General features: G+C 55.3%; 160 protein-coding genes, 1 tRNA gene and 11 pseudogenes (1 of these 172 running past the window's edge). 86 read left to right on the top strand and 86 right to left on the bottom strand.

The features are described from left to right. The 4 genes and pseudogenes from D9K61_RS01325 to D9K61_RS01310 all read right to left on the bottom strand — a co-directional run. Positions 1-331, bottom strand: a pseudogene (locus D9K61_RS01325) (IS21 family transposase); the annotation flags it as partial. Between the two features lie 243 nt (positions 332-574). Further along, the gene (locus D9K61_RS27780) at positions 575-1,027 is read right to left on the bottom strand and encodes a VOC family protein (protein WP_371688442.1); all 453 of its coding nucleotides are present in this window, start codon (positions 1,025-1,027) and stop codon (positions 575-577) included. 60 nt (positions 1,028-1,087) lie between these two features. Then, positions 1,088-1,330 (bottom strand): annotated as a pseudogene (locus D9K61_RS27775) (ArsR/SmtB family transcription factor); the annotation flags it as partial. Between the two features lie 124 nt (positions 1,331-1,454). Further along, positions 1,455-2,369, bottom strand: coding sequence for a LysR family transcriptional regulator (locus tag D9K61_RS01310; RefSeq protein ID WP_120631452.1), 915 nt, complete (start codon positions 2,367-2,369; stop codon positions 1,455-1,457). Between the two features lie 148 nt (positions 2,370-2,517). Between D9K61_RS01310 and D9K61_RS01305 the strand changes: the two genes are divergently transcribed. Beyond that, positions 2,518-3,099: an FMN-dependent NADH-azoreductase gene (locus D9K61_RS01305; protein WP_120631473.1), complete on the top strand. Its 582-nt coding sequence runs from the start codon at positions 2,518-2,520 to the stop codon at positions 3,097-3,099. Between the two features lie 179 nt (positions 3,100-3,278). On the opposite strand, the gene D9K61_RS01300 is transcribed toward D9K61_RS01305, so the two are convergent. From D9K61_RS01300 to D9K61_RS01285, 4 genes are read right to left on the bottom strand one after another with little or no spacing between them, the layout of a single operon-like run. Continuing rightward, the gene (locus D9K61_RS01300) at positions 3,279-4,067 is read right to left on the bottom strand and encodes a heme ABC transporter ATP-binding protein (protein ID WP_120631451.1); all 789 of its coding nucleotides are present in this window, start codon (positions 4,065-4,067) and stop codon (positions 3,279-3,281) included. A 3-nt stretch (positions 4,068-4,070) separates the two neighbouring features. Beyond that, positions 4,071-5,147, bottom strand: coding sequence for an iron ABC transporter permease (locus D9K61_RS01295; RefSeq protein WP_120631450.1), 1,077 nt, complete (start codon positions 5,145-5,147; stop codon positions 4,071-4,073). Next, positions 5,144-6,010 (bottom strand): hemin ABC transporter substrate-binding protein, encoded by an 867-nt coding sequence (locus tag D9K61_RS01290; protein WP_120631449.1) that lies wholly within the window; start codon positions 6,008-6,010, stop codon positions 5,144-5,146. Before D9K61_RS01290 ends, D9K61_RS01295 begins: the two co-directional genes overlap by 4 nt. Next, positions 6,007-7,062, bottom strand: coding sequence for a hemin-degrading factor (locus tag D9K61_RS01285; protein WP_120631472.1), 1,056 nt, complete (start codon positions 7,060-7,062; stop codon positions 6,007-6,009). The genes D9K61_RS01290 and D9K61_RS01285 overlap by 4 nt, the downstream gene beginning before the upstream one ends. A gap of 258 nt (positions 7,063-7,320) precedes the next feature. Between D9K61_RS01285 and D9K61_RS01280 the strand changes: the two genes are divergently transcribed. Genes D9K61_RS01280 through D9K61_RS01255 form a run of 6 tightly spaced genes read left to right on the top strand, consistent with a single transcriptional unit; the run spans position 7,321 to position 12,047 of the window. Continuing rightward, the gene (locus D9K61_RS01280) at positions 7,321-9,330 is read left to right on the top strand and encodes a TonB-dependent receptor domain-containing protein (RefSeq protein ID WP_254055640.1); all 2,010 of its coding nucleotides are present in this window, start codon (positions 7,321-7,323) and stop codon (positions 9,328-9,330) included. Between the two features lie 20 nt (positions 9,331-9,350). Beyond that, a complete protein-coding gene (locus D9K61_RS01275; RefSeq protein WP_120631447.1) occupies positions 9,351-9,797 on the top strand; it encodes a hypothetical protein in 447 nt (148 codons plus the stop codon). Between the two features lie 4 nt (positions 9,798-9,801). Next, on the top strand, positions 9,802-10,470 hold the full coding sequence (locus tag D9K61_RS01270; protein WP_120631446.1) for a MotA/TolQ/ExbB proton channel family protein: 669 nt from the start codon (positions 9,802-9,804) through the stop codon (positions 10,468-10,470). After that, positions 10,409-10,831 carry an ExbD/TolR family protein gene (locus D9K61_RS01265; RefSeq protein ID WP_371688440.1) on the top strand — a complete coding sequence of 141 codons (423 nt, stop codon included), beginning with the start codon at positions 10,409-10,411 and terminating at the stop codon, positions 10,829-10,831. Before D9K61_RS01270 ends, D9K61_RS01265 begins: the two co-directional genes overlap by 62 nt. Next, a complete protein-coding gene (locus D9K61_RS01260) occupies positions 10,831-11,223 on the top strand; it encodes a biopolymer transporter ExbD (protein ID WP_120631444.1) in 393 nt (130 codons plus the stop codon). Before D9K61_RS01265 ends, D9K61_RS01260 begins: the two co-directional genes overlap by 1 nt. Further along, positions 11,220-12,047 carry a TonB family protein gene (locus tag D9K61_RS01255; protein WP_162946686.1) on the top strand — a complete coding sequence of 276 codons (828 nt, stop codon included), beginning with the start codon at positions 11,220-11,222 and terminating at the stop codon, positions 12,045-12,047. The genes D9K61_RS01260 and D9K61_RS01255 overlap by 4 nt, the downstream gene beginning before the upstream one ends. A 130-nt stretch (positions 12,048-12,177) precedes the next feature. On the opposite strand, the gene D9K61_RS01250 is transcribed toward D9K61_RS01255, so the two are convergent. The 6 genes and pseudogenes from D9K61_RS01250 to D9K61_RS01225 all read right to left on the bottom strand — a co-directional run bounded on the left by D9K61_RS01250 (position 12,178) and on the right by D9K61_RS01225 (position 17,893). Continuing rightward, positions 12,178-13,341: an ATP-binding protein gene (locus D9K61_RS01250; RefSeq protein ID WP_120631442.1), complete on the bottom strand. Its 1,164-nt coding sequence runs from the start codon at positions 13,339-13,341 to the stop codon at positions 12,178-12,180. 427 nt (positions 13,342-13,768) lie between these two features. After that, positions 13,769-14,447: pseudogene (locus tag D9K61_RS01245) on the bottom strand (IS6 family transposase). Between the two features lie 160 nt (positions 14,448-14,607). Continuing rightward, positions 14,608-15,021, bottom strand: a complete 414-nt coding sequence (locus D9K61_RS01240) for a universal stress protein (protein ID WP_162946685.1) — start codon at positions 15,019-15,021, stop codon at positions 14,608-14,610. Between the two features lie 9 nt (positions 15,022-15,030). After that, complete coding sequence (locus tag D9K61_RS01235) at positions 15,031-16,329, bottom strand: TRAP transporter large permease (RefSeq protein WP_120631440.1); 1,299 nt, start codon at positions 16,327-16,329, stop codon at positions 15,031-15,033. After that, positions 16,326-16,853 (bottom strand): TRAP transporter small permease subunit, encoded by a 528-nt coding sequence (locus tag D9K61_RS01230; RefSeq protein WP_162946684.1) that lies wholly within the window; start codon positions 16,851-16,853, stop codon positions 16,326-16,328. Before D9K61_RS01230 ends, D9K61_RS01235 begins: the two co-directional genes overlap by 4 nt. A 65-nt stretch (positions 16,854-16,918) precedes the next feature. After that, positions 16,919-17,893 (bottom strand): TRAP transporter substrate-binding protein, encoded by a 975-nt coding sequence (locus D9K61_RS01225; protein WP_120631438.1) that lies wholly within the window; start codon positions 17,891-17,893, stop codon positions 16,919-16,921. 224 nt (positions 17,894-18,117) lie between these two features. On the opposite strand from D9K61_RS01225, the gene D9K61_RS01220 reads away from it, so the two are divergent. Further along, a complete protein-coding gene (locus D9K61_RS01220) occupies positions 18,118-18,729 on the top strand; it encodes an aspartate/glutamate racemase family protein (RefSeq protein WP_162946683.1) in 612 nt (203 codons plus the stop codon). Here the strand turns inward: D9K61_RS01220 and D9K61_RS01215 are convergent. Beyond that, on the bottom strand, positions 18,714-19,190 hold the full coding sequence (locus tag D9K61_RS01215) for an Lrp/AsnC family transcriptional regulator (RefSeq protein WP_120631436.1): 477 nt from the start codon (positions 19,188-19,190) through the stop codon (positions 18,714-18,716). The two genes, D9K61_RS01220 and D9K61_RS01215, sit on opposite strands and share 16 nt — an antisense overlap. 93 nt (positions 19,191-19,283) lie before the next feature. On the opposite strand from D9K61_RS01215, the gene D9K61_RS01210 reads away from it, so the two are divergent. Further along, positions 19,284-20,174 (top strand): LysR substrate-binding domain-containing protein, encoded by an 891-nt coding sequence (locus tag D9K61_RS01210; protein ID WP_120631435.1) that lies wholly within the window; start codon positions 19,284-19,286, stop codon positions 20,172-20,174. Here D9K61_RS01210 and D9K61_RS01205 read toward each other — a convergent pair. The 3 genes and pseudogenes from D9K61_RS01205 to D9K61_RS27770 all read right to left on the bottom strand — a co-directional run. Then, positions 20,171-21,457, bottom strand: coding sequence for an FAD-binding oxidoreductase (locus D9K61_RS01205; RefSeq protein ID WP_120631471.1), 1,287 nt, complete (start codon positions 21,455-21,457; stop codon positions 20,171-20,173). The two genes, D9K61_RS01210 and D9K61_RS01205, sit on opposite strands and share 4 nt — an antisense overlap. A 20-nt stretch (positions 21,458-21,477) precedes the next feature. Then, on the bottom strand, positions 21,478-23,232 hold the full coding sequence (locus tag D9K61_RS01200; protein ID WP_120631434.1) for a thiamine pyrophosphate-binding protein: 1,755 nt from the start codon (positions 23,230-23,232) through the stop codon (positions 21,478-21,480). A 134-nt stretch (positions 23,233-23,366) separates the two neighbouring features. Continuing rightward, positions 23,367-23,582 (bottom strand): annotated as a pseudogene (locus D9K61_RS27770) (IS6 family transposase); the annotation flags it as partial. Between the two features lie 56 nt (positions 23,583-23,638). On the opposite strand from D9K61_RS27770, the gene D9K61_RS01190 reads away from it, so the two are divergent. Both D9K61_RS01190 and D9K61_RS01185 read left to right on the top strand, forming a co-directional pair. Beyond that, positions 23,639-23,902: a DDE-type integrase/transposase/recombinase gene (locus D9K61_RS01190; RefSeq protein ID WP_371688441.1), complete on the top strand. Its 264-nt coding sequence runs from the start codon at positions 23,639-23,641 to the stop codon at positions 23,900-23,902. 239 nt (positions 23,903-24,141) lie between these two features. After that, on the top strand, positions 24,142-25,011 hold the full coding sequence (locus tag D9K61_RS01185) for a bifunctional allantoicase/(S)-ureidoglycine aminohydrolase (protein WP_120631432.1): 870 nt from the start codon (positions 24,142-24,144) through the stop codon (positions 25,009-25,011). On the opposite strand, the gene bhcR is transcribed toward D9K61_RS01185, so the two are convergent. Beyond that, on the bottom strand, positions 24,992-25,840 hold the full coding sequence (gene bhcR / locus D9K61_RS01180) for an HTH-type transcriptional regulator BhcR (RefSeq protein WP_120631431.1): 849 nt from the start codon (positions 25,838-25,840) through the stop codon (positions 24,992-24,994). The genes D9K61_RS01185 and bhcR overlap by 20 nt on opposite strands. Before the next feature lie 169 nt (positions 25,841-26,009). On the opposite strand from bhcR, the gene bhcA reads away from it, so the two are divergent. The 6 genes from bhcA to D9K61_RS26760 all read left to right on the top strand — a co-directional run bounded on the left by bhcA (position 26,010) and on the right by D9K61_RS26760 (position 31,183). Next, positions 26,010-27,200 (top strand): L-aspartate--glyoxylate aminotransferase BhcA, encoded by a 1,191-nt coding sequence (gene bhcA, locus D9K61_RS01175; protein ID WP_120631430.1) that lies wholly within the window; start codon positions 26,010-26,012, stop codon positions 27,198-27,200. Beyond that, positions 27,200-28,168 (top strand): beta-hydroxyaspartate dehydratase BhcB, encoded by a 969-nt coding sequence (bhcB, locus tag D9K61_RS01170; protein ID WP_120631470.1) that lies wholly within the window; start codon positions 27,200-27,202, stop codon positions 28,166-28,168. The genes bhcA and bhcB overlap by 1 nt, the downstream gene beginning before the upstream one ends. Positions 28,169-28,210: 42 nt before the next feature. Beyond that, positions 28,211-29,374, top strand: a complete 1,164-nt coding sequence (bhcC, locus tag D9K61_RS01165) for a 3-hydroxy-D-aspartate aldolase BhcC (RefSeq protein ID WP_120631429.1) — start codon at positions 28,211-28,213, stop codon at positions 29,372-29,374. A 116-nt stretch (positions 29,375-29,490) separates the two neighbouring features. After that, positions 29,491-30,456, top strand: coding sequence for an iminosuccinate reductase BhcD (bhcD, locus tag D9K61_RS01160; RefSeq protein WP_120631428.1), 966 nt, complete (start codon positions 29,491-29,493; stop codon positions 30,454-30,456). After that, positions 30,456-30,980, top strand: coding sequence for a peroxiredoxin (locus D9K61_RS01155; RefSeq protein ID WP_120631427.1), 525 nt, complete (start codon positions 30,456-30,458; stop codon positions 30,978-30,980). The genes bhcD and D9K61_RS01155 overlap by 1 nt, the downstream gene beginning before the upstream one ends. Continuing rightward, positions 30,977-31,183 carry a hypothetical protein gene (locus tag D9K61_RS26760; protein WP_162946682.1) on the top strand — a complete coding sequence of 69 codons (207 nt, stop codon included), beginning with the start codon at positions 30,977-30,979 and terminating at the stop codon, positions 31,181-31,183. The genes D9K61_RS01155 and D9K61_RS26760 overlap by 4 nt, the downstream gene beginning before the upstream one ends. Before the next feature lie 165 nt (positions 31,184-31,348). Here the strand turns inward: D9K61_RS26760 and D9K61_RS01150 are convergent, their stop codons facing one another. From D9K61_RS01150 to puuE, 3 genes are read right to left on the bottom strand one after another with little or no spacing between them, the layout of a single operon-like run. Next, entirely contained in the window at positions 31,349-32,773 is a 1,425-nt protein-coding gene (locus D9K61_RS01150) for a uracil-xanthine permease family protein (protein ID WP_120631426.1), read from the bottom strand. Between the two features lie 54 nt (positions 32,774-32,827). Continuing rightward, positions 32,828-33,313 (bottom strand): ureidoglycolate lyase, encoded by a 486-nt coding sequence (locus D9K61_RS01145; RefSeq protein WP_120631425.1) that lies wholly within the window; start codon positions 33,311-33,313, stop codon positions 32,828-32,830. Next, entirely contained in the window at positions 33,310-34,722 is a 1,413-nt protein-coding gene (gene puuE / locus D9K61_RS01140; RefSeq protein WP_120631424.1) for an allantoinase PuuE, read from the bottom strand. The genes D9K61_RS01145 and puuE overlap by 4 nt, the downstream gene beginning before the upstream one ends. Positions 34,723-34,868: 146 nt before the next feature. Here puuE and uraH point away from each other — a divergent pair, with 146 nt between their 5' ends. Continuing rightward, complete coding sequence (gene uraH, locus D9K61_RS01135) at positions 34,869-35,222, top strand: hydroxyisourate hydrolase (RefSeq protein WP_120631423.1); 354 nt, start codon at positions 34,869-34,871, stop codon at positions 35,220-35,222. 4 nt (positions 35,223-35,226) lie between these two features. Here uraH and D9K61_RS01130 read toward each other — a convergent pair whose 3' ends face one another. Next, positions 35,227-36,147 (bottom strand): LysR family transcriptional regulator, encoded by a 921-nt coding sequence (locus tag D9K61_RS01130; protein ID WP_120631422.1) that lies wholly within the window; start codon positions 36,145-36,147, stop codon positions 35,227-35,229. A 101-nt stretch (positions 36,148-36,248) separates the two neighbouring features. On the opposite strand from D9K61_RS01130, the gene D9K61_RS01125 reads away from it, so the two are divergent. Then, a complete protein-coding gene (locus D9K61_RS01125) occupies positions 36,249-37,481 on the top strand; it encodes a urate hydroxylase PuuD (RefSeq protein ID WP_120631421.1) in 1,233 nt (410 codons plus the stop codon). A gap of 65 nt (positions 37,482-37,546) precedes the next feature. Here the strand turns inward: D9K61_RS01125 and D9K61_RS01120 are convergent, their stop codons facing one another. Next, positions 37,547-38,449: a LysR family transcriptional regulator gene (locus D9K61_RS01120; RefSeq protein WP_120631420.1), complete on the bottom strand. Its 903-nt coding sequence runs from the start codon at positions 38,447-38,449 to the stop codon at positions 37,547-37,549. A 155-nt stretch (positions 38,450-38,604) separates the two neighbouring features. Here D9K61_RS01120 and xdhA point away from each other — a divergent pair, with 155 nt between their 5' ends. The 5 genes and pseudogenes from xdhA to D9K61_RS01095 all read left to right on the top strand — a co-directional run. Then, complete coding sequence (gene xdhA / locus D9K61_RS01115) at positions 38,605-40,068, top strand: xanthine dehydrogenase small subunit (RefSeq protein ID WP_120631419.1); 1,464 nt, start codon at positions 38,605-38,607, stop codon at positions 40,066-40,068. 15 nt (positions 40,069-40,083) lie between these two features. Then, a complete protein-coding gene (gene xdhB, locus D9K61_RS01110; protein ID WP_120631418.1) occupies positions 40,084-42,402 on the top strand; it encodes a xanthine dehydrogenase molybdopterin binding subunit in 2,319 nt (772 codons plus the stop codon). 3 nt (positions 42,403-42,405) lie between these two features. Continuing rightward, positions 42,406-43,284 (top strand): xanthine dehydrogenase accessory protein XdhC, encoded by an 879-nt coding sequence (gene xdhC / locus D9K61_RS01105; protein ID WP_120631417.1) that lies wholly within the window; start codon positions 42,406-42,408, stop codon positions 43,282-43,284. Between the two features lie 43 nt (positions 43,285-43,327). Continuing rightward, on the top strand, positions 43,328-44,929 hold the full coding sequence (locus tag D9K61_RS01100) for a xanthine/uracil/vitamin C permease (protein ID WP_120631416.1): 1,602 nt from the start codon (positions 43,328-43,330) through the stop codon (positions 44,927-44,929). Positions 44,930-45,042: 113 nt separating this feature from the next. Next, positions 45,043-45,493: pseudogene (locus tag D9K61_RS01095) on the top strand (IS6 family transposase); the annotation flags it as partial. Positions 45,494-45,550: 57 nt separating this feature from the next. On the opposite strand, the pseudogene D9K61_RS01090 reads toward D9K61_RS01095, so the two are convergent. The 6 genes and pseudogenes from D9K61_RS01090 to D9K61_RS27760 form a co-directional block, all read right to left on the bottom strand. Next, positions 45,551-45,718 (bottom strand): annotated as a pseudogene (locus tag D9K61_RS01090) (IS5/IS1182 family transposase); the annotation flags it as partial. A gap of 85 nt (positions 45,719-45,803) precedes the next feature. Then, positions 45,804-46,142 (bottom strand): hypothetical protein, encoded by a 339-nt coding sequence (locus tag D9K61_RS27375; RefSeq protein WP_254055638.1) that lies wholly within the window; start codon positions 46,140-46,142, stop codon positions 45,804-45,806. Between the two features lie 249 nt (positions 46,143-46,391). Further along, positions 46,392-46,739: pseudogene (locus D9K61_RS27765) on the bottom strand (TniQ family protein); the annotation flags it as partial. Continuing rightward, positions 46,739-47,593, bottom strand: coding sequence for a TniB family NTP-binding protein (locus D9K61_RS01080; RefSeq protein WP_120631414.1), 855 nt, complete (start codon positions 47,591-47,593; stop codon positions 46,739-46,741). The gene D9K61_RS01080 and the pseudogene D9K61_RS27765, both read right to left, overlap by 1 nt. Further along, positions 47,571-48,725: a Mu transposase C-terminal domain-containing protein gene (locus D9K61_RS01075; protein ID WP_254055637.1), complete on the bottom strand. Its 1,155-nt coding sequence runs from the start codon at positions 48,723-48,725 to the stop codon at positions 47,571-47,573. Before D9K61_RS01075 ends, D9K61_RS01080 begins: the two co-directional genes overlap by 23 nt. A gap of 36 nt (positions 48,726-48,761) precedes the next feature. Next, positions 48,762-49,088: pseudogene (locus D9K61_RS27760) on the bottom strand (DNA-binding domain-containing protein); the annotation flags it as partial. A gap of 291 nt (positions 49,089-49,379) precedes the next feature. Between D9K61_RS27760 and D9K61_RS01070 the strand changes: the two are divergent. Beyond that, positions 49,380-49,649: pseudogene (locus tag D9K61_RS01070) on the top strand (tyrosine-type recombinase/integrase); the annotation flags it as partial. 545 nt (positions 49,650-50,194) lie between these two features. Here the strand turns inward: D9K61_RS01070 and D9K61_RS01060 are convergent. The 6 genes from D9K61_RS01060 to D9K61_RS01035 all read right to left on the bottom strand — a co-directional run bounded on the left by D9K61_RS01060 (position 50,195) and on the right by D9K61_RS01035 (position 53,472). Next, the gene (locus tag D9K61_RS01060) at positions 50,195-50,632 is read right to left on the bottom strand and encodes a GFA family protein (protein WP_120631411.1); all 438 of its coding nucleotides are present in this window, start codon (positions 50,630-50,632) and stop codon (positions 50,195-50,197) included. After that, complete coding sequence (locus tag D9K61_RS01055; protein ID WP_120631410.1) at positions 50,625-51,074, bottom strand: MarR family winged helix-turn-helix transcriptional regulator; 450 nt, start codon at positions 51,072-51,074, stop codon at positions 50,625-50,627. The genes D9K61_RS01060 and D9K61_RS01055 overlap by 8 nt, the downstream gene beginning before the upstream one ends. 74 nt (positions 51,075-51,148) lie before the next feature. Continuing rightward, positions 51,149-51,718 (bottom strand): LysE family translocator, encoded by a 570-nt coding sequence (locus D9K61_RS01050; protein WP_216825727.1) that lies wholly within the window; start codon positions 51,716-51,718, stop codon positions 51,149-51,151. A gap of 32 nt (positions 51,719-51,750) precedes the next feature. Further along, positions 51,751-52,149 (bottom strand): RidA family protein, encoded by a 399-nt coding sequence (locus tag D9K61_RS01045; protein ID WP_120631408.1) that lies wholly within the window; start codon positions 52,147-52,149, stop codon positions 51,751-51,753. Between the two features lie 88 nt (positions 52,150-52,237). After that, on the bottom strand, positions 52,238-52,636 hold the full coding sequence (locus D9K61_RS01040) for a nuclear transport factor 2 family protein (RefSeq protein ID WP_120631407.1): 399 nt from the start codon (positions 52,634-52,636) through the stop codon (positions 52,238-52,240). Further along, positions 52,633-53,472, bottom strand: a complete 840-nt coding sequence (locus tag D9K61_RS01035) for a PhzF family phenazine biosynthesis protein (protein ID WP_120631406.1) — start codon at positions 53,470-53,472, stop codon at positions 52,633-52,635. Before D9K61_RS01035 ends, D9K61_RS01040 begins: the two co-directional genes overlap by 4 nt. 123 nt (positions 53,473-53,595) lie before the next feature. On the opposite strand from D9K61_RS01035, the gene D9K61_RS01030 reads away from it, so the two are divergent. Then, positions 53,596-54,042, top strand: a complete 447-nt coding sequence (locus tag D9K61_RS01030; protein ID WP_120631405.1) for an Lrp/AsnC family transcriptional regulator — start codon at positions 53,596-53,598, stop codon at positions 54,040-54,042. 13 nt (positions 54,043-54,055) lie between these two features. On the opposite strand, the gene D9K61_RS01025 is transcribed toward D9K61_RS01030, so the two are convergent. Further along, entirely contained in the window at positions 54,056-54,955 is a 900-nt protein-coding gene (locus D9K61_RS01025) for a LysR substrate-binding domain-containing protein (RefSeq protein WP_120631404.1), read from the bottom strand. Between the two features lie 287 nt (positions 54,956-55,242). On the opposite strand from D9K61_RS01025, the gene D9K61_RS01020 reads away from it, so the two are divergent. From D9K61_RS01020 to D9K61_RS01005, 4 genes are all read left to right on the top strand, one after another. After that, positions 55,243-56,085, top strand: coding sequence for an N-acetyltransferase (locus D9K61_RS01020; RefSeq protein ID WP_162946679.1), 843 nt, complete (start codon positions 55,243-55,245; stop codon positions 56,083-56,085). 6 nt (positions 56,086-56,091) lie between these two features. Beyond that, positions 56,092-56,676 (top strand): NUDIX domain-containing protein, encoded by a 585-nt coding sequence (locus D9K61_RS01015; protein WP_120631402.1) that lies wholly within the window; start codon positions 56,092-56,094, stop codon positions 56,674-56,676. 237 nt (positions 56,677-56,913) lie between these two features. Next, entirely contained in the window at positions 56,914-57,810 is an 897-nt protein-coding gene (locus D9K61_RS01010) for a DMT family transporter (protein ID WP_120631401.1), read from the top strand. 423 nt (positions 57,811-58,233) lie between these two features. Continuing rightward, the gene (locus D9K61_RS01005; protein WP_120631400.1) at positions 58,234-58,671 is read left to right on the top strand and encodes a DMT family transporter; all 438 of its coding nucleotides are present in this window, start codon (positions 58,234-58,236) and stop codon (positions 58,669-58,671) included. A gap of 254 nt (positions 58,672-58,925) precedes the next feature. On the opposite strand, the gene D9K61_RS01000 is transcribed toward D9K61_RS01005, so the two are convergent. The 3 genes from D9K61_RS01000 to D9K61_RS00990 are packed head-to-tail and all read right to left on the bottom strand — an operon-like array spanning position 58,926 to position 60,519. Further along, on the bottom strand, positions 58,926-59,549 hold the full coding sequence (locus tag D9K61_RS01000) for an L-2-amino-thiazoline-4-carboxylic acid hydrolase (RefSeq protein ID WP_162946678.1): 624 nt from the start codon (positions 59,547-59,549) through the stop codon (positions 58,926-58,928). A 5-nt stretch (positions 59,550-59,554) separates the two neighbouring features. Further along, positions 59,555-59,809 (bottom strand): hypothetical protein, encoded by a 255-nt coding sequence (locus D9K61_RS00995; RefSeq protein ID WP_120631398.1) that lies wholly within the window; start codon positions 59,807-59,809, stop codon positions 59,555-59,557. Further along, positions 59,803-60,519, bottom strand: coding sequence for a deiodinase-like protein (locus D9K61_RS00990; protein WP_162946677.1), 717 nt, complete (start codon positions 60,517-60,519; stop codon positions 59,803-59,805). Before D9K61_RS00990 ends, D9K61_RS00995 begins: the two co-directional genes overlap by 7 nt. 193 nt (positions 60,520-60,712) lie before the next feature. On the opposite strand from D9K61_RS00990, the gene D9K61_RS00985 reads away from it, so the two are divergent. Beyond that, a complete protein-coding gene (locus D9K61_RS00985; RefSeq protein WP_162946676.1) occupies positions 60,713-61,525 on the top strand; it encodes a helix-turn-helix domain-containing protein in 813 nt (270 codons plus the stop codon). Positions 61,526-61,705: 180 nt separating this feature from the next. Beyond that, a complete protein-coding gene (locus D9K61_RS00980; protein ID WP_120631395.1) occupies positions 61,706-62,215 on the top strand; it encodes a DUF6653 family protein in 510 nt (169 codons plus the stop codon). Here D9K61_RS00980 and D9K61_RS00975 read toward each other — a convergent pair. The 10 genes from D9K61_RS00975 to D9K61_RS00930 form a co-directional block, all read right to left on the bottom strand. Next, positions 62,210-62,656, bottom strand: coding sequence for a hypothetical protein (locus D9K61_RS00975; protein ID WP_162946675.1), 447 nt, complete (start codon positions 62,654-62,656; stop codon positions 62,210-62,212). The two genes, D9K61_RS00980 and D9K61_RS00975, sit on opposite strands and share 6 nt — an antisense overlap. A gap of 6 nt (positions 62,657-62,662) precedes the next feature. After that, positions 62,663-62,947: a GNAT family N-acetyltransferase gene (locus tag D9K61_RS00970; protein ID WP_256386737.1), complete on the bottom strand. Its 285-nt coding sequence runs from the start codon at positions 62,945-62,947 to the stop codon at positions 62,663-62,665. 59 nt (positions 62,948-63,006) lie between these two features. Further along, complete coding sequence (locus D9K61_RS00965; RefSeq protein WP_120631392.1) at positions 63,007-63,687, bottom strand: IS6 family transposase; 681 nt, start codon at positions 63,685-63,687, stop codon at positions 63,007-63,009. Positions 63,688-63,836: 149 nt separating this feature from the next. Then, the gene (locus D9K61_RS00960; protein WP_162946674.1) at positions 63,837-64,799 is read right to left on the bottom strand and encodes a sialidase family protein; all 963 of its coding nucleotides are present in this window, start codon (positions 64,797-64,799) and stop codon (positions 63,837-63,839) included. Positions 64,800-64,987: 188 nt separating this feature from the next. Then, the gene (locus D9K61_RS00955; RefSeq protein WP_120631390.1) at positions 64,988-66,484 is read right to left on the bottom strand and encodes an aldehyde dehydrogenase (NADP(+)); all 1,497 of its coding nucleotides are present in this window, start codon (positions 66,482-66,484) and stop codon (positions 64,988-64,990) included. A 35-nt stretch (positions 66,485-66,519) separates the two neighbouring features. Continuing rightward, positions 66,520-67,725 (bottom strand): mandelate racemase/muconate lactonizing enzyme family protein, encoded by a 1,206-nt coding sequence (locus D9K61_RS00950; RefSeq protein ID WP_120631389.1) that lies wholly within the window; start codon positions 67,723-67,725, stop codon positions 66,520-66,522. Further along, the gene (locus D9K61_RS00945; protein ID WP_216825726.1) at positions 67,725-68,609 is read right to left on the bottom strand and encodes a D-2-hydroxyacid dehydrogenase; all 885 of its coding nucleotides are present in this window, start codon (positions 68,607-68,609) and stop codon (positions 67,725-67,727) included. The genes D9K61_RS00950 and D9K61_RS00945 overlap by 1 nt, the downstream gene beginning before the upstream one ends. A 17-nt stretch (positions 68,610-68,626) precedes the next feature. Beyond that, entirely contained in the window at positions 68,627-70,123 is a 1,497-nt protein-coding gene (locus D9K61_RS00940) for an aldehyde dehydrogenase (RefSeq protein ID WP_120631387.1), read from the bottom strand. A gap of 43 nt (positions 70,124-70,166) precedes the next feature. Beyond that, positions 70,167-71,141 carry a dihydrodipicolinate synthase family protein gene (locus D9K61_RS00935; RefSeq protein WP_216825725.1) on the bottom strand — a complete coding sequence of 325 codons (975 nt, stop codon included), beginning with the start codon at positions 71,139-71,141 and terminating at the stop codon, positions 70,167-70,169. Between the two features lie 147 nt (positions 71,142-71,288). Next, on the bottom strand, positions 71,289-72,341 hold the full coding sequence (locus tag D9K61_RS00930) for a GlxA family transcriptional regulator (protein WP_162946672.1): 1,053 nt from the start codon (positions 72,339-72,341) through the stop codon (positions 71,289-71,291). Between the two features lie 154 nt (positions 72,342-72,495). On the opposite strand from D9K61_RS00930, the gene D9K61_RS00925 reads away from it, so the two are divergent. The 6 genes from D9K61_RS00925 (at position 72,496) to D9K61_RS00900 (ending at position 79,610) form a co-directional block, all read left to right on the top strand. Further along, complete coding sequence (locus D9K61_RS00925) at positions 72,496-73,824, top strand: extracellular solute-binding protein (RefSeq protein WP_162946671.1); 1,329 nt, start codon at positions 72,496-72,498, stop codon at positions 73,822-73,824. A 145-nt stretch (positions 73,825-73,969) separates the two neighbouring features. Further along, positions 73,970-74,836 (top strand): carbohydrate ABC transporter permease, encoded by an 867-nt coding sequence (locus D9K61_RS00920; RefSeq protein ID WP_216825724.1) that lies wholly within the window; start codon positions 73,970-73,972, stop codon positions 74,834-74,836. Positions 74,837-74,843: 7 nt separating this feature from the next. Beyond that, positions 74,844-75,713, top strand: coding sequence for a carbohydrate ABC transporter permease (locus D9K61_RS00915; protein WP_162946670.1), 870 nt, complete (start codon positions 74,844-74,846; stop codon positions 75,711-75,713). After that, a complete protein-coding gene (locus D9K61_RS00910; RefSeq protein ID WP_120631382.1) occupies positions 75,710-77,176 on the top strand; it encodes an aldehyde dehydrogenase in 1,467 nt (488 codons plus the stop codon). The genes D9K61_RS00915 and D9K61_RS00910 overlap by 4 nt, the downstream gene beginning before the upstream one ends. 58 nt (positions 77,177-77,234) lie before the next feature. Then, positions 77,235-78,449, top strand: a complete 1,215-nt coding sequence (locus D9K61_RS00905) for a sialidase family protein (RefSeq protein ID WP_162946669.1) — start codon at positions 77,235-77,237, stop codon at positions 78,447-78,449. Between the two features lie 99 nt (positions 78,450-78,548). After that, positions 78,549-79,610: an ABC transporter ATP-binding protein gene (locus tag D9K61_RS00900; protein ID WP_120631380.1), complete on the top strand. Its 1,062-nt coding sequence runs from the start codon at positions 78,549-78,551 to the stop codon at positions 79,608-79,610. Positions 79,611-79,744: 134 nt separating this feature from the next. On the opposite strand, the pseudogene D9K61_RS00895 reads toward D9K61_RS00900, so the two are convergent. Together D9K61_RS00895 and D9K61_RS00890 are read right to left on the bottom strand one after the other, a co-directional pair. Next, positions 79,745-80,008 (bottom strand): annotated as a pseudogene (locus tag D9K61_RS00895) (transposase); the annotation flags it as partial. 35 nt (positions 80,009-80,043) lie between these two features. Beyond that, a complete protein-coding gene (locus D9K61_RS00890) occupies positions 80,044-80,583 on the bottom strand; it encodes a recombinase family protein (RefSeq protein WP_254055636.1) in 540 nt (179 codons plus the stop codon). A gap of 160 nt (positions 80,584-80,743) precedes the next feature. Here D9K61_RS00890 and D9K61_RS00885 point away from each other — a divergent pair, with 160 nt between their 5' ends. Continuing rightward, the gene (locus D9K61_RS00885; RefSeq protein ID WP_120631378.1) at positions 80,744-83,608 is read left to right on the top strand and encodes a Tn3 family transposase; all 2,865 of its coding nucleotides are present in this window, start codon (positions 80,744-80,746) and stop codon (positions 83,606-83,608) included. Positions 83,609-84,053: 445 nt separating this feature from the next. Here D9K61_RS00885 and D9K61_RS00880 read toward each other — a convergent pair whose 3' ends face one another. Beyond that, the gene (locus D9K61_RS00880; protein WP_120631377.1) at positions 84,054-84,449 is read right to left on the bottom strand and encodes a RidA family protein; all 396 of its coding nucleotides are present in this window, start codon (positions 84,447-84,449) and stop codon (positions 84,054-84,056) included. 86 nt (positions 84,450-84,535) lie between these two features. Between D9K61_RS00880 and D9K61_RS00875 the strand changes: the two genes are divergently transcribed. Next, entirely contained in the window at positions 84,536-85,255 is a 720-nt protein-coding gene (locus D9K61_RS00875; protein WP_120631376.1) for a YafY family protein, read from the top strand. Positions 85,256-85,326: 71 nt separating this feature from the next. Here the strand turns inward: D9K61_RS00875 and D9K61_RS00870 are convergent, their stop codons facing one another. Beyond that, entirely contained in the window at positions 85,327-85,824 is a 498-nt protein-coding gene (locus D9K61_RS00870; protein ID WP_120631375.1) for a DUF2938 domain-containing protein, read from the bottom strand. Positions 85,825-85,904: 80 nt separating this feature from the next. Here D9K61_RS00870 and D9K61_RS00865 point away from each other — a divergent pair, with 80 nt between their 5' ends. The 3 genes from D9K61_RS00865 (at position 85,905) to D9K61_RS00850 (ending at position 88,717) form a co-directional block, all read left to right on the top strand. Beyond that, on the top strand, positions 85,905-86,354 hold the full coding sequence (locus D9K61_RS00865) for a helix-turn-helix domain-containing protein (RefSeq protein WP_120631374.1): 450 nt from the start codon (positions 85,905-85,907) through the stop codon (positions 86,352-86,354). A 149-nt stretch (positions 86,355-86,503) separates the two neighbouring features. Continuing rightward, on the top strand, positions 86,504-86,980 hold the full coding sequence (locus D9K61_RS00860) for a DUF1992 domain-containing protein (RefSeq protein WP_254055635.1): 477 nt from the start codon (positions 86,504-86,506) through the stop codon (positions 86,978-86,980). A gap of 411 nt (positions 86,981-87,391) precedes the next feature. Beyond that, on the top strand, positions 87,392-88,717 hold the full coding sequence (locus D9K61_RS00850) for a S41 family peptidase (protein WP_120631371.1): 1,326 nt from the start codon (positions 87,392-87,394) through the stop codon (positions 88,715-88,717). A gap of 390 nt (positions 88,718-89,107) precedes the next feature. Here D9K61_RS00850 and D9K61_RS00845 read toward each other — a convergent pair whose 3' ends face one another. Continuing rightward, positions 89,108-89,647: an outer membrane protein gene (locus D9K61_RS00845; protein ID WP_120631370.1), complete on the bottom strand. Its 540-nt coding sequence runs from the start codon at positions 89,645-89,647 to the stop codon at positions 89,108-89,110. Positions 89,648-89,855: 208 nt separating this feature from the next. After that, on the bottom strand, positions 89,856-90,536 hold the full coding sequence (locus tag D9K61_RS00840) for a CatB-related O-acetyltransferase (protein ID WP_120631369.1): 681 nt from the start codon (positions 90,534-90,536) through the stop codon (positions 89,856-89,858). A gap of 102 nt (positions 90,537-90,638) precedes the next feature. Here D9K61_RS00840 and D9K61_RS00835 point away from each other — a divergent pair, with 102 nt between their 5' ends. Together D9K61_RS00835 and D9K61_RS00830 are read left to right on the top strand one after the other, a co-directional pair. Beyond that, a complete protein-coding gene (locus D9K61_RS00835) occupies positions 90,639-91,118 on the top strand; it encodes a MarR family winged helix-turn-helix transcriptional regulator (protein ID WP_120631368.1) in 480 nt (159 codons plus the stop codon). A 92-nt stretch (positions 91,119-91,210) separates the two neighbouring features. Next, entirely contained in the window at positions 91,211-91,519 is a 309-nt protein-coding gene (locus D9K61_RS00830; RefSeq protein ID WP_120631367.1) for a hypothetical protein, read from the top strand. A gap of 97 nt (positions 91,520-91,616) precedes the next feature. Here the strand turns inward: D9K61_RS00830 and D9K61_RS00825 are convergent, their stop codons facing one another. From D9K61_RS00825 to D9K61_RS00795, 7 genes are all read right to left on the bottom strand, one after another. Continuing rightward, the gene (locus D9K61_RS00825) at positions 91,617-92,219 is read right to left on the bottom strand and encodes a glutathione binding-like protein (RefSeq protein ID WP_120631366.1); all 603 of its coding nucleotides are present in this window, start codon (positions 92,217-92,219) and stop codon (positions 91,617-91,619) included. Continuing rightward, complete coding sequence (locus D9K61_RS00820; RefSeq protein ID WP_120631365.1) at positions 92,216-92,614, bottom strand: hypothetical protein; 399 nt, start codon at positions 92,612-92,614, stop codon at positions 92,216-92,218. The genes D9K61_RS00825 and D9K61_RS00820 overlap by 4 nt, the downstream gene beginning before the upstream one ends. A gap of 246 nt (positions 92,615-92,860) precedes the next feature. Beyond that, positions 92,861-93,583, bottom strand: a complete 723-nt coding sequence (locus tag D9K61_RS00815) for a hypothetical protein (protein ID WP_120631364.1) — start codon at positions 93,581-93,583, stop codon at positions 92,861-92,863. Between the two features lie 106 nt (positions 93,584-93,689). Continuing rightward, the gene (locus D9K61_RS00810; RefSeq protein ID WP_254055634.1) at positions 93,690-95,234 is read right to left on the bottom strand and encodes a cytochrome-c peroxidase; all 1,545 of its coding nucleotides are present in this window, start codon (positions 95,232-95,234) and stop codon (positions 93,690-93,692) included. 43 nt (positions 95,235-95,277) lie between these two features. Beyond that, positions 95,278-95,490 carry a DUF1127 domain-containing protein gene (locus D9K61_RS00805; RefSeq protein WP_120631363.1) on the bottom strand — a complete coding sequence of 71 codons (213 nt, stop codon included), beginning with the start codon at positions 95,488-95,490 and terminating at the stop codon, positions 95,278-95,280. After that, entirely contained in the window at positions 95,487-96,707 is a 1,221-nt protein-coding gene (locus D9K61_RS00800; RefSeq protein WP_120631362.1) for an NAD(P)/FAD-dependent oxidoreductase, read from the bottom strand. Before D9K61_RS00800 ends, D9K61_RS00805 begins: the two co-directional genes overlap by 4 nt. A 49-nt stretch (positions 96,708-96,756) precedes the next feature. Then, entirely contained in the window at positions 96,757-97,689 is a 933-nt protein-coding gene (locus tag D9K61_RS00795; protein ID WP_120631467.1) for a homocysteine S-methyltransferase family protein, read from the bottom strand. Between the two features lie 167 nt (positions 97,690-97,856). On the opposite strand from D9K61_RS00795, the gene D9K61_RS00790 reads away from it, so the two are divergent. Continuing rightward, positions 97,857-98,891: a GlxA family transcriptional regulator gene (locus D9K61_RS00790; RefSeq protein ID WP_120631361.1), complete on the top strand. Its 1,035-nt coding sequence runs from the start codon at positions 97,857-97,859 to the stop codon at positions 98,889-98,891. Between the two features lie 125 nt (positions 98,892-99,016). On the opposite strand, the gene D9K61_RS00785 is transcribed toward D9K61_RS00790, so the two are convergent. Beyond that, positions 99,017-100,294, bottom strand: coding sequence for a tetratricopeptide repeat protein (locus D9K61_RS00785; protein ID WP_120631466.1), 1,278 nt, complete (start codon positions 100,292-100,294; stop codon positions 99,017-99,019). Between the two features lie 738 nt (positions 100,295-101,032). Here D9K61_RS00785 and D9K61_RS00780 point away from each other — a divergent pair. The 3 genes and pseudogenes from D9K61_RS00780 to D9K61_RS00770 all read left to right on the top strand — a co-directional run bounded on the left by D9K61_RS00780 (position 101,033) and on the right by D9K61_RS00770 (position 103,566). Next, positions 101,033-101,923 carry an ornithine carbamoyltransferase gene (locus D9K61_RS00780; RefSeq protein ID WP_120631360.1) on the top strand — a complete coding sequence of 297 codons (891 nt, stop codon included), beginning with the start codon at positions 101,033-101,035 and terminating at the stop codon, positions 101,921-101,923. 293 nt (positions 101,924-102,216) lie between these two features. Then, positions 102,217-102,321, top strand: a pseudogene (locus tag D9K61_RS00775) (IS6 family transposase); the annotation flags it as partial. Between the two features lie 189 nt (positions 102,322-102,510). After that, positions 102,511-103,566: a tyrosine-type recombinase/integrase gene (locus tag D9K61_RS00770; RefSeq protein ID WP_120631465.1), complete on the top strand. Its 1,056-nt coding sequence runs from the start codon at positions 102,511-102,513 to the stop codon at positions 103,564-103,566. A 55-nt stretch (positions 103,567-103,621) separates the two neighbouring features. Here the strand turns inward: D9K61_RS00770 and D9K61_RS00765 are convergent, their stop codons facing one another. Together D9K61_RS00765 and D9K61_RS00760 are read right to left on the bottom strand one after the other, a co-directional pair. Further along, on the bottom strand, positions 103,622-103,966 hold the full coding sequence (locus D9K61_RS00765; RefSeq protein WP_120631359.1) for a type II toxin-antitoxin system RelE/ParE family toxin: 345 nt from the start codon (positions 103,964-103,966) through the stop codon (positions 103,622-103,624). Beyond that, positions 103,963-104,220: a type II toxin-antitoxin system ParD family antitoxin gene (locus D9K61_RS00760; protein ID WP_120631464.1), complete on the bottom strand. Its 258-nt coding sequence runs from the start codon at positions 104,218-104,220 to the stop codon at positions 103,963-103,965. The genes D9K61_RS00765 and D9K61_RS00760 overlap by 4 nt, the downstream gene beginning before the upstream one ends. Before the next feature lie 1,340 nt (positions 104,221-105,560). Between D9K61_RS00760 and repA the strand changes: the two genes are divergently transcribed. The 6 genes from repA (at position 105,561) to D9K61_RS00730 (ending at position 113,078) form a co-directional block, all read left to right on the top strand. Beyond that, positions 105,561-106,742 carry a plasmid partitioning protein RepA gene (gene repA / locus D9K61_RS00755; RefSeq protein WP_120631358.1) on the top strand — a complete coding sequence of 394 codons (1,182 nt, stop codon included), beginning with the start codon at positions 105,561-105,563 and terminating at the stop codon, positions 106,740-106,742. A 1-nt stretch (position 106,743) separates the two neighbouring features. Further along, complete coding sequence (repB, locus tag D9K61_RS00750) at positions 106,744-107,727, top strand: plasmid partitioning protein RepB (protein WP_120631357.1); 984 nt, start codon at positions 106,744-106,746, stop codon at positions 107,725-107,727. A 195-nt stretch (positions 107,728-107,922) separates the two neighbouring features. Further along, positions 107,923-109,008 (top strand): helix-turn-helix domain-containing protein, encoded by a 1,086-nt coding sequence (locus tag D9K61_RS00745; RefSeq protein ID WP_120631356.1) that lies wholly within the window; start codon positions 107,923-107,925, stop codon positions 109,006-109,008. A 138-nt stretch (positions 109,009-109,146) separates the two neighbouring features. Next, positions 109,147-110,373 carry an ATP-binding protein gene (locus D9K61_RS00740; protein ID WP_120631355.1) on the top strand — a complete coding sequence of 409 codons (1,227 nt, stop codon included), beginning with the start codon at positions 109,147-109,149 and terminating at the stop codon, positions 110,371-110,373. Positions 110,374-110,730: 357 nt separating this feature from the next. After that, a complete protein-coding gene (locus D9K61_RS00735; protein WP_120631354.1) occupies positions 110,731-111,345 on the top strand; it encodes a FecR domain-containing protein in 615 nt (204 codons plus the stop codon). Next, positions 111,339-113,078 (top strand): CHASE2 domain-containing protein, encoded by a 1,740-nt coding sequence (locus tag D9K61_RS00730; RefSeq protein ID WP_120631353.1) that lies wholly within the window; start codon positions 111,339-111,341, stop codon positions 113,076-113,078. Before D9K61_RS00735 ends, D9K61_RS00730 begins: the two co-directional genes overlap by 7 nt. Here D9K61_RS00730 and istB read toward each other — a convergent pair. Next, a complete protein-coding gene (gene istB / locus D9K61_RS00725) occupies positions 113,075-113,830 on the bottom strand; it encodes an IS21-like element helper ATPase IstB (RefSeq protein WP_120631352.1) in 756 nt (251 codons plus the stop codon). The genes D9K61_RS00730 and istB overlap by 4 nt on opposite strands. Further along, positions 113,827-115,266: an IS21 family transposase gene (gene istA, locus D9K61_RS00720; RefSeq protein WP_254055642.1), complete on the bottom strand. Its 1,440-nt coding sequence runs from the start codon at positions 115,264-115,266 to the stop codon at positions 113,827-113,829. Before istA ends, istB begins: the two co-directional genes overlap by 4 nt. Before the next feature lie 437 nt (positions 115,267-115,703). Here istA and D9K61_RS00715 point away from each other — a divergent pair, with 437 nt between their 5' ends. From D9K61_RS00715 to D9K61_RS00670, 10 genes are all read left to right on the top strand, one after another. Beyond that, positions 115,704-116,774, top strand: coding sequence for a phosphatase PAP2 family protein (locus tag D9K61_RS00715; protein ID WP_162946668.1), 1,071 nt, complete (start codon positions 115,704-115,706; stop codon positions 116,772-116,774). Further along, positions 116,771-118,921, top strand: a complete 2,151-nt coding sequence (locus tag D9K61_RS00710) for a hypothetical protein (RefSeq protein WP_120631349.1) — start codon at positions 116,771-116,773, stop codon at positions 118,919-118,921. The genes D9K61_RS00715 and D9K61_RS00710 overlap by 4 nt, the downstream gene beginning before the upstream one ends. Positions 118,922-119,020: 99 nt before the next feature. Next, positions 119,021-120,625: a hypothetical protein gene (locus D9K61_RS00705; RefSeq protein ID WP_162946667.1), complete on the top strand. Its 1,605-nt coding sequence runs from the start codon at positions 119,021-119,023 to the stop codon at positions 120,623-120,625. A 226-nt stretch (positions 120,626-120,851) separates the two neighbouring features. Then, positions 120,852-121,130, top strand: a complete 279-nt coding sequence (locus tag D9K61_RS00700) for a hypothetical protein (protein ID WP_120631347.1) — start codon at positions 120,852-120,854, stop codon at positions 121,128-121,130. Positions 121,131-121,174: 44 nt separating this feature from the next. Further along, a complete protein-coding gene (locus D9K61_RS00695) occupies positions 121,175-122,281 on the top strand; it encodes a hypothetical protein (RefSeq protein ID WP_162946666.1) in 1,107 nt (368 codons plus the stop codon). A gap of 19 nt (positions 122,282-122,300) precedes the next feature. Beyond that, positions 122,301-122,621, top strand: a complete 321-nt coding sequence (locus D9K61_RS00690) for a hypothetical protein (RefSeq protein ID WP_120631345.1) — start codon at positions 122,301-122,303, stop codon at positions 122,619-122,621. A gap of 24 nt (positions 122,622-122,645) precedes the next feature. Beyond that, entirely contained in the window at positions 122,646-123,191 is a 546-nt protein-coding gene (locus D9K61_RS00685) for a hypothetical protein (protein WP_120631344.1), read from the top strand. A gap of 79 nt (positions 123,192-123,270) precedes the next feature. After that, positions 123,271-123,651, top strand: coding sequence for a hypothetical protein (locus tag D9K61_RS00680; protein WP_120631343.1), 381 nt, complete (start codon positions 123,271-123,273; stop codon positions 123,649-123,651). 33 nt (positions 123,652-123,684) lie between these two features. Continuing rightward, positions 123,685-125,214: a tyrosinase family protein gene (locus D9K61_RS00675; RefSeq protein ID WP_120631342.1), complete on the top strand. Its 1,530-nt coding sequence runs from the start codon at positions 123,685-123,687 to the stop codon at positions 125,212-125,214. A 38-nt stretch (positions 125,215-125,252) separates the two neighbouring features. Beyond that, positions 125,253-125,714, top strand: coding sequence for a hypothetical protein (locus tag D9K61_RS00670; protein WP_120631341.1), 462 nt, complete (start codon positions 125,253-125,255; stop codon positions 125,712-125,714). Between the two features lie 653 nt (positions 125,715-126,367). Here D9K61_RS00670 and D9K61_RS00665 read toward each other — a convergent pair. Next, positions 126,368-126,444, bottom strand: a tRNA-Pro gene (locus D9K61_RS00665). Positions 126,445-126,560: 116 nt separating this feature from the next. After that, positions 126,561-127,676, bottom strand: coding sequence for a class I SAM-dependent RNA methyltransferase (locus tag D9K61_RS00660; RefSeq protein WP_120631340.1), 1,116 nt, complete (start codon positions 127,674-127,676; stop codon positions 126,561-126,563). A 299-nt stretch (positions 127,677-127,975) separates the two neighbouring features. Here D9K61_RS00660 and D9K61_RS00655 point away from each other — a divergent pair, with 299 nt between their 5' ends. The 6 genes from D9K61_RS00655 to nqrF are packed head-to-tail and all read left to right on the top strand — an operon-like array spanning position 127,976 to position 133,836. Beyond that, positions 127,976-129,319 carry a Na(+)-translocating NADH-quinone reductase subunit A gene (locus D9K61_RS00655; RefSeq protein WP_120631339.1) on the top strand — a complete coding sequence of 448 codons (1,344 nt, stop codon included), beginning with the start codon at positions 127,976-127,978 and terminating at the stop codon, positions 129,317-129,319. 5 nt (positions 129,320-129,324) lie between these two features. Further along, positions 129,325-130,533 carry an NADH:ubiquinone reductase (Na(+)-transporting) subunit B gene (locus tag D9K61_RS00650; RefSeq protein ID WP_120631338.1) on the top strand — a complete coding sequence of 403 codons (1,209 nt, stop codon included), beginning with the start codon at positions 129,325-129,327 and terminating at the stop codon, positions 130,531-130,533. Next, positions 130,526-131,341 (top strand): Na(+)-translocating NADH-quinone reductase subunit C, encoded by an 816-nt coding sequence (locus D9K61_RS00645; protein ID WP_120631337.1) that lies wholly within the window; start codon positions 130,526-130,528, stop codon positions 131,339-131,341. Before D9K61_RS00650 ends, D9K61_RS00645 begins: the two co-directional genes overlap by 8 nt. Beyond that, positions 131,341-131,994, top strand: a complete 654-nt coding sequence (locus D9K61_RS00640) for an NADH:ubiquinone reductase (Na(+)-transporting) subunit D (protein ID WP_120631336.1) — start codon at positions 131,341-131,343, stop codon at positions 131,992-131,994. The genes D9K61_RS00645 and D9K61_RS00640 overlap by 1 nt, the downstream gene beginning before the upstream one ends. Next, positions 131,994-132,602, top strand: a complete 609-nt coding sequence (gene nqrE, locus D9K61_RS00635; RefSeq protein ID WP_120631335.1) for an NADH:ubiquinone reductase (Na(+)-transporting) subunit E — start codon at positions 131,994-131,996, stop codon at positions 132,600-132,602. Before D9K61_RS00640 ends, nqrE begins: the two co-directional genes overlap by 1 nt. 10 nt (positions 132,603-132,612) lie before the next feature. Continuing rightward, positions 132,613-133,836, top strand: a complete 1,224-nt coding sequence (gene nqrF / locus D9K61_RS00630; RefSeq protein WP_120631334.1) for an NADH:ubiquinone reductase (Na(+)-transporting) subunit F — start codon at positions 132,613-132,615, stop codon at positions 133,834-133,836. A 58-nt stretch (positions 133,837-133,894) separates the two neighbouring features. Here nqrF and tviB read toward each other — a convergent pair whose 3' ends face one another. Both tviB and D9K61_RS00620 read right to left on the bottom strand, forming a co-directional pair. Further along, entirely contained in the window at positions 133,895-135,178 is a 1,284-nt protein-coding gene (gene tviB / locus D9K61_RS00625; RefSeq protein ID WP_120631333.1) for a Vi polysaccharide biosynthesis UDP-N-acetylglucosamine C-6 dehydrogenase TviB, read from the bottom strand. 14 nt (positions 135,179-135,192) lie between these two features. Then, on the bottom strand, positions 135,193-136,206 hold the full coding sequence (locus tag D9K61_RS00620) for an NAD-dependent epimerase/dehydratase family protein (RefSeq protein WP_120631332.1): 1,014 nt from the start codon (positions 136,204-136,206) through the stop codon (positions 135,193-135,195). Positions 136,207-136,388: 182 nt separating this feature from the next. Here D9K61_RS00620 and D9K61_RS00615 point away from each other — a divergent pair, with 182 nt between their 5' ends. Next, the gene (locus D9K61_RS00615) at positions 136,389-137,153 is read left to right on the top strand and encodes a metallophosphoesterase (protein ID WP_120631331.1); all 765 of its coding nucleotides are present in this window, start codon (positions 136,389-136,391) and stop codon (positions 137,151-137,153) included. 41 nt (positions 137,154-137,194) lie between these two features. Here D9K61_RS00615 and D9K61_RS00610 read toward each other — a convergent pair whose 3' ends face one another. Then, entirely contained in the window at positions 137,195-137,719 is a 525-nt protein-coding gene (locus tag D9K61_RS00610) for a CBS domain-containing protein (protein WP_120631330.1), read from the bottom strand. A gap of 121 nt (positions 137,720-137,840) precedes the next feature. On the opposite strand from D9K61_RS00610, the gene D9K61_RS26755 reads away from it, so the two are divergent. The 4 genes from D9K61_RS26755 to D9K61_RS00595 all read left to right on the top strand — a co-directional run bounded on the left by D9K61_RS26755 (position 137,841) and on the right by D9K61_RS00595 (position 141,114). Next, positions 137,841-138,026, top strand: coding sequence for a hypothetical protein (locus D9K61_RS26755; RefSeq protein ID WP_162946655.1), 186 nt, complete (start codon positions 137,841-137,843; stop codon positions 138,024-138,026). A gap of 66 nt (positions 138,027-138,092) precedes the next feature. Continuing rightward, positions 138,093-139,118 (top strand): FAD:protein FMN transferase, encoded by a 1,026-nt coding sequence (locus D9K61_RS00605; RefSeq protein WP_120631463.1) that lies wholly within the window; start codon positions 138,093-138,095, stop codon positions 139,116-139,118. Positions 139,119-139,133: 15 nt separating this feature from the next. Continuing rightward, positions 139,134-139,370 carry a (Na+)-NQR maturation NqrM gene (gene nqrM, locus D9K61_RS00600; protein WP_120631329.1) on the top strand — a complete coding sequence of 79 codons (237 nt, stop codon included), beginning with the start codon at positions 139,134-139,136 and terminating at the stop codon, positions 139,368-139,370. A 73-nt stretch (positions 139,371-139,443) separates the two neighbouring features. After that, positions 139,444-141,114, top strand: a complete 1,671-nt coding sequence (locus D9K61_RS00595; protein ID WP_120631328.1) for a sulfatase-like hydrolase/transferase — start codon at positions 139,444-139,446, stop codon at positions 141,112-141,114. Here D9K61_RS00595 and D9K61_RS00590 read toward each other — a convergent pair. Together D9K61_RS00590 and D9K61_RS00585 are read right to left on the bottom strand one after the other, a co-directional pair. Beyond that, positions 141,111-142,532, bottom strand: a complete 1,422-nt coding sequence (locus tag D9K61_RS00590) for an aspartate aminotransferase family protein (RefSeq protein WP_120631327.1) — start codon at positions 142,530-142,532, stop codon at positions 141,111-141,113. The two genes, D9K61_RS00595 and D9K61_RS00590, sit on opposite strands and share 4 nt — an antisense overlap. Before the next feature lie 3 nt (positions 142,533-142,535). After that, complete coding sequence (locus D9K61_RS00585) at positions 142,536-143,675, bottom strand: DUF819 family protein (RefSeq protein WP_162946665.1); 1,140 nt, start codon at positions 143,673-143,675, stop codon at positions 142,536-142,538. 231 nt (positions 143,676-143,906) lie between these two features. On the opposite strand from D9K61_RS00585, the gene gpmI reads away from it, so the two are divergent. The 3 genes from gpmI to D9K61_RS00570 are packed head-to-tail and all read left to right on the top strand — an operon-like array spanning position 143,907 to position 147,928. Beyond that, the gene (gene gpmI / locus D9K61_RS00580; protein ID WP_120631325.1) at positions 143,907-145,454 is read left to right on the top strand and encodes a 2,3-bisphosphoglycerate-independent phosphoglycerate mutase; all 1,548 of its coding nucleotides are present in this window, start codon (positions 143,907-143,909) and stop codon (positions 145,452-145,454) included. Further along, the gene (locus D9K61_RS00575) at positions 145,451-146,581 is read left to right on the top strand and encodes a murein hydrolase activator EnvC (RefSeq protein WP_120631324.1); all 1,131 of its coding nucleotides are present in this window, start codon (positions 145,451-145,453) and stop codon (positions 146,579-146,581) included. The genes gpmI and D9K61_RS00575 overlap by 4 nt, the downstream gene beginning before the upstream one ends. Before the next feature lie 6 nt (positions 146,582-146,587). Continuing rightward, on the top strand, positions 146,588-147,928 hold the full coding sequence (locus D9K61_RS00570; RefSeq protein ID WP_120631323.1) for a S41 family peptidase: 1,341 nt from the start codon (positions 146,588-146,590) through the stop codon (positions 147,926-147,928). A 53-nt stretch (positions 147,929-147,981) separates the two neighbouring features. On the opposite strand, the gene D9K61_RS00565 is transcribed toward D9K61_RS00570, so the two are convergent. The 3 genes from D9K61_RS00565 to D9K61_RS00555 all read right to left on the bottom strand — a co-directional run bounded on the left by D9K61_RS00565 (position 147,982) and on the right by D9K61_RS00555 (position 150,719). Further along, a complete protein-coding gene (locus D9K61_RS00565; RefSeq protein WP_120631322.1) occupies positions 147,982-149,508 on the bottom strand; it encodes an MFS transporter in 1,527 nt (508 codons plus the stop codon). A gap of 72 nt (positions 149,509-149,580) precedes the next feature. Beyond that, complete coding sequence (locus tag D9K61_RS00560) at positions 149,581-149,946, bottom strand: hypothetical protein (protein WP_120631321.1); 366 nt, start codon at positions 149,944-149,946, stop codon at positions 149,581-149,583. Positions 149,947-149,957: 11 nt separating this feature from the next. Continuing rightward, the gene (locus tag D9K61_RS00555) at positions 149,958-150,719 is read right to left on the bottom strand and encodes a DUF6478 family protein (protein ID WP_120631320.1); all 762 of its coding nucleotides are present in this window, start codon (positions 150,717-150,719) and stop codon (positions 149,958-149,960) included. Between the two features lie 248 nt (positions 150,720-150,967). Between D9K61_RS00555 and D9K61_RS00550 the strand changes: the two genes are divergently transcribed. The 4 genes from D9K61_RS00550 to D9K61_RS00535 are packed head-to-tail and all read left to right on the top strand — an operon-like array spanning position 150,968 to position 157,227. Then, positions 150,968-154,078, top strand: a complete 3,111-nt coding sequence (locus D9K61_RS00550; protein ID WP_120631319.1) for an ABC transporter transmembrane domain-containing protein — start codon at positions 150,968-150,970, stop codon at positions 154,076-154,078. Further along, entirely contained in the window at positions 154,053-154,964 is a 912-nt protein-coding gene (locus D9K61_RS00545) for a CPBP family intramembrane glutamic endopeptidase (protein WP_120631318.1), read from the top strand. The genes D9K61_RS00550 and D9K61_RS00545 overlap by 26 nt, the downstream gene beginning before the upstream one ends. A gap of 59 nt (positions 154,965-155,023) precedes the next feature. Then, positions 155,024-155,956 (top strand): acetyl-CoA carboxylase, carboxyltransferase subunit beta, encoded by a 933-nt coding sequence (gene accD / locus D9K61_RS00540; protein ID WP_120631317.1) that lies wholly within the window; start codon positions 155,024-155,026, stop codon positions 155,954-155,956. Beyond that, on the top strand, positions 155,953-157,227 hold the full coding sequence (locus D9K61_RS00535; protein ID WP_120631316.1) for a folylpolyglutamate synthase/dihydrofolate synthase family protein: 1,275 nt from the start codon (positions 155,953-155,955) through the stop codon (positions 157,225-157,227). Before accD ends, D9K61_RS00535 begins: the two co-directional genes overlap by 4 nt. Before the next feature lie 59 nt (positions 157,228-157,286). Here D9K61_RS00535 and zapE read toward each other — a convergent pair whose 3' ends face one another. Next, positions 157,287-158,345, bottom strand: a complete 1,059-nt coding sequence (gene zapE / locus D9K61_RS00530; protein WP_120631315.1) for a cell division protein ZapE — start codon at positions 158,343-158,345, stop codon at positions 157,287-157,289. A 149-nt stretch (positions 158,346-158,494) separates the two neighbouring features. On the opposite strand from zapE, the gene D9K61_RS00525 reads away from it, so the two are divergent. Next, positions 158,495-159,736, top strand: a complete 1,242-nt coding sequence (locus D9K61_RS00525) for an MFS transporter (RefSeq protein WP_120631314.1) — start codon at positions 158,495-158,497, stop codon at positions 159,734-159,736. Between the two features lie 14 nt (positions 159,737-159,750). On the opposite strand, the gene mtnA is transcribed toward D9K61_RS00525, so the two are convergent. The 5 genes from mtnA to D9K61_RS00500 form a co-directional block, all read right to left on the bottom strand. Further along, complete coding sequence (gene mtnA, locus D9K61_RS00520; RefSeq protein WP_120631313.1) at positions 159,751-160,845, bottom strand: S-methyl-5-thioribose-1-phosphate isomerase; 1,095 nt, start codon at positions 160,843-160,845, stop codon at positions 159,751-159,753. Between the two features lie 109 nt (positions 160,846-160,954). Continuing rightward, positions 160,955-161,410: a YaiI/YqxD family protein gene (locus D9K61_RS00515; protein ID WP_120631312.1), complete on the bottom strand. Its 456-nt coding sequence runs from the start codon at positions 161,408-161,410 to the stop codon at positions 160,955-160,957. Next, complete coding sequence (sthA, locus tag D9K61_RS00510) at positions 161,407-162,864, bottom strand: Si-specific NAD(P)(+) transhydrogenase (RefSeq protein WP_120631311.1); 1,458 nt, start codon at positions 162,862-162,864, stop codon at positions 161,407-161,409. Before sthA ends, D9K61_RS00515 begins: the two co-directional genes overlap by 4 nt. A 3-nt stretch (positions 162,865-162,867) precedes the next feature. Continuing rightward, positions 162,868-163,701: an S-formylglutathione hydrolase gene (fghA, locus tag D9K61_RS00505; RefSeq protein WP_120631310.1), complete on the bottom strand. Its 834-nt coding sequence runs from the start codon at positions 163,699-163,701 to the stop codon at positions 162,868-162,870. A gap of 104 nt (positions 163,702-163,805) precedes the next feature. Beyond that, positions 163,806-164,735, bottom strand: a complete 930-nt coding sequence (locus D9K61_RS00500) for an AEC family transporter (RefSeq protein WP_120631309.1) — start codon at positions 164,733-164,735, stop codon at positions 163,806-163,808. Between the two features lie 203 nt (positions 164,736-164,938). Here D9K61_RS00500 and D9K61_RS00495 point away from each other — a divergent pair, with 203 nt between their 5' ends. Both D9K61_RS00495 and phnY read left to right on the top strand, forming a co-directional pair. Beyond that, positions 164,939-165,556, top strand: coding sequence for a TetR/AcrR family transcriptional regulator (locus D9K61_RS00495; RefSeq protein WP_120631308.1), 618 nt, complete (start codon positions 164,939-164,941; stop codon positions 165,554-165,556). A 145-nt stretch (positions 165,557-165,701) separates the two neighbouring features. Next, the gene (gene phnY, locus D9K61_RS00490; protein ID WP_120631307.1) at positions 165,702-167,147 is read left to right on the top strand and encodes a phosphonoacetaldehyde dehydrogenase; all 1,446 of its coding nucleotides are present in this window, start codon (positions 165,702-165,704) and stop codon (positions 167,145-167,147) included. Between the two features lie 54 nt (positions 167,148-167,201). Here phnY and D9K61_RS00485 read toward each other — a convergent pair whose 3' ends face one another. Together D9K61_RS00485 and D9K61_RS00480 are read right to left on the bottom strand one after the other, a co-directional pair. After that, on the bottom strand, positions 167,202-167,903 hold the full coding sequence (locus D9K61_RS00485; protein WP_120631306.1) for a GntR family transcriptional regulator: 702 nt from the start codon (positions 167,901-167,903) through the stop codon (positions 167,202-167,204). An 80-nt stretch (positions 167,904-167,983) separates the two neighbouring features. Next, a protein-coding gene (locus D9K61_RS00480; protein WP_120631305.1) for a formimidoylglutamate deiminase crosses the window boundary here: on the bottom strand, positions 167,984-168,561 show its 3' portion. Its footprint extends 787 nt past the window's final position; the window shows 578 of its 1,365 coding nt (coding positions 788-1,365); its start codon lies beyond the right edge, outside the window; the stop codon is at positions 167,984-167,986.

Here is a 168,561-nt window from a genome sequence, read left to right as displayed (position 1 = left end):
GAGCATGGCCGGGTGCATGGTTAAGCGGTACGAACATCTCGCGATGCCGTCGACCATGTTCCCGAACATAATCCTTGATGATGGTGTAACCACCCTCGAAGCCATGCTCATCACGCAGTCGCTCGCAGATCCGCTTGGCCGTATGCCGCTGTTTGCGCGGTCGTTGCCGATCTTCCGACAACCATTGATCAATGATCCCGGTGAACCCATCCAGCTTGGGCCGCCGGATCGGTGCTGACCGCCGGTAGCCGGGCGGGACCGAAAACGCCAAAATCTTGCGAACGCTGTCACGAGATATCCCGAAATGCCGGGCCGCTTCTCGCTGGCTCATGCCCTCGGCACAGGCCAGACGAACTTTACGATACAAATCCACGGAAAAGATCCTCCCGCCCCCCTCCGTTACGAAAAGAAGGGCAAAGATGGACGACTTTTACGCCGCCCGCAGCAGGGTCATCCCGCCGCTTCCGTGGTCGACTTTCTCACCGCCGTTCTCACTCGCGGTCAGATACTTCAAGGTGAACATGGTCTATTCGAGTAACCCTCACTTCGCACCTCATAGATTGTTTCAACAGCTTTAGATTGATCCAACAACGCTGACGTTTGAATTATAGTTTGGGCTCGAAACGGATGTCAGCGACGGGGGTACCAGTAAGACTGCTCCTGGATGCCGAAGCTTTGCAACGCCGCGGTCAAACATGCAACTCGACGAGCTGGATGAGGTTCCACAAGTGTCGTCAAAAACCGATATCGCCGCGCCACCAGCCTTAACAGGAGGCTGTGTGGATCCGACACCTACTGACTTTAGTTTCGCAACCTCCGTCTCAATGTCGTCAGCACTGAATGCCGAAACTGGGATACCGTCAGCCATAAATGCGTCCTGATAGGCGCGCGTCGCAGGATGCGTGCTCGGTTCTAAACCTAATTCCACGCCCTCAGTTTCTTCATGGGACACCAATGTCAGCCAACGTTGTTCACCCGTGGAATATCGTGCTTTACAACGAACCCAAGTTTGCTCGTGTAAAATCATGTGCTTTAGACTGATCATCAACAGCGATGCTCTTCATATACATTTTCATACAGAGTCTCCTTAAGAATATAGTTCCACCCAGGGGGTGATCGCATCCGCTATTGGTGCTTCCGCCAGACTATGAATCTTAGTGCGTTCTCGCCGCGCTGTGGTGATGAGGCCAGCCTGCTCCAGCTTATTCAGATGCCTGGTGATGCCTTGTCTGGATATTGTGGCTGAATGCTCTTCGAACAATCGCGCGCAAAGTTCGAAATGCGTCTGGTCGTCACGCTTTCTCAGCTCATCAAGGATCAACAACCGCGTTGTGTCACTAAGGGCGCTGAGGGCTGTGTGCCGCCATCACAGGCAACAAAGCCGTCCGGTCAATCAATTCCACAGGCCCCTAGGACCGGGCGATGCGCTCCGAGCCATGGCCGGGTTTCAGCACTTATGCGTACAGCTTGGTCGATTCTGCGCCCGCTTGCATGTCTTTTTGCAGCTTAAGAAGTTCATCGGCCAGAAAATCAACGAAGCGCCGTACACGCACGGTTCTTCGAAGATCGGTATGCAGCAATATCCAGAGTGTTCGGTCCAACGTCACTTCGGTGCCAGGCACCCGACAAATATCCGAGCAGTATCTTTCAAAGATCACAGGCAGATGCGACATGCCACAGTGCTGCCGCAGCAAACTGAGCCGCATGGGGAAATCACTGACAATGTGGCGCAGTTCAGCCAATGGAAAAGGCGATTGTTCGACCCATTTCGTGACGGCCCAATGTTTGGGAAAACCGATCCAATTCAGACCAGCGCCTTTCGGGCCCGCATCGGCAAAATGCTCCTCGATGTAGAGTTCGCTAGCATAAATTCCCATCGCAATAGGGTACAGTTTACGGGCAACCACATCATCGGTCACTTCAAATGCTGCTCGAAGCGACACATCGGTTTTATTGTCAGCAATGGACTCGATTTGTGATGTCAGGCGCAGCTCAACCTGGATTTCAGGGTACGCTTTGTGAAACTTCCCGATGATTGGTGCTATGATGTCATATGCAAACGCGGCTGCGAGCGAGAAGCGTACGATGCCCGTTTCGCTTCTGTCCAAACCTTCAACCCGCTTCCGCGCCGAGATAACTGTCGCTTCCGCCTGTTCCGCCAGAGGCACAAGCGCCTGACCAGCCGTGGTCAGTTCGAATCCGCGCCTTGAGCGATGAAAGAGTTGCGCACCATAGCTTGTTTCTAGCGCCTGAATGTTACGATTTACCGTTCCGTAGTTCTCATTGAGCAGTTCCGCCCCGGCGCGGAGGTTGCCTGCACGCGCGACGGCCAGAAAATATGGCAAAAACACCCAATCCGCAGATCGCATCAGCTCTCCCTTTTGTTACGTATTCGTAACGGTCTGATCTAATATAGAAGTTTTTTGTTTCCACTCCACAACATAATTGACCGGTGAGTTCAATCGCATTGGGTGTCAGCGCGCCGCTGCAACAACTGAGCAACCAAAGGAATCCGTTATGTCCAACCCCATCCTCCGCATCGACGCATCTGTTCGTCATACCGGTTCGCATTCGCGCGATCTTGCGGACCGCATCCTAACCCACATTGACAGTGGAGAGGTCGTGACGCGAGATCTTGCCGCTGGTCTACCGCTCATCAACAATGATTGGGTGACGGCTAACCTGTCCGATCCAGTAAAGCGTTCACTCGAGCAAAATGAATTCCTCAAGTTTTCTGACAGCTTGATCGAAGAATTGGTGGTCGCGGATACGATCGTAATCAGTTTCCCGGTCTACAATTTTGGCATCCCTGCAGTCCTGAAAGCCTGGCTGGACCTGGTGTGCCGCTTTGGTCTGACCTTTACCTATAGTGACAAAGGCCCCGAAGGTCTCTTGCAAGGAAAACGCGCCATCATTGCAATGGCGTCGGGCTATACCGGAGCCAGCGGCGAAGGCGACTTTGCCAGCACCCATCTGCGTTATGTTCTTGGCTTTCTTGGCATTACCGACGTTGACCTCGTCGCCGTCGACCAAACGATCTTTGGCGAGGATGAAGCATTGGCCAGATCCGTGGAACAAATCCAAACACTCAGAAGATAATTCTGATCAACCAAGAAGCAAAGGCTGGCTCCGAACTCCGAGACACGTACCGTTTCAAAGATCATTGAAATCTAAAGTGGTTGCGCGGTGCAAGCAGATCGGCCCATTCTGGACGTCGATCGCAGTCACCGACGCTGTGGTGCGGCTTCTCCAAAGCGGATTTGGGCAGGAGCGGAGCCTCAGGGTTCCAAGGGTTTGCGCACTGCCTGTGGCAGAACGAACGGGAGCGGGGTCGTCGGAACTTTGCTGATCGGCAAGTCAATACCGTAAACTTGCTGCATCAGGTCGCTACTGAGAACATCTGATGGCGTGCCAGAGCCCCAGACGGAGCCCTGCGAAAGAACATAAACACAATCAGAAAATAGAGCGGTGAGGTTCAGATCGTGCATCACCGCCACGACACCTCCCCCTCGGGCGGCGAAGTCACCGGCAATACCAAGAACCGTAAATTGATGCGCGATGTCGAGGCTGGCAACAGGTTCGTCCAGCAGCAGCCACCTGGGTTGATCAGCTTGCTGTGCCTCCCAGACCTGGGTCAGAACGCGGGCAAGTTGAACGCGCTGTTGTTCGCCCCCAGACAGGGTCTGGTAGGATCGATGTTCAAACCCGGCAAGATCGACATGCGCTAAGGCCCTGGATGTCAATCCGTCATCGCTTGCGACCAGCCCAGTTGCGAGCCCTAACCTGACTATCTCGTGAACTTTGAAAGGAAAGGCCACCGTTGTAGATTGTGGCAGCACGCCCCGCATCTCAGCCAGTTGCCAGGGCTTCAGTGCAGAAATGTCGTGGCCATTCAGGGTTACGGTTCCGGTCGAGTCGATCTCTCCGGCCAATGCCTTTAGCAGGGTCGACTTGCCCGATCCGTTGGGCCCGATGATTGCGGTGACCTGGCCGGGCTCCGCCTTGAAGTTCACACCGTGCAGAATGTCCTTTCGACCCAGACTGACGTAGATGTTCTTACCTTGCATGACCTACATTCCCATCGTGCCGTGACGGCGCAGCAGAATCCAAAGGAATACTGGCGCGCCGAGAATTGCTGTGACGATCCCGATCGGCAGTTCCGCCGGGGTCACCACGATCCGGCTGATCATGTCGGCGCATAGCAACAGGCTGGCGCCGAGCAACGCAGAATTCATCAAAAGCCGATGATGGTCTGGACCGGTCGTCAGACGTAACAAATGCGGGACCACAATTCCGATGAACCCAATGCCTCCGGACACGGCAACAGCGGCACCGGTGGCACCGGCAACCGCCAGAATGGCAACGTTTTTGCTGCGCTGAACCGGTATGCCCATGTGGTGGGCCACCGCCTCTCCCATCGCCAGCCCGTTGAGCGCGCGCGCAAGGAATTGTGTACTGGCGAGGGCTATCAAAATGATTGGTGCGGCCGAGGCGACCTTGCCCCAGGTCGCGCCCGCCAAGGAGCCCATTCCCCAGAATGTCAGGTCTCGCAGTTGTTGATCGTCGGCCATGTAGACTAAGACGCCCGATGCCGCGCCGGACAATGCACCCAATGCAATGCCGGCCAGCAGCATGGTCGCCACGGATGTTTGTCCGAGTCTCGTCGAGACACGGTACAGGATCAGGACAGACACCCAGCCACCCAGAAAGGCCGCGATGGCCACCAACCCATTTCCCGTCCAGGCCATTATCGATGTGGGTAGGTAGCCGCCAAGGATGATGGCCGAAATTGCGCCCAGACCGGCGCCAGCGCTGACGCCGACAATCCCCGGGTCCGCCAACGGGTTTCGGAAAAGCCCCTGCATGACCACCCCGGACACAGCCAACGCGGCGCCAACCAGAATCCCCATAGAAAGCCGGGGCAAGCGGATGTCCCAAAGAACAATCCGGTTCAGGTCGGACATGGACCGCCCGGTGATCAGGTCGATTACAGCGGTGTTTAGAGATGCATCCGAAGCGCCGACCGAGACGCTGGCGCCGCTGGTCAGACCAAGCAGAACCAGTAAAGTCAGCGTGACCCGCCGTGCTGTGACCCGCCGGTCGGGTTTGGGTGTCTCAGCGCCCAAGTGATCCAGTGCCAGCGTCATGAATCACCGACATCCTGAAGGGCCGCTGACAGATCAGAAATGGCACTGGCAGTTCTAGGCCCAAACCCGAGCAAGAAAGCACCTTGCATGCGGATAAGCCTCTTGTTCCGGCCAGCTGGGGTCAGCTTGACAGCGGGCAGCGAAAACAAATCGTGACCCTCCGTGTCATGATTGCCCCGCCGATCCATCATGAGGATGACATCCGGCGCGGCTAACGCCAGCGCTTCGGGAGTCATTGGCTTGTAACCCGACACGCTGTCGGCGGCATTCACGCCACCTGCTAGTCGAATGATGCTATCTGCGTGGGTATCAACACCGCCGACCGTGATCCGATTGTCTTGTGCGGACAGGATGAACAAGACCCGCTTCGGATCGGACCCAGCCGCATTATACGCCGCCGTTTGAGCCTGACTGAGCTGGTGCTTGGTTTGCGCTGCCAATTCCGTTGCAGCGTCATCAACACCTAGAATAGTACCAACTATTTGGATTTTATCGATCACGCCATCCAGAGAGAATTCGTCGTTGATCGTGACATATTGCACGCCCGCCTCTTGCAGAACCGCAATCGCGTCTGGCGGACCGGAGCCTTCGAGTGCGAGAATCAAGTCCGGTTCGACCGACAAAACGCCCTCGGGCGACAGCGCGCGCCGATACCCGACATCGGGCATCTCTAGCGCCTCTGCCGGGTAGGTCGATGTCCGGTCACGGCCGACGAGTCTGTCTTGTTGACCCAGGGCGTACACGATTTCGGTGATGGAACTGCCGATCGCGATGATACGCTTTGGTTTGTCGGTCTCAGCCGACGAGGCCTGCATGCTCAGCAGGACGGCGAGAACAGACCAGATCATTCGCATCTTGTTCATGTCAGCGCGACCTCGGGTTTGGAGTCAAGCCTGGCGACCAGTTCGTCCCAGGCCGGGCGATAGTCGGTTTCGCCCGAGCGGCGACCAAATATCTGGAAGATCAGCCCGCCTTCGGCATCGAAAGCCTCGACCGAGACGGCGGGACCGCGCTGCGTCGGTTTGGTGACGGCCCAAACCTCTGCAATATGGTCGGTTTGCAGATGCAGGTTGAAACGCGGATCAAGTACGTTGAACCATGGGCCCATCTGCTTGAGCGTTTGAACGCGACCACCATGGATTTCGATACATCCGCGATTACCAACAAAGACCATGACTTCGATTTCCTTGTCGCACACCTGTTCGAACATCTGGGATATTGCCGCTGGCGCCAGTTCCTTGACGAGCGGTTCACCGGCGATGCGATAAGCCCCCAGACGGTTCATCTTGAGCTTTGAGGTCAATCGCATGAACTGATGCGTGTCTGTCATTTTTGCCCATTCCGCGCGTAGGGTCTCGGCTTTGTCCCGATTGGCCTTGGGCGTCTCGGTCGGACTACGTGGTTCGACATCCAGAACCTGCGATTGATCTTCCGACGTAAGGGCGCTGACAAGCTGGTTCCAGTGATCCAGATCCGATCCCTCACGCAGGTAAATCTTGTGCACTGCATCTCCGGCGGCATCAAAGACCTGAAGGGACCTTTTCACGCCGCCGTCGGTTTTACGTTCGATTGCAAAGGCATGGACCCAGTGGCTGGGAAACATGCGCAAATCAATATCTTCCGTCAGCACCATCGAAGCATGCGCGCCCGAATGGTAATTGTCGTATTGTCCTACCTTTTCGATTACGCAGGACGTGTTACGCGTCAATGCCATGACCTCGCCCAGCCCGTTGAGCATTGGAAAAAGATCATCAAGGTTTGCCGACAACCGCGTTACGTCTTGCCCGGCGAAGGCTGCGATCAGCTGCCCTTCCGTAAGTCCAAGCGATTCTGCCAGATCGCGATCTCGCATACCGCTGTTTTGCGCATAAGCTGCACGAATTTGATCCGGGGCTTTAAGCACCTGTTTCATCATGGGTTTTCCCATCTTCGAGTTGATTTTCCTGAGGTGCTGGCCCGACCACCGAATTGATCGGTTGCCCGCTGGCGGATGTTGTCCAAACGATCAACATTAATTGTTGACTATTTTAGTAACCTTTATTAACGAGCACAAGTCGCCACATACGGCGATGCCAAAAAAAATAAAACAGACTGACCAAAGCCAGCACGGCGCAAGCATTTCAGGTCCTCTTACTGTTTCGAAGGGACAGAAATGCGTGTGCAAATACGGAAGATGATACTGCTGGGGACGGCTTCGTGCCTCAGCATGATTGCGGCTGGCGGCTGGGCGCAAGAACAGGATGACGGTTTCCTTGGCACCCTTGTTCTTGGGGAAAGCAAACGGGAAATCCAGACGGATACCGCTGTGCCCGTCACAAATATCGATCAGGAAGAAATCAATGAACGGCAGGCCAACACCGTAGCGGAACTGATCGACTCGGTTCCGGGCGTAAGTCTGGTGAACGGCTCCACCCCCCAAGGGTCAGGCATCAACATTCGCGGTTTCGGCGCAAACAGTACGTTCGGAACCGATCAGAAAGTTCTGATCCTGGTCGATGGTGCGACGACAGGCGCGGAAGAGCTGTATCGGATCGGCAACCAGCTTTTTACGGACCCCCAGCTGTACAAAAGCGTCTCAGTCGTCCGTGGCACCGTTGGATCATTTGAATATGGGTCTGGGGTTGTCGGTGGTGTCGTTCAACTGGAAACTAAGGACGCGTCGGATTTAACGGGTGGAGAGCCCGGTTTCCGTTTCCGTCAGACGCTTGAAGGGTATTCGAACGGCAATGGGTTTGCGTCGTCATCCATTCTGGCATGGCAACCGAATACGCAAACTGAATTCCTGTTCAACTACACCTACCGGGATCAGGGCGATCAGAAAGACGGCGATGGCGACACCATTGGGAACAGCTCATTCACGCTGCCTTCGGTGCTGGCCAAGGGTAAATACAGCTTCGGCGATAATCTCGAACACGCAATCACGGCATCCTGGAACAGGTCCACATCAGAGGAACGTGACGTACCTTACGACTCGTTTAGCACCACGGCGGACTCCTTTGGGAACGTGGATCGCGATATCGAAACACAAATAGGGATACTGCGGTTCCAATACCAGCCGGTCGAAAATGATCTGATCGATCTGGATGTCAACCTCAGCTATTCAGAGCAGTCAATCAAAAGCGCCTATGTCCCTGGATCTTCCAGCCTTGAAGGAACGCCGTTTTTTCCCCGGATTCGGGCCCTGGCGGATGCCACACATAACTATGAAACAACAAAGCTGACGATCAAGAACACGTCCTACTTCCAGACCGGAATTGCCTCGCATGATCTGCGGGCTGGCATTGAATTCATCAATCGCGAACGGTTGGACGCCGCATCAGCACCAGGCGGAACCGACCGTCGCATTTCCGTGTTCGCCGTCGATGATGTTCAGATCGGTGACCAACTGACAATCACACCCGCGGTGCGATACGAAACACAGGACATCAAAGGTGACGATGACACGGCGGCTCCGTTCAACGAAAGCTATGACAACAACGCGCTTATGGGCGGGCTGTCGGCGCGGTATGAATTTAACAGCGGCTTTGCGATCTTTGGCGGTGGTGCCTACACAGAAAGCCTGCCGATTATCGATGATCTCGGTACACCGCTCTATATGACGCAGCCAGAGAAATCCCGAACATGGGAAGCAGGTTTTTCATACAATCGTGGTGATGTGATTGCCGAAGGCGACGTAGTCCGAGCCAAGGTCAATTTTTATGAGACAACCTTGTGGGATATAACATCCTACGTATCCGGCAGGCCGTCTAGACCGCTGTCCGAAGTGGTAACAAAAGGTGTCGAGATCGAAGCGTCATACGCCAACGCTGGCGGGTTTTACGTTGATTTCAACTCGAACATCGTGACCGGAACGGAAACCAGCTCAACCGGCGTTGAATCGCGCTGGCGGAATGAACCGTCAGACTCTGCGCGCCTTACGCTGGGCAAGCGGTTCGGCGAGACACTGGATGTCAGTTGGGAAATCTTCGGCGCTCGGTCCGGAACAGACTCGAGAGGTGCCGCCACCGCAGGATACGGCGTGAACGCCCTGCGCGCAACCTACCTGCCACAAGAGGGCGTGTTTGAAGGCTTTGAGGTGCGCGCCGGCATCGAGAACATCTTTGACAAGAACTATCGCCCGAACCTTTCGACCCGCAACTCATCGGGCCGAAACTTCAAGCTGTCCCTGGCCAAAACCTTCTGATCCAGACGAAAGGACCCGTTATGCCAATAACGACAACAACAAATGCCAGCGTGGTCCTGCTGACCCTGCTCCCTTTTTTGGGGGCAGGGTTTGTCAGCGCAGAAGAGATACACACAGCCGGCGGCGTATCCATCGAACTCAGCGCCGCCGAGGCAAGGGGGCAAAACTGTCTGCTAAGTTTTGTCGCCGAAAACACGCATGATGCCGACATTAGCGGGGTTGTGTATGAAACTGTCCTGTTCGGGAACACAGGTGAGGTGTCGCTGCTCACCCTGCTGGATTTCGAAGAACTGCCTGCAGGTCGCCCTCGCGTCAGGCAGTTTCAGTTCAACGACATGGCCTGCGATCAGATCAGTCGGATTCTGATCAACGGCGTCCAGGAATGTGAAATCCAGACCGACGCCAAAGACGCCTGCATGAACGAGCTCACACTCAAAAGCCGTCTTGAAACCGAATTACTTGGATAAAGCCATGACCGAAATGCAGCAAAAACTGATAGAGATATTGCAGTTGGGAGGGCCGGTTGTGGCCATCCTGATCGCGGCCTCGATAGCCACTCTTGCGTTGGTCATCTACAAACTCTGGCAATACAAGGCGGCCGGGGTCGGGCGCCACATCGAATTGTCGATGGCCATCGACGCATGGGATCGACAAGACCACATGGCCGCCAGAAGCCATCTGAACAAAAGCCGCAGCTATCTGGTGCCCGTGATTGCGATGGCTCTGTCGGGTGATGATCGCACCTTGTCCGACAGGGTTGATGCCGAGGCTGAGGCGCGTTTTGCGCGGTTGGAACAAGGTCTCAACGTGTTGGATAGCGTCTCGCAACTTGCGCCCTTGCTCGGGTTGTTCGGCACTGTGCTGGGCATGATCGAGGCCTTCCAGACCCTGCAAGGTGCTGGCAACGCAGTTGATCCATCGCTGCTGGCCGGCGGAATCTGGGTCGCACTTATGACGACAGCAGCCGGGCTGGCCGTGGCGATGCCGACCTCACTGATCCTGACTTGGTTCGAGGCCCGCGTGAACCGCGAACGTATCTTTGCCAACCGTGCGCTCAGAACAATCTTTGCACCGGGCCATGCCGGTGACACGGCACAAACGAATAAGGCGTCAACTACTGCACTGGCCCATGGCGCTTGATGTTCGAAGAAAGCGGCGCAAACGCCTGTCGATGACATCACTCATAGATGTCATCTTTTTGCTGCTGCTGTTTTTCATGCTGACATCTACTTTCTCGAAATTCGGCGAGATAGAGTTTTCGACGACAGCCATTGGTGGCGCTGAAACAGATCGAGTCATCCGTTTCATCAAACTGGATGCCGACCGAATTCTGGTCGATGGCGCGCCTGTGCCCTTAGCGCAGGTGGCCCAGACGCTTCGCGCTGCCAAATCCCAGACCGCGCTCATTAGCCTAAGCCCGCACGCGACCTCTCAGCAATTGATCGATCTTCTCACAGTCCTGGCGCCTGTCGAACAATTGCACACTCAGGTATTAGGCTGATGCAGCTAAGATCCAAACCCAGACAAAGTAGGGAACCGACAATCGCGCTTATCAATGTCGTGTTCCTGATGCTCATATTCTTCATGATCGCGGGAACCCTTGCGCCGCCGCTCAGCAAATCGGTTCAGCTTGTTGAAACGCAGAATCTGGAAGGGCGCGAACCGCCTGATGCATTAATTATTCGCGCTGATGGCACTCTTGAATATCGCGGGGCAGAACTGACCAATGCTGAGGCTTACGTCGAACGGGCTGCCATCGATCTTCCCCTTGATGCGGTGCGGATCGTGCCGGACCGATCCTTGCCCGCAGTTACGCTCAAACAAGTCAGCGACGCTTTGCGTGGGTTGGGTGCAAGCAAAGTCTATGTCGTGACGGAAAGGGGTTTACGGTGATTCCAAAATCCCGCGGAGTGGTTGCGATTTCCGTTGCATTGGCCGTGGCGGCTCATAGCTTGGCGCTTATAGATTATTCACCCAGCGAAACGGTGGAAATCGAAGGTGGTGGAGCAGCAGCAGCCGCTGCGCTCGGATCCACATTCAAAGATTTCGTTGCCGGAGCCAATGCACCTGTGCCCGCCAGCATGCGGCAGAAATCAGCCACGCCACACCAGTTGCAAGCCAAGGCCAGCCCAACCTTGCACCAGCGAGCGACGACGCCCCCAACGCTCAACCCGATCCCATCTGACGCTACTGCCGCACCCACGAAGGCAGTTGCTCAGAACCCACTCAAGCCTCAAGAAATTGAGACGTCGAAAACGCAGGTTGATGTTGCTTCGGTTCCACTGATCAAGGATATCAAACGGCCTGAACCGGAGAAACAGACAAGCAATCAAACTGCGAAGTCAAACGGAAACACCAAACAAAGCGGGAAAAAGGGCGACGCGACCGGGAAAACCCCCGAAGGCGCTGCGAAGGCAACGACATCCAAACAAGCCACCACCACATCCGGCAATGCCGAAGCCAGCAATTACGCGGGGCGGATAAAACGCAAAATTATCCGCGCCCGAAGAAAGAGCGCTAATATCCGAGGTGCCGCTCTGGTGGCATTTCGAATGGCCGACAGCGGGACGTTGCAGACAATCAGCATCGCGCGCAGTTCGGGATCAAAACGACTGGATCAAATCGCCGTTGCCCAAGTAAAAGCCGCAGCCCCGTTCCCACCACCTCCAGCAGGAGTAAGACGGGATTATACTTTCGAAATCATGGGGCAGCGGTAACTGACGTCTCCAAGTCGAAAGCTGTGGCTACCACGTCAAAAGTCAGGCTAGTACGTTTGCTCGCGCGACAGATCCAGATGCTGGACACAAAAAACTTGCCCTCTCGCCTTTAAGTGACCACTTCTCATATCTATTCCGATGACAGCCTTTCCATAGCGCTAACGAGGGGCATTGCCCGTACCCCTCCCTGCCCCGGGACCTCCCTGTCGTCGGCGTAAACAAGGATACGTTCTGAGACGTCCAATTCTTCTGTCGCGATATGGAACCCACGCGTTACCTTCGCCGATGTTGTCCGCTTGATTTCTATTGCCCAGACGGCCCCTCGGGGCAATCTCAACATCAGATCCACCTCGGCCCCGGCTGAAGAACGGTAGAAGCTTGCTTCGGTTCCGCGCGGCGCAGCGGTAATCAGGTTTTCAATACAAAACCCTTCCCAACTGCCGCCAACAACTGGATGCCCAAGCAGGTTCTCCTGTGTGTCGATCGCAAGAAGTGCATGGGTCAATCCGGAATCGCGAATATAGACTTTAGGAGATTTGACGAGACGCTTTCCGGCATTGGAATGCCAAGGCGGCAGGCGGCGCACCAGCATCAGGTCGACCAATAAATCAAGATAACGTGCAACGCTCTGGCCAGAGACTCCCAGGTTTCCTGCAAGCTTTGCCGCGTTGAGTAACCCGCCCTGCTCATGGGCGAGCATCGTCCAGAACCGGCGCAATGTCTCCGCCGGAATACGCAACCCGAAGGCTGGAACATCACGTTCCAGATAGGTTCGGATGAAATCCTCGCGCCAGGCCAAGCTGGTCCGGTCGTTTTTCGCCAGGAAGCTATCAGGGAAACCACCCCGCAACCAGAGGGTTGAGATCACGTCTGCTCCGATTTCCGACAGCGTGAAAGGCGTAAGCTCGTGATAGCTGACCCGTCCAGCCAGGGATTCTGCGCTTTGGTGCAGAAGCGTGTTCGAGGCCGACCCCAGAAGCAGGAACTGTCCAGTCCGATGCCCTTGCCTGCGTCGCCGGTCAATTTGACCGCGCAATGCCTTGAACAGACCTGGCATGAGTTGAACCTCGTCGATCACCACAAGACGTCCAACCTGCTCGTCGAGATAGAGATCAGGCTCTTCGAGAACCTGACGGTCAGCAAATCTCTCCATATCAAGATAGACAGCGTCACGGCTTTCAGCGATATCTTGTGCGAGCGTTGTTTTCCCAACTTGCCGTGGCCCAAGCAGGACGACGCCCGCCTGGTTCTCTAGAGAGTCTTCAACGGATTTCCTGTGACTACGCTCGATCATACCTTGTATTTATGCCATCCGATGGAGTATTTACAAGGTTTAACTTTGGAACTGTAGCGCTGACGAACCCAGCGGCTGAAGCCTAATTCAGACGAAACACGACGTTTCGCCCAACTAGCAGGCGCGCTCGAACTTACGATTACAGAACTCATCGAGGAGGTCTCCGCACCAGATTTCGATTCAGAGTAGACGACAATCCTCTGCCTCCCGGCTGACCTGATCCGCCCCCATTCCCGGACCAAGCACCATTCTCCGAATAGGGTTCGGATTGATATTGGCAAGTTGTTAGCCACTGATTGTGAAGAATATGCGATGGGCAGATCATGCGGTTAAATCGACTGTGGAATCGGCCCATAGACTGAACGCATCAGGGCGGGCGTGACGGTACGAGGCTGTGGTGAGTTGATAACGCTCTGGCTGCGCATCCTTATCCAGCGAGCTCTGCAAACTGACGGAATCCACTTGTCGAGATGCCAAGCTGCCCCTTGCGGATCATGTTGGCAACCTCGATCCCCGCAGGTGTCGCGGCAGCTAAGGCAAAGCTTTTGAACCCCAACATCGGTCGCGTGAGCCTTTTGATAAAACGGTGATCCTGTTCAATCATGTTGTTGAGATACTCGGAGCAAACGGTATCGATTTTGATGGTTATGGCCAGCCTCCTGAAGATCTTGTTGACCTCTTTGATTCCGGCTGTGTTGCTTCTGTTTTTTCAATGGTAATCCGTTTTTGGGATGCCATTGTTGTGCAATGCGTTGACGAAGGACTTTCTTGCAGCCTTGGTGTCTCGCTTGTCGGAAAGCATGAAACCAAGGGTTTGACCGCCGCGATCTACCGCACGATACAGGTACACCCATTCACCGCGGACTTTGACATAGGTCTTATCCATACCCCAGGATCCAGCCGTGCTGGCCTTTCTTTTCTGCGCTGCGCGGGCGGCCAGGGGTGAGCATTGACGACCCAGCGGTTCAGCGTTGCATGATCAACCGTCACCCCACGTTCCGCACGATCTCTTCCAAGTCGCGATATGAAACGCCGTATCGGATGTAGAAATAGACCGCATACAAGATCATCGATTGTGGGTAGTGTGCGCCCTTGAAGTCGGTCATCGGACACTCCCAAACATTGTCACAGTCAAACTGCCAGTTGAATCAAACCACACGAAGTGCAACATGCCGACCAAAGTTTGCGACAGATCCCGTCAAGTTTGACATCTGATTGAGCGAAGTATCAAAAGAGCTCCGGATAAATCCCGGGGCTCTTGGCGTTTCAGCGGTGGAGCAGAACGCTTGCCTTTGCATGTCGCGCGATCTGAGCCGCGTGGGTCCCAAGCGTCGAAAGTGCGCTGCCGGGCCGAACTGCGTTGAGCACGATGAGGTCGGCATTGATTGCCTTGGCTTCCAGCATTGCCTGCTCGCCGATACCACCACGCAGGACATGGGGCGTGGCCTGCACGTTCGCAGCCGCAACAAGGGCTGCCAGCTCTTCTTTCGCCCGCGTATTTGCAGCTTTCTGGCTTTCGTCCGAGACGAATGGCTCCACATAACTATAAAACCCATAGGGCATGACATAAGCTGCATGGAGTGTGGCAGATGGAAAGGCAGCAGCGGCGTAAGACAAGACGTCTTTGCCACTGTCGTGATGCGCGATATCCACCAAGACAAGAACAGTGTTCGGGGCCATCATCGCCTCCTATTTACTCAGGACTTCAGGGAGCCAGGTCGCCAACCCGGGGAACAAGACGAGGATGACGACGAAAAGGCACATCACCAGGAACATCGGGAAGGAGGCTTTTGAAATGAAGCCGATATCTTTGCCCGTCATCCCTTGAAGCACAAAGAGGTTGAACCCGATGGGAGGCGTGATCTGGGCCATCTCGACCACGATCATGAGGTAGACTCCAAACCACAGCATGTCAAAGCCAGCGGCGCGGACCATGGGCTCGATCACCGCCATGGTCAGAACGATAGAGGAAAGACCGTCAAGGAACATGCCAAGAACGATGTAAAAGACCGTCAGGATGGCAATGAGCGCCAGTGGCGGGGGCTCCCAATCCGCAATCACCTCGGCCAGTGCCTTGGGAATGCCGGTGAATCCCATGGCGAGGCTTAGGAAGCCCGCACCCATGAGGATGAACATGATCATCGCTGTGGTGCGTACCGAGCCAAGAACGCTTTCCTGAAAGCTGCTCCAGCTTAGACTGCGTTGCACCATCGAAAGGAGAAGCGCCCCGACAACGCCGAGCGCGGCGGCCTCGGTCGCCGTGGCCACGCCGGTATAGATCGAACCGATGACTGCGGCGATCAGGATCAACACTGGCAGCAGGTCGGCAAGCCTGCGACCGAGGCTGGACACATCCACGTCCTGGATCGGGTTGAAGCTCCCACGGTTGACGATTGACCAGCACGCCACATAGGCCATGAACAGCAACGCGAGACACAGACCTGGGATCATTGCGGCCATGAAAAGCTTTGATATGCTCTCGTTCACGGTCACGCCGAAGATAATCATGGAGATCGACGGCGGAATGAGGAGGCCGAGCGTGCCGGCACCGGAAAGCGTGCCAATGATCATATGCTCGGGGTACTTGCGCGCGCGCAATTCGGGAATGGACATCTTGCCAACGGTCGCCACCGTCGCGGCGGACGAGCCAGAGATGGCAGCAAAGACGGCGGAAGCACCAATATTGACGTGCAGCAGCGACCCGGGCAGGCCCTTCATGAACGGTGCAAGACCTTTGAACAGCGTCTCGGACAGTTTTGTTCGGAACAGGATTTCCCCCATCCAGATGAAAAGCGGCAGGGCCGTTAAGGTCCAGCTTGACTGCTCTCCCCAGATGGTGACGGCCATGGAATCTCCGATAGGTGCAGACGTAAAGAGCGCCATACCAACGATTGCGGTCGCCAGAAGCGCGGCCCCCACCCAGACACCAAGGCCGAGGCATAGAAACAGCGTCGACAGAAAGACAATGATTGAAATCGTTTCGCTCATACCTCGTTTGGCCCCTCATGCCCGGCTGTCTCTGGGTTAATCGCGTCATAGTCAAACAACGCCTGAAGAAAGGAGTGAATGGCGGCGATCGCCAGAAGCCCGGCACCAATGGCGACAGGGGTTTGCGGAATCCAGAGTAACACCGCATCCGCTCCTTCGCTGCGCTCGCCAAAGTCCCAGCTGTCGTAGGCAAGGCGCACCATGTAGAAGGCGAGAAAAGTCGAGATGCAGGCCATGAAACCCAAGCAAAAGACCTCGACACTGCGTCTTGATGTGTGTCCCAGCTTTTGGATCAAAAGCTGTACACGAATATGCCCGTTGGTGCGGAACGTGTAAGCCAAGGCAAGGAATGTGCTAGTGGCCATGACATAGCCCGCGAAGTCCGTGGCCCCACCGGCATACAACCCAAAAGCCCGCGCCATGATGGAGTACAACACCAAAGCGCAAAGCAGGATCAACAATGCCCCAGAGGCAAAGGCGCCGACCTTGTAGATCCCATCCATGATCCGAGAGATTTGCCGCACGGTTCTGCTCCTTCAAAGTAAATCGGCGTGGCCCCTAGGGAGAAAGGGGGCCACGCCTGGTTGGGTCACGAACCGTTGGCGGCCGCATATGCGTCAAGCACGGCCTGACCCTTGTCGCCAGCGCGTTCGAGCCAGGCTTCGCGTAGCTCCTCGCCCACATTCTGGAACTCAACCTGCATGGCTTCGTTGAGCGGGCCCACATTCATGCCGTTGGCCTTGAACTGTTCGACATACCAGCTGTCCAGTTCCTCGGCCTTCGCCCAGCATTTTTCTTCTGCATTCGCGGCGGCCGCTTCAACCACGGCCTTCGTTTCATCGTCGAGACGTTTCCAGGCTTTGCCATTCACGATCACCATGTTGCGCGGCAGCCAGGCCTTCACATCATAGTAGTATTCGACATGTTCCCAGAGCTTGCGGTCATAGCCGGTAGAGCCGGAGGAAATCATGGATTGCGCAACACCGGTGGCAAAAGCCTGTGCAAGTTCTGCGGCTTCGATCTTGGTGGGTACCATACCCAGCCCTTCGGCCATCTTGGACGTTGTCGCGTTGTAGGCACGAAACTTCAGGCCGGAGACGTCGTCGAGGCTTTCGGCGGCGGTGATCGAGTAGAAGCCCTGGGGCGGCCAGGGGCAGGAATACAGGAAGTGAAGCCGTCCTTCTTCCAGCGTTTCAATCAGGGCCGGCTTGGAGACTTCGTAGAGCGTTTTGGCGTCCGCAAAGCCGGATGCCAGGAACGGCACGCTGTCAACTTCGTAGATCGCATCATCATTGCCAAGCGCCGAGATCAGTCGTTCCCCGATGGGCGCAAGGCCCTTGCGCACCGCACCAAAGATCTCGGACCCGCCAAAGAGCGACCCGCCGGGGTGTGTGACAATCTCCAAATCAGAGTTGGCCGTCACCTCTGCGGCAAACTCCGCGGCGATCTCGGAGTGGTAGTTGGTGGCGGAATAGGCCAGTGCCATATCCCATTTGTCAGCCAGCGCGCTGCCAGCCGTGAGCGCGAAGGCGGTGCCCGCGCAGAGGATTGCTTTCATTTTCATTGTGAGCTCCCTGTGAACCTATCCGGCGATGGTCACTGGGGCGGGCTGAAAAAGACAGGGTCAAATTAACGGGATAGGGCACAGAGCCGTGAATCTGACGGTTTGCTGGCCAGCATCCTCTTTTCCGCGTCACTTGTCTTGCTTAGTTCTTGATTATGGCACATCTCGGCATTCTCTCGCTCGACACAGCATTTCCCCGCATCGCAGGAGATGCAGGTAACCCCATGAGCTACCCATTTTCTGCTCGGATGCATGTGGTAGAGCGGGCCGATGCCAGTGTCATTGTGTCGGATAATCCGCCACCGCAAGAGATGCTTGATGCGTTCATACGCGCCGCAAAGCAGCTTGAGTTCGAAGGTGCCGCGGCCCTCGTTTCGACATGCGGTTTCCTTGTCCATGCCCAGGCCGAAATCGCCAGAGCGGTACGCATTCCGGTCATGCTATCTTCACTTTCGATGTATCCCATGGTTCAGATGGTTTGCCCCGGGTCCGTGGGGATTCTGACGGCATCTGTGCGCGCGCTTGGTCCTAACGCGCTTGCTGCTCCCGGGGTTGATGATGCGGAAATTGCCGGAATGGATCATCATGCGTTGTTCCGGGACACGTTCCTGGCGACGAAGGCCGAGCAGCGGCGCGAATTTGATCGCGACCAGATGGAAGCACTGGTGCTTCATGAGGCTGAGGCACTCATAGACCGGGCACCGCTATCTGCCCTTATTCTGGAATGTGGAAATCTGTGCCCCTACGCACCCGCGCTTCGCAACCGGTTTGGACTACCCGTTTTTTCCATCCTCGATGCGGCAGGCTGGATGATGCAGTCTCAGCTCGCGATCTGAAGTCGTGGTGCAGTTGGCACATGTGCCCGGCGCCGAAATTTGCTGGCCAGTGCGATTGTCGCGTCGACCGCGTTCACCCCGGGGAGCATGGCGATCTCGTCGACAAGCGCGTCCAGATCCTCTTGATGAGGTGTGCGCACCATACACATAAGGTCATAAGACCCAGTCACAGAGAGACACTCCTCAATCTCGGGATAGCTCTTCAATGCGGCCACAATACTGCGGCACGCAGCACGGTTGCAGCCCAGATTCAACACTGCGCGGGTTTCCAGCACTTGCGCCTCTTCTACCACCACCGCCGTATAACCCAATATGCGCCCCTCCCGTTCTAGCCGCGCCACGCGCTCGCTTACAGTCGTGCGTGCAGTGCCCACACGGCGTGCAAGCTCTGATGTCGCAAGGCGGGCATCATCCTGGAGGAGGGCCAAAAGGTTGCGGTCGATGGCGTCGAGTTTGCGCATTTCGATCTCCCTTACTGTTCTTGAAAGACTGGCAGAGAATCAATCATGCGAAAAATGCTGTTTTTGCCGATCATCATGATCTAAATTCATGAAATGCGTCGCTACATCCCATCCCTCTTCGCGCTTCGCGCCTTCGAAGCCTCAGCCACAACACTCAGTTTTACACGCGCGGGTGAGGAATTGGGGCGCACGCAAAGCGGAGTGAGTCGACAGGTTTCGAATCTTGAGGCCCTCCTTGGGATCGACCTTTTCGAACGGTTTGGGCCGCGTCTTGTCCTTACTCCCGCAGGGGAGTCCTATGCCGCCTCTGTTTCAGAGATCCTCAACCTGCTGGAAGAGGCCTCCATGGATGTCATTCGCGGCAGCCGCGCCTCGGCTGCGCTGCAAATCGGTGTGCAGGATAGCTTTGCCAGCCGTTGGCTTGTCCCGCGCATGAAGCACTTTATGGAGGCCCATCCCTCGGAACCTTTCAACGTAATTCCGCTGCGCGGCGATGTGGATTTTGCGGACGGACCAGACATCGCAGTGATGCGTGGGCAAGGCGCCTGGCGTGACGCAATCGCTTACAAACTTATCACCGAATTTGTCGGGGTGGTTGCGGCGCCGACGTTGGTGCCACCGCATCAATCGCTGCCGATTGAGGAACACCAAGCCTTTCCCAAAATTCAGAACGCCCATCGACCGGACTCTTGGCTCCGCTGGCTGGCGGCCAAGGGGATCGAGCATCATGGACCCATTTCCGGTCCGCGTTTTTCGCAAACGACGATGGTAATCGAAGCGACGCTGGCCGGGATCGGATTGGCCGTTGTTCCGGTTTTCATGATCGAGGAACAACTGGCGGACGGGCGATTGCATTTGCCCTTCGGTGCGCCGGTCGCTAGCGGAGCAGGCTACTATGCCGTGTATCCAGAGACACGGCGGCCCTCGACACCGGTGCGCCTCTTTCGCGACTGGATCATGTCCGAAACGCGTGGCTTGCGCTAACGGTAGGTGATGAACCTTTCCGGTCGGAAAGGCCTTGCATCGATCGGAGGGGTTTTACCTTCCAATATGTCGCCCAACAGGCGAGCCGTGCCAGGCGCGGTGGCGAAGCCGATATGCTGATGGCCGGACGCCACAGAGACGTCATGCGCGGCAGGGAGCGGCCCGATGCAGGGGCGGCTGTCTGGAAAGGTCGGGCGTGCGCCCATCCATGTGGGGGTTGTGCACGGGACACCAAGGTCAATCGCCTCGCGCGCGGCCTTTTCCGCGCGCGTTATTTGATCGTGATTTTCTGCGGCGTTGCGCGCGTTCAACTCTACCCCGGTGGTGAGCCTTAGCCCATGCCGCATCGGGGACAGGACGTAGGAGCCCCCGGTGTCATAGATCGGTCGACCAAGGGTCTGCGCGTTGCCCGCGCCCTCGGATCCCTTGAACTGCCGGTGATATCCACGCTCAAAGGCCATTGGAACGCGGTAGCCCGCCTTGTTCAGCATGTCTTTGCCCCAGGGGCCGAGGCACAGCACGATATGGTCCGCACGTATCTCGGCCCCGCCCTCCAAAACAACGCGCGGCGCTTGGATTGTGTGCAAGCCAGTAACACAGCCGGTTTCGATCTGCCCTCCCTCAGCCGCAAAGCGCCGGGAATAGGCACTTACCAAAGCACCAGGATCCCGGACCGACGCGCTGTCTTGCACCCAAAGCGCGTGTGGGAAAATGGGGGAAAGGTGCGGCTCAAGTTCGTGCAGGCTTGCCCTGTCGAGAGTTTCGGTCGGCACCTCGAACTGCGTGAGCATCCGGCGTAACAGGCTGCTCCGAGCATGGGCCGCCACTGAGCGATACAGAAAAATCCAGCCGCGTTCGGAAAGCAAATCGTCCTGCCTGCATTCCGCGATCATGGCCTTGTGGGCGGGGATGGACAAACGGATCAAAGCGTCAAGCGCCTTGGCCGTACGGTCCACCCGTGACGAGCGTGCGTTGGCCAAAAACGGCAGAGCCCAACCCAGATTGTTCAGAACATAGCGAAGATTGTATCGCAAACTGGTGCGCCGGTTACCAAGCAATCCCGGCAGGTCACGCAGCATGGACGGGTTGTTGAGCGGCATGAGCGAGGAGCGTGCTAAAACACCCGCATTGCCGAACGACGTCTCGCGCCCCGGCTCTTGCCGGTCGATCAGCGTTACCCTTGCACCGCGCCGCAAAAAATCGAGCGCAGTGCAAACGCCTACCATCCCGGCACCGACTACCAAAACTGATCTTCCAGCAAGCGCTTGGGGGGGAGGGCTCATGTCTTTCATGGCTTCAAACTTCAGAGATACGCCACATCCTTGGCCTTGAGCGAGAGAGGATCTTCGCCACGTTTTGTCAGCCACGAATAGACAGGGGGAACCCGGACCGCGATGGACTCAATATGCACATCAATGAGGCCGGGGCCCTGAGTGTGAGCGAAGGCCTGCCCGAGAGCGTCGTCCAGTTCATCCGCGGTTTTCGCGGTCCAGCCCTTCAATCCAAAAGCCTCGGCGATGGCGGCCCCGCGTGGAGGCATGAAATCCACGCCAAAGGTCTGATTGTGACCCTTGAGGCGGTGAAGCCCCTTGATCCATCCGAAATGGCCGTTGTTGAACAAAAGAAGGATTGCAGGGATCTGCAACCGTACAAGCGTTTCAAGCTCACCCACCGCCATTCCAAAAGAACCATCACCGAACATGCCGATGGGGCGGCGCGTTGGATCGGCGCGCCAGGCACCTACGGTGGCCGGAAGCGCAGAACCCAGCCCGCCAAAAGCCCGTGGTATGGCAAAGCGCGTTTGTGAATCATTAATCTTGAGAAAGCGTGTCATATGCGGCGTGGGCGTGCCCGCGTCGGAATAGATCAGCGCTGGTTTGCCCGAAGCCTCAAGCGCCTGATTGAAGCAGCGCACAGCGCGTTCGGGTCGCAGCGGTGTTGTGTCCGCATCAAGCAGGCTTTGCGCCTCTTGCCAGAAACGAGCGCGCAACGTGTTGAGATGGCTTACCCAGGGCGTAAATTTTGAACCCTCGAAATCTTCCGGGACTGCCTCGTGCAGGTCGTTCAAGACAAGCTTTGCGTCACCGACCACCGAAAGCACGTTTTCGTAATTGTTGGCCATGATCTCGGGATTGATGTCGATTTGGGCCACGCGCTTGTTCAGCGTGAGTTTCGGAAAGGTCCAGCCGATCGTCACGACTGAGCCCATCTTGGACCCGATGAACAGCACAAAATCGCTCTCTTCCATGGCCCTGTTGGCATGGGGGTGAAAGCCGTTGTCACCGATCACCCCGATCGAGAGCGGGTGATCGTCGGGCATTGTCCCCTGACCGGTCATGGAACTACATACCGGGATGTTGAGCCGTTCGGCCACACGCAACACCTCCGCCCCGGCACAGGCCCGGATCACGCCCCCGCCCGACACGATGAGCGGTCGCTCGGCGGCGGAAAGATGCTCCAAAAGCGTTTCGGCCATCCCTGGTGCGGGTCGGGTGGGGAAGGCGGGAAAAGTCTTGCACTCTTCCTCGACATGGAGCGATACGCTTGCAGGGTCGATCTCTGCCAGCAACATGTCCTCGGGGATTTGCAGATGCACCGCGCCGGGCGTGCCTGAACATGCCGTGCGAAAGGCGCGACGGATGATCTCGGGCAGCTTATCTGCCGATTTCACTTGCACGGACATCTTTGTCACCGGCTCGAACAGGCGCGCGCAATCCAGCTCAGTCAGTACACCGCGCCCTTCCCCGGGCAGGGGGATGTCGATTGTCAGCACGATTACAGGCACGGAGGAGGCGTTTGACTCAGCGATTGGTGGCAGCGTGTACATCGCACCCGCGCCCGAGGGGCATTCGACCACGGCAGGGCGGTCCGTGAAGCGGCCATAGGCATCGGCCATGAACCCGGCAGAGCGCTCGTCCCGCGCCATTACATGAGTGATCCGCTCTTCTTTGTCTTGCAGGGCTTCATAGAACGAAACATTGGTATCACCGGGCACGCCGAAGATGGAGTCGACTCCGTAACCAATCAGCATCTCCACCAAGATATCCGCGCCGCGCATTCCAATCCTCCTAATGTTGCACGACGAAAGCTAGTTGGGCGTCCGATTCGCGAACATTGGCAATGTGACGGCTTTCAACCTGTACCCGGCAATTTGACCACTCGACCCCGATTGCGCGCGCTGATCTGTTGCAAACTTTTGACCATTGGTCCTTTGCGTCTGCGCGCTGCGTCGGCAATAGCGCCCAAGTCTCGTGTCACCCAACGGTTCAGCGTGGCTCAATCAACCGATACGCCGCGTTCCACCATGATCTCTTCCAGGTCACGATATGAAACGCCGTATCGAACGTAGACGAATACAGCAAAGAGGATCACGTCCTTCGAATATTGCGCGCCTTTGAAGGAGATCATGAGCTGGCTTTCGACTAGTTAGGGTCGAAAGCCATTCACGCGCTAAACCCAAGTTCATCAACAGCCAAAAGTTTGCAACAGAGCCAACGGTTCGGCCGCCCAGCCAAAGTGCAGACACCGAGGTCCAAATATTAAACAACATGATCGAGCAGGACCATCGGTTTATCAAACGGCGTGTTCGGCACATGTGTGGGTTCAAGTCGTTCAGATCTGCTTCCGCCACATCGGACGGCATTGAGGTCGCCAACATGATCCGGAAACAGCAGTTCTCCAACGCTGCCACCTCGGGCTTTCAGGTCTTTGCTGAGATCGCAGGATAAGAGTGTCCGGTAAGCCGCTGACTCTGCGCGTTCCAAAAGATTGCGACACAATCGTCCCGGCTTGCGCACGCGTGACGTCGACCGTCTGATTGCAGGTTGGACGCTTCGTTTTATTCCAGACGTTCGGTGATACGGATTTTTCAAAACTTTTCGAATAGAGTTGCTGTATTTTTGCGGGTGGTCCACACAATCCGCCCGGCGCATATTTTTGAGTGCATAGTATTTCTTCAGGAGCATACATGAGCACCAAGTATTTCGCACCAAGCGGTGGACATCCTGGTCAGGAACAACTGTTGACTGATCGCGCTGTTTTTACCGACGCTTATGCCGTGATCCCGAAGGGAACGATGCGGGATATTGTGACCAGTTTTCTGCCGTTTTGGGATGATACACGTTTATGGGTGATCTCCCGCCCTTTAAGCGGCTTTGCCGAAACCTTTTCGCAATACATCATGGAAGTTCAACCCGGCGGTGGTTCTGACCGGCCTGAGATCGATGCCGAGGCCGAGGGTGTTTTGTTCGTGGTCGAAGGCGCCGCGACAGTAACCGCCGAAGGCAGAACCTATGAACTGACACCGGGAGGCTACGCCTATCTGCCTCCAGAAAGTGATTGGACTCTGCGAAACCAAGGGGATGAAATCCTGCGTTTCCATTGGATTCGAAAGGCTTATGAAGCCGTAGATGGCCTTGATACCCCCGACATACTTGTCCTAAACGAAAACGACATCGCTCCAACCAAAATGCCCGGAACAGATGGAAAATGGGCGACAACGCGATTTGTCGACCCAAGTGACTTGCGCCACGATATGCATGTAACTGTGGTGACGTTTGAGCCCGGCGCCGTCATCCCCTTTCTTGAAACCCATGTCATGGAGCACGGTCTCTATGTTCTGGAAGGAAAGGCGGTCTACCGGCTGAACAATGACTGGGTCGAGGTAGAGGCTGGCGATTACATGTGGCTACGCGCGTTCTGCCCGCAGGCTTGCTATGCAGGCGGTCCGGGCAAATTTCGTTACCTGCTTTATAAGGACGTAAATCGGCACATGGCCCTGCGGCCCGGCCCTGCTGCCTACCCGCAGCATAGTCGCCTCAGGGCTGCGGCGGAGTAAGCGTTCCACCGATTGCCAGCGTCAACTGATGAGCCGCCTCTATGACGGGGCGGCTTAGCCGTTCAACCTCACTTTCACTGACACGGCTGGTCGGTCCGGACACCGAAATCCCGGCAACTGCCTCGCTATTGATGTCAAAGACCGGCGCTGCGATGCATCGCATACCTGCGTTCTTCTCTTCATTGTCCACTGAGAAACCCCGGGCTCTGATGGTTGCGAGGTCCGCTTTCAGCGATTCAGGATTAGTAATCGACCGATCTGTGAATGCCTGTAATTCCACGGTGGCCAACAGCCGGTCCAATCTGTCTTCGTCCATGTAAGCCAGCAGTGCTTTTCCGATACCCGATGCATGCATCGGCGACAGCGATCCAGGCGGAAAGAACGCACGGATACTGGCGTGCGTTTCCACCTGGCTCAGAAAAAGTACAAACCCTTCTTTTTCTACGCCCAGATTGGCCGTCTCGCCCGTGGTTTCCATGAGTTTTCGCATGACTGGTCTGGCCCGGTCCACGAGACTGGTGCGGCGCAGGAAGCGTGAGCCAATTACGAACGCGCGGGGACCGATATGCCAGACCTGCTCGTCGTGATCGAATTCGACGAGCCCCCTGCCTTCCAACGTCACGAGGATACGGTAAACGGTGGCCGGGGACTGGTGCATTTCATCGGACAATGTGGTCAATGCCTTGCCTTGCGCCTCGCTCAGATACTCGAATACCTCCATCGCCCGATCCAGGGATTTGATCGTGTTCTGCGCTGTCTTGTCATCCCACCCTCGCGGTCTTCCACGAGCTTTTCGGCGGGATACAGAACCATTATCTTGAGAATCCATAAAAACTCTTTTTTCATTTGTGAAAGACTAATTCATCATATGAAAAATATAAGACACTGACAACAAAACAATAATTTCAATGACGTGAGTTTTGAAAGACATTTTCAAAAAAATATCGGGCTAAGAGGTTGAATCTTATTGTGTGGTCAACGACGGAAGGAGACCATCCATGAGCTTTCAAAATCCCGTTTTCATCCCGGGCCCAACCAATATCCCGGAAAGCCTGCGCAAGGCCTGTGATATGCCCACGATCGACCATCGCTCGCCGCTGTTTGGGCAGATCCTGCATCCCGCACGCGCGGGTGTGCAAAAAATTCTCAAAAGCGACAGCGCCGAAGTCTTCATCTTCCCTTCGACCGGGACCGGAGGCTGGGAGACAGCATTGACCAACACCCTCTCCGCCGGTGACAAGGTTCTGGCTGCGCGCAATGGTATGTTCAGCCACCGCTGGATCGACATGTGCCAACGGCACGATCTGAATGTTGAGATCGTCGAAACTCCGTGGGGTGAAGGACTGCCCGCCGACCGCTACGAAGAGATTCTCACCGCCGACACAAACCACGAAATCAAGGTCATTCTTGCAACGCACAATGAAACGGCAACAGGCGTAAAGTCGGATATTGCTGCCGTGCGCAAAGCCCTCAATGCGGCCCAACACCCGGCGATGCTGTTCGTCGATGGCGTTTCGTCGATCGCGTCCATGGATTTCCGTTTCGATGAGTGGGGCGTCGACGTTGCCGTTACGGGTTCACAAAAAGGGTTTATGCTGACAGCTGGCCTGGCAATCGTCGGCTTTAGTCAGAAAGCAATGGAGGCAACCAAGACGGGTACCCTGCCCCGCACCTTCTTTGATGTGCATGACATGGCGAAGGGCTACGCCAACAATGCCTACCCCTATACTCCTGCAGTTGGCTTGATGAATGGCCTCAACCAGGCCTGTGATATGCTGCAAAACGAAGGTCTGGAAAACGTCTTTGCCCGGCACCACCGCATTGCCGAGGGTGTTCGCGCCGCCGTAGGTGCCTGGGGACTGGAGCTTTGTGCAGTCAACCCGTCGGTGTATTCTGATACCGTTAGCGCGATCCGCACACCGAACGGATTCAATGCAACCGACATCGTCACCCATGCAGCCGAAAAATACGGCGTTGCGTTCGGAGTGGGCCTTGGTGAAGTCGCCGGCAAGGTATTCCGCATCGGACACCTTGGCAGCCTGACTGACGTCATGGCGCTGTCTGGGATCGCCACCGCTGAAATGTGCATGGCCGATCTAGGTCTGAACATCCAACTGGGCTCCGGTGTAGCCGCCGCACAGGAATATTATCGCGGTCATCCAGCGGCAGTTCAGAAGAACGCTGCATGATGAAGGATTGTAACATGTACATCCCAACGTATGAGGACATGCTCGCGGCACATGATCGGATCAAACCTTTCGTCCGCCGCACCCCGGTCCGCACCTCGGACTATCTGAACGAGCTGACCGGGGCGCAGCTGTTCTTCAAATGTGAGAATTTTCAGGAACCGGGCGCCTTCAAAGTGCGGGGTGCCACCAATGCAGTGTTCGGACTTGGGGACGAGCAGGTGAAAAAAGGCGTCGCGACCCATTCTTCGGGCAATCACGCCTCGTGCCTGTCCTATGCGGCGATGAAACGGGGCATTCCCTGCAACGTGGTCATGCCGCGCACAGCGCCGCAGGCGAAGAAAGACACGGTTCGTCGCTACGGCGGTAAAATCACCGAATGTGAACCTTCCACCTCGTCGCGCGAGGCCACTTTTGCCGAGGTTCAGGCAGCCACGGGCGGGGATTTCGTCCATCCCTACAACGATCCGCGCGTGATTGCCGGACAGGGGACTTGTTCGCGTGAGTTCATTGAACAGACCGACGGTCTGGACGCGGTCGTCGCCCCCATCGGTGGCGGCGGTATGGTGTCCGGCACTTGTTTGACCCTTTCCAACCTTGCCCCTGAAACCGCGATTATCGCTGCAGAACCAGAGCAGGCCGACGATGCCTATCGCAGCTTCAAGGCGGGCCACATCATTGCGGACGACGCACCAAAGACAATTGCCGACGGACTGCTGGTTCCGCTGAAGGACCTCACGTGGCACTTCGTGTCGAACCACGTGTCCGAGATTTACACGGCCTCGGAACAAGAAATCATCGATGCGATGAAGTTGACGTGGAAACACCTGCGGATCGTGATGGAGCCATCCTCGGCCGTTCCGCTGGCCACGGTCCTGAAAAACCCGGACGCTTTTAAAGGCAAGCGTGTCGGTCTGATCATAACCGGGGGCAATGTCGATCTGGACAAGCTGCCTTGGCTGAATGCGTGACTGCAACCCAACAGACATCAATCCCGACATAGGAAAACGGAAATGAAAGATATGACCAATCTCGACAATTTCGAAGTAGGCTATGACATTCCGGCCAAGCCCGGAATGGATGAAGCAGATATCCAAACCCCCAGCCTGGTGCTGGATCTCGACGCGCTTGAACGCAACATCAAGAAGATGGGTGATTATGCCAAGGCGCATGGTATGCGCCACCGTGTGCACGGGAAGATGCACAAGTCGGTGGACGTGGCCAAGCTGCAGGAGAAAATCGGCGGCGCTGTCGGTGTCTGCTGTCAGAAGGTCTCCGAAGCCGAGGTTTTTGTTCGCGGCGGTATCAAAGACGTTCTGGTATCGAACCAAGTGCGTGATCCAGCCAAAATCGATCGCCTTGCAAGTCTGCCAAAGCTGGGCAGCCGCATCATTGTTTGCGTAGATGATCTGGACAATGTCGCGGATCTTTCCGGTGCGGCCGTCGATCACGGAACACAGCTGGAAGTTTTCATCGAAATCGACTGCGGTGCGGGACGGTGCGGTGTGACAACGACGCAGGACGTGATCGAGATCGCCAAAGCGGTGGAAGCCGCCGACAACCTGAAGTTCTCAGGCATCCAAGCCTATCAAGGCGCGATGCAGCACCTCGACAGCTATGAGGCACGGAAGGAAAAACTAGATACAGCCATCGCGATGGTAAAAGACGCCGTTGAAGGCCTCAAAGCTGAAGGGATTGAGTGCGAGCTGGTCTCGGGCGGTGGCACCGGGTCCTACTACTTCGAGTCCAATTCGGGCGTGTACAACGAACTGCAATGCGGTTCTTACGCGTTCATGGATGCCGATTACGGCCGCATCCTGGACGAGGACGGCAAGCGGATCGACCAGGGTGAGTGGAAAAACGCCTTCTTCATTCTGACCAGCGTCATGAGCCATGCCAAGGCAGACAAGGCAATCGTCGATGCCGGCCTCAAGGCACAGTCGGTTGACAGCGGCCTGCCGGTTATCTTTGGTCGTGACGATGTCGAATACATCAAATGTTCGGACGAACATGGCGTCGTCATGGATTCGAGCGGTGCGCTGAAGGTCAACGACAAGCTCAAGCTGGTACCGGGACACTGCGACCCAACCGCAAACGTGCACGATTGGTACGTTGGTGTTCGCAACGGCAAGGTCGAATCCGTCTGGCCGGTGTCCGCGCGCGGTCGCGCCTATTAATCCAGTCTCACAAAGACAGGGAGTTCTGGCTTGGAAGAAGTCAGATAGTCGCCCGTGTGTATGCTCTCCTTCCGGCGGTGGCACACGGGCGCACGAATTTTAGATTGGAGAAAGATATGCTGATCGTACCCGAGCGCGAGATCGCTGACCTCATGACCCGTCAGGCGGCATTTGATGCCGTCGAAAAGGTCTTTGCTGCAATGGCGTCAGACGACGCCTACAACTTCCCCGTCGTACGCGAAGCCATAGGGCATGAAGATGCGCTATACGGCTTCAAGGGCGGGTTTGACCGCGGGGGCTTGACGCTTGGCCTGAAGGCGGGCGGCTATTGGCCGAACAATCTGGAAAAGCGCGGACTGATCAATCATCAGTCCACCGTGTTTTTGTTTGATCCCGACACTGGAAAACCTTCAGCGATGGTTGGCGGTAACCTGTTGACAGCCCTGCGCACTGCGGCGGCATCTTCTGTGTCGATCAAACACCTCGGGCGCGCAGACGCCAAGGTCATCGGCATGATCGGCGCTGGCCACCAGGCAGCCTTTCAACTTCGCGCTGCACTGGAACAGCGCGTTTATGAAAAGGTCGTTGGTTGGAACTACCACCCCGAGATGCTGCCGAATATCGAGAAGGTCGCCAATGAAGCAGGTATCCCTTTTGAAGCGGTCGAGCTTGATGGAATGACAGAGGCGGATGTAATCATCTCGATCACCTCGGCATTTGCACCTTCGCTCTTGGCCAACCATGTCAGCCCCGGAACGCATGTCGCCTGCATGGGAACCGACACCAGGGGAAAGCAGGAGGTGGAAGCGGCTCTGCTGGCTGAAGCGATGGTCTTTACGGACGAGGTCGCACAATCCATCTCAATCGGTGAAGCACAGCACGCTGTCGCACAAGGCCTGATCGAAGCAAGTGACGTTGCTCAGCTTGGCGCGGTTATCAACGGTACGAACCCCGGCCGGACATCGGATGAACAGATCACCCTGTTCGATGGCACGGGGGTTGGCCTTCAGGATCTTGCGGTTGCCGCGTCCGTGGTCGATCTCGCCGTTCAGAAGGGGATCGCGATCAAGGTTGATTTCTGATGAAAAACGGTCGCAACCTTTCCCAGCGCCTTGTCGGCATCCGTCTTCCCAGTGCGGTGCTAAAGGCCACCAACGGAAGCGACATCGACCTCTCGACGCTAACAGGTTGCTCCGTTGTTTACGCCTATCCTCGTACCAGCCCTCCTGGGGACACTGCGATTCCGGGATGGGACGGCATCCCAGGGGCAAAGGGCTGCACGCCCCAGTCCTGTGGCTACAGGGATCATCATCAACTGCTGCGCGAGGCAGGAGCGGACAAGGTTTTTGGACTATCAACCCAAGACACTGCGTATCAGCGCGAAGTCAAAGACAGGTTGCACCTACCCTTCGAAATCCTGTCTGACGCACACCTGAAGCTGCAAGCCGCCCTGTCACTTCCGGTTTTTGAAGTCGGTGAAATGACACTGCTTGAGCGGTTTACAATAGTTCTACGCGATGGGCAGGTTTCACGTGTTTTCCATCCCATAACGAACCCCGCCGGGAACGCGGAAACAGTTCTAAACCATCTCACCAACGGCGGTTGAAATCAGCCGACAACTCTTGTGCGTTTGTTTCTGCTTCTCGGGGGCCACTTCATCACGTTGCAGCACAACTTTCATCGGGTGATTTTGAAATGGCATTGGATTGGTCCAAAAAGGACATCGAAACGCAGACCGCGCTTAAATATCACGAGTTGCCGACAATTGCTGTTACCGTGGCAAAAGTGGCAATCGAGTCTGGGGCGTGACGCCATGTGGATTGCTCAATATCGCGACACTGGCTGGAACAAACGCGTCAACCTTTGGCAAAGGGTATCGTCCGATTCTCTTGTATGAGAAATCCGAAAAAAGCGGCGTGCCGAGGCGCGCCGCTTTGTGCTTGCATTTGATTTCAGCGTTTCACGCCAGATCCATCAGACGTGATCATCATGTCCAATGGAACCAAGACCGTGACCGGCCATACCGCCGGAGACTTCTTCTGTCGCTTCGTCCGAAAGTTCCTTGGGAAGAACCAGGTTCAGGATAATAGCGATGACAGCGGCGGGTAGGATACCCGATGTCGCCAGAACCTTGAACGTGCCGGGCAGATACTGCAGGGCACCAGGTTCCAGTTGCAGGCCCAAACCAAGGCTCAGGGAAATCGCAAAGATCACCATATTGCGGCGGTTCCAGTTCACGTCCGACAGCATCGAGACACCGGCTGCAACCACCATTCCGAACATCACGATGACACCGCCGCCAAGGACCTCGATCGGGATGGATGAGATAATCGCGCCAATTTTCGGAACAAGGCCACACACGATCAGGAAGAGCGCGCCTATGGTAACGACCATCCGGCTCATGACCCCGGTCATGGCGATCAAGCCAACGTTCTGGCTGAACGAGGTATTCGGCAAAGCGCCAAAGAGACCAGAGATAGCGGTGCCGATACCATCGGCATAGGTCGCGCCCTGGATTTCCTTGTCAGTTGCTTCGCGCCCCGCACCCCCTTTTGTGATACCGGATACGTCCCCGACAGTTTCAACGGCCGATACAAAGGACATCGCACAGAAACCAACGATGGCCGCGACCGAGAACTCAATACCGAAATGCAGCGGATTCGGCAGTGCGAACGAGGCCGCACGACCAACATTGCCCAGATTTACCTGACCAAGAGCAAAAGCCACAGCGTAACCGACGAGCAGGCCGATCAGAACAGCCGACACCGACAGCATACCCCGCGCAAAGAACTTCAGGCCAAGAGTTACGACGATCACGATTCCGGCCATGAACCAGTTCAGGCCAGAGCCATATTCCTCGGTCCCTATGGCAGGCACTCCGCCGGCGGCATACTGAACGCCGACCTTAACAAGCGCCAATCCGATCATGGTCACCACAAGACCTGTCACCAACGGCGGAAGCGCAAAGCGAATACGCCCAATGAACAGCCCCAGGAAGGCGTGAAACAGGCCGCCGACGACAACACCGCCCATCAAAACTGCAATGGCATCAACGCCTTTTCCAACCACCAGCGGGATCATGATCGGTATGAAGGCGAACGACGTCCCCTGTACGATCGGCAGCCGGGCACCAACAGGCCCCACACCAACGGTCTGGAACAATGTGGCGACGCCCGCAAAGAACATCGACATCTGGATCATGTAGATCATCTGTGGAAAATCGGGGCTGTTCGAGCCGAACCCAAACCCGGCCGCGCCACAAACGATAATGGCTGGCGTGACGTTGGATACGAACATTGCCAGCACGTGCTGGATTCCCAGTGGTACCGCTTTGATAAGTGGCGGCGTGTAATTCGGATCGCGGAGCTGTTCCGGCGTTCCAATGGATGCATCTGACATTTGGTCTTTCCTCCCTTGAGGTTCGTAAACCGGCTCCTCTTCCGGAAACGCACCTCATTCCGTGATTGCAAAAGCCTCCTCGAACCAATGTTCTTCGAGGTTGGGCCCGGCTCCAATTCGGTCGACCACCGCAAAAAGTCCGGGCGCACGAAGTGGGGTCAGCACACCATGCCAAGTGTTGCGATGATAATTCACGCCCTGCCCAGGCGCTGTTTTGAACGCGATGGGCTGTCCCGGTGTGCCGCCTTGGTCCGGGGCCACTACCACAACAAAGGGCTTATCCGACAATGGCAGAAAGGCCTGGCTCCCGTCGGGGTGGCGTTCAACCATTTCCAATTTGATCGGCAGGCTAAAAGCTTCGGACTGAAACACACTAATTCCAGCGCGCCCGTCGCGGAAATCCAGCGCTGCACGGTCATGATACCGCGCGCACTTGCCCTGATTGATGAATTTATCCACTTGGCCGGCCACCTCGATGACATCGCCAAACGGTGAAAATGCCCCTGAAGTCAGTGGCCGAAGTTTCAAGGCGGTCGTCATTTCGCGAACTTCTCAACCAGGCGCAATTCGGCAATCCGTTCAACCTGACAGCAGGCTTCGGCAAGCTCGGTTTCGCGATCGCTGTCGATACGGCGATGGAACGCTTCCAGAATGCCCGCTTTCGTATGGTCCTTGACGGCAATGATAAAGGGGAATCCAAATTTGGTTGTGTAGGTCTCATTCAATGCCGTGAACGTCGCGCGCTCTTCATCGGTCAGCAAATCAAGACCGGCACCGGCTTGTTCCGCCGTGCTTTCCTTTGTCAGGCGACCAGCAGAGGCAAGCTTTCCTGCCAGATCCGGGTGCGCTGTCAGAACACCAAGACGTTGCTCGGGAGTGGCCGTGCGGAACACACGCGCCAGCGCGTTATGGACACCGGCGGCATTGTCATGTGTCGGCCCCAGTTCAAGTTCATACGCACCTTCGGCAATCCACGGGCTGTGCTCGAAAACACCGCCGAACTCAGACACAAAGGTTGACTGGTCCATTTCAGAAGGGGTCAATCGTTGCATCGGCGGGTGCTCCATTGCCCAGTGATCAGCAATCTGTTCTCGCGTGGCAAACCAGACATTGTCGTGCTTCTTGAAGTAGTCCAGCGCACGTTTCAGCGCCATGGCACGACCCGGGCGACCAATCAAACGGCAGTGCAGTCCAATCGAGAGCATTTTCGGCGCGCCGGCTTCACCCTCGGCATAGAGCATGTCAAAGCTGTCCTTCAGATAGCTTTCGAACTGCTCGCCGTTTGTGTATCCGGCCTGGATCGCAAAACGCATGTCGTTGCAATCCATCGTATAGGGCATGATCAGCTGATCCTTGCCTCCTGCCTTAACCCAATACGGCAGATCGTCGGAGTAGCTGTCAGCGATATAGGCAAAGTCACCTTCCTCAGCGGCCAGATCGACCGTATTCATCGAACAGCGGCCTGTGTACCAACCACGCGGCGGCTGGCCCGTGACCTCAGTGTGCAGCCGGACTGCTTCACGGATCTGAGCACGCTCTTCTTCCGCGTCCATGTCCTTGTGTTCAATCCACTTCAGGCCATGGCTGGCGATCTCCCAACCGGCATACTTCATTGCTGCTACCTGCGCCGGTGCTCGGGCCAATGCTGTGGCAACGCCGTAAACAGTTACTGGCAAGTCCTGTAAAAGGTGATGCACGCGCCAAAACCCGGCGCGGCTACCATACTCGTAAATCGACTCCATGTTCCAGTGCCTCTGCCCTGACCACGGGGCAGCACCAGTGATCTCGGACAGGAACGCTTCGGACGTGGCATCGCCGTGCAAGACGTTGTTTTCGCCGCCTTCCTCATAGTTCAGTACAATCTGAACCGCGATCTTGGCATCATTGGGCCAGTTGGCTTTAGGTACTTGCCCCCCATAGCCGGTCATGTCTCGTGGATAGCGCGTCACATCAATTTCCTTTTTCTTCTTTTGATCAATACCCCAGATAATCTGAGATGTTTTTCAAAAAATTCAGAAAGCAGCTTCGAATAGACTGCCTTTGCCCCCTGGGAGGAAAACAGATTAGTAATCGTATAACTTGAGGAGTAGCGCAAATGACCGGTTACCTAACAACCCATGTTCTGGATACGGCGCGGGGGTGCCCTGCCGAAGGGTTAAAAATCGAGCTTTTTCGCATCGAGGGCGCAAACCGCACGTTGCTGAAAGCTCTTGTCACCAATGACGATGGCAGGACGGATGAACAAATTCTGCCCGAAGCAGAGTTTTTAGCAGGCGAATACGAACTGATCTTCTATGCTGGAGAATACCTCGATGCCTCCGGCACTCCGCCTGAAGACCCACGTTTTCTGGACGTCATCCCGATCCACTTCGGGATGTCCGAACATTCGCATTACCACGTACCGTTGCTACTTTCGCCGTTTGGTTACTCGACCTATCGCGGCAGCTGAGGGCCTAGCGAGACGTATTTGCTGCGGCTATCGATGATCCAATACGTTCTATTATGAACTCCATGAAAAGCCGCGTTTTGGGGTCCTGCATACGGCGATGCGTAAACAGACATGCCATTTGAATCGGTTCCGGCGGCGTTTTTTCCGCCACTGAAACTAGATTTCCTGCCTTAAGATGCTGAGCAATCTCAAATATTGGTTTTAACGCAATGCCATGACCGGCAAGCGCCCAGTCCGTAAGCACGTCGCCGTCGTCTGACTCGTAGCGTCCAGAGACGCGGAACCGTTTTGGTCCTGTATCGGTTCTCAAGAGCCATTGAAATTCGGGCGCACCTGGAAAGCGTAAGTTAAGGCACTCATGTTCATCGGCGATCAATTCCTCGCCGCTTTTCGGCATCCCACGTTTCTTGATGTATTTCGGAGACGCACAAAGAACTCTTTCAACATCCGCAATCTTGCGGATACGCAAGTTGCTGTCCTCTGGCTGACCAAGAAAAAACGCCAAGTCCAGGCCTTCTGTGGTCAGATCCACCTTTCGGTCGGTCAATCGTAGCCGAACACTCACTTCTGGATACTCAGCTAGAAACTTTGGCACTTGCGGCGCTATCAATCGCCGCCCGACACCCAATGGCGCCGCGACGTAGAGTGACCCTTTCAGGTTCTCTGTAATGTTCACGATCTGAGCTTCAGCGCGATCCACCGCTTCTAGGATCTCTGCCGCCCCGCGATAGAAAGATTTTCCCTGCTCGGTCGGCGTTAGGCTGCGTGTCGTACGCTGGAATAATCGCACTCCTAGATGCTCTTCCAATTGCGATATTCGTGCCGAGGTTACAGCTGGTGAAACCCTAAGGTCACGGCCTGCGGCGGACATGCTGCCCAGTTCGTAGACCCGGACAAAGGTTCTGATGTTATCAAGGTAGGACATTTTTTTGCATTTTTTGATACTGCTTGGTCTTTACCGGCAATACCAGAACAAAACAGTCTCGCATAGAGTGCCCGGAACTAAAGAATCTTAGGAGCTAAGCCATGTATGACCTAGCCGTAATGTGGGAATGGATCGCCTTTTCCGTCCGCTGGCTGCATGTGATCACTGCGATGGCGTGGATTGGGGCGTCATTCTACTTTATCGCGCTTGACCTCATGCTAAAGCCGAATCCCGCTCTGCCGGATGGGGCTTACGGCGAAGAATGGGAAGTGCATGGGGGCGGGTTCTATCACACCGTCAAATATCTGGTGGCGCCCACCCGGATGCCCGAGCACCTAACCTGGCACAAATGGCAGAGTTACACGACGTGGCTCTCAGGTGCGGCGTTGCTCATGATCATTTACTGGGTTGGTGGCGAACTGTTCCTGCTTGATCCGACCAAGGTGGATCTGGCGCTTTGGCAGGGGATCCTGATCTCTGGCGGATCGCTGACCATTGGCTGGTTGCTTTACGATCAGATGTGTAAATCGAAGTTGAGCGATCATCCGACCGTTTTGATGCTGCTGTTGTTCGTGATCCTGGTGATCATGTCCTGGGGCTACAACCAAATCTTTACGGGCCGCGCCGCGCTTTTGCATCTTGGAGCCTTCACCGCGACGATCATGACAGCCAACGTGTTCTTTCAGATCATGCCGAACCAGCGGATCGTGGTCGAAGACCTCAAGGCCGGACGTACACCGGACGCCAAGTATGGGAAGATCGCCAAGGTGCGTTCCACGCACAATAACTATCTGACTTTGCCGGTCGTATTCCTGATGCTGTCGAACCATTATCCGCTAGCCTTTGGAACCGAGTACTCGTGGATCATCGCCAGCTTGATCTTCCTGACAGGCGTGACCATCCGGCATTACTTCAACACGATGCACGCAACCGGAAAGGGCCCGCACTGGACCTGGGCTGTCACGGTTCTGCTTATGATCGTCATCGCCTGGCTGTCTTCGGTCAGAAACAGTGAAACATGGGAAGACGCCGAAGCGCGCGAACTGACGCCATATGAGCAGAAATATGCGTCAGCCGCGGGCTTCGAAGAGGCCTACGACACGGTCTTGGGCAATTGTTCGATGTGTCATGCACGCGAGCCGGTCTATGGCAGCATGAAATGGGCGCCGAAGAAGGTTTATCTCGAAACACCGGGTGATGTGGCCCGACAAGCTGACCAGATCTATCTGCAAGCCGGGATCAGCCACGCGATGCCGCCGCCATCGGCGGTTCAAATGGATGAAGAAGCGCGCGAGAAAATCATTGCATGGGTGCGCGAAGTCCGAGATCAATAAACGCCTTCTATCAGAGATATGATAGATAACTGGGTGCTCTCGCCCAGTTTTTTTGTCTCTGAGCGCTACCCGAAAAATCGTTTGCTGTGTTTCGCGACATGCTCAACAAACAGACGTACTTTCGGATCCTGAAGCTTTTTGTGAGGGTACAGGCACCCGAAAATCGTTGGTAATGGGGGCGTCTCGGGCAGGACCTCGACCAACCGGCCATCCTCAAGATACTCCCGCACATCAAAGCGCGGCTTGTTAACAATCCCTCTGCCGGCCAAGGCCCAATCGGTCAGCACGTCACCGTCGTCAGCATCGTACTTGCCCCGAACTTCGAGCTTTCGTGGCCCCATGTCGGTGCCGAGAGTCCAGAAGTATTCTGGTGATCTTGGATAGCGCAGCAAGAGGCAGTTGTGGGGTGTGTGCAATAAGTCATCAGGTGTCCTGGGCACGCCAAACTGGGATAAGTACTCCGGTGAAGCGCACAGAACACGATCACAATCCGCGAACTTCCGTAGTTTCATCGTAGAGTCACCGGGCTCTCCAATAAAAAACGCGATGTCCAGCCCGTCGGCCATAATGTCCACCTTGCGGTCGGACAGACGCATGCGAATCTCTGTTTCCGGATAGCGATCGGAGAATTCCGGGACCAGCGGCGCAACGATTCTACGCCCGACACCCAGTGGCGAAGTGATGCGGATTGCACCTCGCGGGGCGTCCGAAAAGCTGGCGACACGCGCCTCGGCGTGATCGAGAGCCAACAGAACAGCCTTGGCTTCGTCGTAAAAGACCGTTCCAACTTCGGTCGGTGTCATCGATCGGGTTGTTCTGTTGAAAAGGCGCACGCCCAGATGGTTCTCCAGTTCTTTCAACCGTTTGCTGGCCACTGCGGGCGTCAACCTCAGATCGCGCCCACCAGACGTGATGCTTCCGAGCTCCATCACTCTGACAAAGACCCGCAGGCTTTCGATATAAGACATTCATTCCTCCCGATGGGGAAAGAATGCGTCACGCATCTTTCTTTTTCAATGTTCTGTTGAAAGTATTTGCCATTTGCGACGATTTTCCGACTCAATCTTTGCTTCTATGGTTCTACTGACCACCCACCGTAAGGCAGTGGCAGAGGGAGAATTCCATGATGCATCGCACCAACATCCAATTTGTCCTCAATGGCAAGGATGTGTCCGTCCCAGACGTATCAGCAGATCAGACACTTCTGGACTTTCTGCGGATAGAGCGTCGCCTGACAGGTACGAAGGAAGGCTGTGCCGAAGGGGATTGTGGGGCTTGCACCGTACTCGTCGGACGTCTTGGAGACGCTGGCCTGGCCTACATGCCGGTGAACGCGTGCATCCGGTTTCTTGCCTCAGTCGATGGGTGTCACGTCGTAACAGTCGAACACCTGTCAGGCCCCGATGGTCGTCTGCACCCGGTTCAAAAGGCCATGATCGATCATCACGGCAGCCAGTGCGGTTTCTGCACTCCGGGGTTCGTCATGGCGTTGTACGCACTTTGGATGCAGACACCCGAGCCAACCGAGGCGCAGGTCGAAACCGCGCTGCAGGGTAACCTGTGTCGCTGCACCGGGTACGAACCGATCATCCGTGCCGCAGTCGCTGTCAGCCGCTATGGAACACCCGCGTCGGACCACCTGAATACCGAACGTGAAACCATGACCGCGCGTCTGGCAGACTATAAGGACGGGCGACGCATTGTCTCCGGTCCAGCGGATAGCCTCAGCATTATTCCTTCCAGCGTTGATGATCTTGCCGAGTGCCTACAAGCCTATCCAAATGCAACGATTGTGGCCGGTGCCACGGATGTGGGTCTTTGGGTCACCAAGTTCCTGCGCAATATTGGGCCTGCCATTTTCACAGGTCATCTCGAAGATCTGAAAACCGTCAAAAGACAGGGTTCGCTCCTCCTGATCGGTGCTGGCGCCAGCTACACCGATTGCCAAGAACTCCTGTCAAAGCACTTGCCACACCTGCCCTCCTATTGGGATCGCATCGCAGGGTGGCAGGTGCGGAATATGGGAACTGTCGGTGGGAACATCGCCAACGGTTCCCCCATCGGGGATACGCCGCCGGTTCTCATCGCGCTTGGTGCGGAAATCACGCTGCGGCGCGGTTCCGAAAGCAGGACGCTGCCTTTGGCTGATTTCTTCATCGACTATGGCAAGCAGGACCGCCAACCCGATGAGTTTGTCGCAAGCATCCATGTGCCCTTGCCCGGACCCAACGATTTGAATGCGGCCTACAAGATTTCCAAACGTCGTGACGAGGACATCTCGTCCGTGGCGGCCGGGTTCCACATGACGGTTGTAGATGGCGTCATCAACAATGCGCGCATCGCATTCGGCGGCATGGCCGCCACACCCAAGCGTGCATCAGCAGCTGAGGCGGCGCTGAACGGTCAACCCTGGTCGCGCGAGAGTTTTGATGCCGCCGCTGCGGCACTGGCTGAGGATTTCAGCCCTCTCACCGATTGGCGTGCATCGTCTGACTATCGAATGCTGTCCGCCCAAAACCTGCTGCGTCGGTTCTTCCTCGAAAACGACGCGGAAGCTGACACTCCCGTTCAACTGGCTATTGCCTAATCAGGAGACGACAAAATGAAAGACAACGTTTCCATCACCGGGGCGGCCCACACCAACGTAAAGCATGACAGCGCGATCAAGCATGTCACTGGGCGGGCTGACTACACCGACGACATCGCCCAGCCCGAAGGTACACTGCATGCATATCTCGGTGTCTCGGACGTCGCACATGCCAAGCTTTTGGGCATCGATTTCACCGAGGTTCTGACCACCCCCGGAGTTGTCGGTGTGCTGACCGCGGATGACGTGCCGGGGGCCAATGACATCAGCCCAACACATCTGGACGACGAACCGGTTTTCCCGACTGATGCCATTCAGTTCCACGGCCAACCTCTGTTTGCCGTGGTTGCCGAAACCCGTGACGTTGCGCGCCGGGCCGCAGAACTGGCAAAGATCGAATACGAAACCCTGCCCCATGCGCTGGACCCGATTGCCGCGCAAGAAGCAGGTTACCCGTATGTCACGGCACCGCTCAAGCTGGAGCGCGGCGAAGTTGCACTGGCGCAGGCCGCCGCTCCGAACCGGATCAAAGGCCGCATGAATGTTGGTGGTCAAGATCACATGTACCTCGAAGGTCATATCGCCTTTGCCATTCCCGGCGAAGATGATGATGTGATCGTGCATTGCTCCACGCAGCACCCGTCCGAGGCGCAGCATATGGTGGCGCATGTCCTTGGGATTCCGTCCAACGCCGTTGTGGTCAATGTACGCCGAATGGGTGGTGGATTTGGCGGCAAGGAAAGCCAGATGAACCTGTTCTGCGCGGTTGCCGCCATGGCTGCGAAAAAGTGGAACCGCGCTGTGAAAATCCGCCCGGACCGGGATCAGGATATGACGGCAACAGGCAAACGCCATGACTTTGTGATCGACTATGATGTTGCCTTTGACGACGAAGGTCGCATTCAGGCGGTCGAAGGCAGCTTTGCCGCGCGCTGCGGGTTCTCAGCAGACCTTTCAGGTCCTGTGACCGACCGGGCGCTTTTTCACGCGGACAACGCCTATTTCTATCCAAATGTTCGCCTGAACAGCCATCCGATGAAAACCAACACAGTCTCGAACACCGCGTTCCGCGGGTTTGGTGGGCCACAAGGTGTGATCGCGGCAGAACGGATGATCGAAGAGATCGCCTATGCCACGGGACAAGACCCGCTGGATGTGCGCAAAGTGAATTTCTACGGCACCGAGGACCGCAACGTAACCCCGTATCATCTGGAGGTCGAAGACAGCATCCTTGACCGGCTGGTCGGAGAGCTGGAAGAGACTTCGGAATACCGTCAGCGCCGTCAGAACATCATCGAATTCAACAAAACATCACCGATCCTGAAAAAGGGGATCGCGCTGACCCCCGTTAAGTTCGGTATTTCCTTTACGGCGACCTGGTACAATCAGGCTGGCGCTCTGGTGCATGTCTACAACGACGGCTCGATCCACCTGAACCACGGCGGCACCGAAATGGGGCAAGGCCTCAACACGAAGGTTGCGCAAGTCGTGGCCGAGGCCTTTCAGGTTGATTTCAGCCGGATTAAGATCACCAAGACAACCACTGAGAAAGTTCCGAACACCTCGGCCACTGCGGCCTCCAGCGGGACCGATCTGAACGGCATGGCGGCGTTGAACGCGGTTGAGCAGATCAAAGCACGTCTGGTGAAATTCGCCACCGAGAATTGGAACGTTGCCTTTGAGGACGTCACCTTCCACGCCAATCAGGTGTATATCGGCGACGAAGTTCTGCCGTTCGATGTGTTTATCAAACAGGCCTATCTGGCGCGTGTGCAGTTGTCGGCGGCCGGGTTCTATAAAACACCGAAAATCCACTGGGACCGGGCCAAGGGACAAGGCCGTCCGTTCTACTACTTCGCCTATGGCGCGTCGTGTTCGGAAGTGACAATTGATACTCTGACCGGCGAGTACCGGGTTGAGCGTACGGATGTGCTGCACGACGTTGGACGCTCGCTGAACCCTGTGCTGGACAAAGGACAGATAGAAGGCGCCTTTATTCAGGGCATGGGTTGGCTGACCACCGAAGAGCTTTGGTGGGATGATGCCGGTCGGCTGCGCACTCATGCTCCATCGACATACAAAATCCCGCTCGCGTCGGACCGCCCGCGTATCTTCAATGTGAACCTCGCCGATTGGTCGGAGAACCGTGAACTGACCATCAAACGCTCCAAGGCTGTTGGCGAGCCGCCCTTCATGCTGGGGATTTCGGTATTCGAGGCTCTGTCGATGGCCGTGGCCTCTGTCGTCGACTACCGGGAGTGTCCGCGCTTGGACGCCCCAGCCACGCCCGAACGTGTCCTGATGGCGGTGTCGCGGCTGCAAGCGGGATCTTAAGCCATGACTGTCCCCGGTTCCCTGAGCGAATTTCTGTCCACGCAGTATAGCGTGATCCGCGTTGCGCTGACGCGCGTGCGCGGGTCCTCTCCACGCAATGAGGGGACAGAGATGTTCGTGGCGCCGGGATCGCTGTGGGCAACCATCGGCGGTGGCCAACTGGAGTTTATGGTCATCAACGCCGCGCGGGACATGCTGCGCGATGGCACGTTACATCAGGATCTGGACGTTCCCCTTGGGCCGGAAATCGGTCAGTGCTGCGGCGGACGGGTCGAGTTGAAACTGACCCGTATGCGGGCATCAGACAAACGGGCTGCAACTGAACGCGCGACCCTGCACAACGAGGCTTTACCGCATGTCTACGTCATGGGTGCTGGCCACGTGGGACGCGCATTGGCTAATCAACTTCAGCACCTGCCGGTGCGCTGTATCCTCGTCGACACCCGAGCCGACGAAATCGAGCTTTGCACTGCAAACGTTGAAACGCGAGTCAGCGCAATCCCTGAAGCTGATATCTGGAACGCCCCCGAAGGAAGTGCCTTCATCGTTCTGACCCACGATCACGGGTTGGATTTCCTGCTGACCTCCGCAGCGCTTGAACGTCAGGACGCCGCTTATGTCGGGATGATTGGATCTGCCACCAAGCGGGTGAAATTACGGAACTGGGCGCACAAATATTGTGACGGACAGTCTATCGAACATTTGAAATGTCCCATTGGGGCAAGCGGCAGCCGCGACAAGCGGCCCAGCGTCATCGCCGCCTTCGTGGTGGCCGAGGTGATGGCTGAATTGACCTCTGAAACTGCCGCGACCGCCCCAACCGGGGTAAGCCAGGCGCCCCTGCAGGGCCACTACCACGACCGGAAAGGGAGATCGGCCTGACCTCTGTCGGGCCATTCCGGACATATCAGAGGAGGAGACCGTCATGGACGGGAGGACTTACGAATACAAGCTGTTTACTCGCAGCGATTTCAGCGCTTTCTGGGCGCTGTTTACCGACAACCTTGTCAACTTGCTGATCCTGTCAGGGGTCTGCCAGTTCGTTTTCCAAATGCCCGCAGACATTGTCTTCGGCCGCATCGTCCCCGGTGCCGCCATAGCGATTTTGGCAGGGGTTACAGTCTACACGTATCTCGCCAAATATGCGGCAAACAAGCAGGGTAAAGATGTAACCGCCTTGCCTTACGGCATCTCGACGCCGGTTATGTTCGTCTACCTGTTCGGTGTGATCGGACCTATCTATTGGGCAACCGATGACCCCATGCTTGCATGGCAAGTCGGCATCGGGGCCGGGTTCATGGGCGGCATCGTTGCGGCCTTGGGCGCCATCGTGGGGCCATACCTCAAGCGGATCACGCCGCGCGCCGGTATGCTGGGAACGCTTTGCGGTATCGCCTTGGTTTTCATCGGCTCCGTGCCACTGGCCGAAATATTCGAGAACCCCATCATCGGCTTTACTTCGCTGCTGTTTATCCTTTGGGGTCTGATCGGTCGTTTTCGTCTGCCAGGCAACGTCCCTGCCGGTCTTGTCGCCATCGCTGCAGGTACGGTAATTGCCGTTATTCTTGGTGACTCCAAAATCGATGTAAGCGGCATCGGGTTCTACCCGCCGATCCCATACATCGGTGACCTTATCGCCGGAGTGCAGTACCTGTTCGCCAACCCCGAGCTGTTTCTGGTATTGATCCCGGTGCAGATCTACAACTTCATCGAAACCATGAACAACGTGGAATCGGCCGAAGCCGCAGGCGACCACTACCCGGTCGGATTGTGCCAGGTTACAGACGGTGCAGGCACAATGCTGGGGGCGCTTTTTGGCTCGCCTTTCCCAACAACCGTCTACATTGGTCATCCCGCTTACAAACGGCTTGATGCGCATGCAGGGTACATCGTCGGTGTGGCCGTCGTAATCGCTGCGGCTGCCTTCCTCGGCTTCCTGTCCTTCCTTGCGGGCCTGATCCCGATTGCCGCCGCCGCACCTGTGTTGGTTTTTGTCTCTGTGAGCCTGATCACCAATACCGCCTGGGCCGTGAAGCCAATGCATATGGCAGCCGTATCCTTTGCGATCTTGCCCCACATCTCGGCTTTCCTGATGGTCAAGTGGGGATCTCTGATGAACGCGCTACGCAGCAGCGGTGTCGAAGGATTGCCCTCTTTGGGCGATGAAGGTCTGACCGCAGCCCTTCTCATGGAAGGCGCCCATTATGAGGGACACCTTGCCCTGAGCCAGGGTGCAATCATCACAGGTCTGGTTTGGGGTGCGATCGTGGCCGACGTAATCGACGGCCGCTTCCGGATGGCTGGTGCATTTGCCGTTGCAGGCGGTGTGATGTCCTCCGTCGGAATCATCCACTCCTACACGTTGCAGATGCCTCAGTTCGACGGGATCACCATCGGATACCTGATCGTCGGTGCATTCCTCTGCGTCTACCCGATGTTCACACCCAAAGAGGATCTTGAGCGTCGCGTGATCGTACCGGATGAGCCCGATATGATCGACGACGACTCGCCTGCACAGCAGGCCTGACCCTGGCGGGGCGGTCGCATGGCCGCCCCCTACCCTTTCCCCACCTTACGTACGAGACCTTCCATGGGTATTGCCAAGTTGTCTGGCATTGCGAAAGCGACTAAAGGCAAAGAATGATCATTCCATCCAGCATGCCGCGCCTGAAGGGCTTTCGCTACCTTCCTGAGGTCATTGCCTACGCGGTCTGGGCATACCATCGGTTTGCCTTGAGCACTGCTGATGTCGAAGATCTCTTGGCGGAGCGGGGTGTCATCGAGAGCCGGGGAACCATTCGGCTCTGGGTCAATCGTTTCGGCGCACATTTTGCCGCGTGCATTCGGCGCGATCGCCCCAAGCCGAACGACAAATGGCACTTGGACGAGGTTGTCATCACGATCCGCGGCAATAAGCACTGGTTGTGGCGAGCCATCGACACGAACAGCCCCTCTCGGCAGATTGATTTGCAATCGCCTGCCGGGCAGTGGATGTTCTCGATATCCTCGTGCAAACGCGGCGAAATGCAAAGGCGGCCAAACGTTCTTCAAGAGATTGATCGCTCAGTTTAGTGAGCCAAGGGTTGTAATTAGAGGCCTTGTTGCACAAATCAGGGTTTGTACGTACTTCCGCTTTCCCCGGGCAGACTTATCCTACGGCCTCTGTCACGGGTATGCCGAGAGCGGTGTAACGATTGAGCACGGCGATACGGATTTGGATTTCCGCGACCTGCCTATCGAAGTCTCTCGTCATGAGGTTCTGGCCCAGAAGTTTCACACAATGCATCTTGGTTTCGACACGGCTCCTGCGGTGGTGTCACTGTGCCCTTAATTACTGGACGCAAATACACTCTGGGACATTTGACCCGATTTTGTGCCCTTAATTCTCGGATATCCACAGGCTAGCGGCGACTTTTTTCGAGGGTGCGATCCGCACATCGGAGCAACTCCGCACGGTCCGCATTTACACCGAGTTGTTCGATTGCTTTTTTAGCCGCCGCCAGAAAATCGGGTTTAATTGTGTTGTCGGACTTTCGTGCCGGGAACCGGGCCTTCTGAATTTTGCAATCATCTTTCGCCGGGGTTGGCGAACTGCATGAAAGGTAAACAAGTTGATCCAATAAATTGCGTTGACCAGGGAATGCCATACGTAGCCTTTCTCCTGCGGTAGGATCACGACGCATCGCAATAGACACGGCCACCAATGGTCGCGTCATCAATAGGTGAACGGCAGCGAGCATTGCATACCGGTCATGGCGGGATTTGGAGCAGAGCCCCGCATGACGAAGCTCTGGCGCAAGTACCCGTACTATCTGTAGAGCCAAGTCCACTTGCCGACCAACTTGCTGACTTCCGCGCCAATACAGTTGCTCCAACCACACTGCGCCCTTTGAAGCTCGGACTTCCAACCGTGACGGAACTTGAAACTTTTCACCTGGCACAGTGCCGAGAGGTAATAGACCTGTACCGCAGGAATAACAGATCGTAGACCATACGTAGCGCCAGTGCCTCAGGGAAACTCCGGGCACTTTTTGCGTGCATGTCGGACAGTGTTGAAAGTCTGAACAGGATACAAAATCGATTGGAAATCCTGCGCGACGTACGAGCAACATGCCCTGTATGTCACTCGACGATAGACGGGCAAGGGCACCAAACCGTTTGGTATCTGCGCCCTGCAGTTCGTGACCAGTATCAGGTGGGCTTTCGCTCGAAAACCCGAGATAGCCAAGCAATTCAGGAACAGAGCAATAATTGGCCGCAGCAAGCCGGGTGACCCAACTTGATAACAATTCGTCTTGACGCGGCTGTGGACGTCTCGGTCGCGGACGAATAGTCACTAAAACGCCGGAACGGGCTGTCTTCGAATGCTCCAGCTGTGCTTCGCCCAGATTGGTTGCCAGGCTTGAACCGCCTCATCTGTGATACGCTCCTCGCCTGTCTCGATTGCGTCTATCGCAAGCGCCTTGACCATCGTGAATACCCGCGATGTAACACCGCCAGTCATACCCAGAATGGTTCGCAGCGAATGCACACTGAGACTGGACCCGCGTTCCAGTTGCATCGCGGCAATCAGCGTCTGGATGAGACGAGAGAATTCGATATCGTCTTCCCAGAGAGGCAAGAAATGCTCGTCCAGACGCCGGGCCAGTTGTTCATCGCCGCGAATAGCGTCGACCGCTTCATTCACACCAAAGACGACGAGAGATGCACTGAGATCATTGGCGAGGAACCGCAGCATGTTTAGGAAACGCCGTTGCTCGCGATAGCTGCCCGCCAGCAAGTTGTGGACTTCGTCGATCATGATCATCTTCAGGTCCATGTCGCGCAAGTGGCTGAGGGCGCGCACCTCCAGTTCGGACACCGTGTGCCGCCCCCACATGGGCGCACCGATTGATGCCAGAATATGCTGATAAAATCGCCTCTCATCGGGGGCGGGTGGCGCCTGCAATAACAGGATCGGAGTTTGGGTAACGCCAATATCTGCTTCGTATTGAGTTGGGTACAGGCTTTCCATTCGCTTAGCGATCATGGTCTTTCCTATCCCTGAACTACCGTAAACCATAAGGCCAGGCATCCGGGACTGTCTTGGCATCTCCATGAGAGAAGTGAGCCTGTTGAGTACAATATTTGCGCGATCGAATGCGATCCACCGGTCACTGCGGACCAGGTCAAGTCTTTCGTTTGTTTCCATGAATGTCATCTATCGGGTAAGTAGGAAGATCCGGATTACTGGTATCGATCGCGAACATCTCGCGGGATGGATCGCGTCTGGTTTTGTCGTTAGGAAGTCGCGCTTGACGTTCACCCTCCAGCCGCACCGCCAGGGTTTGCTGTTTTGCCGCGTGCGCGATGCGCCTTTGTTCTTCAATAATTTGAAACAGCATCGCCTCCGGGATCGTCCCGCCGTGGCGTTCGTGAAATATCGCACGCGCACGACGCGACTCCCAAAGCGAAATCCGAGGCCGCGACAGATTCTTGTAGCGCGCTACTATGGTCCGTCCTTCGTCATTTACAGCCCAAATCTGGGACATATCGCGTGGGTCGTACTTGACAGTAACCTTCCCGACGCCACGACCGATCATTGGGCCGAATGCGTCGCTCCAATAGCCGACAGAAAACAGCTTGATCCCGGTTCGAGCGAGCTGCCGATGTTCGGAAGGAAGAAAGCTGATGCGAAACGCCTCGGTATCGACAACCTTTCTGCCTGCGCCATCGCCACCGAGGTCTGCCCAAGCCGCGAGCGGTGCTCTCCCCAATCCGCTGTGACGGGTGTTGTGATAGCGACATATCTCTAAGTGCAGCCAATCCTCGAACTCCTCCAATGTCATCGCCGCATTGTCAGAGCTGTCATAATCCCCTCTGTTCTTGGGGGATGATTGCGTTGTTCCCGGAAGTACATGAACTGCGCCCATGGTTGTTCCTATCAGACGTTCGATATGGCCGCCATAATGCGCGCGACCTGGTGGCCTGTACTCGATTGAGATTCCCCAATCTGCACAGGCCGACTGGAAGGCGTCGCTTCGGAAATCCCGCCCGTTGTCAACATGAACGGCTTGCGGAATCCCAGCAACAGGCCAATACAACTCCTCCAGTATCTCTGGCGCGCGGATCGACTTCGTTCGCACGCAATGGTGCAGACACAAACCGATGGACAAGACTGACGGTGTATCAAAACTCACATGTACGCCCAGAACAACGCGGGTCGCCACATCGATGGCGAGAGTCAACCAGGGTCGCCCCAAAGGTTTACGCTCGAATTGATCGACAAGAATGATGTCAGCCAGTGTGTGATCGATTTGGACAACGTCTAAAGGGCGCTCCACATCCAAGGCCCCTACCCTCGGCTCGAAAACTTGCCTCGCCGCCTTTGCACCTTTCCGTTTCCGCATCACCTCGCGTTGATCCATAGCGTCGACACGCGACTTGATTGTGCGCCGAGTGGGAACGCGATAGCCTCTCGCCGCGCACTCTGCCCGGATCTCGCTGACGATCCTCAGAAAGCTTGGAGGTTCTGGAACGAGATAGTGTTGACGTAGAACGCGCTCGATAGTGCTTTCTACATCTGGCTCCAGGCGACGTGAGCCATGCTTCGGACCGCGTCGTTTAGGGAGTAAGGAGCTCGCGCGCCCATCATTAATCTTAAGACGGCGGTAAAAATCCCAAGCGGTACTTCTCGAAACGCCCATAATCTTGGCCGCTTCCAACAGTAGCAGTCCTATATCCTGCCCTGACTCCTCAACTTCCAGTATTGGACGCAACGCATTGGCCCGTTCAACTGCGAGCGCTCTTTCTTCTGGGTTCTCTACTTCATTAGACAAGATCATCCCCACGCGACTTATCCACAGGACACTCCGTCCGGGAATTAAGGGCACAGTCCGGTAATTAATGATACAGTCCAGAAATTAAAGGCACAATCAAGCACTGATCTTGTTCAACTTTTTTAAGCCAGCGTCCAGTAAATAAAGGCACAGTGACAGTGGCCGGGCCGTTTTCATGAGCGCCTTCATATCTCGACCCGCCAGTATGCGCGCATTGTTCGGGATTGGGTTACGTCGATTGGTTTAGAAGCGAGCGCATATGGCACACATTCTATGCGGCGCACCAAGGTCACACAGATCTACAAGAAGACAGGTAATCTTCGCGCTGTTCAGCTTTTGCTCGGTCACACCAAGATGGACAGCACGGTTCGGTATCTGGGAGTTGAGCTTGAGGACGCTCTAGCGATTGCGGAAGCGATAGAAATCTAACATATCTGGGCCGCCTTCGAGGACGGCCCAGTGCGGCCGTCCATCGCGTCTTGAGACGCTGCAGTGCAGCTTCTGCAAAGCAGTCATTAACTGCTATCGCTACAGTTAAGGCCACACGAAGATATCATTTCTTCTTAAGTCTGGCACGGATGGTGCTTGTTCGGCGCAGCAATGCTAACGCCTTGGAGCCAATGAGGGAGAAGCAAGCGGAAATCCATCGGGGCTCGCGGCGACAAAATATTGGGCCGCTCAAAGAAGCCGGATATACGTCAGCAATCGTGATCCTGAACCAGACCATACAGACCGTTGCAATAAGGCGGGGTCCATATACATCCACACACGACATCCGGCAGCATGTCGCGATGCTGCGGACGCAGTCCGCTTTTCGGACATTCGCTGCACACGCAAAATCAATGGGTATTCAAATTCATGCGTTGGGATCGATCCTAACCATCAGTCGTCTTTCGGAACTGGTGAACGACTCACGGCTTAAAAAACCTACGAATTCACTCCTCCACCAGTAGAACAATGAAGGAGCCAAATTCTTACGGAGCAGTCGACAGCTCCATAACGCAGGGCATCTTCGAATGTTGCGGCAACTTCGGGTTAGGGTGGTGCCAGGATTGAGCTGAAGAAACCCATAAACTGCCCTGGCTTTGATAAACCGACGGATCCTTCAACGTTCCGACTTTGATTGCTTTGTATTCTGGCGCTGCACTATTCCAGGATATGACGTGCACTCCGCAATCCGGACAAAACTGCCGAAACACATCGTTTCCGCTGTCGACCTTGCGCCCGAATGTCGATGGTGTGCCTTGTACAATGGTCACCGCTGATTCAGGAAACATCATTCCATGGGCCTCCGCACCGCCAGATGTCTTCTGACAGTCACGGCAATAGCAAGCGCCCGATATGATTGGAGCAGCACTTACGCGGTATTTAACGGCACCACAAAGGCACTCTCCTTCCAAGACTTCAGTCATCCTTCGTCTCCTTTTCGGCAAACCCTTCAATTATCGCTTCTGTGACGCGCATAGCTATCGCGATCTCTTCGGGGGACAAGCATTCTGAAACGCGCGCGATGTTAACCGCCTCGCGTGCCAAAACAGTTTCGATCAATTCAGCCCCACTTGGTGACAGTGCCAAGAGCTTTGAACGGCGATGCGCAGTGTTTTGGCGGCGCTCGACAAACCCCTTTTCAATCAGCGCATTCGCGGTCTTCTGAACAAATTGCCGCGGTGCGATTAACCGATCAGCAATCCGTGGAACAGACAGTGGTCCATGATCATGGAGTCTCTCCAGCACTGCCCGTTCCGTAACGGTCAGCCCGGTGCCATCCAATTCACGTGCAACAGCATTTTCCAGAACCTTATAAAGCGGGCGGACAAGCCGAATGAAGTTGTAGAGATTTGTCGAATCATTCATAATGACACTATTAATGTCATATTGACATCTATGATGTCAATACGGATATGTAACTTGATCTGCAGGCAACATTCTCAAACCCACAACTGCAAGACTGAAGCGATTAGCAGGACGGCCATAGTTCCGTTAAACAAATGCCAATGCCAATCGGCGCTCAGCGCGCGCGCAGCCAGGCCGCCAGCCAGCGCCCATAAGGTCAGCGACAGATATGCAGAAAGAGCGAACACAAGCGCCATAAGGCCACTGAGCAGTATGGGACCGCTGGCCAGCTTGGAAAACGACGAGGCAACACCCAAAGCCATAGCCCAGGCTTTCGGATTTATCATGAGAAGCATGACGCCGCCCACAAGACTGATAGGAGTTTCCTCATCAGACTGCATTGGCATTGGAGGACCGGCCAGGCCAATTCTAGCGGCAAGCCATATCAGATATATGGAACCCACGGCCTTTATGCTCAATTCCAGGACAGGAGCTGTTTGAAGTGTCGTGGCCAGACCGGCCCCGGACACAGCCACCAACCCGGCAAGCGCAAGCGCAATACCCAAGATCAGCGGAACGCTGCGCCCATATCCAAACCGCGCTCCGGATGCAGCGGCGAGCGTGGTTGCACCACCTGGAGAGCCCGTGGCTACCAAGGCAAACATAACAAGTGCCCATATTTGATCTGGCATCACGGTTACCGCGCAGCGGTCACCTCAATCTCGACAAGAAGATCGGGTGCAGCCAAACCTGCCACAACCAATGTGGTGACCGCAGGAGCGTTCCCTTGGTTCCAACGAGCTTGACGAGCTTTGGACAGCGCCGGCAGGTATTTAGCTTCGGTCACATAGTAAATGACACGCAAAATGTCGGCGGTGCCCAGCCCAGCATCTGCAAGCAGAGCTTCGACATTATTCATCGCCTGATAACACTGTTGTTCGAACCCTTCACGGGTCTCGCCAACGGGTGAAACACCAATCTGTCCGGACAGACAAATCAGTGTCTTTGGTGCCGAAATCTGAGTGCCATGTACATAAATGCCCTGATACTGCTCCGGCACAACGCGCAATGTGTTTGGGGCCAATCGTGTGATCATTTATTGCTCCGTTTCCAAGTCGCCGTTTAGGCCACAGTCGGTTAGACTGGGTTTGCTGGTAGGACCAACAAAACGAGATTGCCCGACATCAGCCTGTTTTTTGGCTGTGTCCGCTTTGGTCGACGATACTGACCACCAAACCGCCCGCGATGCGAAATGCCGACGCACCACGAAACTGCAAATTCTGTCCTGCTTTCCATCCGTTGGGCAGATCGACGGAAACCACGGCAGAATAGTCGACTTCGATCAACGTGGTATCTGCGACGGTTATGACATTCACGACCTTTTGGTGGCGGCTTGCAAAGGCCTGAACGCCAAAGCTTGCCAGTTCCGCAAATGCTTGTTTGCCAGAGGTCTCGGACGTGACCTCTGCACCGGAGATGTTGCAAAATGTGACGTCATCCGAAAGGCAAGCCAACATGGCCGCCACATCCATCCGATTATAGGCATCGACATAAGATTGGATGATGCCGGGCAGGCTGTTCATAGGATATCCCGTGTCCTGCCCGAGACCAGCACCGATGCGCCTTTCGTATTGTCCAACGTGACTTTGATTAGGGACGGGCTACCCATGTCTTCGCCCTGGCGAATAGTGAAGCTACCGCTATGGGGCCATTGGCTGTCACGCAGGTAACCGGCAAAGGCAGCGGCGGCGGCACCAGTCGCTGGATCCTCTAGTACACCCCCCGAGGCGAACGCGTTGCGCACCTCAAAGGACTGATAATCTTCGATGTACACCAACATCACTGTCACCAGATCATGTTTGCGCATCACTGAGCGGCCCCTGTCCAGATCATAGTCCATCGCCGCGAGCCGCGCGCGGTCCTTCAGAGGCAACACGACGTGGTTGGCGCCACCGTGAATATGCGCCGGCGGCAGTCGAAGATCGAGATCCTCTGACGTCAAATTAAAGAGCGCCATGACATCCCGAGTCTCACTCTCGGTCATTGCACGACTTTTCGTCGGCGGTGATGACAAGGTGGCCATCATACCCTCGGCCGTAGCCTCGGCGTCCACGGTAATTTTCGCGTCGTTCAGAACGAGCGTATAGGTGCCTGAACCGTTTTGCTCACCCAGTGCTGCGCCAAGGGCGATTGTGGCATGGCCGCAGAACGGCACCTCGGTTTCCGGTGAGAAATAGCGTACCCGCCAAGTTTTGCCCCCATCATCCTGCGCCACGGCAAAGGCGGTCTCGGAATACCCAACGTCGGCTGCGACGCGCGCCATATCGTGTTCGCTGACTGCGTTCTCCAAGAGCACAACCCCTGCCGGGTTACCGCCCTCTGATCCTTGGCTGAACGCCGCAATACGTTGAATGTTCATGGGAAACTCCTGTCTATCGTTGTCAAAATCCTAAGGGAGATGTCGTTCGAATGTCCCAGCGTTTCCGATGGCTGAATTCTAAAATCTCTTTTGTACCGATGCCATTTTGGATAGTCTTCCTTCATGTCGAAAGAACTGGATCAAACGGACCGCCAAATTGTAGAGATCCTCGAATCTGATGGCCGTACTCGCCTTTCCGATATCGGTAAGGCGGTCGGCCTCACTGGTCCGGCTGTCGGTGAACGTCTGCGCAGCCTGCAATACCACGGTTTCATTACCGGGTTTGGTGCGCAGATAGACCTACGTCGCTTTGGCTATACAATTCAGGCTCTTGTCCGGATCAAACCACGCAGCGGGCAATTGCACATTGTTGAGAAGATGATCGAGGAACAACCCCGTTTTTCGTCCTGCGACCGGGTCACCGGTGACGATTGTTACGTCACCCGGCTGCTGCTGAAAGATGTGGCAGAGTTGGATGAGATTCTTCTGCCTTTTCATGACCGTGCGGAAACGAACACTTCGATCGTGAAATCATTCGTCTTCGAGCGCAGGCTGCCGCCCTTGGACTAGGCAGGCGACCTGATCAGGTGCGCCAGTCCTGCGTTTCTCTGTCCAACCATTTCCTGAATGTCCTGATCTTCTGCGAATGCCGATGACTTTCGGGAAAAACCAGCCAGTACCCTGATCCATCCTCGCAGGTCAGATCGAACGGTTGTATCAACCGGTTGCTTTTCAAATCATCCTGGAAAAAAGCGGGTGTCAGCATAGCAACACCTTGCCCTGCAATCGCGGCGCTGGCTTCTAATACCTGGGGGCCAAAATGCTGCCGAACTTCGCCGGTCAGATCCGTGCCCTCTAATCCGGCAGCTGCGGTCCAACGGTTCCACCACGGGTCTGCGGGCGAGAGGATATGCAGCCGCAAAAGATCCTCAGGCGTGTGGACGCCCCCGATCGTGGCGGCCAAGTCCGGGCTGAGCATCGGGGTAAACCGAGTTGGGATCAGAAGATGGCTCGCCAGCCCGCGCCAGTTTCCCTGACCGCCGCGTACGGCAACGTCAAAACCGCTGGCTGAAAAATCAACCAGGCTTTCGCTGACTTCAACTCGAACCGCGATGTTCGGGTTTTCCATTTGAAACCCGCCCAGCTTTCGCGCCAGGAAGTTGGTAGCGAATGTTGGGATGACACTAATTGCCAATGTCTGTTGCGAAATACCCTTAGCTTCGGCAAAGGCATCGCTCAGGATGTTGAGGGCTTCGGTGGCTTTCTCAGCAAATACATCTCCGATTTCTGACAGTGACACACCGCGGGCTTCACGTATGAACAGCGGTGCGCCAACCCGTTCCTCAAGAATCTTGATCTGATAGCTGACGGCCGCTTGGGTCATCCCAAGCTTGTCTGCCGCCAGTGTGAAATTCTTGCACCGCGCGGCCTCTTCAAAGACCCGGATTGCAGCCAGCGGAGGCAAAGTGGTTCGATCAACCATAAATAACCCTTATGCCTCTTCGTCAATACAAATTGGTTAATTTCATATTTTTCTGCGCGGATCAGCTTAAACCATCAACTCATCAAATGGGAGAGTGATATGCTCACTCCGCCGCTATTAAAACGATTTCTGGCTTTGTTCCATGTTAACTCCCTACTCTCTCCAAGACGGAGGCCCCAAACAGAAGACATTCAGTATTGGTCAAGTCATATGAAGAAAGACATCGGTATGGACTTCGCTGATCCTCCGCAGCGCCCGTTATACTAAAGTAGCCAAAGTTGGTGATGATGAACGCTGAAATCAAAACAGCCGAGCATGTCTCAGATGATGTCCTGCGCCAGGCGATGAACAGGGCATTTTCGGATTACGCGGTGCTGATGGAACTGTCGAACCGAGAGTTTGACCTTATGATGCGGCAGCGCGGCTTGAGCTATAAGGCCTCACGCATTGCAATCGTCGGAGGAGAAATTGCGGCAATCTGGTTGATGTCTGTGCGCGGCAACCATGCTTACCTGATCTCAAGTGGAACACGCCCCGAGTTCAGGCGTCAGGGGCTGGCTCGTCAGCTTGCTGAAGACTGTTTGGTTGGCTTAAGAAACGAACGCATCACCAACTTCCAAACCGAAGTTCTGACAGGCAACCAAAAAGCATTCGATCTTTACTCTGCCTTGGGAATGAAAATTACGCGACGACTGGAGTGCTATGAACTGCCGCCTTTGCCGGGATCACCCGAACACGATGTGCAGCAGACGTTCTGGGCAGAAATCGAAACCGAGGCGCAGGCGTTGGCAGAGGTACTGCCATCCTGGCAAAACAGTTCCGACGCGATTGCGGCGGTTGCTAATGAAGTTAAATGTTGGGCCGCATCAGACGCCCGCGGTTTGGCGGGCTATGTCGTTGCAATCCCCGAAACGCGAACCATTGCCCAGATTGGGGTCCGAAAAGACCGCCGTCGCGAGGGAATTGCGCAGTCATTGATTGCAGCCTGTCACCCAGGTGACAAGTTGCGTTTGCTAAATGTTGATGGCAGGTCGGATGATTTCCACGCTTTTCTTCAAGCAACAGGTGCTGAACCTACGGTATCGCAGTTCGAATTGAGCATGCACATCACCGACGCAATCGAAAGGTGAAAACGGATGTTTCGGCTGATCTCAACTGAAGTCCTATCGGACAATTGGGGGATTCTGACAAGATACGAATTCGAATTGCGTCGCCGAAACGGCGAGTGGCAGCGCCAGACGCGTGAAACCTACGACCGGGGCAATGGCGCAACCTGCCTGTTATTTAATCCCGAAACGACTTGCGTCCTGTTGACCCGTCAATTCAGGCTGCCGGTGTTTCTGAATGGTGGTGTCGAGGCCCTGATCGAGACCCCCGCGGGACTGCTGGAAGGATCGGACGCCGGCGGTCGGATGCGCGCTGAACTGCTCGAAGAGACGGGATTTCAAACGCCAACGCTGACGCATTTGTTCGACATCTACATGAGTCCTGGTTCCGTCACCGAGTATCTTTCCTTTTTCAAAGGTATCTATTCAGCATCAGATCAGGTTGCCGTCGGCGGCGGCAAGCTCGAAGAAGGAGAGGACATTGAGGTCTTGGAAGTTTCTCTTTCCGACGCGATGAAGATGATTGAAAGCGGCGACATTCGTGACGCAAAGACGATCATCCTGCTCCAACACCTAATGATCGAAACCCTCCAAAAAAGTCTTGAATACCCGTAATTTACTTTGGCAATACCTGAGTGATTTAGCACCATGAGAAGCGGTATTGGCAAAATTCGATCCTGGCCAATATTGACCAGCCAGCGGCTACTTTCGATGCAACAACGGCAACTCGCATTATAGAGTATCGTAGCGCCTACACAGTCAAAACCTGTTCTAACTCGCAGAGCAAGGGACCAGTTTAGCTTTCAACACCCCTCTAAAGACATATCCGAAATCGCATGATAGCTCCAGTACATGACAAATACTTCGATGCAAGAAAAGTCAGCCATTCCTTATGCCCTAGCAATGCTTGGTGTTCTTTTTGCATCCGTTTGCTTCGGGCTGGTTCCGTACTTTAGCCGTGCGCTGACTGAGCAGGGCATCGCACCTTATGCAGTTGCATTCTATCGCTACATTGTTGCGGCAGTCCTGCTAGTTCCAGTTCTAATCTCACACCGAAAAGCATGGCGCGTGATTGTCTGGGGTCTGTCAGCAGGTGCGGTGATGGGACTTGGATGGATCGGGTACGCGACGGCGCTAGAGACGCTACCCGCATCGACCGTGGGCGTTCTCTATATGACTTATCCTGTGTTCACTCTTGTGATCGCTTGGGTTTTGTTCGCTGATGCACCCACGCGCCGCGCTTTGTTGGCCTCTGGTCTGATCGTGATGGCAGCAATCATTGCAGGGTCACCCGCATCCGCATCCAAAGAGTACATACCAACGCTGCTGATCGCACTTGCGGCTCCGTTTGGATTTGGATTTGGCATTTGCGTACTGGTGCATCGGCTATCTCGGATCGCGCCACTGGCACGTATCGCGTCAGTTTCCCTTGGCTCCATATTCGGTCTTGCACCGCTTGTTTTGACTGCTGAAATGACTGAGTTACTTCCGCAGGACCCGTCCGACTGGCTATTGATTGTTGGAATAGGTCTAGTCACAGCGCTTGTCCCTCAGCTTATTTACACTGTCTGCTCACCAATGATCGGCGCCTCCCAGACTGCGATTGCTGGCAGCATAGAATTGCCCACAATGTTTGCAGTAGGCTTCTTTGCCTTTGGCGAGGCAATAACAACGCCTCAAGCCATTGCTTGCGCTTTTGTCCTTGCCGCAATTGTAGTCACAAAAAGAAGAGAGACCCGCATAGCCTAAACGTGTGACAAACTTCTAAGCTAAGCTTCGAGGCAGTGCAGAATACCGTCTGCCTCAAACCTGACAGATATGAAGACCGGCCCTAAGCCGACGCACTGCGGCGGGTCGCGATGCTGCGGACGCAGCCCGACTAGCCGCCATTCGCTGCAGTTGCGAGGTAGTAGGCCCGTCGAACTCACACATCGCGGAGAGGGTGTGTGAAAACTCCGGACTATGATCTCTCTCGTCGCTCTCGTTTTCAGCACCTCTGCAAAAGCTCTTTCAGAAGCGCGAGAGACGCACATAAAGGGTGTTTTTGGCCTATTTCACGGGACGACCAGAGTTTTCACACAGCCTCCGGACAGAGCTGCCATCGGGATTTACGCTCGAACATCTGATCGAAGGTAGATAAGGTTGCCTCAACTCCAAAAATTTGAGGTGCTCATGTTCGAAACTCTCCTGATTGTTGGAATTGGTCTTGCAGGCGGCTTCGCTGTTGGCGCGCAGGCTCAAATCGCAGGCTCCATGGGCAATCGAATTGGTGGCGCTGCTGGAAGCTTCATAGTCCACCTCGGAGGAGCTGTTGCGTCGCTTGCGCTGTTGATTGCCCGTGGCGGAGAAAACATTAGCGAATGGAGGCACTTACCTTGGTATATGCTGGGAAGTGGCATTTTCGGTTTGATTCTTTACCTAACCCTCAGTCAAACAGTTCCAAAACTGGGGGCAACATCGGCGATTGCATTGGTTGTTGTCGGCCAACTTCTAGTGGGGCTGCTTATCGAACACTTCGGCTTATTTGATGCATCCGTCAGAAGCATCAATTTATCACGGATTGCGGCTGCCATCCTGCTACTAGCGGGTGCTTATCTGATGCTTCGCTAAATTGTAGTCGATCATCGAGGTTCAATTTGGGCTCGCAGCTGTCCTTCGAAAATATCGAGTTTGATGAGAAGGCGCCCTACCTTACCATTTCGCCCACGGCCCACAGCTGCCGTCCGGCACAGGTCCACGATTCTACGGTTGCAGCCCGCTTTCTGGACATTCGCTGCAGGCGCAAAATCCAACGCTGATCGAACTTACAGATCGCGGGACAAAGCGTAAATTCGCTGCGACTGCGCCAATGACTGCTTTGGCTGTCACGATACGTTCTTCTTACGCGGATCTACAAACGCGAACTCGCAGCAGGCATCGCCAGACGCCAATGTGCTTCTCAACTCGACATTTATCGGTCTTTTCGACCGCCTGACTGCAATCATCCAAGCAGCGTCCCATTCACAAATGGTCGGTGTGATATCTGGGCGCCCCGAAGTCTGAAAATACTCGTTGAACGGGCACTTCAGAACGCAGCAGGAAATCACACCAACTGTGCGCCGCTCTTCAAGCCTCATGGCATCGCCCCACATCTGTTGTGCGAGCGAGGTTGCGCCCCTTCTCGCGACGCCGGCAAAAGGGTCCGGCTCTATCCAGAGCCAGAATTTAATCAGGCTCCGACTTACCCAAGTCCCAGTTCTCGCAAAGGCATGTTTGGAGGTGGCGCGTGCCTGCGAAGGTTCAAATCCCTCCTCTTCTTCAAAGTAAAGGTGCGCGGCATGCAGGCTTCCGGCAAGAATCCAGTTGAAGCGAGCGGCGGCGTCGCTGCCCGGGAATTTCTTTCTGTTCAGCAACGATATCTTGTTGTTCAACGCACTGCGGGTAATCCCGGTTCCTGATGCTTTTCTCAAACGCCAAACGAATTCATACTGCCAGATATGCGCGACCAATCTCCTCATCCTTCGCGGCCTTCGTCTTTCAGGTCAGGTGACGGTTTCAGCCGGATTGCACCGACCACACAAACCACTCCAATCAACCAGGGAACCGCAGAGAGCGTGTAAAATTCAGGATTCAGAAAGCTGCTCCAGCGTATCGAACAGGTTTGTGCAGCCGTAACATAGGCGCAGCTCATCGATGACATCAGCGCCCAGATGATAATCGGACCCAGCAGAAATATTCCTCCAAGCAGGTAGAGAAAAGCTCTCAGCATGCCGTGTCGCGCCCGAGAACGGGCCGTCGATTAAACAGGACACGCAGATTTCGTTTGATCAGGTTATTCCATAACATCGACGGAAAACTGCTGAGGAAATCTGCCAGTGAGCCTTGGCCAGCGCGCTTTAAGGTGCGAAGGGTCACGCTCGGTAGACCCGGTCGAAAATAGCTCTTTGGCACGATGGCTTGATCACTGAGCAATGCCTCAACTGCACGTCGTGTCGCGACTGTGTTGTTCCATTCCGCCCTGAACACCACGCAGCCGTTTTTGTTGATGATGAACAGCGTGTTGGGCATACCGCCATATGCCTTGTGCACATCTCCATCGAAATTATCGATGAAGATGGTGCGGGTTTCACCGTCTTCCTCACTCAGCCGCGTCGCGCAGGTCCTTTTTTCTTCAAGATTACGGTGTTGCGGAATGTCCGCGCCGGGATGCGCCTCTCGGACATACAAAACAGCACTGGATATGCGTGGGTTTGTCGGGTGAAGCCTCTCCATCGCACCCCTTCGGCTCTGGAAGAGCGGGCAGGTCAGGCTTCCCATCTCAAGGACCAGAAACTCGCCATCAAAATCGAGGAGCTTCCTTCTCTCGCCCGACACCGTTTCTATTTCGAAATCCGGGGCCTTTTCTCCGGGCGCGGGGCCCGTTGATTGGTCAAAGTCGTAATCCTCAGATGAGAAGTTGTCGTAGTTGTAGCCTGCCATTCTACGCCTCCCTGCGCTTGATGAAGCCTGTCCAGATCGCCCTTCACACTGCAAAGCGACCATCAGTGAACCAAAGCTGATAATGACCCCGTTGGCTTGCAGAACAAACAAACTCTAGCGAGGCAGGCGACACACGATATAGAATAATTGCGACATGAGAGATGATCATTTGCAAGCAAGGGCCAAGTTATTGATGCCCCCCAAGGCGCTGGCCAGTTGTGTTGCTGCGGCGGTCTTGCGTGACATTCGTGGCGCAAAGCTGTCGGATAACGACCGTTTCAACTACTTTCCGGTGACCCCTCTGGTGACGGCGACATATATTATTGAAGGCAACCTCCACTTAACGGCACTCGGCGTCAGCATCGCGGACACAAAGACCAAACCAAAACTTCCGAAATTCTCCATCACGCTGCCGCAGGCGCAACCGATTGTCAGTTGGAGCCCGGCCGATGCTTTTGCTGTCTCCGTTGCTTTCTATCCCGATGCATGGGCGGCACTGGCGGACCAGCCCGCGAAGGCCCAGATGCCCGAGTTCTTGATGTCAGCCTTTCAGGCCTTCACGCCGCACGGAGACGCAGATGAGAACTGGCAAAGCTTTTGCGGATTTATTGCACCTCGCTGGACCAAGAGACGGCATCGCGATGGGGTGTCCGATTGGACGGGCTCTGATCGATTGACCGACTGGTCACGTCATCTTTTCGCAAAAGTCGCCCTGTCGTCGGCAGGACAGAGTATGCGCACGTTTGAAAGGTATATTCGTCGTTGGACCGGCCAATCACGGCAGCAAATAGAATTTGCCGTCGCGATGGATGCACTTCATCACCGCAAGACTGCCAACCCGCAATTACCGCTTGCGGATCTTGCCAGCGACGCAGGCTATGCCGACCAGTCCCACATGGGGCGCGCTGTACGCCGCTCAACCGGATTTTCACCCGCCCGTCTCAATAAGATGATCGAAACTGAAGAGCCATTCTGGTGCTACCGCCTCTTGAGAGAACGGTTCTAAGGGCATTCATGTAACGTGTGTTTTGGTCACGTTGGCCAAGCCACGACCAGTCCGGTGAATGTCGCAATCATTCTATAACACGTGATGCGCCCAACTTAGGTACAGGGGTGACTGAAGGCTTTCGGTAAAAATCGAGACCCATGAGCGGCTCATCTGAACGGTCAAGATAGGGGTATTAACATGGATATCGGACAGTTCGCTGAGCGGCATTTGGGGATGGATGACAAGACCTGGATCAAGCATTCGAACCCGTGGAGTGGTTGGACCCGGATGACCATTCTTCCCTTGTTCAGTCTGGCGATTTGGAGTCGCGTTTGGCTGGGATGGGATGCTCTTTGGCCGATTGCGGCGGTTGTTCTTTGGACATGGCTCAATCCCCGACTGTTTCGCCCGCCCACACATAATGACGCGTGGATGACCAAGGGTGTATTGGGCGAACGGGTTTGGCTGGCAAAAACGGCCACGCCTATTCCGGCGCATCATGTAAAGATGGGGCGCCTTTTGAACTGGGGCGCAGGTGTCGGGCTGGCAATTTTGATCTATGGCCTGTGGCAACTTGATTTGGGACTGGTCCTCACTGGTTTGGTAGCAACCATGGGAGCGAAGCTTTGGTTTCTGGACCGCATGGTTTGGCTTTTTGCAGATACATCCGCGAACCGCACCGAATCTACCGGTTCCCCCGCTTCATGAGTAAGACCGCAACCCGTTTCTGAACGCCTCAGGCGTCGAAAGTATACCAATAGAAATCAGGTCCCTCATTTTTTCACCATCATAATATCGCTCTTCCGAAATTCGCCCATTGCACCATTGTTGCCAACAAAGCCCGTCAATCTGATGCCATCGCCCATCTGATGCTTCAAAGGAAGTTTGATTGCGAAACACACAGATTTCATTAGCCTCAGAGATATGTAAATCGACGATGACGCCACGGATCGCTTTGGCAGACGCAATAAAAGGTTCCTGCTTGCGGCGGCCTTCATTTGCATCTTTTGCGAAAATCTCATCATTTGCGTACATCTTACCCGCAGAGGCAAAAAACCTGTCAAAGGCGTCTAACGGTCGCCCCGCGCTCAGCATCTGAACTTGCTGTTCTACAAGTTCTGCAAATGTAGAGTTAGATGAAGTGTTCATTGCAAATTAAGCCTGCTTGTGGTTCGCAGATTCCTGTTTTGGCGCATTATGCATCGCCATCTTGTACGTCTCATCCCCGCTCGCTTCAAACAGACCCTCTGCAAAGGTTGAAAACCCATATTTTTTGTAAAAGGGCAATCCAATTTTGTTGTCTTTGAAGACTTCAACGGTTAACGGCCCTTTTTGGGCCACGACATGATCAACCAACTGTCGGCCAAAGCCACGACCGTGCATGTGAGGTGTCACAAACAACCCACCGATTTCCGTACCAATCATGGAAATGAACCCCACAATAATGGTTCCGTTGCAAAGTTTGCGGTTGTTCGGAAACCCGCTTTTGTGCCGATGGGTTAGGCCGCCAGTTCTGCGAACTGTAGAAATGGACAGAGTCCGGGCGTGATTTGACCTTTGCGGATCATGTGCGCCACTTCGATTCCGTCGAGGGTTGCCGCCGCTGAAGCAAACGCCTTGAACCCTAGCATTGGCCGGATGCGTCTCTTGATGAAACGATGGTCCTGTTCCACGATGTTGTTCAGGTATTTCCGCCTGACCATCTCAATCGGGATCGGGCAACCAAAGCCTTTCAGCATCTTGTTTATGGCCTTGATGCCAGCCGTGTTAGCTCCGCTTTTGTCGATGACAATCTTCCGTGGCAAACCATTGACCTCCAGCATCCGAGCGAAGAAGTTCGTCGCGGCAGGCTTGTTTCGACGTGGTGATAACATGAAATCAAGCGTCTTGCCGTATTTATCGACGGCCCGATAGAGATAGACCCACGTACCCTTCACCTTGATGTAAGTCTCATCCATTCTCCAGGAGCGATCACATGGTCCTTTCCTGCGGCGCGCTACATCAGCAATTGCGCCTGAGTATCGTGTCACCCAACGGTTCAGTGTCGTATGATCAACCGATACGCCGCGTTCTGCCATGATTTCTTCCAGATCCCGGTATGACACGCCGTATCGAACATAGAAGAATACTGCGAATAGGATCACATATTTCGGATACTGTGCACCTTTGAAAGAGATCATGAATTGGCTTTCGACTTAATTTTACCGGCAGCCATTCACTCGCAATCTCCATAAGCGTCAATCGCAAAAGTTTGCAACAGATCCGCCTGTCGGGCGTCACGATTAAACGTGAAACGGAACGATGAAAGAGTACTCGTTATATCTCACGTTCAATTGACGCACGAAGGTCTCAAAATGGTTTGATGGATGGCCGTCGGGCCAGCTTCGTGCAGGCGTGCGTAGTAAAAAACCGCAACATCACCGTTTTTCATGACGCATGCAGAAGGGTATCCCGCGTCCTGGTTGGGTAGAGCCCGCACGACGATTGGCGCTGAAAAGTCAAAGCTTTCGTCATCATCCGAGGCGACATACATTTGGATCGAATATGGTGGAACTCGCCGACCCGTAACCATTGCCAGCCGCCCCGAGCGCAGTCGGAAGGCATGGGCCGGAAACTCTGGCAAACCCAAAGGTGACGGTTCGGACCACGTTGCGCCGCAATCATCAGAGTGCGCTCTGTAAAGCGTTCTGCTATCGGACTCTCTGATCAGCAAAACCAGGCGGCCATTTCTGGTAACGTAACCTGCGGGTTCCTCGAAAGCACATCCGTCCCCGCGCGCAATCACAATTGGCTTGGACCAGGTCCTCCCCTGATCAAATGACTTAATTCCATAAACAGTTTTGTAGTCTGGAACGTCGCTCAGCGGCAGGAAAATTGACCCGTCTTCAAGCAATTGACCTCCGCGCATTCCATAGGCGCCCTGAAGTGGAGATACGTCTACGGATGTGGCCTGATCCCAAGTCGTCCCTGCGTCATGGGAAAGACGAACCCACATACTCCCACGCCCACGGTACCACGGGAAATGGCTTCGGGGGTCTTCGTCTGGACAAGACCATTGCGATATCTCGGGGGAGATTTTTAAAGACTCAGCAATCTGCGCGGGAGTTGCGGTAATGTCGTTTGCTTGCCCAGCTTCAACCGTCGATGCTGGATACCAATCAAACTTCCATTGATTTAGAAGAACGGTGTCGCCACCGAGAACGGTCAGGCCCGCACATTCGGTGCCGGTCCATCCGAAATGGGGTACAGGTTCCGGAGCCGACCAAGATGCACCCTCGTCATCAGATCGCATGACATAATTGGCGTAAAGGGGGTCTTGCGGTGGGTGGAGCAGGTACTCACGTTTCGGCACCCGATTGAAAACAAGCAGCCACCGACCAGAGGCGAATTGGACGGTGTGAGGATGAGCGCAATATGCGTAGGGTTCGGAGTAGAGGGTTCTGTGCTCTACAACTTCGAATTCTGGAACCATTTTGTATGCTAATTTGCCGAAAATTCATTCGGCAATAACTGCGCCGGTATATCTTGATAGCAAACAGGTCGCAGGAACCTGCGAATGGCCAGAGTGCCGACAGATGTCGCCCCGAAATTTGTCGATGCTGGATAGGGGCCCCCATGTACCATGGCATCACAAACCTCGACACCAGTCGGAAAGCCATTCGCGAGCACTCTTCCTGCTTTTCGTTCCAGTACCGGCAGCAACTTCGCAGCAACTGCTAGGTCGTCCTCATCCAATTGAAGGGTGCAAGTGAGTTGTCCGTCCAATTTGCGGGCGAAATCAAGCGCCTGATCAACAGACGAAACCGTAACAATCCCGCCAAAGGGGCCAAAAACTTCTTCACCAAGCGTTTCATGGGTCATCCAATCCCCGAATGTCGCCTGGTACAAAAGCCCGCTAGGACCTTGGTGCAACACGTCAATGCCAGCGATATCCGTCAGGCGCTGACAACCACGCCGATAGGCATTCAGTATACCTTCGCTGAGCATGATTTGCTCACCAACTTGCGACAGCGCTTGAGCTGCAGTTGCCGCAAAACGGTCTGCATCCGGGCCTTCAACAATGATGGCTATGCCGGGGTTGGTGCAAAACTGCCCCGCGCCGAGAGTTAGTGAGGCTATCCAGTCCCGGGCAATTTTTTCGCCACGAGACGACAAGGCGTTTGGCAAAATGAAGACGGGATTTATCGATCCCAATTCACCGAAAAACGGAATTGGTTCGGGACGGGACGCACATAGATCGAACAGGGCACGCCCTCCGGCCAAGGAACCTGTGAAACCGACTGCCTTGATGTTTGGGTGCGTGACCAATGCATATCCGACCGATCTATTGCCGCCTTGAATCTGGCTGAAAACGCCGGGATGCATCGAATATTTGGTAATCGCGGCTTCAACCGCCTGTGCGACAATGTCAGCAGTGCCGGGATGCGCTGAATGCCCTTTGACAACAACCGGGCAGCCTGCGGCCAGGGCCGCTGCTGTATCGCCGCCCGCGGTTGAAAACGCCAACGGAAAATTGGATGCACCAAAGACCGCCACAGGGCCAATCGGGCGCTGCACCATCTTCAGGTCGACGCGTGGTAGTGGTGTACGATCAGGCAGGGCCTCGTCGTGACGACGATCAAGATATACACCGTTTTGGATGTGGTTCGCGAATAACCGCAGTTGCCCTGTGGTTCGCCCAAGTTCGCCAGTTAGTCGGGCTTTAGGTAGGCCCGTTTCCTGGGCACCCATCGAGATAATGGTTTGACTGCGGCTTTCGATTTCATCAGCGATAGTGCGTAAAAAGCACGCTCGGTCATTGCAAGTCGAATAGCCATATGACCAAAATGCATCTTCGGCAGCTACCGCCGCCTGGTTCACGTGTTCTTCAGTTCCGCGAAAGAAGTTGTCTGCGGGTCCGTCAACGGGCTCGTTGCAGAACGTCTCGGACCCTCCGATCCATTCTCCGGCGATCAAGTGTTTACCATTCAGGGCCATTTTGCTCTCATTTCAGATGGGTTTGCGCTGCCATTTCAGTCTTTGCTCCAATAGCTGTCCGGTGGGGGTCCAAAATCGATCAGCGCACAGGAATAGACCGCCGTTTCATCGAACGGATATCGTGCTTCCATATCTGCCGTAAGTTCCAACCCCAAACCAGGTGCAGACGGGCGTAAGAGTTTTCCGTCAACAATTTTTCCCTGATCGCCCATCATCTCTCGGCCCAGCGGGAAATCCAGCATTGGGAATTCTACCAGCTTGCCGTCGGCGGCGAACGCTGCATGGTAACTCGCCATGATTGCAGCCGCCCCGCCCCAAGCATGGACTACTACGTCGGTGCCTTTAACGTTCGCCGCTGCAAAAACATCCATGACGGCTGAGATGCCCCCCATTACCGACGCATCAGGCTGCACGAAATCATAAACGTCATTGTTGATACGCTCGATCATCTCTTTCGGGGTGGTGATGATTTCTCCTCCGCAAACCTGAACATCGGTGCGCTGTCTCAAGGCTTTGAAGCCCTCTGGCGCGTCGGGACCAATCGCCTCTTCGACGAAGATTATTCTCTGATCGGTACGGGAGTGAACCGCTTCGATATACGCCACGACTTCATCGACTTCCTGCGGGGGGTCTGCGAGGTTCTGACACATATCGACACCAACCTGGATGCCGCGTTTTCCGGCCTGTTCCAAAACCCAGACAGTGCGCAGGATATCGGTCTTGATGGCCCGCATCTTATAGGTTTTGATGCCAAGGCTATCCAGCAGGTCCAGTTCGCGAATGAATTGCTCTTTCGCATCGCAGCACCCGCCAGAGCCATAGATGGGAATAGAGTCCGATTTGGCACCGCCAAGCAGGTCATAGACGGGTTTTCCAAGGCTCTTGCCCTTGACGTCCTGCAAAGCGATTTCAAACGCTGCAATGACGTGTCGCGCAGCACCTTGCAACGACCAGTAGTCGCACAATGAACGCAGATCGCGCACCCGTGCGGCAATATCGAACCCGTCTTTTCCAATCACTTGCGGGGTGCAAAGCTCGACAATGGATTTGAACACAAGCGGGGCGAACACGGCCAGATAGCCTTCGCCGATCCCGGTTGTTCCGTCTTCGAGTGTGACCTCTACCATCCCGATGGTACGTTTGGGACCGTTGGGAAAGCATTCCTTGATTTCCGGATCATCCGCGTCGGCGTAAGGAGAGCTGAGCAGGATGCAGCGGACATTCGCAATTTTATTAGACATTAGACTTCTCGTTGTATGTCGACCACGTTCAACAGTGGTTTGCCAGAGCGGTAGCGGGTGAGATTGTCGAGAAACAGATCGATCTTACGATCCAGCTCATCGGTGGTTCCGCCACCAGTATGTTGGGTCAATAGGGTGTTGGGCGTGGTCCAGAACGGATGATCCGCCGACAGCGGTTCGTCTATGGTCACGTCCAGCACTGCACCGAAAATGCGCCGGTGTCGCAACGCTTCGGCCAGCGCGGCCTCGTCAACCAGGCTTCCACGTCCCAAATTTACAAACATGGCGCTCGGCTTCAATCGTCCGATGCGATCGTGATCGAACAACCCGCGCGTCTGATGGTTGTCCGGCACGGCCGCAACAACAACATCCGCTGATGACAGCGCCTGATCCAGAATTTCCAGCGGTGTAGAACTTCTGACGGCTAATATTTTGCATTCGAAAGGTGCAAGCAGTTCGGTCAGTCGCTGGTTGATGCTCCCTCCGCCGATCAATACGACATGTGCACCCCGCAGAGTTCTGAGTCCGGTTCTGACCGGGTCTCCGACCCATTTGGTTTGCGCCTGTAACAGAACAAGTTCGTCAATCCCGCGATAAAGCGCCAGAATGCCCGACAGAGCTGTCTCGGCCACCGGATCGGCAAAAAAGCCCGCCAGGTTTGTCAGCGTTATTGTTTCCCCAAGCGTTGCCCAATCAATATCCAGATATTCTCCGTACCCGACAGATTCCAACTGTATCCAGCGCAGGGCGTTGGCCCCTGCCACCGCATCGGCTGGCGGATTTCCAAAGGCGACCTCACACCGATGCAGATCTGTGGCGCTGACAAGTACCGCGTTGCCGACCGCACCCTGCAAACGATCCAATTGGTCCTTTGAAAGATCCAAACACACAGAGATACACGTCAAGTCGCAGCACCCCGGTTGATCCAGATTGTCTTGGTCTGAAGATATTGTTCCATCGCCTCAGTGCCGTTGTCACGGGACAAGGACCCCGATTTCTTGAAGCCCCCGAATGGGGTTTTGATATCCCCCTCCGAAAAACCGTTTACCGATACCGTTCCGACCGGCAATCGGTGTGCCAGATTCAGAGCCTTGTCGATGTCTTTGGTAAAAACGGTTGCATGCAAACCGTATTCAGAATCGGACGCCACGTGCAGCGCCTCATCCAGGTTTTTGACAGGTAAAACACCCAGAACGGGGCCGAAAATTTCTTCGCGCGCAATGGTCATGTCCGGTGTAAGCCCAGAGAATACAGTTGGCGTCACGAAATAACCATCACCGTCCTTCTGACCGCCAGTTTGGAGCACGGCACCTTCTGCCTTACCAGCATCGATGTAACCCGTAACCCGCGACATATGTTCCTGGGTAACCATCGCACCGATATCCGTTGCGGGATCCAACGGATTGCCAACGGTGTATGCATTGGCTCGTTCAGTCACTTTGTGGACAAACTCATCCGCGATTTTCTGATCCACAAGCTGGCGCATGTTGGCCGAACAATTCTGACCGCCGTTCCAAAACGCCGAAGTCGCGGCATGCTCGATCAAATCGTCATCCAACGCGGCATCATCGAGAACGATGAACGGGCTCTTGCCACCCATTTCCAGACCAACGCCTTTAAGATTGCTTTCACCGGCATAGCGCAGGAAGTAACCGCCAACCTCGGTCGACCCGGTGAACGAAACAATATCGATGTCAGGATGGCGACCGATTGCCTGCCCTGTTGTTTCACCCAGCCCGGGCAGGACATTCAGAACCCCGTCGGGAACCCCGGCCTGTTGTGCCAGTTCCGCTAGACGTATCGCGGTTAGCGGCGTCTGCTCGGCGGGCTTGACGATACAGGAACATCCCGCCGCAAGTGCAGGCGCCAGTTTCCAGGCCGCCATTAGCAAAGGGAAGTTCCAGGGCAGCACCAGCCCCACGACACCCGCCGGTTCCCGCACCACCAGCCCCAGCGCATCCTCACCGGTTGGCACGACTTTGCCAAAGGTCTTGTCGACCAACTCTCCGTACCACTGAAAGAAATCGGCGACCTCGTTACCGATTTCATGCAGGCAATCGGTGATGGTTTTGCCGCTGTCCAGGCTTTCCAGAACTGCCAGTTCATGCGCGTTCTCGCGCACAAGGGATGCCAGTTTAAGCAGCACCTCCTTGCGTTCTTCCGGGGCGCGACGCGACCATCCGCCATCGTCAAAACTGCGCCGGGCGGCTTTGACCGCTGCGTCCACATCCGCGCCCTTGCAATGGGCCACCTCACACAACGGCGCACCCGTGGCCGGGTTCATCGTTATGAATTTTGTCTGGTCGGCAGCATCACACAGGCTTCCATCGATAAACGCCTGTGTCGCATAGTTCAGGTTGTCGGCAATAGTGGTGGTTTGCTCGAGGGTTAGGCTCATGGCTTTCTCCTAACGCGAAGGGGGCTGGTTAGTGGCGAGGGGGTCAACTGGCGGATAGGCGCGGTACGCCGATCTCATCCATCATTTTTCTGGTTGCAGCACGATAGTCATCCCGGACATCGCGGGTCGGCGGGCGACAACGGCTCGAAGGTAGTCCGACAAGCTCCATACAAAGTTTGTCCAGGTATCCGTCGCCGCTGGTAAAGTTGTTTTCGATTTCCATCCATAGTTTGTAGAAAGGCTTGCCTTCTTCAACGAGCATTCTGGTGATTTCCGCGTAATTTCCGGCGCGGGCTTCATCTATCAGTTTGATGCCCCATTCTGGCCAGAAGTTGCAGTGATGTACCTCGAAGGCTTTCGCACCCAGTGCTGGTGTCGCGCTCATGCCGAAGAACAGGTTGTTGTCGATGATCGTGAAACGGTCAGAGAATGTCGAACACACGTCTTCGAACTCCATCGCGTCTGTGCGCGGCGCGGCCCATTTCAACCCCACGATATTCTGCAGATCCGACAACCGTTCGATCATGCCAAAACTCAGGCTCTGACTGGTCCAGAAGGTGTTATATAGGATAATGCCTACATTCGGTGCGGCCTCGGCCGCAGCCCGCACATATTCTTCGAAATCGGCTTCGGTGTGGGAAAAGTAAAAGGGGCAGGATACCTGGATGAAATCAACGCCGATGTCTTGAGCCGCTTTGGCCAACCGAACCAGCTCCAGAGTGCTGGCGGTCTGCGCGCCCATTGCAATCGGGACTTTCCCGCCTGCTTCGTCCACAACAACTCGGACGACCTCGCAACGCTCGTCAAAGGTCATTGTCGAAAAATCACCTGCGGCACCGCCGGCCAGAAATGTTGCGTAATCCGCGTTCAACCCTGAATCCAGCAAAAACCGAACGTAGGCACGCAGTGCCTCGAAATTTATGTCAAGATTAGCGTTGTCGTGAAATGGTGTAGGAATGGTAACATAGCAACCTTCAAGCTTTGTCCGAAGCTCGGAGTAGTTATTCAAATTGGACACGGCTGTTTCCCTTTTGACATTAGAATTTCCGGCGACGCCAAAGCGGCTCAGCCCGAGTAAAGATGCCCAATCGTATTCAAATCTCGCCGGCGTTGGATTTGCAATAAGCGCCAGGCAGTTTGCATTTTGCGTACAATTCGCCCCGAATCAGCCGCTGTGGTTGGCTGAGTCGGCCAACGTCCAGGTCACATGAGAGCGAAAACGTGCCATCTCTGTGGCAGAATGGCTTAATCTGAACGAACCTGGCGTTGTCCCAAAGTGCAACTTGAAGGTCCGGACAAAAACGGCAGGTGAGCTAAAACCGCAGATAATTGAAATCTCGGAAACGGCCATTTCACTGTAAAACAGGATCTCCCGGGCGCGTTCCAGTCGGACACGCAGGTAATATTGTGCAATTGTTGAACGCGTTGCGCGTTTGAATTGGCGTTCAAGGTTTCGTCTTGAAATTCCGACCTTCTCAGCGATTTCCTGTACTGAAAGCGGAGTTTCAATGCTTTCTTCCATCAACGAAATCGTATTTAGCACCGCATTCTTTTGATCGTTTTTGGCCGAGGGCTTATGGGCTTCAGGCGACAAGCGCTGTGGTCCGTCTCCGGTGAAAGGACTTGGGTAAACAAACCCATTTGCAACCTGTGAGGCCAGGATTGGTCCCTGTTCTCTTGAAAGATATTCAAGCATCATGTCCAGCGCTGCAATTCCACCTGCACATGTCATTATTGGCGGATCAATAATGTACCTTCGTTCAACGAAATCGATGTTCGGGTACCTTTCCAGAAAGATTGGTTCTGCCTCCCAGTGACATGTCGCCCGTTTCCCATTCAGAAGCCCTGCTTCCGCAAGTGCGAAAGCGCCCGTATCTACGCCCGCTATCAGCGCTCCGTGCCGATTAAGCCCTTGTAGCCAAGCGGTTAATTTCCCAGAAAGGTATGAAACAGCGTCATTTCCTGACAGTACAAGCACAAGGTCGTAGGCAAAGCCCGAATGAATACTCGCGTTGCAGTTCAGAGTCATCCCGGCGCCGGCTTCGACCGGGCCACCATCTTCGGAAATAAAGGTCCAGTTGAACAGGCGTTTTCCCGCAGTCTGGTTTGCAACCCGAAGCAACTCGATAATCGGAATAAGCGCGTATAGCGCATACTGAGGAGCCAGAAAGATACCTATATCGCGATAACCGTAGGACCTGTGATTCCCTAATTTCATCATTGATTCGCACCCTTTTGTCGGAAATTATCAATCCATCGCCGCACACAGTAAACGATTGATGCCGCGACCGGCCACATTATTCAATGGCGAAATGTTGATAACTCCTTTTGCAGGAGAACCAAGATTTCGAGGCAACAAGGAGGAGAAATATATGTCACGCACGAAGTCGCGGGTTGACCGTAGGACCTTTTTGAAGACTGCGACGGCAGCGTCCGGAGCTGCGCTTGCGACACCGCTCATCGCTTCCAAAGCTTTTGCATTCAACAAACCGATCGAGCTTGTTCACTGGAGCTGGCTCGCGGCATCTGATGGCGAAGTCTGGGCCCAAATGATTGATTCATTCAATCAGGCCCACGAAGGCCAAGGCATTCAGATCAAAATGGAACTGGTCCCTGAGGAGCAGTACACGACCAAGGTTCTAACCGCCACGGCGACGGGCCAAGCCCCGGACTTTGGTTGGGGCACCGCTGGTAAAGGGGCCCAGCTGGCGCGGGACGGTGTAACCGTGCCGTTGGATGCCCTGATCCGGGATAGTGGGCTGGATCTGGCCGACTTTACCGACTCTTCAGTAAAGGCAGCCAGGTACCCGAAATACGGCGACGAGATGTACATGGTTCCGATGGACCTCATGAGCTTGCAGCCTGAGGTAAATGTCGACCACGTTCTTGAAGCCGGTTTGGACCCGGATGCCTTCCCAACCACAGGGGAAGAGTTGGTCAAATGGGGTCAGGCAATGACCAAGTTCGACGGCGACAACGTTTCCCGTTCGGGCATTCTGATGACTGGTTCCGGCGTTCAGCCGACGGTCACCTGGGGTATCGTTGCCGAGCAGATGGGCTTCCAACGGGCAAGCGACGACCTGAAAACTGCCGCCGTGAACCCCGAGGCCGGTATCGCCGCGATGGAGTGGGTTCTGGCACTGTTCGATGAATATCGCGTTTCTACTCGCGATGTCACCGACCGCTACAAGGCGTTCGGAACCGGGAATGGTTCAATCTTCTGGACCGGCCCGTGGACGCTGAACGGGTATGTCAAACAGGGTGTAAACTTCCGCACCTATGAAATGCCCAATATCGGCGGGACCCAAAGAACCTATTTCGAGATGGGTGGTTTGGAGTTCTATAAGCAGCAGGACGAAGAACGGTATGCTGCGACCATGGAGGCGGTGAAGTGGTTGTCGGATAACAGTTTCCTCTGGACGACTGTTGGACGCGGTGCCGCGCCGAGACGTTCGATACTGGATCGGCCGGACTACAAGACAACCGGGCATCCTTGGGACATTCGCGGCGCGTTTGTCGATGGAATGAAGATTGCCACAATCCCCGAAATCCCGGTCGTGGCAGGTCCCGAGTTCACGATCTATTCGGGCGGAAACTTCCTGGCGTCGACGCTGGAGAATGTCTGGGCAAAACAGAAGTCGCCAGCCGAGGCCATGGAACAGCTGGCAGCACGTTGGCAGAAAGGCCTCGACGAAGGCTGATAAAACGCCAGCCAATTGGGGCCGGGGGTTGTAACCAGCCACCGACCTCGATGCCGCGCTCTCTTAAACCTGAAACAGCAGAAGAACACAGATGGCCGAAGCGAGACAGATTGACATGCCAGATCACGTATCGGCACGTCTAAATATGGGTGAAACGGTAAGGATCGATCGCATAGGGTATGCGTTTGTCGCCTTCTTCACGATTCCGTTCTTATTATTCAACATCATGCCCGTGTTGTTCGGTGGCTACATTGCGTTCACGGAATGGAGCATCATCGGCGCGCCACAATGGGTCGGGTTGGATAATTTCCGCGAAGCCTTGCACGATGAATGGGTCATCAACGCCTTCAAGAACGTTCTGTTCTACGGTTTGATCATCGTTCCCGGGGTCAGCATCTGCGGGCTGTTGGCGGCGCTTTTTGTCAACCAAAGGTGGCCATTATCGTCCATCGCGCGCACGTTTTTCTTTGCCCCTTATGTTGTATCGGCAACCGTTATCGGCTTGATCTGGGTTTGGCTGCTGGATACCCAATATGGCCTGATAAATCATTATCTTAGTTATCTTGGCATCAGCCATATCAAATGGCTGACATCGACGGAATGGTCGTTGGTAGGCGTCAGCATCGCATCGATCTGGTGGGACACCGGGCTGGCGTTCATCCTGTTCCTCGCCGCTCTGCAGGATATCCCGAAAGACCTGATCGAAGCCGCAAGAGTCGACGGGGCGAATAAGGTTCAACGTCTGTTCTTCATAATACTTCCTTTGATGCGACCAGTGATTTCGATGGTGGTTACCCTGCAATTGATTTCCACGCTCAGGATTTTCAGCCAAGTCTACGTCATGACAAATGGTGGGCCGGCGGGGTCATCGGCGTCCCCCATCCACTACATCTACCAGGCCGCGATCGTGCGGAACACCTTTGGCTATGCGTCCGCCGTCGCGATCATCCTCTTCATCCTGATCGTTCTCATAACGGTCCTGCTTCGCCTCGTCGTCAGAGAAAGGGCCTGAAATGAAGATGTTTGATGCTCCCAGGGTTTTTGCCTTCCGCAATGGCAGTCCGCAGTTAAGCGATGTTGCCGTTTGGCTGATAGGAATGTTTGTTGTCTTCCTGTGGGCCATGCCGTTCATCTGGATGGTTTCCACATCCTTCAAGCTGCCCGAACATGTTCTGACTGAAGATATCGAGTGGCTTCCGAGGGTCTGGACGCTCGAGAACTACCGCAAGGTTTTCGAATACCCGGTTCTACGCTGGGGGCTCAACAGCATTATCCAGGCAACTGTTTCGACCGGGCTTTGCGTGTTTTTCGGAGCGATGGCAGGCTACGCGCTGGCCAGGATGCGCTTTCCGGGCAACGGGCTGCTTTTTGCGCTGTTCATAGCATCGTTGATGATCCCGGCAGAGGTAACTGTCGTCCCACTGTTGCTGGCGATCATCAAGGTCGGCTGGGCCAGTACCTATCAGGCGTTGATCCTGCCAACGGTCGCGAATGTGTTCAGTGTCTATATCTTCCGCCAGTTCTTTCTGACGTTCCCCCGTGAACTAGAAGAAGCCGCAAGAATGGATGGTGCCGGACCGTTTAGGATATTCTGGCTGGTGGCCCTGCCTCTGGCGCGCGCCCCTGCCATTGCCGCGACCGTTATCATCTTCACCCTGAACTGGAACAATTTCCTATGGCCGCTGTTGGTAACATTCGATGAATCCATGAAGACGCTGCCCGTTGGTGTTGCCCAGTTCGCTCCTGTGGTTGGCACACATACCCAGCTTGAAGGGTTCTCGGTTTCTATGGCCGCGGTAACAGTTCTGTCCATTCCCAGTCTGGTCCTGTTCTTCTTCCTTCAGAAATACTTCATCCAAGGTATCTCGCAAGGGAGCGTGAAATCATGAGTGAGTTGGACCCTCAAAACAAGTTTCTGTCGCGTCTCCCGGACAAAGTGATTGTGGATGGGTTCAGCCATGAGGCGACCTCGGGGCGCAAGATGGCAACGGTGGACCCTTCAACAGAAGAGGTCATCGTGACCGTCCCGCGGTGCGATGCTGCCGACGTTCACAGTGCCTGTGTCTCTGCGGATGCCGCGCTAGGCGGGCCGTGGGGCGACCTGACTCCTTTCGAACGGGGTCGGGTCCTCAACAAAATTGCCGACGCGATCGAAAGTGAACTTGGACATCTCAGCCGTCTGGAAAGCCTGGATAGTGGCAAGCCGATCTCTGCCGCACGCGGCGATATTCAAGGCGTGGTGGACTGTTTCCGTTACAACGCGGGGGCAACCGATAAAATGGAAGGCAGCGCCATCCCGCTGGGCGACGAGTATCTTGACTATACCCAGCCCGAGCCTGTCGGTGTCACCGCCCATATCGTCCCGTGGAATTTTCCTCTGGGCATGGCGGCCCGATCGGTTGCGCCAGCTTTGGCGGCGGGCTGCACAGCGGTTCTGAAGCCTGCGGAACAAACACCCCTTACCGCGTTGGCACTGGCGGAAATTTGCCTTCATGCAGGGCTGCCCGCTGGTGTGTTGAACGTCGTCACCGGAACCGGGCCAGAGGTCGGAGAACCCCTGACCAATCATCCCCTGGTCCGGTCTGTTACCTTCACGGGATCGGTCACAACCGGACGGCGCGTTTACAGAAATGCGGCCGAACACATCAAATCCTGTGTACTGGAGCTGGGCGGCAAGAATCCGATGATCGTGATGGCCGACGCAGACCTTGACCGCGCCACGACCGACGCGTTGGAGGCCACTTTCGCCAACGCGGGCCAGGTCTGCTCTTCGGCGTCATGGTATCTGCTGCACAGTAGCATCAAGGACGAGTTCCTGGCGCTTCTTGAACACAAGATCCAGACGCTTTCGATTGACCGCCCCGAGAATGACCCGGACATCGGACCGCTTGTGTCAGAAGATCACCTACACAAGGTCAGCGGTTATATAGAACGCGCAGCCGCAGAAGGCATGAAACCCTGCATTCGCGGCCAAAGCGTCGATTACCTGAAGCCTGGGTTTTTTGTGCAGCCCATGGTTTTCGACGATGTGCCACTGGATCACCCCCTTGCGATTGACGAGGTTTTCGGTCCCATCGCAACGGTTCACACGTTTGATACTGACGCGCAGATGACCACGACAATCAACCGGCTCGACACTGGGCTGGTTGCCGGGATCTACACCAGAGATGTCAGTCGCGCGATCTCGCTGAGCAAGCATCTCGATGTAGGTTCGGTCTGGATCAATGGCTGGTTCATCGGTGGCTTACAGGCACCAACCGGCGGTGAAAAAAACAGCGGGATTGGGCGTGAACGCGGCCTTCCCGGCATCAGGAATTACCTGAAAATCAAGAACATAGGTGTTCGCCTCTGACGGCGTGCGCGTTTTGCAATCCATGGCCCTCCATCAACTTAGAAGGAAAAGTGAGGAAATGAGTCCAATCAAGGATATTACCCATCACACAATGGTCAAACATCCTGAGCATTGCGTCAATCAGACGATGGCACGCGTGCTTAAGAATGGTGATCTGGTCGCCGTCTACAATGAGGAACGTTACCCGTTCCACCATGACAGCGGACGTTCGATGATGGTCAAGTCAACCGACGGCGGACAGACTTGGGGTGAGCCGAGTGTCATTGTCGACTGGTCTGACACCACTGGCAACTGGGACGCAGGTATCTGTGAACTCGACGATGGCACCCTGCTCGTCAACTTCGCGATCACCGGGTTTTTCAAACGAGGTCAAAAGCCCACGCAACCCTCTTGGGGTGGTGCACCAAACACCAAGGAATGGGGCGACTGGACCTGGGCGTTCAAGCTGCAGAGTTGGCTGGGAACCTATGTTGTAAAATCCAAGGACGGCGGACAGACATGGTCGTCTCCGATCCCGGTTAATGTGCGTCCGATGAAACACGGCGGCTGCCGGTCGGGCTGCTGGCAGTTGCCGGATGGTGGTATCCTAATGGGGCTGTATGGGCGTATTCGCGGATATGGCGAAGAAGGTGAAAACGAAGCCACACGTTCGGCTCTCATGCGGTCGGATGACGGCGGGGACAACTGGGAATACTACTCCACCTTGGCCTATGACCCGGCAGCAATCATTGACTATGAAGAGCCAGACATTTTGCGCCTGAAAGACGGTCGTCTGGTCTGCTTCATGCGTACCCATGTCAATCCAAGCGGTGACGCCAAGAACATGGTTATGACCATCTCGGAAGATGACGGGTTTTCTTGGACACCGCCCAAATGGACGAACATCTGGGGTTATCCGCCAGAGCTGATTCCGCTGCAGGATGGGCGCTACCTGATGGTATATGGCTATCGTCGCCCGTCCTATGGGGTGCGCGGCATTATTTCCGAGGATGGTGTCACATGGGATGTAAAGGATGAGTTCATCATCCGTGAGGGCGGCTTGCCAACCCGCTCGGAAAGCTCGAAACCGACATCCAGCCTTGGCGGGGATAACGACACCGAGGGTTATAATGCCGGGACCATCGATCCGAACCACCCTGGGCTGTACCAGCATATCGGGTATCCCAGCGTGGTTCAAAACCCTGATGGTTCAATCGCGGTTTCGTATCACGAATGGAGCGACGATCCCGTGCCCCTGCAATACCTGCGTACCACTCGGTTCTGGCTGAGCTAGAGCCGCACCTGCGCGGGGTTTCGGCGCCCGCTACTCCCCCGGATACGAAATCCCGCGCAGTTCATCCGCAAACGTTTGCCCGCAAGAATAGAGGAAAGAATGGCTAACCTAGAACTCATTGGCGTCGAAAAGAATTATGCGGGAACCCGGGTGATTCACGGCATTGACCTGGAAGTCGAACATGGTGAGTTCGTCGTTTTTGTCGGCCCGTCCGGCTGCGGGAAGTCGACCGCGCTTCGAATGATCTGCGGTCTGGAAACGCTCAGCAAGGGCGACATCCGCATTGGCGGGAAATCCATGAGAAACATATCGCCGTCAAAGCGCGGGACCGCGATGGTTTTTCAATCTTATGCGTTATACCCGCATATGAGCGTGGCCGAGAACATGGCGTTCTCGATGCGTATGGAAGGGATCCCAAAAGCCGAGCGCCGCAAAAAAGTGGCTGAAGTGGCCAGAATCCTGCAATTGGACGAGTTGCTGGACCGTAAGCCCAAAGAGTTGTCAGGCGGTCAGCGCCAGCGCGTTGCCATCGGTCGGGCGATCGTTCGAAAACCCGAGGTGTTCTTGTTTGATGAACCTCTGTCCAACCTTGATGCAGAACTCAGGGTACAGATGCGGATGGAACTGGCCCGGCTGCACAAGGAAATTGACGCGACTATGATCTATGTCACCCATGATCAAGTCGAAGCCATGACGCTGGCCGACAAAATCGTGGTATTGCGCGCAGGTCGGATCGAACAGGTAGGAACCCCGTTAGAGCTGTATGAAAACCCCTGCAATGTATTTGTTGCCGGTTTCATCGGCACGCCATCGATGAACTTCCTCGACGGTGTTTTGGACGGCGGAAAGGTGCGAATTCCGGCCCTGGGCAATTTGGAAATCCCTGCCGAAATCAATTCCAAAAGCAGTGGCGACGTTGTTGTGGGCTTCAGACCGCACCATGTGTCGGTGACAGAGGATACCCAGGCATCGCTAAGCCTTGACCTGACCGAACAATTGGGCGGTGTAACCTATAGCCATCTTGTCGCGGCGACCGGTGAGCGGATCATTGTGGAAACACGGGAAAATACTGTCGGAACGCCAGGGGGCAATGTCGCGATTGCGATCGAACTGGGCAAGGCCATGTTCTTCGACCCGGTTTCGCAAGAGCGGTTGCGGTGAGTTGTTATTCAGCCCGTTAGGCGCGATAAGGCCCAATGTAGGCTACCGTTGTTGGTGAGACGACCAAGCGCGTATGTGGCGCATAACCAAGCCGCCGTATGTGCTGAATCTCAAATGTCCGATCGCCCACTCAGTCACTGATTGGGTTGGTGACCGTTGCGTACCAAAACCCGATAAACCGCAGGTGTCAGAAACAAGTTAAAGAAGGTGGCTATGCGCCTCCAGTCCTTGAGCCTACCAAACATGATCTCAATACGGTTGCGCCGTTTATATCGGCGCTTGTCATACTTCACGGTTGTCTTGCGTTACTTTCGACCTGGAATGCAGGCGCTTATTCCTTTGTCTTTCAATGCGTCTCGGAACCAGTCTGCATCACAGCCGCGATCCCCGAGCCACCAGTGGGGTCTGTTCCGGCTGGGGGCGGAATGACACCCTAAGAGTTTTCCCTGTGGCGTTTCATTATGTCGAGCACGGTGTTTTTGCTGATGCCAAGATCACGTGCAATCCATCGGTATGAACGACCTTCCGCCACGGCTTGAACGACCTTCGGTGCAAGTTTGTCGGATTTCGGTCGTTGTCCGGGTTGGCGCCCGAGCTTCTTGCCGCGCGCACGGGCTGCGGCAAGTCCTGATTTGACGCGTTCGCTGAGCAAGTCGCGTTCGAACTGGGCAATTCCTGCCAGCATGGTCGCCATCATCCGGCCATGCGGCGTGTCCAACTCGAAAGTCATACCACTCATGGCAACGACCGAAACCTTCCAGCCTGCCAGCTTGTTCAAAGTGTCCAACAGGTCTTGAGTGGAGCGGCCCCACCGGGACAACTCGCTGACAAGGACGGCATCTATCTGCCGTGCCTGAGCCAGATCGAGAATTCGGTTCCGGGCGACACGATTGGCGGGTGCACCCGAGGCCGTTTCTTTGAAGATACCTATCACCTCATAACCACCGCGTTCTGCGAAAGCAGCCAGCTCCATCACCTGCCTGTCACACGACTGATCGGCGGTGGAAACTCTGGCATAGATGGCTGCGCGCTGTCCCAGTTGAACCCTCTTGGAATTTGGTCTTGCAAGTCGTTGATTTTGCTGGTGCGAGATGTGTCCCGAACAGACATCTGATTAACAAGGACAAGCCAACATGCCAAGACGGTCCATTCTGACCGAGCGCCAGCGTTCGGCGCTTTTCGACCTGCCGACTGACGAGACATTGATGTTGCGGCATTACACGCTGGCAGATGACGATCTTGAACACATCAACGAACGGCGGCGACCGGAGAACAAGATCGGTTTTGCCCTACAGCTCTGCGCCCTGCGCTATCCTGGTCGGCTGTTGTCATCTGGTGAAGTCATCCCGGAAAAGGTATTGCGCTTCATCGGGGCTCAGTTGGGCCTGACCGGCAATGATGTTTTACCATATGCCGCACGTCGGCAAACCCGTCAGCAGCACCTGCACGCCCTGCGTCAGATTTACGGCTTCAAGATGTTCTCTGGCCAAGGCGCTCGCAGTCTCAAGACTTGGCTCGAGAATGAAGCTGAAACTGCCCGATCCAACGAAGACCTGGCGCGCCGATTTGTCGAAGAGTGCCGCCGGTCGCAGGTGATCCTGCCCGGCATGTCTGTCATCGAACGGCTGTGTGCAGATGCTCTGGTGTCGGCTGAGCGCCAGACCGAAAGCCGGATCACCAGCAGGATCGACGACGAAACGAAAGAACGCCTGGACGCGCTGTTGACCGAGATCGTGGATGGCAATGTCACCCGGTTCATCTGGCTTCGCCGTTTCGAGGTGGGCAGCAACTCGGCTGGAGCATCGCGACTTCTGGACCGGTTAGAGGTTTTGCAAAAATTGGGCCTCTCACCGGACATTCTGTCCAACGTACCGCCACATCGCGTCACCCGCCTGCGCCGCCAAGGCGAGCGCTACTTTGCCGATGGATTGCGCGACATCACGAGTGACCGGCGCCTGGCGATCCTTGCCGTCTGTGCGGTAGAGTGGAAGGCGGCCATCGCCGATGCCGTGATCGAAACCCACGACCGGATTGTTGGCAAGACCTGGCGGGATGCGAAAAGGCTGTCAGACGTGCGTATCGCGGATGCTCGGTCTTCACTGCGTGAAACATTACGTTCCTTCAAGGATCTGGGTGCTGCCTTGCTGGAAGCCAAGACGGATGGCGCGTCCCTTGATGCCGCCGTCGAAGTTGTGTGTGGCTGGTCTCACCTCGAACGCATGGTGACAACCGCGGCCGAGTTGACCGACACGATGGCGGCTGACGCCTTGTCTCATGTCGTTCATGGATATCACCGGTTCCGGCGCTATGCCCCAAGAATGTTGCGGGCGCTCGATATCTGCGCCGCCCCGGTGGCGGCGCCTTTGATGCAGGCAACAAAAGTCATCGCCCAGGATCAAACCGATGCGCCCCGTCAGGTTGGCTTTTTGCGTCGAACCTCGAAATGGCATCGACACCTCAATGCTCAGGACCCAGGTGACAATCGGCTCTGGGAGGTCGCAGTGTTGTTCCAAGTGCGCGAAGCGTTCCGATCCGGCGATATCTGGCTGCCCCATTCCCGGCGTTACGCTGATCTGAAACAAGCTTTGATACCTATAGAAACAGCCAAGGCGTGCCCTCGCCTGACGATGCCATTCGAACCTGAGATCTGGCTCGATGATCGCAAGGCAAGGCTGGCAGAAGGGATGAAACGTTTGGCCAAGGCTGCCAGAGCTGGCGCGATTCCCGGCGGTTCAATCGAGAACGGCGTTCTCAAAGTTGATCGCTTGACGGCAGCAATCCCGGCGGATGCTGATGGCATGGTGCTTGATCTCTATGGTCGCCTGCCTGCCGTCCGGATCACCGATCTGCTGCAGGAAGTTGATGACGATATCGGCTTCACCGAAGCCTTTACACACCTGCGCACCGGCGTTCCCTGCAAGGATCGCATCGGGTTGTTGAACGTGCTGCTGGCCGAGGGATTGAACCTTGGCCTCAGCAAAATGGCCGAGGCGACCAGTTCACATGACTACTTCCAACTCTCGCGCTTGTCCCGGTGGCATGTTGAAAGCGATGCCATCAACAGGGCGCTTGCCAAGGTGATCGAGGCGCAGACCAAATTACCGATGACGAGGTTCTGGGGCGGTGGTATGACCGCTTCAAGCGACGGTCAGTTTTTTCCAACAACGCGGCATGGCGAGGCGATGAACCTCATCAACGCGAAGTATGGACAGGAGCCCGGCTTGAAGGCTTACACCCATGTCTCCGACCAGTTCGGCCCGTTTGCCACACAGAATATCCCTGCGACCGCCAACGAGGCCCCATACATTCTGGACGGGTTGCTGATGAACGAGGTTGGGAAGAAGATCAAAGAGCAATACGCCGACACCGGCGGCTTCACGGATCATGTCTTTGCCGCAACCGCACTTCTGTCTTATCGCTTTGTTCCCCGCATCCGTGACCTGCCGTCAAAGCGGCTCTATCTCTTCGATCCCTCCGCGGCGCCGAAGGAAGTCCGCGGGCTGGTCGGCGGAAAGATCAGAGAAAAGCTGATCACGGAAAACTGGGCGGACATTTTGCGCGCCGTCGCTACCATGGCGGCGGGTGTCATGCCACCCAGCCAGTTGTTGAGGAAGTTCGCATCGTATCCCCGTCAGCACGAACTGGCTGTCACATTACGGGAGATCGGGCGCGTTGAACGCACTTTATTCATAATCGACTGGTTGTTGGACGCTGGCATGCAGCGCCGCGCCCAAATCGGTCTGAACAAAAGTGAGGCCCACCATGCTTTGAAAAACGCCCTCCGCATCGGTCGCCAAGGCGAAATCCGAGACCGAACCTCTGAAGGACAGCACTATCGCATGGCAGGGTTAAACCTGCTGACCGCGATCATCATCTACTGGAATACCAAGCACCTTGGCCATGCCGTCACCACGCGAAAGCGTGCTGGTCTCGACTGTTCACCTCAACTCCTGGCGCATATCCTGCTCACAGGCGAATACAGGTGGAAAAATCGATGACGCCCAGCCTTAGGGTGTCATTCTGCCCCCAGCCGGAGCGGACCCCTATTTGCCTTGCAATCCAGCAAAGAACGGCCTGTTCTGCGCAAGTTAGCTGAACTGCCGGATCATCTTAGGGAGGACGTCGGCCTCCCACCACAGATTGAACGCCCACCGCCTTCGCACCACCGGGTACCATTCTGAACAGCCGACCGAGCAGGGGCAGTTCGCTGCCCTTGCTCTCAACAATCGCACAATGTCTGGTACGCGCGTGTTCGCGACGTGCCGCGCCTGTTATGGGCTGAAGTGTGATCAATGGCACCTCAGAGGCAATGTAGCATTGCCCCTGCCTCCGCTGACGGACCATCGCCGCGGCCGCTAAATATGGGGCTACGTGGACACACATTCGCAGGACGTAGCGGTCACTGGATTGAATGATCCGAATAACGACTTTGAAAGTACTCGTTTAGGCCGCCGCTGTTGCCTCAATTTCAAACAGCAATCCTGGGATCGCCAACCGGGTCACGCCCACAAGCGTCATCGACGGCGCGACCTGATGCGGTCCAAAGCGTATACCCATCAAATCGAAATTCTTCAGCGCTTCGTCCACATCCGTTGCGTAGATTCTCAGCATCGTCACGTTGCTCAAGTCCATCTCTGCCTTGGCCAGAACTGCCTCAAGATTGTCCAACGCCAGAGCGATTTGTGCACGCATATCGTTCGGGTGCTGGGGAGTGCCTTCGCCATCGACTGCGGTTTGTCCGGCGCAGATGACTTGACGCGTTACCCCTTCGATGATTTCCGCCTGATTATATCCCAGCTTCAAAGACCAGTCCCACGGGTTCACTGCAATACGTTCCATCTTGATTCTCCTTGATTGATTTCGCTGAAACCGGTCTAGATCGAATTAGTGCCATTTTCTGGCACTAATTTTGCTAAGGTGGTGATATGAACATTCGACTCAGACATGATGCCCTCGTCCGTAGTCTGCGCCGCAACGGCACCACCACGATTGAGAATCTTGCGAGTGAAGTGGGGGCATCGCGTCGCACGGTGCTGCGCGATATCAGCGCCCTAAGGGATGAAGGCTTTGTCATTCACTCTGATGTAGGGCGTGGCGGAGGAGTGCACCTTGATCCGCAATCCATGCAAACCACCGCGCGGCTTTCGGTGCCAGAGGTCTTTGCACTATTGATCAGTGTTGCCGCCATGCGTGCAGCAGGCAGTTTACCATTCTCAGATCTTGCGGACGCCGGGCTCGCTAAGATCGAAAAAGCGCTGCCGTCCGATAAGGTGAAAGACCTGCGCGCCTTCCTTGATTGCCTGCATATTGGTCAGCTTTCGCCGCTGCAGGACGTGTCGAATGTTGGCAAAATTGACTCGGGTTTATTACCAGCCTTTGAAACGAGCTTCCTGCAAAAGCAATGCCTTCGCTTCGACTATAGCGATGCAAGAGGACGCAAGACACAGCGCGAGGTCGAACCGCAAGCCATGCTGATCTTGCCCCCGCTCTGGTATCTTGTCGCATGGGATCCGACGCGACAGGGTATCCGACATTTTCGGATGGACCGGATCAGCAAGCCGGAGCCGATCGAAGGCTCCAACTTTCGTCGCCGACATGTGCCTTTTGAAGATGATGTCTGTCCGTTCAGCGAATTGACACACTGAAGTCAGTCGATGCGGACTTTGCTGCCGTTGGCACCCGACATTGCCAACGGCGGCCTTCAACGTTCCTTTGTTTAATGTCCGAAAAACATGGATGCGCAAATCGCCGCGACCCAAAGCCCCATGCCGAAACTAAAGTGTGCGAAAACACTCTTAAGGCGTGCGACGTTCGGACTGGGCAATCGCCGAGCAAACAACCCAGCCCCCAGCCCCGGTTGAAGCACAAGAAAGGGTGCGAATACCGTAAATACGCCAAACACTAATGCCGGTAACAAGCTCGGGGTTTCTAGCCAATTATGGCCAACAAGGATAATAAAGCCGAAGGCGAAGAAGACACCAATTAGATAGTGCATACTCCAACCGAGAAATCCTTCGAACGGAATGGGTCGGCTTGCTGAGATAGGGCGATGCACGATCCTTCCCTGGGTAACATGGCCGAGCCAACGCCCGACCATCGCATAGTTGAGTGATTGTTGAGACAAAATATGTTTCTGGATCAGCGCTATCAAATCCATGAAGGCTGTGGCGCCAGTTCCGATGATGGCCGCGTTGAGAATAATGTTTGTCGCCATGGAGTAAGGACCTCAGTTTTTGTTGATATTTTGCAAGAGGCGTTCCACATACAACTTCAAGTCAACTTGAGGTCAAGATCATGCTCGATATTTCTGAACTTTCTCACTTGAGTGGTTTCTCAGCTTCAAAGCTTCGCTATTATGAAGAAGTTGGCCTGATCCGTTCAGCAGGAAGACGGGGGCTGAAACGCCTCTATGAGAATGAGGTAAAGACACGCATTTCACTTATCGTGCTGGCACAAACTGCCGGATTTTCTCTCTCCGAAATCAAGGAGATGATAGGCGCAGATGGTCGCCCCGCCTTGGAACGCAATGCCTTGGCTGCAAAGGCTGACGCTATCGACGTTACTATCAGAGAACTGAGCGCCTTAAGGGATGGCCTGCGACACGTCATGAACTGCACGGCCCCGCATCATCTGGATTGCCCTCGTTTTCAGCGCATCATGCGTGTTGCACTGACCAAGAAGCGGACTAATGCCAAAAAAATCATCAAAATAGAAAGATCAGTGGATGACATGAGAGTAGAGTGATCTCGCCTAGCGGTGACATCTCAAAGCGACCCAACGATGGATCCGTATGGCCAAGGTGGATCGTCTACTGAGTTGAAACAGCTGTCCGACACAGTACAAAAAGACGGTATCTTTGGGCTCGGATTAGCCGTTCTCCACACTTTGCTCGGATGGCTGTAGTCAAGACCTGCGTTTCCTTATGTAGGTATCCGCACAATGCCAACGACGCACACATCTGGAGTTTGATATTCACTCCGTCAACTCAGTTGACATTTATCAATTCCATCCATATAGCCCAGTGTAAGAAATTCTTCGGAGGAAGATCCATGAAGTGGCGAACACTGATCGAGAATCAGATCCACAAGGCACAAGCCGGAGGGCAGTTGGAAAACCTGAAAGGTGAGGGGAAGCCTTTGCCACAGCGCGACGCCGGGAACATCGTTTCAGCTGGTTTCGGGATCATGGCGGAAGCGGGTATATTGCCAAACGAAATCGTTTTGAAGAAAGCAATGGAGGAGCAACGGAAAGTATATCAAGAAACCACGGATCTTACTGCAAGGAAAAAAGAAATGTGCAAATTGGCAGACTTGCAGATGCGCCTGTCCATCGAACAAGAAGCCCGTCAAAAATTCTACAAAACGACGTAACCGGCGGGAACCTAGATCGTATTGGATCCAAAATAACATGAGACTGTCATATAAAGCCCATATGAACCCAGAGATAGCACGCGGGCCAGGTAATACTTAGATGAATTCAGCAGACCTCGAATTTTCGTTCAAACAATCCAAGAACGGTGACGTGTCCATAACTCACAATGGCAAGCGGGCGGCGACGCTCCGAAAAGAAAAGGCTGAGTGGTTTCTTGAGGACATGAGCAACCTGAACTTCGAGGGTCAGCAACAGGAAATGGCTCGCTTGACAGGAAACTACCGGAGGGGAAACGAGCGAACTGCCAAGCAGCATCCACGCAATCGATAGCACGTTTGTGGCGCTTCATGTGAATATCGACCCCAACAAGCTCGAAGGGTCGGTATGAAATCCCCTAGGTCTGTCAATTGATGAAAAAGCTCACGTCTCGCATACTTGCTTCACTGTTGGTTGCAGGGACTATTTCTGTTGCAGCGTCCTGGTTTATCAATATGCCTCCCAAGGAAATGTTGGGAACCTGGGTTGCTTCTGACTACGGTCAAGTCATGCGCATTTCGAGACTGCGTGCCGAAGTGTATAGAACAACAGCTGTCAGTTGCTTTCGAGAGTATGCCTTTCCGGCGCACTTGGGTCTGGTGAATCTTATTGCGGGCGCCTCAATTGAGCGCCGAAATGACATGCTGGAACTTAGCGTTGATGGCGTCGTAGAGCCAATCCGACACACTCGTTCCGAATTTCCCTCTGAATGTGCCGATCCTGGTCATACGGAACGTGGAGCGATCCATACATTTGACGTCTTTTGGTCTGCAATGGCTGAGCATTATCCATTCTTTGGTCTTTACAACATTGATTGGGGCGCACGCAGGCAACTGGCACCCCCAACTGATGACCTCAGCGATATTGCACTTTCTTTTCTGCTCAAGCAGGCAACGCACGGAGTCGATGATGGACATGTTCAGTTATCAATGGGGGATCAGGGGTATTTTTCTCCAGAGGAAGACCCAAGCTGGCTGAAAGCCAATCCATCGCTGACCCGCAATCTCCTCTGGCAGACCGCTTTGAGCCAGGCAGAGATTCCAGTTCAAGGCCTGGAGGGTTTCTCAATCCGCTACGGTTTGCGCTCCGATGGCATTGGATACATCGCGATCAAGGAAATGGAAGTGCAGAAGCCTATTGGGCAATCGTCACACGAAGCCGCATCCAGAGCGTTCCAGCACGTTGTAATGGACCTTCAGGATGCCAAGGGGATTGTTGTCGATGTGCGCTATAACCCTGGTGGTTCAGACAGCGTAGCGGTGGTGATTGCAGAGTATTTCCTGCAAACCCCGGTAACCGCATTCAGTAAGAGATCGTGGCAACAGGAAGGGTTTTCCGAACCATTTCAGGTCAAAGTTCACCCGGCTCAAGGCCCCAATCTCGCGCAACCAGTTGTTGTTTTGATAAGTGAGATGACGGGAAGTGCTGCTGAGGTATTCACATTGATCATGCGAGAGCGGCCGGAAACCACGATCATGGGGACAAGGTCGTCTGGCGGATTGTCCGATGTGCTAGAGTTTACGCTGCCGAACGGTTGGTTGCTTGGACTGTCCTACCAAGAATATTTGTCCGCTCAAGGTGAGGTGTTTGAGGGTATCGGCATCCCACCCGATATTTTCGTTGAATTTGATGCTGATGGCATAATCGCAGGCACAGACGCATTGGTTGAGACGGCAGTGCACCTTTTAGGATCGAACTAGCGTGTTTGGTAGTTTGCGATATGGCTACATCGCTCTGTTCGTCGATCACCGCTCCTACGGGAAGGACAATGCTTGAATTCAACCAACCCAGCTATCGAGCATGCCCGTCTTCGACCTTTTTGATCCGTTTCGGGTTCTTGCTGTTGAGGGCATCGGCGATGCGTACAAGGCCGGAGTAAATTGCTCCACCCAAGATGCAAGTACTGACAATGAGTCCTGAAAACAGAATAATTGAACTTGGCTCCACTGGGAATTTCCTTCAGGTCGAGCAATTTACGCTTGCATCTTCGGTTATCGACCAGAGGAGGAAGCCTGCAACGAAACGATCTCCATTGCAGGCGCCTACAATCTGAATTGGTATTGGTCTCGAAGATCCTAGCGGGTTCAAGGTTAGAATTGATATGACACACCGAGAAGGAGCGTGGTTACGTCTACATCTACGTCCGCACCCGATGACTCAAAATCAAAGCTATCCCGGAGAAGTTCAGCATTAAGAATAATACTCTCCGTCGCTTTGTAGCCCACGCCAAGCCCGTAAGTCACACCGCTTTCGTTCTTGCCATCAAGATCAATGTGGGAGTAGCCCAGAACACCATAGAACACGGCTGCGCCCACGGCGTATCCTGCTTTGAGTTTCAAGCGCGTCGTGTCCATGTCTTTTGAGGGACCAAAGGCGGAAAACTCAGCGGTGCTATAACTAAGTTCACTTCCGACAATCCAGTTGTTTGCCAGGCTATAGTTGTAGCCGAGTTGCAACCCGTAGACGGCTGAATGGTCACTTAACTTGGCTGAGCCACTTGAAAGGTCACCGTCAGCAGCGCCAAAATGAATGCCCGCGTATACCCCGGCCCAATCGTCATCTGCCGTCGCGATACTAGGCGCGATCATCACAGCTGCGACCGATGCGATCATTACTGATGTATTTCTCATGTCTTCTTCTTTCTTGTCTTGGCACGACGTGTCGTCGTGCGCTTTTGGTGGTCAAAATGTTTGTGAGGGTTGTTGGCGCAAGCGCCCTTAGGATTGGACCAGCTTCAGGCAACACTGATCTGTTACGGGCCGAAACCCGCAAGAATGCAGCACCATTTCTGCGTTGTTGAACTGGAGTTATATTGCCTGGGCTAAGCGGAAGTGGCTTTTACTCTAGAGCCCTATCTTCGCTGCATCTTGCCAGAGCAGCGACATCGCCCTGCTCAATCAAATGCAGGTTTTTTGCGATCTTCTCCGGAGTCCAATTCCACCAGGCGATCTCGAGGAGTTTGGAAATTTCCGGCGGTTCAAACCGCATCCTAATGACCTTTGCCGGGTTTCCAGCAACGACTGCAAAGTCCGGTATTTTGCCACGAACCACTGCTCTTGCAGCAACGATCACACCACATCCAAGTTCTGCACCGGGCATCAACATGGCTTCTCTGCCGATCCAGCAATCGTGACCAATTTTGGTGTCTCGACCTCTTGGCAAAGAATCCCGGTAGCCACCTATCCGGTCGCGATCAAAGACGGCGAATGGAAATGTTGAGATACCCGCCACTGGGTGATTGGCAGTCGCTGTTATGAATTGCACACCCTGAGCAATTTGACAGAAACGACCAATATTTAACCTCTCCGGTGCTCCCGGATATAGATAAGGTGCCAAGGTTTCAGCATAGTCGTCCGGCAGGCTGCGATCATTGTAGTATGTCCAGTCACCGACATCGATATTTGGATGATCTATGACCTCCGACAAAAACACTGTCGCGGGATCATGAGTGCCATCCGGAAACACAAGAGGGTTCCGGGATCTTGGATCTGGCAGTGTTACACGCTTATCATCAGGCATCAGTTGGTTCCGCCGCTGGAGTTTTGGGGCCGTGTCGGGTACATAGGTCGCTAGAATAATAATGTCAACTCAGTTGACGAATAACGCAAGGGAAGCCCACAAATGGCAACTGACACCGACAAAATGTCACCTGCTGAGTTGCTGTATGCCGGGATACAGTTGACGCGGCCTTTGCTGCGCAACATCACCGCACGCGTTGAAGCAGACCTGGACGGCACAGGAATTAGTGTCGGAGAGCGTGCCATTCTCGAGGTTTTGTTGGCGGTTCAACAGGCAACAGCGCCTGAAATTACTCAGATATTACAGGTGAAGCGACAGCTGGTCGGGCGCTTGATAAAGGATCTTGTTGAGCGGGGGCTCCTGAAAAGTATCCCAAATCCTCAGCACCGAACCTCCAATTTCTATTGCCTCACAGAACAGAGCAAAGCGGTAATCGAAAGAATCCGCGCGACCGAGATGGCTCGTATGACGCAGTTTGTTGAACGTTTCACAGATGAGGAAATCCGTGCCTACTTTGTCGTTCAGAGCACGATCAACGACGTCATGATTTCGGGCTATGGCGAAAACGGCGCTTCAGATTAATCCAAGTCAGAAACTATGAAAGGTCGCTGAAACGCGAAGGGGTTGCTACACGGGTATGTGAAACACAATTGGCGCTGAGATGAGCAATACACATGGATGCAGGATGGCAAAGAATCGACACGAGGGCTGAGTTCATCGACATCTTTGCGGACAAGGTTCTGCTTGGTGAAGACCTGAGGTTCACTATCCATTCATCAGGCGACATTACCGGCCAGGCTGGTGGACAAGACTTCTTTGGCTCTTGGTACTGGGAGGATGGCTTCTTCTGCCGAGCTGTGTCGAGCGGCGAAGAAGACCTCGGATTGGATCGCGAAGTTATCGAACGTCGCGGCCGCCACATGCGGTATACGCGACAAATGGGGCAAGGAAATTCCTCAGTTGTTGTTATCGAACAGGTGTGATGCGGTCGATTCACGCCTACAATTGAATGAGCCCTCACGGCAGGTCCTGATGAATTCGATCAAATTGAACCCTGTTCCAAATTGAGGTCTGAGTTCGTTATCTGATGTCTGAAGCCAGTGCATCCTGGACGAATCCAAGCGACTCGATCCGTGCTGCGTGTGCCCGAATGGCAGGCCAGTCCCGGGTGGATAGACCAGCGTCACCCATCCAACGAGATATGACATACAAATAATAATCCGCAGCCGTATGCGTATCGGCACACAGAAAACTTTGCTCCGACAGATTACGTTCGACGACGGTCAATCGCTGTTCCAAATGGCGCTGTCCGGGCTCCAGGAACTCATGTGGCGTGTCGCGCCGAAACAGCGGGCTGAAGCTTTTGTGAATTTCGGTCCCCACAAAAGCCAACCAGGTCATGGCCTCTTGTCGCTTGTGTGTCCCTTGTGCACCCAGCAGGCCCGCCTCGGGTGCAGCAAAGTCGATCCAGTCAATGATAGCGATGACTTCTGTAAGGCACCTCCGATCACTTAGTTGCAAAGCGGGCACATAAGCCATTGGATTGATCCGGCTAAAATCCGAGCCGTCGCGCAACCGGCGGGTGACATAGTCGACCTCGATCAGTTCAAACCGCATTTCCGCCGCGCGCAGTGCAATGTTGATGACAAGCGAACAGGCATCGGGGAAGTAGTACAGTCTCATTGAAGAAACGCTTCTTCGCCCGGTGTTTCTTTCAGAACAACAAGCGCAAGATCATAGGGTCCATCGTTCACTTCAAACATGCGGTGCCCCTTGCCCTTTAGGTCGCAGGCCAGAAACTGACCCCCTGCCTGCAAAATCCGTGTATCCATATCGCTCGTCTGAATGCGGACTGCTCCCCGAAGGACGGTCCCAAGAACGATTGCAGGCGCGGTGTGCCAGTCGTCGCCATAACCTGCGGGATGATGCATCATCAGCACCCCCTCAGCTCTCATTTCAGGCGTGGTTGCATATCCTGCCGGTGATGGCGGTGTGAAACTGCCCTCTTCAAGTGTCCAGTCATGATCAGAGAACTGCGATCCGCCATTTTCACTTTGGTTTATGCGAATGATCTTCATGGCAAGGCCTTTCTTTGGTGAGTGACAATGTAAAATCCGCATTGCAGACGCCAAGGCGCCCCAGTTTCAATCGACGTGTATTCTGCATGATCGGGGTCCGGTTCTGCCAAGTGCCTGTATCTGTCGTCGCGTCCCATACGAAGTTTGGCGGACAATATTTGGGTGTGCCGGATCTCATCATCATATGAGGAGCTCTCCAGTTTGGTTGGATCAGGGCAAGCGCGATACCTGCCCTGATACCCGCCCTCAAAGGCCGGTGCGTTCGGGTAGTGCCACATACATCTGAACATGTGTGACGGTCGAAAACTCACCTGGAAGTGGGCCATAAGTCTGACCATCCGAATGCCATGCCAGCCCCAGATCAGCAGCGAGGTGTTCTCCGCTCAGTTGCAGACAGGGTGAGATCTCGCGCTCAAAATCAGCTGACCCGTCCTCCTTAGCGACGAAGGTATTCTCTGACCCGTCACGCGCGCCAAAGGGCAGGTCATATGTGCCGATGAACGGGTCGGTCGGTGGCCAGACCATGAAGTCATGCCAGATTGTATAAACACCCCCAGGCACGAGGTTTTCAAAGGCAAGATCGACCAGTCCAACCCCATTTTCGCAGGTGTAGGTGCCACTGCCCTTGGCCGCAAACCATTCACCCAGTGTCAGGCCAAGCGGGCGACCCTTTGGATAGGGACCTGTATCGGTTGTGTCCAGAAAGTTGTGTTTCACCTCAATACCCGGCGCATAAAGCGGCGCATCCATGTCGCGGGTCGCAGCGGTGGGGCGAAACACCTCACCCGAGCCTGGGACTTTTTCATAGAACACATCCTGCTCGGCCATGCCGTCGTCAATGTGGAAGATAAAAGTCAGCTGCATGCTTTCCGGGGCGTCATAGCTAACATTGGTGCCCTCCTGCGCATTCGATTGAGTTGCGATGGTCAGGGCCAGTACGGCAGCACTGGTCAATAGAAAGGGTTTCATATCATTGGTCCTTTGGTTGGGTTTAGGCATAGGTGCCCGGGGAACCGGTTCTGATGCAGAACCGGCATTCTGATGATCGGTTTCTGGCGGCGCGGGTTTTGTGACGTTAGTGGTCCGGTTTCAACGGTGTGGGCTGAGGTGCCAGACCCGAGGGAACAGTTTGCGGAATGAGCGCCGAGAGATCCTTGGCGGTCGGGTCCGTCAAGGCATCCAGGAATGCCATAAGCTCAGCAAGCTCATGATCTTCAAGCTGGACAGGTGCCAGCGTATTTGCCTTCGCAATCCGGTCCCGCAACTTATCTGCGCCGTGCACCCAGCGGTCGCGTAAATCAAATGCCGCGCGACGTTCGGGGTTCAGTGGGCGAAAGATCAGTTCTGACCGATCGCCGGTTTGCTCAATGATCTGGTCAAGCGGTGGTAAGGACACTGTGTCGGCATCAAAAGCTTCGAGCGACGCGACGCTGTCCAGATGGTGACGCACCATCGCCTCCAGATCATCAAATGCACCGTCATGCCCCCAAGGACCTGTCAGCACGACATTGCGCAGGCTGGGCGTGCGGAATGCAAACAGATCGTCCATTTCAAAGGTGACGCGATAGCGCCCCTCGTCCTCGGTGTGCAAACCGAAACCAGATTCGCGCCAATAGCTCGTATCCCCGCCGTGCCCTTTGCCCGGGCCAATTTGAGGAACGGCAATGGCATGGAAATCGTGATCCGTCAGCAACGCACCCGAATGGCAGTTTGCGCAGCCGCCTTTGCCATAGAACAGATCTGCCCCTTGGCGGGCTGCGAGAGAAAGGGCTGTGTGATCGCCTGCAATGAAATGATCAAACGCCGTTCGGTCCGAGCGAAACGCCAGCGACTGGAACGCAGCCAGCGCGTTTGCGGCCTGCGCCATCGTGATTTCGTAGTCGCCCGGAAAAGCGGCGCGAAACAGGTCGCGATATTGCGGATTGTCGGCCAACCGTGCGGCGAGCAATTTCCAGGCGTCTGTTACGCGATCTTCTGCAACGGCGGTCGCGACAGGATTTTCATTCTTTTGCCCGGCCATTTCGGCGGCAGAGAGCACCGGAAACATCGCCTGCGCGGCAAGTACGTTGTCCAAACCAACAGGCAGATGTTCGCGGGCCGGGCTCCAGAACCCGCTGTCAAATGTTGCGAGTGGGTCAGGCTCCACTCGCCCATCATGAAACATCGAACGATATTCTTTTGCACCAATGTTCCACAGCGCCTGCGCGTTGCGTGGGATGCGTTCGGTGACCCCATCTGTAGTTCGGCGGTTATGGCCGAAACCTGTGCCGCCTTCGCCAATCGACAGGGCCACTCCATCGCTGGTGCCGCGCGCCGGATCATGACAGGTGCCGCAAGAAATATTGCGATTGCCAGACAGGATCGGATCGAAAAACAGGTTGCGGCCCAGTTCGACAAGCGCCGCATTCGGCTTGCCGTCATACAGAAAGTCACTGTCCTCCAAACCTGAAGGCAAGAGGGGCGACAGTGCCTTTTCCGATTGGGCCCGCACCGAGGTCAGTACGCCACCAATCAATAGCGCTGTTCCGATTGCCATCGGCAGAACCAGCGCGGGCAAGACGGCCAGTGAACCCGTCCCTCCTGCCGCCTCGGCTAATATCCCTGTCTTGAAAACGGACATTTCAATTTCCTTTGATCAATAGATTTCGAGAGTTACGCGCCTCTCAAAACAGGCGATGATGGTTTGCAGTGTCCGACTTCAGGTCACGCAGATGTTCGAGGCCGACGTCCCGCAAGAGATCGGTGGGCAATTGCGCCAGTTTTCGCAGGTCTCGTTTGTTCCTTTGGCGTTCCCGCCACCAGGTAAATAATTTGGCGACGTTCATCCTTGTGCGACGTTTGCCACTCAGCCCCTTGGTTTGATCCATCATGGTCATGGTTGAGTTCCTTTCAGAGTAAGCGATTGAAGGGGATCAATTTGAGCTGCTCGAGGTGTCCCTCTCTCACCCGATTGCTTCGAGGATTGCGCAGAAATGCTGGTTGCAAGCCGCGTGGCACTGACCCCGGCGGCATAAAAGAAGCCTTCAAATGAAACACCGTACCCGGTGAACCAAAGGCCGGGATTTCGACTGTCCTGTTGACCCGCCGGGCAAAGCGGATACCCACGCTGGTCCAACGCGCCAAGATGGCCAAACAGCTCCTCCAGTCCCGTCTTGTAGCCGGTTGCACAGATCACCACGTCCGGGTCGATCTTACGACCGTCAGCCAGTTCAACAGTGTAGGCTGAGAAGCCGACAGTCTGGCCCACGGCCTCGAAACGGCCCTTTTTCAACGCTTTGACGAACCCATCATCCAGAGCTGGCGTCACACCATCTGCAAGCAGGCGTGACCCGCCACCTTTGCGATGTCTGGGCAATCCGTGACGGCGCAGGTTACCAAAATTCATCCATTGCATCCCTGCCATCAGCGGATCGAGGGCCCATCTGGGAGTGCGGGAAAACAACCTGGCCATTCTGTGCATCGGATATCCAAATATCCGCGTTGGCAGGATCGAAGGCCCGTTCCGGACAGAGATCCAAACCTGTGCGGGATTGGCCCGTGACAAGTGGTTCAACACATCCGAGCCGGAGTTTCCGGCCCCCACGACAAGCACCTTTTTTCCGTTATAGGAGGATGGTTCTTCGAAATAAGCGGCGTGAATAACCTTGCCGCCAAAGTCCTCAATGCCAGGCCAAACGGGCATGTCGGGCTCTTTTTCGCGTCCGGTTGCGACAATCAGATGGGCGCAGGAATAGGTGCCCTTGTTGGTCTCAACTTGCCAACCACCTTCAAGACGGTGTACCGACCGGACGCGGGTTTCAAATTGGATATTGGACGTCAGCCCAGCTGCATATTCGCTGAGATAATCAACGACCGCATCCCGTGGCAAATAAGTGCCGGGATGGCGCGGCTCATGATGACCGGGGAGGCGCGTAAAATGGCGGTGAATGTTCAGCCGCAACTTCGGATGGCGCGCACGCCACGGGTCGGCGACCCGGTCTGAGGCCTCCAGTATCGTGACGGGTATATTGCGGTCACGCAATTCGGTCGCCGCGGCCAATCCGGACAAGCCGGCGCCGATGATGATGGCGGTTGTTGAATGAGAATGTGTCATCTTAAGTCTCCAAAGAGGGGTGCGTTTGGCAGGCACCTCGAGGCTGATATCAGCGGGTCAATGCGGCACAGATCTGGGCCAGATGCCTGTGATCTGTCCCACAGCATCCACCGACAACGCGCATACCAGGAAGCAGCTGCTTCAACTGCGCGTACTGCGCGCCCAATTCGACCGGATCGCCATCATCGAGCGTTTCACAGCAATCAAGTTCTGCATGTGACATGCGCGAAGCATTTGCCCGCACACCTCCGATACGCTGCGCCCAATCGGACCCGTTGGCGATCATGGAGCTAAAGTGATCGGGGTGGGCGCAGTTGACCATGTAATAGGCGGGCTTTGTTGTGGCCGCGTTATCAACTTGCGCGATGGCGTCTTGCAGCACTTCGCCTGTGGGAAGCCGCCCATCGGTTTCAACCGTAAAGCTGATAACACAAGGCACACCAACCTCTGCGACGGCATTGGCGACACCAACTGCCTCCGGCACGTTAGTGAGTGTCAGAGCGCTGATCATGTCAACACCTGCGTGAGCAAGGACCCCAACCTGAAAACCATGGTAAGCCTGCGCTTCCTTAATGGTCATGATGGATTTTGGATCATAACCATCGCCACGTGGGCCAACGATGCCATTTACAAGGACATTCAGCCCGTGGCCCAACGTGCGACGCAGTTCCTTGGCATCCTGAACAGCTTGGCAGTTCACATGCCGCAGATGGTCGAAATCATGCCCGAGCTCCTGACCCCAATCAGGGTTGGCGCGCCATGTATATGTGTCCAGTAAGAACCCTGTTCCATTTTGGCGGGCCAGATCAAAGATCGGGGCAAAATACTCCTTGAATGCTGCGCGACCTTCTTCCAGCTGTGCCAGTGGGTAGGCCGCAAAGCAGGGCATGTCGAAATCCTTCTCAAACACAAGCCAGGTTTCGAGTCCGGCATCTGTCAGAAATAGCTGATCAGTTTGATGCGGCAGTTTTGTCGATGTCATTTCACGCTCCATTCAGGTCGTTCAGTTTGTGTGAAGGACAGATCGAGAGGGCGCTGGATGGCGTTCCGCATGCTCGGACTGTCACATTCAATGCAACGGTATTGCCTGACGAGATCGTGTCGTGATATGCCGGTAGGCGACCAATTCGGTGAATATCGGACATTCTCATGCTGGATAAGAAAACCACCTGCCGAACTGCGGTTCTGACTATGCCCTGTGTCGGAACTTCGACTGCCTATTGTATTCTTGATGCTCTGGCGTCCGTGGGTCGGGATTGGGAAATGCTACATGGTAATGCGCCCAGACCACCTGTTTTTGACGGCGCGTTGCTATCGGTTGACGGTGCGGCTTATGACGACATCAACGGACGGCGCATTACACCGGATGGATCGTTGGAGAGCTTTGGCAAACCCGATCTTGTCATCATTCCTGATTTTCATTTTGCGCCAGGTACGGGAACGCCGGGAGAGTTTGCGCAGTTCATTCCCTGGCTCAGGAAAGCAAAAGACGATGGCGCGTTGGTCACATCGGTCTGTTCCGGCGCCTACTTGCTTGCGGAGGCTGGAATGCTCAATGGCCTTGATGCCACCAGCCATTGGAGCTTTTGCGATATACTCGCGCGGCAATACCCCGAAATCAAAATGCGGCGCGAACGTATCCTTATCCCCGCGGGCGAAGGACATCGGATTGTGACTGCCGGTGGCGCGTCGGCCTGGGGCGATCTGGTGCTCTATCTGATTGGGCGGATTGCAGGCCCGGATGAGGCGCGCCGCATTGCCAAGATTTACTTGCTGCAGCCGCATAGTGAGGGACAACTGCACTACGCTTCTCTCACCGCAGGTGCTCAAACCGAAGATGCATTGGTTGCTGATGCTCAGGTTTGGGCTGCCGATAACTACGCACTTCCGACACCAGTTGCCGCGATGGCCGCACGAAGCGGCTTGACCGAACGCAGCCTGTTGCGTCGCTTCCGAAAAGCCACAGGTCAAACGCCTGTCGACTACATCCAGACGCTCAGAATTGAGGAAGCCAAACAGATGCTCGAAACAACCGATTTGCCAATCGACGATATTGCCGGGGAGGTTGGATACACAGAACCGTCGAGTTTCCGAAACGCCTTCAGGCGATATGTTGGGATGCCTGCATCGACTTACCGCAAGAAGCGTTTGTTGTTGATGCCTGTCGGTACCGAAGGGCAATAGCATGACCCACGGCTACTGATTGGTAATATGGGTCTTTCATCGCCTTCCAAGAAAACCGCAGAACGTAACTCCACAGCGCTGCACAACGGCGTCGGAAGGCCATAGGTGTTTTCCAGATTGCAAAGTCAACCAAACCCGGCGACAGGAGCAGCATGGCTAAATATCGGGCGTCGGGACAAGATTGCTCGATGCGCCTCGTCGGCATGGCCCGATTTCAAAAGTAGATTTAGATAAGTTAGCTCCAACAGGTCGCGCTGCGCCCTGCTCCCGCCGAGGCGCGCATGATCCGCCATGACCGGCGTCAAATCATGCAGGGCAACGGTCCAGTCTTGCCGGGCGATCGCACCCCAAGCCCTGGCAACGGGGCGCACAAGATCTCCCGCAAATCCTGACTGCGTCTCAGCCAGGACTGCGAGACGTTCGCCGTCACCTGCCATAGCATGGGCCAGCGCACTGTGGATGTCTGCGAAACTCATGCCCGGGTTTGGAAAATACCGTGATGCGTAAGCGCTGAGGTCGCTCCAAAGCTCTGGTGCCACGTTGAGACCCGCGATCTCAGCACGGTACAGCAGAGCCGCTGCGTCGGTCAGTACATTTACGGGCAGCGAATGAGACGCCGCAGGCGCTATCGAGCTGCTATATATTTTCCAAAGTTCGGCCTCATCCTCCTGTTCCAAGGCCCACAATGCGCGATGCCAGCTCAGGTGTCCGTGCAAAACGGACCGTTCATCGTAATTCGCGATCCAGTCGGCAAGGTAGGCGCGGCCGACCTCTCCTGCCCCCTGTTCGTAGAGCGTATGCGCTTTGAAATGCGAGGCATTCGCATTGACATTGTTGAGGGCAAGTGAGCGTTCCATCATGGACATCGCCTCATCGAGCTGCCCGACCTCGCAAAGCGCCTGGCCGTGCACGCTCATGATCCACCAATCTTCCCCTAGGGCCTCAATCAGTTGCGTCGTAAAAGCAAGTTGCAAGCTTTCTCGGCCAGGTTCGCCCGACATGCCAATCAAACCGAAAATGTTGGTGCAGATCTGCGCGACCAACACATCGCGTGGGTAATCTGCTACGTGATCCTGAACTGCGCGTCGTGCCTCAGAATTGCGCCCTTGAAATAGCAGTTCGAATACAGCGAGATGAGCCGCCTCACGTTCGGTCAACTGCGTTGCGCAGGCACGGGCCGTCGCCATCGCCCTTTGGGCGCCGGGTATGTCTGTGTCATACATCCGCGCTCGTGCGAGCCCAACAAATCCCAGTGCGAAGCCGGGATCGGCCTCGACAGAGGCGGCAAAGGCATCGCTAGCACCAAATGTTGCGGCAAGGATATGATCAATCCCTGTGACATAGGCGTCTCGCGCCTCAGGCACGCTGGTGGTCAATGGCAATCCGTATCGATCGACTAGCATTTCAGGGTCTCCTATTTGCCGGCACATCTTACGGCGCGTGCTCCGCTGTCGCTCCAGTAATTCGTGAATATCAAAGCCCAAAAACGGGTTCATGGATACTCAGAAAATTGAACCATTCAGGGGCGAAATTGGAAGTTAACAGTTTTTTAGCCTTCAAAGCTAAGCGCTGCGGCCCCTACAAGACCGGCTTCACGGCACTGCAGCGTCGCCCTATTTCCTGATCACTCGGTTTTTAAGAACGGCCCATAAGAGACATTCACCATTCAACCCAGCGCGGCGGTGCGCCTCACCAGACCGGACATTCGCTACCTCGTAGTATCTAGTCTCTTGTGAATTCACACTGCAAAAAACCTGTAATTCAACTGCCGTTGGCGCCTGGAGGTTCGTAGGGCAGCAACATGGGAACCCATCGTGGCACTGCCGCCTTGTATCGCAGGTATGTCCAAAGACTTCGTAGCCCTGCTAAACATCTTGAAGTCAAATGAGAAGCCAATTCCAACCGGTCAAAGTCACCCGGAATACCGCGCCAGCGTCATGCTTTCCCCATAGGCACCGCACAACCCCCGCGGCCTCCTCCTTGTCAGGGTTTTCCAATGCGAGCCACGGTCTGCACAAGCCGATATCGCGCACCATGGCCCGCATCAAAAAACCTTAAACAAAAGCACTATTTCGCTGCGCCTGTGCGAAGGTCTGCTTACCACTCTGTTTTTGTGGATTCATTCACGGTAAGCACTCAATATGAAGACGCAAAGAGCACTCCCCTCTGATCTTATGTCAGTATCCGATCTAGATGCTGATGAGTTGGAAAAACTCGCCCATCGTGCGATTGCGCTTGCCGAGCTTTGGTCGCAAAGAAGAATGCCTCAGCCCCTCGTCGGGAGCCGGTTCGGCCTCATTGCCGAACTGCCTGGGTGGCGCAACCCAACTGCGCTTGCACTTGGCGTTCAGGCGATGGGAGGAAACTGCGTTTCCGTCACGGCCCGCCTCGAAGGGTCCGAAACCGTCGAAGACTTGGCGGAGTATATGGACAATTGGTTTGATCTTCTTGCCATTCGGACCCCGAGTTTGCAGCGGCTCACAGATTTCGCCAGTACACTCAAAGCCCCAGTCATGAACCTGCGCACGAACGATAACCACCCGTGTGAAGTCATCGGCGATCTGGCTTATATACTGTCGCAACGCGGATCATGGGACGGTTTGCGCGTGGCTATAGTTGGTCCAAAGGGCAATATCGCCCAATCATGGGTAGAGGCGGCAGAGGTGCTGCCGATACAACTTCTTCAGGTTTCCCCTCCGGAAATGGCACTCACGTTAGAAGGCAGAGGGCGAAATGTCTCAATAACCCAGAGCCTTGACGCCGCAAAAGATGTAGATGTCATCATAACCGATTGTTGGCCGCCCAATGCCACAGAAACGGATCGTGCTGCGCTTCTAAAACAGCGTATCGACGCAGCCCTTTTGGATGCTTGCCAACCCGAAGTTCTGTTTATTCCTTGCCCCCCTGTGACGCGTGGGGAAGAGGTGACAGCGGATGCGATGTACCATCCCAGATGTGTGGCAACACCCGCTAAAGCCTTTTTGATGCACGCCCAGAACGCCTTCGTTGAACAGGCAATAGCTACACGATAACACTCTGCCTTAGAGTTCAGTTTCCACCATCTTGATGGGCAAAGGAGCGTAGTTTCTTTAACGATTATCACGTCAGCATCGAGTTAGTCGCTGGATGCCTTGCGAGGAGCAATGCTCGACGCGTTCTCGGAATACGCGGTTCCCGTTCAACTAAACTCACGACAAGTCGCGGAAATGATGCAGCCGCGCGGATTGGATTCCCCAGTTCTCGGGTTTTGTCGCAAACTTCACCCCTACCTGTCAGGTCGAGTGCGTTTCTGGTAGCGCGCACTAGAACATGACAGGAGCAAGCCGTGACGATTTCATTTAAGGGCGCGCATTTTCCCAAAGACGTGATCTTGCGCGCGGTTTTCTTCTATCTGCGCTACGGCGTTTCCTACCGAGCTCTGTCGCAAATTCCGCCTCGATTGGCTCCCCTTCTTCTGAATGATTTCTGTTACAGAGCAAAACCTCAATCTGATTTATGCCCATAATTTAGCAATAATGATCGTTACTTTCACTGCATCCTCAAATTTCTATTATATTTGATAAGTATCGCTTATCATGTATAGTTGATCTCCCCACCAAGTTAGCGCAGAATGCCCACCATGAAGCCCCCTACCCCCTATCTTCCCGACGCGTCCCCTGCCCTGTCTCAGGCAGATCAGGACGCACTGACAGACCTTTATATCCGCGGCACTCCCGCCAACACGTTGCACGCGTATGAGCGCGACTTGCTCTATATAACCGCCTGGAAGTCCGCACGATTTGTGGAAGCGCTGAACTGGCCGGAATGCGAGGCCACTGCGCTGGCATTCATTCTCGATCACGCGCGCGATCTGAATAATGCGCTGGAAACGGATGTGGCCCGCGAAACCGCCGAAGCACTGATCGCGCAGGGCTTGCGCAAGTCCCTCGCCTGCCCGGCCCCGTCGACACTGGACCGGCGCATCGCTTCCTGGCTCGCCTTCCACCGGATGAAAAACCTTGCCAGCCCGTTTGGGTCTCCTCAGGTAAAACAGGCCCGCGCTAAGGCGCGCCGCGCCGCCGCCCGGCCCCCTGCCCCAAAGTCGCAACACCCGATCACACGCGATGTGCTGGAACAGCTTCTGGCCACCTGCCGCGGGTCGCGCCGGGATTGTCGGGACCGGGCTATCCTGATGCTGGGCTGGGCCTCGGGCGGCCGTCGGCGATCCGAGATTACCGGCTTGATGCGCGAGGATGTGTCTCTCAAGGAATTCGACAAGAAAGGTGTGATATGGATCTCGCTGCTCGAGACCAAGACCACCATCAAGGGAGAGACACCTCGCCTGGTGCTGAAGGGCCGCGCGGCGCAGGCACTGATGCACTGGATCGAGGTCGGGAAAATAGGAGATGGCCCCCTTTTCCGGCCCATCTCGAAAGCCGACCGGGTATTGAAACGCCGTCTGTCTCCGGATGCTATCTATCAGATTGTAAAACACCGTCTGAAACTGGCGGGGCTGCCGGAGAATTTCGCCTCGCCGCACGGGCTGCGCTCGGGATTTCTGACCCAGGCCGCGCTCGACGGTGCCCCGATCCAAGCCGCCATGCGTCTCTCCCTGCATCGCTCCATGGCCCAGGCGCAGAAATATTACGACGATGTGGACATCGCGGATAACCCGGCGACTGATCTACTGGGGTGAGCGCTTACTGACTGTTTAAGAATTCCCAGCTTGAGGGAAACTCCGGCTGCTGTGCCTATGTCATGTTTCCTGTCGCATCCGTTAACGTGGCCAGCGCGGAAACATGTCGCGGCAGATCACAACGGGAATGCAGGATATCAACAATGATCACCGCGTCCGGCTGATCCAGGTAGACCAGGAAATGCTCCCCTGCCCGCACATATCTGAGATCCGCCGCCGCCTCGACCAATAGAGAACAGCTACGGCTGGCCACCCTGCCCTCGGTGATGGCCTGGCAGCGCGCTATCAGCTCTTGCTCATAAAGATCGGCTTGATGTGGTCCAAACTTGTCGATGGTCCATCGGGCAATTTCCACCAGGCTGGCTTCAGCGCGGCGTGTCAATCGAAAGGGTTTGGTCACGCTTTGGTTCGTGCCCTTGCAAAGGCACGACGGATCGCATCCGCACCGCTGCCTTCTGCCAGATCTCCTGCCTGAGCCTGGGCTACGCCCTCCTGCAGGCCTTGTCTGAGAGACACCAACCCCGCCTCTTCTCGCTCCAGAAGCCGAAGGCCGGCGCGCAACGCTTCACTGGCGTTCTGATAGCGACCGGACGCAACCAAGTTCTGCACCAGTTGATCCTGCGTTTCTGTTAGTACGACATTGCGGGTTACCATGGCATAAGCCTCCTGATTGGCAATATATGCCAACGTGAGAACTTGTTCAACAGTTGGAGATTCCACACCAGGAAATTTAATCAAGCTAGTCTTATGGCCGACCTGACAGAGCAGATAGGTGCTCACCGCCTTGGCTAGGTTAACGATAGGGCCTGCGCTTTCGTACATTCTACACACGGGGCCGATCTTCCTGCCCCGAACGCCGCCCATCCGATCACCCGCGATATTCTCGAACAGCAGATAGTCACCTGCCGAGGTTCGCGCTGGGACTGCCGTGACCAAACGATCCTGTTACTTTGCTGACCTTGGGTAGATGGCAGCGTTCGGTGATCGCCGGACTGTTTCGACGGGATGTGTCGCTGAAGGATACAACGAGAATGACCTAATTTGCTGTCGCTGCTGGAAGCCAATACCGACCAAAAGAGCGAGCTTCTAAGATTGGTGCCCAAGGGTCGCGCAGCGAAGCCACTGACGCATTGGATCGAAGTGGGTCAGATCGAGGACAGCCCCTGTTACGCTCGATCTCGAAATCCGACTGGGTTCGGAAACGCCGCCTCATCCCGGACGCCATCGCCCAGATCGTCAAGAACCGACTGAAGCAGGCAGGACTACCGGAGGACTATGCCTCACCGCATGGGCTGTGTTCGGGTTTCATGACCCAAGCCGCACTGGACAGCGCCCCGATTCAGACCGGCATGCACCTACCACACTGGCCCAGAAATACGATGACGACGTCGATATCGCCGACAATCCGGCAACCGTTCTGTTGGGGTGAAACCGACATCTGTTCAACTGATACCCAGCATCAGCATTTGGTGGTTCACAGGGTAGTTCTTCTAAAGACCAGCACTGGAAGAGAATTAGCTACACTATCAATTTAGCGGGTACAGAAAACTTGCTACCAGAGCGCCGCCCGCCCTGCCCTGGCACATCAGTGAGTTTGTCGACACTCGTCGAGAATGCCCACTAACTCAGTTTTTGAGCGGTGTGAGGCTCATCACTCATTTGACCTAGTCATCTGCAACTTGAGCAAAACGTGAACGCATTGCAGCACTTCTGACAGGCTTTCACTTGGCAAAAAAGGTCAAAATGGTCGACGTCAGGATGCCCTCTGAACTCGAGTACCGAAACCAAACTTTTACTGTACCCATGCAACCTCCAAGCGCCTCTCAAGTGCCCAATGGAGGCGTGAGTTAACAGCTGTTAACTTCAGAGAGCTTGTGCAGGCTTCGTAGCGAGCCACAAGTTATTGATTTTTCTCTTGACATGAATCGGAATACAAGTGCCTAAATGTACCCAAGTTGCGCAACCATACAAAAATGAGCAGGAAAACTGCAACTATGCTTCAGACCACACCAATTGCTGCGACGACGCAGTCTCACGTTACACGTGAAATCTCTGATCGTCTACAAGTTGCACTGACGACCCACTTAACTCAGGCGTATTCCCCCGAGCTGTCAAAGACCCTCCGACTCTTCAGTGCGACAGAGGTTGCCGACCTGTTTGGCACAACCGGACAATTCTTACGAAAGGGCCATGCTGAGGGCTCTCTTCCAGAGCCGGAAGTCAACAAGAACGGCCGTCGCTTTTACTCCGGAGCCGAAATCAAAGCGATGCGCCAGATCCTTGAAGGCAGTTCCAGAAAGCCCGGAAAATACCTTCCCGGCCGTCGCGAGAGCGACCAGCTTCAGGTTATTCAACTCATGAACTTCAAGGGTGGTAGTGCAAAATCCACTTCAGCCATTCACCTTTGCCACTATCTCGCGCTTCAAGGTTATCGCGTTCTGGCCATCGACCTTGACCCACAAGGCAGCTTAACAGGATTCTGCGGAATTCAGCCGGAGATCGAGTTTGAGGGAAATTCAATCTACGATGCTTTGCGTTACGAAGACCCGGTCCCGATGTCCGAGTGCATTCGAGCCACTTACTTCCCCGGCTTGGATCTTTCCCCCGCCCAGTTGATCCTGTCAGAGTTTGAAACAGAAACTGCTGTCTACGCCCGAAAAGGCGTCCCCTTCTATAATCGACTCGCCAACGCAATTGAGGCAGTCGAAGCAAACTATGATGTAATCATAATCGATAGCCCGCCTTCTTTGGGTTTCTTGACGCTGGCAGGATTGTTCGCGGCAACATCTGTGATCGTGCCTCTGACACCGAGCATGTTGGACGTGGCCTCCACGCAGCAGTTTCTTGAAATGACCTCGGCGTACCTAGAAGAGTTTGAAAACTCCGGGATTCCAATTGTTCATGACAATTTCCGGTTCCTCATTACTCGGGACGACCCTTCGGATACTCCGTCTCAGCAAATTGTCAGCCTGATGCGGGCGCTGTTTCAGGATCGGGTGATCGGAGCAACTGCGTTAAGAAGCACTGCCATTGCCGATGCCGCGATGCTGAAAATGACAATGTACGAAGTTGTTCGATCGGAGATGACACGGTCAACCTATGACCGTGCCCGATCAAGTATGGATGCCGTCGGGCACGAAGTCTCAAATATGATTCAAACCGCGTGGGGCCGTTGAAATGGCACTTAAACAAAACAAAACCAGCATGGCTGCAGCGATTGCGGCGGCAGCCGGAAACCCGCCAATTCCTCCGGCGAAAATCGAGCGTGCCAATTCCGCGCTACCACGAGGCACCATAGCTTCTGTCCGTGTTGGTGCCGGCGGAATCCAAGAAATCGATACCTCGCTCATTTTGCCTTGGGGTCCGAAGGACAGGCTTGGAGTCGAGTTAACACCTGTTAACTCAGAAGCCGAGCCGAACTTCGATGCAGCTGTTCTAGAACTAGCCGAAAGCATCAATGAAGCAGGCGGCCAGCAAGTTCCGGTCCTCTTGCGTCCTTCTGAGGAGGTAGATGGGCACTTCGAGGTTATTTACGGCCGCCGTCGCATCCTGGCCTGTAAGCATCTAAACCAGCCTGTACGCGCGCTGGTAAGGACTCTCGATGACAAAGAGGCGCTTCAGGCGAAAGGTCTGGAAAACTCTTCCCGTGTTGATCTCAGTTATTACGAGAGGGCTCGGTTCGCCCGCGAAATCCTCAACCAGGGGTATGACCGTTCGGAAGCGATCACAGCACTTGCGATATCCAAGAATACGCTTTCGCAGTTGGAGCGGGTTACCAACGACATCCCTGACGATCTCGGGGATATGATTGGGTCGGCGCCAAAGTCTGGTCGTCCGAAGTGGACCGCCCTCGCTGAAGCATTGCGAAAGAATGCAATAACAGCGGATAGGGCAAAGAAGTTTCTTGAAACGCTCAACGCATCTGATTCCGACGATCGATTGAACGGGCTCTTAAGTAGTTTGAACCCTAAGAAAGAAGCACCGGAAATCCGACCGGCTCCAGACGTTGTCATCAAGACCAGCAATTCGGCGGTGAACATGACGATCAAAAGATCTGGAGAGAATGAAGCCTACGCACGTTGGCTTGAGGAAAACCTTGGTCAATTTATTCAGGAATCCTACGAGCGCTTCAAAGAAGGCGCCGAGGAAAAAGCGAGTTAACAACTGTTAACTCTACATGAGGCAACGAGCAAAAGGAGGGCAGCAAAAAGAAACCCCCGAAACCTAGGGCTCCGAGGGCTGAAAACCAACTAGTGGTTATAGATTTGACACCTAAACCCTAACAGCCCGCGAATCACGAGACAACAAAAAACGCCTCTGGGTGAACAGGTTTTCTTTGTCTGCTGACATAGAACCATGAAAACAATCACAGCAATGGCTCCATTGGGGGCAACCTTGTCGGGAACTTCAGGGCAGGGGACTAGTACGCCTAAAAAGTGGATACTTCTTCGCGCAGTTGAAGAGGCCAGAGAGCCGCTTGGATTGAAGTCCACGTCTCTCAACGTTCTGAGAACACTGATTTCCTTTATGAAAGGGGATCAGATTTCCATCGATCAGGATGATCACCATATCTGCTTTGCATCCAACGCAGCGATCGCCAAACGAACCCATGTCAGCGTTCAGACTGTTGAACGTCATATCTCGACGCTGGCTAAACTTGGACTTGTCCGACGCACCGCCAGTGCAAATGGTAAACGTTGGGCACGCAAAGACCGAGAGGGCAGGGTGGTCACCGCGACCGGTCTATCCCTGATGCCATTGTCAGAAAGGCATGCTGAGTTCATCCAGGAAGCCCAGAAACATGCTGACCGAGTTCTGGAGTTCACGGTACTCCGCGACAAGGTATCGGCCGCTCTAGCTCGCCTGAAGGAGCTTTTGGCAGACGATGGCTCTATCACAGATTTGATGGCCACAGTGCGCAATGCTCTGCGCCGTAAACCAGACGCAACCGTACTGCGGGACCTTCTGACTGATATCACTGTGGAAATCTCAGACATAACACCGGCAGATACTGACAATTTGAGGGGCAGTGACGGTGAAATTGAGGGGCACAAAGAGGACTCTTTGAATCCTATAGTTAAGAAAGAAAATCTTCTTCAGATTCAGGTTTCCCCTGAACAAATGGAACGCAACTTTCCTCGTTTGTGCTCAGAATTACGCTTCGCGAAAGATCAGGCACATTGTGACCGGCTTATGGATTCCATTGCAGACCAACTACGACTTGGTGAGACCTGGTATGCTTTGAAAACTACACATGGCGCAGCCTTGCGCTTCATGGTCCTGGGTTACATTACGCAACGAGTCGAGACGATACGATCGCATCGTGCTTATCTGATTTCACTGGTAGCCAAGATCGACAAAGGTGAAATGAACCCCAAAACGCTTTTGGCACCAAAGGCTTACGCCCAATCAACTCTGCCAGGTCAGTGTAAATCATCATGATAAAAGCACACGTGTTCAGGCGCTCGAGTTATGGCCTGGGTTTTCAATCCAGCCTTCTGGTAATTTCAGATAGTCGACTGTTGACTTTCAATTGGCCGGCCTCGTACTTTCATATGGTCAGAACAAAGTGGCGCTGATATGTACCCCAGATTCGCAAAGAACAGAATAGAAGAAGCGCTGTCAGACACGCGTGTCGTATTAATCTCCGGACCGCGGCAATCTGGCAAAACAACTCTTGCGACCGACATCGCCTCCGACAAAGTCCCCTTCCTGACGTTGGACGATGCAACTGTCTTACAGTCGGCCATCGACGATCCAGTCGGTTTTGTGCGCGGGTTGGATCGGGCAGTGATCGACGAGATTCAGAGGGCACCCGACCTGCTGCTCGCAATCAAGAAAACGGTTGATGATGACAGGGCTGCAGGGAGGTTTCTCCTCACTGGATCTGCAAATCTCATGACAATTCCAAAAGTGGCAGATTCCCTTGCCGGTCGTATGGAAGTTGTTCGTCTCCTCCCTCTCAGCCAAACAGAGATCCTTGGAACGAAGTCGAACTTCATCGACCGGGCCTTTGAAGCAAAGAACCCTGTCTCAGACCTGCTGATCATTGGTGACGATCTTGTTGAGACAGTTCTATCCGGTGGCTACCCGGAAGCAATTGGCAGGAAACGGTGGGGGCGAAAACAGGATTGGTATCACGATTATCTCGACGCAATTGTCCAACGTGACGTTCGCGACGTGGCTCAGATAGAACAACTCGCCGTCATGCCGAAACTCCTGGCGGTTCTCGCGGAGCACTCCGGCCAGTTGATCAACTACTCGGGGATCGGTGCTGCCATCGGTCTAAATCATGTGACCACCCAGAAATATGTGCGTGTGTTTGAAAGTCTCTATCTCGTGCACAGCCTGCAGCCCTGGTTTACAAACCGTCTGAAACGTCTCACCAAGTCCCCCAAATTGCACTTCCTGGATGCAGGGCTTTTGGCCGCAATGCGCAACATCACTCCGGATGTCGTCAAAAAAGACAAGACGCCCTTCGGGTCGATCCTGGAGACATTCGTGTTCAGCGAACTGCGCAAAATATCAACCTGGAGCCAACAAAGGTGCTTGTTTTCGCACTTCCGCGACAAGGATAGAAACGAGGTGGATATCGTTTTGGAAAACAGGCGTGGAGAGATCGTCGGGATCGAAGTCAAATCATCCGCGACTGTTTCTGCCAGTGACTTTTCCGGGATGCGTAAACTGGCCGATGCGTGCGGGGACAAATTTGTTCAAGGACTTGTTCTTTACGACCATGATCAGGTTGTGCCTTTCGCAGACAACATGTTTGCTGCACCTCTATCGAGCCTGTGGGCAGCCACGTGATGCCCACGGAAAAAGTTACGTACTGGAACATCGCGACCTAACCCACTCATCGGGGGAAACTCAGAGGCGGCATCGTAGATCTCCCGCGGTTGTCCTCGAAAGTACAAAGTTGTGGCGACAGGGGAGGGTACTTACACAACCTCTGGTCATGCAAATGATAGCATTACCCGCTGTACGAACGCGCAGACTGATCCCAATTCGTGGGCCTTGGTGTCAATTCTGTGCTCGGAATGGGTATTGATGTTGATCGAAATGAGCGGCCGCCCATGTATGCAATAGAAACGTAAGACCGCCATTGGTTGACCTCTCGTTTCATACTCTTCACTCTTGGGGGGTACTTTCTGCTGCGAGGCTGCAATGATTCACAAAAGCTTGCTTGCTGCCATTCTTACTTATTCCTGGATCGGGTTGGCTGGCCACGTCGCCGCTCAGCCACAAGGAGCTTGTGTCATAATACGAATGGAAGGGCAGGCGGTTGTTTCTGCCCGAGGAGCAGGTGCCCAACCCGCGGTCATCGGATTGGGTTTAGGGTTGAATGCGAAGCTACGCACGGACGCTGAGGCGTCGGTCACCATGGCTTGCTCTGGTGGTCTCAAAGTTGTCCTGGGTCCCGAAAGCGAGATCGACGTGCTTGGTCTGCTGGGCGATGATACGCGCCCCTTTGGACTTCGCCTGATCGATGGCATCGCCGGATTTCTTTTTTCCTCGGAAGACGGGAACGGTGTACAGATCAGAACACCTTCTGCCGTCGCCGCGGTACGCTCCACCGAATGGGCGATGCGAGTCGAAAACAGCGCGAGCGCCATCTTCACACGTGAAGGCACTGTGTTTGTTACCGCAGACGACACCGTTGCAAAACTTGGCCCGGGTGATGGTATTGATGTATCCTCTTCTGGCGAAAGTGGTTCGGTCACGAGTTGGGGACGCGCGCGCATTGAGAAATTCGACGCACTTCTAGGGGCGGAATGGTAGCAGGCGACGGGTTTCGACGCGAACGCCGCATCACCGGGGCAATCGTACTGCTGTTGAGCCTGTTGATCGCGATCTGGCATCCCGGAGACCGGAGTACTTTTTGGCAGGGAGTCGAAGGCCGGCTGCTTGACGCCAGGTTCCTTTGGCGCGGCCCTTTGGCGCCGCCGATGGGTGTAGCAATCATTGCCTTTGACGATGCCGCAATGGCACAGCTCGAAACTTTTCCACCGTCTCGATCGGCCTTAGCTGAGGTAGTGTCGAATGCCTCTGAGGCGGGTGCCGCAGCGATTGCTTTGGATTTTCTGCTGATTGGTTCGGGTGACGGTGATGAAGGTTTAGCTGGGGCATTGGCTGGGACCAACGCAGTTCTCGGCGTGGCCGAGGCTCCTGCTGATGCTGCGCTGCAAGGCCTTCAGAGTGGCGCCTTTGCGGTTGTGATTGCCCCCGAAACGGACAAGCCGTTACCTGCGCTGGGGCCGACTGATGCTCTGCGCGGCGTGGCGGAGATTGGCCATGTGAACCTACGCCACGACTCCGATGGGGCTGCACGTCGACTTAGCGCGGCGCAGTACCTGTCAACTGAAGGTGGGAACGCCTGGTATCCTGCGCTTGCCATAGCGGCCATGAAAGCTTCCAACGATGAGCTGGACTTGCAGTTGAGGTCATCACAACCAAGCGGGCACCTGTCGGTTGGGGAAACACAGATAGCGTTGGACAGGCAGGGGGCCATTCCCCTGAACTTCTATGGGCAAGCAGGCACGATTCCTACCTATTCCTTTGCAGAGATCGGCGATGCGGACCTAAGGGGCAAGATCATATTTGTTGGCGCTACTGCGACCGGGTTCGGAGACCGGCATGCTACCTCGTACGATGCCACGTTTCCCGGAGTTGAGCTGCATGCAACCTTGGCGGCAAACGTGATCGAACAGCGTTTTCTGCGACGCGACGCACTGACGTGGTCATGGGACATCGCATTGGCGCTGATGGCAGCCACGCTCGGGTTCCTAGGAGCGAGGTTGGATCGACCCTGGCTGGGAGTTCTTGCCACTGCCGCAGCATTCACTGCACTGGCCCTTGTGTTGCAAGCCGCTTTCGTCGCCGGGTGGTGGTTGGACGGGATCACGGCGGTCTTTTCACTGCTGTTCGGCGCCAGTGCCGGTGCCGGGCTGCGGCTTATGCAACATCGCCGGCGCGCCGCGAATCTCGCGCTTTATCAGTCGCCCCTGCTCGTAGAGCGGTTGGCAGATGCGACCGACCCCCGTTTTGAAGCGTCAGCACGGCCCGCAGTCGTGTTGTTTGTCGATGTCGCAAACTTCACCACACATTCCGAGAGCCTCGGCCCCGAGGGCACGGCCGACTTTTTGCGGCTTTTTCATGGTCTTGTCGAACAGTCCGTTGAACCACTGCGCGGGATCATCACGCATTTTGCCGGAGATGGCGCCATGGTTGTCTTTGGTCTGCCAAAGCCCAGTCCGGATGACGCTATTCGAGCACTATGCTTCATAGAGGTCCTGTATGCGACGGTTGGTGCAAGTTCAGAATGGCCCGGCCTCGGGTTAAGGGTCGGTGGACATGCTGGCCCGGTTGTCAACGGCGGAGTAAAATTCTGCCACGGGGCGGAGCAAAAGTCGTCCATTGCTTGGGTGGCCGACGCCTTGGCAAACGCGCTCCCAAATAGCTGGCGGTTGCCAAGGCGTCTTGGTCCGTCAGGACCAATCTTTTCCGCGTATTAGGAGTTCTGCCGAGCCCTGCTCTGTGCCAGACGATAGCTTTCTCCGTTCATCTCCAGGATGCTGACATGGTGGGTCAGCCGGTCGAGCAAGGCACCGGTGAGGCGCTCTGATCCGAACGTTTCCGTCCACTCATCGAAGGGCAGGTTTGAGGTGATCATGATGGAGCCGCGTTCGTACCTTTGGGAGATCAGTTCGAACAGCAGCTCAGCGCCGGTTTTGCTGAGGGGCACGAAGCCCAGCTCGTCGATGATCAGGAGCTTCTGTTTCACCAGTTGCTTTTGCAGCCGCAGGAGCTGGCGCTCGTCGCGGGCCTCCATCAACTCGTGGACGATTGCGGCAGCGGTTGTGAAGCGAACCGCCAGGCCTTTCTGGCAGGCGGCCAGACCGAGGCCGAGCGCCACGTGGGTCTTACCAGTGCCGCTGGGGCCGAGAGCGATGACGTTTTCGCAGCGGTCGATCCATTCACAGCGCGCCAGTTCCAGCACCTGCATCTTGTTGAGGCTTGGGATCGCCGTGAAGTCGAAGCTGTCGAGACTTTTGGTTGCAGGGAACCGCGCTGCCTTGATCCGGCGCTCGATCATCCGCCGTTCCCGGTCGATGAGTTCGAGCTCGATCAGACGGGCCAGGAACTGGACGTGATCTCTCCCTTCGGCAGCGCAGAGCCGGGCCTGCTTGTCGTATTCCCGCAGGATGGTCGGCAGCTTCAGCTTTTTGAGTTGGTGGTTCAGCAGGATCTGTGGTGTCTCCGTCATGTCGAGGCACCTGTTGTCAGGCACATGTAGCTGGAGGGTGACGTCGTCGCCACCTTGGCCCGTGGCAGATACGGATAGACATCCAGATCGAGCCTCGGCGGCCGCCGCTCCACCCGACACAGCACCAGATGCTTCACGGCATCAAAGCTGATTGCTCCCATCTGGAGAGCCGTCTTCACGGCAGCATGAACCTCCTCCATCTCGAAGCTTTCGAGTAGCCGTAGGACCTGCACGTATTCGCGCCGTCCGGCTTTCAGCATGCGCGCTTCCATCAACTTCTGAAGGGTGGTGAATGCCTTGGGCAGTTCCCATCCAATCAGAGGAGCCGCCTGCTCAAAAGCGCCAATCTTCTTCTCGATCAGCGGCAGGTAATGAACCGGATCGAAGACCATGTCCTCGCGGTCGTAGCTGCGAACATGCCGCGCGATGACCTCACCGCCACATCCGATGACCACCCGGTCAACATAGGCGCGGATCCAGACATCGCGATGGCCGTAGGCAACCGGCACAGAATAGTCGTTGGTCTTAAAGCGCAGCAGCGACAAGGAACTGACCCGGCCCGTTGCCTGGTCACAGGCTTCGAAGGACCGGGCGGGAAGCGGCGCCATGATCTCCAGGTCGCGTTGAAGCCGCCCTCCAATCGTCTCATTGTGCCCGCGCAGCTTGTCATGCTGGCGCTTCCGGCACTGCTCTTCGAGCCAGTCGTTGAAGGCATCCCAAGTGGGGAAGTTCGGGACCGGCACCATGAAGTTGCGCCGGGAATAGCCAACCAGCCCTTCGACGGATCCCTTGCCCTTGCCAGGACGTCCGTAGCGGTCCCGGATCACGTAGTGGGACAGCATCTCGCTGAACAGCCGCGCGCGCCTGCGAGTTCCGTCGGGCTCGATCTTAGCCACAAGGCACCGGTCGTTGTCGTACAGGATCGACTGCGGAACGGCCCCGAAGAACCTAAAGGCATGAACGTGCCCGTCCATCCAGGCCTCGGCCGTCGCCGCCGGATAGGCCCGGACGTAGCAGGCGTCGCTATGCGGCAGATCCAAGGCAAAGAAGTGAGCCTTCTGCTCAATGCCTCCGATCACCACCATTGCTTCGCCGAAGTCGGCCTGAGCATGGCCGGGTGCATGGTTAAGCGGTACGAACATCTCGCGATGCCGTCGACCATGTTCCCGAACATAATCCTTGATGATGGTGTAACCACCCTCGAAGCCATGCTCATCACGCAGTCGCTCGCAGATCCGCTTGGCCGTATGCCGCTGTTTGCGCGGTCGTTGCCGATCTTCCGACAACCATTGATCAATGATCCCGGTGAACCCATCCAGCTTGGGCCGCCGGATCGGTGCTGACCGCCGGTAGCCGGGCGGGACCGAAAACGCCAAAATCTTGCGAACGCTGTCACGAGATATCCCGAAATGCCGGGCCGCTTCTCGCTGGCTCATGCCCTCGGCACAGGCCAGACGAACTTTACGATACAAATCCACGGAAAAGATCCTCCCGCCCCCCTCCGTTACGAAAAGAAGGGCAAAGATGGACGACTTTTACGCCGCCCGCAGCAGGGTCATCCCGCCGCTTCCGTGGTCGACTTTCTCACCGCCGTTCTCACAAATAAAATGAGAAGGCACGAAATGCAAGGGAACAGTGGTTCAGTGCCGTGTGGGGGAAACGAACTGAGTTTGTAAATGTTACGCTACTGGCAGCAGTGTTCATTTACAGTCAGCGCCAAGAGTCGCCTTGGCCCTGCACAACTGCGCCAATGTTCGGATAGGTTTGACGATGAGATGACGATAGGCTGATACATTTTATCCGCTTCAGTGAGACGTTAAGACTGTTCTGGATGCATGGTCTAGAATTTGTATTGGGATAGATGGGAGTAGAGATGCCGGTATTTGGTGGAACAAAGGGCGGTACTAAAGGCGGTACCAAAGGTGGCACAAAGGGTGGAACCAAAGGTGGCACAAAAGGGAGTGGAGACGATCACTTGGGAAATGAGCCCTCGCCGCTCATGTCCGAAGCTTTAATGATCCAGCAAGAGGCCGTGACTGGGTTTTGGGATATCAAAAAAATTTCAAAACCGGGCGGAAAAGCTCCCTCTGACCTGAAGTATCTCTCGGATAGTATTCGCCAAGAAATCCTTGTGGGTGAATTGCTTCGGCATTTTTCTGCAAGCAAGGAGGCAAACGGCGGAAGCTTGCTTTTCCAGCAGAAGCCGATCTCGAAAATTGAACGGCCCAATTTCAAGATGGCGGAGCAAATGAAATGGGTGCGCGGATATACCGATCTGCGCAACGACAGGATTCCGGAAATTCAGCTACAACTGGACGACATGCTGTCGTTCCTGTCCGCCACGTCGTCGTTGAATGAGTATCGAAACGAACACACGTCATTCGTTCTTGCCGTCGTCCAAATTGCCATCACGACACTTCATATGCAGTTGAAACACTTCGCCTGGATGCCTCGTCCATCTGACTTTTCCGCAGAAGTTCAACCAATCATCCAGACGCCTGACCACTCTTCGTTCCCTTCTGGACACGCAACAGAAGCTTTCGCACTCGCAACCGTCCTGCACTTCCTGATGAAAGGGGAAGGCATAAAGGAAGCGATGAAAAACAGCAGCGTCCCTATCTTGTACCGCATCGCTCACCGGATCGCAGTCAACCGCACTGTCGCTGGCGTCCACTTTCCGATGGACAGCGCCGCTGGCGCCGTTCTTGGAGCCGTGTTTGGACAAACAATCATCAATCTTTGTGCGAACGGAAAGCAACGGAAGGCGGCAGTTCTCGATTTCTTCGATCCAAGTGGAAAGAACGATTTTGAGGAGAATGACGATTTCACACTCGATTGGGTGCAAAAAAAGCTTTCTGGTATTCAAACTACAAGGAACGCATACCCCAACAGCTGCCCTCTCTTTGAGGCGGAGTTTAAGGCTGCTGAGGGCGAGCGGATATGAATACCAACAATAAAACGAGTTGGACGAAATGGAACGGGGTGCCTTGCGTCCCGGGGCACGATGCGGGCGAAGAAGAAAAATGCCGCCAGCTTGATCCGTATATCCATTGGTCTCTTTTCGGGGCGGGTGAACATGACATCGGAACCGATCCGACGGCCGTGCCAGCCGGACGGTTTCAACTCGCCGTTCCTTCAAACGAGATTAAGTTCAACAGCCGGACGACGTTCGGCGATCTCTACGATCCTCTGCCGATTCCGACACACGCGCTCAACAAGAACAATTTGATCTTCCCGGCCAAGCGGCCAAAGCCGAGTAAGCTGCCCGACAAGGGTGAAGTGCCGAATGATACAATCGTGGCTGGCGTGATCGATATCGGAATGCCCCTCGGTCATTGGCGAACGCGCAAAAAAAATGGCGAAACGCGGTTTTTGTCGGCTTGGCAAATGCTGGCAAACTTCGATCACAGCGTGCGATCCGAGGTTGCCTTCGGGCAGCAATTTCACGCCAGAGACATAAACAAAAAACTCAAAGAGCACTCCGGTGGATTACAGCATGGCCCCTTGGATGAACAAGGATTCAATGCGGCGACCGGTGGCTTAGTGTTGGATGAGTTGGACGGTCCCAAGAGCCTTGGCGGTCGGGCAGCACACGGGGCACATGTCCTGGACATGGTTGCAGGAGCGCTTGAAGCAGACGAGATCGACATACGTGATAAAGTCCGGATTATCGGCGTCAATGCGCCAGCGGCTAGCGTTTTCGGGTCCAGCGGAACCTATCTCGAGCAGTTTCTTTTTCACGCCCTTCACTACATTGTCCAAATGGCGGACGCGGTTTGGCAAAAACAAAACCCCAAGCCAAAAAAAGGAGCGGTGCAAGGTTATCCGATCGTCATCAACATGTCTTTCGGCAGGCAGGCAGGTTCGAAGGATTACTACAACACCTTCACCAACGAATTGGAGAAAGTTCAGAGATTTAGGAGAGCAAACAAACTTTCGCCACTTTACTTCATTTTTCCTGCCGGCAACGAAAATCTGACGCAAAGCAATGCGTTTCTCGAGCCATGCAAAGGCCAAGAGGAAGCCATCGATTGGCGTATCCCACCACAGGACCAGTCGTCGAATTTCTTGGAAGTCTGGTGCAATGACGATCGGAGCGCTTCGACCCCTGTGCATCTTGAACTCTCGCATCCTGGCGGTTTGTTGCACGTGCCACCCCCGAAAAACGACTTGTGCGTGACACATTTTTCGGATCTGCTTTTGGATGGAGATCTGGTGGCTCGCGTTTATGTGACGCGCCTTCGATATTTGATGCTGCCGAAAAAACCGAAAGCGGTAAAATTGATCCCGGTCGACAAACTTCAGTATGTCTGCTGCGTGGCACCAACCTACCGGATTGAAAAAACGGACTCCTTCGGGAACACGAAGGCTCCTGCGCCTGCCGGCTCATGGACGCTGACGGTTAAGAACGTCGGTGAAGTACAGCTAACATGTTCAATTTCCATCCAGTCCGACCAGGCTTTGACACCTCGACGCAGTGTGAATCTGAGGTCTACATTCGAACACCCGGAATACAGGACGCACGATTACACAGGACGCCTTGTCGAAAGCTATTCGTTTCCACCCGGCAAAGACGGTCGAGTCAAAAATCTGGATATCGAAACCGAAACTCCAATTCGTCGTCACGGTACGGCGCTTGCAACCTCTGGCAATAAATACGTGGCGCAACTCGGCGGATACCGAGCTTCAGACGGGCGTCCGGCTTTCTATTCGTCAACCGGTCGAGGACGCAGGAAAGGTCAGGACGACGGTGTCAAAGTTCCTTCTCGCCGGCCGCCGGGCCTTGATGGTCGGCGGGCCCCGGTTGCGGCTTTCCCAACAGATGATGGACACGCTCATTTCGGAATTCTCGCCGCTGGCAGCTCGGATGGCTCAGTGGTTGCACTGCGCGGCACTAGCTTCGCGTCATCGCAAGCAGCGCGGGCAGTCATCAAGCATTTGGTGACAACGGGCAGTTCCCGAGACGTGGAAAAAATTCTGGTGAGCCTTGCAAGAAAAGCCGATCGACATCGCCCTCCGGAATTAATTGAGGTGGTTGGCGCTGGCCGAATATTGTCTCCGGTTCAACGCAGGATACGCCGTATGGGGTAGACACCGAAGCACAGAGTCATTGACTCGCCCCATAAGTATCCTGTTCAATTCTCCATGGGTTCTTGAAATCGTTTTCGTTGTAAAAACAAAGCGCATTGGATGACAGTAAGGATAAGCTTAGTTGGTGTTCCGCACATAGAAAGTGCAGATGGCAAAGATTTAACTCCGCGTGGCAATGTATTGCGCGGTGTGCTGGGCACAATAGCCCTCTCGCCCAATATGAAAGTCAGCCGACGTTGGCTAGAGAACCTGTTTTGGCCGGACAGTACTCATCAAAGCGCGTCAGGCAGTTTGCGTCAGGCCCTCACGACAATTAGACAATACTTAGGTCCTTTTTCGGATATTCTTGTTGCCGACAGATTGGACGTCTCGCTTAGAAGCGATCGCGTTACTGTCGATGTATTCGACAATTGTGAGATGGCATTCTCGAAGTTGCGGCGAGGACGCCAATTGCTTGAGGGAATAGACGTTCGTTCGGAGAACTTTGAAGAATGGCTACGGCTTGAACGTGCACGCTTCGACGATCAGCCAGAGGTGTACGATTCATTATTTGTTCTGGGAGCCGTGCAAGGTGCCAAGCCCCCAATTTTGCTAACGAAACAGATTTCAGAGGACGCCAGACTGGAAAGCTTTGTCGCCGAGACGATAAGTAATCAGCTTTCGCAAACCGCAACAACCCATTCCCGAACAGAAGTTCGTCTCACAAATGGTGATCTAGAGAATTCTGTTTCGGGTGCAGCAGCCAGATGTAGCATTCGCGTGGGGAGGTTTGGTCGCGACTTAGTGGCTTTAGTAAAGCTGATCTCGGAACCTGATGGCAGGGTCGTATGGCAGAGGCGCGCCGAGTTTGCAGAGGGTGATCACCAGGTAAACCTTGATGTTGCGGCCTCACTGGCCCTGGAAGCGACAGAAGCGTTTGTACATACAACCGAAAAAAGCAATGAACTGCAGAGAGCCAATGCTCTCGCGGCATCAGCTCTTGACGCAATCTTTAGCTTTGATCCTTCTAAGCTCGCCGAGGCAGACCAAAAGCTCTCCGAGGCCCGCCGCCTTGACGAGTACGCGCCCAGACCCGCTCTTCAAGCTCTTGGTAGAGCGTTCTTGGCTCTTGAGAATCCTCAATATGACGAGGATCGCCTCTTCGCCGACGTCGACGACTTGATCGGAGTGAGTCTTTCGATCGATGCAACAAACCCGGTAGCGCTCGCCTTCGTTGCTGATGTACACGACCTGGTTTTTGATGATGCCGAAACGGCAATGACACTGTTAAAGCGAGCAATCGCAAACAACCCGGGTTTGGGCTTCGCTTATGCTAGTTTGGGCGCTTTAGAGCTCCGCAAAGGTGAAGTCCGACAGGCCCATTTGTCGGCAGAGAAAGCGCAACGTCAACTGGTAAACACTTCACTGGAAGTGTTTTCTCTGATGAGGTTGTGCATCACCGGGATGCACGCCGGAAACATTGATCAGGCAATCTCTGCCGCAAAGCGCGCGGCGAAACTTGCGCCCTTATCCTGCCCGCCACTTAGACATCTTTATGCGCTTTATCTCTCAAGGGGTGAGCGCGAGGACGCGCGTGATACATTGCGCAAGCTAAAAAGGCTTGATCCTGATTTCTCAATGCAACGCATTCGAGAAGACGCGTTTTTTCCTGCACCTTCAATTCGTGGAATGGGATTTCACAAGTTGGCCGATGTAGAGCTTTGATTCGCATCAAGCCGATTGGTATTTTTCTATGAAATCAATACCGTACACCTGACTTAACGGACAGATGACGCATCCCATGGAATCATTGAGTTTGTGAGGGGTGCTTATTCGCCGCGCCTCAAACCGCCCTACGGTTTGGTGCGGCGAGTGTTCTTCTTCACGCATTTGATCCTCGGGGTCTTTCCTCCTCCCGGAAGTCCCGAGGTCGAAGCAAAGGAGTAGTGAAATGCGTGCGCGGAGATTTTCGACGGTTAGAAGACGCCTGTTCGATCTGCTTAAGACCGAGAGCGGCCATGAACCTGTCGTAGGTGACAAGGTATCTGTACATTTGGCAGTTTCAGGTATTTCGCTGCCCGTTTTTCTGGACAAAATCAACAATTCTGCCGGTTTCTCCCAGGATGGCATTTTCCTTACTCCTGGCGAGGTCGTCAACGACCCAACTGTCTTCGAGCTCTTGGTGGCGCTTTGGCAAGAATACATCGACCGCGGGTTGGACGTGGCATAAGGGTGAGACATACAATGCAGAAGACAATTTACACGTGTGGCGTGATGGCGCTGACAGCTGCATCCAGCGCAATGGCATTGACAATTGACGAGGTTGCCAGCCGGGATTTCGACGGCGACGGACAAATAGAACGCGGACCCGAGGCCGATGCCCTAGAAGGTGCCCTCGACCAGATGTCTGCGTTCCAACAGGTCAGGTTCCTCAACGACTTCATCGAGGAAGGGAAGGCCTCCGTGCCAGTCACGGAGTTCGACGACGAAAATCTATACTACGAACGGCTGGACGCAGAATGCAAAGTGAAGAAACGCTTTTTTCTACAAGACAGCATCTCGTCAATCTCTTTACTGAATCCCCGTTTATTCACCCCGTCGAAGGACGGTGCAAAGTTTTCGCTGACAGACAACCGTGAATCCAGAACAACGACGTGGGAGACGTCCGGTGCGCTTGCCTGGCTTCCACAATCCATAAAGAAGTGTCTTGGGACTGGCGAACGTGTCGCACCAAGAGGTGTATCGTTAACCGGATATGCCATCGCGCCTGTGTTGCGCTTTGACGGCAATGGAACGTCGGGAGAGGACGATGAAAGCACTCTGCAATTCGGGCTTTTGACACAGTTTCAGTACTTTGGCGGCAGGACATTCAGCTTGCAGGAACTCTCCGTTACGCCGTACTTCCAAACCGACTTCGAAGGACGAGCCAAAATTTACGGCCTATTGGCAAGTTGGAAGCCGTACAATTTCAAGCCATTTGGTAACTTTGGTGAGCGTCTGAACGGACTTCGAACGCCGGTCACAAAACCCAATACTGACTGGACCTTAGTCGTCAACGCTGAATTTCAAACCGTCAAGAAAGCAGGACTGTCGGGCCTAACAGAGGGCGAAGAAAAAGGCTGGATAGGCTTTGAAACTGGGGTTGGCTACTTCGCCCCAAAGTTCGGAAAACACGGCACGAGATTTGCTGCGGACCTTACGCATGACCATGACATTTTGAATGACGTCTCAGCGACATCTTATTCGCTCTCAGCCACGACATTTCTGGCCGATCTAAATGAGGACGCACGTCCAAGCCTTCAGCTTCTCTACGAAAAGGGCCGCGACAAAACGCTAGAGGACGTCGACAGCCTGACGATGACCCTCAGATTCGCATTTTAAGCAGGAAGGAAAAGATATCATGTCAGCTCCAAATCTCAGGAACTTTGACGCGTGGATTAATCTGCAACCGCCCGGCCCGTTTGAACTGATCGTCGTTGGCGAAGTTGAAACCAAAAGCAGCGCGGACATACCTGTTCTCACACCTGACGATGATGGCGGATTTGGCAAGACCCTGCGCTTGGTTCTGACAATCAAGAATACAGGCGGCATTGGCACCCAGGCCTTCCAATATCATGAAGCCAGATACGAACAGCGAGCGCAGCAAGGCGAATTCGCCAAAGTCGACATTCTCTGGCTCGGGGTTGTGATCGCGACGTTGCCGGTTCGCGAAGTGCATTGATCGGGCCATCCAAAGGAATTTTTCATGTCTTCTACAAAAACAAGAGTCTACGGGTATGGGAACTACGCCGCAGTTTGGGTCGACGGAGGTCCGACGGTCCGTTTGACAGCCAGCGGATTGCTTCCTTGTTCAAACTACGAAGCACGGCTCGAGAAGCGCCCCGAGCGGATCGATCCGCCCGCATGGGACATGGTTTTTTACATCGACGATCACTGTGAAAAAGGTCTCAAGGTGTTCGATGTCGACGCGCTTATGCACAACAACAGCGGTGCAACGTCGATCATCCTGCATGACGCGTTAGGCGAACAGATCGTTCCGATCAAAGACGCCACAGAGACCTGGGTGCATTCCGAGGCTCTCTACCTTGTCTATGCCCGCCTTCCGCAGCCCGACAAAGGACACTTTGGGTGCATACTGGTGGCAGAAGGCACAATAGTGACGGCCGACCGATACCGGGCATTTGGTCCTGCATCAAAAGAAGATTGCGAAGCTTTCCTTTTACAAAATTGCACTGCGACCGCTCGGAAGTCGCCGCTTGGCAATGCACTGCCATGGCGGGTCATCGAATAGCGCCTGGCGCGCCCCAAGCCGCGTCTCGGGGAGTATTGCGCGTCGTAGCGGAACTGCCAACATAGTCAGAGGATACGACATGAATATCAGAGTCTTAGCAATTTTTTGCGCTACGGCGGCAAGCCCTGCCATCGCGCAGGATGTCGGCCCCTCGCCCAAGACGTTCGCCGCCACTTACGTTGGCGTCGTTGGTCAGGGGTGTCAGGGCCTTTTGATCACCGGACAGTTTTTGGCCGCTACGCCAGGCTACACAATCACCTTGAGTGAGGCCACCGAACAAGAAAACCTGCCGACGCCCTACGCGCTCGACATGACAGCGACCCCGCCAACTGGCGTGGTGCCGCAAGTCCTGCAGCCCACAGCTGTCGTTTATGAAAGTCCGGACTTCGATCAGTGCCCTTACGGGATCATTATCACGTACGAGGGCGACACATTCATCGTCCCGTTTCTTCCTTTGTAACAAGAACCCACAACCCAGAACCGGGAGGTTGCCATGATTGATAGACGAACCCTTCTTGCCGCAGGAACGACCGCACTGATGGTGGCACCTTACCTTGCCCGCGCGAGCGCCAATTCTCAAACGCCCGTCGTTGACGGGAAAAGGGTGCGTCGACGTTTATCGTCCCTGCCGGCCGACGATCCGTTTTTCGAGGCCTACTCCCTCGCGGCCGAACGCATGCGGCAGGAACCTGACACCAGCGCACTCAGTTGGATTTCCCAAGCGCGCGTTCATGCGGACTTTTGCGCGCATACGGGAGGAGCCGTCGATCTGAACTTCTTTTCGTGGCACAGGCCGTATCTGGAAAGCTTCGAATTGGTTTGCGCCGAACTTATCGGTGATCCGAATTTCGCACTTCCGTACTGGCATTGGTCCGATAATCAAGGGCGGCTACCGGACGCGTTTTTTGACCTCAATCCTCTGAACACAAACAATTGGTCGGATGATGGCAGCTACATCGGAATGGGTTGGGGGCCAGTCAATTCGGTGAACTACCGGTACCTGCGCAAGGATCTGGGGCTCCGCGAAACACGTCTTGGCGGTTGGTTCACCGAGCAGAACATCAACTCCGCCATTGGCACTGGAAACTTCCGGAACCTTTCCAGGCTGATTGAAGGTGGCCCGCATGGCAACCCGCATGTCGCAATCGGTGGCGAACCGGCCTTGGATTTGGGGACCGATGTCGGCCACATGAGCGACGGCCTTTCGCCCCTCGAACCGATGTTCTGGCTCCATCACTGCATGGTCGATTTCATCTGGGCAATGTCCGGCATACCGGTTGCAGACCAATTGAGTGAAATCGACGACCCTGATGCAATATACTCGGGCAACTTTGTGGACGGTCAGGGAAATCCCAGAGAGGTAAGGGTCGGCGACACGTTCGATATCAGCGAACAGTCCTTCACCTACGACACGCTCGTGCCGGAATTGCAAACGGATCAACAGATCGCGTCCAACGACATTATTCGTGCAAATCAGGACAGCATCTTCGAAATAGCAAGCGCGCAAAATCTCTTCGCCGCAGCGACCGACGGGCTTGTCTCGGACAGCGTTATCCCAAGCGACCCGGCCGGGTTCGGCCTTATCACTCCGATCGCTGTCCCCTTCGAAGGATTGACCGCGCAGCTTACGTCGAAGCAACTCACGCCAAGACGTCTGGGAGGTGACGAGGTCGTCTTCGGGATTTCTGATCGCCGCATCTATGCTGAATTCGATGCGGTGAAGGTCGCGGATGTTGCACCTGCGGGTGGTTTGAAGGTCTTCGTGGATTGTCCCTATTTGACACCTGCAACCCCAACCACCGACCCGCATTTTGCCGGAGACATGAGCTTCTTCGGATGTTCACCCGACACCTGTTCCACGAAAAGCTTTCTGGTCGACGTAACAGAGCCTCTCCAGTACCGAATCGCACAAGGTTCTGTGCTTGAAACCGTCAATCTGCAAGTCTTGCCCTATGACGGGGCATCATCACCTCTGGGTGAGACCGTTGCGGATATAGGTGAAGTTCGCTTGATTTCTGGATAACTTGTTCCCAGCTAGTGTAGCGGAGCGAGGTACGATGAATGAAAGTTCTGACGACAGCGATGGTATTGGCGTTACTGGCAACGGTGACGCTGATCAACGCCGGTTCGCGCTCTGAAAACACCAAAGGCTCGAACGTAGGAGAGATAATCTTCGAAGGCGATGGGAATATGGCGATAGGGTTGGAAATCTTGATCACCATTCCCGAAGGTGTTTCTGGCCGAATTGGCGGGCTCAAGATCCTTGTGACAAGTGACGACAGTTCCGATGTGCCGGGGGGGTTGTTAACGCTCGAAGCCGTCACGTTTGGCCCGTCAGCCATTCCAGGGGAACAAAGGCTGGTCTCCACGACCGTCCCGAACGAGCTTGCCGAGTTTTTTGTGGAAAAAGCTTCTGACATCGAATTTAGAGTCCATTCAATGTCAGCCGCTGTGGACCGGGGCGGAGTTGCGTATGAATTTCCGATCGAGAGCGTTACCATCTTCACAGGAAGGAACAACTAAATCTGGAAATGAATCTTGTCCACTTTGCTCGGCAGTTAAGCGGCGGGACTCGGACCACTGAACCAGATTTTTGCCGACGGTAACACTGTGTAAATCCGAGATTGTCAAACCACCAGTATTTGTTTTGGATCAATGTCTTGGCGATATTACATTGAGTCCTCTCCTGAACCAAACGGGAGGCAGATATCCTAATTCTGGGCGAAGTAACCGAGCACAGTTGTAGGTGGTCACGTAGTCGTTTGCCTTCCCTCACGGTTTAGCAATTTAGTAAGGTTGGCTCATGACGTACTTCTTCAACCTGCATTTCGATAGTATGCACATCACGAACTCTTCAGCCGGAATAGTGTGACGACGGGCTAGGGCTACGAAATGCTGGGCTGAAAGACAGTGCAAACACCTTTACTGCTTCAGATGTTACTCCTAATTCAGGCAACTAACCGGAGATCGAACTTTTTATGGGGGTGCCATAGGGGTATTTTACTAAATAAAAGAATACTTAAACTCATTACTTCAATCGCTTGCGACGAAGATGTGACGACGCCCCCGGACTGTGACTGCGCTTAAGTCGAAGTGAGGGATACTAAATACAATTCTGTGCGAGACAAAACCGAGACAAAAAATTAAGATCAGAACGTGTAGCCTCTTGATTTTGTTGGTCGGAGTGAGAGGATTCGAACCTCCGACCCCTGCCTCCCGAAGACAGTGCTCTACCAGGCTGAGCTACACTCCGACCGTGGCGGGCGATCTATACTTGGGCAGTCGGATGTGCAAGTGAAATTCCGAACCTGATGTAGCCAAACTTTAGTTAAAGTGCCTTTGACCGCGAAGTCCACGACAGTTTCAAAGTCACGGCAGTGCGTTGGTTTTGTACAGTTTAATTTTTGTGCCACCATGATCCACAACTGGACCGGTTGGCAGCAAGGGCAAGCGTGTCGATCGGGCGAGGGATTGGTTGCTGGTGATGATACCGACACGCCATCCAGAAAATCGCGTCATCAAGACCTTGCCCAGACTGCCATACAAAGATCGCAGGCGCTTTTCATCCCCGATCCGCGCTCCATACGGTGGGTTTACGATCACGAGCCCAGCTGCACCTTCAGGTGGTTTTATGTCGCTGATGGCGCGTTGGGCAAATTGGGTCACATCGGAAACCCCCGCCTGAGCGGCATTGGCGCTGGCGGCGTCGATGGCTCCTGAGTTTCTGTCTGATCCCTGGAAGCGAAGGGTCGTTTCAGGGGGCGGGCTGCCTTGCTTCAAAGATTGCCAGACCTGGGCGTCAAAGCCAGCCAGTTCCTCGAATGCAAAATGGCGCGAGCGTCCGGGCAGCAAACCCAGAGCGATTTCGGCTGCTTCAATTGCAAATGTACCGGAGCCACACATAGGGTCCAGCACCGGCTCGGTGCCGTTATATACGCACTCGCGCAGAAACATGGCTGCCATGGTCTCACGCATAGGGGCCTTGGCTATGGCTGGTTTGTGGCCGCGCTTGTGCAGCGGTTCACCCGAGGTGTCGATGGAAAAGGTGCACAGGTCTTTTTCGATACGTAGCAAGACCCGCAGGTTGGCGTCGGACGAAATTGATACACCGAGGGTCTCGGATATCGCATTCTCAATACGCTGTCGGGCTGCGCCTGCGTGATAGATGCGGGATTTGCGGCTTGTGGCCTCGACTTTGATCGGGATGTCAGGGCGCAGAAAATCCGACCACGGAAATTTGCGGGCCCGTTTGTCCAACTGCGCCAGATGCACCGCCGAGAAACTTCCTATGCGCACCAGTACCTTGTTGGCGCCACGTAAACACAGGTTGGCGCGCCAAACCTCGGACCAGTCCCCGCGGCAACTGACCCCTCCGGCGACCGTCTGGGCACCGGCGAATCCGTTTTGAATGGCCTCTTCACACAAAGGCGCCTCAAGGCCGGGTGTGGCCACCAAAAAGATCTCAAAACTGTCAGAGTTGTTCATCCTCGCTGCTTACACTGGAAGTAAATCGGGCGCGACACGCTTTTTTTTGTGCTATTTTGGTCGCGTCGCTGAGAGTTCAGGATAAAGTGACCTTGTTGTATTGATTTGCACGGTAACAGGTTTGCGTTCTAGGACATCCGCGCGTAAAGGGTCCGTGATTGAAGTAACGCGTGCGGATTTCGGTGGGTTTGTGACGCTTTTGCGCGCCCTCCACAGGGAGAATTCGCGCTATTTGTAGCCGGGGGAGAACGGCGATAAATAGATGGCGTATGTTAAAGAGGCTTGGAAGACCGTAGCACATGCAAACTTTCAAACTGAAAAAAGGGTTGGAGCTGCCGATTCAGGGTGCCCCTGAACAGACCATCCAGCCGGGGCCCGCGTTTACCCGTGTGGCTGCGCTGGGGTCGGATTATTTGGGTCTGAAGCCGCGTATGCTTGTACAGGAAGGCGACGAGTTGCGGCGGGGAACGCCGTTGTTTTGTCACAAGGACGCGCCAGAGGCGATGATGGTCGCGCCGCTGAGCGGCAAGGTCGTGGCAATCAACCGTGGCGCGCGCCGGGTTCTGCAAAGTGTTGTTGTTGAGGTATCTGACCCGAACGATATGGGCGTCGACTTTTCTGACGTGGGAAATGCAGACACTGCCGAGGGTGTGACCGAAAAACTATGTGCAGCCGGGCTGTGGACCGCATTCCGCACGCGGCCGTATTCCAAGATGCCGGAGCCTGGGACAAAACCCACGGCCATTTTCGTGACCGCAATGGACAGCGAACCTTTGTCTGCGGATGCTGCAGTAATCATCGCGGATGCCGGGGGCGCGTTTGCCGTAGGGCTTGGCGCAATTGCAAAGCTGACCGAGGGCACGACCTATTTGTGCCATAAGGACGGTGATAGCATTCCGGGCGCTGACGTCGCGGGTGTCGAAGCGGCCGCTTTTTCGGGCCCGCATCCGGCGGGATTGGCAGGGACGCATATCCATTTCCTAAGGCCATTGGCGGGTGACACGCAGGTCTGGACCATCGGGTATCAGGATGTGATTGCAGTTGGTCGTCTGGTTCAAACAGGTCATCTGGATCCGAATATCGTGATCGCACTGACAGGGCCGGGGGCACGCCAGCCGCGCTTGATCCGTACTGTTCTGGGCGCCTCAACCGAGGATTTGACCCGTGATGAGGTCAGTGTTGATGGTCCAGCGCGTATCATTTCGGGCTCGATCCTGTCCGGGGGCCATGCGGACGGGCCCACGGCCTATCTGGGACGGTTTGCGCGACAGATCACCATTATCCGCGAAGATCACGATCAGATTCCAATGGGCTGGATTCGTCCTATGCCCTCAAAATTCGCCGTGCAGCCTGTTTTGGGTTCGGCTTTTGCCAAGAAACTGTATGCGCTCACCTCGAACCTGAATGGCGGACGGCGTGCGATGGTGCCGACCGGGACGTTTGAGCAGCTGATGCCGCAGGACTATCTGCCGACGCAATTGTTGCGTGCGATGCTGGTGATGGACACCGATAGTGCCCAAGCGTTGGGTGCGTTGGAGCTGGACGAAGAGGATCTGGGCCTTGTTGGCTTTGCCTGTCCGGCAAAATATGAATACGGGCTGGCGCTGCGCGACTGCCTGACCAAGATTGAAAAGGAGGGCTGATCCAAATGGGTTTGCGCAGCTTCTTTGACCGGATCGAGCCGAACTTTACCAAAGGCGGCAAGTACGAGAAGTATTTCCCCATCTACGAGATGGTAGAAAGCTTCATCTACACTCCGAAAACAGTAACCTCCGTCGCGCCACATGCGCGGTCGTACATCGATATGAAGCGGATCATGACATATGTCGTGATCGCAACGATCCCATGTATCCTGTGGGGGATGTACAATACGGGTTACCAGGCGAACTCGGCCATTGCAGCGCTGGGGCCTGACGCGGCAACGGGTTGGCGGATTGCGATCCTACAAGCGGTTGGTGTCTCATTGGACCCGGGCAGCATCATTGCCAATGTGTTGCACGGAATGATGTATTTCCTGCCGATCTACATCGTCACACTGGTCGCGGGTGGTATTTTCGAGGTGATTTTTGCCACCGTGCGCGGTCACGAGGTGAACGAGGGGTTTCTTGTCACCTCGATGCTCTACACGCTGATCATGCCGGCAACTGCACCCCTGTGGCAGGTGGCGCTGGGGATTATCTTCGGCGTTGTGATTGGTAAGGAAGTCTTTGGCGGTACCGGCAAGAACTTCCTGAACCCCGCACTTGTGGGTCGGGCGTTCCTGTATTTCGCTTATCCGGCCAACATGTCCGGCGATGCGGTCTGGACACCGGTTGACGGGTTCTCGGGTGCGACGGCCTTGGCCGTGTCCGCAGCCGATGGTGTACAAGCCCTGGCAGCCGATGGGATCACTTGGTCGAGCGCTTTCTTTGGACAGATTCAGGGCAGCTTTGGCGAGACCTCGACACTGGCCTGTATGATCGGGTTGGCCTTCCTGCTAATGACGAGGATTGCGAATTTCCGCCTGATTGTGGGCTGTTTGGCCGGAACCATCGGCTTAACGCTGCTGCTGAACTTGATCGGATCTGACACCAACCCAATGTTCGCCATGCCGTGGTACTGGCACGTGGTTCTGGGTGGCTATGCTTTTGGGCTGGCGTTTATGGTGACCGAGCCGGTTTCGGCGAGCCATACCAATCTTGGGCGCTACATCTATGGTGCGCTGATTGGCGTCATGGTGGTGATGATCCGGGTCATCAACCCGGCTTTCCCAGAAGGCATGATGCTGGCAATCCTGTTCGGCAATGTTTTTGCGCCGCTGATCGACTATTTTGTTGTGCAGGCAAACATCAAACGGAGGGCGCGTCGCCATGTCTGATACGCAACCCCCTGAACCAAAGGGCGCGATTGCCAGGTTTCTGGCGGCCTCACCGGACTCAGTCGGTAAGACGATCTTTGTTGCCGTCGCGGTTTGCCTCGTCGCATCGATGGTTGTATCGGCTGCGGCTGTCAGCCTGCGCCCGGTGCAAGAAGCCAACCGGCTGAAAGATAAGCAGGTCAACGTTTTGCAAGTTGCAGGCGTTTTTGAACCGGGCATCGATGTGACCGAGGCCTTTGCCGCCTTCGAACCACATGTTCTTGAGCTGTCGACCGGCGAGTTTGTCGATGGCCAGTTTGACCCGGCCACATTTGACGATGTTGCTGCCGCAAGCGATCCTGAACTGAGCGTCGCTCTGGATGATGATCCGGCGGGTATTGGGCGCAAGGCCAAATACCGTGTGATCTACCTGCTGCGTGATGACACTGGTGCGTTGGATAAGGTGATCCTGCCGATACAAGGATATGGCCTTTGGTCAACGCTTTACGGTTTCATTGCGTTGGAGAACAACGGCAACGACATCTATGGCCTTCAGTTCTATCAGCACGGTGAAACCCCCGGCCTTGGGGCCGAGGTCGACAATCCGCGTTGGAAAGCCCTGTGGAACGGCAAAAAGCTGCGGGATGACGCAGGCGATCTGCAGATCACTGTCGCCAAGTCGCAACCCGCCGCCGGTCCCGATTTCTACATCGACGCGCTGGCCGGGGCGACGCTGACCTCGGTTGGTGTCGACAACCTTGTGAAATTCTGGATGGGTGATGCGGGCTACGGCCCCTTCCTGGCCAAATTGCAAGCAGGAGAGTTCTGATGTCCCAGACAAGAAAAGAGCTTCTGGTCGACCCGCTTGTCGACAACAACCCAATCACCTTGCAGGTGTTGGGCATCTGTTCGGCACTGGCGGTCACCTCATCGCTGCAGGTTTCGGCAGTGATGGCGCTGGCGGTGATCTTCGTGACATCCTTCTCGTCTTTCTTCATCTCCTGCCTGCGCAACCAGATCCCTGGATCGATCCGGATCATCGTGCAGATGGTGATTATCGCGTCTCTGGTGATCCTGGTGGACCAGATCCTTAAGGCCTATGCATTTGAGATTTCCAAAACCCTGTCGGTCTTTGTTGGCCTGATCATCACCAACTGTATTGTGATGGGCCGGGCCGAGGCATTTGCGATGAAGAACCCGCCAGTAGCGTCCTTCATCGACGGTGCCGGCAACGGAATGGGCTATGGGCTGATCCTGCTGCTTGTGGGTTTCATCCGCGAGCTGTTCGGGGCCGGGTCGCTGTTTGGCGTCACCATTCTTGAGACCGTGAACAACGGTGGCTGGTACGTGCCAAACGGCATGCTGCTGCTACCACCCTCGGCGTTCTTCATCATCGGGCTGATCATCTGGGCCTTCCGCACCTGGAAGCCAAACCAGGTCGAAGAACGTGAATACAAAATCCAGCAGGTAGAGGCGCACTGATGGAAGGTCTACTGTCCCTGGCCGTGAAGGCCATCTTTGTTGAAAATCTTGCGCTCAGCTTCTTTCTTGGCATGTGTACCTTCATCGCCGTGTCAAAAAAGATTTCCACCGCGCTGGGTCTGGGCATTTCGGTGATGGTTGTGCAGGCAATCACCGTCCCTGCGAACAATCTGCTGTTGAACTACCTGCTGAAACCGGGTGCGCTGTCCTGGGCTGGTTTCCCGGATGTGGATCTGACATTTCTTGGTCTGATCTCGTATATTGGTGTGATCGCGGCGATGGTTCAGATCCTCGAGATGATCCTCGATAAGTACTTCCCGCCGCTTTACAATGCACTCGGGATCTTTCTTCCACTGATCACGGTGAACTGCGCCATCTTGGGCGGCTCGCTGTTCATGGTCGAACGAGACTATAATTTTGCCGAGGCGACGACATATGGTCTGTCCTCCGGCTTTGGTTGGGCGCTGGCAATCACCGCAATGGCGGGGGTTCGGGAAAAGTTGAAATACTCAGATATTCCCGACGGTTTGCAGGGTCTGGGTATTACTTTCATCACCGCGGGATTGATGGCGATGGCTTTCATGTCCTTCTCGGGCGTCAAGCTGTAAGGAGGGGCCAATGGAAACTTTCACATTAGGCGTAACCCTTTTCACTCTGATCGTTCTGGGGTTGGTCGGCATCATCATGGCCGCACGCTCACGGCTGGTGTCGACGGGCAATGTCAACATCACCATCAATGGTGAGAAGACGGTTTCGGTTCCCGCTGGCGGCAAACTTCTGCAAACACTGGCGGCCGAGAAGCTGTTCGTTCCGTCCGCCTGTGGTGGTGGCGGTACCTGTGCGCAGTGCCGCGTGCGGATACATTCGGGTGGTGGGTCGATCCTGCCGACCGAGGAAAGCCACATCACCAAACGCGAAGCCGCCTGCGGCGACCGCCTGTCTTGTCAGGTGGCCGTCAAGCAGGACATGAACATCGAAGTTCCGGAAGAGGTCTTTGGCGTCAAAAAATGGGAATGCACGGTTCGGTCGAACGAGAATGTGGCGACCTTCATCAAGGCGTTGACGCTGGACCTGCCCGAAGGCGAAGACGTTAACTTCCGCGCGGGTGGCTATATCCAGATTGAAGCGCCTGTGCATCAGTTGAAATATACCGATTTCGACGTCGAAGAGGAATACCGCGAAGATTGGGATCGCTTCAATCTGTGGCAGTATGAGTCGGTCGTTTCTGAGCCAATTGAACGCGCGTATTCGATGGCCAATTACCCGGATGAAAAAGGCATGATCATGCTGAACGTCCGGGTGGCGTCGCCGCCTCCGGGGTCGGAAGGTATCCCGGCGGGTCAGATGTCGTCATACATCTTCAACCTCAAACCGGGTGACAAAGTTACCATCTCAGGACCGTTTGGCGAGTTCTTTGCCCGCGAAACGGAAAAGGAAATGGTATTCATCGGCGGCGGTGCTGGTATGGCACCCATGCGCAGCCATATCTTTGACCAGCTTAAGCGCCTTGAGAACCGCAATCGTAAGATTAGTTTCTGGTATGGTGCACGTTCCAAGAAAGAGATGTTCTTTGTCGAAGATTTCGACACGCTGGCCGAAGAATTTGAAAACTTCGATTGGCACGTCGCTTTGTCGGATGCCCAGCCCGAGGACGACTGGAAAGGCTACACCGGCTTTATCCACAACGTTCTGTTCGATGAATACCTTAAGAACCATCCAGCGCCTGAGGATTGCGAATACTACATGTGTGGTCCGCCGATCATGAACCAATCGGTCATCAACATGCTAGTGGACATGGGTGTGGACCGCGAAGATATCATGCTCGACGACTTCGGCGGGTAAACAAAAAAACCGGCGCATTCGGCGCCGGTTTTCTTTTTGGGGCTTTGGAGTCTGCCCCCTAGAGTCTCAGGTCGCTGGCGTTGCGCGGTAGGCAAGATTTGATGTCAAAAACCACGCTGTTTTCTTTGCCATAAGATCTAAACTGCGCCGGGTCGAGCCTTTGGTATTCCTGATGTGCCACCGCTAGAACCACGCCGTCGTAGGCTCCTTGATGAGGTTGATCTACCAAGGACAGGCCGTATTCAGCTTCGGCCGCTTTCGGATCGGCATGCGGATCATGCACATCAACCGAAACCCCGTAACTTTGTAGTTCCTTGATGATATCGATCACGCGCGTGTTGCGAAGATCGGGGCAGTTTTCCTTGAAGGTAAGGCCCATTACCAGAACCCGCGCCGCGCCAACGTTTATGCCGTTGCGTGCCATTTGTTTGACCAGTTGCGACACGACATAGCTGCCCATCCGGTCGTTCAACCGCCGCCCGGCCAGAATGATCTGAGGGTGATGCCCAACGGCCTCGGCCTTGTAAGTCAGGTAATAGGGGTCAACGCCGATGCAGTGCCCGCCGACCAGACCGGGCCGGAAAGGCAGGAAGTTCCATTTGGTGCCCGCAGCCCGCAGCACTGCGTCGGTGTCGATGTCCATGCGGCCAAAGATCATCGCCAGTTCATTGACCAGAGCGATGTTCAGGTCGCGCTGGGTGTTTTCAATGACCTTCGCGGCCTCGGCCACGCGGATGCTCTCAGCCTTGTGGGTTCCGGCGGAAATGATCTGCGCATACAGCGCGTCCACCAGATCGGCCACCTCTGGCGTCGAGCCAGAGGTCACCTTGCAGATATCTGAAATCCGGTGCGTCTTGTCGCCAGGGTTGATCCGTTCCGGGCTGTAGCCCGCAAAGAAATCCTTGTTGAACCGTAACCCAGAGACCTGTTCCAGCACCGGTACGCAATCTTCTTCGGTTGCGCCGGGATACACGGTGGATTCGTAGATCACCAGATCCCCGGGTTTCAACACACGGCCTATGGTTTCCGAGGCGCTGAGTAATGGTGTGAGGTCAGGCTGCCTGCCGGCAGTGATCGGGGTTGGGACCGTGACGATGTAAGTGTCACACTCGGCCAAATCGGTGGCTTCGGTCGAAAACGTCAAGCCCTTAGCTGCGATCAAGTCCTCTGGCTCAACCTCCAGCGTGGCGTCTTCGCCCGCGCGCAGGGCGTCGATCCGTGGCGCGTTGATGTCGAACCCCATCACAGGACCGATCTTGCCAAAGGCCACGGCCAGCGGTAGGCCAACATAACCCAGCCCTATGACTGCGATCTTTCGGGACTTGGGGTTTGTGTCCAGCATTCAGCTCTCTTTGGTCATTTGTCGTGATAGTCGCGGAACCATTCGACGAATTGCTTGATCCCGTCTTTGAAATCGGTCTGCGGGCGATAGCCGGTCAGGCTTTGCAGAAGGTTCGTATTGGCCCAGGTGGCCGGAACATCACCCATTTGCATCGGCATGTAGTTGCGGATGGCTTCCTTGCCGACCGCTTCTTCGATGGCTTCGACGAAATCCATCAGACGTACTTTGTCGCCATTGCCGATGTTGACGACGCGATAGGGCGCGACGGGAGACAGGCTGTCGCCCTCTTCAATCTCTTCGGCACTGGCAGGGCGGATTGGGGGCACATCGATCAACAATCTGATGCCGCGCACCAGATCGTCCACATTGGTGAAGTCGCGGTACATGTCGCCGTGATTGTATATGTCGATCGGGCGACCATCCAGAATCGCATCGACAAATTTATAAAGCGCCAAATCAGGGCGCCCCCAGGTGCCGTAGACGGTGAAAAACCGGAACATGGTCGTGGGCAGATCCCACAGATGAGCATAGGAATGACCCATCGCTTCATTCGCCTTCTTGGTGGCCGAGTAGATGGTCAGCTGCGTGTCGGCCTTTTCAACTTCGTTGAAAGGCATGTCTTCGTTGGCGCCGTAGACGGATGAGGTTGACGCCATCAGCAGATGGTCGACCTTATGCGTTCGGGCAACCTCCATAACGTTGAATGTGCCCACGATGTTTGAATCGATATAGCTGCGAGGTTCTTCCAGGCTGTAGCGCACACCAGCCTGCCCAGCGAGGTGAACGATGATCTCGGGCTCGAACTCATCCGCGATCTGCATCAGACGATCATGGTTTTCCAGCAAATCTTCGGTCGCCGAGAAACCCGGCGTTTGTAACAGCATTTGATGGCGTCGCTGTTTCAGAGTGACGTCGTAATAATCCGTCATTCCATCATAGCCATGCACGCGGAAGCCCTCTGACAGCAATAGTTTTGTCAGATGGAACCCGATAAAGCCGGCGGTGCCTGTAACCAATACTCGTTTCATAAAACCCTCAAACGCAAATCAAACCATATGCCCATCAGGGATACTTTCCCCAAGACAAGGTCAAGGATATTTTCCCTTCTGCCCTGCCATATCAGACGAGTGTACGCTGTGGTCAACCGGTTTGCGCAACCGGCCATTTGCCGATTGTGGCCCGGGATTGGGCCGGGTAGGGATGAACCTGCATGGTTAAGGATTGGATCAAAGGACTGTTTGGGCAAAACACGTCGCAGGGCGTGGATGCCGTCGTGTCCGAAATCGCGCCAGACGAGCGGTTTGTCGTCATTGGTGACGTCCATGGTCGGCTTGATCTGTTGCAATCCCTGTTGTCTAGGTTGGATGACGATATCCCACTGATACTTGTCGGTGATTACGTCGACCGCGGCGATTATAGCGCGCAGGTCCTACGCCAGTTGCATTACCTGAGCAAAAACTCGCATGGGCGGGTTGTCTGTCTGCTTGGCAATCACGAAGAGATGTTGTTGCGGTTTGTCGAAGATCCCAAGCGCGTTGGCGGCCTTTGGTTGCAAAACGGGGGGGTGCAGACGCTTGCCTCATTCGGGATAACCGGAATCGCCGAAGCCACGGTCGGAGATCGGGCCATTGAGGTTGCTGATCAACTGCGGCAAGCAATGGGCCAGGATTTGCTGAGTTGGCTTGCCAACCGCCCGCTGACATGGACCAGTGGAAACGTGACCGTTGTGCATGCAGCGCTGGATCCGTTGCAGCCCGTTACAAACCAACCGCGCCAGATATGCCTGTGGGGGCATTCCCTGTTTCCAGACCAGGCCCGACAAGATGGGCAGTGGGTGGTCCACGGCCATACGATTGTCAATCATGCCCGCGCGCGCAACGGGATCGTGTCCCTGGATACCGGTGCATTCGCGACCGGTCGCCTAACAGCGGCCGAGATTTTCAAAGGTGGCGTGCGCTTCACCTCAACCAGATGATGCAAATCTTAGGGTCTGCGTACGTAACCCGAAGGCCGGCATTATCCGACGATCATCTGTTTCATGCGCAGGGCTTCGTATTCCAGTTCTTTCAAACGGAAGTGCACGACGTCGCCAATGGTGATGACACCGCACAGATTGCCATCTCGCAGAACCGGCATATGACGAAAGCGGCCCTCGGTCATGGTTTTCAGCACGTCGTTCAGCAGATCGTCGGGCGTGCATGACAGAACGTCCTTTGTCATCAGGTCTTCTACGGATTGCGGCAAGGTTTGCCCGGGGGTGTCCGCCATGCGCCGCACGATGTCACGCTCGGACAGGATGCCTTGCAGGGTTCCGTTCTGATCGGTCACAACAACCGCGCCAATCCGTCTTTCTTTTAGGGTGTTTACGACCGAGTGAATCGTCTCGTTGGGGCGCACGGAAAACACGGCATCCCCTTTGCCTTCCAGTAGCTTGGACACGGTTGTCTGCGTGTGCGACAGGTTGGAATCGGTGGACTGGCTGTAAGTGCTAGCACCCGCCTTGTCGCCTCGGGTCGGGGGCCGATAAGAGCTTGGGGCCATGGGCAATCTCCTCCTGTACGTGCAATGCTTTCCGTTTTACCTTAGCGCAGCTAAATGAGCTGTATAGGGTGGAATTACCCTGATCGGCGAAATCCGCTGCTAAATAAGGAAACATAAGTCTTTGGCCGACCTGTATCTTACGCCCGCGCTGGCCGTGATGATCTTCTTTGCAGTGGTTGTGTGCGGCCACAACTTTCGGATGGCGTGGAAACAGCAACCACCCGGGTGGCAAAAGCGGGCCTGGTTGTTTGGCGTGCCGGCGGGGATCGGCCTATTGGTGCTTGGCTTCGTGCCGCTCAAGCTCTGATCGCGGTTTGACTCCGGCGGGGGGCGCTGGCATATGCCGGGCACGGATTTTCCAGGAGAACGCCCAATGCGTCTGACGCCTGTACTGGCCCTTGCAACACTTGTGTCGGGTTGCCTGTTCGACAAGGAACCCGAGGTGGTGCGCCTGTCGGGCGAAACCATGGGCACCACGTTCAATGTAACCGCAATCGGCGAAGATCTGGACGAAACCGCGCTTGCGACGGCCATCGAAGGGACGCTGGCAGAGGTCAATGCCAAGATGTCCAATTGGGATCCAAATTCCGAGGTTTCGACCTTCTCAGCCTCGAACAGTACGGACCCAATGCCAATCTCCGGGGAATTTGCCCTCGTGATGACTGCTGCCAACGAGGTGCATCAGAAAACCGATGGCACTTTCGATGTCACACTTGGACCATTGATCGAGCTTTGGGGCTTTGGCCCGCGTACACCGGAAGATCCGGTGCCCGCGGATGCCGACATTCAGGCCGCGCTGAGCAGTGTCGGTCAGGACAAGCTGCTGACGCTGGATCCAGAGGCGAAGACCCTGGCAAAATCCAACGCCAGTGTTGGGATCAACTTGTCTGCCATCGCAAAGGGCTATGGCATCGACGCTGTCGCCGAAACGCTGCGCGATGCTGGCGTCGATGACTACCTTGTTGAGATTGGTGGTGATCTTGTTGCCAAAGGTCAGAATGACAAGGGTGAAGACTGGCGGATCGGGATCGAAAAGCCCGAGGCGGGTGCGCAGAGCCTGCAACTGATTGTCTCACTGGACGACCAAGGAATGGCAAGCTCGGGCGATTACAAAAACTTCTTCGAACAGGACGGCGTGCGCTATTCGCATATTCTCGACCCGAAAACCGGGCGCCCGATCACCCATCATACGACATCGGTCACCGTTTTAGCCGACAATGCGATGATGGCCGATGCCTGGGCCACAGCAATGCTTGCCCTGGGGCAGGAAAAAGGGCTGGAACTTGCCGAACAGCATAAACTTGCTGTGTATTTCATCTCGCGGGATGTGACAGGCGGCGAAGATGCCTATATCACGGTACACAGCACCGCGTTCAAAGACGCTTTGGGAACCAACTGACAGGTAGGAACCGAGATGAGCACCTTTATTCTGGCCTTTGTTCTGTTGATGATCATCATGGTGGGCATGTCGTTGGGTGTTTTGCTGATGGGTAAGACCATCAAAGGCAGCTGTGGCGGGTTGAATGCAATCTCGGGCGCGGACAAATGCGTCGTCTGCCAAAAGGACGTCGACCCTGACAGCCCGTTGCGCGATCAGTTGCAATGCAAGCGCGCCAAGAAAATGCTGCAGCAGATGGAACGGCAGGCCTGAGATCAGTTTGCACTTCGCTCTGAGGGCGGAACTGGCTAAGTAGGTCCCTGACGCCATTCAGGGGGACGCAGAATTGACCAAAGCCAAAAACATCCTGTTCATCATGTTCGACCAGCTGCGCTGGGACTACCTGAGTTGTTACGGCCATCCTCACCTGCACACACCCAACATTGACCGTTTGGCGGCCAAAGGCGTTCGGTTCAATCGCGCCTATATCCAGTCTCCAATTTGCGGCAGCTCACGCATGTCCACCTATACCGGACGCTACGTGCATTCACATGGGGCGTCTTGGAATGGTATCCCGCTGAAAGTGGGTGAGATAACGATGGGCGATCACCTGCGTAAGGCTGGGATGGACTGCTGCCTTGTCGGCAAAACCCATATGCGCGCGGATGCCGAAGGCATGGCCCGGCTGGGTTTGGAACCGGACAGCCTGATCGGTGCGCGGGTTGCGGAATGCGGGTTCGATGTTTTTGAGCGTGACGATGGATTGCTGCCCGAGGGGCCTGATGGCTATTACGACCCGGATGGCGCGAAGGAATACAACAAGTTCCTGAAATCCAAGGGGTATGACAGCGACAACCCATGGCACGACTTTGCCAATTCGGGATTGGATGCTGACGGAAATGTTCTGTCGGGCTGGTTTCTGAAGAACTCAGCCGAGCCTGCAAATATCGCCGAAGAAGACAGTGAAACGCCTTATCTGACTGGCCGTGGCATGGAGTTTATGGAAACTCATAAGGGTCCATGGTGTTGCCACCTGAGCTTTATCAAGCCGCATTGGCCCTATGTAGTGCCAGAACCTTATGCCTCGATGTACGGGGCTGGGGACGTCTTGCCAGTGGTTCGATCTGAGGGTGAACGCCAGAACGCCCATCCGGTGCTCAAGGCCTTTATGGACACCAAAGTAGGGCAGGCATTCTCGCGGCAGGACGTGCGTGATGCGGTGATTCCGGCCTACATGGGTCTGATCAAACAGGCCGATGACCAAATGGGCCGCCTGTTTGACTGGATGGAACAAACCGGGCGGATGGACGATACGATGATCGTGCTCACCTCGGACCACGGCGATTTTCTGGGCGATCACTGGATGGGGGAAAAGACCTTTTTCCATGATGCCTCGACCAAGATGCCCCTGATCATCTATGACCCATCACCCGAGGCGGATGCGACACGCGGTACGATCAGCGATGCGCTGGTCGAATCCATCGATCTGGCACCCACCTTCGTCGATGTCGCCGGGGGCGAGGTTGCCGGGCACATCCTTGAGGGGCATTCTTTGATACCCATCTTGCAGGGGCGGGCGACTGAGACGCCTCGGGGTGTGGTGATCTGCGAATACGATTATTCGGCCTCGCCGGTTGCGGATCTGCTGAATGCCTCGGTCCGGGATGCGGTGATGTTCATGGTTGCCGACAAGAAATGGAAGTTGATCCATTGTGAAGGCGGCCATCGTCCCATCCTGTTTGATCTGGAAAATGACCCCGATGAATTGAATGATCTGGGCGATAGCGCTGATCATGCCGAGGTGATTTCAGACATGTACGATCACCTGTTTACCTGGACGCGCAGGGCGTCACAGCGCACCACACGGTCCGAGCAGCAACTGATCGAGATGCGGACTAAAAGCCGGGGCAGGGGTGTGATCGTTGGAATTTACGACGAAAACGATGCACCGTTGGAACTGACAGTCCAGTATCGCAACCGCACCGCGCGCCCTTACAAAACCTATCTGGAGGATTAACTGCGTCGGGCCTTCCACCGCACATAGCGGGCCATGCCGCGTTCCAGCAGGTTCGGGGCTTTGCTGTCGTCCAATTGCAAGGAACCGCCGCCGGCGCGGTACATTTCTGCAAACACGTCGAGCACTTTGGATTTGACCATTCCGCGCAGTGGGACATGTGCCATCATGCCATAGGTGGCGGCGCCGCCAGTCTTGGCCAATTCGGGATGCGCCCGAACTTTGGTGACGGCCTGTGCCAGATCTGCCAGATACTCCTCGGCGACATGTAGGTGTTTTGCGGTCACCATACAGTGAATGCCGTCGGGGTTTTGTACCCGGTTGATGCTCCAACCTGCCTGTTCCAGTTGATCTGCGACTGCGTAGACACTCAGCTTTGGATCGGTGGAGCCGTAGGCCAGCAAAGGGCCCTGTGGGTGGCCAAGGACGCGAAGCCCCTCAATCGCGGTGATGCCTGACTTCAGTTTCTCGACGGCCTCGGACGTGTCTTGCGCCAAGCGGCAGTATCCATCAATCCCCAGCTTTTGCATGACGGCCCAGGCGGCAGCATAGGCCCCGCCGGGGCGCGTGCCCAACAAGGCCGGTGAAGCAAAGATGCCGCCGGGCCAATCCTGACAGACAAACATCTGGTGCTTCAGCAAATCGAGATTCCGGTACAGGATCGTCGAAGCCCCTTTGGCTGCGTAGCCATATTTGTGCAGATCGGCTGAAACCGAGGTGACACCCGGCACAACGAAGTCCCAATCAGGCAGGTCAATGCCGTTGCGCTCCATGAACGGTAAGATCAGCCCTCCGACGCAGGCATCGATATGCAGCGGAATACCCCTGGATTGCGCAATTGCGCCCATGTCGGCAATTGGGTCAATTGTGCCATGCGGATACTCCGGTGCTGACCCAAGGATCATCACGGTGCCTGCGTTGATCATGCGGTGTAGTTTTGAGATATCGGTCGCATAATCCGCCGTCATTGGCAGCAGGCGCGCTTTGACCCCAAAATACTCCGCCGCCTTGAACCAGGCGACATGGGCAGTTTTCGGCAGGATCATGTTGGGCCGGGTTACCTTGCGCTGCTTGCGCGCCATGTCCCGGTACGTTTTCACCGCCATCAAGCAGCTTTCGGTACCGCCCGCGGTGACAACACCGCAGGTGTCCGGGCCGCCATGCAACAGACCTGCCATTGTCGAAATGATCTCGCTTTCCATGTGTTTCAGACTTTGGAAAGCGGCCGGGTTCAGGCCGTTGGCCGAGGAAAACGCGCTGTAGGCTTTGGCAATGAAGGCGTCATGGTCATCGTCGAGATGATAAACGAGGCTCCAAGTTCGCCCGTCGCGGTAATTCGGGTCATTTTCGGCAAAGGATTTGAGTTGGTCTAAGATTTCATCTTCGGATCGGCCTGTTTCGGGCAGTTTGAGATGATCCATGTTCTATCCTTTCCCGGCCAGCAGCAAAGCCAGCGATATGCCCAGATAGTTCCCGATGGCAAATCCCAGAATGCCGGTCGCCATCCCGGACATCAAGATTGCGGGGTTGCGCAGGCTACGCGATACCATAGGCACAAAAGCGGGTGACATGACCGCGGCCACCGACGTGATCAGGAATGTATCGCGGTCGATGCCCGCCAGACGCGCCAATACCGCGTGGAGCGTGAAGCTGCCGAATGTCGCGATCAGTACAAAGCCCAACACTGACAGGTCCAAACTGCGCAAGGTGGCCAGATCCATAGAGGCTGCAACACTGAACGAAAACACATAGAGCAGATACATGCCTATATGCGGCGCAGCTGTGTTTTGGCGCAATGTGGGCGTCAGGGATCCGAGAATGCCAAATGAAGTAAGTAGAACGACGATCATGATCTGAGGTTCAGCGAATGGCAGGGCCGGAGCCAGCGCCGACGACGCGCCAACACACAGCGCAGCACCGGCGATAGCAATCAGTCCCTGAGTGCCCCAATTACGTTTAGCCGGGGTGGCACTGTCAGGCACATCGGGTTCGCCATCTTGCGACCCAGTGAAAGGCAACAGAAAACGGCCCATGACGACAGGTGCGAGTGTCAGAACAAACAGCAGATAGCCAGCGCCAACAACAGTATCCACTGTGGCGAACAACAGATAGCGACCCTCGGGGATACCCAGCGCCAGTTTGATCGCCCCCATATTCGCCAGACCGCCAGTATACATGCCCACTGCCATGCCAGACAGCTGCTCGGTCTCTTCAGTGCCGCTCGCGCTAAACAGGAAAAACAAGACCGTCGCGATCACACCAACCGAAACGATGGCCAACCCCATGGACAGCATCGCCGATCCGGCAATGTGCCCCCATGCTCGCAAATCTACAGCGAACAACAACAGAGGTAGCGCCAATCCAAGGCTGGCCTCAATGACCGTGTCTCGGATCGGTTGAATGCTATCAGGTTGCCCCTCGGACAACCCCAGCAGCAGCCCCGCGATGTAGCACAGGACAACAGGCCCCAATCGCGCGGCAAGACCTGAGCGATTTGCCAGCCACATCAAAGCCGCTGGTGTCAGCAAATAGATCAGCGCAAAGATCAAGGCATCCGATTGCATAAATTGTGTCTCCCTTAACGCCGAGACTAGGCAGCAGTCGCGGGCATGTACAAGCCGGTCTGACGTAAGGTTCACACGGTATCCGGGCAAAACCGCGGCATTCCTGTGAGGGCGCTGACAGCGCATTCAATGTGGTTTTGATTAAATCTGCACCAATCTGAGCAAAGATGGTTCACCCCCCGGCGACCAGACGCTAGAAGATGACGCAAGAGCAGTTACCGGAGAATTTCAATGGCCGCCCCGAAACCCGTTGTCCTGTGCATTCTCGATGGCTGGGGGCTGTCTGAAGAAACCGAGGCCAATGCGCCCCTCCTTGCCAACACACCGACCTTCGACGCGATCACGGACACGTGCCCCAATGCGACACTGATCACCCACGGGCCGGATGTTGGCCTGCCCAGTGGCCAGATGGGAAACTCGGAAGTTGGACATACAAATATTGGCGCAGGCCGGATTGTCGCCATGGATCTTGGGCAGATCGATCTGGCGATCGAGGATGGGTCATTCTTTGAAAATGCATCCCTGCAAGCGTTTATCAGCAAGGTGAAAGCTGCAGGCGGCACTGCGCATCTCATGGGGTTGATCTCGGATGGCGGCGTGCATGGGCATCTGAACCACATCGTCGCGGCCGCCAAAGCGATTACTGACGCTGGCGTGCCGGTGGCTCTGCATGCGGTCACAGACGGGCGCGACGTGGCACCGAAATCGGCCTTGACCTATATAGCTGAGTTGAAAGACCGACTGCCCAAGGGCGCGCGCATCGTCACTGTGTGTGGTCGTTATTATACAATGGATCGCGACAACCGCTGGGAGCGTGTCGAGGCAACGTACCGGGCGATGACAGCATACCAGGGCGTAGCTTTTCAAGCGTTCCCGACATACGGCTTTTTTCCCGAACCTGAAGACATTGTCGATGTGGCGTATGAACTTTACGGAGATAGTGATGAGTTTATTAAACCCTCTGTAATCGAGGGTTTTCCGGGTTTCGTGGACGGTGACGGCTTCTTCTGTCTGAATTTCCGCGCGGATCGCGCGCGAGAGATTTTGCGTGCCATTGGTGAGCCGGGGTTCTCTGACTTCGACACTGGACCAAGGCCAAAGCTGTCGGCGCTTTTGGGGATGGTGGAGTATTCCGACGGTCACAACGCCTATATGGAAGCGGTTTTCCCCAAGCGCGTGCTTGTGAACACGCTGGGCGAATGGATCGCCAAACAGGGTCTGCGTCAGTTCCGGTTGGCCGAGACCGAAAAGTACCCGCACGTGACCTTCTTCCTTAATGGCGGCAAGGAAACCCCCGAAATCGGCGAAGATCGGTTCATGCCGAAATCGCCCAAAGTGGCAACGTATGATCTGCAACCCGAAATGTCTGCCGCCGAGGTCACGACGAAATTCGTTGAGGCCATCGAAGAAGGTTATGACCTGATCGTTACCAATTATGCCAACCCGGACATGGTTGGACATACCGGCGATCTGCAAGCGGCGATGAAAGCCTGCGAGGCGGTTGATCAGGGGTTGGGCGAAGTTGTGGCAGCTTTGGAGAAAGCAGGCGGTGCGATGATTGTCACGGCGGACCACGGCAATTGCGAAATGATGGTAGACCCGGAAACAGGCGGGCCTCACACGGCACATACGCTCAATCCGGTGCCGGTGGCTCTGGTTGGGGGTCCCGAAGGTGCGAAACTGCGCGGTGGTCGCCTGTCGGATCTGGCGCCGACGCTGTTGGAGTTGATGGGTCTGCCCAAACCGCCCGAGATGACTGGGGAAAGCCTGCTGTCATGAGACTTACTGCAATTGCGATATGTCTGCTTGGGGCCATTCCGGTGCAGGCGCAGACAGGTCCTTCGAAAGCAGCACTTGAGGCGGCAGAGATGCTGGAGCAAGCCTCAATCTCGCTGACTGAAGCTGACAGCGCCCGTGATCGGGTGCAGGCCCTGACCGAGACGATAAAAGCTTATGAAGCCGGACTGGCGGCGATGCGGGATGGTCTGCGCAAGGCAGCAACACGCGAGGCACAATTGACGGCCGAACTTCGCGCGCGCGAAAAAGATGTGGCCCAATTGTTGGGCGTGCTGCAAACGATCGAGACCACTGCACCGCCGGTGTTGATGTTGCACCCATCCGGACCTTTGGGCGCGGCGCGCACCGGTATGATGCTGTCCGAGGTCACACCGGGGTTGAACGCCAAGGCCGAAGCTTTGGCCAATGACCTGCAAGAGGTTCAGACTTTACGGGTTCTGCAACAGAACGCCTCGGAGACCCTGACACAGGGTCTGAGCGGCGTGCAGGACGCCCGCACACGGCTGAGCGAGGCCATCGCTGATCGTACCGATCTACCGCGCCGGTTTGTCGAAGACCCTGTGCGAACGGCTATCCTGATTTCATCGACCGAAACACTGGACGGGTTCGCAAGCGGCCTCTCTGAGATTTCGGAAGGTGAGATTGCTGAAACGGATGCCAGCATCTCGGACAGAAAGGGCGATGTGCCACTTCCGACGCAGGGTATCCTGCTACACGGTGCGGGTGAAACCGATGCGGCCGGGGTGACACGCCCTGGACTGGTGCTGGGCACACGCCCGCGTGCTTTGGTCACTTCACCCACCGCCGCCACAATCCGGTATCGCGGACCCTTGTTGGACTTGGGGAATCTGGTGATCCTCGAACCTCAGCCCGGGCTTTTGTTCGTGTTTTCCGGCCTGCAAGAGGTCTATGGCGCGCCGGGTCAGGTTATCCCCGAAGGCACCCCTGTGGGTCTGATGCCCGGTGAAACGCCCGAAATCGGCGCAATATTGTCAACAAGCAGTGATGGCACTGGAACTGACCGTTCAGAAACGCTCTATATAGAGGTAAGACAAGACAACAGCCCCGTGGACCCGGAATCGTGGTTTCGGACCGACAAGGATGGATAAACGAGTATGAAGAAATTTGTGATGGCCGGAGTGGCCGGAACCGTTGCAGGCATTATTGCAACCACTCAGATTGCAGGGCCCCTGCTGGCGCAGGAGGCTGAAAACAAGGCCAGCGTCTATCAGCAGTTGGATCTGTTCGGCGATATTTTTGAACGCATTCGCGCCCAATACGTGGAAGAGGTCGAGCCCGAGGAACTGATCGAAGCGGCTATTGATGGCATGCTGACGTCGCTGGATCCACATTCCAGCTATCTGTCGCCCGATGATGCCGAACAGATGCGCGTGCAAACCCGTGGTGAGTTCGGCGGTCTGGGTATCGAGGTGACGCAAGAGGAAGGCTTTGTCAAAGTTGTCTCTCCGATTGACGATACGCCGGCGGCCGAAGCCGGGATCGAAGCCGGGGACTTCATCACCCATGTAGATGGGGAAAGCATTCTGGGTCTGACCTTGGACAAAGCGGTCGATCTGATGCGAGGCCCGGTCGGGTCCGAGATCGCCATCACCGTTGTGCGCGAAGGCGAATCTGAGCCGTTCGACGTCACAATCATTCGCGACACGATCAAGCTGACCGCAGTTCGTGCCCGGACCGAAGGCACCAGTGTCGTCCTGCGTGTGACCACGTTTAATGACCAGACCTACCCGAACCTGCAAGAGGGCCTTCAGGAGCAGATTGAAGAGGCGGGTGGCATCGACAAGGTCAATGGGGTCGTCCTGGATCTGCGCAACAATCCCGGCGGCTTGCTGACACAGGCCATCAAGGTTTCAGATGCGTTTCTGAACGAGGGTGAAATCGTGTCGACCCGGGGCCGAGACCCGGAAGAGGGGGAGCGGTTCAACGCAACCATCGGTGATCTCGCTGAAGGAAAACCAATTGTTGTGCTGATAAACGGCGGCTCAGCCTCTGCATCCGAGATTGTCGCAGGTGCACTGCAGGATCATCGCCGCGCAATCGTGGTTGGCACGAAAAGCTTTGGTAAGGGATCGGTGCAGACCGTCATGCCGCTGCGTGGTGACGGGGCGATGCGTTTGACCACCTCGCGTTATTACACGCCATCTGGGCGCTCGATCCAGGCACTGGGCGTCAGCCCCGACATCATCGTCGAACAGCCGCGGTCAGAGCCTGAGGCCGAGGAAGAAGAAGACAATCCCTTCACCCGCTCCGAGGCTGATCTCCGTGGCAGTCTGAACAATGACAGCCTGAGCGAGGATGAGATCCGCCAGATCGAGGAAGATCGCGCCAAGGCCGAAGCGACGGCTGAGTTGCGCGAAGAGGATTATCAATTGGCCTACGCCATCGATATCCTCAAAGGGTTGTCCGCCTTCAATCCAAGCGGACCGTCCCAGTAAAGCAAAAGGGCCGCGACTAGCGCGGCCCTTTTCCCTTGATCAGGTGAGCCGCGTCAGCCTTCGATTTTGTGCAGCTTTTTCTCATCCAGCATCAGGGCGAGAAGGATCCCGATCGAAACGGAAACCGTCGAAAAGATGAATGCTGTGCTCATACCGCTTTCAAAAGCGGCGGCGAGGGCGTTCTTGACCTTCTCGATCTCATCTGGGTTCAGTTTTTGCATGACAGCCTTGGCCGAGTCCGTGCTGAGCGTTCCTCCATTAATCGCCCTTTGATCAGCCTCTGACAGGTTGATGCCCAAAGAAGCCAGACGGTCACGCAGGCTGGACAGGGACACCATGTACATGATCGCCGTGGCACATGCGACGGATACTGCCCCATAAACCAGATGGGTCATGAAGCTCAGCCCGCCCACCAGCCCGGCGCGTTCGGGTTTTACAGCGCAGACCGCTGCAGTACCTGACGGACCAACCGTCAGCGTCGCACCCAACCCGATCATCGCCATCCCCGGTAAGATCCGAAAATAGCCCAACCCGCTGGGCATCAAAACAATGCTGGCAGAACCGATTGTTGCGATCAGATAGCCCCAGAATAGTAATCTTTTGGGGCCGAAATCGTTATAAAGCGTCCCGGACAGGATCGAGCCGACTGCAAGCAGAACCGTCAACGGGGCCAGTCCCAGCGCGGATTCGAAAGTCGTCCATCCCAGTACTTTTTGCATGTATTGCGGGAAGTACATCAAAGCAACAAAGGCCGCGGAGACGTTGAACATATTGAGGCCAAGGGTGATGCGAAATTCGCGGTTCTGCATCATTTGTGGCAAAAGCAGCGGTTCTTTCACCCGTTTTTCAACTGTTGGAAACAGCAAGAACAAGATGGCGCTGACAAAAAACAGCAACAGCAAAGGTACCGAAGTCCAACCCCAATCAGCGCCGACATCTAGACCGTAGAGCAACAAAAGCACCGCAAAAGACAAAAGGCCTATACCGGCAAAATCAATGTGCTCACCGGTCTTGTGCTGGGTTTCGCGTTCCATCAGCAACAACGCTGTGGCCATCGAGATGCAGGAAAACACCACATTGGCCAGAAAGAAATAGCGCCACTCTCCTAGATTCACGACAAATCCGCTGATCATAGGGCCAAAGACGTTGCCGCTGGTGACACCTGCCAGGATCAGACCCATGACAAGCGCCCGATGTTCGGGTTTGGACACTTTGGTTGCACCAAAAGCCAACGTACACGGCCAAACGCAACCAGCGCCAATACCTTGCAACGCGCGCGCGCAAATCAGATAGTCTAGGCTTGGTGCAAAAAAGCACATGATCGACGAAAACAGAAAAACTGTCAGACCGATGATCATTATCTTGCGATGCCCGTACATATCGCCAAGACGGCCTCCGGCGACCATGGTCATGGCAAAAAACAGCGCGTAGATATTCAGGACCCATTGGGTGCTGGTGATATCTGCGTCAAAACTGTTTTCAATGGCCGGAACCAGCATCAAAGCTCCGGTAAAGTCGATCCCGATGCCAAAAGCCGTCACCATCAGTGCGATGACTTTAATGATGCTGCTGCGATCCATAGAGGCACCCGCGTTACTTCGAACGCCTCAATGGTGCATGAAAAGACGCTAAATGATAGAAAAACCTAAATCTTAGGGTCTATCGCCATCGCTGCAGATCCGGCGAAATGCACGCTTCAACATATCAAGTTCCGCGCGCAGCAACTCCACCTCTGCCCGCAGATCGTCCGCAGCGGGTGATCCGGCGATCACGGTGAAGTCTCCCAATTTATGCGTGGTTTTGGTGTCCTCGATCACAAAACTGTGCACTCCCTCAGACAGTGCAGTAATGGGCACGGGGACGCTCAGGTGCCACCCGCCTTCGGCAAGGGACAGTTCCACCCCGTCCAGCGCCGCCCCTAAATATCGAACCTCAACGTCGGGTTTGCTTGCGGCTTGGACATGTCCCTGCCAGATACCGTTTTCGAACTGGATCAGCGTCAATGTTGGATGCGTCATGTTTGAGTGTCTCACAAATCAGCGCGATAGTGGCGACAGAAGGTCAGATCGCGCAGAACGATCTGGTTCATACGCGGGTTTTTGAAGATCAGGTCCAGCCAGATCTTCTCGATCCGCCGTTCGTTCAAGGGTAGATGTGCCAGATCAAAGTCAATCGCGATTGCCGGACCAGACAGGTCCAGCTGTCGCAGCACTTGCTCAGAATTCGGCCCATGCTGGATGTTAAGGCGAGCGAAGACCTCGGTTGCCTGTTCGCTGTCGATCAGGGAATCGATGCGCATCAGGTGTTGACGCGTCAGGTCTTGGGCGGCGTCGGCCGGCAACTCAATCGACAGGGACAGGAACGAGCCTTCAAAGCTGAACACCTCCAGTGCCAGGCTGAAAGGTGCAAGATCGCTTTCATGTCTGTTTCTGATCTGTCGTGCGGAAATCTCCGAATAGGGACAGTCGTGAAACAGCGTGATCTGTCGATCAACCATTGATTTTCGCGGCGCTGATGCGACCCCGGGGCGGGCCAGGGGGCCGCGCCAAAGATCCGGGCGCCAGCTCCAGTCTGTTCCGATAGGCTTGGGAAACCGCTCGGACCCGATCTGCGGTCTGGCCAGGCGTCCCTCTGCAACATGGATTACCCGGTCCAGATGCGCGCGCAGATTGCGCGCCTGATCGCGTTGATGGCGCAAATGTGATTGCGGTGCATCCGGCGCTTGTTGCGCGGCCTTGCGCCAGCGCCCAAGAACCTTGCGATGCATATAGAGGTCCAGAATCCTGCCCATCGTCCCATCGTCCAAAGTTGTACCTCTTTAGTCAAAGACATAGTGAGGGACAAACCCGGAATACCACTATTAGCGATCAATATTCCTGATTAGTGAATCGCGGTAACATAAAGCGCGTCCCGCGTTGCAAGAAAGGCGTTGTCCATTCTTGCAATAGGCAGGACCAATGCGTACCGTCTGTCACCTGATCAAAGTGGGTCAACCCGGGTACTGCCGCGCAGCAATTTCAATCAAGACAAGGCCAGGGTATGGAATCCACTCTGTTCGCGTTCATCTGGAAACATTCAAAGAAACAACAGCTTGTCCTGTTGTTTTTGACAGTCCTGTCGTTCCCGTTTCTCTATGCCTCGTTGGAACTGCCCAAGCAGATCATCAACGATGCGATCGGAGCGCCCGGTGATACCGTAGTGATCTGGGGCTTTACCGTGACCCAGGTGCAATACCTGTTGATCCTGTGTGTAGCCTTTTTGGCCACGGTGATCGTCAGCGGTTTGATGAAGATGCGCATCAACACGATGAAAGGCGTTCTGGCCGAACGTATGCTGCGGCGGTTGCGATTCACACTGATCCACCGCGCGATGCGCTTTCCAAAATCCTATTTCGCCACCACCAGCCAGGGTGAGCTGGTATCGATGATCACGTCCGAGGCCGAACCGATGGGCGGTCTGATGGGCGACGCGATCGCACAACCGGTGTTTCAGTTTGGCCAGATGATGACCATCGTGACATTTCTGTTCATGCAAAGTGTGTGGTTCGGTCTTGCCAGTATTGCGCTGATCCCGTTGCAAGCTTGGCTGATCCCCAAGCTGCAACGCCAGATCAACCTGTTGAACAAGGATCGCATTCAGGAAGTTCGCCAGCTGAGTTCGGAGATCGGAGAAAGCGCGGCTGGGATCAGTGACCTGCGCACCAATGGCGGGTGGCGCTATCGTTTGGCGCAGTTCAGCCATCGGTTGGGAACCTTGTTCGAGATCCGGTTCAAGATCTACAACAAGAAATTCTTCATGAAATTCCTCAACAACCTGATCACTCAGATGACGCCGTTCCTATTCTATTCGGTCGGCGGCTATCTGGCGATCACGGGTGAGGTGACAGTCGGTGCTCTGGTTGCTGCTCTGGGCGCCTACAAAGATCTGAGTGGGCCGTGGAAGGATTTGCTGACCTACTACAACCAGGTGCAGGACATGTCGTTGCGCTGGGAAATCGTGACTGAACGTTTTGACCCGGAAAACATGGTCCCCGAAGAACTTTTTGATGGCGAGCCCGAAACAATCCCACATCTGAATGGCGATATTGAGTTGCGGAATGTGACCGTGCGCGACAGCGATGGCAAAACCATATTGGAAGATCTGGATCTGATCATTCCCAAGGGCGCGCGCGTGGCAATCCAGTCCACACATGCCTCGGAACGCAACGCATTGGGTCAACTGCTGACGCGAGAGATTTTACCAGTTCAGGGCGACGTGTTCATGGCTGGTCATGATTTGCGGGGGCTACATCAATCGGTGATCGCTGGACGGATTGGATACGCCTATTCGCGACCATATCTGTTTGACGGAACGTTGGGTGATAATCTTATGATGCCGCTGCGCACCCATCCTCAGCACGAAACTGACGCGATAAGGACCCCGAGCCGCAGGCAGATCGAGGCTGTGCGCGCCGGCAACCCACCAGATTCGCTGTCCGATGAGTGGATTGATCCCGGATTGGCCGGGTTGGACGATATCGATGGGATCCGGGACTGGTGGTTCCAACTGGTCGAAGCGATGGGCATCGATGAGTTCATGTTCCGTCGCACGTTGCGCTCTCAGTTCGACCCCGACGTGCATCCCATACTCGCGCGTGAAATCATCACGCTGCGCGAGATTGTGGCGGAACGGTTGCGTGAGAAAGAACTGGATCGATACGTCTATCGCTTTGATCCGGAACAGTTTAATCCAGCCGTGCCGTTGGGTGGCAATCTTCTGTTTGCGGCGCCGTCACGGGATATCTCGCCAGATATTCTGGCCGGAGATGGCCGGTTTCTGTCGATGCTCAGCGCGCATGATCTGGCGGACGATGCCATGAGCATCTCTAACGCCGTTCTCGATACGCTGAGCCAAACATTTGGTCGGGACGGCACAGATCACCCGCTGTTTTTGCGCCTCGGCATGTCCAAGGACATGTACCACCGGTTGCTGGACATCGAAGATCGTCGCAAAGCCAAAGGCCACACGGATCTGAGTGATGATGAACGGGCACTGCTGTTGACCGTACCGTTCCTGCTGACAGCCGAGCAGATCGGTCCCGACTTCCCGGATGAATACAAGGACAAGATCCTTTCGATCCGAAAAGGGCAGGCAGAACGGTTGCGCGGGGCAATGAGCGGCATGTTTATCCCGGTGTCCCCGGACATCTATATCCCCCGCCTGTCGGTGATAGAAAATGCAATTTACGGCCGGATTTCGTTGATGGCCGGGGCACATGCGGACGACATCGAAGATGTCGTGGCCCAAGCTATGAACGAGGCAGGGCTGCGTCGTCGGGCCGCGGCAATCATTTATGATCTGCCGTCGGGACTGGGCGGAAACAACCTGCCGACGGTGTTTCAGGAACGCGTTGCATTTTCGCGGGCCGGGATAAAACGTCCGGATATCCTGATCTTGGATAAGGCTTTGGCCAGCCACGATTCCGAAAGCCGTTTGCGCACGCGACTGAAACTGCGCGAATTGCTGCCCGACTCGATCATGATCTTTATGGAAGATCACTTTGCGCACCCCGAAGCCTATGATTTGTTTGTCGAGATCAAGGACGGTCGCATCGATGGTGTCTCCAGAACCAAGCTCGAGCATGAAGAAGGGGCATCGGCCGATCTGAGCCGAAAGCTGGAGGTTATATCTGCGACCGAGTTATTCTCGGGTCTCGATGGTCGAAACCAGCGTTTGTTGGCCTTCTCTGCACAATGGTATGAAGCGGCTGCAGGGCAAGTGATATTCTCGCGAGGTCAAGGGCCGGACGCTGCCTATCTATGCATCTCGGGGCAGGCGAGATTGGATTGGTCCGATGAGAATGGCCAGAAAAGACCGATTTCCATCATCGAGCCAGGACGGCTGATCGGCGACCTGTCCATCATTACTGGTGAAGCCCGACAGTTGGATTTGGTAGCCGTCGATCAGTGTTTGTTCTTGCGGATTGGTGCAGAAGAGTTGCGCGCGGTGATCGAAAGCGATGCGTCGGTCGCAATGCAGTTGCTGCAGACTGTGGCCGGATATCTGACCATGTTGTCCGGCAGGATCAACGCGGCCAAAATTCCTTCGGATGTTTTCCCGGAGATCTCACAAGCGATCACGGCAGATGGCGAAGGTGGAAGTGTTGATTGATGCATCCTCGGCATATGCCGCCCATGAACAATTGGTAAAGGGTGCACGTTCTCGGCCCGAACTGTGGCGTCTTATTTTGGGCCTGGTGCTGATCGGCATTTTGGTCACGGCTCTGAACTTGGGATTGTTCGCAGTGGTCGCGGGGATGGCCCCGCATGATTGGACCATGGAGTTTCTGCAAGGTGCCTCGCCATTGGCCATGCTTGTTCTGCTTGGCAGCTTCGGGTTTATTACCTTCGGTGTTGCCGTTGTCGCCCGACGGTTACAGCACAGGTCGCTGCAGTCGATATTGGGTCAGTATCAGCTGGGTCTGCGGCAGTTTTGGCGGGTTTTGGGCGCGCTCCTGATTTTGGGCGTGATCATGGCCGCGCTTCCGCCTTATGGCGTGGGCGAGCCAATGGTGCAGAACCTTGACCTTTCTGCATGGTTGGTTCTGCTGCCGTTTTCGATCCTGGCAGTGCTGATTCAAACCAGTGCCGAAGAGGTGTTGTTTCGAGGCTATATCCAGCAATCTCTGGCCGCCAGATTTCGCTCACCGATCATCTGGATGGGACTGCCAGCCGTTTTGTTCGCCGCCGGTCACTACGCGCCTGCCGTGGCCGGAGACAACGCGATGTTAATTGCGGTGTGGTCTTGTATTTTTGGACTTCTGGCCTCAGACCTGACGGCAAGATCCGGCACGCTTGGTCCCGCTATTGCGTTGCATTTCTTCAACAACATCATCGCGCTTGTTTTTATTTCTTTGCCTGACAACCTTAGTGGGCTGTCGCTGTTTTTGTTGCCCTATGACATGTCGGATACCGGAATGCTGCGGCAATGGTTGTACGTGGATTTTGTGATGATGTTTGTTTGCTGGCTGACAGCGCGACTTGCCATCATGCGTTGATTGCAATTCCTGCCGTAGCGTCTTATTTGACGTCAACGCCGCATCAGCAAGGTTCCGACATGAACTGGATCACAAACTACGTCCGCCCCCGGATCAATTCGATCTTCTCGCGCCGCGAAGTGCCCGAAAACCTTTGGCACAAGTGCGATGAATGCGGAACAATGCTGTTTCACCGCGAGTTGGCGGAAAATCAGAATGTGTGCACGCAGTGCGATCATCACATGGCAATCACCCCGCGCGACCGTTTCAGTCACCTGTTTGACGGCGGTATTTTTACGGACGTCAACGTTCCTGCTCCCAAAGACGACCCACTGCAGTTTCGTGATCAGAAGAAATACCCGGATCGTATGAAAGCGGCCCAGAAAAAAACCGGCGAGAAAGAAGCAATGCTGGTCGCCACTGGCGAGATTGGCCGCACGCCTATCGTGGCCGCAGCGCAGGATTTTTCCTTTATGGGTGGTTCAATGGGCATGTATGTTGGCAACGCCATCATTGCCGCAGCCCAAGAGGCGGTGAAACTGCGTCGCCCTTTGATATTGTTTTCTGCGGCCGGTGGCGCACGCATGCAGGAAGGTATCCTAAGCCTGATGCAGATGCCACGTACTACGGTCGCCGTCGAGATGTTGAAAGAGGCAAACCTGCCCTACATCGTTGTGCTGACGCATCCGACCACCGGTGGTGTCACTGCCTCTTATGCGATGCTGGGTGATGTTCACATCTCGGAACCAAACGCATTGATCTGCTTTGCCGGACCGCGTGTGATCGAACAGACAATTCGCGAGAAGTTGCCCGAAGGGTTCCAGCGCGCCGAGTACCTGTTGGACCACGGCATGCTTGACCGGGTAACCAAACGGACCGAAATGCGGGAAGAGCTGATCACCATCATCCGCATGTTGATGGACCTGCCGCCAGCGGTCAAAGGGGACCTGCCCGCGCCAGACCCAGAAGAATCGGCTGAGGAAAACCCGACTGAGGACGCAGACAAGGAATGACCGCGCCCAAGTCCGACCTGATCCTTGACCGGATGATGGCACTGCACCCCAAGATTATCGACCTGACTCTGGATCGCGTCTGGCGCCTGTTAGCTGCGCTGGATAGTCCTCAAACCAAGCTGCCGCCGGTGATTCATATCGCTGGCACCAATGGCAAAGGCTCGACGCAGGCAATGATCAGGGCCGGTCTGGAAGGCGCGGGTCTGAGGGCCCATGCATATACCTCGCCACATCTGGCCCGCTTTCACGAACGCATTCGTTTGGCCGGGGATCTAATTTCCGAAGACGATCTGAGCGCAGTTCTGGACGAATGTTATGCGGCCAATGGTGGCGAAAACATCACCTATTTTGAGATCACGACCTGCGCTGCTTTGCTGGCCTTCGCCCGGTCACAGGCTGACTACACGCTGCTTGAAGTTGGGCTTGGGGGTCGTCTGGACGCGACCAATGTCATCGAGCGGCCCGCCGTGACGGTCATCACACCGGTCTCGATCGATCATGAGCAATTCCTTGGTAACACCTTGGGCAAGATCGCAGCGGAAAAAGCCGGAATCATCAAGCCTGGCGTGCCCTGCATCGTCGGTCCGCAACAGGAAGAAGCGCTGGAAGTCATTGAATACACAGCTGCACGACTTGGCGCTCAGCTGTTCGTTCATGGTCAACATTGGCATGTGCACGAAGAAAACGGGAGCTTGGTCTATCAGGATGAAACCGGTTTGCGCGACGTGCCCCTGCCCAACTTGTTGGGAACTCATCAGATTCAAAACGCGGGCGCGGCGCTGGCTGTATTGCGGCATCTGAAAATGGGCGATGCTGCTTACGAAGCGGCTGTAACCAAGGCCGAATGGCCCGCCCGCATGCAGCGTCTGAAGACCGGGCCGTTGGTGCAGATGGCGCCAGAGGCCGAGCTTTGGCTTGACGGTGGTCACAACGCCGCCGCCGGGATCGCTGTGGCGGATGTGCTGGCCAAACTGCCCAAACGCCCAACCCATATGATTTGTGGGATGCTCAACACCAAGGATGTGACAGGCTATCTGGCCCCTTTGGCCAAACAGGCCCAAAGCCTGACCGGCGTTTCAATCCCGGGCGAGACGAATACCCTAAGCGCCGAAGATACTGCGGTGGCGGCCGCCAAGGTCAACCTGCCCGCGTCCACTGCGGACAGTGTGGCTGGCGCGCTGAAAGGAATTGTCGGGCAGAATCCGCAGGCGCGCGTTTTGATCTGTGGGTCGCTCTATCTTGCCGGCAATGTCTTGCGCGAAAACGGCTAAATCTTCATCTGGCTATAAGTATCCCGGGGGAGCCGCCTATGGCGGCGGCGGCAGAGCCCCTATTTCCCCCAGCCCTGATCTTGCATCTCCCGCAGGCGTGAGGCGGTGCGTTCAAATTCAAACGTCCCTTCGCCTTCGACATACAGCATCTCAGGCTCAGCGGCGGCGGAACAGATCAGGCGTACTTTTCCTTCATAAAGCGCATCAATCAGGGTGACGAACCGTCTCGCCTCATTAAAATTGTTGCGTGATAGGCGAGGGATGTCCTCGAGCACCAGAACCTTCACCTCTTCAGCGATGGCCAGGTAATCGGCTGGCCCCAGCATACGTCCGCACAGATCATAGAACGAAGCGCGCGCCACACCATTGCGGAACTGGGGCAATTCAACAGCACGCCCCTTGACTTGCAGCACCAGCGGATCGGCTGGACCGCCCGCCAGATCCGTCCACACACCACGAATATTCTGCCGCGCCTCTGGTCCGATCGGAGTAAAATAGACCGGTGCGCCTTCCAATCGGTTTTGCCGATAATCGATTGGCGACACCAGTTCCCACACCTGAAGTTGTTCCTTGATATGAGCGATGAATGGCAGGAACAGCTGCCGGTTCAGCCCGTCCTTGTATAGATGGTCCGGGTGGCGGTTGGATGTTGTGACAACCACCACGCCATCCTTGTGCAACATATCGAACAAGCGCCCGACAATCATCGCGTCGGTGATATCGGTGATTTGCATCTCATCGAAAGCCAGCAAGCGCACGGATTTCACCACGCCCTGCGCCACGGGTGCCAGGGCGTCCTCGACCCCGTCCTGCCGCGCCTTGTGCATTCCGGCATGGATTTCCTGCATAAACGCATGGAAATGAACGCGTCTTGCCGGAATGTCTGTCAAATTGTCGACGAACATATCCATCAACATGGATTTCCCGCGCCCAACACCGCCCCACAGATACAACCCTTTGGGTGCGGGCGGAGCTTTGCGAAACAAGCCACGTTTGACCGGTTCAGCCAATGCCTTTCGGATACGTTCGAAATGCGGCAGAACGGCCTCCTGCGCGTCATCACGGGTCAAGGACCCGTCGGCGATGAGGGCCTCGTAAAGCGAAATCAGATCCGTCATGAGTCTGAGCCTTACCGTTCGGCTTGCCACTTGAAAAGCAACCAAATTTCAAGAGGCATCAAAATTGCTTATTAGTGACCGCAAATCTGCTGATTTGACGCCTTCACCAAAAACAGTAGTTTCCAATACACGAATACCATGGGGGCCCGATGCCGCAATCCGTTCGCCTGCTGAATCCAATCCTGATCGTTGCTTGCATCATCATCACGGTGAACTTCGCTGTACGTGGCTCATTCGGTGTGTTCCAGATCCCGATTGCGGAAGAATTCGGCTGGCTGCGGACTGATTTCTCGATGGCCATAGCGATCCAGAACCTGGCTTGGGGGATTGGACAGCCGATCTTTGCCGCGATCGCCGAAAAGGTGGGTGATCGCCGCGCGATCGTTCTGGGTGCGTTGGTCTACGCCGCTGGCATGGTGCTGTCGGCGTGGTCTGTTACGCCGTTTGAACACCAGATGTATGCCTGGCTTGTCGGGTTTGGTATCGCCGGAACCGGGTTTGGTGTGGTCCTGGCCGTTGTAGGTCGGGCGTCGTCTGACGAAAACAGATCCATGTCGCTTGCCATTGTCACAGCAGCCGGCAGCTTTGGTCAGGTTCTCGGCGCTCCGATAGCAGAATGGTTGCTGACGTTCCTGCCTTGGCAACAGGTCTTCATCGTGTTTGCCATTGCGGTTCTGGCACTCGTCCTGACACTGCCGTTCATGCGCGCACCGCAGCCGATGAGCAAGGTTGAGCAGGAAGAAAGCATGGCCCGAATTCTGGGCAAGGCACTTCGAGACCCGTCTTATGCGCTTATCTTCCTGGGGTTCTTCAGTTGCGGGTATCAGCTGGGCTTTATCACGGCGCATTTTCCGGCCTTCGTGACCGAGATGTGTGGCCCAATCCAGCCGGGGGGTGTTCTGCATTCGATCGGTATCACATCCACATCCGCCTTGGGTGCAGTCTCGATTTCTTTGATCGGTTTGGCCAATATTGGCGGCACTTTACTGGCCGGTTGGGCAGGAAATCGTTTTCCAAAGAAATACTTGTTGGCCGCAGTTTACACAGGACGAACGATTGCAGCAGCGTTGTTCATCGTATTTCCGATCACGCCGCTTTCAGTGATCGCTTTCTCGCTGGTGATGGGGTCGCTGTGGTTGGCAACCGTTCCTCTGACATCTGGTCTGGTCGCGCATCTCTATGGTCTGCGATATATGGGAACGCTGTACGGCATCATCTTCTTTAGCCATCAGGTTGGCAGTTTTCTGGGCGTCTGGTTGGGCGGTCGCATGTATGACCAATACGGCGACTACACCACGGTATGGTGGATCGGCGTCGCAATCGGCGCCTTCAGTGCAATAATCCACCTGCCGATCCGCGAAAACCGCAGGGCAACGGCAGCGGCGGTCTGAGCCGCTGCAGCTGGTCAACCTGCCCGGTCGGGAAACAGCGCCGCCAGTCCCTCGGCTGAGGCGCCGCATACGCCGCGTTCGGTGATCAGGCCCGTCACAAGCCGGTTGGGGGTGACGTCAAAAGCCGGATTGCCGCCTTCGGTCCCGTTGGGCGCAACGCGCACATCTTCGACACTTCCCTGATCGTCAACGCCCATGACATGTGTCACCTCGCGCTGATCGCGTTCCTCGATCGGGATTTCGGCCACGCCGTCCCGCACAGTCCAGTCGATTGTCGGCGAGGGCAGGGCAACGTAAAATGGTACCCCGTTGTCGCGGGCCGCAAGCGCTTTCAGATAGGTGCCGATTTTGTTGCACACGTCCCCCTGCGCGGTGGTTCTGTCGGTGCCGGTGATCACCGCATCAACCAGCCCATGCTGCATCAAATGCCCGCCTGCATTGTCCACGATGTAGCGATGTGGAATGCCATGTTCGCCCAGCTCCCATGAGGTCAGTGCCCCCTGATTGCGGGGACGTGTTTCATCGACCCAGATGTGGACTGGAATACCTGCCTCATGCGCGTGATACATCGGGCTGGTTGCCGTGCCCCAATCCACTGTTGCCAGCCAGCCCGCGTTGCAGTGGGTCAGCAGGCGGACCGGTTCGCCCTCGGGCTTGCGCGCGGCAATCTCCTTGATCAACTCTAAACCGTGGCGGCCAATCGATGCGTTGATCTCGACATCTTCATCGGCGATGTCCTGTGCCAGGGCCCAGGCCCGATCAGCTCGGTCACTGACGGTCAGGGGCATCAGTGCCGCACGGCACCTGTCCAGTGCCCATCTGAGGTTGATCGCCGTGGGTCGTGTGGCGTGCAGGACATCGTAAGCGGCGTCAAAGGCGGCGTCCGAGCTGTCGCGTGACATTTGTTCGGCTATTGCAAACGCAGCGGTCGCCCCGATCAAAGGCGCGCCTCTGACCCACATGTCGCGGATCGCCGTCGCGAATTCGTCGAGGGATTTCAGGGTCACTATTCGAAACTGATACGGTAGCCACCGCTGGTCGATTATCCGAACCTCATCGGCCGTCTTGTCCCACCAGATCGATCGGTAGTGATCGTTTTTTACCTTCATAATCTGCGCTCCGTGCTCAAAATCGCTCTGCACGAGTGTTGAGGTTGCCGCGATCAGACACAAGCGAAAGTCGCCACCATTCCGGTATGTGATGACTTTTGCAGGGTCGCTACTGGCGCTGCGAGGCCCGCAATTCCCGCTCGAGCGTGTCCAGAAAGCGGGACCGATCGGCCTTGCCAAAGGGTTTGCCGCCGCCGCCCGCGCCCAGAGGATTGGCCGCGCGCAAGTCGGCCATAAGGTCCCGCATCGCCAGCTGCTGGCCAATATTCGCCTGTGTGAACGCCTCACCAGTCGGGCGCAGGACACGCGCACCAGCCTCAACGCATTTCGCCGCCAGCGGGATGTCGGATGTGACCACGACATCACCCGGACCGCAACGGTCCGCGATCCACTTATCCGCCTCATCCGCGCCTTCCGCGACAATGACGACTTGAACCAGCGGATTGGCCGAAGGCCGCAACCCACCATTTGAGACCAGCACCATTGGCACCTTGTGCCTTGTGGCGACCCGTTCGGCCTCGGCCTTTACGGGGCAGGCATCTCCGTCGATGTAGAGCGTGGTCACGCCTTTTTGGCCTCTTTCTTGGCGGGCTCATCGGTCTTTTTGCGCACTTTGAATTCTTCGGGGATCGGCATGCGGTTGAACGCATCCAACCCGGCGATTTTGTACGCTTCTGCCAAGGTCGGATAGTTGAAAGTGTTCTGCACGAAGTAGTCCACCGTACCCTTGAGGTTCAGCACCGCCTGAGCAATGTGGATCAACTCGGTTGCACCTTCGCCCACGATCTGCACACCCAGAACCCGTCGGGTTTTCAGTGAGAACAGCATTTTCAGCATGCCATGTTCCAACCCCATGATATGCCCGCGCGAGGTTTCGCGGAATCGCGCCACGCCTACTTCGTAGGGGATGCCACGCTCTTGCAGCTCTTCTTCAGACATACCGCACGTGGAAATCTCGGGCACCGAATAGATGCCATAAGGGTACCATGGGCTTTCCGGCAATGTCGGGGTGTCCAGCGCATGGCAAGCCGCTACACGACCCTGCTGCAACGATGTTGACGCAAGCGACGGGTGCCCGATGACATCGCCAGTCGCATAGATATGCGGCACCGTTGTCTGATAGGTCTTGCGATCCACACTGATCCGGTTGCGGTGATCGGTTTCCAGCCCAACCGAGTCCAAATTCAAGGCTGATGTGGCCCCCATGCGACCGGCTGCAAACAACAGCATTTCGCCCCGCACGTGCCGCCCGTTGTCCAATGTAACTTCGACATGACTGCCTGCATCTTCGATCTTTTCCACTGCTGAACCCAGTCTCAGATCTACGCCGTTTTCACGGATTTGGTGGGTGAAGTCGTGGATCAACCGGCTGTCGATGAAATCGAGGAAGGTATCGCGCGGCTCGATCAAGGTGACCCGCACGTCCAGGGCCGAGAACATGGTGGCGTATTCAACGCCGATCACCCCGGCTCCGATCACCACGAGTGAGCGGGGGATTTCCGCCATTTCCAGAAAAGTGTCGCCGTCAACAATGGTCTTGCCGTTGAACGGCACGTAGTCCGGTCGATAGGTCTTCGTGCCGGTGGCAATCAGAAATTTGGCCGCTGTCAGGCACGTCGATTCACCTGCGTCTGTTGCGACCTCAACCTCATGCGGGCCAACGAATTTCGCGAAGCCATTCAAGGTTTCGACGTGGTTTCGGTTGAACTGATGCTCTAACACATCGACCTCGTGATCGAGCGTCATGTGCAGCCGCGCCTTCAGATCTTCGGCGCGGATCTGGTCCTTGACCCGGTAAGAACGGCCGTAAAAACTGCGCTCGCGCCAACCCGACAGGTTCAGAACAGTTTCGCGTAACGTTTTAGACGGGATCGTGCCCGTGTGGACTGAAACGCCCCCCAACCGGTCCTGGCGATCAATGACCAGAACACGACGTTGCAGCTTGCCAGCCTGAATTGCCGCAGCTCGCCCCGAAGGGCCGGATCCGATGATGATCAGGTCATAGTCGTACTTGCTCATCTTCTAGTCCCCGTATAGCGCCTCGGCATGGAAGGTGATGTGGTCCTCCATGAACGTGGACACAAAGAAATACGAATGATCGTAGCCCGGTTGCAGACGATAGATCGCTTGCTGGCGGCGTTCGGCAATCGCGCTGGCCAGCGCTTCGGGACGCAACAGGTCGATAAACTGGTCGTTGGCGCCCGTGTCGATCAGGATCGGGCCATCAAAACCCGTCTGTTTCATCATCACAGACGCGTCGTGTTTGGCCCAAAGCGCCTCATCCCCGCCTAGGTATGCGCTTAGTTGCTTGCGCCCCCAATCGGCGCCAGTGGGGTTGGAGATCGGCGCAAAGGCCGAGACTGAACGGAACCGTCTCGGCAGATTCATGGCCAGCGTCAGCGCGCCGTGACCTCCCATGGAATGCCCGGTGATCGCCTGACGATCGCTGTCAATCGCGAAGTTTTCGGCCAGTAGGGCGGGCAGTTCCTCGGCAACATAATCCCACATGTTATAATGCGGCGCCCAGGGTCCCTGAGTTGCGTTGACGTAGAACCCGGCGCCCTGACCCAGGTCATAATCGTCGTGGTCGGCAACGCCTTCGCCACGCGGGGATGTATCTGGGAAAACCACGGCTATTCCCTGCTCAGCCGCCCAGGCCTGCGCCCCTGCTTTGGTCATGGCGTTTTCATGGGTGCAGGTCAGCCCTGACAAATACCAAAGGATTGGAACCGGCCCATCCTTGGCCTCGACCGGCAGAAACAGGCCAAAGGTCATATCGCACTGGCAGGTAGATGAGGCATGGCGGTATACGCCCTGCACACCACCGAAACAGGCATTTTCCGATAGGGTTTCCATCAGGCATCGTCCTTACATTAGTGTCGCGACATGGCTAACGATCCAACGTCGTCGCGTAAAGTCCGCGCGTCTTGGGCGGCGGGCTTTTTTCGCAATGGTGTCGATCAGGGTGTTCCAACCCAGGCGATAACCAGCGGGATTGTCAAAATGCTGGCGATGGTCGACAGCAATATCGCCGCTGATGCGCGATGCGGCGCGACCCCGTAATGCGCCGCCAGCATGTAGACATTACCTGCTACAGGCAACGCCGCGGCCGCGATGACAACCGTTGCCGGAAAGGGATCGATAGGGATCAGCCAGATCAGAACAACAGCGACGCATATCGGGTGGATAGCCAGTTTGCAAAAACTGAGCCAGGCGGCGACCTGAACTCGTTCTGCTGATTTTCCGGCAAGCGAGGCCCCGATCGCAAACAAAGCGCCGGGTGTCGCTGCGCCGCCAAGGATGGTCAGAAAGTTGTTCAGAGGTCCCGGAACCGGCACCTGCAATGCAGACCAGAGAAGACCTGCGGAAATTGATACGATCATAGGATTTTTGAGCAGACCCAGTCCAATCAGCCGAAAAGTGGCAGGTGTCAGCTTTCCATCCCGGCCGCCATTGATCAGGATGACGATCAGTGAAGAAAAAACTACCAGATCCACTGTCAGCACCAGCATGACTGGCCCGATCGCGGCCTCGGTCAACAAAAGCGCCAGCATGGGCAGGCCCAGAAATCCGACATTTCCAATGGCCGCACATTGCGCCTCGACAGCGGCCGTGGGAATGTCGAGGCCGCGTATCCAGGCCACGAAACTTGCCAGGGCGTAAACCGCCGCGGTCCCGATCAGGTATCCGAGCATCAACCTCCCATTGAATATCTCTGCAAAGGGCAGGGTGGATGCAAAACGGAACAGCATTGCTGAGAGGGCAAAGTAGAAAACGAACTTGGTGAGGTATGCTGTGGCTTCGGCGGTAAAAAACCGGGTTCTACCAGCCCAATATCCCAGGCCGATGATCGCAAAGAACGGAAGTGTGCGCAAAAAGATATCGACCATGTGAAACGTCCTAACATGGATTGCGCTTGGCGCAACCGCTGCGGCCGGGATGTGTTATATATTTGGCGGGCTTAGTGCGCAGCTGCGATATTGGGCCACCAAAATTATGAACTCTGCGTGAGCCGCCTGAATTCCGCTGAGAATCGTTGTGTCTGAACTGATCGGTTTATAAACTCGATCCATCCAAATTCTAAGGAGATGACATGACCCAGACCGCCGCCATCCTGCGCACCGGCCGAAAATTCGACCAGGTTTTGCGCGGGGCCCGAGAGGTTTTTATGGCGGATGGGTTCGAAGGTGCAAGCGTGGATGACATCGCGCGTGCGGCGGGTGTCTCCAAAGCGACCCTTTACAGCTATTTCCCTGACAAACGCTTGTTGTTCATGGAAGTTGCACAAACCGAATGTAATCGCATGGCCGACCGGGTCATCTCGATGATCGACGAAACCAAACCAGCGCGCGAGGTTTTGACGATTGCGGCGACACAATTGACCAGTTTTCTGGTGTCCGATTTTGCCCAGCAGGTGTTTCGTATCTGCGTTGCGGAACGCGACAGATTCCCGGAATTGGGACGAGCGTTTTATGAGGCGGGTCCTCAGAACGGCCAGCGTCAGATGGCAGAATATCTGGAAAAAGCCGTCGCCAAGGGAGAATTGGCGGTCGAGGATGTGCATATAGCGGCGGAACAATTCTCGGAACTTTGCAAAGTTCGGATTTGGACGCGCGCCGCCTTTGGAATCCAGAACAGCTTTTCTGAAGCTGAGATCGGTGAGGTCGCGTTGCAAGCCGTCGACATGTTTATGGCGCGCTACGGGGTTTGAGATTGCCGGGCTGCACGTGGCTGGCGAGCACAGCGATTTTCTAGTTGAAACGCACGGCGATCTGATCATTTTGTCCTGACAAACCGACCTAATAGATGCTTTCGATCCCGAACAGTGTTTGGTCTTACGGGTAAGGACACGCGCAATGACAGCCGAAATTCGTAACGAAGGTATGCGCATTGGCGGGAAAGTTGTTTTTACTGAAGACACTATTCCTGTGCATTACCCCTACACCAATGAAGTGATTGGCACCGTTCCGGCAGGCCAGTCTGACCATGCGAGACAGGCGTTTGAAATTGCCGCCAACTACACTCCGGGCTTGACACGTTTTGAGCGCAGTCAGATTCTGCAGCGGGCGGGCGTGTTGATCAGCGAGAGGCGTGGGTATCTGGCCAAATGGCTGACGTTAGAGCTGGGCATCTGCCACCAACATGCCATTTATGAGACAAAGCGCGCGCAGGATGTTTTCCAGTTTGCCGCCTCGCAGGCGCTTATTGACGATGGGCAGGTTTATTCCTGTGATCTGACCCAAAACGGCAAGGCCCGGAAAATCTTCACCAAACGCGAACCGGTTAAGGCCATAAGTGCCATTACCCCATTCAATCACCCATTGAACATGGTCAGCCACAAGATCGCGCCGTCGATTGCCACCAACAATTGTATGGTTTGCAAGCCGACCGAGTTGACGCCTCTGACGGCACTGACACTGGCCGATATCCTGTACGAAGCCGGTTTGCCACCCGAGATGTTTCAAGTGGTGACAGGTTGGCCAGACGATATTGGCGACGAGATGATTACGAATGACCATATCGAAGTCATCACTTTCACCGGCGGTGTCCCGGTCGGGAAGATGATTGCCGCGAAAGCAGGGTACAAACGGCAGGCCTTAGAGCTGGGTGGAAACGATCCGTTGATCGTGTTGAATGATCTTGATGACGCTGAGTTGGAAAAGGCGGCCACCATTGCCGTGGCGGGCGCGACTGGCAACTCGGGTCAGCGCTGTACCGCGATCAAACGTGTTTTGGTTCAGGAAAGTGTCGCTGACAGGTTTGTGCCGATGGTCTTGGACAGAGCCAAAGCTATCCGTTTTGGTGATCCGCAAGACCCCGAAACTCAGCTGGGCTGCGTGATCAGCGCTGAAACCGCCCAGCTGTTCGATAAGCGCGTAACGGATGCGGCAGAACGGGGCGCTGAAGTTCTGTACCATCCCGGTCGTCGTGGTGCGCTGTTGCCCCCGATTGTCGTCGACAATGTACCTCATGACAGCGAACTGGTCATGGAAGAAACCTTTGGTCCCATAATTCCGATTGTCCGAGTCCCCGATGATGATCAGGCTGTGATGGTAATCTCAAACGCGACAGTATTTGGTTTGTCATCCGGCGTCTGCACCAACGATCTGAACCGCGCGATTGCTTTTATCAATGGTCTGGGCGTCGGCACCTGCAACATTTGGGAACAACCCGGATACCGCACAGAGATGTCTCCGTTCGGTGGCATAAAGGACAGCGGCAATGGTGTTAAGGAAGGCGTCACCGAGGCGATGAAGTTCTTCACCAACGTTAAAACCTACTCACTTCCCTGGCCAGAGTGAGGCGCCGGGCCCGCCCGATCAAGCGCTGTGACGTTGAAGCCGTTTCGGCAAAAATCAATACGTTGTGCGCATTTGAAAACCCTGATGAAAGGTCATGCGTACAAACGTTACGGGATCGCTTCGGAACCAAGTTGTGCGTTCCAACTGAAATAACGGCGTTCCCGATGGAATAGACAAAAACTCTTGCAGCTGCCCGGTGGCCGGGACAGCAGAAAATGAGATCTCGGCATTTGAGAAGGGAACTTCGGCCAACAACCATTCATTTGGGCCAACGGTCAGAAAATCCTCATCCACAACATGTGGAACTGCGCTGACATTGATCCAGCGTTCTTCGAACTGAAACGGGCGGTTGTCGGCGTGATGCATGCATTGCAGGTGCATCACCTGAGCCCCTTCAGGGATGCCGAGCTTTGCCTGCAACCAGGCCGGGCAGTCAATCAACGTGCGGCTTACAAGAGCGTAACGGTATTGCGCGTTCATATCTTCGATTGTTTGACGCACAACCGTGATGGGTAGTTTGGCCTGTTTCACCGGCGTCGTAACAACCCGGGTCCCGCCTTTGCGTTTGCGGGTCACAATACCCTGCTCGGCCAACTCGCGTAGCGCCCGGTTTACCGTAGCTCTGGCACAGCCAAATTCGGCGGCCAGTTCCAACTCGGTCGGGAGTAGGCTGCCCTGCGGCCACACCCGTGTCTGGATGCGCTCGATGACTTCGTCACGGATATCCTGGAATCCGATACTCTTTGGCTCTGTCACGTGTGGCTCTTAGTTTTAATGATAGTCATATTCTGAATATGTCGGGAAACGGAACATGTGCAAAGGATTGATTGCCCCATCTATAGATTGGCCATCAGATTGGTCATCGCTGCCCTGTATCGGGTAACGATCCGATCGCGGTCAACATGGCGACCCTGTTTGACGCGATGGCGACCAGCCGACCATAGATCCGTTACCACATGATCCTTTGCGGCAAAGACTAAGCCATCCAGAAGTTGTTCCGGCTTCAGGCAACACAGGGCTTGATCCTGGCTGTCGAGGGCCACCAAATCAGCCAGCATGCCTTCGGCGATCTGCCCTGCAGACCGGCCCAATGCCTGTGCGCCGCCAGTAGCGGCGGCGCAATAGACCGAGTGCCCAACAGATCCTTCGCCGCGTACCAGCACGTTTCGCGACAGATCCCGCAACCGTTGCGAATACTCGAGCGTGCGCAATTCTTCAGTCAATGAGATCAAGACATTTGAATCAGACCCAATACCAAACGCGCCGCCCGACTGAATATAGCTTGCACCATTAAAGGGGCCGTCCCCAAGGTTTGCTTCGGTGATCGGACACAAACCAGCCACCGCACCACTGGCGGCCAAGTCTTGGGTTTCACTCTCGGTCATGTGGGTGGCGTGGATAAGACACCACTGCG

This window comes from Ruegeria sp. EL01 (assembly GCF_900313035.1).
In the GTDB taxonomy this organism is placed as follows: Bacteria; Pseudomonadota; Alphaproteobacteria; order Rhodobacterales; family Rhodobacteraceae; genus Ruegeria.
The sequence above is the reverse complement of the archived record's forward strand: the minus strand, read 5'-3'. Positions and strand labels throughout refer to the sequence as shown.

What these genes read in the sequence shown, in the direction of transcription:
- D9K61_RS27780 (WP_371688442.1), bottom strand. Translation starts at nt 1,027, where the DNA reads ATGATTTTACACGAGCAAACTTGGGTTCGTTGTAAAGCACGATATTCC.
- D9K61_RS01310 (WP_120631452.1), bottom strand. Translation starts at nt 2,369, where the DNA reads ATGCGATCTGCGGATTGGGTGTTTTTGCCATATTTTCTGGCCGTCGCG.
- D9K61_RS01305 (WP_120631473.1), top strand. Translation starts at nt 2,518, where the DNA reads ATGTCCAACCCCATCCTCCGCATCGACGCATCTGTTCGTCATACCGGT.
- D9K61_RS01300 (WP_120631451.1), bottom strand. Translation starts at nt 4,067, where the DNA reads ATGCAAGGTAAGAACATCTACGTCAGTCTGGGTCGAAAGGACATTCTG.
- D9K61_RS01295 (WP_120631450.1), bottom strand. Translation starts at nt 5,147, where the DNA reads ATGACGCTGGCACTGGATCACTTGGGCGCTGAGACACCCAAACCCGAC.
- D9K61_RS01290 (WP_120631449.1), bottom strand. Translation starts at nt 6,010, where the DNA reads ATGAACAAGATGCGAATGATCTGGTCTGTTCTCGCCGTCCTGCTGAGC.
- D9K61_RS01285 (WP_120631472.1), bottom strand. Translation starts at nt 7,062, where the DNA reads ATGATGAAACAGGTGCTTAAAGCCCCGGATCAAATTCGTGCAGCTTAT.
- D9K61_RS01280 (WP_254055640.1), top strand. Translation starts at nt 7,321, where the DNA reads ATGATACTGCTGGGGACGGCTTCGTGCCTCAGCATGATTGCGGCTGGC.
- D9K61_RS01275 (WP_120631447.1), top strand. Translation starts at nt 9,351, where the DNA reads ATGCCAATAACGACAACAACAAATGCCAGCGTGGTCCTGCTGACCCTG.
- D9K61_RS01270 (WP_120631446.1), top strand. Translation starts at nt 9,802, where the DNA reads ATGACCGAAATGCAGCAAAAACTGATAGAGATATTGCAGTTGGGAGGG.
- D9K61_RS01265 (WP_371688440.1), top strand. Translation starts at nt 10,409, where the DNA reads ATGCCGGTGACACGGCACAAACGAATAAGGCGTCAACTACTGCACTGG.
- D9K61_RS01260 (WP_120631444.1), top strand. Translation starts at nt 10,831, where the DNA reads ATGCAGCTAAGATCCAAACCCAGACAAAGTAGGGAACCGACAATCGCG.
- D9K61_RS01250 (WP_120631442.1), bottom strand. Translation starts at nt 13,341, where the DNA reads ATGATCGAGCGTAGTCACAGGAAATCCGTTGAAGACTCTCTAGAGAAC.
- D9K61_RS01240 (WP_162946685.1), bottom strand. Translation starts at nt 15,021, where the DNA reads ATGGCCCCGAACACTGTTCTTGTCTTGGTGGATATCGCGCATCACGAC.
- D9K61_RS01235 (WP_120631440.1), bottom strand. Translation starts at nt 16,329, where the DNA reads ATGAGCGAAACGATTTCAATCATTGTCTTTCTGTCGACGCTGTTTCTA.
- D9K61_RS01225 (WP_120631438.1), bottom strand. Translation starts at nt 17,893, where the DNA reads ATGAAAATGAAAGCAATCCTCTGCGCGGGCACCGCCTTCGCGCTCACG.
- D9K61_RS01220 (WP_162946683.1), top strand. Translation starts at nt 18,118, where the DNA reads ATGAGCTACCCATTTTCTGCTCGGATGCATGTGGTAGAGCGGGCCGAT.
- D9K61_RS01215 (WP_120631436.1), bottom strand. Translation starts at nt 19,190, where the DNA reads ATGCGCAAACTCGACGCCATCGACCGCAACCTTTTGGCCCTCCTCCAG.
- D9K61_RS01210 (WP_120631435.1), top strand. Translation starts at nt 19,284, where the DNA reads ATGCGTCGCTACATCCCATCCCTCTTCGCGCTTCGCGCCTTCGAAGCC.
- D9K61_RS01205 (WP_120631471.1), bottom strand. Translation starts at nt 21,457, where the DNA reads ATGAGCCCTCCCCCCCAAGCGCTTGCTGGAAGATCAGTTTTGGTAGTC.
- D9K61_RS01200 (WP_120631434.1), bottom strand. Translation starts at nt 23,232, where the DNA reads ATGCGCGGCGCGGATATCTTGGTGGAGATGCTGATTGGTTACGGAGTC.
- D9K61_RS01185 (WP_120631432.1), top strand. Translation starts at nt 24,142, where the DNA reads ATGAGCACCAAGTATTTCGCACCAAGCGGTGGACATCCTGGTCAGGAA.
- bhcR (WP_120631431.1), bottom strand. Translation starts at nt 25,840, where the DNA reads ATGGATTCTCAAGATAATGGTTCTGTATCCCGCCGAAAAGCTCGTGGA.
- bhcA (WP_120631430.1), top strand. Translation starts at nt 26,010, where the DNA reads ATGAGCTTTCAAAATCCCGTTTTCATCCCGGGCCCAACCAATATCCCG.
- bhcB (WP_120631470.1), top strand. Translation starts at nt 27,200, where the DNA reads ATGAAGGATTGTAACATGTACATCCCAACGTATGAGGACATGCTCGCG.
- bhcC (WP_120631429.1), top strand. Translation starts at nt 28,211, where the DNA reads ATGAAAGATATGACCAATCTCGACAATTTCGAAGTAGGCTATGACATT.
- bhcD (WP_120631428.1), top strand. Translation starts at nt 29,491, where the DNA reads ATGCTGATCGTACCCGAGCGCGAGATCGCTGACCTCATGACCCGTCAG.
- D9K61_RS01155 (WP_120631427.1), top strand. Translation starts at nt 30,456, where the DNA reads ATGAAAAACGGTCGCAACCTTTCCCAGCGCCTTGTCGGCATCCGTCTT.
- D9K61_RS01150 (WP_120631426.1), bottom strand. Translation starts at nt 32,773, where the DNA reads ATGTCAGATGCATCCATTGGAACGCCGGAACAGCTCCGCGATCCGAAT.
- D9K61_RS01145 (WP_120631425.1), bottom strand. Translation starts at nt 33,313, where the DNA reads ATGACGACCGCCTTGAAACTTCGGCCACTGACTTCAGGGGCATTTTCA.
- uraH (WP_120631423.1), top strand. Translation starts at nt 34,869, where the DNA reads ATGACCGGTTACCTAACAACCCATGTTCTGGATACGGCGCGGGGGTGC.
- D9K61_RS01130 (WP_120631422.1), bottom strand. Translation starts at nt 36,147, where the DNA reads ATGTCCTACCTTGATAACATCAGAACCTTTGTCCGGGTCTACGAACTG.
- D9K61_RS01125 (WP_120631421.1), top strand. Translation starts at nt 36,249, where the DNA reads ATGTATGACCTAGCCGTAATGTGGGAATGGATCGCCTTTTCCGTCCGC.
- D9K61_RS01120 (WP_120631420.1), bottom strand. Translation starts at nt 38,449, where the DNA reads ATGTCTTATATCGAAAGCCTGCGGGTCTTTGTCAGAGTGATGGAGCTC.
- xdhA (WP_120631419.1), top strand. Translation starts at nt 38,605, where the DNA reads ATGATGCATCGCACCAACATCCAATTTGTCCTCAATGGCAAGGATGTG.
- xdhB (WP_120631418.1), top strand. Translation starts at nt 40,084, where the DNA reads ATGAAAGACAACGTTTCCATCACCGGGGCGGCCCACACCAACGTAAAG.
- xdhC (WP_120631417.1), top strand. Translation starts at nt 42,406, where the DNA reads ATGACTGTCCCCGGTTCCCTGAGCGAATTTCTGTCCACGCAGTATAGC.
- D9K61_RS01100 (WP_120631416.1), top strand. Translation starts at nt 43,328, where the DNA reads ATGGACGGGAGGACTTACGAATACAAGCTGTTTACTCGCAGCGATTTC.
- D9K61_RS27375 (WP_254055638.1), bottom strand. Translation starts at nt 46,142, where the DNA reads ATGCTCGCTGCCGTTCACCTATTGATGACGCGACCATTGGTGGCCGTG.
- D9K61_RS01080 (WP_120631414.1), bottom strand. Translation starts at nt 47,593, where the DNA reads ATGGAAACAAACGAAAGACTTGACCTGGTCCGCAGTGACCGGTGGATC.
- D9K61_RS01060 (WP_120631411.1), bottom strand. Translation starts at nt 50,632, where the DNA reads ATGACTGAAGTCTTGGAAGGAGAGTGCCTTTGTGGTGCCGTTAAATAC.
- D9K61_RS01055 (WP_120631410.1), bottom strand. Translation starts at nt 51,074, where the DNA reads ATGAATGATTCGACAAATCTCTACAACTTCATTCGGCTTGTCCGCCCG.
- D9K61_RS01050 (WP_216825727.1), bottom strand. Translation starts at nt 51,718, where the DNA reads ATGTTTGCCTTGGTAGCCACGGGCTCTCCAGGTGGTGCAACCACGCTC.
- D9K61_RS01045 (WP_120631408.1), bottom strand. Translation starts at nt 52,149, where the DNA reads ATGATCACACGATTGGCCCCAAACACATTGCGCGTTGTGCCGGAGCAG.
- D9K61_RS01040 (WP_120631407.1), bottom strand. Translation starts at nt 52,636, where the DNA reads ATGAACAGCCTGCCCGGCATCATCCAATCTTATGTCGATGCCTATAAT.
- D9K61_RS01035 (WP_120631406.1), bottom strand. Translation starts at nt 53,472, where the DNA reads ATGAACATTCAACGTATTGCGGCGTTCAGCCAAGGATCAGAGGGCGGT.
- D9K61_RS01030 (WP_120631405.1), top strand. Translation starts at nt 53,596, where the DNA reads ATGTCGAAAGAACTGGATCAAACGGACCGCCAAATTGTAGAGATCCTC.
- D9K61_RS01025 (WP_120631404.1), bottom strand. Translation starts at nt 54,955, where the DNA reads ATGGTTGATCGAACCACTTTGCCTCCGCTGGCTGCAATCCGGGTCTTT.
- D9K61_RS01020 (WP_162946679.1), top strand. Translation starts at nt 55,243, where the DNA reads ATGAACGCTGAAATCAAAACAGCCGAGCATGTCTCAGATGATGTCCTG.
- D9K61_RS01015 (WP_120631402.1), top strand. Translation starts at nt 56,092, where the DNA reads ATGTTTCGGCTGATCTCAACTGAAGTCCTATCGGACAATTGGGGGATT.
- D9K61_RS01010 (WP_120631401.1), top strand. Translation starts at nt 56,914, where the DNA reads ATGACAAATACTTCGATGCAAGAAAAGTCAGCCATTCCTTATGCCCTA.
- D9K61_RS01005 (WP_120631400.1), top strand. Translation starts at nt 58,234, where the DNA reads ATGTTCGAAACTCTCCTGATTGTTGGAATTGGTCTTGCAGGCGGCTTC.
- D9K61_RS00995 (WP_120631398.1), bottom strand. Translation starts at nt 59,809, where the DNA reads ATGCTGAGAGCTTTTCTCTACCTGCTTGGAGGAATATTTCTGCTGGGT.
- D9K61_RS00990 (WP_162946677.1), bottom strand. Translation starts at nt 60,519, where the DNA reads ATGGCAGGCTACAACTACGACAACTTCTCATCTGAGGATTACGACTTT.
- D9K61_RS00985 (WP_162946676.1), top strand. Translation starts at nt 60,713, where the DNA reads ATGCCCCCCAAGGCGCTGGCCAGTTGTGTTGCTGCGGCGGTCTTGCGT.
- D9K61_RS00980 (WP_120631395.1), top strand. Translation starts at nt 61,706, where the DNA reads ATGGATATCGGACAGTTCGCTGAGCGGCATTTGGGGATGGATGACAAG.
- D9K61_RS00975 (WP_162946675.1), bottom strand. Translation starts at nt 62,656, where the DNA reads ATGAACACTTCATCTAACTCTACATTTGCAGAACTTGTAGAACAGCAA.
- D9K61_RS00965 (WP_120631392.1), bottom strand. Translation starts at nt 63,687, where the DNA reads ATGATCTCTTTCAAAGGTGCACAGTATCCGAAATATGTGATCCTATTC.
- D9K61_RS00960 (WP_162946674.1), bottom strand. Translation starts at nt 64,799, where the DNA reads ATGCGATCTGATGACGAGGGTGCATCTTGGTCGGCTCCGGAACCTGTA.
- D9K61_RS00955 (WP_120631390.1), bottom strand. Translation starts at nt 66,484, where the DNA reads ATGGCCCTGAATGGTAAACACTTGATCGCCGGAGAATGGATCGGAGGG.
- D9K61_RS00950 (WP_120631389.1), bottom strand. Translation starts at nt 67,725, where the DNA reads ATGTCTAATAAAATTGCGAATGTCCGCTGCATCCTGCTCAGCTCTCCT.
- D9K61_RS00940 (WP_120631387.1), bottom strand. Translation starts at nt 70,123, where the DNA reads ATGAGCCTAACCCTCGAGCAAACCACCACTATTGCCGACAACCTGAAC.
- D9K61_RS00930 (WP_162946672.1), bottom strand. Translation starts at nt 72,341, where the DNA reads ATGAAATTAGGGAATCACAGGTCCTACGGTTATCGCGATATAGGTATC.
- D9K61_RS00925 (WP_162946671.1), top strand. Translation starts at nt 72,496, where the DNA reads ATGTCACGCACGAAGTCGCGGGTTGACCGTAGGACCTTTTTGAAGACT.
- D9K61_RS00920 (WP_216825724.1), top strand. Translation starts at nt 73,970, where the DNA reads ATGGGTGAAACGGTAAGGATCGATCGCATAGGGTATGCGTTTGTCGCC.
- D9K61_RS00915 (WP_162946670.1), top strand. Translation starts at nt 74,844, where the DNA reads ATGTTTGATGCTCCCAGGGTTTTTGCCTTCCGCAATGGCAGTCCGCAG.
- D9K61_RS00910 (WP_120631382.1), top strand. Translation starts at nt 75,710, where the DNA reads ATGAGTGAGTTGGACCCTCAAAACAAGTTTCTGTCGCGTCTCCCGGAC.
- D9K61_RS00905 (WP_162946669.1), top strand. Translation starts at nt 77,235, where the DNA reads ATGAGTCCAATCAAGGATATTACCCATCACACAATGGTCAAACATCCT.
- D9K61_RS00900 (WP_120631380.1), top strand. Translation starts at nt 78,549, where the DNA reads ATGGCTAACCTAGAACTCATTGGCGTCGAAAAGAATTATGCGGGAACC.
- D9K61_RS00890 (WP_254055636.1), bottom strand. Translation starts at nt 80,583, where the DNA reads ATGGAGCTGGCTGCTTTCGCAGAACGCGGTGGTTATGAGGTGATAGGT.
- D9K61_RS00885 (WP_120631378.1), top strand. Translation starts at nt 80,744, where the DNA reads ATGCCAAGACGGTCCATTCTGACCGAGCGCCAGCGTTCGGCGCTTTTC.
- D9K61_RS00880 (WP_120631377.1), bottom strand. Translation starts at nt 84,449, where the DNA reads ATGGAACGTATTGCAGTGAACCCGTGGGACTGGTCTTTGAAGCTGGGA.
- D9K61_RS00875 (WP_120631376.1), top strand. Translation starts at nt 84,536, where the DNA reads ATGAACATTCGACTCAGACATGATGCCCTCGTCCGTAGTCTGCGCCGC.
- D9K61_RS00870 (WP_120631375.1), bottom strand. Translation starts at nt 85,824, where the DNA reads ATGGCGACAAACATTATTCTCAACGCGGCCATCATCGGAACTGGCGCC.
- D9K61_RS00865 (WP_120631374.1), top strand. Translation starts at nt 85,905, where the DNA reads ATGCTCGATATTTCTGAACTTTCTCACTTGAGTGGTTTCTCAGCTTCA.
- D9K61_RS00860 (WP_254055635.1), top strand. Translation starts at nt 86,504, where the DNA reads ATGGCTGTAGTCAAGACCTGCGTTTCCTTATGTAGGTATCCGCACAAT.
- D9K61_RS00850 (WP_120631371.1), top strand. Translation starts at nt 87,392, where the DNA reads ATGAAAAAGCTCACGTCTCGCATACTTGCTTCACTGTTGGTTGCAGGG.
- D9K61_RS00845 (WP_120631370.1), bottom strand. Translation starts at nt 89,647, where the DNA reads ATGAGAAATACATCAGTAATGATCGCATCGGTCGCAGCTGTGATGATC.
- D9K61_RS00840 (WP_120631369.1), bottom strand. Translation starts at nt 90,536, where the DNA reads ATGCCTGATGATAAGCGTGTAACACTGCCAGATCCAAGATCCCGGAAC.
- D9K61_RS00835 (WP_120631368.1), top strand. Translation starts at nt 90,639, where the DNA reads ATGGCAACTGACACCGACAAAATGTCACCTGCTGAGTTGCTGTATGCC.
- D9K61_RS00830 (WP_120631367.1), top strand. Translation starts at nt 91,211, where the DNA reads ATGGATGCAGGATGGCAAAGAATCGACACGAGGGCTGAGTTCATCGAC.
- D9K61_RS00825 (WP_120631366.1), bottom strand. Translation starts at nt 92,219, where the DNA reads ATGAGACTGTACTACTTCCCCGATGCCTGTTCGCTTGTCATCAACATT.
- D9K61_RS00820 (WP_120631365.1), bottom strand. Translation starts at nt 92,614, where the DNA reads ATGAAGATCATTCGCATAAACCAAAGTGAAAATGGCGGATCGCAGTTC.
- D9K61_RS00815 (WP_120631364.1), bottom strand. Translation starts at nt 93,583, where the DNA reads ATGAAACCCTTTCTATTGACCAGTGCTGCCGTACTGGCCCTGACCATC.
- D9K61_RS00810 (WP_254055634.1), bottom strand. Translation starts at nt 95,234, where the DNA reads ATGTCCGTTTTCAAGACAGGGATATTAGCCGAGGCGGCAGGAGGGACG.
- D9K61_RS00805 (WP_120631363.1), bottom strand. Translation starts at nt 95,490, where the DNA reads ATGACCATGATGGATCAAACCAAGGGGCTGAGTGGCAAACGTCGCACA.
- D9K61_RS00800 (WP_120631362.1), bottom strand. Translation starts at nt 96,707, where the DNA reads ATGACACATTCTCATTCAACAACCGCCATCATCATCGGCGCCGGCTTG.
- D9K61_RS00795 (WP_120631467.1), bottom strand. Translation starts at nt 97,689, where the DNA reads ATGACATCGACAAAACTGCCGCATCAAACTGATCAGCTATTTCTGACA.
- D9K61_RS00790 (WP_120631361.1), top strand. Translation starts at nt 97,857, where the DNA reads ATGCTGGATAAGAAAACCACCTGCCGAACTGCGGTTCTGACTATGCCC.
- D9K61_RS00785 (WP_120631466.1), bottom strand. Translation starts at nt 100,294, where the DNA reads ATGCTAGTCGATCGATACGGATTGCCATTGACCACCAGCGTGCCTGAG.
- D9K61_RS00780 (WP_120631360.1), top strand. Translation starts at nt 101,033, where the DNA reads ATGAAGACGCAAAGAGCACTCCCCTCTGATCTTATGTCAGTATCCGAT.
- D9K61_RS00770 (WP_120631465.1), top strand. Translation starts at nt 102,511, where the DNA reads ATGAAGCCCCCTACCCCCTATCTTCCCGACGCGTCCCCTGCCCTGTCT.
- D9K61_RS00760 (WP_120631464.1), bottom strand. Translation starts at nt 104,220, where the DNA reads ATGGTAACCCGCAATGTCGTACTAACAGAAACGCAGGATCAACTGGTG.
- repA (WP_120631358.1), top strand. Translation starts at nt 105,561, where the DNA reads ATGCTTCAGACCACACCAATTGCTGCGACGACGCAGTCTCACGTTACA.
- repB (WP_120631357.1), top strand. Translation starts at nt 106,744, where the DNA reads ATGGCACTTAAACAAAACAAAACCAGCATGGCTGCAGCGATTGCGGCG.
- D9K61_RS00745 (WP_120631356.1), top strand. Translation starts at nt 107,923, where the DNA reads ATGAAAACAATCACAGCAATGGCTCCATTGGGGGCAACCTTGTCGGGA.
- D9K61_RS00740 (WP_120631355.1), top strand. Translation starts at nt 109,147, where the DNA reads ATGTACCCCAGATTCGCAAAGAACAGAATAGAAGAAGCGCTGTCAGAC.
- D9K61_RS00735 (WP_120631354.1), top strand. Translation starts at nt 110,731, where the DNA reads ATGATTCACAAAAGCTTGCTTGCTGCCATTCTTACTTATTCCTGGATC.
- D9K61_RS00730 (WP_120631353.1), top strand. Translation starts at nt 111,339, where the DNA reads ATGGTAGCAGGCGACGGGTTTCGACGCGAACGCCGCATCACCGGGGCA.
- istB (WP_120631352.1), bottom strand. Translation starts at nt 113,830, where the DNA reads ATGACGGAGACACCACAGATCCTGCTGAACCACCAACTCAAAAAGCTG.
- istA (WP_254055642.1), bottom strand. Translation starts at nt 115,266, where the DNA reads ATGAGCCAGCGAGAAGCGGCCCGGCATTTCGGGATATCTCGTGACAGC.
- D9K61_RS00715 (WP_162946668.1), top strand. Translation starts at nt 115,704, where the DNA reads ATGCCGGTATTTGGTGGAACAAAGGGCGGTACTAAAGGCGGTACCAAA.
- D9K61_RS00710 (WP_120631349.1), top strand. Translation starts at nt 116,771, where the DNA reads ATGAATACCAACAATAAAACGAGTTGGACGAAATGGAACGGGGTGCCT.
- D9K61_RS00705 (WP_162946667.1), top strand. Translation starts at nt 119,021, where the DNA reads ATGACAGTAAGGATAAGCTTAGTTGGTGTTCCGCACATAGAAAGTGCA.
- D9K61_RS00700 (WP_120631347.1), top strand. Translation starts at nt 120,852, where the DNA reads ATGCGTGCGCGGAGATTTTCGACGGTTAGAAGACGCCTGTTCGATCTG.
- D9K61_RS00695 (WP_162946666.1), top strand. Translation starts at nt 121,175, where the DNA reads ATGGCGCTGACAGCTGCATCCAGCGCAATGGCATTGACAATTGACGAG.
- D9K61_RS00690 (WP_120631345.1), top strand. Translation starts at nt 122,301, where the DNA reads ATGTCAGCTCCAAATCTCAGGAACTTTGACGCGTGGATTAATCTGCAA.
- D9K61_RS00685 (WP_120631344.1), top strand. Translation starts at nt 122,646, where the DNA reads ATGTCTTCTACAAAAACAAGAGTCTACGGGTATGGGAACTACGCCGCA.
- D9K61_RS00680 (WP_120631343.1), top strand. Translation starts at nt 123,271, where the DNA reads ATGAATATCAGAGTCTTAGCAATTTTTTGCGCTACGGCGGCAAGCCCT.
- D9K61_RS00675 (WP_120631342.1), top strand. Translation starts at nt 123,685, where the DNA reads ATGATTGATAGACGAACCCTTCTTGCCGCAGGAACGACCGCACTGATG.
- D9K61_RS00670 (WP_120631341.1), top strand. Translation starts at nt 125,253, where the DNA reads ATGAAAGTTCTGACGACAGCGATGGTATTGGCGTTACTGGCAACGGTG.
- D9K61_RS00660 (WP_120631340.1), bottom strand. Translation starts at nt 127,676, where the DNA reads ATGAACAACTCTGACAGTTTTGAGATCTTTTTGGTGGCCACACCCGGC.
- D9K61_RS00655 (WP_120631339.1), top strand. Translation starts at nt 127,976, where the DNA reads ATGCAAACTTTCAAACTGAAAAAAGGGTTGGAGCTGCCGATTCAGGGT.
- D9K61_RS00650 (WP_120631338.1), top strand. Translation starts at nt 129,325, where the DNA reads ATGGGTTTGCGCAGCTTCTTTGACCGGATCGAGCCGAACTTTACCAAA.
- D9K61_RS00645 (WP_120631337.1), top strand. Translation starts at nt 130,526, where the DNA reads ATGTCTGATACGCAACCCCCTGAACCAAAGGGCGCGATTGCCAGGTTT.
- D9K61_RS00640 (WP_120631336.1), top strand. Translation starts at nt 131,341, where the DNA reads ATGTCCCAGACAAGAAAAGAGCTTCTGGTCGACCCGCTTGTCGACAAC.
- nqrE (WP_120631335.1), top strand. Translation starts at nt 131,994, where the DNA reads ATGGAAGGTCTACTGTCCCTGGCCGTGAAGGCCATCTTTGTTGAAAAT.
- nqrF (WP_120631334.1), top strand. Translation starts at nt 132,613, where the DNA reads ATGGAAACTTTCACATTAGGCGTAACCCTTTTCACTCTGATCGTTCTG.
- tviB (WP_120631333.1), bottom strand. Translation starts at nt 135,178, where the DNA reads ATGCTGGACACAAACCCCAAGTCCCGAAAGATCGCAGTCATAGGGCTG.
- D9K61_RS00620 (WP_120631332.1), bottom strand. Translation starts at nt 136,206, where the DNA reads ATGAAACGAGTATTGGTTACAGGCACCGCCGGCTTTATCGGGTTCCAT.
- D9K61_RS00615 (WP_120631331.1), top strand. Translation starts at nt 136,389, where the DNA reads ATGGTTAAGGATTGGATCAAAGGACTGTTTGGGCAAAACACGTCGCAG.
- D9K61_RS00610 (WP_120631330.1), bottom strand. Translation starts at nt 137,719, where the DNA reads ATGGCCCCAAGCTCTTATCGGCCCCCGACCCGAGGCGACAAGGCGGGT.
- D9K61_RS00605 (WP_120631463.1), top strand. Translation starts at nt 138,093, where the DNA reads ATGCGTCTGACGCCTGTACTGGCCCTTGCAACACTTGTGTCGGGTTGC.
- nqrM (WP_120631329.1), top strand. Translation starts at nt 139,134, where the DNA reads ATGAGCACCTTTATTCTGGCCTTTGTTCTGTTGATGATCATCATGGTG.
- D9K61_RS00590 (WP_120631327.1), bottom strand. Translation starts at nt 142,532, where the DNA reads ATGGATCATCTCAAACTGCCCGAAACAGGCCGATCCGAAGATGAAATC.
- D9K61_RS00585 (WP_162946665.1), bottom strand. Translation starts at nt 143,675, where the DNA reads ATGCAATCGGATGCCTTGATCTTTGCGCTGATCTATTTGCTGACACCA.
- gpmI (WP_120631325.1), top strand. Translation starts at nt 143,907, where the DNA reads ATGGCCGCCCCGAAACCCGTTGTCCTGTGCATTCTCGATGGCTGGGGG.
- D9K61_RS00575 (WP_120631324.1), top strand. Translation starts at nt 145,451, where the DNA reads ATGAGACTTACTGCAATTGCGATATGTCTGCTTGGGGCCATTCCGGTG.
- D9K61_RS00570 (WP_120631323.1), top strand. Translation starts at nt 146,588, where the DNA reads ATGAAGAAATTTGTGATGGCCGGAGTGGCCGGAACCGTTGCAGGCATT.
- D9K61_RS00565 (WP_120631322.1), bottom strand. Translation starts at nt 149,508, where the DNA reads ATGGATCGCAGCAGCATCATTAAAGTCATCGCACTGATGGTGACGGCT.
- D9K61_RS00560 (WP_120631321.1), bottom strand. Translation starts at nt 149,946, where the DNA reads ATGACGCATCCAACATTGACGCTGATCCAGTTCGAAAACGGTATCTGG.
- D9K61_RS00555 (WP_120631320.1), bottom strand. Translation starts at nt 150,719, where the DNA reads ATGGGCAGGATTCTGGACCTCTATATGCATCGCAAGGTTCTTGGGCGC.
- D9K61_RS00550 (WP_120631319.1), top strand. Translation starts at nt 150,968, where the DNA reads ATGGAATCCACTCTGTTCGCGTTCATCTGGAAACATTCAAAGAAACAA.
- D9K61_RS00545 (WP_120631318.1), top strand. Translation starts at nt 154,053, where the DNA reads ATGGCGAAGGTGGAAGTGTTGATTGATGCATCCTCGGCATATGCCGCC.
- accD (WP_120631317.1), top strand. Translation starts at nt 155,024, where the DNA reads ATGAACTGGATCACAAACTACGTCCGCCCCCGGATCAATTCGATCTTC.
- D9K61_RS00535 (WP_120631316.1), top strand. Translation starts at nt 155,953, where the DNA reads ATGACCGCGCCCAAGTCCGACCTGATCCTTGACCGGATGATGGCACTG.
- zapE (WP_120631315.1), bottom strand. Translation starts at nt 158,345, where the DNA reads ATGACGGATCTGATTTCGCTTTACGAGGCCCTCATCGCCGACGGGTCC.
- D9K61_RS00525 (WP_120631314.1), top strand. Translation starts at nt 158,495, where the DNA reads ATGCCGCAATCCGTTCGCCTGCTGAATCCAATCCTGATCGTTGCTTGC.
- mtnA (WP_120631313.1), bottom strand. Translation starts at nt 160,845, where the DNA reads ATGAAGGTAAAAAACGATCACTACCGATCGATCTGGTGGGACAAGACG.
- sthA (WP_120631311.1), bottom strand. Translation starts at nt 162,864, where the DNA reads ATGAGCAAGTACGACTATGACCTGATCATCATCGGATCCGGCCCTTCG.
- fghA (WP_120631310.1), bottom strand. Translation starts at nt 163,701, where the DNA reads ATGGAAACCCTATCGGAAAATGCCTGTTTCGGTGGTGTGCAGGGCGTA.
- D9K61_RS00500 (WP_120631309.1), bottom strand. Translation starts at nt 164,735, where the DNA reads ATGGTCGATATCTTTTTGCGCACACTTCCGTTCTTTGCGATCATCGGC.
- D9K61_RS00495 (WP_120631308.1), top strand. Translation starts at nt 164,939, where the DNA reads ATGACCCAGACCGCCGCCATCCTGCGCACCGGCCGAAAATTCGACCAG.
- phnY (WP_120631307.1), top strand. Translation starts at nt 165,702, where the DNA reads ATGACAGCCGAAATTCGTAACGAAGGTATGCGCATTGGCGGGAAAGTT.